The organism is Neomesorhizobium albiziae (assembly GCF_900114255.1).
Taxonomy (GTDB): domain Bacteria; phylum Pseudomonadota; class Alphaproteobacteria; order Rhizobiales; family Rhizobiaceae; genus Neomesorhizobium; species Neomesorhizobium albiziae.
The window spans coordinates 7501-228551 of sequence record NZ_FOSL01000003.1; the positions used below are offsets into that span (position 1 = coordinate 7501).

Sequence of the window (221051 nt, forward strand, 5' to 3'; positions counted from 1 at the left end):
ACCGCGTCCTATGGCGTGCGGATCGTTCCCGAAAACGTTTCCGTCTCGCCGCGCACGGCAAGCGAGGAGACATCCGTCGCTTATGCCGAAGAAATCATCCCGTTCACCGAAAGCCGCGACATCTTCGAGGCTTTCCAAGGTTCTGGCTATGAGGGCGACGACGCCAGAGGCATGGCGGACGCGATCGGCAAGATGCTGAACGCCTCGGCGCTGAAAGCCGGCACCGTGCTGCGTGTCGGCCTCGAAGTGCGTGGCGATGCGGCTACGGTGGTGCGCACCAGCGTCTATGACCGCACCAGCCACATCGTCACCATCGCGCTCGACGACCGCAAGCAATACGTGCCGGCGGCGGAACCGGAGCCCAATCCGGAAATCATGACCGCCTTCGACGATTCGCCACCGCCGGTCGTGGTGCGCGGCAATCTGCCGACGGTCTATGACGGCATTTATCGCGCCGCCTATTCCTACGGCATGTCGAGCGAGATGACCGGCAAGCTGATCAAGCTGCTTGCTTCGGACGTGGACTTCCAGTCGCGTCTCAATCCTTCGGATCGCATCGAAGTGTTTTTCTCGCAGCCTGACAGCGACGACCAGGCTTCCGAGGATTCAGAACTGCTTTATGTGTCGGCCACTTTCAGCGGCAACACACGCACCTTCTACCGCTTCCAGATGGAAGACGGCGCCGTCGATTATTTCGACCAGGACGGACGCAGTTCCAAGCAGTTCCTGCTGCGCAATCCGGTGCCGAACGGCCAGTTCCGTTCGGGGTTCGGCGGCCGCCGCCACCCGATCCTGGGCTATACGCGCATGCATACCGGCGTCGACTGGGCAGCCCCGCGCGGCACGCCGATCATCGCGTCAGGCAACGGCACTGTCGAAAAGGCCGGATGGGCCGGAGGCTACGGCCGCCAGACCATCATCCGGCATTCGAACGGCTACGAAACCTCGTACAACCACCAGAGCGGTATCGCCAAGGGTGTCGTTCCGGGCGCCAGCGTTCGCCAGGGCCAGGTCATCGGCTATGTCGGCTCGACCGGTCTGGCAACCGGCGACCACCTCCACTACGAACTGCTGGTCAACGGCCGCAAGGTCGACCCGATGCGCGTGCGCCTGCCGGTCGGTCGCGTGCTGAAGGGTGGCGACCTCGAGGCCTTCAAGCGCGAGCGCAACCGCATCGACGATCTTCTGAAGCAGGAAGACAAGGACGGGCTGAAGGTAGCCGCGGCCAGACTCGCCGGCTGATCCCTGTTCTTTCAAAACCCGATTCACGACGAGTGCAGGCGCGCCATAGCGGGCGCCGTCGCGAAACCTATTCGGTGAACTCGACGGAAACGCCCTGCTTGACGATCTTGGCGAGCTCCTGCGCGTCCCAGTTGGTGAGGCGCACGCAGCCATGGCTCTCGGTCTTGCCGATCTTCGACGGATCGGGCGTTCCGTGGATGCCGTAGGTCGGCTTGTCCAGCGCAATCCAGACCGAGCCGACGGGGCCGTTCGGACCGGGCGGGATGGTCAGGATCTTGTTGTTCTCGCCCTGCTTGAAATTGAGGTTCGGATTGTAGGTGTAGTTGGGATTGAGCGCGACGCGCGACACAAGATGGGTGCCGGTCGGCGACGGCGTATCCGCCGAACCGATGGTCGCGGGATAGGCGGCGACGAGCTTGCCCTCGGCGCTGTATGCGCGAACCTGCTTCTGTTTCTTGTCGGCGACGATGCGGGCGACCTGCGCGGAGACCGGAGAACCGATATTGGCGACGCGGATGATGGTGCCCGGACGGCCGAAATTGGCGTCGGGATTGAGCGCCTTCAGGTACTTTTCGTCCATGTGGAAACGCTCGGCGAGCATTTCGCTCACCGACGTGTAGCTCAGCCTCTCGAGCTTGGCCTTCTCGCCATAATCGGCGGGCACGGCGGCGACGAACGGACCGGCGGCATCCTGCGCGGTGATCGTGTAGTCGATGAACGGGTCCCCGCCGCTTTCGGCGAGCGCCTGCTTGATGCCGACAGCGTCGGTCGAGCGCAGGACCTGACCCGTCAACTGGCGGTAGGCGACGAGGCCCTTGTCGACATTGCTGCCGAAATGCCCGTCAATGACACCGGGCGAAGCGCCCTTGCGGTCAAGCAGGACCTGCAGTTCCGCCACCTCGATGCGCGCCGCCGACGTGACCGGTGGTTCGATGGTGGCCGGTGGGTTCGGGTCGACGATGATGTCCGACGGCTGACCGGGGGTGATCACGCTGGTGCCGGGATCGGTCGGGCTCGGATCGAGCGGGGCGCGCTCGATCGGCTGGCGCGTGATGGGCTCGCGCGTTGCGGTTTGCGGCGGCAACGGTTCGCCGTAGCCGTCGTCCGGTGCGGCGGGGAGGCTGTCGCTGGGATATCCCGGCTGGCGCGGCGGCGCCGGAAACTGCTCGGGATAGGCGGAATAATCGTCGATCGGCGGGGCCTGGCGGTCGAGTTCATAGAGCCGGTCGCGACGCAGTCGCGCCATGTCCTCGGGATCGTCGAGATAATAACGCTCCTGCTCGCGCAGCGGGCGGCGCATCGGGCGGCGGCGCTCCTCGCGCGGTTCGATGGCGATGATCTCGCCGGTGTAGGAATCGACGAGGACGCGGCGGCCACGGCTGTCGTAATAGACCTCGACATCGCCGCCCTGGGCGAGTTGCAGCCCGGCCTCCCCACGCGGCGCCGAATCACGGGAACCGGTTTGCGTTCGCTCCGACGCCACCGCGCCGACCGAAGCCAGGCCGGCCGAAAAGGCCGAAACAACGAGAATCTTGCGCAACATGTCTGCCAAAGTCTCCGCGCGGAAGGGGCGCAGCCCACCGCGATATACACCGCCACTTGAAACTGGACCATCAAACATGAACCGGGCATGAAAATGGCCGTTCCGCGGCGGAAACACTCCTTCTGTCTTCTGCGATCTGAACGGTCCAGCAGCAGAAAAGTTGCCTGATATGCTTTGCTCTGGTTTGCCGGCTTCCGCATCCCGTTGCAAGGTTCTCTCCGACTCCCCTTTGACAAGCTCAGGGTGGCGTTGGTGGTAAGCCGGACCCCCTCTCCGGTTTGCTGCGCAAACCACCTCTCCCATTTCATGGGGGCGAGGAACCCAAGCTGGAGAAGCGCTGGCGTCGCGGCAGCGGTTCCTCGCCCCTGCGAAGCGGGGGAGAGGTGTCGAGGCGAAGCCGAGACGGAGAGGGGGTCCTTTCATCATCGCAAGCATCTCCGTTGCCACGCCCTGCAAAGCAGTCTGGCCATTGCTGGGAAAAAATCGGGAAGCGGGGCGCTGGGTCAGCACCTCGTAAGTAAGTAATCTGGCGCCTTCCCAGCGCCCCGCCGGCGATTTTCGGCCATCCCATCTCCCAACATCGGACCTTCCGGTATGCACCGGTGGTTTCTACGTGTCAGCGCCAGAACATACCGCGCCTGGTTCCCGTCAACGCGGGAAATCGTAGAGACTCCGGGACAGCCCCCCGTCTCCACGGCCACGTTAGCCGCTTGCCCGAAGCGCCGGTTCCTCCCCGCAAACCACCGTCATGATCGGCGTTCCCGCAGGAGAAACTGCCGATGAGTATGCGGCAGCTCGAAAGGGGTGTGGATAAAACAAAAACGAAGACTGCTGACAGATGCTGACAATGTGGGGGCTGGTGGAGGCGCGAAAGAGAAGCCGGTTTCCGGAGAATACGAGTTCCCCCGCGCGCCCCTCTGGCCTGCCGGCCATCTCCCCAACAGGTGGGGAGATCGGCAGCTTCGGCTACAACGTCCAACCTCCGGCGTTGGCGATTGGGCAAAGTCGGCGACGCGACTGATCTCCCCACCTGTGGGGGTGAGGAGTGGTTGCCAAGGCAACGAAAAGCCAACGATTTGGCTTTTCGAACGACGAACGCCCGAAGCCATAGCGAAGGGCCGGAGCCGGCAGGCCAGAGGGGGGCGCCGCAAAGCACAGCCGAGTCCGCCAAATGAGCAACGAGGGGACTATTCAAACTTAGCCCGGCGGTGTGACACGAGGCTAACTCTGGTTCAGCCCAAGTTCGCTGCGGATTTTCTTCGGCAGTTTGACCGCAATCAGCCGGTGGCTTTCGCGGAGATAATCCTTGAGCGCCGCGTCATCCATCGATTCGCCGGTCCGGCGCTGGATCCATTTCATGCCGCGCGAGGCGAGATAGGGCGCCGGACGCAGTCCCGGCTGCTCTTTCAAAATGTCGAAGGCGACCTCGGAACATTTGAAGGTGACGAAAAGCCGCCCGCCGTCGTCCCAGCCGCCGATGGCAAAGACCTTGCCGCCGACCTTCCAGACATCGGCGCCACCCCATTGCACGACATGCGTGGTCGACGGCAGCGAGGCGCAGAAGCGGTTGTAGTCATCACGGGTCATCTTGCCGTCGTCAGGGATATTCATTCGACCCCCAACTCCGATCCGATCAGCCGATCCGGAGTGAGGGTCGATTCGTCGGTCGGCATCAAGACACTCCAACCCGACTCAATCAATTGCTCTGCAAATTCTTCGCTTGCCCTCCCCACAAAGGGGAGGGCAAGCGCGCCAGACTTGGCTCAAGCCGCATCTGCTTCGGTCACCACAGTCGGCTTCGAGCGGAAGTTCAGCCGGTCGGAGCCCGCGGTGATCTTGACGGTGGAGCCATCGAGAATCTCCCCCATCAGGATGCGCTCGGCGAGCGGATCCTGCAACTCCTTCTGGATCACCCGCTTCAGCGGGCGCGCGCCATAGGCCGGGTCGTAACCCTTGTTGGCCAGCCAGTCGATCGCGTCCTTGTCGAGCGACAGCGTGATCTTGCGATCAGTGAGCAGCTTTTCCAGCCGCTTGAGCTGGATCTCGACGATCTTGCCCATGTCCTGGCGGCGCAGGCGATGGAAAAGGATCACCTCGTCGACGCGGTTCAGGAACTCGGGGCGGAACGACGCCTTGACCACGCCCATGACTTCGTCGCGAACCTTGTCGACATCCTCGCCCTCGCCCAGGCCGACCAGATATTCGGCGCCGAGGTTCGAGGTCATGATGATCAGCGTGTTGCGGAAGTCGACCGTGCGGCCCTGGCCGTCGGTCAAGCGGCCGTCATCGAGCACCTGCAGGAGCACGTTGAAGACGTCCGGATGCGCCTTTTCGATCTCGTCGAACAGGATCACCTGGTAGGGCCGGCGGCGAACCGCTTCGGTCAGCGTACCGCCTTCCTCGTAGCCGACATAGCCGGGAGGCGCGCCGATCAGCCGGGCCACGGAGTGCTTCTCCATGAACTCGGACATGTCGATGCGAACCATCGCGTGCTCGTCGTCGAACAGGTAATCGGCCAGCGCCTTGGTGAGTTCGGTCTTGCCGACGCCGGTGGGGCCGAGGAACATGAACGAGCCCATCGGCCGGTTCGGATCCTGCAGACCGGCGCGCGCGCGGCGGACGGCCTTCGATACGGCCTGCACCGCCTCGCCCTGACCGACGACGCGCACGGCTAGCTCGTCTTCCATGCGCAACAGCTTGTCGCGCTCGCCTTCCAGCATCTTGTCGACCGGAATGCCGGTCCAGCGGGAAACCACATGAGCGACGTGGTCGGGTGTCACGGTCTCCTCGACCATGGTGCCGCGGCCTTCAAGCGCCTCGGCCTCGGCGAGCTTCTTTTCGAGCTCTGGGATGCGGCCATAGGCGAGCTCGCCCGCCTTCTGGAACTCGCCCTTGCGCTGGGCGATTGCCAGTTCGTTGCGTGCTTCCTCGAGCTGCCCCTTGAGGTCGGCGGCAAGGCCGAGTTTTTCCTTTTCGGCCATCCACTGGCTGGTGAGCGTGGTCGATTCTTCCTCCAGACCGGCGAGATCCTTCTCCAGCCGTTCGAGCCGGTCGCGCGAAGCGTCGTCCCTCTCCAGCTTCAACGCCTCGCGCTCGATCTTGAGCTGCATGATGCGGCGGTCGATCTCATCCAGCGCCTCCGGCTTGGAATCGATCTGCATGCGCAGCCGCGAGCCGGCCTCGTCGACGAGGTCGATTGCCTTGTCGGGCAGGAAGCGGTCGGTGATGTAGCGGTTGGACAGCGTGGCGGCCGCGACCAGCGCAGAGTCCGAGATGCGCACCTTGTGGTGCTGCTCGTATTTCTCCTTCAGGCCGCGCAGGATCGAGATGGTGTCCTCCACCGTCGGCTCCGAGACGAAGACCGGCTGGAAGCGGCGGGCAAGGGCTGCGTCCTTCTCGACATGCTTGCGGTATTCGTCGAGCGTGGTGGCGCCGACGCAGTGCAGCTCGCCGCGCGCAAGTGCCGGCTTCAGAAGGTTGGACGCATCCATCGCGCCGTCCGCCTTGCCGGCGCCGACCAGCGTGTGCATCTCGTCGATGAACAGGATGATGTTGCCATTGGCCGCAGTGACTTCCGACAGCACGGCTTTCAGCCGCTCCTCGAACTCGCCGCGGTATTTGGCGCCGGCAATCAGCGCGCCCATGTCGAGCGCCATCAGCTGTTTGTCCTTGAGGGACTCGGGCACGTCGCCATTGACGATGCGCAGCGCCAGGCCTTCGGCGATCGCAGTCTTGCCGACGCCGGGTTCGCCGATCAGCACGGGATTGTTCTTGGTGCGGCGGGAGAGCACCTGGATGGTGCGGCGAATCTCGTCGTCGCGACCGATGACCGGATCGAGCTTGCCGGCGCGGGCATCCGCGGTGAGATCGCGCGCGTATTTCTTCAGCGCATCATACCCCTGTTCGGCGGAAGCCGAATCGGCGGTGCGTCCCTTGCGGACATCATTGATGGCCTGGTTCAGGGCCTGCGCGGTGACGCCCGCCTTGGCGAGGATATCGGCTGTCTTGGCAGACTTCTCGACGGCCAGCGCGGTCAGCAGCCGCTCGACCGTGACGAAGGAATCGCCGGCCTTCTTGGAGAGGTCCTCAGCTGTGGAGAACACCTTGGCCAGCGGCTGCGCCAAAAAGAGCTGGCCGTTGCCGCCCTCGACCTTGGGCAGCGCATCGAGCGCCGCCTCGACGCCGAGCTTGACGTCGCGCACACGGCCGCCAGCGCGCTCGATCAGCGACGCGGCGAGGCCCTCGTCGTCGTCGACAAGAACTTTGAGAATGTGTTCGGGGGTAAACTGCTGATGGTTGCGCGAAAGCGCCATAGTCTGCGCGGACTGGATAAAACCCCGGACGCGCTCGGAGTATTTCTCGAGATTCATATATCTGTCTCCTTCTCGTCACCGGCCCGCTTTGCGGCACCGGATCGGCTTGCGGTGACGGACCCGCTGGAAGCCAGGTCCTGTTGAGGCAGATATGGGAACTGACGCGAAATCCTCAAGACGTTCCGCCATCGCGCCGGCCACAATATTGCAAGTCGGCCAAAACAAAAAACGGCGGGGATTTCTCCCCGCCGTTTTGCAATCTTGCGATGTCAGGCTGGATCAGCTTTCGACCGGCTCGCCGCTTCCGGCCTCCGCCGACTGGGCAGTCTCGGCGCCTTCGGCGACACGCGGACGGCGTGGACGCCTAGCGCGGCGGGGTGCTGCCTCGCTCTCGGCTGCATTGTCCGTGGGCTCGGCCTCGACCGCGTCGTTGAGTTGCGCGCGGGCGGCAAGGCCGGCCGGCGAAAAGTCCTCGAACTGTACGGCTGCCGGCTGCTCGGCCGGGGCTGCATTTTCCACGGGCGCATCGCCGCCATGGTTCTGCTCGCCCTGCTGCGCCGCCTGCTCGCTCTGCTCCGCGCGCTGGCCATGGTCGCGTCGGCTGTGGTCGCGCTGACCGTGATCGCCGCGCTGACCGTTCTGGCCGTAGCCGCCATTGGGACGGCGGTCGCGATGGCGGCCGCCTCCGTTGGCGTTGCGGCCGCCTTCGGCATTCAGCGCCACCTCGGCCGGCGTACCCTCGATGACCGGTTGCGGACCGGAGCCGTGGGTGGGGGCAGGCGCGGGCGCTTCGGCAGTGGCGTTGCCGTTGCCGGCGTTCTCGAATTCGTCGCGGGCGTCATCGCCGTCGTCGTCGAAATCATCGCGGTTCTGCTGGGTGTTCTGGATCGGCATCTGCGCCTGGGCGGCAGCGATGATGCGATTGTAGTGTTCGGCGTGCTGCAGATAGTTTTCCGCCATGACGCGGTCGCCGGAACTCTGCGCATCACGCGCCAGCGTCGTATACTTCTCCGCGATCTGCTGAGCCGAGCCGCGGATTTTGACATCCGGCCCGTTGCTCTCGTAGTTGCGGGTCAGTGGGTTTGGGCCTTTGCGGTTGTTGTTGTTATTGTTGTTATTGTTGTTGTTATTGTTACGACCCCGCATGCGCCGGTTCTGCTGTTGTGGCCTCATTCTTTTCTCTTTGCGTTGAAAAATCGTTCGCGGACGGCGCACATCAGGTGCCAGCCGTTCCGTTTATCCTGCCGGTGTTCGCCCGCATCTCCTGCGCTGGCGCCACGTGCCATCCTGTATCCGGTTCATTTACTTGCCGGACGATCCCCGCGCGAAGCAAAGGCGTCGTTTACGCAAGAAGGCAGCTTGTTTCTACGGGAACCGAATCGATAACAGTACTGCCTGCTTCGTCTCATCCGGTTATCCGACCCTATCCATATTCCAAACGGTTGCCAAGCGTTTTTTCTGCCGGTGGAAAAGCGTCTTACCGTTGGAACACAAGGGCGCGGTCGCTTCCCGCAAGGTCCTTAGCCGCGGCGATCATCGTGTAGCCGGCTTGGCGAAAGACATCTTCTACTTCGGTCTTCTGGGTATATCCGATCTCGACGGCGATCCTGGCGCCCTTTTCGAGACAGGCATCTGCTCCTGCGGCAATGATGCGGTAGGCATCGAGACCGTCTTCGCCGCCATCAAGCGCACGGACCGGATCGAATTGACGAACTTCCGGCTGCAAGGTCTCAAGCTCTTTGGACGATATATAGGGTGGATTTGAGACAATTAAATGATAGCGACCTTCCGTCGCGGCAAACCAGTCGGATTTGAGCGCGGAGAACCGCTGCGCCAGCCCGCTGTCGGCGGCGTTGCGGGCGGCTGTGGCCAGCGCGTCGTCCGAAATGTCGACCCCGACGGCGACCGCCAGCGGCACTTCCTTGAGCAGCGCCAGTGCGATCGCGCCGGTGCCCGTGCCAAGGTCGAGGATGCGGCAGGCGCCGAGCCTGGCCGCGGTTTCGCGCGCGAAAGGCAGCACCAGATCGACCAGGGTTTCGGTGTCGGGACGCGGCTCCAGCGTCTCGGCCGACAGCGACAACCTGAGCCCGTGAAACTCGCGGAAGCCGAAGATGCGATGCACCGGTTCGCGCGCCAGGCGGCGTTGAAGCGCAGCATCGATGGCGGCCAGTGTAGTGGTGTCGATCAAGCGGTCCGGCGTCGAAATCGCATCAGCGCGGCTGGTGCCGGAGAAATGTTCGACGATCATTCGGGCTTCGAGCGCAGGATCGTCGATGTAGGGCACGGTCAGGCGTGCGCGGGCCTCGCGGAGCGCCTGGGCCAGCGTACGTCCTGCCGCCTCAGCCATTCGCGCCGAGATCGGCGAGCAGCTTCGACTGGTGGTCGGCCAGCAGCGCATTGATGACCTCGTCAAGCTCGCCGAGCATGACGCGGTCGAGCTTGTAGAGCGTCAGGTTGATGCGGTGGTCGGTGACGCGACCCTGCGGAAAATTGTAGGTGCGAATGCGTTCGGAACGGTCGCCAGAGCCGACCTGCGAGCGGCGCGATTCGGAGCGTTCCTGGTCGGCTTTCGAACGCTCCATGTCGAACAGGCGCGCGCGCAGGATCTGCATGGCCCGCGCCCGGTTCTGGTGCTGCGACTTCTCCGCCTGCACCACCATGACGCCGGTCGGCAGGTGGGTGATGCGAACGGCCGAATCGGTGGTGTTGACGTGCTGGCCGCCCGAACCCGACGCGCGCATCGTGTCGATGCGGATATCTTCGGGGCGGATATCGATGTCGACCTCCTCGGCCTCCGGCAGCACAGCCACAGTCGCTGCGGAAGTATGGATGCGCCCTTGCGCTTCGGTCGCCGGGACGCGCTGGACACGGTGCACGCCGGATTCAAACTTGAGCTTGGCGAAGACGCCCTTACCCGAAATGGTGGCGATGATTTCCTTGAAGCCGCCGGCATCGCCGTCGCTCGCCGACACCACTTCGAAACGCCAGCCCTGTTCGGCGGCGTAACGCTCGTACATGCGGAAGAGATCGCCGGCAAACAATGCGGCCTCGTCGCCACCGGTGCCGGCGCGGATTTCGAGGATGGCGTTCTTGTGGTCGGCGGCATCCCGCGGCAGAAGCAGTATCTGGATTTCCTGCTGCAGCGCCTCGATGCGTTCCTCAACCGCCGGCAGGTCGGCTTCCGCCAGCGCGCGCATCTCGGCATCGGTGGTCTTGTCGGCCAGCATCGCCTCGAGATCGGCAAGCTCCTGCTCGGCGGCGCGCAGCGTCCGGATCTTGCCCGCCATCTCCTGGATCTCGGAATATTCGGAAGCCATCTTAACATAAGCTTCCGGCTCCGGCCCGGCCGACATCAGCGCTTCGAGCATGTCGAAACGCTTCACTACCTGGTCCATGCGGTCGCGGGGCAAACTGATCATCTGGGTGTCAGAGCGGAATGTTGTGTTGTTCGGCAAAGGCCAGCAGGTCGGCCCGCATATTCTTCGCCGCATTCGGATGCTCCAGCGCGGCTTCGAGATGCGCGGCAAGCGTTTCAAGCGGCAATTCGGTGAGCATGGCCTTGACCGGGCCAATGGCCGCGGGCGACATCGAGATTGAGCGATAGCCAAGCCCGATCAGCGCCATCGCCGAGATCGGACGCCCGGCCAGCTCGCCGCACAAGGTGACCGGCGTGCCGACGCGGTGGCCGGCATCGGCGATCTGCTTGAGCACCCTGAGGAACGGCACCGAAAGCGGGTCGAAGCGCTCGGAAAGCTGCGTGTTGCCGCGATCGGTCGCCATCACGAACTGGAACAGATCGTTGGAGCCGACCGAGACGAAATCGACCGTGCGCATCAGTTCGTCGAGCTGCCACAAAAGCGACGGCACCTCGATCATCGCGCCGAGCTTCAAAAGCGTCGGCAGGTCATGGGCGAAACGCGACAGGTGGCGGACCTCGCGGTCGATGACCTCGCGCGCCTGCATGATCTCGCCGATCTCGGTGACCATCGGCAGCATGATGCGCAGCTCGCGGCCGCCTGCCGCCTTGAGCAGCGCGCGCACCTGGGTCCGGAGCAGTGCCGGTCGGTCGAGGGTGAGCCGGATGGCGCGCCAGCCGAGCGCCGGGTTTTCCTCGTGCGCGACGCTCTTGAAGTAGGGCAGCACCTTGTCGCCACCGATATCGATGGTGCGGAAGGTCACCGGCTTGTCGCGCGCCGCATCGAGCACGTCGCGGTAAAGCCGCTCCTGCGCTTCGGCGCGCGGGAACGTAGCCGCGACCATGAACTGCAGTTCGGTGCGGAACAGGCCGATACCCGCGGCACCCGATTCGGCAAGTTGCGGCAGGTCGACGGCCAGACCCGCATTCATTAGCAAGTCGACATGCATGCCGTCCTTGGTCGACGACGGCTTCTTGCGCAATTCACGGTAAAGTTCCTGCCGCCTGGCGCGGAAGCGCACCTTTTCGGCATAGGCGGCCTCGACGTCTGGCTGCGGGCGCAGATGGATGCGGCCCTCGTCGCCGTCGACAATGACGGCGTCGCCATTTTCGGCCATCGACACCGCGCCCTTGACCTGTCCGGCGACCGGGATGCCCATGGCGCGCGCCACGATGACGACGTGGCTGGTGACCGCGCCGTCCTCCAGCACCAGCCCGCGCAAGCGGTCGCGCGGATAGTCGAGCAATTCGGCAGCCCCCATCGAGCGGGCGACGATGATGGCGTCGCGCGGCAAGGTGGCGGCCAGCACTTCCGGGCCATGACCCATCAACTGCCGCAGGAGGCGGTTGGCGAGGTCGTCGAAATCGCTCATGCGCTCGCGCAGATAGGGGTCGGTCATGTGCAGCATGCGGGCCCGCATGTCGCTCTGCACCTTTTCCACCGCCGCTTCGGCCGTCAGGCCGTTGCGCACCGCTTCTTCCAGCCGCCGCACCCAGCCGCGATCGTTGGCGAACATGCGGTAGGCTTCAAGCACCGCCCGGTGCTCGCCTTCGAAGGCGACATCGCGGCGCTCCAGCATGTCGTCGATCGACAGCCTGAGCGAACCCAGCGCCTGCTCCAGCCGCCGCGTTTCCTCGTCGCTGTCCTCGTTGAAAAGATTGGTGACGACAATGCGCGGTTCGTGCAGCACGACATGCCCGAGCCCGACGCCTTCGTTGAAGGAAAGCCCGGCAAAACTCGCCGGCCGGCGCAGGTCGAGTTCGAGGCCGGGGCGGGTGAGCCGCGCCAGGTCGCCGGTGGCGATCATCTCGGCAATCACCATGGCGGTGGTTTCGAGCGCTTCGAGTTCGTCGTCGCGGTAATGCCGCTTGGTACGGTTCTGCACCACGAGAACGCCGAGCGTGCGCCCTGCTCTCAGGACCGGCACGCCGAGGAACGAATTGTAGATCTCTTCGCCCGTTTCCGGCAGATATGCGAAGGCCGGATGCTTCTGCGCGTCGGAAAGGTTCAGCGCCCGTGCGCTGGCCGCGATGGTGCCGACAAGGCCCTGCCCCAGCCGCAACTGCGCCAGGTGGACGGCGCCCGGGTTCAGACCTTCGGTGGCATAGAGTTCGAGCACCGAATCGGCGCGCAGCACATAGAGCGAGCAGACCTCGGCGACCATGTTCTGGGCGATTTCGCGGACGATGCGGTCAAGCCGCTCCTGCGGCTCCAGCGGCTCTGCCATGAGCTCGCGGAGCCGTCTCAGAAGCACGCGCGGTCCGGCGGCCATATCACGCATCGGGCTCTCCAACAGCTTTGGCCGGCGCCTTCCTCCTCGAAGTGCCGGTCATGCCGCGACTGGAATCTCGTCTGTCTACTGCTTATCCAGACCGTACACGGAATGCAAAGTGCGAACTGCAAGTTCCGTATAGGGACCGTCGATCAGGATGGAAATCTTGATCTCCGACGTGGTGATGGCGCGGATATTGATCGACTTTTCCGACAGCGCCCTGAAAGCCGTCGCCGCGACGCCGGCATGGCTGCGCATGCCGATGCCGATCACCGAAACCTTGGACATGCCGGCTTCCGATTGCACGACGTCGAAACCGATCGTTTCCTTGACCTTGCCCAGCACGGCCAGCGCCTTGTCGATGTCGCCGGACGGCACCGTGAAGGTCATGTCGGTGAACTTGCCGTCCTCGGAGATGTTCTGGACGATCATGTCGACATTGATGTTGGCTTCGGCGAGCGGACCGAAGATGCCTGCCGCCACGCCCGGCCGGTCGGCGACGCGCCGCAGCGAGACCTGGGCTTCGTCCTTGGCGTATGCAATTCCGGTAACGACCTGCTGTTCCACGATTTCATCCTCGTCGCAAATGAGCGTTCCGGGCGGGTTGTCGAAATTCCCCATGCCCGGAGCATCGGGGTCGTCGAAGGAGGATCGCACAAAAGTGCGTACCTTGTGCACCATGGCAAGTTCGACCGAACGGACCTGCAGCACCTTGGCGCCGAGCGAGGCCATTTCCAGCATTTCCTCGAAAGAGATTTTTGCAAGGCGCCGGGCTTTCGGCTCGATGCGCGGGTCGGTCGTGTAAACACCGTCGACGTCGGTATAGATGTCGCAACGGTCGGCCCTGACGGCTGCGGCGATCGCCACCGCTGACGTGTCGGAGCCGCCACGACCGAGCGTGGCGATGCGGTTGTCCGGCCCGATGCCCTGGAAACCGGCAATGACGGCCACCTGCTCCTCGCCGAAACGCTTGATCAGGAACGAACCGTCGATGTCGACGATGCGCGCCGCGCCATGGGCGTTGTCGGTCTTGATCGGGATCTGCCAGCCTTGCCAGGAGCGTGCATGCACGCCCATGTTTTGCAGCGCGATGGCCAGCAGGCCGGCGGTGACCTGCTCGCCCGAGGCGACGACGGCGTCGTATTCGCGCGCATCGTGCATAGGCGATGCTTCGCGCGTCCAGCCGACCAGTTCGTTGGTCTTGCCGGCCATCGCGGAGACAACGACCGCGACCTCGTGTCCGGCGTCGACCTCGCGTTTGACGTGGCGCGCGACGTTGCGGATGCGGCTGATGTCGGCGACCGAAGTTCCGCCGAATTTCATCACGATGCGCGCCATGAACCTGTAAAGCCTTCTGAATGCGCCGGCGGGGACCGGAACCTGAAACGAAAGCGCCCCGGGATGGCCAGGGCGCGAATGCGCGGTTTCCATAGCCAACTCGGCAAATTTGCGCAAGAAGAGCATCAGCCGGTTGGCGCAAGATAGGGCTGCAATCCTAAGGGTTGATGATGGATTTCATGAATCCCGTTGAAATTGCCACAGGCCTGCCGTTTCGTGACGGCAAATCTGCTCGGTTGGCGCTCGGCCAATCCCAATTGCTGGAATCTGACCGGCAGCCTTTTCTCCGAAACCTGAGACCGCGCTTCCCAAGTGTATCCCATTGCCTATATAAGGATACACGAACGCGTATAGAGGAGCGCATCATGGCGTTTCACATCAAGAACCGCGAAACCGACGCGCTTGCCCGAAAAGTCGCCCGGCTGAAAAAGACAGGACTTACCGAGGCCATCCACATCGCGCTCAGCCACGAACTGGAGCGCGAACAGGGCAAGCCGTCACTGGTGGAAACCGGCGTCCAGTTCTGCCGCGACCTGCGCGCCAGGGGCAGGCCGGAACGAGGCAAACCCGCGGACAAGGCCTTTCGGGACAGCCTTTACGAGGACCGCTGATGTTTATCGACGCCTCAGCCCTGACGGCGCTTCTCACCGACGAGAACGATGCCCGCGAACTCCTGTCCCGCATGCAGGGGGCTCCCACCCGCATGACCTCGCCGCTGGCAATATGGGAAGCTGTTATCGCGATTGCCCGGATACTCGATCTGGAAATCGACGAGGTGGCCGGCAGCGTCCAGCGGTACCTGACATTGATGGAGATCGAGACGGTTTCCGTACCGCCTGAAACGGCGGGAATAGCGCTCGACGCATTTGCTCGCTACGGCAAAGGGCGCCACCCGGCCAGGCTGAACTTTGGCGACTGTTTCGCCTATGCCTGCGCCCGCCATTTCGGAAAGCCGCTTATGTTCAAGGGCGGCGATTTTCCGCAAACCGACATCGAAGCCGCCTGACCGTGTTCCTGCCACCCTGGAGGGATGCGGCGCGGAGCATGATCTTTTCCGAAAACCGGTTCCCACTTTTCGGGATCATGCTCTAAGGTTGCGGCGTCGCAAGGTCAGAAAGAAGCCGACCAGATGGCTGAACAACGCGTGCAACGCCGGCTCGCCGCCATTCTGGCCGCGGACGTGGTCGGCTACAGCCGCCTGATGGGAGCGGACGAGCAGGGAACGCTTGTCGCACTGAAGGAACACCGCAGCCAGCTGGTAGACCGCAAGATCGCCGAACATGAAGGCCGGATCGTCAAGCTCACCGGCGACGGCATGCTTGTCGAATTCCCGAGCGTGGTCAACGCGGTGGCCTGCGCCGCGGAAATCCAGCGCGGCATGAAGGCGCGCAACGCCGATGTTCCGAAGAGCCGGCGCATCGATTTCCGCATCGGCGTCAATCTCGGCGATGTCGTGGTCGAGGAAGGCGATCTTTTCGGCGACGGCGTCAACGTCGCCGCGCGGCTCGAGGGCATCGCCGGGCCGGGTGAAATATGCGTGTCTGCTTCGGTGCGCGAACACATCGGCAATCGGCTCGAATTGCCCTTCGACGATATCGGCGAACAGGCCCTGAAGAACATAGAGCGTCCGGTTCGGGTGTATCGCGTCGGCCTCGCGCCGGAGCCGCGTGCGGCATCGGCCGAAACGTTTGTGAATGGCTCTACCAAGGCTAAGCCGTCGATTGCCGTGCTTCCGTTCAGCAATATGAGCGGCGACCCCGAGCAGGATTATTTCGCCGACGGGATGACCGAGGACCTCATCACCGACCTTTCCAAGGTCTCGGGCCTTTCGGTCATCGCCCGCAATTCGGTCTTCACCTACAAGGGCAGATCAGTCGACGTGCAGGAAGTGAGCCGGCGCTTCGACGTGGCGACGATCCTGGAAGGCAGTGTGCGCAAGGCCGGCCAGCGCGTGCGCATCAACGCCCAGCTGGTCGACGGCCGGGAGGGAACCCACCTGTGGGCCGACCGCTACGACCGCGACCTGACCGACATCTTCGCGCTGCAGGACGAGATCACCCACGCCATCGTCGAGCAGCTGAAGGTGAGGCTGCTGCCGGCCGAAAAACAGGCGATCGAGGCAGCGCCGACGCAGAACATGGATGCCTACAACTACTACCTGCAGGGGCGGCATTTCTATCATCTGCACTCGACCCAGCACGCGCTGCTCGCCCAGCGGCTTTTCCGCAAGGCGGTGGAGCTCGACCCTCTCTACGCGCGGGCCTATTCGGGCCTGGCGGACTGCGCCTGGTTCCTGTTCACCAATCACCACGAAAGCGCCAGCGTCGACGCGATCCTGACGGCGAGCACGACCGCGCTGCGGCTGGACCCGACGCTTGCCGAGGCACATGCCTCGCACGCCATGGCGCTGCATCTTTCGGGCCGCAACGCCGAGGCGCGGGCCGAATTCGAGAAAGCGATCGGGCTCGATCCCAACCTGTTCGAAGTCTTCTACCTCTATGCCTATGCCTGCCGCGACGGGGGCGATCCGGAAGGCGCGGTCAGGATGTACAGCCGGGCGTCGGAGCTTGCTCCGGACGACTATCGCACCAAGATGCTGATGGCGGTGATGCTGCGGGACCTCGGCAGGATGCCGGAGTTCCGGGAAGCCGCCTATGAGGGCATCGGGCGCGCCGAACGGGCGCTCGACGCCCATCCCGACATTCCGCTGGCGGCGTCGCTCGGCGCCTCGACATTTGCGGCACTTGGAGAGCGGTCGCAGGCGCTCGACTGGGCGGCGCGCGCCCTGACCATCGCGCCGGACGACCCGCTGACGCACTACAACGTCGCCTGCGTCTACGCGCTGTTGGGCGAAGAGGAGAAGGCTCTCGCGTTGCTGGAGCCTTGGAGCCGGCGCGTCAACAAGGTGACGAAGAACTGGCTGATGAACGACACCGATTTCGACAGCCTGCGCGAACACCCGCGCTTCAAGCTCCTCGTCGAACGCAACGCATAGAGCAGAGGGCCTCAGTCGAGCCGCCCTGCTCCGTTCCTCAGGTCTTCAGCCGGTAACCGGTGCGGAATATCCAGGCAACGATAGCCAAGCACGCAGTGAGAAACGCCAGCGTCATGGCCAGGCTGACGCCAACGCCGACATCCGCGGTGGAGAAGAAGCTCCAGCGGAACCCGCTGACCAGATAGACGACCGGGTTGAACAGCGAAACCGTCTGCCAGAACGGCGGCAACATGTCGATCGAATAGAAGGAACCGCCGAGGAAGGTGAGCGGCGTCACCACCAGCAGCGGGATGAGCTGCAGTTTTTCGAAGCCGTCGGCCCAGATGCCGATGATGAAGCCGAACAGGCTGAAGGTAACCGCCGTCAGCACCAGGAACAGAAGCATGAACACCGGATGGTCGATGCGCAGCGACACGAACATACTGGCTGTGGCCAGGATGATCAGGCCGATCATGATCGACTTGGTCGCCGCCGCCCCGACATAGGAAAGCACCACCTCAAGATAGGAAACCGGCGCCGAAAGCACCTCGTAGATGGTGCCTGAGAATTTCGGGAAATAGATGCCGAACGATGCGTTGGCGATGCTCTGCGTCAACAACGTGAGCATGATCAGGCCCGGCACGATGAAGGCGCCGTAGTCGACGCCGTCGATGGCGTTGATGCGCGAGCCGATGGCGGTGCCGAACACGACGAAATAGAGCGAGGTGGAGATCACCGGCGACACGATGCTCTGCAGCAGGGTGCGGAAGGTACGCGTCATCTCGAAGATGTAGATGGCTTTGACGGCGCGCCAGTTCATGTGCGGTCCCTCACCAGATTGACGAAGATTTCTTCCAGCGAACTCTGGCTGGTCTGGAGGTCCTTGAAGCGGATGCCGGCATCGCCGAGATCGGCGAGCAGGGCGGTGATTCCGGTCCGCTCGCCACGGCTGTCATAGGTGAAGACGAGGTCGTTGCCGTCGCCGGCAAGCTCGAGCTGATAGTCGCGCAGCGCTGCCGGGACCTCCTGCAGGGGCGCCTGCAGATGCAAGGTGAGCTGCTTCTTGCCGAGGTTGCGCATCAGCTCGGCCTTTTCCTCGACCAGGATCAGCTCGCCCTTGTTGATGACGCCGATGCGGTCGGCCATCTCCTCGGCCTCCTCGATGTAGTGGGTGGTGAGGATGATGGTAACGCCGGTCTCGCGCATGGTGCGCACGAGGTTCCACATATCGCGCCTGAGTTCCACGTCGACGCCGGCGGTGGGTTCGTCCAGGAAAAGAATTTCCGGCTCGTGCGAGAGCGCCTTGGCGATCATGTGCCGGCGCTTCATGCCGCCCGAGAGCGTGATGATCTTAGCGTCCTTCTTGTCCCACAGCGACAGGTCGCGCAGGATCCTCTCGATCAGCGCGGGATTGGCCTTCCTGCCGAACAGCCCGCGGCTGAACGAAACGTCGCCCCACACCGTCTCGAACGCGTTGGTGGTGAGTTCCTGCGGCACCAGCCCGATCATCGAGCGGGCGGCGCGATAGTCTGCCTTGATATCGTGCCCGGCGACCGTGATCTTGCCGCTGGTCGGGTTGACGATGCCGCATATGGTGCCGATCAGCGTCGTCTTGCCGGCGCCATTGGGGCCGAGCAGCGCGAAGATCTCGCCCTTGCGGACATCGAGATTGATGCTTTTCAGCGCTTCGAAACCGGATGAATAGGTCTTGCAGAGGTCTTTGACCGAAATGATGGGCTGCATGAAGACTGCCGTCGCTGGCGGGAATTGGGGCTGAGATCGGTCGAAATACGGCCGGACCGGATTTCTATATGGGCTGCCACCCACGCAATACCACACCGGGCTGCCCGCGCGGTCGAGAATTTTATTGCGCCAGCGATGGCGCTTGCCCGGTCGGCTCGCCCGGATTATCATTCAAGCATACACTTAAATGAGAGCAAGATGGGCAAGGCCCCCGCCAAAGGCGACGTCTTTGCGGCAATCGCCGACCCGACCCGGCGGCGGCTGCTCGAAAGGCTGGTGGTCGGCGAACACTCGGTCGCCGACCTGACCCACGGGGCCGGCATGACGATGGCGGCAGTGTCGCTGCATCTCCAGGTCCTGTGGCGGGCCGGGCTGGTCAGCCGCCGCGTGGCCGGACGGCACCGTCTCTACCGGCTGCAGCCCGCGTCGCTGCGAACCGTGACCGACTGGGCCGAGACGTTGTCAGTGTTCTGGGACGAAAAGCTCGACTGGCTGGATGCGCTGGCAGAGAGGATGGATGCCGCAGCCGATCGACCTGACATTTGAGCACCTCGAGAAGTTTGCGGCAGCAGGGCAGCCCGGGCTTCCGGCTTGATGCAAAGCGCTCAACCTGAAACGAAGCCCCACGGTCAAAACCGCGTGATTGCCGTCGCCCGTCGGTGCTTCGCTCGTGAATGCGGGCTAAGCTCATACATCGTTGCAAGTTCGAGGAAGGCCGGCATGAAAAAGATCGCGATCGCGGCACTGCTTTGTCTGGGTGCGGTCACCGCCCAGGCACAAACGCGCATCGATGCGTCGGGCATGAGCTGCGCCCAGATCCGCGCCGCGCTGGACAGGAATGGCGTCGCGGTCATCAGCCAGCGTTCGAAACGCAACCCCAGTTTCTCCAGCTCCGCCACCTATGTGAGGGACGGGCGTTACTGCGGCATCGGCCAGACGTTGCAACCGGCGAGCGTGGCCGCTGCCGACACAGGCAACTGCTACGTCCAGCGCTGCATGAGCAACGGCTCACGCTCCAGATAGCCTGTCGAGGCGCGATTTCGCGCTGTTTGTAGTCCACCACTGCTTCAGCACATCTCGAAGCGATAGGCCTTGTCTTCCGGCGTCGTCAGTTCGCGGTCGCGCAGGACGATCGGAATCTTGCCGCCACGCTTCGAACAGGCCCGCGTGAACGCTTCCGGATCATTGTCGGGATACTCGATCTCCAGGACCTGATTGTAGATCGATGTGTAAGCGTCGCACTCGTCGTAGGCCTCGCATTCCTCGGCGACGGCGAAATCGAAACCCGCCAGCGACCTGCCGGCCTCGCCGATTTCGGGGTTGTTCTTCTGCCCGACCGCAAGTCCGAGTTCGTGAGCGAAGTCCGACATCAGCCTGGCCAGCGCCAGATTGTCGTTCATGCTAAGCAGGCCAGACGACCTCGACCAGGTGTCCAGATTGTCAGGCTCGATGGCGCTAAAGCCCATCATCCGCGCATTTCCTGATCCACGGAGCGATCACGCTGAAAATGGCTTGCCGTTTTGCCGCGGTAGACGTGTCGAGGAGGAATTCGCCCGGCCAGTTCCCGTCCTCGACCGGTTTGCCGTCCTGGCCGCGCAGCAGGAGATCGGGGTGTTTTTCTTTCCACATGGCCGTTTCCTCGGCCTGGGTCTGAAAACCGTTGAAATAGCAGATCGAATAGACGCCGGGCGCCGCGGGCGACTGGCGGTCGCGGCTGACCGTCTTGACGCCAGCCGGCGGTGGGTAGTCGCCGCCGAGCTGTGAATCATAACCACCGTTCGGCGGCAGGAAGACGATGCCGGCCGCCTGCGCAGCCGAGCCGCTGGCATAATCGCCTGACAGCATGACGATTGCCGCTGTCGCCACGCCGAAAAACGGACATGGCGAAGGAAAAAGCCGTCGCGAAAGCGCGGACATTCGAGCGGCACCCCGTAAATGGACAATCCAATCTCATCATGGACTTGCTGGCCTTGCAAGCAGCCGGATGGCGCGGGCCGGCAGCAGGGCCTCGGCTCGCGACGCGGAAAATCGTGCCTTGACTTTCGGCTCCCGGGACCCGACTTCCTGTCCTCCGAAGGGAGACCGACATTCATGCCCGAGGCGCGACGAACGACAATCGACACCCGCGAAATCGAGCACTTTTCCGCACTCGCGGCGGAATGGTGGAACCCCAACGGCAAATTCCGGCCGCTGCACAAGTTCAACCCGATTCGCCTCTCCTATATCCGCGACCAGGTCGCGGCCCGCTTCGGCCGCGATCCGCGCGTGGCGCGGCCCTTCGAGGGGCTGCGCATACTCGACATCGGCTGCGGCGGCGGCCTTTTGTGCGAGCCGATGGCGCGGCTGGGCGCCACTGTCGTTGGCGCCGACGCCTCGGCCAACAACATCGAGGTGGCGAGGCTGCATGCCGCGGAGAGCGGCCTCGATATCGACTACCGCGCCACCACGGCCGAAGCGCTGGCCGACGAGGGCGAAAAATTCGACGTCATCCTCAACATGGAAGTGGTCGAGCATGTCGCCGATATCGATCTTTTCATCGCCAAGTGCGGCGAAATGGTAAAGCCCGGCGGCATCATGTTCGTCGCCACCATCAACCGCACGCTGAAGGCGCTGGGCCTCGCCATCATCGGCGCCGAATACGTGCTGCGCTGGCTGCCGCGCGGCACCCACCAGTACGGCAAGCTGGTGCGCCCGGAAGAGCTTGAGGCAGCACTTGGCAAGGCGCAGCTGTCGATCATCGACCGAACCGGCGTCGTCTACAGTCCGCTCGCTGACCGTTGGCATCGCTCCAAGGACATGGACGTCAACTACATGGTTCTAGCGGAACGGGCGGGAGCCGCCTGACGGCGGCCGCAGGGACTTACGCCGCCTGGCTTTGCGCCCTGGTGGTCATAACCACACCGGCTGTGACGATCGCCGCCCCCGCCCAGGTGAGAAGCGCGTAGCGCTCGCCAAGGAAGAACGTGCCGGCGATCAGCCCGATGGCCGCCGCGACATAGCCGATCTGGCTGAGATAGACCGGTCCGCCGACCGCCTGCAGGCGGAAGAAGAAGGCGAACATCGCCGAGGCGGAAGCGACCTGTGCCAGCATCAGCAGCGGCAAGCCCGACAAGAGGCTGAACGAACCGGCACTCCCGGTCGAAAACAGGCCGGCCAGCAGCATGGCCGCGGCAGCGAGGTGGCTGCCGACTGCAAGTTCGGTCGGACCGGTGCCTTCCGGCCAGTCATAAGTGCGGTAGATGTTGCCGGCGGCAAGGCTGACCGGGATCAGCAGCCCGACGAACACCCAGAACAACTCGGCCGGCTGGCCCGCCTCGCCCCTGGTCAGCGCAACCATCAGCGCACCGACGAAGCCGACCGCGATGCCCGCGATGCCGAGCAGATTGGGACGCCGCACGCCAAGCAGGATCGACAGCACCAGCGTGATCACCGGGGACAGCGTGAACATGATGCCGGTATAGCCGGCGCCGAGATGTGAAATGGCCGAGAACATCAGCATGTTGGGGACGGCGTAGGAGATCGCGGCCGCGATGGCGAAATAACGCAGCTTGTGCGCGGTGAGGACAAAGCGGTGACGCCGCGCCAGGAGAACCAGGAGCAGCACACCCCCGGCGCCGAACGAGATGACGAAGGCCCACAGCATGGCAGGCACGCCTTCGCCCGTCGCGATCTTGCCGAAAGGCAAGGTGAGCCCGAGCAGGCCGCCGGTCACCAGAAGCAGGCCGAAGGCCGAATCCCATACAGATTTCATCGAGACTTCCGTGCCGCTTGATCGTTCTTGAATTGCCATGGCGAGGATCCGTGCCTTTGTGAAGTCCGCCGGGGATAGCGTTGCCGCTTGTTCGCCGGTCGGTTTCAAGGTAACATAATACGAAGATACTTGATGTCAAGATACTTACCGGAGAGATAGATGGACCGCGCGGCCAGGGCTGTCGAACAGTGGCGAAAGGAACGTCCCGACCTCGATGTCAGCCCAATGGCGGTGCTGGGGCGATTGAGCCAGGCGTCGTTCGTGATCGCACGCGACCGGCTCAATCCGCTGTTTGCGCGCTTCGGGCTGCAATCGGGCGAGTTCGACGTGCTAGCGACGCTGCGCCGTTCCGGGCCGCCTTTCGCGCTGACGCCGACGGCACTCTACGAAGCGACGATGGTGACCTCGGGCGCTATGACCAACCGGCTCGACCGGCTGGAGAAAACCGGGCTTATCGCGCGCGGCCCGCATCCCGAAGACCGGCGCGGCGTCATCGTGCAACTGACGGAAAAGGGCCGCGCCCTGATCGACGAGGCGGTGACCGCCCATGTCGAGAACGAGCACCAGGTGCTGGCCGCCCTCGCGCAGGAGGAACGCGAAACGCTCGCCAAGTTGCTTGAGAAACTGATCCGCAGCCTCGAATAGCCGACAAGCGTCACAGAAGTTGAACTCATCGGCCGAACAGGCCTTCATCATCGTAGACAGCTTTGCCCTGCAGGAGCGTCGCCACTACTTTCGCCTTGCCGATCTCACCAGCCGGCATGGCCAGGATATCGCGATCGATCACCACCAGATCGGCCGATTTGCCGACCTCGATCGAGCCGGTTGTCGAATCCTGGCGAAGCAGACGCGCGGGATTGATGGTCATCCATTCGATGGCGGTTGCGACATCCGGCGCGCCATCGGCTTTGCGCGTCACGGCTGTCTGTATCTTGGCGAGCGGCGACAACTCGTCGGCGTCGAAATCGCTGCTCATCACGACCTCCGCGCCCGACGCCGAGAGCGCGCCTGCCGGCATCATTGCATCGGCGCGGTCGCCGATGAATTGCCGGATGAAGCGGACATATTCCGGATCGACTGAACTTGGCGCGAGCTGAAAATCCGCAACCGCGCCCAATTGCCTGAAACGTGGATAGTCCGCCTTGTCGATGAGGTAGAGATGCGTCAGCCGGTGCGGCCCAGGCTTCGGATCGGATTGTGCAATCGCATCCAGCGCCAGCCGCGCACCCCGGTCCCCGGTGACATGATAATGCAGTTGGAAGCCGGCCTCCGACAGCGCCTTGGAATAGCGATCCAGCGTCTCCACGTCGAAATATAGAAAGCCGCGGTCGAAACCATGATCGATGCCGGCGCCTTGCCTGTAGGGTTCAATCACGGCTCCCGTGCGCTGTTCCAGGATGCCGTCGACATAGATCTTGGCCTGGTTGAACCGCAGCAGGCTGCCGGGATCGTTGGTGTAAAGCCTGGTCAGCGCAGCCATTTGCTCATCGAACGGCATATCCGGGTAGACATAGAGCGCGTTCGAAGCACGAACCGTCAGGGTTTTGTTCGCAAGAACCTTCTCCCAGACCTTCACGTGACCCTGGGGCCAGAAGCCGCCGGCGTCGCTGACCGTGGTGATGCCGTTCTCGGCCATGGTCTGCAGCGTCAGAAGCATGCTTTCGTAAGCAAACTCGACGTTCTCCGGCGTGTCAGGAAAAGCCAGATTGCGCAGCTTCTGCTGCGCATTTTCCAGGACCACGCCGTTCGGCCTGCCGGTGCCGGCGTTGCGCAGGATGATGCCACCGGGCGGATTGCCCGTCATCGTGTCGTAGCCGGCCGCGCGCATCGCAGCCGAATTGGCCCACGCTCCATGTCCGATGTCGTCAAGGATGAGCACGGGCCGGTCCGGCGAAATCTCGTCGAGCAGCGCGATGGGATTGTCGCTCTGATCGAGCAGGTTGGTCATACTGACGCCTGATCCGAGCACCCAGTCCGTCTTGTTGCTTTCGATGCAATCCTCAACCGTGGCGAGCGTATCGGCCAGCGTATCGAACGGCTCGAACTCGCACAGGATCTGGTTCACGCCCGCCTCGACCAGGTGCATGTGCGCGTCCTGAAATCCGGGCAGTATCATCATGCCGCCCATATCGACGACATCTGCGTCCTTGCCGGCGGTATCCAGCACCGCATCCCTGGCGCCAACCGCCAGAATTATACCGTCGTCGCCGATCGCTATCGCCTCGGCCGAGGGCTGGCTCGGGTTCACCGTGTGGATTTTGGCGTTGGTCAGCACCTTCGGCCTGGCAAAAGCTACGGGGGCCACCATGCTCGCGGCCAAGAACATCGCGAAGGCCGCGCCGAAACGCCGGCCGGTCCGAAAACCGTTCATCCAATACACTCCAAGATTGCAGCTTCAAGCTAGCCGGCAGGAGCAAGACTGTCCATCGAGCGGTCTGGAGGGCCGCAACGGCGCTCGCCGCCCGACCCTTGATCAGTTCCGGTCGTCGGGAAATACCGGGATCGGCAGGAATTCGACGCCGTCCTCGACGAGGCCACGCGCCTCTTCCGCCGTCGCCTCGCCGTAGATGCCACGTGCATCCGTCTCGCCAAAGTGGATTTTCCGCGCCTCCTCGGCGAATTTGTCGCCGACGTAATCGGCGTTTTCGCGCAGCTTTTCCGACAGCGCCTTGAGCTGCGCCATCGCCGCCTGCTGCTCAGCGTTCATGGCAAGCGCGATCTTTTGCTTCTTGCGACCGGTCGAGACGGCTGGTGCCATCAGCGCTTTTTCGACCTTGTGCGAGCCGCAGGCGGGGCACTCGACCAACCCGCGCTTCTTCTGGGTTTCGAAGTCGTCATTGTTGCGGAACCAGCCCTCGAAATCGTGGTCGTGGTCGCAGGCAAGTGAAAAACGGATCAAGATGCGGCCCTCAGACCGGCATTGCCGCCGGCAAGCCTGACCGAAAACTCGCGCGCATTCTTGAGGTTCGGGATTTTCTTGCGGGCGGCAGCTGAAGCGGCAGTGTCGATCTCGGCATAGACGATGCCGGGTTCGGCGTTGCCTGCATCGGCAACGACACGGCCCCAGGGATCGACGATCAGCGAATGACCGAACGTTTCGCGGCCGTCCTCATGCACGCCGCCTTGCGCGGCAGCAATCACCCAGGCGCCGTTCTCGATGGCGCGGGCGCGCAGCAGGGTATGCCAATGCGCCTCGCCGGTCTGGCGGGTGAAGGCTGCGGGAACCGTCAGCACCTCGGCGCCGGCCAGCGCCTGCGCTCGGAAGAGCTGCGGGAAACGCACGTCGTAGCAGATGGCGAGGCCTATCTTTGCTTCCGGCAGTTCGACGACGACCGTCTCCGTGCCCGGCTCGTAGGCCGCCGACTCGCGCCAGCTCTCGCCATTGTCGAGATCGACGTCGAACATGTGGACCTTGTCATAGGTTGCGGCGAGACCGCCGCTCGCATCGAAAAACAGCGCGCGGTTGGCGAGCTTGCCGTCAGCGAGCGCGATGGCGTTGGAGCCGACATGGATATGAATGCCGAGTTCGGCGGCAAGCCGCGCCGCCGTGCGGGCGACGAGATCATTCTCCACAGGATGGAAGGCGGCCGCGCGGGCTTCCTTGTCGCGCACCATCGCGTTGGTCATCTCCGGCGTCTGCACGTAGCGTGCGCCGTTGGCAGCCGCTTCGCGGACCATGCGTTCGAAATCGGCCACATTCCTTTCAGGATCGGTCCCGGAGCGCATCTGGACGGCGGCAGCCTTGAAAACACCCATCGGAAAGCCCTCAGCTTACTTTGGCTTCGGCAAGCAGCGCGTCGAGCTTGCCGGCGGCGTCCAGCGCGTGGAGATCGTCGGAACCGCCGACATGCATGTCGCCGACGAATATCTGCGGGAAAGTCCAGCGGCCATTGGAGCGCTGGATCATTTCCTGCCTGAGTTCCGGCGAAAAGCTCGCATCATGCTCGGTGTAGTTCACACCCTTGCTGTCGAGCAGCCGCTTGGCCGCCGCGCAATAGTTGCACATCATGCGTGTATAGATCGTCACATCGGTCATCGCGAATTCCACATGCCTCAAAGACCTATATAGTCGCCGCCTCGCCGGGCTGAAAGTCCCCGGGGATGACACGCGCGAAAGTCAGCACATCAACCTCGGCAGCACCGGCCCTTTTCAACGCTTTCGTGACCGCCGAAACCGTCGCGCCGGTGGTGTAGACGTCATCGACCAGGAGCACATGGCGTCCGCTCACCTGGATTTCAGCCTCGGATGGCACCCGGAAGGCGCCACGAACATTGTCGTGACGTTCGCCCCGGGCGAGGCCGACCTGCTGTTTCGTCACCTTGACGCGCCGCACCGCGGAGGGTTCGAAACGCTTTCCCGAAAGCATGGCGACGGCGCGGGCGAGTTCGGCCGACTGGTTGAAGCGTCGCGAGAACAAGCGCCGCCAGTGCAGCGGTACCGGCACCACAACCTCGGCATCAGGAAGAAGCTCTGAACCGGCACGCAGCATCCACCTTGCCATCCATGGCGCAAGATCGGTGCGGTCCCTGTATTTGAGGCCCTGGACCATCTGGCGGGCAACGCCGGAATAGGAAACCGCGGCGCGCGCTCTTTTGAACGGCGGCGGGTTGGCGATGGCGTCGGCCGAGAGGAAGCCCTCGCCCATGTCGTGGCTGAACGGCGTGCCCATCACCGCGCACCACGGCTGTTCCAGAAATGTCAGCTTCGGCCAGCAGGCTCCACACAAGGTGCCCGGCTGCGAGACCTGGCGGCGGCAGCCCGCGCAGACCGGCGGAAACATCAGGCGAGCCGGCCATTGGAGCATGGCCGACGCAAATGCCTTGATCTCCTGCCGCGGATCGGTCACGAGCATTTCCCCAAGCGGATGGCCATATCAGAGCCAAGAATTGCCGCGCGGGCAAGCAGAGAGCGGTTCAAGGGCGTACCGGATTTGGAACAAATTTTCGACGCGACGCTGATTCTGGAGCGCAAGCGCCGCGCCTTCGCGAAGGCGGACCGCAGCGCTGCCTTCCTGATGGACCGTATCGCCGAGGATCTCTCCGAGCGGCTTTCGACTGTCGAACGGCGTTTCGATCACGCGGCGGCGATTGCCGGCATCACCGCGGCGACCGCCGATGCCCTGGCGGCAAGCGGCAAAGTCGGCGAAGTGATCCGCCTGGAAGCCGATCCGGCGTTCCTGGACGGCGCGGCTGGCATGGTCATCGCCGGCGACCGCCTGCCGCTCGATCCGGAAAGCGTCGACCTTGCAGTTTGCCTGCTCGCCCTGCAGGAAGCCAACGACATTCCTGGCGCGCTGATCCAGATCAGACGCGCTTTGCGGCCCGACGGGCTGTTTCTCGGCGCCTTTGCGGGCGCCGGCACGCTTTCTGAACTGCGCGAAAGCCTGCTTGCGGCGGAGACCGAGGTTCTCGGCGGCGCCAGCCCGCGTGTCATCCCTTTCACCGATGTGCGCGACGCGGGCGGCCTGCTGCAGCGGGCGGGCTTCGCACTGCCGGTGACGGATGTGGAGACGGTCACCGTCCGCTACGACACCATGTTCGGGCTGATCCGCGACCTGCGCGCCATGGGGGCCACCAACGCTCTGGTGGCGCGGTCGCGGCGGCCGGGCACAAGGCGGCTGTTTCAGCGGGCCGCCGAGATCTATGCCGAACGGTTTTCAGACTCCGACGGACGCATCCGCGCGACGTTTTCATTCATCTGGATGTCGGGATGGGCACCGCATGGCTCGCAACAGAAGCCGCTGAAGCCGGGTTCGGCAAGGGCGTCGCTAGCCAAGACGCTGGATGATATCGCGGCGACGAAGCCGAAGAAGTCCTAGCTAGGACCCGCCGTCGCCTTTCAGCCATTTGACGATTTCTTCGGCGTTTTTGTTCCAGCGATCACCGAGGCTGTCGCCGGTAAATCCAATCGAACTCATGATGGCCAACGCGATGAGGGCCGCGATCAGGCCATACTCGATGGCGGTTGCACCACTTCTGTCTTTCAAGAACCGCCGAAACATTTGCCGATCGCCCGCTTTTACAAGTTTGAGCTTATGTTCCACATGTTAAGAAAGGTTAACGACGCAGCGTTAACGGACCTTAAAGCGGCCTCAGCAATCGCCGTCGCGCCGGCCGTCGGCGTGAATCGTACACACCGAATGCGGTGACGGCTGCAGGACGCTGCGGCGGATCGTGTAGATCTCCTGACGCTTGACCGTGCCGGTCTTGAAATAGTCGACGCCGGCCGGATAGCCGCCCGCCGCCAAACGGTTGCGCGGCTCGCCATCGACGATCGGCACCAGGATCATGGCGAAGGCCGCGGCGACAAAGCCGAACAGCAGCGCGATCCTGACAAGACCCATGCCCGCGCCCGCCGGCCTCCAGGCCCGGTCTTTGCGGATGAGATTCCACTCATCTTCTGGATGCATTCCCTGCCCCCCGTTGCGCCGCGACACGCAAATCGGCCCCGTTGTCCGTTCAATTTTTCATGATTGGCTAAAGGATCCATTAACGATGTGCGATCCGCTCGGCCGGGAGCGGTCCATCATCAGAGCAGGTCGATCAGAAACGGGATCAGCGGTTCGTCGGCCGGCGGCATCGGATAATCGCGCATCTGGCGCGGACGCACCCATTTCAGCATCTGGCCTTCCCGGGGGTGAGCCGTGCCCCAGAAGCGGCGGCAGACGAAGAGTGGCATCAGAAGGTGGAAGGTTTCATAGCTGTGGCTGGCGAAGGTCAGCGGCGCCAGGCACGCCACCTTGGTCTCGATGCCGATCTCCTCGCGCAGTTCGCGCACCACCGTCTCTTCCGGCGTTTCGCCGAGCTCCACCTTGCCGCCTGGGAATTCCCACATGCCGGCGAGCGTCTTGCCCTCAGGCCGCTGCGCTAGAAGCACGCGCCCGTCGGCATCGACCAACGCGCAGGCGGCAACCAGCAGGAGGCGCTTTCCGGCAGCTTCCATCCTAGTCTTCCGGCGGCTGACGATAGTGGTAGCGGTAGACTTCGCTGAAACCGAGCGAGTGATAAAGCCGGCGGGCCGGCTCGTTGTCTGCCTCGACCTGCAGCCAGGCCTCGCGCGCGCCGCGCGACCGCGCCCATTTCAGCGCCGAAAGCACCAAGCGGCGTGCATGCCCCTTGCCGCGTTCGTCGACAGCGGTGGCAATTTCGAAGAAACCCGCTAGATCGTTGTCGTGCACGCAGATGGCGCTGGCGACAGGCTTGCCGCCGTCCTCCAGGATGAACAGCCCGACGTCCGGCTGTATACGCGCCAAGAGTTCCGACAGCCCGGAACCCAGGTCAGGGTCGAAGCCGCTCACTTCGCGCGCCGCGGCCGCGAAGCGGCCAATATCGCGCAACGGGATATGGTCGACGGCATTCTTCACCGGCGCGTCGGCGAGCGGCAGCCGCATCACCACCGATTCCGAAAACACGCTCCAGCCGAGCCGGTCGAAATGTCGGGCAAGCACCGGGCCGGACAGCGGCGACAGGCGGAAGGTCAGGTTCCGGCCGTATGCTTCGAACCGGCGCGCAGCGCGTGCGATCCTGTCGTCGAGATCGACGAGATCGTTGGGGTCGAGCGGATTGACCGAATTCAGCCGCTTGGCCGGATGGTCGGCGGTGAGACGGATCACCCAGGTGCCGTCATAATGCACCGAAGCTGCCGGCCAGGCGCGAAACCCGGCCGCCTCGTAGCGGCGGACGCGGGCCAGGTCGGGCTTCGCTGGAGTCCCGGCGGCCGGCACGTCAGCTCCGGTAATCGCCGTTGATTTCGACATATTGCTTGGTCAGGTCGCAGGTCCAGACTGTGGCCTTGCCACGGCCGAGGCCGATATCAGCGCGGATGCGTATCTCGTCGCCCTTCATGTAGGACGACGTCAGTTCTTCGGAATAATCGGGATCGCGCTCGCCATTATGGGCAAGCCGGTTGTCGCCGAACCAGATCGACAGGAGATCGCGATCGGCCGGCTCGCCGGCCTTGCCGACGGCCATCACCACGCGGCCCCAATTGGCGTCTTCACCGGCGACGGCTGTTTTGACCAGCGGCGAATTGGCGATCGATAGCGCGATGCGTTTTGCCGAGCGTCCCGACCTGGCGCCGGTGACAGTGACTTCCACCTGCTTGCGGGCGCCCTCGCCGTCGCGCACCACCTGCAGGGCGAGGTTCTTGAGAATGCGGTTCAGGGCGCGGCGAAACTGAGCCAGGCGCGCGTCCTTGGGATCGGTGATCTTCGGCGCGCCCTTCTTCGCCGCGGCCCCGGTGGCGAAGAAAAGCAGCGTGTCGCTGGTCGAGGTGTCACTGTCGACGGTGACCGAGTTGAAAGTCTTGCCGACGCCTTTCGACAGGAGATCCTGAAGAACCGCGGCCGCGATCGGAGCGTCGGTAGCGACGAAGGAAAGCATAGTCGCCATGTCCGGCGCGATCATGCCCGCACCCTTTGCAATGCCATTGATGGTGACGTCGGCATCGCCGAGCTTCACCGTGGCCGTCGCATATTTGGGATAGGTATCGGTGGTCATGATCGCCTTGCCGGCATCGGCCCACAAGCCCGGCTTGGCGTCCTTGACCATGCCGGCCAGCAGATGGCTGAACTTGCCGGCGTCGAGCGGCTCGCCGATCACCCCGGTCGAGGCGAGGAACACGTCGCCGGGCTGGCAAGCCGCCGCCTTGGCCGCGGCCTCGCCGGTCATCGCCGTCGACTGGCGTCCCTTCTTGCCGGTGAAGGCGTTGGCGTTGCCCGAATTGACGACCAGAACGCGGGCCTTGCCAGCCTTCAGATTGTCGCGGCAGTAATCGACCGGAGCCGAAGGACATTTGGAGCGGGTGAAAACGCCGGCGACTTCGGTGCCCTCGTCGAACGCCATGACAAGAAGGTCGGTGCGGCTCTTGTATTTGATGCCGGCCTCGGCGGTGGCGATGCGCACGCCATCGACCGCCGGCATCTTGGGATGCGATTTCGGGGCAAGCGGCGAGACGGTTGTCGACATCGAGGCCTCTGGCGGCAGCTAATCGGAAAGACGGTCCCGTTTGCCCCAGACCGCCTGCCGGCGCAAGGCGTTTTCGGCGAAACGGCGTGTTGGACCTTACCCCGAGGCGACGGTCTTGCCCTTCGGCTCGAACGAAAAGACGGCGCTGCGTTTCATCGCCGCGCCGCCGTTGTCGCCAAAGTCCGGCACGGGATACTCGGCGACAAGACGAAGCCGCGCATGCGGAAGGAAGGCGCGGCCGGGATCGCCGACAAGCACCGCGATGCCGGCCGCGAGACACAGGTCCAGGAACGCGGTCACCCGGATGGCGAGGCCGCGCTCATAGAAGAGGTCGCCGACAGCGACCAGGTCGACCTCGGATGGCGGAGCCGCGGTGAGATCTGCAGCAACGGTCTTCATCGCGACGCCATTCAATTCAGCGTTGAGGCTGGCCGCGACCGCTGCATGCGGATCGATGTCGGCTGCGATCACCGTGCGTGCACCGGCTTTCGCAGCCGCGATGCCGACAATGCCCGAGCCGGAGCCGAGGTCGAGGACGCGCCGACCGGCAATGGCCTGTGGCCGGTCGAGAAAGTGGCGGGCAAGCACGGTGCCGCCGGCCCACTGATAGGCCCAGTAGGGCGGCGGCGCTTCACAATCCTCGCTCGGCGCACTGAGGCGGCGCAGGCCGCTGCCCGGATGCGCCGTGTAAAGCCGGATTTCCGGAACCATGGGCGCCGGGGCAACGCGCATGTTTTCGACGATGAAGCGCCTTGGGTTGGTGCGTGCATCCAGCTTCTGGCTCAATGTCTTTCCCCGGACGCCCGCCGCACGGGCCTGTTCGCAACAACCTTGCCTGCCGGTATGCTGTCCGGCTATGTCTGAATACATCTTTTGACCGGGCGCCTCGACAAGCCTGACGATGTTCCTCGGCTGCCGATCCGTTACCTGGCGCAAGGGATAGCCGGACCCAAAGCAATCATAGCGGGTGGAAGATGGCACAGCAAAGCGGATCGACACGCAAAACCCAACGGGAGTCGCGCCTTCGCGCATTGTACGCTCAGCCGGCCCTGCGTGTGGCCGCCTTCTGCCTCGCTGCCGTTTTTCTTGCGGCCTCAGGCGCTGGCGCCCAAGAGAGCACATGCCGCCGCAGCACCCCCGTCAACACGCTCGACGATACCTGGAGGGCGCTTTACGCCTGCTGGCAACCGCCCTCCGGCACCGCTGGAATGGAGATAACGCTGGTCTTTTCGTTGCGCCGGGACGGCACCTTGATCGGCAAGCCGAAGGTGACCTGGACGAAGCTCGCGGGCGATACCGTGCTGCAACGCGCCTTCGTGCAATCCGTGCTTGCCGCTCTGGACAAGGCGCTCCCGCTGCCGTTCACCGACAGCATGGGAAACGCCATCGCCGGGCGACCGTTCGCCTTGCGGTTCGCTGCCCGAACTCCCACTCGGGAATCGGCCATCTAGTCCAGAGAAAAAGCCCCACTCCGATTAAGTCGGAATGGGGCTCGCTACGAAGTTTACTGGCTGCCCTTGTCCATAGCCTCGACGGCGGTCTTCAGCGCAGGGTCGGCGATTTCGACCTTGGCGGCATCGCGTAGCGACTTGGCCAACGCGAAATATTTGTCGCGCAGCACCAGCGAGCGGAACTGCTCCTTGACCTGGTCGAACGCCGGCGGCTGCTGGGCGCGCTTGTCCTCGACCTTGATGACGTGCCAGCCGAACTGGCTCTGCACCGGCTCCTTGGTGTAGGCGCCGACTTCGAGCGCGAACGCCGCCTTCTCGAATTCCGGCACCATCTGGCCGGCAGCGAAATAACCGAGGTCGCCGCCGCTCGTCTTGCCGCTGGGATCGGTGGTGTTCTCGTTGGCGAGCTTCTGGAAGTCGGCGCCGCCGTCGAGCTGCTTGATGATCGCGTCTGCCTCTTCCTTGGTTTTCACCAGAATGTGACGGGCATGAACCTCGTTGACAGGCGGTCTTGCGGCGATTTCCTTGTCGTAACGGGCGCGGATTTCTTCGTCGGTCACCTTCGCGGCGACTTCCGATTCAACCAGCGCACTGTGCAGGGCGCGCTGCTTGAGGAACTCCATGCGGCGCTGGAAATCCGGCTGCTTGTCGAGGCCATCGGCCACGGCCTTGTCGCTGAGCAGGCGGATTTCAATGACGGCGGACAGGGCCGCGGCGCGGCGCTGTTCCTGCGGAAGCCGCGAAAACTGCGGGTCGAGGTCGCTCTCCGCGAGCGCCAGGTCGGCCTCGGTGATGTTGTGGCCGTTGACCGTTGCCAGTACCGCATTCGGATCGACGGGCGCTGCCGCCGGCGTCTCAGTCTTGGGTGCGGGCGCAGCCTCCTGGGCGACGAGAGGCAGCGACGACAGCGCCACTAGCCCGGCTGCGAGCCCAAAACGGGCAAGCGGGGCGCTACGGAACGAAAAAGGCATCAGGAAGACTCTCCAGTGGATTGGAAACGTTTCAAGACCAGTTGATTCTGGCGGAATTTCGCTCGACACACCGCAATCAAGCAGCGTTGACATCGCAAGGGGCCCCTCTTATCTGTCCTTCACCTTGGCGTCCAGAAGCGATTTCCGGGCGCTTTTCTGTTATGGAACCTGTGTATTCATACATATGCACTTGGTTCAGTCCGTGTCCCCCACGGGCTTGTGGGATTGAAAGGGCCATTTGATGGTCAGTCTTGGCGGCATCGCCCGCAAAATCTTCGGTTCCTCCAACGATCGCCGCGTCAAATCGATGCGGCCGCGCGTCGAAGCCATCAATGCGATGGAAAACGAGGTGGCGGCGCTGTCCGACGCGGAACTTCGCGCCCGCACCGACCAGTTCCGTCAGGATCTCGCCAACGGCGCCTCGCTCGACGACCTTTTGGTTCCAGCCTTCGCCACGGTTCGCGAGGCGGCAAAGCGCGTGCTCGGGATGCGGCCCTTCGACGTCCAGCTGATTGGCGGCATGGTTCTGCACGGCGGTGACATCGCCGAGATGCGCACCGGTGAAGGCAAGACGCTGGTCGCGACACTGCCGGTCTACCTCAACGCGCTGGCCGGCAAGGGCGTCCACGTCGTCACCGTCAACGATTACCTCGCCACGCGCGACGCCGAGTGGATGGGCCGCGTCTACAAATTCCTCGGCCTCACCGTCGGCGTCATCGTGCACGGCCTTTCCGACGAGGAGCGGCGCGCGGCCTATGCCTGTGACGTCACCTACGCCACCAACAACGAGCTCGGCTTCGACTACCTGCGCGACAACATGAAATATGAGCGCGGTCAGATGGTGCAGCGCGAGCACAACTACGCGATCGTCGACGAAGTGGACTCGATCCTTGTCGACGAGGCGCGCACCCCGCTGATCATTTCCGGTCCGCTCGAAGACCGCTCGGAAATGTACAACACCATCGACGCCTTCATCCTGCAGCTGGAGCCGGCCGACTACGAGGTCGACGAGAAGCAGAAGACCTCGATCTTCACCGAGGAAGGCACCGAAAAGCTCGAAAACATGCTGCGGGCCGCCGGCCACCTGAAGGGTGAATCCCTCTACGACGTCGAGAACGTCGCCATCGTCCACCACGTCAACAATGCACTGAAGGCGCATCGCCTGTTCCAGCGCGACAAGGACTACATCGTGCGCAACGGCGAGATCGTGATCATCGACGAATTCACCGGTCGCATGATGCCTGGCCGCCGTTATTCGGAAGGCCTCCACCAGGCGCTCGAGGCCAAGGAGCACGTGGCGATCCAGCCTGAGAACCAGACGCTCGCCTCGATCACCTTCCAGAACTATTTCCGCATGTATGCCAAGCTGTCCGGCATGACCGGCACTGCGCAGACGGAAGCCGAGGAATTCGGCAACATCTACAATCTCAACGTGCTGGAAATCCCCACCAACCTGCCGGTCAGGCGCCTCGACGAAGACGACGAGGTCTACCGGACGGTGGAGGAGAAGTACAAGGCGATCGTGCGCGAGATCCGTGACGCCAACGCCAAGGGCCAGCCGATCCTGGTCGGCACCACGTCGATCGAAAAATCGGAACTGCTTGCCGAGCGGCTGCGCAAGGAAGGCATGAAGGGCTTCCAGGTGCTGAACGCGCGCCACCACGAGCAGGAAGCGTCGATCGTCGCGCAGGCCGGCGTGCCCGGCGCCGTCACCATCGCCACCAACATGGCCGGCCGCGGCACCGACATCCAGCTCGGCGGCAATGCCGAGATGCGGATTGCCCAGGAACTCGGCGACATGCCTGAGGGCGAGGAGCGCGCGGCGCGCGAGAAGACGATCCGCGACGACATCCTGGCGCTCAAGGAAAAGGCGCTGGCCGCCGGCGGGCTCTACGTGCTCGCCACCGAACGCCACGAATCGCGCCGCATCGACAACCAGCTGCGCGGCCGCTCGGGCCGCCAGGGCGACCCCGGCCGCTCGAAATTCTTCCTGTCGCTGCAGGACGACCTGATGCGCATCTTCGGCTCCGAGCGCATGGATGGCATGCTGCAAAAGCTCGGCCTCAAGGAAGACGAGGCGATCATCCATCCCTGGATCAACAAGGCGCTGGAGAAGGCACAGAAGAAGGTCGAGGCGCGCAACTTCGATATCCGCAAGAACCTTCTGAAATATGACGACGTGTCCAACGACCAGCGCAAGGTGGTGTTCGCGCGGCGCATCGAACTGATGGACGGCGAAGGCCTTGGCGAAACCATCTCCGAGATGCGCGAAAGCGTCATCGACGATCTCGTCAACATCAACATCCCCGAGAACGCCTATGCCGAGCAATGGAATGCCGTCGGGCTGAAGGAAGGCGTGCGCCAGTATCTCAACCTCGACCTGCCGGTCGAGGATTGGGTCAAGGAAGAAGGCATCGCGGAAGAAGAGATCCGCAACCGCCTGACCGAACTCACCGACAAGGAAGCCGCCGACCGCGCCGAACGCTTCGGCCCCGACATCATGGCTTATGTCGAACGCTCGGTGGTGCTGCAGACGCTCGACCATCTGTGGCGCGAACACATCGTCAATCTCGACCATCTGCGCTCGGTGGTCGGCTTCCGCGGCTATGCGCAGCGCGACCCGCTGCAGGAATACAAGCAGGAAGCGTTCGAGCTGTTCCAGGCCATGCTCGGCAACCTGAACCAGGCGGTGACCGCGCAGCTGATGCGCGTCGAGCTGGTGCGGGAAGCCGCCGAAGCGCCGCCGCCGCAGGCGCCCGAAACCCACGGCCATCACATGGACGGCACCACGGGCGAGGACGATTTCGGCGACACGGGACTTCTGGTTCGCCAGGAAGTCGCGCGCGTCGTCGAGCCGGAAGACCGCGACCCCAACGACCAGTCAACCTGGGGCAAGGTTGGCCGCAACGAGGCCTGTCCCTGCGGTTCGGGCAAGAAATACAAGCACTGCCACGGCGCATTCGCTTGATGCGCCGTGGCTTGCCGTGCGGCGATCTGACAGCTGCCGATCCACCCGCCTGGGCAGGGTCGGCAGGCGAGACCGCGAGACCGCATGATCGAGCTGGTCCGGATACGTGACCTCGACATAACCGACAATTCGGGCAGGCGCGCCTTTGTAAGCGCCGCCAGCGGCCTCGTCCGTGTCGGAGCCCGCATTCACGTGATTGCCGACGACGAACTCCACCTTGCCTCATTCGACCTGGGCAATCTTGGTCCCGGCCGTCTCCTGCGGCTATTCGAGGGTGAACTGCCGCGCGCCGGACCGGATCGAAAGAAGTACAAGCCAGACCTCGAAGCGCTCTGTCTGCTGCCGCCTATGGCGGGAGCCTGCCATGGAGCGCTGCTGGCGATCGGTTCCGGGTCGCGGCCGAACCGCCGGCGCGGTGCGCTGATCCCGCTTGAGGCGGACGGTTCGGCAGCCCAGTCGAACGTCGTCGACATCGCACCGCTGTTTTCGCCTTTTGCGGATGAATTCGAGGAGATCAACGTCGAGGGTGCGGTGGTGGCCGGCGATGACCTGCTGCTTTTCCAGCGCGGCAGCGGCAGCGATCCCGACAACGCGATTGTCGCCTATCCGCTCGCAGCAGCGCTGGAAGCCATAACGCTGCCGGATGGCAAAGCGCTGGAGCCCAGGATCCGGCACATCGACCTTGGGGCGATCGGCAACGCACCGCTATCCTTCACCGATGCAGCCACAGGCCCTGGATTCGGCATCGTCTTTTCAGCCGTCTGCGAAGACACGACGAACGCATATGACGATGGGCCGTTGCGCGCCGCCGCCATCGGTTTGCTGGGTATGGACGGTAACCTTCTGCGCATCGAAACAATTGAGCCGCCGGTCAAGGTAGAGGGCATCGACGCCAGGCTCGACGGCGACCTGATCCGGTTGACGATGGTGACCGACGCCGACGACCCGACCGTTCCCGCCTCGCTTTATTCAACCGCGATCAAGGCGTAGGTTGCGTAAAGCAGCGGTTTCCGGCGGCCTCATCGGTCCCCGCTCTGTTCGCACTGCAGGCGCCGACCCAACCGTTTCTTAAACAGTTTTGCATATGCCTGTCGGCTTATGAAGGAAATCGAGGAGTAGCGTGCGCTTTTCCGCGGCCACGACGGCAGAGAGGTTGCTGCCGCAGCGCCTGGCGTTGCGCGCCCGCCCCTTCCTTGCCCGCGTCGACGCGCTGCTGTTCACGGCGGACGACCGGGGCATCGCCGGCCGCATGTCGCTGATCGCCTTCTCCATCCGCATCTTCAACGCTGTCGTCGCCTTTGTCAGCCAGGTGCTGCTTGCCCGCTGGATGGGCAGTTTCGAATACGGCATCTTCGTCTTGGTCTGGGTGACGATGATCATCGTCGGCAACCTGTCCTGCCTAGGCTTCCACACCTCGGTCATCCGTTTCATTCCCGAATATTTCGAGCGCGGAAAACTCGCCGAGTTGCGCGGCATCCTGATAACCAGCCGGCTCTTCGTGCTCGTCGCATCGACCGCGACCGCGCTGATCGGCTTGCTGGGATTGTGGCTGTTCTCGTCGCTGATCGAGAACTATTACGTCATCCCCTTCTATCTCGGCATCATCTGCCTGCCGATGATCGCGCTGTCGGACGTGATGCAAGGCATTTCGCGCGCCAATTCGTGGACGCTTTCGGCACTGGCCCCAACCTACATCACACGGCCTATCCTGATCCTGGTCTTCATGGGCGGGGCGCTGCTGGCAGGCTACGAACCCAGCGCGGCAAACGCTGTCATCGCCGCGATCCTGGCGACCTACATCACCACAATAGCCCAGTCCGTCGAGGTGACGACACGCCTCAACCGCCGCCTTCCGGGCGGCCCGCGCAAGATCGAGTTCCGGCAATGGTTTGCCGTGTCGCTGCCGATCTTCCTCGTCGAAAGCTTCTTCTTCCTGCTCACCAATGCCGACGTGTTGATGGTCGGCGCCTTCATGCAGCCGACCGACGTCGCCATCTACTTCGCCACCGTGAAGACGCTGGCGCTGGTGCATTTCGTCTATTTCGCGGTGAAGGCAGGCGTTGCCCAGCGCTACGCGCAGTTCACCCATTCGAATCCAGAACGGCTGGCCGCCTTCGCGCGCGAAACCGTGTCCTGGACGTTCTGGCCGTCGCTGGTGATGGCAGCGGTCGTGCTGGTGCTCGGCAAGCCGATGCTGATGCTGTTCGGCCCGGAATTCGACAGCGGCTATCCGCTGCTCTTCCTGCTGGTTGCCGGCGTGGTGGCGCGCGCGGCAGTCGGGCCGGCGGAAAGCCTGCTCACCATGAGCGGCAACCAGAACATCTGCGCGGCGGTCTACGCTTTGACGCTGACCTGCAACATCGCCCTCTCGGTCCTGCTCATCCCCTTGTTCGGTCTCTGGGGCGCGGCGATCGCGACCGCACTTTCGATGATTTTCGAAGCCTCGGCCCTGGCCTTCACGGTCTGGCGCAAGCTCGGTATCGTGATGGCCATTTTCGTGCCCACGGCTCCGGCGAAGGGAGCAATCCGATGGTAGCCGTCCCCCTGCTGGAAGAGATGAGCGGCAGCCCGTCGGCGCCGATGATCGCCGAGCTTGCCGGCCTGCATGGCCAGGCCGACCGCGCCCGCATCGAGGTGTTCGAGGGCCAGCGGCCGTCGCGCAAGCTCGCGATCTATCCCGCCTCCGCAGGCTTCGACCTCGTCGAGGAGCTCGACCACCTGTGCGCCCGCTCGATCGAGGCGAACGTCTTCTTCAACCCGCGTTTCCTGGCGCCCGCGATGCCGCGTCTGGAGGACCGCGAGGTCCGGCTGGCGGTGGTGCGCGACGGCGACGAATATCGCAGCCGGCTGCGGCTGCTGGTGCCGTTTTCGGTGGAGCGCCCCGCCACTCCGCTCGGCGTTTCGATCATGCGCACATGGTCGAGCCCGTTCGGCCCGCTCGGCACGCCGCTGCTTGACCGAGACGACCCCGCCGGCGTCATAGAGGATTTCTTCGCCATCCTGTCGCGCAAGCACCTGAAACTGCCGAAAGTGTTCGTGCTGCCGGAGATGCGGCTCGACGGGCCGGTGGCCAGCATGCTGCACTACGTCGCCGAAAACCGCGGCCTGCCGCTGGTGACCACCAACGAGACCGAACGGCCCTTCCTGGAGAGCGATTTCGACGGCGACGCCTATTTCAAGGCTGCCCTTCGGCCGCACCACCTGCGTGAATTCCGCCGGCTGAAACGGCGGCTGGCCGACCTGGGCAAGCTCGAGCATCATGTCGCGCGCGAGGAGGAAGAGGTCCGCCGCGGCATCGAGGCCTTTCTGACGCTGGAGGCCGCCGGCTGGAAGGGCCGCGAACGCACAGCCATGGCGATCGACCGCTACCGCGCCGCCTTCGCGCGCGAGGCGGTGTTCCGCATGGCCGAGCGCGATCTCTGCCGCATCCACACGCTGACGCTGGACGGAAAGGTCATCGCCTGCCTGGTGGTCTTCATCGAGGCCGGCGTCGCCTATACCTGGAAGACGGCCTATGACGAAGCCTTCTCCACCTATTCGCCGGGCACGCTGCTGATGATCGAGGTGAGCTACAACCATCTCGACGACCCCAACATCATGGCGACCGATTCCTGCGCGGTGGCCGACCATCCCGTGCTCAGCCGGCTGTGGACCGAACGCAAACCGATCGGCACCATTGTCGTCGGGCTGACGCCGGACGCCGACCGAGCGACGCGCCAGGCCGCCTCGCAACTGCATCTCTACAAGGAGACCCGCAACATGGCGCGCAGGCTGCGCAACCGGGTCAAGGGCCTGCTGAAGCGGCGCTAACTGGCATATGCCCCCTCCACCATGCTTCGCATGGTCCCCCTCCCCGCTCCGCAGGGGAGGATGAGCAGCGACGACGCCGGCACGACCTGGATCCTCCCCCGTTTACGGGGAGGAGGACCGCCGAAGGCGGTGGAGGGGGCGATGTCTGGTTAGAGATTCACTTCCTGCCTGGCGCGGTCGCGGAAAATGCGGCGGATGACTTTGCCGGTGGTGGTCAGCGGCATCGAATCGACGAACTCGACCTCACGTGGATATTCATGCGCGGAAAGCCGCTCACGCACCCATAGCTTGATCTCGTCGGCCAACCCCTCGCTGCCGGCGACACCATCTTTCAGCACCACATAGGCCTTGACGATCTCGGTGCGCACGGCGTCCGGCTTACCGACAGCGGCGGCCAGAGCGACCGATGGGTGGGCGGTCAGGCAATCCTCGATCTCGCTCGGGCCGATGCGAAAGCCGGCCGAGGTGATGACATCGTCGTCGCGGCCGAAGAATTGCACGTAGCCGTCCTCGTCCTCGATGCCCTGGTCGCCGGTCGTCATCCAGTCGCCGACAAACTTCTTGGCGGTGGCCTCCGGGTTCTGCCAGTATTCGAGGAACATTACCGGGTCCGGCCGCGCGATGGCGATCTGCCCGGCCTCGCCCGCCCTGACGCGCCTGCCCTCCTCGTCGATCACCGCGACGCGGTGGCCGGGCACGGCCAAGCCTATGGCGCCGGCGCGGCTGACGCCGATGGCCGCGCAGGACGAAAGCACCAGGTTGCATTCGGTCTGGCCGTAGAATTCGTTGATGGTGAGGCCCAGCGCCTCGCGTCCCCATTCGAAGGTCTCGCGGCCGAGCGATTCGCCGCCGGAGCCAACGGTTCTGAGGTTGAGCCGGAACCGCTTGGAAATATCCGGCACCGTCTTCAGCATGCGCAGCGCCGTCGGCGGGATGAAGGCGTTGCGCACCTGCATCTTCTCGGCCAGCAGAAGTGCCGCCTCCGGATCGAATTTCTCGAAGCGGCCGCAGACGACGGGAATGCCGAAGTAGAGGCTGGGCAACAGGACGTTGAGCAACCCTCCGGCCCATGCCCAGTCGGCCGGCGTCCAGAACAGGTCGCCCGACTGCGGCAGGAATTCGTGCGGCATCTGGACGCCCGGCAGATGTCCGAGCAGCACGCGATGGCCATGCAGCGCGCCTTTCGGCGGGCCGGTGGTGCCGGAGGTGAAGATCATCATTGCCGGATCGTCAGGGCCGGTGTCTTCTGCGACGAAATGCGGCGAATGCTCGGCGACGATCTTGCGGAAATCCATCGCATCGCCTTCGCCGCCCTCGACCACGATGACCTGTCGCAAGGAAGTCAGCCGGCCGCCGATTTTCTTCAGCTTGGCATAGCCGGCGGCGTTGGTGACGATGGCCGCAGCCCCCGCCGTTTGCATGCGGTATTCGATCGCCTCCATCCCGAACAACAGCGCCAGCGGGACGGCGATGGCGCCGAGCTTGTAGATGGCGACATGGGCGATTGCCGTCTCGAAACTCTGCGGCAGCAGAAGTGCTACGCGATCGCCGCGCTTCAGCCCGCCGGCGCGAAGCCCGTTGGCAAGCGCGTTCGACTGCGCGGCAAGTTCGCCATAGGTCAGCCTTCCGGGTTCGCCATCGACGCGGTATTCGAGAAGTGCGGTCCGCTGTGGCTCGCTCGCCGCCCAGCGGTCGCAGACCGCGACGCCGATGTTGAAGCGGGCCGGGATGTCCCAGCGGAAATCGCGATAGAGATCGCGGTAGTTGTCACGCCGCTCGAGCATCAACGAAATGCATCTCTCCCTTGGCGCCGGCAATGCCGCGCCGGACCGGACCGGATGGGATACCTACGTGCTGCGATGCACAATCGTCAATGCGGATGGCTATGCCAGCGCGGCGCAGGCGGTCGGCCAGCGATCTGTAGAGCGTCTTCTTCGAATCGCAGACACACTCTATCTCCTTGTTTTCATGCCATGACCCGGTAACCTTGTCGGTTCCTGCCGGCATATCCTGTGCTCTGGAAAGGTTGGGCCAATGACAGATCTGGGCGAGGTACTCGATCCCATCCGCAAACAGGTGATCGATCTCAAGGATGCGCTGGCTCACGCGCGCTACCGCTACGATGGATTGGACCTCATCCTGACAGGCGTGGCCGATGCCAAGGTTCGTGGCGCCAGCCAGGAGATTTTCACCGTCGCCAGCGAGAAGATGGACGCCGTCGACGCCATGATCGACGAACTTTACCGCCGGTTGTCGGCTCTCGATCGCGAACTCGAAAATCGCTGAGCGGGAATGGTGCCCCCTGCCGGGATCGAACCAGCACTCCTTGCGGAACCTGATTTTGAGTCAGGCGCGTCTACCAATTCCGCCAAGGGGGCCCTGCCTCGAAAGGCATGAACGGCTGCGGACTATACGTTCAGGGGGGAGGTCGTCAACTGGCGAGTTGGCAGGGACAAAACTATCCTTCCACCGCCGGCCGAATTCTGACGCTTGCCAGCCGGTTCTTGTCGCGCTTCAGCACCGTGAAACGCTTGCCGTAGAAGGTGAAGGCCTGCTTTTCCTCGGGGATCGACCGCGCCTCGTGAATGACCAGCCCGGCGATCGTGGTCGCCTCGTCATCGGGCAGGTTCCAGTCGAGCGCCCGGTTCAGGTCGCGGATCGGCACCGTGCCGTCGACCACCACGGAACCGTCGGCCTCCTGCTTGACGCCCTGTATGTCGACGTCATGCTCGTCGGCGATCTCGCCGACGATCTCCTCGATGATGTCCTCCAGCGTCACCAGGCCTTCCACTTCGCCGTATTCGTCGACCACGATGGCGAAATGCGCCTTGCGGCGTAGGAACGCGTTGAGCTGGTCCTGCAAGCTCGTCGTATCGGGCACGAACCACGGCTTCGACGCGATCTTCATGATGTCGACCTTGGCGAAATCGTTGCCGACATCGTTGAGGGCGCGCAAAAGGTCCTTGGCGTGCAGCACGCCGACGATGTTGTCGAGCGAGCCGCGCCACAGCGGCATGCGCGTGTGCGGACTTTGCAGGATCTCGCGCACCACCGCTTCCGGCGCGTCGTCCGCATTGACCGAGCGCATATTAAGGCGATGGACCATCACGTCCGAGACTTCGAGTTCATGCAGGTCGAGCAGGCCGCCGACACGGTCGCGGTCCTGCTTGACCACCGAATCCTCGCGCTGCAGGTCTGCCATGGCGCCACGCAACTCCTCATGCGGCGTACGGGCGGGCGCGATCGGAGCAAGTTCATAGCCGAGCGCGTGCAGGATGGCCCGGCCGAATGCTGCTGCGAGCAAGGCAACGGCAACGACGGTAAACGCCACGATGAGCCATGCCTGTCCCGTCATCCCGGATGGTTCTCCCTGAGGAAGGACAACACCTCCGAAGCCGGCACATCCCTGGCGATGAAGGACTGGCCGATGCCGCGGGTGAGGATGAAGGTCAGCGCGCCGCGCGACACTTTCTTGTCCTGCGCGATGTAACCGAGCAGCCGCTCGGCGTCGGGCAGCGGGCCTGCGATATCGGCCATGCGCCACGGCAGGTCAACGGCGGCGAGGTGCGCCTCGACACGTGCCGCATCGTCGGGGCTCGCGAGATTGAGGCGCGCCGAGAACCGGTGCGCCAGCGCCATGCCGATGGCGACGCCTTCACCGTGGACAAGACGCGCGCTGTCGTAGCCGGTGGCGGCCTCCAGCGCGTGGCCGAAAGTGTGGCCTAGATTGAGCAGGGCGCGGTCGCCGGTCTCGAACTCGTCGCGGGCCACCACCTCGGCCTTGGCGCGGCAGGATTGGGCGATCGCCTCGGTGCGCGCAGCTCCACCGGCGAAAACCTCGCGCCAGTTCTTTTCCAGCCAGGCGAAAAACTCCGGCCGGTCAATCAGTCCGTATTTGGCGACTTCGGCGTAACCGGCGCGAAACTCACGTTCAGGCAAGGTATCGAGCACGCCGGTGTCGGCGAGCACGACGCGCGGCTGGTGGAAGACGCCAACGAGGTTCTTGCCGCGGGAGCTGTTGATGCCGGTCTTGCCGCCGACCGAGGAATCCACCTGCGCCAGGAGAGAGGTCGGCATCTGCACGAAGTTCATGCCGCGCCGCACGATGCCGGCGGCAAAACCGGCGAGATCGCCGATCACCCCGCCGCCCAGCGCCACCACCGCATCTCCACGTTCCAGGCGGGCAGACAGCACGCCGTCCACCACCTCCTGCAGCGCATCGAAGCTCTTGGTCTTTTCGCCGGGCGCAAGCACGATCGGTACGCTCTCTATGCCGCCGGCAGCAAGCCCTTCGGTCAAGCTGTCCAAATGGGCCGCCGCGACATTGCGGTCGGTGACGATCGCGGTGCGCACGCCCGGCAGGCGCCTGGCGATCTCCGCTCCCGACCGCGCAATCAGGCCGGGGCCGATCAATATGTCATAGGCGCGGTCGCCGAGCCCCACTTCGACGGTGACGGTTGCTGTCATTGTGCTTTGTCCTCGGGCGCGGGCGCTTCGGCCAGCGCCGTCGCCAGGGCGTCGATCACTTCGGTGGCGATGATTTCCTTGCGCTCGTCGCGCGTCGGTACGGTGAGCGCGGCCTTGGCGTAGACGGGATAACGGTCGGCCATCAGCTTCTCCATGACCGCGCGGGGATCGGGATTCTTCAGGAGCGGGCGATTCTGTTTCTTGGACACCCGCTCCATCAGGATGTCGATATCGGCCTTCAGCCACACCGAGATGCCGTGGTCGGCGATGGCCTGGCGGGTGTGCTCGTTCATGAAGGCGCCGCCGCCGGTGGAAAGCACCTGCCGCCCGCTCTCCAGGATGCGCAGGATGACCCGCTGCTCCAGTGCGCGGAATTCGGCCTCGCCGTAGAGTTCGAACAGTTCGGGGATGGTCATCCGCGACGCTTCCTCGATCTCGTGGTCGCTGTCGGTGAACGGCAGGCCAAGCGCATATGCGACCTTGCGGCCGATGGCGGTCTTGCCGGCGCCCATCAGCCCGACGAAAACGATCGACCGATCGCCGAGGAGCCTCAGCACGTCGGCCGTCCGTTCCGCCGGCAGGATGATTTGCGTGGCTGTCATCGCGTGGCCTCTTGGCCCATAGTAGAGATCATGGGCAGAACAAGGAGTTGGAGCGCGCTGGCCGTTCGACGAAGGCAGCCGCTCCCGGCCGGTATCGACATGAAAAGGGCGTGTGCGTCAAGCATGTCGCACAAGGCGAATGTCCTTGAAATGACTGTATTGTCGTCCCATAACGGCACGCAGCTTAGAAACAGACAGGGCTACACCCCTCGATGCCGACTCTCTTCCGTTTGCTGGCGACACTCGGCATCCTCGCAGGCCTGGCCTATGGCGGGATGTTCGCGCTGGTGAAATACGTCGAGCCGAAGAAGGGCGAGATCAGCGTGCGCGTGCCGGTTGAAAAGCTCAACAAACCGCAATGAACAGCCCGGCGCGCATTGAAGCCTTCCTTGAGATGATGAGCGCGGAGCGCGGAGCCAGTGACAACACGCTCTCCTCCTACCGCCGCGACCTCGAGGACGCGGCCGAACATGTGCGGGGCAACCTGGCGGCCGCCGCCCCGGCGGACATCCGCGCCTATCTCAACGACATCGCGGCCCGTGGCTTCGCTGCGACCTCGCAGGCGCGCAAGCTTTCAGCGCTTCGGCAGTTCTTCAAGTTCCTATATGCCGAGGGGCTGCGTTCCGACGACCCGACGGGCACCCTCGACAGCCCGCGCAAGGAGCGCTCGCTGCCCAAAACCATGAGCGAGGCCGAGACCGGGCGCCTGCTCGACCGCGCCGCGATCGAGGCCGTCGATACAGCACTTGGCGACAGCGCCCATCTGGCCGCGTTGCGGCTGCATGCTCTGGTCGAGGTGCTTTACGCGACCGGCTTGCGCGTTTCCGAACTGGTCAGCCTGCCGCTCACCGTGGCGCTCCGCGACGAACGTTTCTTCTTGGTGCGCGGCAAGGGCAACAAGGAGCGCATGGTGCCGCTGTCGGAGAAGGCGCGCATCGCGATGCGCGCCTGGCAGGCCGAGCGCAAGCGCGTTCCGCCACTTGCCGCCAGCCCCTGGCTTTTCCCCGCGCTTTCAGAGAGCGGTCATTTGCCGCGGCAGGTTTTCGCGCGCGAACTGAAGGGACTTGCCGCCCGCGCCGGTATCGCGTCGGCGAAGATATCGCCCCACGTTCTGCGCCACGCCTTTGCCAGCCACCTCCTGCAGAACGGTGCGGACCTGCGCGCCGTGCAGCAATTGCTGGGTCATTCCGACATTTCGACCACCCAGATCTACACCCATGTGCTGGAGGAAAGGCTGGTGCGACTGGTCAACGACCATCATCCGCTTGCCGATCACACATCGTAACGCTATGTGAGGGCGTCATTCAGCATGCCGGTGGCGCCTTTGCGGCCCTCCGGCCTTATTTTCATCGGTTTCCGGCGTTCTGGTCCGCTCACGAATGTACAATTACCTCGATTTCGAAAAACCCGTCGCTGACCTCGAAGGCAAGATTCTGGAGCTGAAGAAGCTTTCGGAGAATGGCGAGGCCGTGAATGTCGCCGACGAGATCGCGCGGCTGGAGAAGCGCTCCCGGGACGCCTTGCGCGACGCCTACAAGGCGCTGACGCCGTGGCAGAAGGCGCAGGTCGCCCGCCATCCCGACCGGCCGCATTGCCTCGACTATGTCGGTGCGCTGTTCAGCGATTTCACGCCGCTCGCCGGCGACCGTGGTTTTGGCGAGGACAATGCCATCATCGGCGGCTTCGCGCGCTTCCGGGGCGAGCCGATCGCGGTGATCGGCCAGGAAAAGGGTTCCGACACCAAGAGCCGGCTGAAGCATAATTTCGGCATGGCCAAGCCGGAAGGCTACCGCAAGGCCGTGCGCATCATGGAGCTGGCCGACCGTTTCGGAGTGCCGCTGGTGACGCTGGTCGATACCGCCGGCGCCTACCCCGGCATCAACGCCGAGGAACGCGGCCAGGCCGAAGCCATCGCGCGCTCGACCTCGACCAGCCTCGGCCTGAAAATCCCGTCGGTCTCGGTCGTCATCGGCGAAGGTGGTTCCGGCGGGGCCATCGCAATCGCCACCGCGAACCGCGTCTATATGCTCGAACACGCGATTTATTCGGTGATCTCGCCGGAGGGCGCGGCATCGATCCTCTGGCATGATTCGACACGCGCCAAGGATGCGGCGACCAACATGAAGATCACCGCTCAGGATCTGCTCGACCTGAAGGTCATCGACGGCATCATCCAGGAGCCGCTCGGGGGCGCCCACCGGGCGCCGGAAGCGGTGATCGGCGCCACCGGCGACCAGATCGCCAAGGCGCTTGGCGAATTTTCCGCGCAGAACATGGATTTCCGCGAACAGCGGCGCGAAAAGTACCTGGCTATCGGCCGCAGCCTCTGATTGTCGCGGCTACAGCCTCCGATTGCCCGATCCGCCACTTTACGGCGGAAATGTGCGGTTTCGCCACAAAATAGCCGCGCCTTTTCGCTCAATGACAAAGACGTGAGTGAGGATGGGCTGCTTGCGGTAACAGAATTTCAAGGTTAACGGGTTTAGCGTGGCGGCGATATCAATCGCATCGGCTGCCGGAACCCGGCAGGCCGACAGAAAAAACGACGCGTAACCAGATGCTTGCCAATATACTACGTGCCAGTTTGTTGACCGCCGCGCTGATCGCCGCCGGCTGCACCGACACGACGCTTTCGGGCGTCTCCAGCGGCAGCGCCAAGGCGGAAAAGCCTTTGCCGGAAAAAATCGTCGCCAAGATGAAGGCGAAAGGCATGACCCGCACCTCGCCGGTGATGGCGCGCGTCTACAAGGAGGAAGGCAAGGTCGAGGTCTGGAAACAGAAGACCAACGGCCGCTATGACCTGATCGCCGAATACGACATCTGCAAATGGTCGGGCAAACTTGGACCGAAATACACCGAAGGCGACCGCCAGGCGCCGGAAGGCTTCTACACGGTGCGTCCGGCCCAGATGAACCCCCAGTCGAGCTATCACCTCTCCTTCAACATGGGCTTCCCCAACACCTACGACCGCGCCAACGGGCGCACCGGCGCCAATCTGATGGTGCACGGCGCCTGCTCGTCGTCGGGCTGCTATTCGATGACCGACGCGGTAATGGAGGAAATCTACGCCTTCGGCCGCGACGCCTTCCGCGGCGGCCAGACCGAATTCCAGATCCAGGCTTTCCCCTTCCGCATGACCGCCGCGAACATGGCGCGGTATCGCAACGACCCGAACTATGAGTTCTGGAAGATGCTGAAGGAAGGCTACGACCATTTCGAGATCACCAAGGTGCCTCCGAAGGTCGACGTCTGCGAAAAGCGCTACGTCTTCAACCAGACCCCTGTCGAGGGCGCGACCTTCAACGCAACCAGCGCCTGCCCGATGACCACGCAGCCTGATTCGCTGAAGATGGCCTACCAGAGCTACCAGACGAACTACGCAGCCGCGTTTTCCAGCGCCACCGGCTCGAAAGTGCTGCCGCCGAAGCCGACGATTGCCGGCACCAAGGAGGCGGCGCTCGTTTCGGAGTGGACGAAGAAGCGGGCCCGCGGCGAACGCGTTCCCGTCGAGCCGCCGTCGCTGCAGCAGGATGGCAGCGTCGTGGTGACCTCCCGCATGGGCCGCATCGATTCGCCTGCCGGGCGCCGCATGGCCGAACAGGAGGCCGCAGCCGCAGCCAAGAAGAAGGCTGCCGAGGAAAAGCTCGCAGCCGTGCAGCGCGCCGCCGACGAGAAGGCAGCGGCAGCAGCCGCCGCCAAGGCGCAGAAGGAAGCGCCGGCTGTCCAGCCGGAACCCTCAGTGGCGTCTGAAACCGTGGTTACACCCACGGTCGGCGCGCCGGCCGAGGAAAAACCCGGCCTGCTCGGCGGCATGCGCAAGAAGATCGGCAACCTGTTCGGAAGCTAAGTTTTCGCCGTGGATACGGTTGCCGAAATCTACGACCTGCGTGGGCTGAACTGCCCGCTCCCCGTGCTCAAGGCAAAAAAGCGCCTGGCGGGCATGCGCGCCGGCGGGCAACTCTGGCTGGAAACCACCGATCCGCTGGCCGTCATCGACATTCCGGCCTTCTGTAGCGAGGATGGCCACCGCCTGGTCGAGACCGAAACCGTGACAGGCGGCCACCGTTTCCTGATCGAACGCGGCTAAATTTAGCGGTCTAGCGCGGCATTCCGGCGATCGCCAGCGGGTTGGCCTCCATCGCGGCGCGGTCGGGCGTGTCGATGGAAGGGCGGTTGGCGAGGGCGGCGAACAGCCGCCTCACATAATCTTCCGGCATGTCGAGCATGATCAGCACCAAGCGCGTGCCGCGTCTCGCGTCGGGCCAGGCCTGCAGCCGCGCCGGCGGGTGGAATATCTTCTGAACGCCATGCACGACCAGCGGCCGCGACGGGTCCTCCACGAGTTCGACGATGCCCTTCAGCCGCAACAACTTCTCCCCATGGGTGGAAAGCAGAAGGTCGAGGAAGGTCTCGATGGCGCCGAACGGCAGCGGACCGTCATGCGTCAGCGAGATGGCGCTGACGCGCGAATCGTGGCGATGTTCGTGATGGTGATCATGGTCGTCGTGGTGATGATCGCCATGCTCGTGATGATGGAGCGACGCCTCTTCACCAAGCCAGCGGCGGACATCGGCTGTCTTTGTCGCAGGATCGTAGAGCCCGCATTCGAACAGCGCGGCATGGCCGGTCTCGCGATCCCCCGCATCGAGGATCTCAGCGCCGGGATTTATGCTGCGCAGCCGCGCCCGCAGCGCGACGAGGACATCCGCATCGCTGACGAGATCGGCCTTGGTGATGACGATGCGGTCGGCGACAGCGACCTGCTTGACCGCCTCGACATGGGCATCGAGTGTCGCGTCACCATTGAACGCGTCGACCGCGGTGATGACGCCGTCGAGACGGAATGCCTGAACAAGTGCGGGATGCCCCATGATCGCCTGCAGCACGGGCGCGGGGTCGGCAACGCCCGTGGTTTCGATGACGACGCGCTTCAGCCGCTTGATGCGACCGGTCTGCAGCCGGTCGACAAGGTCGGCCAGCGTGTCGACCAATTCACCGCGCACCGTGCAGCACAGGCAGCCATCGGAAAGCTGGATCACCCCGTCCGACGATTGTTCGACCAGCAGGTGGTCGATGGCGACATCGCCGAATTCGTTGATGATCACCGCAGTGTCGGCAAGTGCTGGATCCTTCAGCAGCCTGTTGAGCAGCGTCGTCTTGCCGGCGCCGAGAAACCCAGTCAGCACCGACACCGGAATCGGGAAATCCGCCATGGGAATTCTAGAGCCCGTTCCATTCCGATTCGATCGGAATGGAACAGGCTCTATCTGTTTGTTGGAGCATGATCTCTTCCGAAAACCGGTTTCCGCTTTTGGGGATCATGCTCTAGCCGCCGACCGTCGCCTTGGCGGGCTTTGCCACGGCTTCAGGCGTGTCCGACGAGGCGGTGGTCGCGGTGTAGTTCGGTCGCGGCGTGGGAATGGGGATACCGTCGACGTCGGCAGCCTTGCCGGCGGCAACCGCCGCGGCATACGCCGCCGGCACCTTGCCGGTGGCATTGCCAAGGCCGACCGCGATCAGCTTCGGCGGGTGATCAAGCTTTTCGAGGAACGGCGACTTGACCTTTTCCGAGGCTTGTTCGCTGGGTTGCTCCGCCTTCTGGCCCTTCACAGGCTTCGGGCAAACCTCGTCGCGCACGTTGCGAACCACGCCGGTGCCTTCGCCGTAGCGGGTCAGGCCGGCGACGGTCTGCGCACCGATATTGGGATTGGCAAACCCCTGGTCGAGCAGTTTAGCGGCGACTTCGGCGCGTGTGACGGCTGTCTTCTCGCCCAGGATAACCGCGACCAATGTGCGGCCGTTGCGGGTCGCCGAACCGATCATGTTGAAGCCGGACGGGCAGATGAACCCGGTCTTCATGCCGTCCGCGCCGGCATAGCGGCCGACAAGAAGGTTGAAGCTGCCGAGTTTCTTCTTGCCCGCCAGCAGCCCTTCGATCGAGAAATACGGCGCGTACTGCGGATATTCGCGGCGCATCGCCATCACCAGCAGCGCGAGGTCGTGCGCCGTCGTGTACTGGTCGTCGGCGTGCAGGCCGTTCGGATTGGAAAAATGCGAATCGCTCATGCCGAGCCGCGCCGCCTCGGCATTCATGCGCGCCACGAAGCCGTCCTTGGTGCCGCCGACATTCTCGCCGATCGCCATGGCGATGTCGTTGGCCGAACGCACCAGCATCATCTTGAGCGCATTGTCGAGCGTCATCACCGAGCCCGGCTTGTAGCCCATCTTGGCCGGCTGTTCGGAGGCCGAGTTCTTGGAAACCTTGATCGGCGACGTCAGGTCGAGCTCTCCGGCCTGGATCGCGCGGAAGGTGACATAGGCCGTCATCAACTTGGTCAGCGAGGCCGGATGCCAACGCTGGAAAGCCTCTTCATGGGCGAGCACCTGGCCGGTCTGCAGGTCGAACAGCAGCGACGGATTGGCGTTGGCGCCGCCGGCCAGCAGCGTCGTCGAAAGCGAGGCGCCGACGAAAAGAGTGCGAAGAAAGTGCAGCTGCCGCATGTTGAATTCCGAAATAGCTCTTGCCCTGGTCGCTCCGTGGTCCGTAAGCTTCCGGCACCGGCGTGACATATGACGTCGCGGAGCAGCCCCTCGCGCTCCTTGAACGGTGCTATTTAGCCTATGTGACGCCAAGATGGCAAAACGCGAGCGATCACTTTTGCCGGAACCCGGGCAGTTTCTGCCATCACAAGAGATAGAGAGTTCCAGACCATGCCGATCCTGAACCGCGCCGCCGAAATGCAGCAGGAGGTCGCCGGCTGGCGTCAACACCTGCATTCCATCCCGGAACTCAATTTCGACCTGCCGCAAACCTCGGCCTTCGTCGCGGAAAAACTCAAGGAATTCGGCTGCGACGAGGTCGCGACCGGACTTGCCAAGACCGGCGTCGTCGCGATGATCAAGGGCCGCTTGGGCGATGGCGCTACGATTGGCCTACGCGCCGACATGGACGCCTTGCCGATCGTCGAGACGACCGCCCGCGCCTATCAGTCGCAATCGCCGGGGAAGATGCATGCTTGCGGCCATGACGGCCACACGGCGATGCTGCTGGGCGCGGCCAAATACCTCGCCGAGACACGCAATTTCGCCGGGTCGGTCGCCCTCATCTTCCAGCCTGCCGAGGAAGGTGGCGGCGGCGGCAATGTGATGGTCAAGGAAGGCATGATGGAGCGCTTCGGCATCGAGAAGGTGTTCGGCATGCACAACATGCCGGGCCTGCCGGTCGGCCAGTTCGCCATCCGTCCGGGTCCGATCATGGCGGCGACCGCCGAGTTCACCATCGGCATCAAGGGCAAGGGCGGGCACGCGGCGATGCCGCACGGCACGGTCGACCCGATCGTCATCGGCAGCCAGATCGTCGTCGCCCTGCAGACAATCGCCTCGCGCAACGCCGATCCGGTCGAGGCGCTGGTGGTTTCGGTGACCAAATTCCATGCCGGCGACGCCTATAACGTCATTCCCGAAACGGCCGAGATCGCCGGCACAGTGCGCACCCTCAAGAAGGAAATGGCCGAGATGGCGCGCCGGCGACTGCATGCGGTGTGCGAGGGCATTGCCGCAGCGCACGGCGCTACCGTGACGATCAACTACGACGCCAACTACCCCGTCACCTTCAATCATGCGGAAGAAACGGTTTTTGCGGGCGACATCGCGGCTGTGATCGCCGGCGACAACAGGGTGCATCGCGCAATGCCGCCGGTGATGGGCGGCGAGGATTTTTCCTACATGCTGGAAGCCCGCCCCGGCGCCTTCATCTTCATCGGAAACGGGGACACCGCCGGCCTCCACCACCCCGCCTACGATTTCAACGACGAGGTCATCTCACACGGCGTGAGCTACTGGGTGCGGCTGACGGAGACGGCGCTGGCGGCCTGAAGCGGGGCAGAAGCGGAGTGCATTCGGGTGATCTCTTTGTCTAACCGCACTTGTGCGACGCCAGGGCATCGCCCGCTGTAAAACGCGGGAATATCACTCATGCGCGAGGTTCGGGGGTTAGCTGGCAGCCCGCGCCTCTCGCCGCAAAAAGCTAGGTGGAGCCCGCAGCGAAAGCGGCCTCCAACACCTTGCCATAGCGTTCGCGCAAGACATTCTTCTGTACCTTGCCCATCGCGTTGCGCGGCAGCTCATCAACGAATACGACGGCCTTCGGCTGCTTGTATCGCGCGAGCCTGTCGCGCAACCCCTGAAGAATCATGCGCTCTTCAAGCGTGCTGCCCTTTTCCCGCACGACCACGGCTGCGACGCCTTCGCCGAAATCGGGATGCGGGATTCCGATGACTGCGCTTTCGACGACGCCATCGAGGCGGTCGATCTCGGTCTCGATCTCCTTCGGATAAACGTTGTAGCCGCCGGATATGATGAGGTCCTTGCCGCGCCCCACGATGTGAACATAGCCGCGCTCGTCGATCTTGCCGAGATCGCCCGTTATGAAGAAGCCATCTGAGCGGAACTCGGCTTCCGTCTTCTCCGGCATCCGCCAGTATCCTTTGAAGACATTGGGACCCCTGACCTCGATCATGCCGGTCTCTCCGTCGCGGAGCGGCACCCCAGTTTCCGGCTCCGTCACGCGCAGCTCCACGCCTGGCAGCGGAAATCCGACAGTGTCGGCGATGCGTTCCCCGTCATAAGGATTTGAGGTGTTCATGTTGGTTTCGGTCATGCCGTAGCGCTCGAGGATCGCATGGCCGGTCCGGCGCCTGAACGCCTCGTGCGTTTCCGCAAGCAGGGGCGCGGAACCTGAAATAAACAGCCGCATACGGCCAACCGTCTCCCGGGTCAGCTCCCGATGTTGGACGAGCCTGACATAGAAGGTCGGCACGCCCATGAGCACGGAAGCCCGCGGCAGAAGGCGCAGCACCTCGTCCGCATCGAACTTCGGCAGGAAGATCATTGAGGCTCCCGACAGGAGCACCACGTTGGACGCGACAAAGAGGCCGTGCGTGTGGAAAATCGGCAGAGCGTGGATCAGCCGATCTTCCGAGGTGAACCGCCAATAATCTCGCAACGCCAGCGCATTGGACAGAAGGTTGTCATGTGTCAGCATCGCGCCCTTCGAGCGGCCCGTCGTCCCGGAAGTGTAGAGGATGGCGGCGAGGTCGTCCGGCCCGCACTCGGCGTCCGTGAAATCGGGCGGCTGGTCCGAAGCCAGGTCCATCAGTGACCCGGAACCGGAGGCATCGAGGGTCTCGACATGCGCGCCGTACCGGCCAGCAAGCTCGCCTACCGTTTCGCGGGCCGCCGGGGAAACGACGACGAGCCGCGGCTCCGCGTCCGAGATGAAATAATCAAGCTCGGCCAGCGTGTAGGCGGTGTTGAGCGGCAGGTAAACAGCGCCGGCGCGCAGGCAGGCAATGTAGAGCATCAGCACTTCCGGGCTCTTTTCTGCCTGGACGGCAACGCGGTCGCCGGGCCTTACCGAGAGCTTTTCCAGCGCTCCGGCGATGCGCGCGGAGGCTCCCAGCATGTCGCTGTAAGACCAGCACCGTCCGTCGGGGCTCTCCACGAACCGGGCATCCGGCTTCGCCGCAGCGCGGATCGCATCGAACATGTGGTTGCCCATCACACGGCCTCCCGTCGCGTTTCGTTCATGCGTTCCGTCTTGGATCCTCATAAAATCGCCCTGAAAAGCGGTTGGCGAAACGCCCGGAAGCGGTTATGTGTCTCGGCGCGTGGTCCCGTAGCTCAGTAGGATAGAGCGGCAGATTCCTAATCTGTAGGTCACAGGTTCGATTCCTGTCGGGATCACCAACGTTCCCTGTTGATATCAAATGCTTACAGGCAAGGTGAGGCGAGTAAAAACCGCCACCGGCGGCATCCTGTGGGTATGCCGGAAACTGGCGCGCCTAAACGACGAAAAAATCTCCCGCGACAAGAGCAGGGCCGCCACTGAGCGTGGCGAAAAGGACGGCCGCCGCGCCACCAACCCCATCGGCATCGTAAAGCACGCGGCCGCAACCCTGGTCGTAGATGATGCGGTCGTCCTTATCGGCCGCTGCATCACCGAGGGCGAACGCGCCGGCGTCCAGCGCGCCGGCTTCCAACCCTGAAAAGATCTCGCCGTCCAGGTGGATGATGTCGTCGGCGGAAGAGAAGTCGAGTATCCTGTCGGCGTTGGCCCGGCCGAGTGCTGCGTCGAAGAAGAAAATATCGCTGCCTGCCTCACCGGTCAGCCGGTCATGGCCCAAACCACCGCTCAATATGTCGTCGCCGTCGCCGCCATGCATGCGATCAGAACCGTTTCCGCCAAATATTTCGTCGTTGCCTTCGCCACCCAAAAGCCGGTCGTTGCCGGCGCCGCCGTCGAGTGAATCGTTAAGCCGGCTGCCGGTGATACGGTCATTGCCCCCCAGCGCGGCGACCAGCACGGCATGATCGTAAGCTGCATAGCTGGCCACATCTTTCCGATCGTTCAGGGTGATGGATTCGGGCGGCGGAGCGACCGTGATGGTGACGGTCGCCAGGTTGCTGTTGCCCTGGCCGTCGGTGGCGTAGACGGTAAACGTGTCGGTGCCGGTGAAACCAGCCTCGGGCGAATAGTCGAAGAGGTTTCCGTTCAGATAGTCCTGGTGGTAGTGCAGACTGTCGAAATAGTGGCCCTGGTGAAACGGGTAGTAGCCGGCTTCATATTTCGTTTCCTGCTGCAGGGTGCCGTGGTCCGGCCCGTCCACGACAATGAAGCTCAACAGATCGTAGTCGGCGTCCGTGGCGCTGAACTTGATGTCGTCGAGCGATTGCCCGGGCGCCAGCGTGAAGCTCAAATTGGCGACGGTAGGGGTATGGTTCTCGAAGGTATCGGGCTGCAGCGCGCCGTCCTCGACGATAATCTGGTGTTCGCCATACTGGGTGTTTTCGCCGCCGAAATATTCGTTTGCGCCGGTCCACGTCACCGTCATGTCGTCCGGGCTGCTCGCGTCGATGTCGACGATCTGCGTCGACAAGTACGCGGCCTGTTCGGATAGTGTGCGCAGGAGACGGCCTTCATTGTCGAAAACGAATGTTTCGAGCGTCGTGAAAATTTCCGTCCTACCGTCATTGGTGAAGGTGGTGACAGTGAAAAACCCGTCGAAGACGTCCACCGACGCGACGTCGATGAAGCCGAAGGGGAAATCCGTCTTCACCGTTCCGCCGAGTTCGTCGCCATCGGTTTCGGTTATAGTGAAGAGGACCGCGTCGGGGCTTTGGTTTTCAGTGTCTTCCCAGACGCTCAACTCGCTACCATTGCTCAGAGTGGGCATGGTGTTCTTTCCTTTGCGCATGGGAACAGGCTGCGCAGAGGATACTCAAAAACGTATCACAGGGTAATGACGATCATCACAGCAGGGTAACTTATCGTGTAAGAGGTAACTTATGCGCGGGCTCAGTGACAGCCGTATAGACAGAAAGCTGCCTACAGAAGACGCCCAACTTCGTTTCCGGCACCGGTGCGTTGAGAGCGCCGCCTTCAACCCAGCGCCAGCAACTTGCGGGTTCTTGCCAGATCGATGGCGCCGTCGCATAGCATGCGGCGTTCCTTAGCGCAGCCCACCTTGCACCGCCGGTCATTGAGGGCAGCGCTAGACGGGCATTGCGCCATGCCATGCTCGGCTGCGTCACGTCATCTTTGAATCATGCCGGTTACTGAGCCTCCTGGCAGGCGCGCAGTGCCTTGAACGCGGCGTCGGTTCCAACGAGACTGATCACGATGGGGTCACGCCCTTGTGGAGTGATCGTCAGGGTCTTCTTCTTCGCTAGATCGTATATGAAGTCGAGATTGTTGACCGGTACAGAAGCTCCACGGAACCCCTCCAACTGCTGACCGGTTGCCTCCCCTGTGAACTTTTGACCGTCGACATCGAAGATTACGGAGATTTTTTCGCCGGCTTTAACGTTTGCATCTGCTTTCGTGTACAGGGCCAGATAACCGCGCCGGTCGGCAGTCGTATCGATACCCATCTCGACCTGGGTATCGGCGTCGAGTTTCCGCGCGATCAGGCAGCCAGGTCCGGTGTTTTCATTGACGAAAATATCCCAACCGGCTTCCGAACCGTACTTCTTGGTCTGCGCGCTTGCACCAGTGGCGGCCATAGTCGCAATGGCCAGCGCTGCACCAATCCGAGTGAAAGTAATCATGGGGTGTTCTCCTAGCTCTCTGCTTCGCGCCGTTCGATGACGATGGCGACGGCCAGACGATAGCGGACGCACCACAAACTCTAGTGCATATTTCCATCCTTAAGAAGACACCGAATTACTCGTCTGAACATCGTCTATGACAATTCGCGAACAACTCGATGAAATATATTGCAATATTGACTCAAGACTGCGGATCAATGTGACAGAACTGTTCGTCAGCGTGGTGTGGCGGCAGCTACCCTGCCAAAAGTGGCAAGCGAAAGGAGCTGTCGGAAAGCCCCTGGCAGACCACCGAATTGATGATACGTCCATCTTGCCGAGGCGACGCAGCGATGCTTTGCTGACTTTGGCGGGTTGTGAGGGACCGTGGCAATGATCAAGTTCGTTGTGGCTGCATTTCTCCTGATTGTCTCGTTCGAAGCGTCAGCGGCAGTCCGCTACATGGTGGCGGGAATGACCTGTTCCGACGTACAGGCATCCCTGCAACGTGACGGCGTGGCCGTTCTCTATCGGCAGGGAGACACCGGCATCACACTCTACGATCGCTTCGTCGCGGGCCCGTCGTTCTGCGGCACCGGCGACATGATTGCCATGGAGCGCGTGGCCGTCGCCGATACCGATGACTGCCGTGTCGCTAAATGTGTCGAGTTGCGACGGTTCGGAAAATGAGAAGAGTCCGGACCGCGCCATCGGCGTGAGCGCAGACATGATGATCTGCTACTTTAGAGATTCACTAAAATTCTCTGCATATCCGCAACGGAAAATCGATGGATTTGCGGTATCTCCAGCGCAAGTGTGGGGGTTCTCATGATCTCGATACCAACGATGCTGATTGCGATGTTCATCGCCCGTCGCCGGATGAAGGCGCGGCGCGCGTCCTAGAATAGCGAATCCCCAGTAGGGAGAATCCTGCATCGCGGGTGCGCGGGCCGGATTTGACGCGCGTCGAGGCGAATGCGTACAACGAGCCGTTCGTTCTGTCGAAATCGCCGTTTTGCGCATTGAGGGCCATTACCCATGACCAAGGGCTCCGATCTCCTCGTCGCGGCACTGGAACATGAAGGCGTCGACCGGATTTTCGGCGTGCCCGGCGAGGAAAACCTCGACGTCGTCGAATCCCTGCGCAATTCCAGTATCGAACTGGTGCTGACCCGCCACGAACAGGCTGCCGCCTTCATGGCGGCCACGCATGGCCGCCTGACGGGCCGGCCCGGCGTCTGCATCTCGACGCTCGGTCCCGGCGCGCTGAACTTCTCCACGGGCGCCGCCTACGCTCATCTCGGCGCCATGCCGATGATCATGATCACCGGCCAGAAGGCCATCATGCGCAGCCGCCAGGCGCGCTTCCAGATCGTCGATGTCATCGCCGCCATGCGCCCGGTGACCAAAGCGGCGAGGCAGATCGTCAGCGCCGCCAGCATTCCCACGCTGGTGCGCGAGGCTTTCCGCGTCGCCATGGAAGAGCGCCCCGGCCCGGTGCTCCTGGAACTGCCCGAGGATATCGCCGCAAACCCGGTGGAGCCGGTGGCAATGGTGCCGATCCATCCGATCGATATTCCGGTGGCGCACCGCGTGGCTCTGGACCGCGCCGCCGAGATGATCGTTGTCGCCGAGCGGCCGCTGATCATGATGGGGGCCGCCGCCAGCCGTCCGCGCGCCACGTCCGGCATTGCAAGCTTCGTCACCCGCACCGGCATTCCCTTCTTCACCACCCAGATGGGCAAAGGCACGGTTCCCGGCGGCACCAACCTTTACATGGGCACGGCGGCTTTGTCCGAGCGCGACTATGTGCACGAGGCGATCGACAAGGCCGACCTGATCATCGCCATCGGTCATGACACGGTGGAGAAGCCGCCCTTCATCATGGGACCGCAGGGACCGAAGGTCATCCACGTCAGCTACACGCCCGCGACCGTCGAGCAGGTCTATTTCCCGAATGCCGAACTGGTGGGCGATGTCGGACCGAGCCTGGAGCTGCTGGCCGACCGTGTCGAAGGCAAGCTGCCCAATGCCGGGGCGCTCTTGCCGTTGCGCGAAAACATCCTCGCCCATATCGCCGACCGGGCGAACGAGGACCGTTGGCCGCCCACGCCGCAGCGGCTGGTCCATGACGTTCGCAAGGTCATGCCGGCCGATGGCATCGTCGCGCTCGACAACGGCATGTACAAGATCTGGTTCGCGCGCAACTACCGCACCATTGTCGCCAACACGCTGCTGCTCGACAATGCATTGGCCACCATGGGCGCCGGCCTTCCCTCGGCGATGATGGCGGCGCTGCTGCATCCGCAGCGCCGCGTCATGGCGGTCTGCGGCGACGGCGGCTTCATGATGAATAGCCAGGAGATGGAAACGGCGGTCCGGCTGAAGCTCAACCTGGTCGTGCTGATCCTCGAGGACAATGCCTACGGCATGATCCGCTGGAAACAGGCGGTCGACGACTTCCCGGATTTCGGCCTGAGCTTCGGCAATCCCGATTTCGTCAGATATGCCGAGGCATATGGCGCCAAGGGATCGCGCGTCGGGGCGATCGCCGATCTGGCGCCGACGCTGGAAGCGGCCTTCCAGGGCGGCGGCGTGCATCTCGTGGTCGTGCCGATCGACTATTCAGAGAACATCCGGGTGCTGGTCGATGAACTGAAGGCGCGGGTACCGGCGGCGGAATAGCCGCCAGCAGGCTCCCACGTCCTATCGCAGGTTGAACTGAACCGGCACCGCGATCTTGCCGGAGACTCCCGGTGGCGGCGGCGGTACCGGCGAGGCACGGTGCAGCATGTCGAGTGCGGCCTGGTCGAGTTCCGAATTTCCCGAGGAGCGCGAGACACGCGCCGAAAGCACCACGCCCGCCTCATTGATGGCGAAACTGACACTGACCACGCCCTCTTCGCCGCGCGACTTCGCGCCGCGCGGATAACGCTTGTGTCTGTTGAGCCAGGCGGAAAGTCGGGACTGCCACCTGGCCGGGCTTATCGACGGCGCCCTGGCGGCCTTGCTCGCGGCAGAAGCCCGCGCCGCTGGCTTGGCCTTGGGCTCAGCTTTTGGCTCGGCCTTGGCGACTTCCTTTTTCGGCGCCGGCTTTTCCACCTGCTTGCGCGGCTCGGCCTTGCGAACCGGCTGTTTCTTCTCCGGTTTCTCAATAACTGGCCGCGGCTCGGGGAGTGCCGCCACGACTTCCGGCATCACTTCGGTAACTTCAGGCGCGGTCAATTCCGGTTCGGCGACTTCAGGCTCAACAACCTCCGGCTCGGCCGTCTCTGGTTCCGCCTGCAGCGGCTCGGCGGTTTCTGGCTCCACCGGCTTTTCGAGCTCGGCGGTCTCGACCTGCTCTTCGACGGTGTCCTGCACGTCATCAACCGGCTCGGCGGTTTCCTGCGGAACCTCCTCGCTCACCGGCTCCGCTTCGACGGCTTCCGGTGTTGAAAAGGAGATAGGCGCGAGATCGATCATCAGCGCCGGTTCATTCGCCTCGACCGGGGGATCGAGCGGCCGCAGCGCCTGCAACGTGTAGGCGATTGCGACATGGGCAAACAGCACAAACGCCGCCGCCGCAGTCCACAGCCCGACCTCACGCAGCGGCGGAAGCGCGAATAGCCCGGTCCCTGTTTCGGCGCACGCGGTCATGGCGCCGGCGCCGGCGCAGCCGCCTCCCCTGCCGCAGGCACAGTCTCCAGCCCGACCAGTGCTATCTTCAGATAGCCGCTGGCGCGCAAAAGGTTCATCACCTCCATCAGCTGGCCATAGTCGACCGCCTTGTCGGCGCGCAGGAAGATGCGTGTCTCCTTGTCGCCGCCTGTCTGCTGGTCGAGTGCCGCGGCAAACATTTCCCGCGACACCGTTTCATTGCCGATCGACAGGCTGAGGTCCTGCTTGAGGGTCAGGAAAAGCGGTGTTTCCGGGCGGGGAGCGGCCTGCGCACTCGAACCCGGCAGATCGACATTGACGTCGACGGTGGCGAGGGGCGCCGCCACCATGAAGATGATCAGCAGGACCAGCATGACGTCGATGAACGGCGTGACGTTGATCTCGTGCGATTCTTCCAGCTCGTCGCCGGCGCTTTCTCTTACTCTGGCGGCCATCGCAGACGCTCCCTACTCGGCCGCCAGCGCGGTGCGCGGCGTCGCGCGGAAATCGAGATCGCGGCTGACCAGCCGCTCGACACCGGCTGACGCATCGGCCAGGAGCTGGCGATAACCGGTGATCGAGCGCGCGAACACGTTGTAGATGACGACGGCGGGAATGGCCGCGACAAGGCCAAGCGCAGTGGCCAGCAGCGCCTCCGCGATGCCCGGCGCCACCACGGCGAGGTTGGTGGTCTGCGCTTCGGAAATGCCGATGAACGAATTCATGATGCCCCACACGGTGCCGAACAGGCCGACGAAGGGAGCTGTCGAGCCGATTGTTGCCAAAACGCCGGTGCCGCGCGACATGCGCCGTCCCGCCTGGGCTTCGATGCGCCCGAGGCGCGAGGACACCCGTTCCTTGAGGCCAGCGCCGTCGACATGATCGAGCGCGCGCTCGGAGAGCTGCACTTCCTGCGTCGCCGCCTGCACCAAGAGCGCGCCGGCGTCGCGGCGGCTGGCGAGTTGGCGGCCGGCGTCGGCCAGGTTGCGCGCCTCGCCGATTGCCTTCAGCGCACGGCCGGCGGCGATGCGAGCCGCGGCAAGCTCCAGCGATTTCGCCACCCAAACCGTCCATGTGACGAGCGAAGCGAAGGCCAGGCCGACCATCACCGCCTTCACGACGATATCGGCATTGATGAACATGCCCCATGGGGAGAGATCGTGCGGCAGCGTCAGCTGCACGTCGTTCTGCGCGGCAGCCACGGGCGCTGGCGTCGCAGGCGTGGCCACCGGTGCAGCAGCAGGCTCGGGCGCCGCCGGAGCGGATTGCGTCACTGAAGGCGACACGGGCTCAGCCTGTACAGGGGATGCCGGCGCTTGCGGGGAAACGGTTTGCGGTGTGGCCGGCGTTTGCGGCGAAACGGCTTGCGGTGCGGCGGGCGCCGGCTGCTCCTGGGCGGAACTCGCCACGGCTCCCGAAAGAACGAAAAACACCGCCAACGGCGCGGCCAAACCTGTCACTCTCAGCACAATTCTTTCCTCAGCAGACGCGGGGATAATTTCTGGACAAATACACTCATATATTGCACCGGATCAATGCCCAAGGCGACATTCCATCGGAACGGACGTGCAATGGTGCGCAATCCGAACCCGCAGCCGGAACCCATCCGGTAACGTTCAGATGAAGTCCTTGGCTGTATTTTCGGAAGTTCGGGCCATTCCGGTTGCGGCGAACCGCGATGTAATTTTCTTCACTCGGCAGACAAACAAAACCCGCCGGGGGAGGACCGGCGGGTTCGCAGTGTGGCAAGGCGGGAGGAGAGGACCTTGCCGAAATTCTTTTGGTCTTAGAGCGCCTTGGCGGCAACGGCCTGGATGTCGCCGCGATTGATGCCAAGATCGTTGAGTTCGCGGGTCGACAGACGGCTCAGTTCGCTCACGGTTTCCCGGTAACGGCGCCAGTTGCGGTAGTTGCGGATCAGGTTCATGTAACCCTCCATATCTATGTTCATTTTCTCTGAACGTCAGATAGGGAGAGCCCCTTTCTGGTTGAACAGACGCTTTTGCATGAGACCGTTGCGCGTGTTGCATCGCACAAGCCCACGATTCATCGTCTTGGGCGGATCAGAACGTCATGGCCGCGCGCATTTGGCGCGCTTGTCAAACAAGCGCCCGGTATCCTAGGTTCTTATAATATGAACAATCGTTTCTCGCCTGAGTTGCCGTTGCTGCGAAGACGTAACCTGTTCGCGCAGGTCGTCGAGGAACTCGGCATTCGCATCGTGCGCGGCGATCTCAATCCGGACGAACCGTTTCCCAAGGAGGCCGACCTCGAAGCGGAGTTCGGCGTCAGCCGTTCGGTGATACGCGAGGCGGTCAAGACGCTGGCGGCCAAGGGCCTTCTGGAATCGCGCACCCGCACCGGCATCCGGGTGCTGCCGCCGATGCGCTGGAACCTGCTCGATTCAGAAGTCTTGAGCTGGCGCTACAGCGCCATGCCGCCGCTGCAGTTTTTTGCCGAGCTGTTCGAAGTGCGCATGATGATCGAACCGGAGGCCGCCGGGCTCGCTGCGGAGCGGGCGACCGAGGCCGACCTCCTGGAAATCGGCGAGGCCTTTGAGGCCATGACCGAGGCGAGTGAAGCCGATATTCCGGGCATCGAGGCCGATTTGCGCTTCCACCGCGGCATCCTTGCCGCCGGCCGCAACCCGCTGCTCCTGCAGATGGGCAATCTTATCGGCGTGGGCCTTTTGATCAGCCATCGTTTCTCGCGCGAATCCTTCGTCATCTTCCTGCCGGCGCACAAGAAGGTAATGGACGCCATCAAAGATGGCGACGCTGCGGGCGCGACCCTCGCCATGCAGCGCCTGTTGGCGGACACGCGCGACTATATGAAAGGCCACATCCGCGACGATTGACCGTCGCCGAGCCCAGGTGCGCGCGGGCGCTCCGGACGCGATCCAAGCGCGCACGAGATGTCATGCCGCTCCGGGATCACCGTTCTTGTGCGTGGATCGTTGCGGCCCGGCATCAGTTTACAATCACGATGCTGGTGTTTGACGGTCCGAACGTCTGGACGAGCGCATAAAACTCCGACGCGTTGTCGGGATGCAGCCGGATGCAGCCATGTGAAGCCGGACGCCCGAGCCGCTTGATATGTGGCGTCGCATGGACGGCATAACCACCATGGAAGAACACCGAATATGGCATCGGAGCATTATCGTATTTCTTCGAGTACCACATTTCGTGCATGCGCGTCGGCCTGAACGACCCGGTCGGCGTGACATAGCCCTTGCCCGCGGTTGAAACCTTCCACTCAAAGGCCGGGCGGCCATCAATCGTCACCAGCATGCGCTGCTTCGAGATGTCGACACGAGCAGTGACCTTGCTGGCCGCTTCGGCCGCGCCGGTGCTCATTCCGAAAAACAGAACCGAACCTGCCAGCGCCAAAGCGCTGATGTCGATAAGCCTGCGTGAAAAAGTCTTGTACATAATTTTTCTCCACCCCTGCCGGACAGGTCGTCCGTGCATTCCAATAGCCCCGTTTATGAAACGATTGTGTTTCGCTTTAATTTCACTTGCTGCGTATTATGTTTCGAAATTGTTTCTCATCTGAACGCTGATGTTTCTTCGCTCCTCTCGCCAACCAAGTTTTTTGACGCAAGAGAACGCGGTCAGATGTCCGGAATTGCCTGTTTGTTGCCGATACGTATGTGAAATTGTTATCAATCGGAAATAAAGGGGCAAATAAAGTCACTTTGTAACAATGATAGGCTTCGGCGGCATCATCCGGATACAGAGATGTCGCAATGTTCGGATCAGCTGGAAACGAAACCGACCGCAGGCGCACCATGCCAATTAAGGCCAGGTGCGGCCAACCATTCATCAAGGTGTCGCGACAGCGATCTTCAACGGTCGGTCCCAGAGGAGCTTGGGGCAGCTGCAGTCCGCGCGGAATAATTTTCCGCGCCGGACATTCGGAGTGATTGCTTCACTCCCGGAGAAAGGACGATGAGATCGAAAAAGGCAGCGGCGGTGGTTTCCGTCCTCCTGTACAGCCAAGGTCTTCTGGGCTTCGCCGCCGTGGTCGCTCTGCTGATGAAACAGCCCGAACCGGCTCAGCCCGGCAAAGGAACGGTATCGGCGTCCACAGTCAGTGTGGCGAAGTTGGCGCGAGTGGCGGGCTGAGATGATCGACGCCGCCATCTGCGGGCCGGATCCCGCAGTCCGTAGCCTTCGATGACGGCGCGGCTTGCCCGGCATAGATGTGATCCCGGCAAGCCGTCGGTTTTTCGGGCAGTATCTTCGATTGGCGGCAGGCGAACCGAATGGCACGCCGGCGCGACGCCAAAATCCCTCAACCTATTGCCATTCGCCGGGAGGATCGAACCGATAGCCCGCGCCACGGATGGTTGCGATGCTTTCGGTATCGAGCTTGCGCCGCAGCCGCACGATTCGCGAATCGATCGAGCGATCATAGGCATCGGAATTTTCAGCCGGTGCAGCGGCAATGATATCGTCGCGCGTCAGCACCTTGTGCGGATGTGCCAGAAAAAGCCTCAAAAGCGCGATCTGGCCGGGCGACAGCTGCTCCTCGTGACCGGACTTGTGCATGACCATCGCCGCCTTCATGTCGACGGTCGAATTTTCGAGCACCACCAGATCGAGCGCCGGCTTTCCCCGACGCGCCATGAGACCGCCGACCCTAGTGGCCAGTTCGCGCGGATTGACAGGTTCGCCGACGACGTCGGCGGCGCCGAGTTCGAGCGCCAGCACCTTGCCGATCAGATCGCGGCCGTTGCCGATCATCACGAAGGCCGGTCCGGTTTCGCCGCTGTGGCGCCTGAGCAACTCCATTCCGGGGCCGCCATCGTCGTCAAGCCCGGTGACCGCGACATCGACTCCGCCAGCCGACAACAGGGCGTCGGCCTCCCACTCTCCACTGGCGCAGCGCAACTCATAGCCCCGGCGCTCCAGATAATCGCTGATCGGGAGGGCGGCTTCATCCGACAGGCATAAAAGCGCGACGCACGGTCTCCCAGCCATGATCCCTATAACATTAAGCTAAATGACTGACTGGACAAGATGTTTATACCCAATTTACTTTCTTCGGAAAGCGGAGGCGAGATTCCACTGCGCGCACGCATCGTTGTTGTTGAAGACGAGCCGGATCTCAGAGACGCCGTGGCTGAATATCTCGGCGCCAACGGTTTCGATGTAACGACGGCGGCGGACGCACAGGCGATGCGGGCAATGGCCGCCACGGAACCTTTCCACCTTGCCATTGTCGATATAGCCATGCCGGGCGAGGACGGCCTTTCACTCGGCCGCTGGCTGCGCTCGAAAACGCCGATCGGGCTGATCTTCGCCACCGCGGCCGGCTCTTCGATCGACCGTATCGTCGGGCTCGAACTCGGCGCCGACGACTATATCGTCAAACCGTACGAATTGCGCGAACTGCTTGCCCGGGTACGCAGCGTGCTGCGCCGGCTGCCGCAGCCTGCCGACCCTCAGGCAGCGACCAAGAGCGGCGAACCTTCGTCACGCCGGACATTCGCCTTCGGCGATTACCATGCCGATCTGGACGGCCGCTTCATCACCGGACCCGGCGGCATGGTGATCGAGATGGCGAAGAGCGAATTCGACATGCTCGAAGTCTTCCTGACGCGATCGAACAGGCTGCTCACGCGCTCCGCGCTCTCGGAGGCGGTCGGCTTCGCCGAAGATCCGGAATCCTCGCGCGCCGTCGACATTCGCGTCATGCGGCTCAGAAAGAAAATCGAGCTGGATCCAGCCAATCCGCGCTTCCTGAGGACGGTGCGCGGCGAAGGTTACATCTTCGCCCTGCCCACAAGCCCCGATGGCAACTGATAGCCCGGTCGGCTACAAATACCGCGTTTCCACACTTCGGAATTTTTCCCGATGATCGAAACCCGGCCCGCCAGCCTCGATCCCGACATCGCCAATCCCGGTCTTTCGGTGATTACGGCGCGCATCCTTCGGCGGCTGCGCGAGACCAATGACTGGCAGAGCGAGATCCGCAAGGTGCTTTCCGAATTGGGGCGCGGACTGGATGTCCACCGCACAATCCTGTTCCGCTTGCGCGACGTGCCGGGCAGGGGATTTGCGCAATCGGTAGCCGCCTATTGGAATGACGAGGCGGTTGAAAACATCGGCGAGTCGCCAACCTTGATCGTGCAGTCGATCGTCAACCAGGATCCGTTGCTGGAACAGCTTGCGGTGGAGGTGCGCCAGGGCAAGATCTTTTCCGGGCAGACGCGTGAGCTCGACGGCTTCCTGCGCCAGGATTTCGAGCGGCAGCAAATCAAATCGTTCCTTTCGGTCGCGGTTTTCGCGCATGGCCATGCGTGGGGGACGCTGGCGATCAACGATTGCCTGGCTGAAAGAAACTGGACCAGCGACGAGAAGGCGACGCTGGAGATCATCGCCTCGGCGATCGGCGATGCGGTGGAGCACTCGTTGTCGGACGCCAATGTCAGAGACACCATCCGCAAGACGATGCTTCAGGCCTCACTCGACGGTATCGTCGTCATCGACGAGACCGGCAGTGTCATCGAGTTCAACCCTGCGGCCGAGAAGATGTTCGGCTGGCAGCGCGCCGAAATCCTCGGCAAAGACGTGCTGGATACGCTGATCCCGGAGTATTATCGGCCGGGCTATGCGACAGGCGGCGACTACATGAGCGGGCGCGGCGTGCCGATGATCGGCCAACGCCTCGAAACAGTGACGCAGAACGCCGCGGGCGATATTTTCCCCATCGAACTGACGGTGACCGAGATGAAGGTCGCCGACCGCCGGCTGTTCTTCGGCTCGATCCGCGACCTGCGCGACAAGCGGCGCGCCGAGGAAGAGATCAACCGCCAGCGCGAGAAGCTGCACCAGAACGAGAAGATGGCTGCGATGGGTTCGCTGCTTGCCGGCGTCTCCCACGAACTGAACAATCCGCTGGCCGTAGTCGTCGCCCAGTCGACCCTGCTGCACGAATTCGCGCCGGACCCGCAAACCAAGTCGCGCGCCGAAAAGGTGCGCGCCGCCGCCGAACGCTGCGGCCGCATCGTCAAAAGCTTCCTAGGAATGGTGAGGCTGCATCCGACCGCGCAGGCCGAGACCGACCTTAACCAGGTGGTGCGATCGGCGCTGGAGGTTACTGCCTACGGCGCCCGCAGCGGCGGCATCGGCATCGACGCCGAATTCGCAGACGGCCCTGTGCTGGCGATGGCCGACCCCGACCACATCACCCAGGTGGTGGCGAATTTCCTGGTCAACAGCCAGCACGCGCTCGCTTCGGTGCCAACGGACCGGCGCATCAAGGTATGCACATTTCGCACCGCGGCCGCCAGCGGCTTCTCGGTCGAGGACAACGGCCCCGGCATCCCCGAAGAGATCCGCCATCGCATCTTCGAATCCTACTTCACCACCAAACCGGTCGGCGTCGGCACCGGCATCGGCTTGTCGATCTCGCGTGCCATCGTCGAACGCCACAACGGCCGCGTCCGCTTTGAACCGGTCGAGCCGATGGGCGCCCGCTTCGTCGTCGAACTGCCCGCGGTCGATCATTCCTTCGCCATCGCCGTCGCCGGCCGGCAGACGATTTCCAGCCTGCGCAATGCGTTGATCATCGACGACGAACCTGACGTCGCCAGTTCGCTTGCCGACATCCTGGAACTGATGGGCGTGAAATCGAAGCTCGTAGTCGAGTGGACATCCGTCGGCGAGGAACTCGCGGCGTTCGAGCCCGACATCATCTTCAGCGACCTGCGCATGCCGGGCGTCAACGGCATGGCGATTTACCGCGAATTGCTGGAGTTGCGAGCCGGCCTTGCGCGACGCTTCGTGCTGGTGACCGGCGATATGATCGGCGCCCGCGCCGAGATCGAGGCGCTGCCGGCGCATTTGCGGCCGCAACTGCTGGAAAAGCCGTTCAGCACGCTCGACGTGCGTGGCATGCTAGCCACCATCACCGACCAGGTCACCCTCAGCGGATAGGCCTCTCGCTGCTTTGCGCGGCGCTGGGTAATTCCATCAGGCCGAAAGCTCCGGAACATAAAAAGACCCTCCATCGTAAGGGGCCTTACCGATGGAGGGTCAAGTGTGCGTGGTCGCACATTTGAACTTGTGGGTCAGAAGATGTTGGGCACCGTCCTCAGCGGTTCGGCATTGGCAATCATCCTGACCTTGCGCATTTCAGTCTTGCCTGCCTCCTTGGCGATGGCAAGCAAACATTCCTCATTCTCGGTTCCCCAGGCCTGACCCCAGCAGGCGCGGTCGGTCGGCGACATCGGCGCCAGTCGTGCGGTCTTGCCGATTTCGCGAAGCGTGTCCGCGATCTTGACCGGGGCGCCGCTCGGCTCTTCCATGGCCGCGCCGGCTGCCGGCATCATCAGCGCCATCGAGGCAAATCCCACCGACACCAGCGTTGCGAACATGATCATCGGATGATCGCTGCGCTGGCGCAACGCGATGCGTGGGAAACGGCCATGCCGCTCCGGAACCTGGAAATTCCCGTCGAATTTCGGATTGCTCCGCTTCCCGAACATTGTTGTCGTCGCCTCGATTATCGTTTCCCTGTTGACACCAACATAGGGGTGTTTTGTTTCTGCCCGATGTTGCGACGTTTAAGTTGTGTAACAGGCATGAAACAAATAAATTCGGTCAAATTCAGTCAGTTTCAGTCAAAAAATAGACCGCCCGAGCTACTACTCGGGCGGTGAAAAATGCACTTGTGCTGTATCAGTTCTTGGCGACGAGCCGGTAATACACGAAATCCGAGGTCGCACCGTTGACGTAGCCGCTGACTTTCGGGGCGAGCGCCACCTGCTTGACCGCCTGGAACATGATGACGATCGGCGATTTTGCCTGCACCTGCTTCTGCAGGTCGACATACATGGCGTCACGCTTGGCACCATCGGTCTCGGCGAGCGCGGCAAGCGTTGCCTTGTTCATTTCGTCCGGCACCGCCCAGGCGTTGCGCCAGGTCGTCGTGCTCTGGTAGCTGCCGTCGGCATTGTCGGCGTTGTAGGCAAACGCCTTGGCGTTCGAATGCGGATCCATGAAGTCCGGCCCCCAGTAGAGCAGCATCGCCTCGTGCGTGCGGGCGCGGTATTTGGTGATTACCTGCGCGCCGGTGCCCGGCACGATTTCAAAATTAATGCCGGCCTGGGCGAACGTCGATTGCAGCGACTGCGCCATGTCTGTGAACGGCGTCGAGTTGATGACGTCGAGCGTCACGGTGATCGGCGTCTTGATACCGGCGTCGGCGAGGATTTTCTTCGCCTTTTCAACGTCGTAGGTAAACGGTGTGTCGTCCAGCGCGCCAGGGAAACCGCTTGGCCAGAAGGCCTGGTGGGTCGTCATCTGGCCCTTGAGGAAACTGTCGGTCATGCCCTTGTAGTCGACGAGATAGCGGGCGGCGTCCCACACGGCTTCCGGCTGCAGCGCGGCGGTCTTCTGGTTGAAGCTCAGGAAGTGAACCGCGGCCTGCGGGTAGGTCTCGATCTTTACCGTACCCTTGCCTTCCAGGCCCGCGACCTGGTCGGGCGTCAGGTTCTGTGCCATGTCGACATCACCCGATTCCAGTAAAAGCTGCTGGGTCGCGGCTTCGGCGACATGGCGGATGATCACCGACTTCATCTTCGGCGCGCCCTTGAAATAGTCGGGATTGGCGTCGACGGTCAGTATCTCCGCCGGGCGGAAGACGCGCAGCTTGAACGGGCCGGAGCCGGCGGAATTGGCGTTCAGCCAGGCATTGCCGAGATCGCCGTCCTTCTCGTTGGCCATGACAGTCAGTTCGTCGACCACCGAAGCCGGGCGCGAGGCCATCACGTTCAGAACGAAGTTCGGCGAGAAGTCGCCTTCATATTTGATGACGATCTTGTTGCCGTCGATCTTCACCATCTCGGCGATGTTTTCGGGCGTCCAGCCGAGCTGGGTGAGGATAAAGGCTGGCGCCTTGTTGAGCACCACCGTGCGCTTAAGGGAAAAGAACACGTCCTCCGGGCGCACCGGGTTGCCGGAGTGGAACTTCACGCCGTCGCGCAGCGTGAAGGCAATCGTCTTTGACGCGGCATCGGACGACCATTCGGTGGCAAGGCCCGGCGCCAGCTTTTCGGTGTCCTCGGCGTCATATTGCACCAGCCGGTCGTAGACATTGGTGACGAATTCGCCGGAGGTGAATTCGTAGGCTTGGGCAGGATCGATGGCGACGATATCGTCGATGTTCTGCGCCACCACCAGTACGTCCGGCGGCGTTTCCGCAAGGGCGTGGAGCGGCGCCAGCGGCAACGCCAGCGCGGCCGCCAGCATGGCGGTTCTGAAAAACTTCATGGTTTCGTTCTCCCTCTTGATCTGGAACGTTCGGATTTTTTCACGGTGTCTGCTTCGGCCGATTTGGCGGCCGAACCGGGATCCTGCATTTCGGTTCGCGGACGCAGGATCGCCATCGTTCCCGTCCACAGCACCTTGGCTGCCCCCTCCGACCGGTTTTCCCAGCTGTGCGAGCTCGAACCGCGGAAGTGCAGACTGTCACCCGCCGACAAGGTGACCGTTTCGTCCTCGATGGTTTGCAAGAGTTCGCCCTCCAGCACATAGAGAAGCTCGTCTCCCTCATGCCGCACCATTTCGGACCGGTGGCCGGGTGGCACGGTCATCATGAAGGCGGAAAGCCCGCGGCCAGCGAACTCGGCATGCAGCCGTTCATAGACGACCGAAGATCCAGGCAGCGAGAAACGCGGCCGCTCGACGCCGCGCGTGAGGCCGTTCTCGATGGATGGCGTGGCGATGAAATAGTCGATGTCGACGCCGAGGCCCCGCGCAATGCCTGCCAGCGCCCCGAGCGAAGGGGTCGCTTGATCGCGCTCTACCTGGCTGAGGAAGCCTATCGACAGCCCTGCCGCCTCGCCCAGCGCCTGCAATGTCATGTGAAGACGCCGGCGCCTCGACCGAATGAGCGCGCCGACCTTCGGTTGGCCCGACCTGGCGTCCGGCAGCGGTTCGATATTCACAGTCAAAGCCGCCTCATCAAAATTTTTTTGATGTAAGCAAAATTTTTTGTATAGTCCAAGCATCAATTTTCAGCACGCCGAATACCTCCCGTGATTTCTGCCGGCGTGTCCATCGTTCAGGAAAGTGTCTGCCTTTGTCGCTCGAGCCTGCAATCGAACCGGCAGCGCCTGCCGCAGTCGGTGGGGAGCGACGCGATTCCCGCAGAGCCCGCCGGCTCGCGGTCTCGCTCGGCGCCTTCCTGGTCACCGTGGCGCTGACTTTCCTCGGCCTCTTGGCCATCACCTTCTTCATCGGACGCGTCGTGCCGATCGATCCGGTCCTGGCCGTTGTCGGCGACCGCGCACCGCAGGCGGTCTACGAGCGGGTTCGCGAGGAGATGGGCATTGACCGGCCCTTGATCGTCCAGTTCGCCTCCTATGTCGGCGATGTGGTGCAGGGCGACCTCGGCAATTCGGTCTCGACGCAGCGGCCGGTCGTCGAGGACCTCGCCCGCGTCTTCCCGGCGACGCTCGAAATGGCGACCATCGGCATCATCATCGGCGTCCTGCTCGGCGTTCCGATGGGCGTCTGGGCGGCCAGCCGGCAGGGCAGCCTGCTCGACCAAGCGATCCGCGTCGTCGGCCTGCTCGGCTATTCCGTGCCCGCGTTCTGGTTGGGCCTCGTCGGCCTCGCGGTGTTTTACGCGCGCCTGCAATGGGTGAGCGGGCCTGGCCGCATCGACGTCTATTATGACGGGTTGGTGCCGCCGGTCACCGGCCTGATGCTGGTCGACAGCCTGCTTGCCGGCGACACGCAGGTTTTCATGAACGCCGTCCAGCATCTGATCCTGCCGGCGTCGATCCTCGGCTTCTTCAGCCTCGCCTACATCGCGCGCATGACGCGTTCCTTCATGCTCGACCAGCTCAACCAGGAATATGTCACGACCGCCCGGGTGAAAGGCGTCTCCGAACGCGCCGTCATCTGGCGGCATGCCTTCCGGCCGATCCTGGTGCCGCTCATCACCGTCATCGGTCTGTCCTATGCCGGGCTGCTCGAAGGTTCGGTCATGATCGAAACCGTGTTCTCCTGGCCGGGCATCGGCAACTACCTGACCAACGCCCTGCTCAACGCCGACATGAACGCGGTGCTCGGGGCGACATTGGTCATCGGCGCCGTCTTCATCGGCATCAACAAACTGTCGGACGTGCTGTACCGCGTCCTCGATCCGAGGGCGCGCTGATGACGACAGTCGACTGGCTGCTGGCCGACTCGCCGTCGTCGCGCATGCAGGCGCGGCTCGGCCGCTGGTACCGCATCTTCCGGGCCCTGCTCCGCAACCCGCTCGCCGTGATCGGCGGCATCATCGTGCTAGCGCTGATCGTCATCGCCGCCTTCGCGCCGATGATTGCAACGCATTCGCCGATCGCCGGCTCGCTCTCCGAGCGCCTGATGCCTCCCGACGCACAGCATTGGATGGGCACCGACGAACTCGGACGGGATATCTGGTCGCGCATCGTCTACGGCGCCCGCATCACGCTGGCCATTGTCGCGCTTGTCGCGGTGCTTGCCGCGCCTGTCGGCCTGCTGATCGGCGCCATCTCCGGCTATTTCGGCGGCTGGACAGACCGTATCCTGATGGGCATCACCGACATCTTCCTGTCGATGCCCAAGCTGATCCTGGCGCTGGCCTTCGTCGCGGCGCTTGGACCCGGCATCGAAAACGCCATCATCGCCATCGCCATCACCTCATGGCCCGCCTATGCGCGCATCGCGCGCGCCGAAACGCTGACCTTCCGCAACAGCGAATTCATCCAGGCCGTACAACTGCAGGGCGCTTCCGCCACCCGCGTTATCGTCAGGCACATATTGCCGCTCTGCTCGTCGTCGATGATCATCCGCGTGACGCTCGACATGGCCGGCATCATCCTAACCGCCGCCGGCCTTGGCTTCCTCGGCCTCGGCGCGCAACCGCCGCTGCCGGAATGGGGCGCCATGATCTCGCGCGGCCGCACCTTCATCCTCGACCAGTGGTGGGTCGCCACCATGCCAGGTTTCGCCATCGTCATCGTCAGCCTCGGTTTCTGCTTCCTCGGCGACGGCCTGCGCGACGTGCTCGATCCCAAGCAGGGAGGCAAGCGATGAGCGCCCCGCTGCTCGACGTTCAGAACCTGCGCGTGACCTTCCCGACGCTGCAGGGGCCGGTGGAGGTGGTGCGTGGCATCTCCTTCCAGGTCGGTCGCGAGCGTGTCGGCATCGTCGGCGAAAGCGGCTCGGGCAAGTCGATGACCGGCCGGTCGATCCTGCGGCTCATCCGGTCGCCTGGTACGGTCACCGCCGACCGGCTGCGACTCGGCGATACGGACATCCTGACAGCTTCCGATAGGGACATGCGCGCCATTCGCGGCCGCCGCATTTCCATGGTGATGCAAGACCCGAAATTCTCGCTGAACCCGGTGATGACCATCGGCGCGCAGATCGGCGAAGCCCTGACCGTGCACCAGAAATTGCCCCGCCAGGCGGTGCGGCGGCGCGTTCATGAAATGCTGGAAGCGGTGCGCATCCGCGACCCCGAACGCGTGTTCGGGCTCTACCCGCACGAAGTCTCCGGCGGCATGGGCCAGCGGGTGATGATCGCGATGATGCTCATCCCCGAACCCGACCTGTTGATCGCCGACGAGCCCACATCGGCGCTCGACGTCTCGGTGCGCGCCCAGGTTCTGCAGATCATCGACGACCTCGTGACCCGCAAGGGCATGGGCCTGATCTTCATCAGCCACGATCTCAACCTGGTTTCGCGCTTCTGCGACCGCATCCTCGTCATGTATGCCGGCGAGATCGTCGAGCAATGCCGCGCCTCCGAACTCGGCAAGGCCACGCATCCCTACACGCGCGGCCTGCTCGCTTCGGTGCCGAGGCTCAATGAGACGCGCGCCGAACTGCCGGTGCTCGACCGCAGCGCCTGGAGCGTCGCATGAACGCCCTCCAGATCCGCAATCTCAGCGTCTCCTATGGCGACACCAGAGTGGTCGACACTGTTTCCATCAACGTGGTGCGGGGCGAAAGCTTCGCACTGGTCGGCGAAAGCGGCTCCGGCAAGTCGACGGTGCTTAAAGCGGTCGCCGGGCTGGCGCCGCAGTGGACCGGTGAGATCTCCGTGTTCGGACAGCCACGCAGCAAGGGCATCGACCGCGCATTCGCTTCGCGGGGCCAGATGGTGTTCCAGGATCCCTACGGCTCCCTGCACCCGCGGCAGACGGTCGACGCGACGCTCAGCGAACCGCTGGCGATCCATGGCCTCGGCGGCCAGGATGCCCGCGTTCAGGAGATCATGGCGGCCGTCGGGCTCGACCGGCGTTTCCGCTTCCGCCTGCCGCATCAGCTTTCCGGCGGGCAGCGGCAGCGCGTGGCGATCGCCCGCGCCCTGATGCTCGAACCCAAGCTCCTGCTGCTCGACGAACCGACCTCCGCGCTCGACGTTTCGGTGCAGGCCGAAATCCTCAACCTGCTCAAGCGCCTGCGTCGGGAAAAAGGCCTCTCCTACCTTCTGGTCACGCACGATCTGCCGGTGGTCTCGTTCCTCTGCGACCGGCTGGCGGTGATGCGCGAGGGAAAGATCGTCGAGACCAACACGGTGGACGCACTGAAACGCGGCCGCATGACCAACGATTATTCGCGCGAACTCATCGAGAAGAGCGCGCTGACCACCAGTGCCTGAAAGGACTTTTCCGTGACCGATACCTTGAAGCCCTCCACTGACTTCCGCAGTGCGATCGAGGCGACGAACGACCCGGCGGTCGCCTGGGCAGCGCTACAGCGGCTGGCCGACGTGCTGTTCGGCGTGAAGCTGTTCACGGTGTCGACCGTCGACATGACGGCTGGGCTGTCGCGGCGCCTCTTCACCAGCGATCCCGCCAGCTACCCGGTTTCGGGCACCAAGCCGATCTCCAAAGATGCGTGGTACGAGCAGGTGGTGGCTGGCCGGCAGAACTTCATCAAGAACACGCTCGCGGAAATCTCAGGTCATTTCCCCGATTACGAACTGATCGGCAGTCTCGGCTGCGGTTCGGTGCTCAATATGCCCGTCGTGCTCGGCGGCGAAGTTGTCGGCACGGTCAACTGCCTCGGCGCCGAACATCATTTCACGCCGCAGCGCATCGCGGCGTCCGAACATCTGAGATTGCCCGCACTTGCCGCTTTCCTGATCTTCCACAACGCGGGTCGCGGATGATCTGTGGATTTTCCGTCTCAGTTCAAAAATTGAAGGGCCGTTTCCCCAGGGAAACGGCCCTTATAATAGCTGGGAAAACCCGAGGCTCGAGGGTCAATCGGCGCCGTAGCCGATGATGCCCTTCACTTCGAGGAAGTCGTGAATGGCCCAGTCGGCATATTCGCGCCCGTTGCCCGACTGCTTGTAGCCGCCGAAGGGCGCGAACGTATCCCACTCCGGATAGTTGAGGTTGATCTGGCCGGCGCGCAGTCTGCCGGCGACCTTGCGGGCGTGGCTGATGTCTTTGGACTGTACATAGGCGGCAAGCCCGTAGACGGTATCGTTGGCGATACGGATCGCATCTTCCTCGTCTTCGTAGGAAAGCACAGACAGCACCGGCCCGAAGATTTCTTCGCGCGCGATCGTCATGTCGGGCGTGACGTGGCCGAACACGGTCGGCCGCACGAAGTAACCGCGGTTCAAGTCTTCCGGCCGGCCGGGGCCGCCGGTGACCAGCGTGGCGCCTTCCGAAATACCGCTTTCGATCAGCCGCTGGATCTTGTTGTACTGAACCTCGCTGACCACCGGTCCGAGCTGGGTTTCCTCCGAACGCGGGTTGCCGACCTTGAAACGCTCCGCCGCCTTGCGGGCGACAGCCAGCGCTTCGTCATGGCGGGGCGCCGGCACCAGCATCCGGGTCGGCGCATCGCAGGACTGGCCGGAATTGCCGAAGCAGCCTTCGACGCCCTTGCGCACCGCCCGCTCGAAATCGGCGTCTGGCAGGATGATGTTGGGCGACTTGCCGCCGAGTTCCTGTGCGACGCGCTTGACGGTTTCGGCGGCTGTCCTGGCGACGATGATGCCGGCGCGGGTCGAGCCGGTGAACGACACCATGTCGACATCGGGATGGCCGGCCATCACCTGGCCGACATCAGGACCGGTGCCGTTGACCATGTTGTAGACGCCTTTCGGTGTGCCGGCCGCATGCATGACCTCGGAAAACACGATGCCCGAGATCGGCGCGATCTCGGAGGGCTTCAACACCACCGTGCAGCCGGCGGCGATTGCCGGCGCGACCTTGCAGACGATCTGGTTGAGCGGCCAGTTCCATGGCGTGATCAGCGCGCAGACGCCGATCGGCTCCTTGACCACCATGGTGGTGCCGCGCAGTTCGCCGAATTCGTAGTCTTCCAGCGCCTTGATGGTTGCTTCCATATGCGCCCGGCCGGCCCAGGCCTGCGCCTCGCGCGCCCAGGTGATCGGCGCACCCATTTCGTGGCTGACGGCCTGGGCGATGTCCTCGAAGCGCTCGTTGTAGACTTCGAGGATTCTTTTCAGTAGCGCCAGCCGTTCGGCCTTGGTCGTTTGCGAGAACGTTGGAAAGGCTGCCTTCGCTGCCGCCACCGCGCGGTTCACGTCTTCCGATGAGCCGACGGAGATAGCGGTGTAGGCTTCCTCGGTAGAAGGATCGATCACGTCCAGTTTCGCGGGTTTGGCCGGATCGACCCAGGCGCCGTCGATGTAGAAGCGAAGGTGGTTGTTCATCCGGTTTCTCCGTGATTGGTTCGCGGCGGCAGACTAGAGGTCCGCCCGAGGATCGCAAGGGGCAGAGCGGATGGTGTCGGCGATCCAGCGGCGGATTGCTGTCGGGATAACGACCATCGGCAGGTAGGCTGCGCCATGCGGACGTAGCGGTCAGTTCTTCAGGACGTCGGCCCAGTCCTTGTGGCGGCGGAACTCCGTCGCGACATACCTGCACAGCGGCGTGATCTTGACGCCTCCGGCGCGCGCATCCTCGACCGCCCTAACCACCAGCTTCTCGGCGATGCCCCGGCCGCGATATTCCTGCGGCACCCAGGTGTGGTCGACGATGATGTGGCCGGGACCGCTTTCGACGAAGGTCAGTTCGGCTGGCTCGCCACTTGGCATGTCGATGACATAGCGGCCGCGATGCCCGCGCCGCTCCAGTCTTATCTCGGTTTTGGTCCGGTCCATGATTGCCTCGCATTCGCTGGGTTAACCGGAGGCCGCTGCGGATGGTTCCGCCACCCCGCTCGGAGACCGGCAACTCGTCAGCTTTTCAGTACGTCCGCCCATTCCGGATGCCGCCTGAATTGCGCATTGGCGAAAGGGCAGAGCGGAATGATCTTCTTGCCGGCGGCGCGGGCATCCTCCACGGCGCGAGTGACCAGCCGAAGCCCCGCACCCTGGCCGCGAAAGGCATCCGGCACTTCGGTATGATCGATGATGATCATCTGGTCGCCGGCCTTGCTGAACGTCATCTCCGCTTCGGCCCCCGCCGGGCCACGCAGGAAATAACGGCCTTTCGAGCCTGTGTCCTCGGTCTGGATTTCGGGTAGTGCTTCGGTCATGTCGGGCGTCCTGGCTAGGCAGCGCGGTAAGGCGTGAGAAAGTTCCTGGCTGCGACAAGCTCGTTCTGCCGCATTTCATGACCGCCCTCATGCCACTCCACTGTGACATCGGCCTTGAGCGCGCGCAAATAGCTTTCCAGCCGCGACGTCATGTTGGGAGGGCAGATCGGATCGTGGCGTCCCGCCGTGATCAGTATCCGCTTGCCGGCGAGATCGCCTTCCACTTCCGGCTCGAACGGGATCAGCGGATGCATCAGCACCGCGGCGTCGAAGAGCTTCGGCTCTGCGAACACCAGCGAGGCTAGGATGTTGGCGCCGTTGGAGAAGCCGAGGCCGATGACCGATGACGGCTTCGCCGCTTCGACATGCGCCCGCACAAAACCTGCCATCTTGACGGTGCGCACCGCAAGGTCGTCCATATCGTAGACACCCTCGCCGGTGCGACGGAAGAAGCGCGCCGCGCCATATTCGGAAACGTCGCCGCGTGGTGCGACCGCCGCCGAACCGGGCAGCAGATCGAGCGCGAGACCGAGCAGCTGGTTTTCGTCACCGCCGGTGCCGTGAAAGAGGAATGCAAGAGGACCGCCGGGCGTGCCAGGCAGCGTTGCGTGTATGTAGGAATCCTGGGACATCAATTGCCTCGTATCGGTATCGGACATTTCGCAGGCCCGGCGTTGGCGTCTCCAGCACTCAGTCGCCGAGCGGCTGCAGGTGTTTCTCGAGGTAGGGGCGAAGATGCGCATGCTGCTTGGGCAGTTTCAATGCCTCGCCGAGATGCGCCGTATCCTCGTCGCGATCGAAACCCGGCTCGTTGGTGGATACCTCGAACAGCACGCCGCCCGGCGTGCGGAAATAGATCGCCCAGAAATAATCGCGGTCGATGACCGGTGTGACCTGGTAGCCGGTGTCCATCAGGGCCTTGCGCACTTCGAGCTGCCTTGCGCGGTTTTCGACTGCAAAGGCGATGTGATGCACCGAGCCGGCGCCGAGATCAGCGAATGGCGCTCCGGGCGAGGTCTCGATGTCGATGAAATCGGCGCCGTTACCGTTTTTGACCGCCAGCCGCTTGATGTTTCCCGACGTATCGACCTCCTCGTAACCCATGAATTTCAGCAATTCCCCGGTGGCGCCGCCGTCCTTCAGGCGCAGCGTCGCCGAATGGAAGCCGCGGATCGCCTCGTCGGCCGGCACGCCGCTTCCAGACCATGGCGCGCGCGCATCGCCCTTGGCTTCGGCGAGCGCAAAGCCGTCGCCGTCAGGCCCTTCGAAACGCAGCCGCTTTTCGCCGAAGCTTTCTTCACGCTTGAGGCCGGCGACCTTCCTTTCTGCAAGCCGGCTTTCCCAATAGCCGAGCGAACCTTCCGGCACGGAATAGACCGTTGAGCCCACCTCGCCGACGCCGGACCTGCCCTTGCCGATGTTGGGGAAAGGAAAATAGGTCATCACCGAGCCGGGCGTACCGGTCTCGTCGCCGTAATACAGGTGATAGACATCCGGCGCGTCGAAATTGACGGTTTTCTTGACCCGACGCAGGCCGAGCGTGCCGGTGAAGAACGCGTTGTTCTGGCGGGCATCCTTGGCCATCGAGGTGACGTGATGCAGGCCCTTGATCTGATCGAGCATTGTCGTGTTCCTTGCGTTTCGCGGTTTGCGGCGCCGCGCGCTGTTGGGCCATATGTCGATCCATTGCGCGGTGAAGGAAAGGGGCAGCCGGCGCGAAGGATTGTTCACTTTCATTGAACGACAAGGATGGCAGCGTTGATGACTGCGTGGTCGTCGCCATGGCTGGATACTGAGATAGGGGGAATACGTGGCGAAAAAGCCGACAAAACCGAACGTGCTTCTGATTACCTGCGACCAATGGCGCGGCGACAGCCTTTCGGCGGCCGGGCACCCCACGGTGAAGACGCCGAACGCCGACGCATTGGCGCGGGAGGGCGTGCTGTTTTCACAGCATTATGCCGGTGCAGCGCCCTGCTCGCCGGCGCGCGCCTGCCTGTACACCGGCCTCTACCAGATGAACAACCGCGTCTGTCGCAACGGCACGCCGCTCGACGCAAGACACGATACGATCTCGCTGGCGGCGCGGCGCCTGGGCTACGATCCGACGCTGTTCGGCTATACCGATGTCGCGCCCGACCCGCGCCTCGTCGCTCCCGGCGATCCTTGGCTGCGCAGCTATGAAGGCGTGCTGCCAGGCTTCACCGTCCGCCAGTTCCTGCCCGAGCACCAGAAGCCGTGGCTTTCCTGGCTCGCCGGGCGCGGCGTCGATTCATCGGCCGGATTTCCCGATATCCACCGCCCAAGAGGGAAGGTATCGCAGCAGGTCACCGACGCACCGCCGATCTATTCCAGGGACGAGACGCCGACCGCTTTCCTGGCCGGCGAGTTCACGCGTTGGCTCGGCGAACAGGAGAGCGATGCAGGCTGGTTCGCCCACATTTCCTTCATCAGCCCGCATCCGCCCTTCATCGTGCCGGAGCCTTACAACACGCTCTACGACCCGGCAGACGGACCGGGCTTCAAGCGCGCCGAAACCCCGGAGGCGGAAGCCGCCGCCCATCCCTATCTTGCCTGGGAGCTTTCACAGCAGCAGCGCTCCAAGTTTGTGCCGGGCCTGGATGGCAAGGTCAGCACCTGGGGTGACGAGAGTTTTCGAAAGGTCCGCGCCCTTTATTACGGCATGATTTCGGAAGTGGACGCGCAACTCGGCAACCTCTGGCGGAAGCTGAAAGAGGCAGGCGCGTGGGACAACACCATAATCGTGCTGACCTCGGACCATGCCGAGATGATGGGCGACCATTATATGCTGGGCAAGGGCGGCTTTTTCGACGGCAGCTATCATATCCCCTTGATCATCCGCGACCCTCGCAGGGCGCAAACCGCCGGAACGCGTGTCGACCGGTTCACCGCGGCGGTCGACATCATGCCCACGCTGCTCGAACTGCTCGGCTCCGACGCTCCCGCCTATCTCGACGGCAAATCGCTGAAGCCATTCCTGGACGGCGCGTTGCCCGTCGCGTGGCGCGACGCCGCGCATTGGGAATATGACTTCCGCTCGGTGGCCGAAGGCTCGACGGAGGCGCATTTCGGCCTCGCCTCGCAGCAGTGCAATCTCGCGGTCGTAAGGACAGCGCAGCACAAATACGTCCACTTCGGTGGCGGCCTGCCGCCACTGCTCTACGACTTGCGGGACGATCCCGGTGAAACGAGAAATGTGGCCGCCGACGCCGGCTACCTCGGGCTCCGGCTGGAATTTGCCGAGCGGCTTCTCGCCTGGCGGGCGGAGCATCTCGACCAGTCGCTGGCTCTGGTTGAACTTACGCAGGAGGGTGTCGTCGGTACGGTTCCCCGGCGCATCTGAGTTGTTGTTCGATACGGAAGCCCCGCACCGTTGCCGATGCGGGACTTCCGTCGATCAACGATTGATCGTTACTTGGCCGGAGCCGGGGCAGGCTCAGCCGGAGCCGCGGGCGCTGCCGGAGCCGGCTCCATCGGGGCCGGTGTCGCGGAAGGTGCGGTCTCGGTTGTCGAGCCCGTCGCCATAGGAGCCGGGGCCGGATCGTAAGGCTTGCGGTCGAACGCCGGCAGAGCATCCAGCTCTTCCTTTGTGGCCGCTACGACGATCCAGCGATCGCCATCCTTTTCCGCCCAGTCGATCTTGTCGTAAGGCATTTCGACGTTCTTCTCGCCGACACCGAGGAAGCCGCCGACGCCGATCACTACGCCGGCAACCTTGCCTTCCTTGTCGAGGACGAGGTCGTTGACGTCGCCGATGTTCTGGGCCTCTTCGCCGGTGCCGTTATAGACGGTCTCGCCGATCATGTTGGAAGCGAGGAAACCATCCGCCGGTGTTACCGCCGGGGTCATCTGTTCCGTGGCGGGTGCTGCCGGATCGGCCGGAGCCGCCGGAGTGGTGGTTGCCTGGGCGAACGCGCCGGTTGCAATGAACGTAGCGAGTGCCGTTGTGGCCAAAAGATTGCGGATCATGTACCTTCTCCTTGTGCATGATTTCGTTGCACTGCCGCATCCTGGCGAACCGTCGCAGGAAAACCGGGATGCGGCTTTCACATCTCCACAACGTAAACGCGCGTGTCTGGTTCCGATTTTTTCCGGAATGCCGCCCGGCTTTGACTTCTCGCTGCATTTGACAAATCCCTCTGTTTTTATTGGAACTTTTGCCTACCTCGGTGGTTGAGCAGTGTTATCGTTTATCCGGATCGCCGTTTGCGGCGGTCATGTGGGGCGGAAAGAGGAATGCATTTCGTGGCCGTGCTAAACCGCGACGGCGGAACCCTGCGCACCACCGATCTCGATGCGTTTTCGGATCGCATGCGGGCCACGCTGGAAGGTGCAGGCCACAGCGTCGACATCAATATCGTTGCAGGCAAGGATCTTGTCGCGGCCCTGAAGAAGGCGGCGGGCAGCCGAAAAGCCGACGTCGTGCTTGCGGGCGGCGGCGATGGTACGATTTCGGCTGCCGCCGGCTTGCTTGCCGACAAGAAGAAAGCGCTGGCCGTGCTGCCCGCCGGCACGATGAACCTGTTTGCGCGCGGTCTCGGCATTCCGCTGGCGCTTGACCGGGCCGTCGAAGCCTTTGCCGGGGGAGAGATCCAGGCGGTCGACATCGCCAGCGCCAACGGGCGCCACTTCGTTCACCAGTTCTCGCTCGGCATGCATGCAAGGATGGTGCATCTGCGGGAACGCATGGCGTTCGGCTCGCGCCTCGGCAAGATGCAGGCATCGGTGCGCGCCGCCTGGAATGCGATCCGCAACCCTTCGGCCATGAAGGTTTCCATACTGATCGGTGAAGCGGAGGTGCTGACCAGGTCGACCGGCATCGGCGTCACAAACAACCTGTTCGGCGAGGGCCATCTGCCCTACGCCGATAATCCCGACGGCGGCATTCTCGGCATCTACGTAACGGTGGCGAAGCAGAAGAAGGAACTGATCAGTTTCTTCCTGAACATGGCGCGCGGTCGCTGGCGCAACAACGACCAGGTGGAGATCCATCAGGCTGAAAAGGTGGTGCTGAAAATCCTGTCGGCGCGCCGGAAACACAGATGCGTTATCGACGGCGAACTGCTGCCGCTGGAGCGCGAGACGGAGATCCTCATTCATCCCAAGGCATTGCGTGTGCTGGTGCCGAAGAAAGCCAATGTCCACTGATACCCGCAGACAAGGCGCCCTGGCCGTCAGCTCAACCCGAAGGCCGTGGAGCGGCCGGCTCGACCTGTTCGGCCTGGCCTGGATTCTGCGGGTCGGTTGCTTCGCCGTAGATTTCGGCGATCGCCCAGGCGCCGGCCGCCAGAACCAATGCCGCGATCAGGACGACGAGAACCTGCGATCCCCAGCGCCCTTGCCTCGCCTTGTCGGTCGGAATCGTTTTCGTCATGATTTTTCTCCGTTGGCTAGAGCATCGGACCGAAAAGTGCGCAGCGGTTTTCGGAAAAATCCGATGCGTCAACAAACAGATAGGGCGGCGTAACGATTCTATTCGAGTGTACGCCGCTCTATCGGCGCGGAATTGGCCTCTGGAGAGAATGCGTGCCGGCAATCATGGTTCCACGCCGGCTGCCGGCGCGGGGTTTTCAAACGTAGGTGGGACGACTAACTAGAAAACGGGCGGAAAAGGGAGCCTGGAGGTTGCAATCAGAAACGGGCAAGGGCGAGGGTATCGGATCCCTGCCGAGCGACGTCCGCGATTTCGTCGCGAGCAGCAGCCGGCTGGCAGCACTTCATGCGCTTGAAACGCTCGACACCGAAGCAGACCCGGATTTCGACCATCTGACGCGCGTCGCCGCTTCGGCCATGAACGTCCCAATCGCGCTCGTCAGCCTGGTCGACCTGGACCGGCAGTGGTTCAAATCCTGTATCGGGCTGCCCGACCGCGAAACCCCGATCAGCATGTCCTTCTGCGCCCATGCCATAGCGGGCGGAGACGACGTGATGGTGATCGAGGATGCCACGAAGGATGCGCGCTTCGCGCAAAACCCGCTGGTCACCGGCGCTCCCAACATCCGCTTCTACGCCGGCGCGCCGATTGCGGTTTCGGGCGAGAAGATCGGCACGCTTTGCGTGATCGACCAGGCGCCGCGCGCCCGGCCGGAACCCGTCCAGCTGGAGCAACTGAGATCGTTGGCGGCGCTCGCCTCCACCCTGCTTACCCTGAAGGACGATACCCGCAAGGGCAAGATCGCGCGCGCCGCGCTCCTGCGCGAGGAAAAGCGTCATGCGCTGGCGCTGGAGGCGGCGACCATCGCCAGCTGGGTGTGGCATGTTGAATCCGACACGATCGAATGCGACCCCCTGCTCGCGGTCCTGTTCAACGTACCGTATTCAGCCCGCATCAAGGCGGAAGACCTTTACCGAGCCATCGATAGCCGCGACGTGACCGACACCGAAACCCACCTGAAGCGGGTGCTGACGGAAAGCGACGATTATTCCGGTGAATACCGGGTCGCCGGCGTAACACCTGCCCGCTGGCTGGCGTCGCGCGGCAAAGTTATCGAGCGCGACGCCGACGGCCGGCCGGCGCTTGTCTACGGGGTCAACTTCGAAATCACCGAACGCCGCACCGCCGAGGAACGGCAACGCCTGCTGCTGCGCGAGATAAACCACCGGGTGAAGAACACGCTGGCGACCGTGCAGGCGCTTGCCTCGCAGACGGTTCGCCACTCTCGCGAACCACGCGAATTTCTCGAGGCGTTCAGCGGGCGCCTCCACGCGCTCGGCCTGGCGCACGGCCTGCTTTCCGATCATGAGTGGCGCGGCATCGGCCTCAAGGACCTGATCCAGTTGCAGGTCATGCCGTTCGACAACGTCGGCGTACCCCGCATCGAATTGTTGGGAGAAGACGTCCTGCTCAGTCCCGACCAGGCGCTGGCGCTCGGCCTGATCCTGCACGAACTGGCAAGCAACGCGCTGAAGTATGGCTCGCTGTCCGTTCAGACGGGCAAGGTCGACCTGTCATGGACGACGCAGATGACGGACGACGCACCGCGGCTGGCGATTTCCTGGAAGGAGAGCGGCGGCCCGGCGGTCGAGCCGCCGGAGCACCACGGCTTCGGCTCGATCCTCATCCAGCGCAGCCTCGGCAAGGTGCTGTCGAGCAACGTAAAGCACGAATTCCCGCCGGACGGTGTCAGCGCCGAGATTTCGATGCCGCTCGAGCAGCAGGCGTCCTGAGGCTTAAACCGGCTCGTCCGGATCCGGCCCCTTCTTGCTGTTCTCTCGAAAGATCGCGTAGGCGGCAACTGCCAGCACAGGCGCCAGCAGCGTCGTCAGCCCGCCCTTGCCGCGCAGCAATGTCGGCAGGACCGCGATAGCGGCGGCAGTGGCGATGGTGGCAAGTTCGCCCGAGCGCTTGCGGGCAATGGAACGGGCGCGCATCCCCGCCACGATCCGATGAATGATCAGGATGATGATCGCCAACAGGAAGAAGCCGGCGGCGAAGCCCAGCGCTGCTTCCACCGAGCCGTAGGCCCTGGCCGCCGCGACATAACCTGCCCCGACGAGGAAACCCAGAGCTGTCAGGCCGGCAAGGCCGGCTAGGAAATAGGCGATTGCTGCCCGCCGGAGGCGCCGGGCAACCTGGAATGTTTCGCCGGAGGCGAATGCGGCGAGCAGCGATGCGAGCATGGGCGGCGCGCTGACTAACGGCGCGCCATCAAGGCGAACAGGAAGCCGACGCCGGCGGCAATCGCCAGCGCGGTGATCGGCTTCTCGCGAACGCCAGTCATGATCTGCTGCTCAATATCCTTGGCATTGGCGCGTATGGCTTCGAGCGCGGCTTCGCCTTCGACACGCAGGCGGTCGGCGCTCCCGCTCGCCGCGCGGCGTGCGGCGCCATAGGAATGCTCGCCGGTAGCGGCCAGCTGCTTCGCCAGCTTGGCGATGTCTTCCTTGAGCTGCTGAATATCGGTTTCGAGGTCCTGTGCCGAGGCGCGCACGCCGTTCTCCGACTTGAGGGCTTTGGTCGATATCGTGGCCATGCGAAATTCTCCTTGCGATTGTCGCAGCCTCAACGCCCGTTGGGCGGGGAGGTTCCCCCAAGCCCCTGTTCACGGCCTGAGCTCTTCACCTGACCGTTCAGGCAGCATGCCGCAACTCCCGGGATTAGACCAGCGGGCGCTTGCCCTCGGACATGCCTTCCCAGCGGGCAAGGGCGAGCAGGCCCTCGACATCGACGACCTCGCAGCCCCGGTCGCGCCACTTGACGAGGTTGCGGTCGGCGAGTTTGCGGATCGTCTTGTTGGTATGGACCAGCGACAGCCCGAGCGTATCGGCGATATGCTGCTGCGTGATTGGAATCTCGACCGGCTTCTTGCCGTTGAGCCCCACCGAAGAAGCCCGCGCAGAAATGAACGCGATCAGATAGGCGGCCCGCTCCAGCGCGGTGCGCCGGCCGACGCTCAGCAGATTTTCATCGAGCATCCGCTCCTCGCGCGAGGCAATCCAGGTGATGTCGTAGGCCAGTCCCGGATGGTTGCGGTAGAGTTCCTGCAGCTTGTCGCGCTCGAACATGCAAAGGATCATCGGCGACAGTGCTTCGACGGAATGCTGCATCTCGCCCATCAGGCTGCCTTGCAGCCCGATCAGGTCCCCCGGCATCAGATAATTGAGGATCTGCCGGCGGCCATCCGGAAGCAGCTTGTAGCGGAAGCCCCAGCCTGAGAGGACCGTGAAAAGATGCGCACTGTGCGCACCTTCCACCAGCACCGTGGCGCCCTTGTCGACGCTCAGTTCTCCCCGCTTGAACTTGCTGACAAAGGCAAGTTCCTCCTTTTCGAAGGCGCGGAAAACCTCCAGCGGCCGCAGCGGGCACTCCTCGCACGGATATCTCTTGGCATGGCGAATTGTGTCGGCCCTGGCCATCCGTACCCCCTCGATTTCCAGTATGTTAGATCACTTGGGCGCGGCTTCGTCGATTGGAACAAGGGCTACGTCCGTCCATGTCTTTTTTAAATGACAGTGCGCGAATTGTCCGTCATGAAACGCCTTCACTTTTCTGGAGCATGCCTTGTCCAAACCGCTCGATGGTCTGCGCGTTCTCATCCTGGAAGATGAATTCCTCATCGCCATGGATGTCGAGCAGCTGTGCCGGGACAGCGGCGCTAAAGATGTCGCCATCGCGCGCAGCCTTCACGAATTGGACGACCCCACCGGCGAGCCGCCAGCCTTCGATGTTGCGATCATCGACCTGATGCTTGCCGGCGTGTCGACGCTCGATTTTGCCCGACAGATCCATCAGCGCGGCGTGCCCTTCGTCTTTGCATCGGGCCATAGCGACTTGCAGGAGATTGCCGAGGCATTTCCCGGCATCACAGTTGTAGGCAAGCCGTATGCCGGGGACGATCTCATCAGCGCAGTTGCGGCAGCAGTTGCAAGCGGCCGCTCTAGGCCGCTGTCGACCCCATGACCTGCGTGGCGATCGCGTCGGGACCGAAATCGGCCTCTCCCGATATTTTCAGGATTTCCTGAAGCCTCGTCCTGGCGCGGCTGACACGGCTCTTGATCGTTCCAACGGCGCATTCGCAGATTTCCGCCGCTTCCTCGTAGGAGAAACCCGAAGCGCCGATCAGGATGATGGCTTCGCGCTGGTCTTCCGGCAGCAATTCAAGCGCCGCGCGAAAATCTTCCAGATCGAGCATGCCGTGCTGGCTCGGATGAACGGCAAGCCGTCCGGTCATGATGCCGTCGCTGTCCTGAACCTCGCGGCCGCGCTTGCGCATCTGCGAATAGAATTCGTTGCGCAAGATGGTGAACAGCCAGGCCTTGAGATTGGTGCCCTGCTGGAAACTTGTCTGCTTGTCCCACGCCTTGACCAGCGTTTCCTGGACCAGGTCGTCGGCCTTGTCGGCATTCTGGGCAAGCGATACGGCAAATGCACGCAGACTGGGGATTGCCCCCAGGAGATCGTTCTTGAAACCGGCGGAAGCGGCCATCCAGATCAGTCCTTCTTCGGGGCGGGCGTCGCTTGTTCAAGCTGGCTCAGCAATTGCGCGAAACGGTCTGGAACCTCATCCGACACCAGTTCGTCGTAATATTGCTTGAGCTTTCGACCGATCTCCGTATTTGCTCCCAGGAGTTCGGATGAACCGCTCCCCCTGGATTTGGCGCCTGGTGCGCTTTGCTGATCCTTTTTCATTCTATACATTCGCCCTGACGATCTCCTGGAAACCCGACTTTTGTGCCTTGCTAATGGGTGCAAGCAAGTGTTCGGGCTTCAATGACTTGTCGCCCGGTTCGGGCCACAACGCCGAACCCGAAAATTCGTTCCATCGATACGGAACTTTTTATTGCCCTTGGCGTTTTGGGGTCTAGGTTTGCATAACCTTGCCCACCATCGACGTCATCTTGAGGGAGACGCCTTCCAATGAGTTTATCCGCAAAAATTGCTCCGCATCTGCCGTTTCTGCGTCGCTTCGCACGTGCCGTTTCGGGATCGCAGGCCAGCGGCGACGCGCTTGTGGCCGCGACACTAGAGGCAATCATCTCCGACGTAAGCATTTTTCCGGAGGCTTCCAACGAGCGCATCGCGCTCTACAAGATATTCGCCAAGCTGTTTACCTCCATTTCGATCCGCGTTCCCCATGAGTGGCCGGCTCCGGCCTGGGAGCAGCGCGCCGCCGCAAACCTCTCATCCGTTGCGCCCCGTCCCCGCCAGGCGTTCCTCCTGGTCGCCGTGGAAGGCTTCTCCGAAGACGAAGCCGCGGAGATTCTCGACGTCGACGAGGAAGAACTGGCGTCGCTGCTGCGCCAGGCCAGCACCGAGATATCGCGCCAGGTCGCGACCGATGTTCTCATCATAGAGGACGAACCGCTGATCGCCATGGACATCGAGGAGATGGTGGAAAGCCTCGGCCACCGGGTTGTCGGCACCGCCCGCACCCACGCCGAGGCAACAGCGCTGTTTTCCAAACACAATCCCAAAATGGTGTTGGCCGACATTCAGCTGGCTGACGGCAGCTCCGGCATCGATGCTGTCAACGAGATTCTGTCCTCGACCCCTGTGCCGGTGATTTTCATTACCGCCTTCCCGGAACGGCTGCTTACCGGCGAACGGCCGGAGCCGGCTTTCCTCGTCACCAAGCCGTTTAACCCGGACATGGTGAAGGCATTGATCAGCCAGGCGCTTTTCTTCGACAGGCAGGCCAAGGCCGCCGCCTGATATTTCCGCCAACTGCACGGAAAGCCGCCTACTGCATAATTCCCTAAATCGGGATCGATTTAAGGAGTTGTGCAGTAAATCAAAGTTCTACAAGCAACCTTTGCGCTTCTGAACAGACGCGCGGCGCTATAGAAGGCGGCCTTTCCATGTGAAGGAACAAACCGCGCCGCCAAGCGTTTTCAAGCAAGATTTGGAAGGAGTTCGTCATGCTTTATTGGGCCCTTGTCTTTCTGGTGGTCGCCATCATTGCCGGTGCTCTTGGTTTTGGCGGCATTGCCGGAACATCCGCCGGAATAGCGCAGATTCTGTTCTTCATCTTCCTGGCGTTTCTGGTGCTTTCGCTGCTCGCCGGCCTGTTTCGCAGAGCGCGTTAGAAATGACCGTCAGGCCTGTTACCTGAAAACCGATCCCCTCAAGCGGTTTTCAGCCTCCGCCGGACCGTGCTCCTCCAAAGGAACACGTTGTCCGGCGGAACTTATTTAAGGGGAACCCAACGCAGTCTCGACCGTTCAGCTTGCGAGGGAATGGGATATCGATCCATGAGTCCGCGCAATGAAAAAGGGAGAAGCGACGGGACAGGCGCCATTATGAACATCCCTGCAAGAATTGGCGGCGATATCGAACGCATCCTGCTGCGGTCCCTGCGCAACACCGGCGTTTCGCTGCTGTACCAGGACAGCGATTTGCGGGTTGTATGGACGCAGAATGTGCCCTCCGCCTGGGCACCGGGCGATCTCTATGGAATGACCGACCATGATTTCCTGCCCGAGACCGAGGCACTGCGCCTGACGACCGCCAAGCGCGAGGTGCTGGCGACCGGCAACAGGGACAGCCTTGATATCCGTATCGCTGGCGATGAAGGCGCACGCTGGTTCGACGTGTGGATTGACGCCGATCGTGGCGATGACGGCGCTGTCGTTGGTGTGGTGACCACTGCCGTCGAGACCACGGAGCAGAAGCGGCGCGAGCAGACCTTGCGCACCCTGCTGCGTGAAGTCAGTCACCGCTCCAAGAACCTGCTGGCCATCATCCAGAGCATCGCCACGCAGACCGGGCGCTACTCCGGCACGCTGGAGGGGTTTCTCGGCCGCTTCCGAGGCCGCCTCCAATCGCTGGCGTCGACCCAGGATCTGGTGACCTTGTCCAACTGGCGCGGCGCCGACCTGCGCGAACTCGTGATCGGCCAGGTCGGACGCTATTGCGCCGACCCGGCGAGGAACATCCGTCTAGAAGGAGCCAATCCCTATCTCAACCCCAATGCAGCGCTGCACATAGGATTGGCGCTGCACGAACTTGCGGTGAATTCGGTGAGCTATGGAGCGCTCTCCAGGCCCGACGGCTTCGTTACGATTTGCGCGGCGCTGGCATCGGCTGAAGCCGCCGATGCGCTGACGCTGACGTGGACCGAAACGATCGCTGCACGCGATGGCGCACTGGATGAAAAGAAGTTCGGCAGCGTGGCGCTGGAGCGGGTCGTACCCGCGTCGCTGAATGGCACGGCGTCGTTCACCGCCGATGGCGACCAGCTGGAATATCGCCTGGTGATACCGTCGGACAATTTCGAGATCGACTAACCCCCAGATGAAGCCTTGCAGAAAAAAGCCGGCCTTTTTAGGGGCCGGCTCTGTGCAGATGTCGAAAGACGGAGGGGGATCGTCTTTCATGGTGAGCCGAAAGCCGCGTGGGGGTGGGGTTGGGGTGGGAGGCGGCCTCCGACGTCACCAGCCAATAATTCCTCGCGTGCCGAAAGGTTCCGGCAGGTCGCAAAAAAGTTCGACGACGACGAAAACCGGCCTTCGCCCGTCGGCTGGAACCCGAAGCCACCCCACTTCGTTTCTTTGCCGAAAGGAAATCGGCCATGGAACACATCGCTGCACTCCTGCTCATCATCGGCTGTTCGGACAACCTTGAACAATGTCGTGAACTCCCCTCGCCTGTGACCGTCTTCGAAACGGTCGAGGAATGCGAGGACGCGCTTCCGGTCGGGTTGCGCACCTTTTCCGGCCAGCACCCGCAGATCTTCGCCAAATGCCTGACGGTTGACCCGGCGATGGAAGAAGAGGATGCCGAACTGACGTGGGACGTCAAACCCGACGGCACTCTGGTTGCGTCGATTGGCGCCCCGGACGTCATGGTTGCGTCAGATTCCGCGCGCACGGAGAAGCGCCATCAGACGCAAGAGTAAATTTGCTTGATTGACGCAAATGCCTTTCGGCATGATATGTGACGGTAGGGACAGATTTTTTACCACCAAGGAGAGTTGATGATGAGGAACGTTCTTTTCGCGCTCGCCGCGACACTTGCGATTACCGGCTGCACGACTGCCGAGCAGACCGCGGTGGTCGGAGGCGCTGCCGGCGCAGCTATCGGCGGCATTGCCGGCGGCTGGGAAGGCGCCGCGATCGGCGCTGGCGCCGGCGCCATCGGTGGTTACCTGCTGGGCAGGGCTGCGGACCGTCCCGGTTACTGCCGCTATCGCGACCGCCGCACTGGCCGCGTCTACGTCGAGCGCTGCAGCTGATCAGACTGCAAGCCGTCTCGGAAGGGAACGGCTTGCCTCCGCTCGATGGCGTCCGGTCCTACCGGGCGCCATTCTTTTGTGTTCTCCCTGCTTGCGGAAGGAGGCTGGCGGAAGCCGGTCTCCTACCGGCGTGAGAGCATCTTTTTCTGCCGGGCGAGCGGGATTTCGATATCCACCTGCAGTCCTTCCGGACCGAACGCCCGCTCGATGGAGCCGCCCAGTTCGCGGGTGATGTTCATGTCGATGAGCTTGGTGCCGAAACTGCTCTTGTCGGGCACCGACAGCGGTTTCTCGCTGTCTTCCGACCATGTCAGCAAGACGGTCTGACGGCCGCCGTCGCCGTTGAGACGCCATTTGACTTTCAATCCGCCCTTGCCGCGGCCGGCATCGCCATATTTGAGCGCATTGGTGGCGAGCTCGTGAAAGGTCAGGCCCAGCGCCTGGGTCGTCGGCTCGTCGATTTCGACGGGAGGCCCAGACAGGACGCCCGCCTCAAGGTTCTTGCCGAACACCTGCTCGAGCTCGGTTTTTAAGAGTTCCTCCAGGTCGGCCTTCTGCCATTGCGACCGTGTCAGCATATCCTGCGAGGCAGCCATCGCCTGCAGGCGGGCGGCGAAAGACGCCGAAAATTCGTCGATGTTCTTGGAATGGCTGGCCGTCTGGCGGGCCATGGCAAGCACGCGGGTGATGGAATTCTTGATGCGATGCTTCATCTCCTGAAGCATCAGGTCTTTTTCCAGCAGGCTTTTTTCGGTGGCGTTCTGCAGCGTCTCGACTGCCGTGTAGGCACGGTCCTGCCATCTTGCCAGCATGGCGATCGCGCCCGCGAGAACCAGGCCGATGATGCCGAGCGATATGGGGATGATCGGTGACGCAGGCAGCTCGAACCCTGCCGTCGGGCGAAACTGCACGGTCCAGGGTTGGCCGGCGACGATCAGTTCCCGCGTCACCAGATGAGAATTGGCGAGATCGGGATTTGGCGGCACCTGCGAGCGGAAGAGCAGGTTCTCCGGCATTGCCGGCCCCTCGAAGACCTCGACATTGACCGGCAGCAGCGGGGTCTGGCCGAGCGCTGCGCTGAAAAGCTCGTTGGCCCGGAAGGCGGCGTAAAGAATGCCTGCGGGTGGGCTTGAGGGCTCGGTCGGCCGATCGACCCGCAGGAATACCAGGAAACCCGAATACACCGGGCCTTCGGCCGTCTGGCCGAACTGCACCCGTCCGGTAGCGTGGGCGCCGGGCGCCTCGATCGCCGCGTCAAGTGCCCGGCGGCGGGCGGCGTCGCTGTACATGTCGAGGCCCATTGCAGCCAGGCTGGCTTCATTCGACGGCTCAAACATGACGATAGGCAGCCTTTTGGCCTTGCCCGACTCCTCCGGCCATATCCGCCGCACTATCCCATAATCGTTCAGGATCTCCTGTTCGATGGCGGCATCATCGTCAGGCCCCGCGATCTTCAGGAGGCCGATGCCGCGCAGCCCGGTATAGGTCTTGTCAATGTTCAGTCCGGATACGAACACCTTGAACTCGTCGCCGGTTGGCTGGCCCTTATGGGCTTCAAAGAAGGCGTGCGAAGCTCTCAGCAATAACAAATGCAGGTCGATCCGGCTGCCTATGCGGGCAAGCGCGTCGTCGGCCGCGGCGGCGAACTTGATTCGGCCGGCTTCCTGGCTGGCGAAATAGGCAAAACCGGCCATCACCAGACTGGCCAGTGCCACGGAAAGGAAGACGGCGAACGGAAAGAGCTTTTTCAACGGCAGGCGTTCTCGGATGGATAACCGACCGAGTTGTAACAACTACGCCCCTCAATGCAATGCAAGGTCCGGCCCGGCCATTGGCTTGGGCCAGCATGGTGATGGGCCGCCGCCATCGAATCGAATGCCAGCTAACAATTCCAAACGGCTAGCCGCCAGCGTTCAGGCGGCGACTTTCAAGGCGCCGGGACCGGGGATGGCGCCGGATGGGCATTTCCCCAGGATGATCATGCCCAGCACCTCGTCCTTCGTCACATCCGAAGTACGCGCGGTGCCAACCACCTGGCCGTTCTTCATCACGCAGACACGGTCGGCGAGATCGAAGACGTCGTGAATGTCGTGGCTGATCAGGAAGATGCCGATGCCGTCGGCCTTGAGCTGTTTCACCAGCTCGCCGACCTGCGCCGTTTCCTGAGGCCCGAGGGCTGCGGTCGGCTCGTCCATAATCAGGATGCGGGCATTGAACAGGATGGCGCGCGCGATGGCCACCGACTGGCGCTGGCCGCCGGACAGCTTGAGAACCGGCTCCTTGAAGCGCTGGAAGCGCGGATTGAGACGCCCCATCACCTTGCGGGCTTCGGCTTCCATGGCGACGTCGTCGAGCGTGCCCCAGCCGGTGCGCAATTCGCGACCGAGGAAGAGGTTGGCGGCGGCATCGACGTTGTCGGCCAGCGCGAGCGTCTGGTAGATCGTCTCGATGCCGTATTTCTTGGCGTCGCGCGGGTTCGAAATTGCCGCTTCCTCGCCACTCACCATGATCGTTCCGGCGTCGCGCTTGTAGGCGCCGGAGAGGATTTTGATCAGCGTCGATTTGCCGGCGCCGTTGTGGCCGAGCAACGCCACCACCTCTCCCGTATGGAGATCGACGGACGCGTCGTCGACGGCGCGAATGCCGCCGAACGCGATCGAGATGTTGCGCATATCGACGAGCGGTGTGCGGGTCGCTTCCATGATGCTCTCTCCTGCTAGACGCGCTTGCGGTAGATGGTGTCGAGCCACACGGCGACGACCAGCACGGCGCCGACGACAATGCTTTGCAGCGGCGAATCGACCCCCAGAAGAACCATGCCGGATTGCAGCGACTGCATCAGCAGCGCGCCGAGCATGGCGCCGGCGATCGTTCCCGATCCGCCGGCAAGCGACGTGCCGCCGATGACCGCCGCGGCGATGACCAAGAGTTCGTCGAGCGTTCCAAGCGAGTTCGTCGAGGAGTTGAGGCGCGCCGATGAGATCGCGGCGCTGATCGCGGCAAGAACACCCATGATCATGAACACCTTCATGGTAATCCAGCGGGTATTGATGCCGGCGAGATTGGCTGCTTCCGGGTTGCCGCCGATCGCAAAGACATACCGGCCAAAGCGCGTGCGCGTGGCGATGAATGTCATCACGATGCCTACGGCGACCGCCATCAGCACCGGGATGGCGATGCCATGCGCGATGAACAGCCCTCCTTCGGGGATCGCGATCCCATTTTCTTCGGCGTACCGCCTCACGATGCCGACAGGCCAGGGATAGGAATTTGCGATCCACACGGCGCCAAGAATGAAAACGCCAATCACGGTGCCTATAAATGCCTCAGCCCAGATCGGGCGGAGTGGAAACTTGAAGCGCTTGCGTTGCCGGCGTCCGTTTATCAGCATCAAGGCAACGGCCAGGCAGGCGACGATGCCGACGACCCAGCTCCAGGTCGCGCCAATCGATCCTCGCGGTCCGCCCCCCATGAGCTGGAAGGTGGTGTCGAGCGGCGCGATGGTCTGGCCGCTGGTGATCCACCACGCCGCGCCGCGCCATATCAGCAATCCGCCCAGCGTCACGATGAAGGCGGGAACGTCCAGATATGCGATGATGAAGCCCTGCAATGCGCCGATCAGCAGGCCGACCGCGACCCCGATGGCAAGCGCAATGATCCATATCCACGGGTCGCCAAGCGGCAAACCCATCATGCGAACAAGGAAATGCACCTGCGCAAAGCCCATCAGCATGCCGACCACGCCTTCCACCGACCCCACCGAAAGATCGATGTTGCGCATCACGATGACCAGGACCATGCCCGTGGCCATGATCGCCACCGACGACGACTGGACGGAAAGGTTCCAGAGGTTGCGCGGCGTCAGGAAAAGCCCGCCGGACATGATATGAAGGCCGATCCAGATGACGAGCAGCGCGCCGAGCATGCCGAGCATGCGAGGATCGATTTCGGTCGCCTTGAGGAACCGTTGAATAGGCCCGAGTTCGGACGCACGCGCGCGGTCAGGCGACGCGTTCGAGGTCATGTCGGTCATGATTTCCTCCCGCCGGCTGCCGTCTGGGCGGATACCGGCAAACACATTTAAGAAGACGCCGCGGTTTTCGTCAAACCGCGGCGTCAAGCTCTCATGGAGGGCTTAGTTGCAGGCAGCGACGGAGCCGGCCGCTACACCCTGGCACACCACGTCCTTGGGAGCCCAGCCGGCATCGATGACGACGTTCAGGTTGTCCTTGGTGATCGCGACCGGGGTCAGGAACACCGATTTGGTCACGTTGCCGCCTGGCGTGGTGAAATCGACCACATTGGGGATTTCTTCCATCTTCTTGCCGTCGGCGAGCTGCGTGGCGATTTCAGCCGCTGCCTTGCCGAGTTCGCGAGCGTCCTTCCACACCGAAACCGTCTGCGTGCCGAGCGCAACGCGATTGAGCGCAGCGTGGTCGCCGTCCTGGCCGGACACCGGCACGGAACCGGCCAGACCCTGGGCGGTCAGCGCAGCAACAACGCCACCCGCGGTGCCGTCATTGGCGGCCACCACGGCATCGACCTTATTGTCGTTGGCCGTCAGGAACTGTTCCATGTTCTTCTGGGCATTGGCGGGCAGCCAGCCGTCGGTATAGGCTTCGCCGGCATTCTTGATCTTGCCGCCGTCGATCGCTTCCTTCAGCACTTCCATCGAACCGGCAAACAGGAAGTCGGCGTTCGGGTCGGCGCCGGATCCCTTGATGAAGACGTAGTTGCCTTCCGGCTTGACCTTGAACACTTCGCGGGCCTGCATGCGGCCGACTTCCTTGTTGTCGAAGGTCAGGTAGAAGACGTCCTTGTTTTCGATCAGGCGGTCGTAGCCGACGACCGGAATACCTTCGTCCAGCGCCTTCTGAACCGCCGGTCCGATGGCCGAGGCGTCCTGGGCCAGGACGATCAGCGCATTGGCGCCCTGACTGATCAGGCTCTCGACATCCGTCAGCTGCTTGCCGGGATTGGATTGCGCATCGGCCGAGATGTACTTGTCGCCGGCTGCCTCGATGGCCGCCTTCATGGCCGCTTCGTCGGTTTTCCAGCGCTCTTCCTGGAAGTTCGACCAGGACACGCCGATGACCTTGTCCTTGGCTTCGGCTACTGCCGAGAGCGCCATCGACATGGCAACGCCCGCCAGAATGGCGGTTGCAAACTTCTTCATAATTTCCTCCCTGCGCCGGGTGAGGCGCGATGACACTGGCTTGAGCCACTCAGGAAGCTCTTTTTTTCGAGCCTCGAAAAAATTAATGACTCAACATCCCAAGCGTGTCAATATGATTTCAACGTGGTGCCTTGCCGGTTGACGACTCTCGCAATGCATGGAAGAGCCGCAATGCAACCACGGGGGAGGAATGCCGAAAATGACGGTCGGAATCCGTCACGACGATTTGCGCCGCCGCAACCGCGCCATGGTGATCGCCGCTGTGCGCCGCGCCGGGCAGCCTTCCCGCACGGAAATCGCGGCCACCACGGGGCTCAGCCATTCAACGATTTCGGCCATCTCGGCCGACCTGATCGACGAAGGCGTGCTGGCGGAAGCCAAGGGCAGCGAAGCGCCTCTGGCCAAACGAGGCCGCCCGCAGGTGGCGCTCAGCCTTGCGCCCGGCGCCGCCTCGGTGATCACCGTCGTCTTGTCGCTCAACTACCTGTCGGCAGCCCTCATCGACTATGCTGGCGGTGTCATCGCGCAGGAACATCGGCGGCTGCCGACGCTCGGCATGGCAAAGGCCGATCTCCTCGGCGAAATGCTGGCCATGGTGAGGCGCCTGATCGCCGGCCAGTCGCCCAGCCGGCCGGTGATGCGCATCGTCATGGCGATCCAGGGCATCACCGACGCCGAAGCCCGCACCATGCTGTGGTCGCCGATCACCGCCCATAGCGACATTCCCTTCGCCGCGATCCTGGAAGAGGCGTTCGGTGTGCCGACGCGGGTCGAGAACGACTGCAACATGATCGCGGTGGCGCTGCGCTGGCACAAGCCGGACCGCTACCGCCAGGATTTCATCGCCATCCTGCTTTCGCACGGCATCGGCATGGGCATGGTGCTGAAAGGCGACCTGTTCACCGGCACCCAGTCGTCCGGCGGCGAGTTCGGACACATGATCCACCGGCCCGACGGCGCGCTCTGCCGTTGCGGCCGCCGCGGCTGCGTCGAAGCCTATGCCGGCAACTATGCGATCTGGCGCAACGCCAGGCAACGTCCAGAGGACGATGTTCCCGCCGCCGACATCAGCGACGCCGACATGGCGGACCTCGCTGCCCGCGCCCGCGCCCATGACGGCCCCGAACGCGAGGCGTTCCGCAAGGCCGGCGAGGCGATCGGCTTCGGCCTCGGCAGCCTGTTTGCCCTGATCGATCCGGCCCCCGTCGCCATGGTCGGCCATGGCGCACGCGCCTTCGATCTCATCGAGCCGTCGATGCGCGAAGCGATCGCCAAAACCGCCGGTGGCCAGCATTCGAAGGCGATATCCTTCGACACGGAGCCGGATGAGACACCATTGATCCGCGAGGGCTGCGCAATGCAGGCGCTGACCTTCGTCGATCAGGAAATCCTGGCCCCGGGCCTCACCGGCCCGCTGGTTGAAGGAAAAGACGTCGCCTGACACCGCAGCGCCGCGCGTCTGCTCAGACGCACGAAGGTCGCTGTAGCACTTTTGATTTTCTGGCGTCAGCCAAGACGAACAGACGGAGCGGAATACCCGGTTCAACCGAAATCGTTCCGCTTCAACTGTTAAGCTTCCCGGATCGCGTAGCCGGCGCCGCGAATGGTGCGGATGACATCGGGCATGCGCCCGTTGTTGACGGCCTTGCGCAGGCGGCCGACATGCACGTCGACGGTGCGTTCGTCGATGTAGATCGTCTCGCCCCAGACGTTGTCGAGCAACTGACCGCGCGAGAAGACACGGCCGGGGTGCTGCATCATGAATTCGAGCAGGCGGAATTCCGTCGGCCCGAGCCGAATCTCGCTCTTCTTGCGGTAGACACGGTGCGCTTCACGGTCGAGCATGATGTCGCCGACCTTGAGCACGCTTGACAGCACCTCCGGCTTGGCGCGGCGCAGCAGCGCCCGCACCCGGGCAATGAATTCCGGCGTTGAGAACGGCTTCACCAGATAGTCGTCGGCGCCGGTCGACAGGCCGCGCACGCGGTCGCTTTCCTCGCCACGCGCCGTCAGCATGATGATCGGCAGGCGTTCGGTCTCCGGCCGCATCCTGAGGCGGCGGCAGAGCTCGATGCCGGAAACCGCCGGCACCATCCAGTCGAGGACCAGAAGGTCCGGCACGTTTTCCTGAAGCCTGATCTCGGCCTCATCGCCGCGCGTCACGACCTCGACCTGATAACCTTCGGCCTCGAGGTTGTAGCGGAGCAGCACGCACAGCGGCTCTTCGTCCTCTACAACCATGATCTTCGGAGCAATCATATGGCTGTCGTTCCCTGTGGATCGGCTATTCGGCGAGAACCGTCAAAGAGGTCTCGTCAAGTTTCGGCCGGTGCGGGGGCAATTGCGTGCCGGTCATCACATAATACGCGTTTTCGGCGATGTTGGTGACGTGGTCGCCGATCCGCTCGAGGTTTTTCGCGCAGAACAGGAGATGCGTGCAAGCGGTGATGTTGCGCGGATCCTCCATCATGTAGGTGAGGAGTTCGCGGAACACCGCTGTGTACTGGATGTCTATCTTCTCGTCGTCGGCCCTGAGCGGCTTCAGGCCCTCGGCATCGCGCGCGACGTATTTGTCGATGACGCCCTGCACCTGCTTCAACACCAGCGCAGCCATCGTCTCGATCGAATGCGACAGGTTTCGCGGCGTCGTCGACTGACCGACCGCACCCACACGCTTGGCGATGTTCTTGGCAAGGTCGCCGATCCTTTCCAGATCGGAAGCCATGCGGATGGCGCCGACCACGGCGCGCAGATCCTGCGCCATCGGCTGTCGCTTGGCGATCAGGGTAATTGCCCGGTCGTCGAGCTCGCGCTGCTTGGCGTCCATGATCGCATCGTCGGAAATCACCCGCTGGGCAAGCGGATTGTCCGATGACAGCAGCGACTTCGTCGCCGATTGCAGCATCGCTCCGGCGAGGTCGCCCATGTCGCGCATGAGCTGGTCGATATGTTCGAGATCCTCGTCGAAGGACGCGACGGTGTGCTCGCGCATCATTCTCTCCTCGTCGTAGGTTGCGGGTACGGTGCGGGCTTAGCCGAACCGGCCCGTGATGTAGTCCTGGGTGCGTTTGTCGTCCGGGTTGGTGAACATCTTGTCGGTGGCACCCTCCTCGACGAGATAACCGAGGTGGAACATTGCGGTCCGCTGCGAAACCCGCGCCGCCTGCTGCATCGAGTGCGTGACGATGACGATCGTGTAGTTCTCGCGCAATTCGTCGATCAGTTCCTCGACCTTGGCGGTGGCGATCGGATCGAGCGCCGAGCAGGGCTCGTCCATCAGGATCACCTCGGGACTGACGGCGATGGCGCGCGCGATGCAAAGGCGCTGCTGCTGGCCTCCGGAAAGCCCGGTTCCGGGCTCGTGCAGCCGGTCCTTCACCTCGTTCCACAGCGCCGCCTTCTGCAGGCTGGATTCGACGATGCGGTCGAGGTCGGCCTTGCCCTTGGCGAGGCCGTGAATGCGCGGCCCATAGGAAACGTTCTCATAGATCGACTTCGGGAACGGGTTCGGCTTCTGGAACACCATCCCGACGCGCGCGCGCAATTCCACGACGTCGATGTTCTTGTCGTAGATGTCCTCGTCATCCAGCGTGATCTTGCCGGTGACTCGGGCGATCGAGATCGTGTCGTTCATGCGGTTGAGGCAGCGCAGGAAGGTCGACTTGCCACAGCCGGATGGACCGATCAGCGCCGTCACCTGGTTCTGGCGGACGTCGAGGTCGACATCGAACAGCGCACGCTTTTCCCCGTAATAGACGGAGACCTTGTCGCCCTTCATCTTGATGGAAGGCTCGTTGGTTCGGGTCGCTAACTTCTGTTCGACGTCGGCTTCAGTCATGATGTTCATGTCCTTTACTCCGCTACCAGCGCCGCTCGAAGCGTTTGCGCAGAATTACCGCTATGGCATTCATGATGATCAGGAACGCGAGCAGGATGAGAATGGCCGCCGACGTTTTCTGCTGGAAGCCTGGTTCGGGGAAATCCGCCCACATGAAAATCTGCACGGGGAGAATAGTCGCTGGATCCGTGAAGCCGCCTGGAATGTCGACGATAAAGGCCACCATGCCAATCATCAGAAGCGGCGCGGTCTCGCCCAGCGCATGCGCCATGCCGAGAATTGTTCCGGTCATGATGCCGGGCATCGCCAGGGGCAGAACGTGATGGAACACGGTCTGCACCTTGGAAGCGCCAATGCCAAGTGCCGCTTCCCGGATTGACGGGGGTACAGCGCGTATGGAGGCGCGCGAGGCGATGATAATGATCGGCATTGTCATCAGCGCCAGCACCATGCCGCCAACCACCGGTGCGGAACGCGGCAGCCCGAAGAAATTCAGGAAAACGGCCAACCCGAGCAGACCGAACACGATGGACGGCACCGCCGCCAGATTGTTGATGTTGACTTCGATGAGGTTGGTCCATCGGTTCTTCGGCGCAAATTCCTCAAGATAGATTGCCGCCGCAACACCAATGGGGAAAGCGATGGCAAGGGTAACCACCATCGTCAGAAAGGATCCGACCACCGCGCCCCATACGCCGGCGAGTTCCGGTTCGCGGCTCGCGCCCCCGGTGAAGAAAATAGTGTTGAAACGGCTTTCGACGAGATTCTGGCCTTTCAGCCCTTCCAGCCAGACAATCTCCTTGTCCGATATCTTCCGCGAACTCTCCGGTGCGTCGATGACCCGCAGCTTGGCTGCGCCGCTCGCTGCCTGGGCTGTGCCCTGCGGCCTGACAATCACCGTACCTTTGGCGGTGGAGCCGCCGTTCGCGGCAGGCGAGACCTGGGTCAGCTTGATGATGCCCCCGTCTATTTCGAGTAGCAACGAAGCCGCACCGCTGGTGAGGTTGAGAACTCCGTTTTCACCTTCGGTGGCACCGGCTGCGTGGGCGAACGTGAGGATGTCGCCCTTGTCGAATCCGAGGTCCACGTCGCCGCTATCGGCTGAAACTGTTACCGTCGACTGGAGCGGGGCAATACTGCCCTTGGCCGCTAGGAGGCCCTTCAGATAGAGATCGGCGAAATCATCGACCGGAACGGCGTAGTCCACCGTCTTGCCGAGCATCGAAGGGTCCTTGGCGATGTCTTGGCGCAACTGTAGCCCAGCGCCGGTCGAAATCATTCCACGCACCAGCCGCCTGTCCTGGCGGCTTGACGCATCCGGAATCTTGGCCGCCAGCGCCTCCTGTATGACTGCATCGTAGTTGACGCTGTCCAATGCCCCCGGGTCGACTTTTGCGGAGGATAGGTCGACGGGCAAGGTGATGTAGTTCATCCGCAGGGCCGGCAAGGCCTGTGTAACGATCGTCGAAAGCAGAAGCACGAGGAACAGCGCCGAAATGGCGATGGCAATGGCGCCGAGCCACTTGAACCGCTGTTCCGCCGCGTACCGCTTCTTCAGCCGCGCTTTGGCGGCATCATCGGCGTGAATGCTCCGTGGGCGGACGACGGCGCCCATTGTCGAGGTCGTATCAGTCATATTGTTCCCGATATTTCTGGACGACGCGCAACGCGACGATATTCAGCGCAAGCGTGATGCAGAATAGCACCAAGCCAAGTGCGAAGGCGGCAAGCGTCTTGGCGCTGTCGAACTCCTGGTCGCCGACCAGCAGCGTTACGATCTGAACCGTAACGGTGGTAACCGCTTCAAGCGGATTGGCCGTCAAGTTGGCGGCGAGACCGGCAGCCATCACGACAATCATTGTCTCGCCAATAGCCCGGCTGACAGCAAGCAGCATGGCGGAAACGATGCCAGGAAGTGCTGCCGGCAAAACCACCTTGCGGATGGTCTCCGACTTCGTCGCGCCAAGTCCTGCAGAGCCATCGCGCAACGACTGAGGTACTGCGTTGATGACATCGTCGGAAAGCGACGAAACGAAAGGGATGATCATGATGCCCATGACGACGCCGGCGGCCAGCGCCGATTCGGACGCCACACCGAGCCCGATGCTTTCACCAAGGCCGCGAAAGAAAGGCGCCACGGTAAGCGCGGCGAAGAAACCATAAACCACGGTCGGGATGCCGGCCAGGATCTCAAGGATTGGCTTGGCGACGGCGCGAACCGGTTTGGAAGCATAGTCCGACAGGTAGATTGCTGCCATCAGTCCCGTCGGCGCCGCAACGAGCATCGCGATGAAGGTGATCAACAGCGTTCCGACAAAAAGGGGAACCATGCCGAAAATGTTCGGATCGACGGCGCCCTGCTGCGTTCCAGCGCCGGTGAATGCGCTCTGTGGGCTCCAATGCGTGCCGAAAAGGAACTTGTGGATCGGTACCTGCTGGAAGAAGCGCAGCGATTCGAAGATCAGCGACAGTACGATGCCAATCGTGGTCAGGATGGCGACCGCGGAACACGCGATGAGAAAGACGCGCACGATGCGCTCAACCACATGCCGCGCCCGATAAGCCGGCGCAATCCTTCCGTATCCCCAGAAGAAACCGGCGATTGCCAGAACGGCGCAGATAGCCACAATGATCCAGACGCTTCTTGCATGGACCGTTTTATACAAGGCGGCAGCCGCCTCCTTGGTCGCATCAGTGAAGCCCACCACGCCACCGAAGGCGATGGCCCGTGCGTCGCGTATGAAGGCTTCGACCTGAGGAACACCCAGTCCACCGAGCTCGTTGGCGAAGCTGCTCCTTATGATATTGGATTCGATGCCCGGCGTGATCAGGGACCAGACTATCAGAGCCAGCAGCGCCGGCACTACGCTGACCAGCGCCAGGAACATGCCGTGCTGACCGGGAAGCGAGTGAAGTTTGGAGATTTCCCCGTCCACACTCGTCAACGCTCTTGATCGTCCGGCGAAATATGCGGCCAGGAAAAGAGCGATCAGCGCGAAAACCAGATAGGTGACCATTGCCGAAACCCGCAATCGCTACTTAAAAATTTTGCCAATTGGCAAACCCGAGCAAGGAATTCGGCCCGGGACAGAAGCATCCCGGGCCGAGTGAAAATTCAGATCAGGAACCCATGCCCTTGAGAGCCTTGGCATCCTCGGCCGACTTGGCGCGCTCGGCGTCCGGCAGCGGGATCAGGCCCTTGTCGGCGAGATAGCCATCGGGACCCCAGGCGGCATCCGACGTATATTCGGCGATGAATTCTTCCATGCCAGGGATCACACCAACATGTTCCTTCTTGGCATAGATGAACAGCGAGCGCGAGACCTTGTAGTCGCCGGACGCGATGTTCTCAAAGGTCGGCTCGACGCCATCCACCTTGTGGCCCTGCAGCTTGTCGGCGTTCTGGTCGAGGAAGGAGAAGCCGAAAATGCCAAAGGCATTGGCGTTGGCTTCGAGCTTCTGAACGATCAGGTTGTCGTTCTCACCGGCTTCGATGAAAGCGCCGTCTTCGCGGATTTCCGGGCAAGCTTTTTCGTTGGCAGCCTTAACTTCGTCCTGGCAGGCTTCGACCATCACCAGTTCGACGAAGGCGTCGCGCGTGCCAGAGGTCGGGGGCGGGCCGAGCACTTCGATCTTGGTAGCGGGCAACGAGGCGTCGACATCCGACCAGTTGACGTAGGGGTTCGGTACAACCTTGCCGTCGACGGCGACGTTCTTGGCCAGCGCCTTGAAGATCTGCTCTTTGGTCAGATCAACAACTGTGCCGGCTTTCGAATTCGCAAGCACGATACCATCAAAGCCGACCTTGATCTCGACCGGCGTGGCGCCATTGGCCTTGCAGGTCTCGAGTTCACTTTCCTTTATGGCGCGCGAAGCATTGGTGAAATCCGGGGTGCTTTCGCCAACGCCCGAACAGAACAACTTGATGCCGCCGCCGGTGCCGGTCGATTCGACAACCGGGGTCTTGAATTTGCCGCCCTGGCCGAGTTTCTCGGCGACAGCGGTGGTGAACGGGAATACCGTCGACGAGCCGACGATCTGAATCTGGTCGCGCGCTGCGGCGTAACCAGCCGACGCGGCCAGCGCGAACGCTGCAGCCGACGCCGTGAGCAAAAGTTTATTCATGTGGCCTACTCCTGTCCGGAAAATGTCCTGACGCCTTTTCCAGCGTCCGCAGAGGCCATAGCGCCCGTTTGTAACAGTTGGATGACAGTTTTATGTCGGCTCGGTAAAGCCTGAAACCGTCTGTCACAAAGTCGTGAGACGCCGCACCCGGACCATTCAATTTCGTTTCGCGGAATCAGTCGCTTGCCGATACAACCATTTGTTGAGCCGGCAAATCATCAAATATCAGGCGGAGAGGTGATAGAGTCAGCCAGCGTTCCGCCGGTCCTGCATCTCGCGGGCCCAGTGGGCTACCTTCTCCAGCAAGGCCTTCGGACTGATCGGTTTCGACAGATAGTCGTCCATTCCAGCCTCGATGCAGCGCTCGCGATCGCCCTTTAGCGCATGCGCAGTGACGCCGATGATGGGCACCCTGGTGCCCATTCCTTCTTCCAGGCCCCGGATCGCGCCGGTGGCCTCGAGGCCGTTCATCACCGGCATCGAAACGTCCATCAGGATCATGCGCGGTTTCATCTTGCCGAATGCTTCGACGGCGCGCTGTCCGTTGCCGACGATCTCGAAACTGTAGCGGGTTTCGCCGAGGATCTGGCTGAAGACCAGCTGGTTCACCTCGTTGTCCTCCGCGACGAGGATATCGACATGGTGGTCGTCGCTCGTGGCGGCCCGGCTTTTCTCGCGTGTTGGCGCAATTGCGCGCAGCGCCATGCTCATCGCAGCCGCCGAGAAGCCGCCTTTCGGCGCGGCGGAACCGGCCGGCGCCGGTTCGTCGATCTCCTCATGGTGATGCATGGCAAGCGACGAACGGTGTTTCTGGATGGTAGAAACCAGTGTTTCCAGCAGCACCGACGAACGCGTCGGCTTGATCAGTTGCGCATCGATGTTGAGGTCGCGGTAGCTGACGTTGGAGAGCGACTGGTCGACCGAGGTCAGCATGACGATCGGCGTGTCGGCGATCTCCGGCGTCGCCCGGGTGATCTGCGCGACTTCGGCGCCTGTCATCATCGGCATCTGGTAGTCGAGCACGACGCAATCCACTGGCACGCCACAGGCCGCCGCAGCCTTCAGCACCGCCAGCCCCTCCGGGCCGTTTTCCGCGGCGCAGGAATCGAACGTCCACGACACCATCTGCTCGGTGAGGATCGCGCGATTAACCGCGTTGTCGTCCACAATCAGGATGCGCGCGCCGGAAACGTCGAGCGGCGTTATCCGACGCGTGCTGCGATTTCCGGCATGCGGCAGCTCGACGGTGAACCAGAACGTCGACCCCCGGCCCTCCGCGCTTTCGACCCCGATTTCGCCGCCCATTAGCGCGACAAGCCGCGACGTGATGGCCAGTCCGAGCCCGGTGCCTTCGTGGCGGCGGGTGGACGAGGAGTCGACCTGGCTGAACTTTTCGAAAACCTGGCTGAGCTTGTCGGCAGGAATGCCGATGCCGGTGTCGGTGACCCTGATCGTCAGCCTGGTCCGGTCGATTTCCTTGTCACCGGTCACGTCTACCAGCACATGGCCGGAATCGGTGAATTTCACCGCATTGCCGAGCAGGTTGGTGATGATCTGCCTGATGCGCCCGACATCGCCGACATAGAGTTCGGTGAGTTTCGGCTCAACCCGCACGATGAGTTCGAGATCCTTTTCCTTGGCGCGCGTCGAGACCAGCGTCGCCACGTCCTCGATCGCCTCGCCGAGATTGAAGGGCGCCGGATCGAGCACCAGCTGCCCGGCATCGATCTTCGAGAAATCGAGGATGTCGTTGATGATCGTCAGCAACGCGTTGCCGGATTTGACTATGATGTCGGTAAACGTCTTCTGCTTGGCGTCGAGGTTCGATTTGGCCAGGAGTTCGGCCATGCCGAGCACGCCGTTCATCGGCGTGCGGATCTCGTGGCTCATATTGGCGAGGAATTCCGACTTGGCGCGGTCCGCCAGCACCGCGCGGTGCTGCGCTTCGCGCAACTCCTGCTCGCGCAGCTTCAGTTCGGTGATGTCGGTGGTCGATCCGATCAGGTAGAGGGAACCGTCGGAGGCGGTCATCACGCCCTTGCGGGCGATCTGATGGCGCGTGCTGCCGTCGGCGTTGCTGGCAATCTCCTCGACCTCCTGATTTTCCCCTGTCTTCAGCACGGCGATATCGCCGTCCATGAAGGCCCTGCCGTCTTCGCCGAAGATTTCCGCATCGGTCAGGCCGATGGCCTCTGCCTTGGAAAAGCCGGTGAGGTCGCACCAGCCCTTGTTCACATAGTAGAGTTTGAGATCGGGCCGCTTGGCGTAGATCGCCACCGGCACATTGTCGATCAGGCTGCGGAAAACCTCGTTCTCGCGCAGGCTTTCCGTCAATTCGATCTCGCGGTGCTTGATCTCGGTGATATCGGTGCTCGACCCGAACAGATGGACCGAACCGTCGATCGCCACCAGACGGCCCTTGCGGGTCATCAGCTGGCGCACCGTGCCGTCGCGGTGGGTGACGGCCTCCTCCATTTCCAGCCGCTCTCCGCTGACGCCGACGGCGGTATCCGCCGCGGTGTAGCTTTCGGCCTCGACCGCGCCGAACAGTTCGGCATCGGTCCTGCCGACGGCTTCCTCCTTCGAAATCCCGGTGATCGCGCACCAGGCCTTGTTGACATACTCCAGTCGGAGGTCTTCACCCTTGATGTTTGCCGCGACCGGCAGTTCGTCGAGCACGTGCCGGTAGAGATCGATCTGCCGCATGCTTTCGCGCAGCGCCTTTTCGCGCTGCTTGAGTTCCGTGATGTCGACGCGCACGCCGATGAAGGTGCCGTCCTCCGTCCTGGTGTCGAACACCTGGTACCAGCGGCCGTCCTGGCTCAGCCGCTCGTAGACGGCGTGGCGCGCCCGGTGCCGCTGCATGTAGCGCTCGAGCCAGCTTGCCGGATCGGTGTCGTAGAGCGCATCGATCTTGGGGTCGCCGCTGTCCCGGAAATAGCCGACGGAATGGCCGAGCCTCACCGTTTCAAGCAGGCTGTAGCCGCCGTCCCACGCGGGCTGCAGAGCTGGCAGCGCCGCCTGCAGCTTCTTGTTGGCGAGCACGAAATTGTCCTCGCGATCGAAGATAACGACACCGGCCGGTAGTGATTCCAGCACGTCGACAAGCCGCTGGCGCATTTCCGTCGCCTCGGTTTCCCGGTGCTTCATTTCCGACACGTCGTAATAGGAGATCAGCCGCTTGCCATCCGACAGCGCCGTCACCGAATAGATCATGGTGCAGCCGTCGGCGCGGCGAAACTCGCGCGGCGCGACATCGCCGGCGCGGATCTCGTTGAGCCGCATTGCGACATAGCCTTCCCATTTGTCGTCGGAAACCTGGTAGATGCCGCTGTGGCGGTTGATGTCCATCAGTGCGCGGAAAGGCGAGCCGACACCGACGTCCTGCGGCGTCACCTGCCAGATTTCGTAGAACGCGCGGTTGATGATTTCCGCGTTGAGATCAGCATTGACCAGAACGATGCCCATCCTGAGGGAATCGAGCGTACGTTCGAGATCGGCGAGCAGCTGCTCGCCCCTGACATTGGCGGTTGCCAGTTCGGCCTCGCGCGCCTTCATCCCGGTGATATCGGTGCAGAAGGCCATGGCGCCGCCATCGTCGGTGCGCATCTCGCGATGCATGACCCAGCGCCCGTCGGTGAGTTTCAGGGTCGACTGCGACTGCTGTTCGTTCCGCCGCGTGCCGACAACACGGTCGCGCCACTCCTGATTGCTGAGTCCCTCGGTATCCCAGATCCCCCTTTCGAGGCCCGTTTCGATGAATTTCGAGAAGGCGAGACCGGGGCGGATGATGTCCTGCAGCCCATGGTAGATCGTCGACATCGCCTCGTTGTAGAGGACCAGGCGGTCATCCCCGTCGTAGTAGCAGAACGCATCGTTCATGACGTTGAGCGCGGCCATCATGCGCTCGGCGTTGGTTTCCCCGGCGATGGCTTCTTCGGCCGGCTGTTCCTCTCTCCAGGAGCGCGGTGGCTGCTTGGATTCGGGACTTTCGTCCTCGAGCGTGGCAACGAGCCCGGTCACATTGCGGCCGACACCGCGATAGCCGAGAAAGGCGCCGTCGTTGCCGAAGCGCGGATAGCCGGAAGTGGCGATCCAGCGGCAATCTGCACCTCCGCCGGCAAGCTCGTAGACGAAATCGCGGAAAGGCCGGCGCGCCTCGAGGTCGGCGAGATGCGCCGTGGCGCTGTCGCCGCCCTTCAAGGTCTTCCTGAGAAAATCGAAACGAAAATGGCCAAGCACCTTGGCCGGGGAAATGCCGGTAGTCTCTTCGTAGTTTCCTGACAGCCACGAGAACCGCAATTCGCTGTCGGTTTCCCAGATCCAGTCCGAGCCGACGCCGATCAGTTCGCGCAATTCGCCGATGGAAACCGTGCGCGCGCCGCAATCGGCCGCGCCCTCGATGCACGCGACCGCGCCCTGGCCAGCCGAAAATAGCGCCTCGGCTGCGCCTTTCTGTTCCGACATTTCCTGCCCATCCCCCAACGCCACGGCAAACCCACCCCATGCCAAGGTCCGCTCGGTGGAATGTGCCGGAGATGCGTTAAGGATTAGCTAACCTTAATGTAGCGTTTCGGCAGTTTCGCCGCCGCTGGATAAGCGTCACCAAAAGATGGAAATGGCCAGGAACCTGCCAACGACCAGGCGTCGCTGGCTTGTCGATGGCTATGGTGATTTGGAGTGGGAGAAAGTCCTGGTACGCCCACGGGGAATCGAACCCCGGTTTGCGCCGTGAGAGGGCGCTAGCGATATCCATAACAAGTCCGCAGTCGTCCGCAGGAATCCGCTGAACGTAAGGCATTACGCAACAAGCGTTCGTGCTTGTCCGCATTGATGCGCCAATATATATTCGACGGATATTCGACGCTTTGGAGTGACGCATGGCAAAGACGCTGACAGAAGCGGCGATTACGACCCGGAATGCGCGGGCAAAACTGGAGCCCGGATTGTATTTCAAGGGCATCGATCCCGAAGTGCACCTCGGTTATCGAAAGGGAAAGCGCGGGGGCGTCTGGCTCGTACGCTGGCGCAACTGGGGGCCAGGGGCAAATTATCTACAGACGCCGCTTGGCACAGCCGACGACGAGCTTAAGGAGGGCACGCTCGACTATGAAGGGGCGCGCCGTGCAGCGCGGGCGGCTGTCGAGAAGGCGCGGGCGGAAACGAAGGCTGCCGCGCAAGGACCGGCGCTCACCGTGCGCTTGGCCGTCGAAGCGTACATCGCAGACCGTGACGCTCGCGACAGCCGCCGGAAGGGCCGGCAGGTGCGGTCGGACGGTGGGCGACGACTCACGCGCTACATCCTGGGCCAGCCCACGCGCGGTCGTGGCAAGGCCATTGCAGCCGCGCCATTGGCGGACGTAGCGCTGTACGCCTTAAAGGAGGCTGACTTGCTCTCGTGGCGCGCTGATCTGCCAGATGCAATGAAGGCGACGACGAAACAAAGGCTCATCAACGATCTCAAAGCGGCGTTGAATGGAGCCTACACCGCGCATCGGGATCGGCTCGACGCAAATGTCCCGGCAGTTGTCAAACATGGTTTGAAAGCTGCGGCGCGCGACGATGATTCTGTTTCGGTGGCGCGCGATAACCAAATCCTCACCGACGGGCAAATCCGTAAGCTCATCGGGGCGGCGCGGGAGATTGACACTGAATACGCGTGGGACGGCGATCTATTCCGGCTCGTTGTCGTACTCGCGGCGACAGGCGCGCGGTTTTCGCAAATCTCCAGAATGCGCGTGAGCGATGTTCAGCGCGCGGCTGGCCGGCTGATGCTGCCGGTCTCGCGCAAGGGCCGGGGCGGGAAATCGGGTAGCGTTCCGATTCCAGTCGGAAAGGACGTGCTTGACGCGCTGATCCCAGCTGTGATGGGTCGTGGGAAAGATGCGCCGCTATTCGAGCGTTGGCGGCACAAACAGGTGGCCGGCAGCATTCGTTGGGAGCGCGATAAACGCGGGCCTTGGCAGTCCGTCAGTGAACTTGCCCGACCGTGGGACGCGATCCGGGAACGGGCAAAGATGCCCCAGGTGATACCCTATGCGCTGCGGCATTCCTCGGTCGTGCGCGGCGTCCGTCAGAACCTTCCGATCCGGCTGGTTGCGGCCCTACATGATACTTCCGTTCCGATGATAGAGCGCCATTATGGCCGATACATTGCGGACGGCCTGGAGGAACTGGCTGCTAGGGCAATCGTGCCGTTGGTCCCTGCTGTCGATGGGGATAAGGTGATCCGAATGGCGGAGAACCGATCATAGTTCCGCTCGTCCGCAACCGTCCGCACCAATTCTACCGAACAACTATCTGTGTGCGAAATGACATATCAACCCGATTTTGAAAGGAGCGGGCTGATATGGCACACACTGACAAGCTTGCTGGAAAACTTCTGCTGAATGTCAATGAAGCGGTTGCGGCAACGGGTATTGGGCGTTCGTCACTCTACGAACTCATGAGGGTGGGCGAACTGCCGGTCGTGAAAATCTTTTCGCGAACCTACTTCCGACCATCAGACCTTGAGGCTTTTGTGGAGCGCCGCCTCGTCCGACCAGTCGAGCGTAAAGCCGCCTGATCGCTGCCCTGCCGGGGCAAAAGGAACGCCCCGGAAACGAATTTCCGAGGCGGCGAAGTAGAATAATGATCCTGTTGCAACAATAGCAACGATGCCGCCCTCGCGCAACCTTGCGAGGCAAGACTATGAAATCCGACTATACCCCGAAGTTCCCGCGCTCGATTAGCGCAGGGGACTATCGCCTGCCGCTTGATCATCCCGATGTAGAGGCGGTCGGTCGACGTGCTGACCGTCTCTATCAGACAGCACCGCTCAGCGATGATGAGCGCGGGCTGCTCATAAAAAAATATGCCGGCTTAGAAGACGCCGATCGGTTCCTTTCGGGGTGGCTTCACGATCGGCTGTTGCCGGAAACCAATCTGCGTCCGCAAAGACCTTGGTCGGGAGGCGGTGTCGTTGGTGCGGTAACTGAACATCACGTTGGCTTTGTCGCGCGTGCGAGAGAATATATTGAAAAGCTGGAACGGCGACATCCTGCGACCATCGCTGATCCAGAGATGCACGATCGCCCCGTTTTGGTTGATGATGATCTCGTTGAGGAATACTCGAACCTTGGCGATCTCGAAGGCCAACCCGGCGACGACATATGAACGCGCCGGCAAATGTGACCGTGCCACGTCAGCCCACACGAGACGGCGCACGCCCCGTCATTCAATACATTGAGAGCGAGCTTCCTCGTTGCGTGACGCAGGCCTGTCAGGCGGCCGTTGATGCCGCCGCACCCATTTACGCGCGCGGTACGTCTCTGGTTCGCCCGGTGCATATCGCGACGACGACGCACGCGAATGATGTCAGACGGATTGAGGGCGCAACCGTTCTCGTCCCGGTCGACAAGGCGGCGCTGGTCGAGATTTTTACGACGCTGATCGATTGGAAGAAATGGGACATGCGTAAAGACGATCTAAGATCGATCGCCTGCCCGTCAATCGTCGCCGAAACGGCGTTGGCTCGCCGGGGCGACTGGCCGTTTCCGCAACTTCGTGCCGTTGTCTCTGCTCCGACGCTTCGCCCCGACGGCACTATTCTTAGCAACAAAGGGTTCGACACACAGACCGGCATCCTATTTGTCTCGGAATTGGAATGGCCGATATTAAGCGATCAGCCTTCGAAACGTGACGCTCAAGCCGCCATGGGTGTTCTGCGTGGCCTGTTGGAGAGTTTCCCGTTCGTAGGCCCCGCTGATCGGTCTGCGGCCCTGGCGATGATCCTGACGGCGCTGGTGCGGCCCTGCTTGCCAACTGCGCCGTTGTTTGGCGTGAACGCACCGACACCCGGAACCGGCAAGTCGAAACTGGTCGACCTCGCCGCGATCCTGGCGACTGGTCAGGCGGCGGCGGTGCTGTCCGCGCCTCGGGAAGAGGCGGAACTTCAAAAGCATGTCGGGTCTGTACTGATGGCCGGCGATGCCTTCATCACGCTCGACAACATTGAGTATCCGTTGCGTTCCGAATTTCTCTGCCAAGTTCTCACACAAGGCGCTGTCGCCGTGCGCGTGTTGGGAGAAAGCCGGACGTTGAAACTGCCTACCGGTTCGACGTTCTGTGCAACGGGCAACAGCCTGCGCTTTGCTGGCGATCTGACCCGCCGCGTGGTTCTGATCAATCTCGATGCGAGGGTGGAGCGCCCGGAGGACCGTGTTTTCAAAACCGACGTGACAGCCACCGCGAAAACTCGTCGTATCGAATTGGTGAGTGCTGCGCTCACCGTCCTGCGTGCATTTGTTGTCCAACGTGGCCAACGGATCGCTCCACCGCTCGGTTCGTTCGAGGATTGGTCGAACCTAGTGCGATCGGCCTTGGTCTGGATCGGCGAGGCTGATCCGTTGCTGAACGCCGGGAAGGTCCGCGACGATGATCCTGAGCGCGAAAGAACCGCCGCCATCCTGAATGCATTGCCGATAGGCGACCCCTGGACGGTCGGCAAGATATCCCGAATGATCGACCTGGACCTTGAACAACATCCCTCGCAACGCCGGCATGATGTGCTGATCGACGCCCTGGGCGAATTCATCCAACGCGGCGCTCTCAACAAGCAGCGGCTCGGACACTTCTTAAGAAAGCAGGCTGGCCGCATCGTTGGGGGAAAGCGGCTTGTCAGTTGCGGCCATGATCGGACGAATGCTGCCACGTGGACGGTCGAGGCAGTTTGACGGGGCGATTATATGTTCGACAACCCGGACCGGTGTAGGAATATGATCCTGACAGGCCGGCATATCAAGTCACCTGAGTCAATCCGTCGCAGGCATTAACCCTTATTTAACCATATGATTCTGTTATGATTTTCCCTACCGGAGGGCGAATCGTATGGACGCGACCTACAATCTCAATGGCGGCTTCAAGCCCACCATGAAGCGTTTTGCCGACCTTGCGGGGCCTGACTATTTCCCGACGCCAGCGTGGGCAACTCATGCCCTTATGGAAAATGAGTCGTTCACCGGAGAGATATGGGAGTGCGCTTGCGGTGACGGGGCAATGTCGCGCGTGCTGGAGAGCCGGGGCAACACCGTACAAAGTTCGGACCTGTATGATCGGGGCTTTGGCAAATCTGGTATCGACTTCAACGTTGCGAAGACGCCAGCCGACAACATTGTCACCAATCCGCCGTACAACAGCGCTGAAAGCTTCGTCCGATCAGGCGTCAAACTCGCCCGCAACAAGTTCGCCCTCCTCCTCCGGCTGGCGTTTCTGGAGGGAGCCAATCGAGCCAATACGATCTTTGCCGAATGCCCGCCGGCACGCGTTTGGGTATTTAGCGAACGTATCACGTTCTATCCGGCAGGCGCAGTTCAAGCCGGTTCCGGCACCACCGCCTATGCGTGGTTTGTCTGGGACAAAAACAGCCCCGCCACGACCGAATTGAAGTGGTTCCAGCCCGGCTATAAAGCGAAATTCCGATAGCTATACGGGGTTTCGGGCCTGTTGGTGGAGCCTGCCGGCATCTGTGATACGAAGGCCGCCGTCTATTTGCTCTAAATAGCCTCGATAGATGAAGTTTCTGCTGGAGCCTTTGTGCGAAGTGATGTTGCGAACGCGCTGCTCCCAAATGGCTTCATTTGGCCTTGTAAGAGACCCTTGATAATCGTCGGCTGTTAGATTGATACGGTTCGGTATTTCGTGGATGAGCTCCGCTATCGACGCTTCGCCATTAGGACGATCGACCAAGATATCCTCTACGATTTCCGAAAGCCTTCGTTCTGTTGTCATGCCCAATGCCTCCCTTGTTTTGGAGAGAGGACGTTAGGCGGCTTGCGCTAAACCGCCGTGACTCAGGCGTAGAGAAAATAGATCGTGGCGGCGCCCGCGATAACGGCAATCAGCCATATCGCCATCGTCCACCTGCCTGCTTTCGGCCCGCCGTAATCAGGTGATTTCTCGTAGCCGTTCATTGTCGTGCGCCCATTCTTGCCAAGCAGTCTGCGGCTGGAGTCTCTGATCGTGGTTTGCCAAGGAACTGGGCATCGGTCAGTAGTTCGCCCGCCCCAGCATTGTCAGCAGACTGAGGTTTCGACAGTTCACGTGCACATTGCTGAAATGGTGAGAAATATATGTGTGCCGCAGTGGCCAACAGTGCTGCTACGGCCAGTATGGCCGCCAGTTTCGTAAGCTCATTCATCTCCGGTGGTTTTTTCTCTTTCGAAGGTTGATGCGGTGCTTTCGCGACCTTCTTCAAGGCGCGGTCAAACGCTTTTCTGAGTCGTTCGTTTCGTGGTCGCGGCGGCTTCTTTGAAACGATCAAGTTGTGTTTTAGTATCGGCTGATTTTTTCATTTGTCGAATCGACCAAAATGCCGAACAAGTTCGTTTTTGCAGACGAAGCAGGCTGCTTCACGTTCAAGAAACAAAATGGCGCAAGCCGTTATTTTACGCTCTGCACTCTAGCGACCGACGATTGTTCCTTGTCGAATGACCTTTTAGCTCTTCGACGCGAGCTTGTCATAAATGGAGATGAAGGACGCGACAAACTTCACGCGACTTCAGACAAGCAGAACGTGCGTGACCGGGTGTTTGCGCTCCTAGAGAATCACGACTTTCGTGTCGATGTTACGGTACTGGAAAAGAGCAAGGCGCAGCCGCAAACCAGGGTCGATGAACCTACCTTCTACAAATACGCGTGGTTTTTCCATTTCAAGCACGTGGGTCCAAAGCTCCTAGCCGATGGACACAAACTACTGATTACAGCTGCCGCTCTGGGGGACCGGAAGAAGCGAGCCGCCTTCAAAGAAGGCGTAAACAACACGGTGCAACAGGTCGCTCCGCGCGAGCGCTGGGAGGTCAGCTTTATCGACTCGATGGGAGACCCACTGCTATGGGCGGCAGACTATTGCGCGTGGGCGGTACAGCGAAGATTAGAACTGGGAGACGACCGCTCTCACAAGCTTATTAAGCCAAAGATCGCCTCTGAATTCGACCTTTGGGCATCCGGCACAAAACACTATTACTAAAAAAATTGTGACCCGCACTCTTGGCTATCCGTTTTACGGGAAATGCCCGAGGGCACCTTTACCAAGCAAGGGTCACTATCCACAGATAACGTGATTCTCAGTGCGAATCAAGCTTGACGGGCTTGACACCGGGTTAAAATCACCCATCGATTCGGCCTAGAGATCAGCTAATCGAGTGAATACATTCACCTTTTCCTCTTGAAACTTTTTGTTTTCCACAGTGGAAGTCGAAGTCCGCCAGATAGTGATGTTGACCGATGCAGGGATGAAGGGACTTGCAGGGACTTTTTCCTCTTAACGCGAGAAAAATGCAGTTTTTACATTTTTCCATAGGGAGCAGGAAAACATCCCTTCACATCCCTGCATCCCTGCACTGCCGCTGAAAAAGAATTCGGATTTCAAAAACCAGGCCCGCAACGGTCGCCGAGATCGCATGTTTCCAAGGACGAGTGCGACGAGTGCCGGAAGCAATTCACTGGGTACATATTCGCGCGATCTTCGATGAAGCGGACAGGCTCGGAAGCTGCGGTTTGACGCAAGGGTCGCGGCGTGATGGCAAACGAATCAGGGGCAATAGAGTAATTAAGAAGCCAAGAGAGATTTAGAACCTGAGCGTTATTGCTATAATTGAATGAATTGTCTAAGTTAGGTCAATTGACGGTTTCATTTCCGGGGATGATACGAAACGATATTTGCGATCGTGTAACCTTTCTCATAAACGTTAGTACAACTTTTACCATATCATACTATGAGGTAAGTATGCGTGGAATATCTTACGCTCTCGCGTCGATACCGTTGCTAATTTTACTTGTCGGTTGTGGTACAACAATTCCTCAAATGACACTTGGAGGTCAAGAGGAATGGATCGAAGAGGTAGAGCTAATACAACTCATCAGATGCGAGCTTCACTACGGTGTTCAGCAAGCACTTGACGCTTTTCCCAAGACGGAAGAACCGAATACGGGGTACAATCTTGAGTGGCTGAGGGACTGGGAGTCTAAGCTCAGCCTAAAAATCACAGTAGATGAGCGCAGCACGCTCTCACCTGGGGTGACCTACAAAGAACCGCTTCGAAACGCAGTTTCCCAATTTCAGACTACTATCCCGCAAAATTTTTCCGCCTCCGTCGGACTTCACTCTTCCGCGCAAGCAACAAGGGTCGAAACCATTGGATTTTCCTACAAATTTGCCGACCTCCTTGCCGAAGGAAGGCTGAAGAAAGGTGATTGCCAGAAGCGCATCCGCAACAAGGTCATCGTTAGTGATTTCAAGATTGGAGATTTCTTGATGACGAAAGCGTTCGTGGCCAATCATACGGACGCGGTAGTTCAGAACGGCGAAGATTCGCCCTACTCTACGTTCACCTACGACACGACATTCATCATCACCTATGGAGGTAACATCACCCCTGTTTGGAACCTAATCCATATTACGGCAAATTCCACATCGCCACTTTACAACGCTGTCCGTTCCAAAACCCACAATCTCACGATGACGCTAGGAAGGGTTGGGTCGAGCCAGGCAGCCGCGGTGGCCAATGCCAACTTAATTGGCCAGGCCGTGGCCCGTGCTCTCGACGATCGTTAAGGAGGGAACAGTTAGATGTCGACCAATTCACCCCAAAATCTCGGTGAGGCACTGGAACAGGGCTATGAATCGGTATCCCAGGAGGAGTTTGAAGAGGCTACCCAAGGAAGGGGCGAACTTTTCGAATTTTTCGCCGAGATTAATTGTAGCATGCAACCGAACGACGTAGTGTGCCAAAGGACGCGGTGCATCGATCGTCCCGACGGCCGATTCAAATATATATCCACTTGTTTCGACGGGGTTTGTAAGCACCACGCGCGAAAGCGTTGTGAACCAACCGACAACTAGGCTCAGGGCCTGGCTGTCCTCTATCCCGTGTTATTTGCCGGCCCATCGGAAACGACAATGGTGACACGGCCAAGGAAGAAGCGGGATCGCTTCGGCAGGGTGAAGCAACGTCCATTCTCGCGGCATCTCCATCGACAGCGCCCAATTCGAGCGAACAACTATCTCGCCAATAGGATGTGATTAAGTATCAGATCAGGGCGGGAAGAATGTCAGAAGCGCGAAAGGTCGGCGGAAGGCGGGAAGGTGCGGGGCGACCGAAAGGGAGCCTGAACAAGCGCTCAATCCAGGCGATCGAGGAAGTCGCCGAGCGTTGGCCCGACTGGACACCGCTGATGCATCTGGCGACGGTTGCCAATGACAAAGCCTTGGATGAAGAAATCCGGCTCGACGCAGCTAAAGCCGCTGCGCCTTACGTCCACCCGAAACCCAAAGGCGTCGAACTCGATCCCGATGGGATTGTAGCGCTCGAAGCACGCATTACAGCCGCACGTCTTCTGGCGACGGCTAGAACGATGGATGACAACCCTGGCCTTGCCGACAGGCTGGCACGTGCCGCCCTACGGATATCGGATCAAGTGGTCGTAGTGGAGCGTGCCGATCGCGCGCCAGTCGTCTCGTACGAGGAGGCCGCGCCTGTCCGCTCCCGTTCATCGGAGACGGAGCCGGAACCCACACCCGCATGTCAACCGGCGCTCCGGCCTGCTGCTGCGCCCGGACCGAAACCGGCCGCCGATCGCCCGGCCTACACGCCGGTCACGCACTGGCCGGAGCCCAAGAACCACTCGAGCCTGATGGCTGACGACTATTCCCCTTTCAAGGATTGAAAACGATGCAACACGTAACGAGCGACTATCTCGAAAATCAGATCGAAGCGGTTGGAGGTGTCCTCGCTGATCTGGAGAAGGAAGCGCAATCGCTGGCGTATGCTGCCGTCTCAGGGGACAAACGAGCGGTCGACAGGCTGGCAAAAATCAAAGCCGATATCGAACGCGCGAAGGCCGACACTGTCGTTTTCGAGCAAGCCAAGGTCAAGGCTGAGCAGATCGAGATCGCCGAGATCAGCGCCGAAGCCAAGGCCGAACGCGCTTCCGCGATAAAGCAGGCTGTCGCACTTGCCGGCAAAATCCAGCAGGCGGCAAGGCGGGTTGATGAGATCGCTGCGGAGTTCCGGGCGATCATCTCTGAACTGCCGATAGCGGAACATCAACTTTGGCAAACTCTTAGGAAGGCCGCCGCAGTCCCCTCAGATGGGATCATTGGGCGCAAAAATCTGGCAAGCCATGCCTTCGCTGTGATGGTCAATGCCAACGAAGCTCCAGCATTCCAGCCTCGCCCCGTCGCAGACATCGCCGGTGTGGCGTGGGGCTACCTCAGCGAAAAGGAAGCCGGCTTAGTCGTCGGCGTGCCTCCAAGGCAGCGCGCTTCGTCGATCAGTTGAATGCGAGGCTGTCCAGATAGCTATCTCGCTCTCCGCTATCGAGCACCGCGACCATATCTTTATCCGCAAGGATTTTGAGGAACGATCTCCGCAGCAAGCCTTCTGACATCTCAGAAAGCTTTCCAGATTTCTCGTTGGTAAGCCTATGTAGCTTTACACCGTGAACAATCTTTGAGCGCCACGAGTACGCATCCTTAGCCTGACGGAATATCGATCTCCTTTCCTCTGAGCTTTCACCGAGAAAAAGTCCAATGCGTTGAGACAGTCGGAAAGTTGTCTCGCTCGGGCTTTCAGGCCCAAAGAGCGCCTCGAACGCAACCCACTGAAGGAGAAATCGCAACGTCCACTCACCTTCACGAAGCGCCTTGGCCACCAACGACAAGGCGGTCCAAATAGATCCGGTTCTGTTCAGAGAGAGGATCGCTTGGAGGAGGTCGCCGCCACGTTGCAGATCTGGCAGGGTAGGCACGTTGTCGAGTTCAACATCTGCAACCCGAATTGGATAAAGGCTAGATGTCTGCCTCAACGATTGGGGATCAAGATCGCGATCGAAATGGCAGGTGAGTTGACCGGATAAAGGAGACGGCTTCACCAGCCAAAGGGCCGTTGCCGCCAAGAAGAACTTCTCATCGATCACCGCTTGGATGGATCGCGGCCTCGAACCACGCCAACTAGGGTCCGGACTACCAAGAGCCTCGGCCTCGTACCGCGCAGAGAGGACTATTTGCGCTTCCTTTGCTCGCTCCCGCTGAGAGTACGAGAGGAGATTTAGAAGATAGTCGTCGCTCACAACCCATTTAGGTACCGGCTCGAGGAAAATCCCGGAGGCAAGTTCAAACGGTGCGTCGATCGGCGGCTTTTCGAAATTGGTTTCGAATATGAAGGAACAAGCGTACCACATCTCAGCTACCGGACCCCCAATGCCTGGTTGGCTTTCCATCAATCGTGCTGCTCTCTATGAGCGATGCGGGCGGTGCGCCCGGGCTTCTTGATCTCCACGCGCGACAGCATTGCCGTGACGGTCCCACGTGTCTACCGACGCGGGTTCCAGATTAGGATAATGCTTCCGCTCACCCCAATTTCAACTAGACCACCGCAACAGTAGTCCTGTAAGGGACCATCGATTTGATCGCTTGCATTTACGTTTCCTGCTGCGGGCCTGAACTGGTTTTCGGAAAGCTGTATGCGGTGAAACCGAAAAGAGCAGCGCTTAGTAGGTCCAGCGGCAACCAGATTTCTCGCGAGAGATAAATCGGCAGAAACGGATTGAACACCAGCGCCGTGAAGAACAGGCAGTAGCCGAGCCCATCATTGCCGGCAGATTTCGCTTTAATGCCGCAATAGAGGCCCGCAGCGAAGATGCCGAGCCGCAGCACCTGATAGTATCCGTAGGGCAAGGGAAGGATCGCAACTGCAAGCGCGACCGCTGCGACGATAGCGACTATGCGGGTCATCCGCGCGCCCTCTCAACGGTAGAGCCTATCGCCGCGACAAGCAGTCCGCCGATCATAAATGCAAGTCCAGGAAAGAAAACCGGCACAACGGCCCAAAGTGGCCAATCCCAAGCATAATAGGCTCCGTATCCGCCTATAAACATGCCGGCTGCGAGCAAGAGTCCGGCCCGAAAAACGAACACACCAACCAGGAATAGAGCCGGAACCCACCATCCCTCCCAGCCGAACCATTCTTCCGCACCGGCTTCAAAAGCCACGGCATAGAAGCCTATCGCGGCCAGCGCGAGCGCCATAACGCCGAACACGCCAACGAAGCCGATAACCGACGTAGCAAAATCTTTCATGATTAGTCCCCCAACGTCCCGAGCCGAGGATTGCTCATGTCGAGGCCGACGGCAAGCGCTGAGGGGAGATTGTCCATCAACATCCGCAGGTATTTATTCGACGGATATTCGACGCATCTGCGCGAGGCAGAGCTAAGTGCTTGAAAATATTGGTACGCCCACGGGGAATCGAACCCCGGTTTGCGCCGTGAGAGGGCGCCGTCCTGACCGCTAGACGATGGGCGCGGAGACAGGTCGCGATATAGGCGAGGCTTTCGCAAAAGGCAACCGCGATTCGGCGATCCATCGAAACACGCTGTCCGATCGCGTCGTCGGCCGGTTTCCAGATGGCGAAAGCCTCAGCCGCGCGGCTCGATCAGATCCCACAGATTGCCGTGGAGGTCGGCAAACACGGCCACCGTGCCGTAGGCTTCGCGGCGGGGCGCTTCGCGGAATTCAACGCTGCGTTCGATCATCAGCGCATGGTCGCGGGCGAAATCGTCTGTTTCGAGGAAGAGAAAAACCCGGCCGCCGGTCTGGTTGCCGATGCGCGAGCGCTGTTCGGCGTCGGCCGCCTGCGCCAAAAGCAAGCGCGCGCCGCCGTTTCCCGGCGCGACCACCACCCAGCGCTTGCCCTCGCCGAGCGCCACATCCTCGAGCAGTTCGAAGCCGAGCTTGTGCGTATACCAGGCGATCGCCTCGTCGTAGTCGGCAACCACCACCGCGACCGTGGCGACCCGGCGACCGGCAGGCGCGCTCCCGGAAGAAACGCTCATTGCGCCTTCACCGCGAAATGCCCGACGATGCGCCTTTCGCCGATATCGTAGAGAAGAATGGCGCGGCTTCCGTCGGAAAGTTCTGCGTCGAGCGCGATGCGGTTGCCGGAAAGGCTCTGCGACAGCAGCCTGGCGCCAGCCGGCAGCACGATATCGCCGGTCAACATGGCACCCTCCGCCGGCGACGGCACCACCGAGACGGGACTGGCGGTTTCCGGCGCCGACCGGCCGGATTTGTAGACAATCGCCCCAACCACCGCCATAAGGGCGACGAACAGCAGGCCGAGATTGATGGCGACGAAGCGGACCAGTTTTTTCCGCACCTTCTCGACCGCGGGATCGAGCGGCTTGTCGTCATTGTCGTCGCTGGTCGGCATCGAAAAATCCAGTGGGAATTGCCCGTGGGAATGGAATGAACGCTCCTGATAGCGAAGCCGGTAAAGGATTGAAAGTGCTGGAAGCCGGCGCCGATGCCGCGGGCCGGCGCCTCGACCAGTGGCTGGCGACGGCGCTTGGGGGCGATTTCTCGCGCAACCGCGTTCAGGCGCTGATCCGCCAGGGGGCGGTGCAGGTCGGCGGCAACGTCGTCACCGAAGCCAAGCGGAAGATGGCCGCCGGCGAAAGCGTGTCGGTGGAAACGCCGGAACCGGAGCCCGCCGAGCCGCGGGGCGAGAACATTCCCCTGGACATTCTCTACGAGGATGTCGATCTGATCGTCATCAACAAGCCCGCCGGCCTTGTCGTTCATCCCGGCGCCGGCAACTGGACGGGCACGCTGGTCAACGCGCTGATCCACCATTGCGGGGAAAGCCTTTCGGGTATCGGCGGCGTCAAACGGCCGGGCATCGTGCACCGGCTGGACAAGGAGACCAGCGGCGTCATGGTGGTTGCCAAGACCGACCTGGCGCATCGCGCGCTGTCGGAGGCCTTTGCCGACCATGGCGCCAGCGGCGACCTGGAGCGGGCCTACCAGGCGCTGGTGTGGGGCATCCCGCCGCGCATGACCGGCACGGTCGACGCGCCGCTCGGCCGCGCGGCCGACCGGGTGCGCCGTGCCGTGGTGCCCGAGACGCGCGACGATGCCCGCCACGCGATCACGCATTTCACCGTGCTGGAGAAATTCGCCGAAGGTCGCACCGACACCGTGCAGGCCGCGCTCGTCGAATGCCGGCTGGAAACCGGACGCACCCACCAGATCCGCGTCCACATGGCGCATATCGGCCATCCGGTGATCGGCGACCCCGACTACGGCCAGGCCTTCCGCACCAAGGCCAACCGGTTGCCCGAGCCGTTGAAAGATAAGGTGAAATCGTTCTCGCGGCAGGCGCTGCATGCCGGTCTTCTTGCATTTCGCCACCCGGCTACCCATATCGAGCTCAAGTTCGAAGCGCCGATGCCTGGGGACATGGAGGAGATCGTCGGCGGCTTTCGCAATCTCTGAACGTCGGTTGAGAAAACCTGATTCGCTTTGTTCACTTTGGCGTGACACACTGTTTCGTGTTGAACAAATGCATGTATTTTCCCGATTTGTTCCTATATAGCTTGTTGTGCGGCGCAGCGAAAATGCTGACCGCGCCTTATGCCCGCCTCGTTCAGGGGGCACAAATCTTGAGAGGGAGGGTGCTTTATGGCCCAGACACTACCCAGCATCGTTTCCGGAGAAGGCGGGCTTTCCCGCTACCTGGAAGAAATCCGCCGCTTCCCCATGCTGCAGCCGCAGGAAGAGTACATGCTCGCCAAGCGGTACCAGGAGCATGAGGACACCGGAGCTGCCCACAAACTCGTGACCAGCCATCTGCGTCTCGTGGCGAAGATCGCCATGGGCTACCGCGGCTACGGCCTGCCGATCGGCGAAGTCATTTCCGAAGGCAATGTCGGCCTCATGCAGGCCGTGAAGAAATTTGAACCGGAGCGCGGCTTCCGCCTGGCGACCTATGCCATGTGGTGGATCAAGGCCTCGATCCAGGAATACATCCTGCGCTCGTGGAGCCTCGTTAAGATGGGCACCACCGCGAACCAGAAGCGCCTGTTCTTCAACCTGCGCAAGGTGAAGGGCAAGATCCAGGCGCTCGACGATGGTGACTTGAAGCCCGAGCAGATCACCGAGATCGCCACCCGGCTGAACGTGTCGGAAGAGGAAGTCGTGTCGATGAACCGCCGCCTGTCGGGCGACGCTTCGCTGAACGCGCCGATCCGGGCGACCGAAGGCGAGTCCGGCGAGTGGCAGGACTGGCTGGTGGACGACCACGAGAGCCAGGAAGAGATGCTCATCGAGCAGGACGAACTGGAAAGCCGCCGCAGCATGCTCGCCGGCGCCATGTCTGTGCTCAACGACCGCGAGCGGCGCATCTTCGAGGCGCGCCGCCTCGCCGAAGAGCCGATGACGCTCGAGGAACTCTCGTCGGAGTTCGATATCAGCCGCGAACGCGTGCGCCAGATCGAGGTGAGAGCCTTCGAAAAGGTGCAGGACGCGGTCAAGGCCGCCGCCAGGCGGCAGGCGCAGGCGCTGCGCACTATCGACGCGCAGCCGGCTCACTGATCCGTCTGGGCAGCCAAAACAAAACCGCCGCAGCGATGCGGCGGTTTTTTTTGCACATGATCCCGAACAATGGAAACCGGTTTTCGGAAAAGATCATGCTCCAACAAAGAGATAGAGCTCAAAGACCCTAGCCGTGCCCGGAAGTCAGCCCGCCGATCCGGCGGCCTTGGCCTCCCAGGCCTTCATCGTCTCGTCGAACACCTTCTCGCCGGGGATGCCCTTTTCCATGGTGATCAGCGCCCGGCGGCCGGATTTGTAGACCAGCGGCACGTCGATCCACTGGTCGCGGCGCAGCAGGTTCAGATTGGCGTCGATCTCGGCCTTGGTGTCGGTTAGCGCCACCAGGAAAAAGCCGTCGGCGATCTTGGCCGGAATGCCCAGCAGCGCGTTGCCCGCCGACTGTTCGGTGTCCTTGAGCGAGACACGCAGGATGTTCTCGATGCCGCCGCCCTCGAAGCCTTCCGGCGTCAGGAAGATCATCTCGATGATGTGGCTGGCCGGCAGGGTCGGGTCGCCGTTGCGGCGGATCGTCATGCGCAACTGCAGGTTTTTGCCGGGGATGGTGGCCTCGGCGCGGATCGCCGGTTCGGGCGGCAGGTCGCCGCCCGGCGATTCCTGCACCACCGACCAGACGATCGAGCCGGTATCGGCCGAGCCTTGCGCCACAGTGGTGCGCTCTTCATAGAAGATCGCCTTCTGCCCGACAGCGACAGCCTGTCCGGCTGCGGGCGCTCCAGTCGCTGGCGGCGGCGCCGCCCCTGGCGTCGCGGGATCGACTGCCGCGGGCGCGCCTGGGTCGGTGGCGGGCGCTGCCGGATCGGTCGCGGGCGCCGCCGGCTCCGGCGGCTGCGTTGCCGTCGCCACCGATGTGCCCTCGCCGATCGTTGGCGTGCCGGAAGCCGGACCCTGGTCGACCTCGGTCCCGTCGGCATTCAGCCGCTGGGTGAATTTCTCGGGCTGTGCCGGCGTTTCGGCAGGCGGCGTGGTTTCGGCGGGCGGCGTTGCGGCGGCGGAGTCCACCGCCGGTTTTTCGGGCGGCGTCGCCGTTTCCGCAGGCTTGGGCGCGGCTGTGTCAGCCTTGTCGAGCCCCAGCATCGCCGAGAGGTCGTCCTTGTTCAGCCACGCGGCATAGCCGCCACCGCCCAGCAGCGCCAGCACCACCAGCGCGGCCACGATACCGCCGATGCCACGCTTGCGCGGCGCGGCTTCGTCGAAATCGTCGTAGGTATCGTCGTCGCTGTCAGCTTCCTCCTTGAAATCGGGCCTCGGCTCGATTTCGGGCGTATCCATGCTGGCCGGCACGGTCTTCACCGGAGATGGCGCTGCAGCCTGCGCGGCAGGTGCTGCGGGCGCGATCGGCTTGACCTCGAAGCTGCTGCCCGGCGTGCTGGCCGGGGCCGCCTCAACCGGCTTGGAGCCATCGAGCGCGGAAAAAACACTCTCGAGTTCGTCCAGCGGATCGGCGGGAGCAGAAGCGGCAAGGTATTGCGCCTCGATTTCCCGGATCGCATCTTCGAGCGATTTTTTCTGCCGTTCGGCAACCGCCGCAGGTGGCGGCGGATTGATCGCGGCGAGCTTGGCGGCGACAGTGGTGCGCGCCTTTTCATAGACGCGCTCCCGCGTCGCCGGCGACGCATCGCCCAGCCCGTCGATCGTTTTCTTCAGAACAGCAACGAAATCAGCCATGCTTCTTTTAACCTGTACTTTCCGATCCCCCGACCGGTGCCGGGAAATCCTGCCGGCCAGAGCCGGCGTTAGATCACGCTCCCACCCCTGATCTCACCGAATCATGGTCTAATCTTGAAATGGGTCGGTCACAAGTATGGTGTCGTCCCGTTCTGGGCTGGTTGAAAGCAACGCCACGGGCGCGCCGATCAGCTCTTCGATGTAACGCACATACTTAACCGCCTGCGCCGGCAGATCGTTCCAGCTGCGGGCGCCCGCTGTCGTGCCCTTCCAGCCTTCGAGCGTCTCATAGACCGGCTCGACGCGCGCCTGCGCGCCCTGGCTGGCCGGCAGGTAGTCGATGTCCTCGCCATCGAGGCGGTAGCCGGTGCAGACCTTGATCTCGTCCAGCCCGTCCAGCACGTCGAGCTTGGTCAGCGCGATGCCGTTGATGCCGTTCACCGCCACCGCCTGGCGCACCAGCACCGCGTCGAACCAGCCGCAGCGGCGCTTGCGCCCGGTGACCACGCCAAACTCATGGCCGCGCGTACCGAGGAATTCGCCGATTTCGTTGTTCTGTTCTGTGGGGAAAGGCCCTTCGCCGACACGGGTCGTATAGGCCTTGGTGATGCCAAGCACGTAGCCGATGGCGCCAGGTCCCATGCCCGATCCGGTAGCCGCCTGCCCGGCAACCGTGTTGGACGAGGTCACGAACGGATAGGTGCCTTGGTCGATGTCGAGCAGGGTGCCCTGCGCGCCCTCGAACAGGATGCGCGCTCCGGCGCGGCGCTTGTTGTCGAGAATTTTCCAGACACGGTCCACATAAGGCAGGATCTGGTCGGCGACCGAGATCAGCTCTTCCATGATCGTCTCGTGCCTGACCTCCGGATGGCCGAGCCCGCGCCGCAACGCATTGTGGTGGGTGAGCAGGCGATCGACCTTGGCGGGCAGCGTGTCGAGGCTGGCGAGGTCCATCACACGCACGGCGCGGCGGCCAACCTTGTCTTCATAGGCAGGCCCGATGCCGCGGCGGGTGGTGCCGATCTTGGTGCCCGAATTCGATGCGGCGTCCTCGCGGAAACCATCCAGTTCGCGGTGCAGCGACAGGATGAGCGCGGTATTCTCAGCAATCTTCAGCACGTCGGGCGTGATTTCGACGCCTTGCGCCTTCAGCTTGGCCGCTTCGGCGACAAAGGCATGCGGATCGAAAACCACACCGTTGCCGACGATCGACAGCTTGCCGCGCACGACGCCGGACGGCAGCAGCGACAGCTTGTAGACCTTGCCGTCGACCACCAGCGTATGACCGGCGTTGTGACCGCCCTGGAAACGCACCACCACATCGGCGCGCTCAGACAGCCAGTCGACGATCTTGCCTTTTCCTTCGTCGCCCCATTGCGAGCCGACGACCACCACATTGGCCATGCAAAATTCCCTTCGTGCGAGCAGTGGAGCGCGCTTGCGCGCCCAAAATGACAGGCCTCTATAACGTCAAGGAACGACGAGCGCGACATTTCTTTACAGGGCCGCGCGTCGTTTCAAACGGGCGATGGACGCTCCAGGCACAACAAATTCCCGAATGCGCGTCATTTACTTGGCCGGACATGCGTCCTAGGCCGCTTTCAGTCTTTCGAAAGCCACAGTGCATGCATCATCGCAAAGCCTACGTCCTGCTCCTTCTCACCACCCTGTTCTGGGGCGGCAACGCCATCGCCGGCAAGCTGGCGGCGGGTCACGTTTCGCCGATGCTGCTGACGGGCGCGCGATGGGCTGCCGCCTTCATCCTGCTGCTGGCGCTCGGGCTACCGCGCCTGGTCGCCGACTGGCCTGTGATCCGGACCAGGTTCTGGCTGCTGGTTGGGCTCGGCGCCCTTGGCTTCACCATATTCAACGTCGCGCTCTATACCGCGCTGCTCTACACCACGGCGATCAACGTCAGCATCGAACAGGCCGGCATGCCGATGCTGATCTTCCTCGCCAATTTCCTGCTGTTCCGGATGCGGGTAACCTGGGCGCAGATTCTGGGCTTCCTGCTTTCCATATTCGGCGTCGCCCTGACCGCCAGCCATGGCAGCCTGGCGCGGCTGACCGCGCTCGACCTCAATTTCGGCGATGCGCTGATGCTATTGGCGGTGCTGGTCTACAGCGCCTACACGGTGGCGCTGCGCTTCAGGCCCGTCATCCACTGGCAAAGCATGATGATCATGCTGTGCGGCAGCGCCGCGGTGACATCCATTCCCTTCGTCGTCGCCGAGTTTTGGTATGGCGCGGCGATTCTGCCGGATGCCCAGGGATGGGCGGTAATCGCCTATACCGTATTCTTTCCCTCGATCCTCGCGCAGGCCTTCTACATTCGCGGCGTCGAACTGATCGGCGCCAACCGGGCCGGCCTGTTCATCAACCTGGTGCCGGTGTTCGGCACGCTTCTGTCGGTGCTGATTCTGGGCGAGGACTTCCAGCTCTACCACGGCCTGGCGCTGGTGCTTGTCCTCGGCGGCATCTGGCTCGCCGAGCACAGCGGACGCAAGGCGGCTGGCTAACAAAAAGGACTTGTGCTATCATGATAGCAATTGGAGGAAAGCCGTGGCCCAATTGCTCATTCGCCAGATCGAGGAAGACGTCAAGGAGAGGCTGCGCAAGCGCGCCAAGCGCAATGGCGTGAGTGTGGAAGCTGAAGCACGTGCTATCCTGCGGGCGGAACTGGCGAGAACGGATCCAGACGACTACGGACTTGGCACCAAGATCGCCGCGCTGTTCAAAGGCATCCCTGATAACGACCAGCCATTTGAGCGCAAGCTGGATCAGCCCGTCCGACGCACGAAATTCGACGAATGATCATTCTCGATACGAATGTCATTTCGGCGCTCATGCGGCCGGAAATGAACACAAGTATTGTCGAATGGGTCGACGCAAAACCGTCGTCAGGCCTTTGGACCACCTCCATCACGCTTCTGGAGATCCGAAGCGGGCTTCTCTTTATGCCTGAAGGCAAACGAAGAGTGGCATTGATGGCCGGCTTCGACCAGTTGTTGCGTGGCTTATTGGCCGGCCGCGTGCTGCCTTTTGACGGTCCTTCCGCTGAACATGCGGCCCGGGTCGATCTGCTTCAGCAGCGCCGCGGGAACAACATCGGCATCGGCGATATCCAGATCGCCGGCATCGCGTTGGCGCAAAACGCCACGCTTGCCACGCGCAACCTCAAGGATTTCGACAATCTCGACATTTCTCTGCTCAATCCCTGGGCGGATTGACGATCCTCCCCAACTGCTTACGGCGGCAATCACGCTCGCGCTGGTGCAGTTGGAAGACGGAAAAGAAAAAGGCGCGGGCCCTGGCCGCGCCTCTTCTCGCCTCGGAGGCTGTCTCAGGATGCGTTGACGTCGAAGTGCAGCGGCTTAGCCGACACGATCGACTTGTGCGCGCGCACCTGGGCAAGCACGTTTTCGGGGAACGGCGCATCGAGATAGAGCAGCGCAATGGCGTCGCCGCCCGGCCGGTTGCGGCCAAGCTGGAAGTTGGCGATGTTGACGCCGTTCTCGCCGCAGACGGTGCCGAGCAGGCCGATGATGCCGGGTGCGTCGGCATTGGTGGTGTAGAGCATGTGCTGGCCCACCTCGGCGTCGAGATTGATGCCCTTGATCTGGATGAAGCGCGGCTTGTGATCGGAGAAGCAGGTGCCGGCGATCGAGCGCGTCTGCTTGTCGGTCTTCACCGTCAGCTTGATGTAGCCGTCGAAAACACCCGATTTGTCGCGCTTGACCTCGGCGACGATGATGCCGCGTTCCTTCACCATGATCGGCGCCGACACCATGTTGACATCCGACACCTGCGGCCGGATCAGGCCGGCGAGTGCGGCGCTGATCAGGGCACGCGTGTTCATCGTGGCGGTCGAGCCGTCGAACAGGATCTCGACCTCCTCGATCGGATCTTCCGTCACCTGCCCGACGAAGGCGCCGAGCACTTCGGCCAATTTTACGAACGGCTTCAGCCGCGGCGCTTCCTCGGCGGTGATCGACGGCATGTTGATGGCGTTTGAAACGGCGCCCTTCACCAGGTAGTCCGCCATCTGCTCGGCTATCTGCAGCGCGACATTCTCCTGGGCTTCCGTCGTTGAAGCGCCGAGATGCGGCGTGGCGACGACATTGGGCATGCCGAAGAACGGGCTGTCCGTCGCCGGCTCCACCTCGAACACGTCGATGCCCGCGCCGGCCACCTTGCCGCTCTTGAGCGCCGCGATCAGGTCGGCCTCGACGATCAGGCCGCCGCGCGCGCAGTTGATGATGCGCACGCCGTCCTTCATCTTGGCGATCGCCTCGGCATTGATGATGTTGCGGGTCTTGTCCGTCATCGGCGTATGCAGCGTGATGAAGTCGGAGCGGGCGAGCAATTCGTCCAGTTCCACCTTTTGGACGCCGAGTTCTTCCGCGCGCCCTTCCGAGAGGAACGGGTCGAAGGCGACGACATGCATCTTCAGGCCGACGCCGCGCATCGCCACGATCGAGCCGATGTTGCCGCAGCCGATGACGCCCAGCGTCTTGCCAGTGATTTCGACGCCCATGAACCGGTTCTTTTCCCACTTGCCGGCATGCGTCGAGCTGTTCGCCTCGGGCAATTCGCGGGCGAGCGCGAACATCAGCGCGATGGCATGTTCGGCGGTGGTGATCGAATTGCCGAACGGCGTGTTCATGACGATGATGCCCTTGCGCGAAGCAGCGGGGATATCGACATTGTCGACGCCGATGCCGGCGCGTCCGACCACTTTCAGATTGGTCGCCGCGGCGATCAGCTTTTCCGTGACCTTGGTAGCCGAGCGGATTGCAAGCCCGTCATACTGGTGGATGACTTCGAGCAGTTTGTCCTTGTCCTTGCCGAGATCCGGCAGGTAGTCGACTTCGACGCCGCGATCCTTGAAAATCTGCACGGCGGTCGGGGAAAGTTTGTCGGATACGAGAACGCGAGGTGCCATGACAGCCTCCTGAATGAAGAATGAAGGGGAAAGGCGGCCCGCTGGCCGCCACTGACCAATGATCAGGCCGCGGCCTTGAGCGCCGCCTTCTGGCTGGCGAAGGCCCAGTCGAGCCAGGGCATCAGCGCCTGAAGGTCGGAAGCCTCGACCGTCGCGCCGGCCCAGATCCGCAGGCCGGACGGCGCGTCGCGATAGGCGCCGATGTCATAGGCCACACCTTCCTTGTCGAGCGCGGCCACCATGCCCTTGGCGAAAGTCGCCTGCGCGTCGGCGTCGAGGGCCTGGAATTCCGGATCCACGATGGACAGGCAGACCGACGTGTTGGAGCGCGTCGCCGGCTCGACAGCCAGATGCCCGGCCCAGGCCGATTCGGCAACGAAACGGTCGATGACGGCAAAATTGGCATCCGCGCGCGCCATCAGGCCTTCAAGGCCACCGATCGACTTCGCCCACAGCAGAGCGTCGAGATAGTCCTCCACGGCGAGCATCGACGGCGTGTTGATGGTTTCGCCCTTGAAGATGCCTTCGATCAGCTTGCCGTTGGAGGTCAGGCGGAAAATCTTCGGCAGCGGCCAGGCGGGCTTGTAGCTTTCCAGTCGCTCGACGGCACGGGGGCTGAGGATCAGCATGCCATGCGCGCCCTCGCCGCCCAGCACCTTCTGCCAGGAGAAGGTGACCACATCGAGCTTCGGGAAGTCGAGGTTCTGCGCGAATGCCGCCGAAGTGGCGTCGCAAATGGTCAGGCCTTGCCGGTCGGCCGGGATGAAGTCGCCATTGGCGACGCGCACGCCGGAGGTCGTGCCGTTCCAGGTGAAAACCACGTCGCGGTCGAAATCGATCTTGGTCAGGTCCGGCAGTTCGCCATAGGACGCTTCGAACTTGCGCACGTCGGCAAGCTTGAGCTGCTTGACCACGTCGGTGATCCAGCCGGCGCCGAAGCTCTCCCACGCGACCATGTCGACGCCGCGCTGGCCGAGCAGGGACCACAGCGCCATCTCGACAGCGCCGGTATCGGAAGCCGGCACGATGCCGATGCGGTAGTCCGCCGGCACCTTGAGGATTTCACGGGTGAGGTCGATCGCCTGTTCGAGCTTTGTCTTGCCGATCTTGGCGCGATGCGAACGACCGAGCGCCGCCTTTTCCAGCGCCTGGAGCGACCAACCGGGACGTTTTGCGCAGGGACCTGAAGAGAAATTGGGATTTGCCGGACGGAGTCCGGGCTTGGATATGCTCGTCATCGTGGTCTATCCTTCCAGATAGTGGCCCCTCGTTGGGGAGGGGTGGCCCACGGACGGCGTTAAGCGTTCAGGCGTTCGGCGTCAAGAGAATAATTTATGTCGCCGCCGGAACAGTCGCGGCGAACATCCCGCCCCGCAAACGGAAAAGCCGGGCGTGCGCCCGGCTTCGGTTGGCAATCGTACCGGCGCTACCAGAGATCGTAGCGCAGGCCGAGCTTGACTTGGTGATAGTCGATACCCTCGTTGATGACCGGGGCGCCGGCGCTGTCGAGAGAGACATATTTTGCCTGGGGCACCGCGAAATATTCATAGCCGAGATCGACCGATGCGTTCCTGCTGAAGCGATAGTTCACGCCCGCGCCGAGCGAATAGGCGAAATTGTACTGGCGTTCGGAAGTCACGCCGCCCTCGTAGACCGACGGATCGTCGCATTCGAAGATGCTTGTCGTGTTTCCTACCGTCGAGGACTGATCGACGCAGTTGCGCGAGCCGGCCGCCAGCCGATAGGTGCTGTAGGCCACGCCGACGCCGCCGCCGATGAAGGGCGTGAAGCCTGAATAGGTGCCAAGGTCGACGAAAGCGTTGGCCATCATATTGTAGGCCTTGTTGCTGCCGGCGTTCGATCCTTCGCAATCGCGGTTGCGTCGTCCGGAGGCGACGGTCGATGAGCCGTCCGGGTTCGTCACGGTCACCGTCTGCGTGCCTTCGCAGGTGGTCAAGAAATCATCGGAAAACTTGCTGGTCGGCAACAAGCCGAAATTGAGCTCGCCCCGGAAATAGTCGGTAAAGTGATAGCCCATGCCGACGCTGGCGGAGACCGGGCTTTCGCTGGAGGTGAAGCCTGGCGGCACCTGGAAGTAGTCGTAGGGTTTGTTGACGCTGTATCCGACGTCGCCGCGCAGGTACCAGCCGGAACCCACCTCCACCGGAACGAATTCCGGCGCCTCGTCGACGACGATCGGCGGATCGTAGTCCGCCGCCTGCCCCGGCATGGTTGCCAGGAACACGACTGCCAGCGCCGGCAGGATCAAACGCGAATGCAAAATCATGGCCCGAAACCCCCGCAGAATCGGCAACCGGCAGATATCCGGAAGCCCCCGTTTCGGAGCATTGTTAACTATAGTGGTTAAGTCACAGTTAAGGATAACAAGAGGTTACGCCGTTCCAGGCGCCGCGCGATCGCGAAGCGCTTGCACAAAGAGAAACCGCCCAGCGGAGCCGGGCGGTTTCATCAAGCTTGACTGTTTTACTTGGAGGCGGCGGCTCGTATGCCGCCACAGGCTTGGCGCCAACGCGCTAGTACAGGGCGTAGCGAATGCCGAGCTTGAAATCGTGCGACGTCAGGTCCTTGAATACCATGCCGTCATTGGGCAGCGTGAAGGCCGGGTCGTCGTTGTTGAGCGGCCCCGTCACGGCATCACCCAGCGATACGTAGCTGTAGCCGAGATCGACGGTCATGCGATCGGTGGCTTGTATTCCAAGGCCGGCGTGCAATGCCCAGGCAAAGTTCCATTTGCTCCGTTCTTCCGCCCAGGCGGCGCCGCTCATCAGCTCGTTTACGTCGCGGAATCCATCGATCGTATTGCGGGATGCGCCGATACCTGCGCCAAGGTAGGGTGTGACGCCGCTGAAATTGCCTAGATCGACATAGGCATTGGCCAGCATCAGCCATTCCGACTTCTGGGCGTTATAGTCGTTTGTCGTCAGACCGTTGAAGCTCGAATCCACCCAGTCGACGGCATTGAACTCGGATTTGCCACGGTATTCGACGGTCAGGTCGCCGCGGATCCAGTCCGTGAACTTGTACCCTACGCCGCCGCCGAAGAGTGGCGATGTGCCGAAAGTGCCCTGCTCGAACCAGCCATGCGAGATAATCGATGGATCGTTGTAAAGATCCGTGTCCAGCGTCTCGAGGTCCTGATTGGTCCCGCCGATGTAGCCGCGGATATACCAGCCACCGTAAACCGGAGGATCCACTGCCACGATCGGCGGATCGACAAGGTCGGCGGCGATTGCTGGCATTGCCACGCCAGCGAACAATGCGGCGACGAACGCCTGCTTGGCAAATCTGAACATATTCTTCTCACCCCTGCGAAACCCGGTACCCCGCCGGCCCGGTGATTGAACTCCGGTTTGGATAATGGATTGCAAAGGTTAAGGGCTGTTTAACCCTAATTCTTAACCACGTTTTACCTCGGTTAACGGGAGGTTTTCCTTGGAGGAGAACCTCTCCAGACCAAAAAGCCCGCCGGTGGGGCGGGCTTTTTCTCGCGATGGAAGAGTATTTGCTCAGGCCGCTGACTTGGCTTCCGAGATGACCTCGACGATGTCGTTGACGACCTTCTCGACGAGGCCTGAATCGTCGCCTTCCGCCATCACACGGATAAGCGGTTCGGTGCCGGAAGGACGGATCACCAGCCGGCCATTCTTGCCAAGCAGGCTGCGGGCGTCTTCGATCGCGGCCTTGACGGGCGCGCTTTCGAGAGGCTTGCCGCCGGAGAAGCGGACGTTTTTCAGAAGCTGCGGCACCGGCTCGAACTTCTTGCAGACCTCGCTGACCGGCTTGTCTTCGCGCTTCACGCAGGCCAGCACCTGCAGGGCCGAGACCAGCCCGTCGCCAGTGGTGGAAAAATCCGAAAGCACGATGTGGCCGGATTGCTCTCCGCCAACATTCAGGCCGTGGGCGCGCATATGCTCGACGACATAGCGGTCGCCGACCTTGGTGCGGTGCAGTTGCAGGCCGGCATCGTCGAGGAACCGCTCGAGGCCGAGATTCGACATCACGGTGGCGACCACGCCACCGCCGGCCAGGCGGCCGCTCTGGCTCCAGGATTCGGCGATCAGCGCCATGATCTGGTCGCCGTCGACCAGCGTACCGTTCTCATCGACGATGACCATGCGGTCGGCGTCGCCGTCCAGCGCGATGCCGATGTCGGCGCGCACCTCGTGCACCTTCTTGGCAAGGCTCATCGGATGCGTGGAACCGCAATCCTCGTTGATGTTGAAGCCGTTCGGATCGTCATGGATGGCAATCACTTCGGCGCCGAGTTCCCAAAGGGCGGCGGGCGCCACCTTGTAGCCGGCGCCGTTGGCGCAATCGACCACGATGCGCAAGCCGGCCAGCGACATCGAGCCCTGCGGCAGCGTGCGCTTAGCGAACTCGATGTAGCGGTCATAGGCGCCGTCGATGCGCTTGGCGCGGCCGAGCGAATCCTGGCCGGCGAGCTTGATGTCGATCTCGCCGTCGAGCATCGCCTCGATATGGCCTTCGATCTCGTCCGACAGCTTGTAGCCATCCGGGCCGAACAGCTTGATGCCGTTGTCGTGGTAGGGGTTGTGCGAGGCCGAGATCATGACGCCGATGTCGGCGCGCAGCGAGCGCGCCAGCATGGCGACGGCCGGCGTCGGGATCGGACCCAGCAAGAGCACATCCATGCCCGCGGCGCAGAAACCCGCCACCATGGCGTTCTCGATCATGTAGCTCGAAAGCCGTGTATCCTTGCCCAGCACCACCCGGTGCCGGTGATTGCCGCGCTGGAACGATGCGCCGGCAGCCATGCCGACCTTCATCGCCACTTCAGCCGTCATCGGAAATTTGTTTGCCCGCCCGCGGATCCCGTCCGTTCCGAAATAGCGTCCTGCCATCTTGCTCAACTTCCCACGCCGATGTTGCCGCGGAGCATTGCCACAACAAGGGCGCGACTGGACATCACTTTCCATAAGTATTTGTTACGAAATCTTAGCAAACCGTTTCGCTTGTGCCAATTTCGCCACAACGGCTGACCCTGGGCGTATCGCGGAAGCCGCCATTTGCAGGCGGCATCACCTGAATATCGATACCCTCCTAGTGAAGGCCTTCGATCCATTGGCGTAGCAGCGCGACCGCCTGCGGATCGCCGATGTGGCGGCCAAGTTCAGGCATCATCACGCCGGCTTCCGTGCTTTCTACACGGTACATCAGGATCGAGCCGTCGGGATCGCCCGGCTTGATATCGAATTCCCGGCCGCCCGACCCACGCCCGGCCGCCACCGGGCGTTTCAACACCCCGTATGCCACCGGATCCGTTTCGCCGAACGTCAGGAACAGGCCCGAATTGCTCGCCGGGCCTTCGCGGCGATGGCAGTGCGCGCAGTTGACATCGAGCCAGGCGCGCGCGCGCCCGTCGAGCGGCGCCGAAGCGTCGCGCCAGTCCGGAGCTTTCGGGGCGGCAGAGGCCGCCGGGGCGCCGCTCAGGATTTTCAGCGCGGTCCACTGCTCCAGCTGGTTCTTCGTCCCGCCGGCATAAGCGAAGTCGCCGTTCAGGTTGCGCGCCTTCGGCCCGAGCGGTGCGATCGAACCGTTGAAGGCGTGGCAGCCCTTGCACTGGTTCTTGTTGGGCACCGAATAGGTGAAAGCCAGCGGCGAACCGTCCGCCGTGACGGTTGCGATATCGACTTTGGCGCCGGCGATCTTCAGCGATGCGTTGGTCTGCTCGGCGTTCCAGAGATAGGCCCATGCCTGCCAGCCGCTCTCTTGCCGCAAGAGCACCCGCGTCTCGATCAGCCTGACGTTTTCACCGGGTTTGCGGTAGTCCGCCGGGAAAGCAAACGTCTTGACCAGTGCGCTTCCGACCGGAAACGCGAAGGCTTCGGTCTCGTCATAGGTAGCAGCCTTGCCGTCCGGCACGAACACGAAGCGAAGCTTCTGCGCATTGTCGGAAAAGAGCGGCGTGTTGAGCTGGAACGGCACGACGCCCGCCGCCGGCTTTTGCGCGCTGAGATCGTCGAAGAACCCGTATTCAGAAAGCAGCTTTGGCGGCTTTTCGGCAAGGATGGCGTCGAGCGAAGGAGTGGCGCGGGCGGGCTGGATGGCGACAAGCGAGAGCAGGATCACCAAAAACCAAATTGCGAAAAGCGAAGGTCGTCGATGCTCGCACCCTACGTTGCCCCCCTCTGTCCTGTCCGGCAGGACAGAGGGGGGCGCGAAAGAATGCAGCGCTTCAAATGTGAGCATTGCACGCCTCTCGGAAAGCCTCACGCTCCGCTGTCCTGCGGCAGCTTCACCGGCGCCGGCTCTGGCAGGCTGCCCTTGTAGCCGGCAATGTCGGTATCCGGCCACCAGCCCCACGGCAGCATCAGTTGCGAGATCATCTTCAGATTGACGAAACTCGTGCCCTCGGCCTCGTCGATGTAGACGCGGTTTTCGGCAGCGGTCCACGAGAAGTACTCCGGAATCCGGGTCACGCCGTCCCAGACGATATCCGGCACCGGCGTGCCCGAGACATCGCTGATCGTCTTGCCCACCTCGCCGTCGGGCGCGCCGCCCCCTTCGCCATAGGTATTGCCGTGCACGAAGACACCGCGCGGCACGAACATGTATTTGTCGTCCTCGTAGTCGTTCGGGTAAGCGGCGATCAGCACATGCGCGGTGGCGTTGCCGTCGAGCCGGTTGCCGAACACATGCACGTTGCGGTTGGCCATCACCATGATGCCCATGCCCTTCGGCACGATCGCCACCATGTTGCCCTTCGGCGCGAAATTCGGCGTGTCGTTGTCGATCACGTCATTGTCGAACACGCGGATGTCGTGGCCGCCCTGCACCGGCAGGTTGGGCAGGTCGAAAACCAGGATGCCGCCGGTGTTGCGGGTTGCCGTGTTCTTGTAGACATCGGCCTTGAACGAGTTCTCGATCTCGATGCCGGCGACGTTGAATTCGGCTCTGGAGTTGCGCACGACGATGTTCTCGCTCTGGCCGACATAGATGCCCGCGTCGGCAGCACCCTTCACCGTAACCGCGTCGATCAGCACGTTCTTGGACGAGACGGGATAGACGCCGTAGGCGCCGTTCTTGGCATCCGGACCGTTGGTCCACTCGACCCTGAGCTTGCGGAACGTGATCTGGTCCGAGCCTTTCGACTTGACGCCGTCGCCTTTCGTATCCTCGACGGCGAAGTCCTCCAGCACGACGCGGTCCGAGGTCACCAAGAGCCCCTCGCCGGAGCCTGTCTGGCCCTTGAAGGAAAGGATCGTCGCATCCTGCCCGGCGCCCTTCACCACCACGTCGTCGACATCGAGCGACAGGCCTTCGGTGAGCTCGAACCGTCCGGCGCCGATCATCACCCGGTCGCCGGGCTTTGCCATGATCAGTGCTTCGACCAGCCGCTCCTCCGCGCCCTCGCCCGCTTCGACGGCAATGTCGGCCGCACGGACGGCGCCGGTCGAGACACCTGCCAGAAACACCGCGCAAACGGCGCGCAAGAGCGATGGACGCATCGAATTTTCCTCCCCTTAAAATCGCTTGACGATGGGCGCGCGCTGCCGCAAAGTCAAGAAAAATGAAACAGTTTCACTTTTCAAATGCAAAGGGCGGCGTGATAGCCATCGTGCCCCGACAGGTTCGCGCGCTGAAGACCCGCGACGCCCTGCTGGCCGCCGTGGAAGCGCTTGTCGCGGCCGAAGGAGCAGAGGCCGTCACCACCACGCGGCTGGCCTCGGTGACCGGCGTCTCCGTCGGCACCATCTACCGCTACTTCAGGGATCGCGACGCACTGCTTCTGGCCGCCTACGACGCCACGGTGACCCGCATCGTGCGGACCTGCGGCGCGGCCCTCGAGCAGATCGACCCGGGACTGCCCGTAGCCGATGCCGCCAGAAAACTGCTCGGGCTTTATCTCGACACCGCCGACGCCATTCCCGCGCATTCCGGCCTGCTCGCCGCAATGCGCGCCATCCGCCCGATCGCCGCCGACCAGGGCGGCAACAACGAGACAGCAATCGTCGGCGATCTCTTGGCGCCCTTCCTGCAGAAATTCACGGGCGCTGCCGACGTCGAACCGGCCCGCCTGCATTTCATGAGCGTACTTCTGGGTACGCTTGTCGATCTCTATCTCGTCACCCGCGACCGCGGCGAACGAACGCGGCTGCGCGGCGAGATCGAGGCCCACATGCTTCTGGCACTCGACAGGGCGCTCAGCCGGTAGCAGCGCACAGCGGCGCGGCGGAATCAGCGCGCGCGGCGCATTGGCGGTGTCACCGGCACGTAGAAGCGCACGTGGATGAAATTTCCGCGCGAACGGAAAACAGCCGCGTTTTATGATGCCGTTCCAATGGCTTGAGTGCAGGCACGTCGGCAGCGGTGGCGAAAAGTGTTCACACCTGCCGGGAATGCATGAAAATGCGAGGTATCCGGCGCGGAAAGCAGCGGAAGCAGGGCGTTTGCATGCGACGTCACGGATGGCGGCGATCGCGTCGACACCCTTGGTTCGAGGAAGGGCACGAGGTCGGGTGAAAGCAATATGCGAAGGGATCGATGTGTCAGAATTTTTCAACCGATGGGCGATTGAATATTCTCACGACAACCGCAACAACTGATCATCAACGATGTGGATTCATCCGAGGCAATCATGCCAAGTCCGCGATTGCCACCCGACATGGTGGAGAAGAATAACCGCAACGGTCGCACGGGAGGCTGCCACCGTTGCGGCAGCAAGGAACCCGGCACGGTTTCGGGCAACTTCGTTCCCGATTACCTGCCACCGCATGCCTTGCCAGTATCCGGTCTGCAAAAAATCTATCCGTGCTGCCTGGCCTGCAGCCGGCTATTTGGGGCCACGCTCACGACCTTCCTGCGTGAGAACGGACGATGAGCGCGGTCTTCTGTATAGTTCCCCTCGAATTCAACAGTTTCTACATCGCCGGCTCGCGCAGGGTCCATGTGCCTTGCTCCGTGGACGGGCATGCCTTCGCCGCTGACGAAAAATGCATCAATGTCGGATGCCGTATGTGGCAGGACGGCGACGTCGAAATCCATCTTGGTCGAGCCGCAGACTTCTTGCATTACACCGAACCGCACGTCGAAGCGTTCCTCGAAACACCTCGAAAAAAGGTGTTGCTGTTCGATGCCAATTATCCGGAACTGATGTCGATCCGGACGGACAGCGTGAAAACCCGCATCCGAATCTGGGCGAACCACGAAACCGAACCGGATCATGTCGTGGTGCAGGTTGGTGAGTAACCGCCCCCCGACTGCCTGCCGGCATCCTCTCCCACGTAAACGGGGAGAGGACCGCAGACAAAAACGCCGCTGGATTTCTCCAGCGGCGTTTTCATTTCAAAGCTTGTGAGCAGGCTCAGCTTGTCGGCTGCGGTTCCATGCCGCCTTCGGGCTCGGGACCCTTCTTCTTGCGGCCGCCGCTGGCGCCGCCGGCCTTCGGCACGGCCGAGCCGCGCGAAGTGGGCGTGTCGTCGCCGAGATCGCGCGACGGCTTCTGGCCGGCGATCAGCTGCTTGATCTCCTCGCCCGTCAGCGTCTCGTATTCGAGCAGGCCTTCGGCGAGCGCGATCCAGTCCTTCTTCTTCTTGGTCAGGATCGTCTTGGCGGTGGAATAGGCCTCGTCGATAAGCCGGCGCACTTCGGCGTCGATGATCTGCGCGGTCTCTTCCGAGACGTTTTGCGTGCGCGCCACCGAATGGCCGAGGAACACCTCTTCCTGGTTGTCGCCATAGGCGACATGGCCGAGCTTGTCGGAGAAGCCCCAGCGCGTCACCATGGCGCGCGCCAGCTTGGTCGCCTGCTCGATGTCGGAGGAGGCGCCAGACGTGATGTTCTCCTTGCCGAACTTGAACTCCTCGGCGACGCGGCCGCCCATCATGATCGCCAGGCGGGAAATCATGTATTTGTAGCTCATCGAGTAGCGGTCGCCTTCCGGCAGCTGCATGACCATGCCGAGCGCGCGACCGCGCGGAATGATGGTGGCCTTGTGCAGCGGGTCCGCCGACGGCACGTTGAGCGCCAGGATGGCGTGGCCGGCCTCGTGGTAGGCGGTGAGTTCCTTCTCGGCCTGGGTCATGGCGCTGGAGCGGCGCTCCGCACCCATCATCACCTTGTCCTTGGCGTCCTCGAACTCCTGCATGGTGACCAGGCGCTTGTTGCGCCGCGCCGCCATCAGGGCAGCCTCGTTGACGAGGTTGGCGAGGTCGGCGCCGGAGAAGCCCGGCGTGCCGCGCGCGATGACCTTGAGGTCGACATTCGGCGCCAGCGGCACGTTGCGGACGTGAACCTTGAGGATCTTCTCGCGGCCGTTGATGTCGGGGTTGGGCACCACGACCTGGCGGTCGAAGCGGCCCGGGCGCAACAGCGCCGGATCCAGCACGTCGGGCCGGTTGGTGGCGGCGATCAGGATGATGCCTTCATTGGCCTCGAAGCCGTCCATCTCGACCAGCAGTTGGTTCAGCGTCTGCTCGCGCTCGTCGTTGCCGCCGCCGAGGCCGGCGCCGCGATGGCGGCCGACCGCGTCGATTTCGTCGATGAAGATGATGCAGGGCGCGTTCTTCTTGGCCTGGTCGAACATGTCGCGCACACGGGAGGCGCCGACGCCGACGAACATTTCGACGAAGTCCGAACCGGAAATGGTGAAGAAGGGCACGTTGGCTTCACCCGCGACCGAGCGGGCAAGCAGCGTCTTGCCGGTGCCGGGAGGGCCGACGAGCAGCACGCCGCGCGGGATCTTGCCGCCCAGCCGCTGGAACTTCTGCGGGTCGCGCAGGAACTCGACGATCTCCTCGAGGTCTTCCTTGGCCTCGTCGACGCCGGCGACATCGCCGAAGGTGATGCGCCCATGCGCCTCGGTCAAAAGCTTGGCCTTGGACTTGCCGAAGCCCATGGCCCGGCCGGAACCGGACTGCATCTGGCGCATGAAGAAAATCCACACTCCGAGGATGAGGATCATCGGCAGCCACGACAGGAGAATGCCGAAGATCGAGCTCGATCCGTCGGTCTCGGGCCGCGCATTGATCGTCACGCCCTTGTCTTCAAGCCGCTGCACCAGCGTGGAATCGCCGGGCGAATAGGTCTGGAAGCCGCTTGCATTGTCGATATAGGTGCCGGAGATGCGGTCGCCGGCGATCGTTACCGCCTTGACGCGGCCGCCGGAGAGCTCCTGCAGGAACTCCGAATAGGCGATCTCGCGGGTGGCGCCGCGCTGCTGCGGAGCCTGGAAAAGGTTGAAGAGAGCGATCAGAAGTACGGCGATGATCGCCCAGAGCGCGAGATTGCGATAATTCGGATTCATCAAATGTCCCGTGGGCGTCCCGGATGCGGGACCCGTCCGTGTGAGGTGTCGTTCGTAACATAGGGAGGACGCCTGCCCTTGCCAAGCGTAACCCGGTGTCTCGGTTAAAGCTTATCCTTCATTGTGTCCCACGAATGGCAGGCCGGGCAGAGCTTCGCAACAGAGCAATTCGGCCAATGCGCGCGCCGCCGCGAGGTCGAACGACGGCAGGAACTGCGCCCAGGGTGCGACAAGGGGGATTGCGGTGATCTCGGGCGATTGCCCCTCACCCCGGCCCTCTTCCCGTGACCCTTCGACAAGCTCAAGACGGGGAGAGGGAGGCGTCAGCGTCGCGAATAGCCTCCAGCCAACCGCTGGTTCACAAGCCAGCGCCGCCCGGACCAGGCTTTCGGGAGCGTCAATGCCGGCAAGCTTCGCCTGCCGGGCGTTCTCGCCTCCGAAGGGCGCGATCGCGATCTGCCCGGCGTCCGTGAGGGTTTCGATGCGGTAGCGGCCGTCCCAGATCATCCCGTCATACGGCTTCGTCGGCTCGGGCAGCCCTCGCCGCTCGCGGTGCAGAAAGATGCCGGTGCGCCGTGTATCCACGACGGCCCGCGACAATGTAGCGCGCCACCCTGCGTCGCCGAGACGGCCGAAAAGCGTGGCGCTGCGTGCAAGATCGGGAAGCTGCTCCCTACCGCCGGCTGAAGCGAGGAGGATGCGCAGCGCATAGATCGCCGCGTCCTTGTTGTCGGCAGCGGCAAAGGCACGGTCGAGCGCGATGAGGCCGGGTGCTGCAAGCCGCGCGTGAGCGCGGATGAGTGCGGCCGCCGCCTTGCCAAGCGCGACCCTTACGGCCGCGGCGTGTACTTGCCCCTCACGCTTATCACCCCCTCCTCGCAGCGGGGTAATCGCATATGGGTCCTGTCTTCCCCCACTCCGGCCCTTCAGGCCACCTCTCCCCCCTCCGGAGGGAGAGGAAGGGAGCCCCTCCGTAGCGGCCGGCGCTTCCTCTCCCCCGTCGAGCGGGGGAGAGGTGGTTTGCAAAGCAAACCGGAGTGGGGGTCGACCATCCATATGCGATTGCTCCTCTCCCCGTAGGGACGGGGAGAGGGAGGACTGAGACGTCGCGGCCATCTGTTCACGCGCCGAACGCACCCGCGCGCGCTCGTATTTCCGATCGACATTGCTGGGGTCTTCGGCCCAGCCGATGCCGTTTTGCCGGAGGAAATTCCGCAGCGCCTCGCGCCGCGCGGCAATCAGCGGCCGCACGATCCAGGTCCGGCCTTCGAAGAGCGTCGCCGGGGCCATGCCGGCGAGCCCACGGCCCTCGCCGCGCGCGCCTCGCATCGCCACGGTCTCGGCCTGGTCGTCGACCGTGTGGCCGGCAAGCACGATGTCCGTGCCGGCGGCTGCCGCCGCCTCGGCCAGCAGCCGGTAGCGCGCGACGCGCGCCGAAGCCTGGATGGCGCTCGCCGGCTTGGCGCCCTGCCAGCGCATGGTGCGGTGCGCGATGCCGTGTCGCGCGCAGAGTGCGGCCACATCCCGCGCCTCGGCAGCGGATTCGGGCCGCAGCCCATGGTCGACGGTGACCGCGACGAGCCGCACGCCGGGTGCGGCGGCTTCGAGCCAGGTCTTCGTCAGGAAAAGCAAAGCGAGCGAGTCGCTGCCGCCGGAGACCGCCGCGACGAGCGCATGACGTCCGGAGAGCTCGATGGCCGGGAAAAGCTGGAGAAGTTCGGGTTCGGGCCGGAAGGTCGTGTCGGTTCCGGCGATCATGGCAGCCTGGCTGGCGTCAGCACGCCGCAAGCGCCTGCTCCTGCTTGATGCGCTCCTTGAGCGCGGCGGACGAGTCGGGATAACGCTTGCCCACTTCGCTGAAGGTCGCGCAGGCGACGTCGCGCTGGTTGAGGCCGACCAGCGACACGCCGAGCTTCAAGAGCATGTCCGGCGCCTTCTTGGATTTCGGGTAGCTCTTGTTGGCGGCGAGGAAGACTTCCGCCGCGTCGCGGTATTTCTTCTGCCCGAGCAGCGCCTCGCCGAGCCAGAAATGCGCGTCGGGCGTCTTGGCGTCTTTGGGGAAGCGCGCGATGTGGTCGCGGAAGCCGGCTTCGGCGGTGCCGTAGTCACCCGAGAGGATGAACTGGTAGGAATTGCGGTAGAGTTCTTCCGGATCGCTGGTCGAGGGAAGTGCTGCCACCACGGTGCCGTCTGCCACCGCACCGGCCGACGGGTCGGCCGGGTCGGCTGCCGGCTGGCCGCCCGAGGGAAGGCTGCCGCCGACCATCGCGCTGTCGCCGACGCTGCCGCCGGTGACATTGCCGTCGCGGTCGAAGGTGATGGTGCCGAACGTCTTTTCACCGCCAGGGGCGGGCGCGGCGGCTGTGCCGCCCGCCAGCGGCGTGTCCGTCTGCGTCGAGGCGACGGCGCCGGCCCCCGCCGCGGGCGGGGCGGTGTTTTCGGTGCGCGGCGCCTGGGTCGTGGCGCGGGGCTTGGCGCCCCCACCGGCGTCGGAGCGCTTGCCTTCAAGCTCCTGGAAACGGAACTCGTTGTCTTCCTGCATCTTGCGCATCTGCTCCTGCATCTGCAGGATCTGGAAGTTGAGCTCCTCGATGGTGCCGGAAAGCTGGCGGATCTGCTCTTCGAGCTGCGTCACCCGCGGATCGCCCGCCTGGGCCATCCGCATCGGCTGGTTTTCGGGAGCGCTGTCGCGCTGGAAGACTTTAGGTAGCGGCACGAAGACGCCCGGCAACTGGATGCCCGGCCTCGGCGGCGCGGCATCGTTCGCGGACGCCGCCGCCACAAGAAGCGGCAAAGCGACGATGCCCCCCAATAATGTTCGAAATTTCATCAGATTTTGTGTCCTGGAAAAAATTGCCAAACGGCCGCGCCGAACGCGGCTTCCCGGCTTTTATCAGGACTGGAGACTTCGGCCAAATTTTGTTTACTGGGGCGGAATGCATTCAGGCTGAACGTGCATTCCGCTCCACTGTGCTGTTTTAGCCGCATTTGTGCGACGCCGGGCTGTTCCAGCCGGCTGCAAAATGCTCTGACGAAAAAGGCGGCCGAAACGGCCGCCTTTGATCGTTACCGTGGCCGAAAAGCCTCAGCTGCCGGCAGCACCGTTGAGCACCGTGACGGCGCGGCGGTTCTGGCTCCAGCAGGAGATGTCGTCGCACACCGCGACCGGGCGTTCCTTGCCGTAGGAGATGGTCTTCAGCCGCTGGCCGGCGACGCCCCGAGAGATCAGGTAGTCGCGGGCGGCGGCGGCACGGCGGGCGCCGAGCGCCAGGTTGTATTCGCGGGTGCCGCGTTCGTCGGCATGGCCTTCGACGGTGATGCGGTAGTTGCCGTACTGGTTCAGCCACTGCGCCTGCTTGGAAAGCGTCGCCTGGGCGTCGGCGCGGATCGACGAGGAGTCGGTGTCGAAGAAGATGCGGTCGCCGACATTGACGGTGAAGTCCTGGGCCGAGCCCGGCGTCGCGGCTCCGGCGCCGAGGCCGAGATCGGCGGCGCTGTTCGGCGTCTTCTTGGAAGCGCAGCCGGCGATCGCCAGGGTGGCGACAACAGCGATGACGAGCGGATTTGTTGTGAGTTTAGCAATGCGGCGCATACCCGCCCTCTCCTTCGTATTCTAACGATTTCGTTGATCAACCAGTAACCACGTTGCGGTTAACCGGCGCTCAACAAACACGGTTAATTTTCCGTTTGCCGCTACCCCTGTCGGGCATGACAAGTCCCCGGCTCTATTGCATCGGCCCGAAAATCGGACCCGATTTTCGGAAAGCACGATGCATAGATTCAAAACCTCAGAGCGTCCTTTGCGCGTCCAGAAAGGACGCGCGGCGCTCTGGTTGGCGCGCACCGTAGGCTGAAATGAGGCGTAAACGCGGCGCGGATGTGAAAAGGGGCCTTTGCGGCCCCTTTTTTGCACTGTTTATGGTTGTACCGGGCCGGTTCCACACGCGGGCTGGCCGGTTCCACTTTTCGGGATCATGCTCATTCAAGCAGTGGCGACCACGCGGGGTCGGACGCGAAATTCGCCGTCGGGATCGCCTGTTCGTTGCGGCCGGTCAGGTCGATGGAATAGAGCCGCGGTCCGCCGCCGCCGGCGGGTTCGCGGAAGAACATCAGGACACGGCCGTTCGGCGCCCAGGTCGGGCCCTCCTGCGCGAAGCCGGTCGACAGGATGCGTTCGCCCGAGCCGTCGGTCTTCATGACGCCGATCTGGAACTCGCCGCCCGACTGCTTGGTGAAGGCGATGAGGTCGCCGCGCGGCGACCACACCGGCGTCGAATAGGTGCCGTCGCCGAACGAGATGCGGGTCTGGCCCGAGCCGTCGGCGCCCATCGCGTAGATCTGCGCGCGGCCGCCACGGTCGGAGGTGAACACCACCCGGCTGCCGTCCGGCGAATAGGAGGGCGAGGTGTCGATGGAGTTGGAATTGGTCAACCGCGTGGTGTTGCGGCTGCGCAGGTCCATCGCGAAGATGTTGGAGTTGCCGTCGTCGCGCAGCAGGCTCATGATCACCCGCTGGCCATCCGGCGAGAAGCGCGGCGCGAAGGTCATGCCGGGGAAATTGCCGACGAGCTCGCGCTGGCCGGTCTCGATCTGCAGCAGATAGACCTGCGGCTGGCCGCTCTCGTAGGACATGTAGGTGATTTCCTGGCGGCTCGGCGAAAAGCGCGGCGTCAAAACGATCGAGGAACCGTCGGAAAGATAGCGCTGGCCGGCGCCGTCCTGGTCCATGATCGCCAGACGCTTCTTGCGCTTGGCCTTGCTGCCGGACTCGTCGACAAAGACGACGCGGGTGTCGAAGTAGCCCTTCTCGCCGGTCAGGCGCTCGTAGATCGCATCCGCGATGATGTGCGCGACGCGCCGCCAGTTCTGCTTGTTGGCGAAGAACTGCTCGCCGGAAAGCTGCTGGCCGGCAAAGGTGTCCCACAGGCGGAACTCGGCGCGCAGCCTGCCGTCGGCTTCCTGGGTGACGCGGCCGGTGACCAGCGCCTGTGCGTTGATGACCTTCCAGTCCTCGAAGCGCGGCGCGACATCGGGATTGGAAATCTTCTCGATGAAGGCGGCCTTGTCGATCGGCGCGAACAGGCCGGAGCGCTTGAGGTCGGCGGCGACGACGCCGGCGATGTCGGCGCCCATCGAATCGCCCGACAGGAAGTCGGTGATGGCGATCGGCAACGGCTCGATGTTGCCCTTGTTGACGTCGATCTCGACCAGCGCGCGCGCCGGCAGCGTGACCGCGGCACTCATGCCGGCAGCCATGGCGCCGATCAAAAGCATCGTCTTCAGGAATTTCATCATTCGGTTCAGCCTCTTCAGTACCTGTCTAGCGGTGCTCGTCAGAACATCTCGCTGGGATCGAAATTGACAATCACGTCGGCCCAGGCGTCGTATTTGTCAGCGGGAAGATTGTAGGGGGCGCAGCGCGCCACGGCACGGCGGGCAGCTTCCGCCGCAGCGCGCTCGACACCGCTCGCTCCGCCACCCGAGATGATCTCAGGACTGCCTTCGAGTGCGCCGGCGCGATCCAGCCTGAATTGCACCGAGACCCGGAGGTTGCCGCCATCGGCAGCACCCGCCGGTATGTTCCAGCATTTCTGCACCTGGCCGCGCAGGGCGTCCATCTCGCTCTGCGACAGCGTCGAACCGCCGGTGGTCCTATCGCCGCCAAGAGCGGCCTGGTCGGTCGAGCGCTTGGCGCCGCCGCCCGAAGCCTTTTCCTTGTTCAGCAACGCGGCGACCTCGTCGGCGTTGAAATCCTTTTCCTCGGATTTCGGCTTGGCCGCCTGTTTTTCCGCGGGCTTCTCGGTATCCTTGCGGTCGGGCGCCTTGGCGGTCTCGGCCTTGGGCGGCTGCGGGCGCGCGGCGGGCGACGGCGCGTTTTCAGGCAGCTTGACGGCCTCGGCCTCGGCATTGTCGGCGACGATCGTTTCGGCGACCGGATCCGGCTTGACCTCCTGCTTGGGCTGCGGCTGCGGCGTAACCTCGGTGGCCGGAACCGGCGTCGGCTTCGGCTCGGCCTGCTTGACGGGCTCGGGCTCGGGCTTCGGCTGGTCGGCGGGCTGCGGCAGCGGCTCGGGCGCCGGCGGCGGGGCAGCGGCCGCCTTCACTTCCTTGGGCGTCGGCGTCGGTGTCGGTGGCGCCGACGTGTCGAGCTTGTTGTCGCCGAGCTTCTGGGCGTCGGGCACATCGGCCGGCTTGGTCGTCGGCTTCGGTGCCGGCCTCTCGGCCTTCGGCGCCTTCTTGTCGCCCTGCTGGATCTGGGTGATCGAGATGATCTCCACCGGCAGCGCCTCGACATCCGAAACCTCGAACGCCTTCGGCGCGGACAGCGAAAACAGTCCGAAGCCGAGCAGCGTGGCGTGCATGACGACCGATGTGGTGAGGCCGGCCTTCATTTCCTACTGGGTTTCCTGTTCCTGCAGCGTGACCAGGCCGATCTTGTTGTAGCCGGCGGCCTGGATGCGGGCCATGACGCGCATCACGGTGCCGTAGTCGGCGGTCTTGTCGCCGCGCACATAGATGCGCTCCTCATAGCCGGCCTTGGCGATGGCGCCGAGCTTGGCCACGACTTCCTCGAGCGGTATCTCGGTTTCCTGGATATGGATCTGGCCCGCCTCATTGATGGAGATGGTGATCGGCTGCGTTTCGGAGTTGAGCGCCTTGGCCTGCGTTTCGGGCAGGTCGATCGGCACGCCGACCGTCATCAGGGGTGCGGCCACCATGAAGATGATCAGAAGCACCAGCATGACGTCGACGAACGGCGTCACGTTGATTTCCGACATCAGGCGGTGATGGCGGCCACGGCGCCTGTGGCCGCGGGTTCCGCGTCCGCCCGTCTGTCCGGCTGACATTCCCATCCGTGCCTACCTCACGCCGCCTTCTGGGCGACGACTTTTTCATCGATTTGGCGCGAGAGTATGGCGGAGAACTCATCCGAGAACCCTTCCATGCGCACCGCGAGCTTGCCCGCGTCTGATGACAGCTTGTTGTAGGCGATGACCGCCGGAATGGCCGCGAGCAGGCCGATCGCCGTGGCCAGCAGCGCCTCGGCGATGCCGGGAGCGACGACGGCAAGGTTGGTCGACTTCGAGCCGGCGATGGCCTGGAACGAGGTCATGATGCCGACCACCGTGCCGAACAGGCCGATGAAGGGAGCGGCTGAGCCGATGGTGGCGAGGAAGCCGAGCTTGCCTTCCAGCCGCTCCATCTCGCGCGTCAGCGCCAGGTCCATCGCCTTGTCGATGCGCGTCTGCAGCGCCAGCGGCGACTTGGCGCCCTTCTCGAAGCTTTTCTTCCACTCGCGCATGGCGGCCACGAAGATGGCGCTCATGCCGGTGGTCTTGCGGTCGGCGAGCGTGCGGTAGAGCTCTTCCAGCGACTGCCCGGACCAGAACACCTGCTCGAAGCGGTTGAGGGCGCTGCGCATGCGGTTATAGGCGATCAGCTTGTCGACGATGATCGCCCACGTCCAGATCGACGCGGCGAGCAGGCCGAGCATCACCAGTTTCACCACCCAGCCGGCCTGCCAGAACAGGGCCCAGATCGACAATTGTGCGCCCGGCTCGGCGAGTGCGATGTTTTCCATTTGAACCGTCCTTAAGATACCGGGTTTCGGCTTAGCCGCTGGCCCATGCGCATCACTCCGAAATGGCCCGTCCGCGCGAAGCTTCCGGAAAGTGCCCCAAAATGCGCCGTGGCGGGCCTTTTCGGGGCGAAATTTGGTGAAAGGAAGGCGCGCGGATTCCCGCCAACCTTCACCGATTTCTTCATGGACCGTTAAGGTTAAGGATGAGTTAGGAAGAAGGGCGCTCATGAGCGGGGGCAAGTGCTGTCGCGTATGCCCCCTTCACCGCCTTCGGCGTCCCCCTCCCCCGCTGCGCAGGGGAGGAACCGCGGCGTTGCGGACGGCCTCCTCGCCCCCCTCGATGGGGGAGGTGCCGAGCGAAGCGAGGCGGAGGGGGTGGAAGCGGTAGCAAGGTCACCCCACCCGGCCCTTCGGGCCACCCTCCCCATCGAGGGGAGGGAGACAGGCGGAGCCGAAACTACCCCGATCCGCGCGCGGATCGACCCTGCCCTCAAGCGGGAGGGAGTTCTGTCGGCATGAACGCCGCGACCCACTCCTTGGGGAAACGCCGCGGCCGGCCGTTTTCGCCGATGATGGCGGCTTCGACCTTGGCCTCGACCAGCACTTCCTCGCCTCGCTTCAGTTGCTGCGCCATGAAGATGCGCGCGCCGGAAATCGCCTCGGTGCGGGTGTCGACGGTCAGGATGTCGTCGATGCGCGCCGAGCCGCGGAAATCGATTTCCATGCGGCGCACCACCCAGACCAGTCTCTCGCCGTGCTTGCCCTCGGCGAGCTCGGTGTGATGAACGCCGGCAAGCCGCAGAAAATCCGAGCGGCCGCGCTCGAAGAATTCGAGATAGCGGGCGTGGTAGACGACGCCGGAAAAATCCGTGTCGGCGAAATAGACCCGCGCCATGATGCGGTGGCCAAACGGCGTCAGCGCCCCGGAAAGGCCGGCCATCAGCAAGTCCCGTTCACCATGATCCGCCATCGCGCTTTCCTTTTTCCGGCTGACCTGACAGGGAGACCCGATGGCACTATTGGCGGCGACGATCAAGAACTGTCTTCTGGCGCTGGCGCTGCTGGCCTGCCTGGCCGCGCCCACTGCGGCGGCAACCTTCTCCATGAAACGCGGCATCAACCTCGACATCTGGGTGACATGGCCGGATGAAAAGCAGTGGGGCGACGAGGCGGTGATCCTGCCTTACCCCGAATGGCGCAAGAGCGTCGGTGACGCCGAACTCGCCACGCTGAAGGAGGCCGGTTTCGACTTCGTCCGCATCCCGGTCGACCCGGCGCCATTGCTTTCCGCGACGTCCGCCGCCCTGCGCGAAAAACTCCACGCTTCGGTGCTGGACTCCGTGCGCATGGTCAATCGCGCCGGCCTGAAGGCCGTTGTCGACCTGCATCTCATTCCGACCGGCGGCGGTCGCTCGGTCGGCATGGACGAGGTGATGAGCGACCCCGCCATGTTCGACCGCTATGTCGAGACGGTGCGCAACATGGCCAAGACGCTTTCAGGGGAAGACCCGGCGCTGGTGGCGTTCGAACTCATGAACGAACCGCTGCTGGATTGCGCCGAGGACGGCACCAATCTGTGGCCCGAGCGCCTGAAGCGGCTCTACGCTGCGGCGCGCGCCTCGGCGACGCGGCTGACGCTGGTGCTTTCCGGCGCCTGCTGGGCGGGCGCCGAGGGCCTTGCAAAAATCGATCCCCGGGAATTTCCCGACGACAATTTGATCTGGACGTTCCATTCCTACCAGCCGTTCCTGCTGACCACTCAGGGCGCCACCTGGGCCGGCGATTTCATCCGCTATGTCACCGGCCTGCCCTACCCGCCGCATTCCGTGCCGCGCGCCGAACTGGACGCAGCACTCGAAGCGGTGCGCCAGAAAATCAGGGCCGAGGCGCCGCTGCTGCGCCGCGCCGGGATGCTCGCCTATCTCGACGAGCAGATCGCCACGGTGGACACGCGGGAAAAACTCGACGGCGTGCTCGATGAACCGTTCAACGCCGTCGACGCCTGGGCGAAAAAACATGGGGTTGCTTCCCAAAACATTTTCCTCGGCGAGTTCGGCATGATCCGCCAGGAATATGGCAACCCGTTCGTGATGCCCGGTGCCTCCCGCGCGGCCTATGTGAAAGACATGATCGGCCGCGCCGAACGCCACGGCTTCGCCTGGGCGATCTGGGGTTACGGCGGCGCCTTCGGCATCGTCGACGAATTCGAGGGCAGGAAAGCGGAAGGCGACGTGATGGAGGCGGTCAGGGGGCTGAGGTAGGGGGTGGCTTATTTGCCCGCCCGGCCGCGTGCCGTGGTTAAGATTCTCGCCTATTGATTGTAGGATTATTTTCCTGTATATTCGACCTCTTTTCGTGGAGGGCATATGCAGGAACCTGCGAGTGACCAATCCAGGATCAAGGAAATACAATCGGCGCTGGCGAGCCTTGATGTCGATATAAAACTTCTCCGCCTTGGTATGAAAGCCGGGTTCAATCCCAGCCAGCCGCGCGTGCCCGCAGGCGATCCCGACGGCGGACAATGGACGGACACCGGAGCGGGGGGAAGCGATAACCCCCGGCAATCCACGTTCCGAACTGCCGACCGCGCAAGAATCGTAACCCGGTTTGGCGCCGGACATTCCATCGCAGACCCTAGAAGCCGCCACACCGTCACCCTGGCGAACGGCAAGAGATTCGTCTTCGAGACGGAAGGCGCCGTACAGAGTGTGTTCGATGGCAAGGGCCGTCCAATCAGCAAAGCGATCTGGACGCCCGCCGGCCCGGAAAGCTTGCCCATTGTTCAACAAGCGGGTTTGCCGGCGCGTGAGGCCGTCGACGCTTTTGAGGCTGCCCGACACCTGTACAATCGGCTCACGGCCGGCAACTCTCCCGAGCAGCGCGCCTGTCTTGCCTTTACCGCGACGGAGTTCGAGCCTGACTCGACATTACCGACTGTAAACTTCGTCGGTATGCTGTCGCGCGCCGACACGGCTGCCGTCTGCAGCAGGCTCGACACTGTGCAACGCCTTGCCGACGAAGCAAGCGTGGAGGCAAGGGCAGCCGGCACCTATCCGAACCCGGCTGTTTACGGCACTGCCGTTCATACGCGGTTAAGTCATAAGATCCGCGATCTCGGGGATCCATCCCTTCGACCCGAACGATCATTGACAAAGAAAATCGAGGAAGCACCCTTCAGTAATGCCGTTCGTGTCGATGTTCTGGAAGACCATGGTACTGGTCCGATCTGCGTTTATGACCTCAAGACCGGGCGGCGTGGCCTGAGCAAGGCGCGAACGCTTGAGTTTGGCGTCAGGTTGGCGAAGTACGGCCGTCCAATCATCGTCATCGAGATAAGGCCCTTCGAATGAGCGCCAACGCCCTGATCAAGAAGCATCTGATGCCGCTCCTGGCCGGGCATCCGGACATCGCGGTCGTGGGGCGCTGGATCATGATGAAGCCGATCCGGCATGTGCTGCGCGGTATCGTGATTTTGAGCCGCGAGCATGACAACTATTTTGCGCCTGAATGGGCGGTGACGCATTTCTGCGAACCGGTCGGCTTCTTTCCGCTGAATTGGGGAGATATCATTCACCGTGAAACGCCCGGCCTCTTCTACTGGAACGACCCGGAAGCGCCGGCGCAATTCGTGAAGCAGATCGAACGCGACATCCTGCCGCTTTTCCGCAGCATCGAAACCCTCGACGACATGGTGGCCTATCTCCGCACCAAGCCGATCCCGCATCGGGATTTCGAAATCGACGAGTTGCGCGGGGTCTCGCTCCACGCGGCGCGCGGCGATCTGGCCGCCGCCCGCGCCAAGCTGGACGATCTCAGGAATCGCCGCTCCTTATGGTGCATACCGGGCTTCGCGGAAAAGGAAGTATCTTCCGTGGTCGATGCGCTCGGCCCGCTTCTCGATGCGGGCGACCGGGCGGGTATCGCCCGGCAACTTGCCGAGTGGGAGGCGATGCGCATCGCTAAACTGCCGAAAGGCATGGCCAAAATCTGGGAGCCGACACCGTTTCCGGTGGAAGAGAATTGAAGCCGGGCTCAATCCTCTTCCTGGAACAGGCTGATCTGCGTGACCGCCAGGTCGCGCGGCGCTTCCAGGCCAAGGTGTTTCCAGGCGCTCGCCGTCAGCACGCGGCCGCGCGGCGTGCGCTGGATGAAGCCCTGCTGGATGAGGTAGGGCTCGATGATGTCCTCGATGGCGTCGCGCGGTTCCGACAGGCCGGCCGCGATGGTCTCGATGCCGACCGGGCCGCCGCCGAAGTTCATGGCGATCATCGACAGGTAGCGCCGGTCGAGCGAATCGAGGCCGAGCGCGTCGACCTCCAGCCTGGACAGCGCCTCGTCGGCGATCTGGCGGTTGACATGGCCGTCGCCGGCAACGGCAGCGAAATCGCGCACGCGGCGAAGCAACCGGCCGGCGATGCGCGGCGTGCCGCGCGCCCGGCGGGCGATTTCCAGCGCGCCGTCGTCGCCAAGCGGCATGCCGAGGATGCGGGCGCCGCGCCGCACGATCTGCTCCAGTTCGTCGACCGAATAGAAATTGAGCCGCACCGGAATGCCGAAACGGTCGCGCAGCGGATTGGTGAGCAGGCCGAGCCGCGTGGTGGCCGCGACCAGAGTGAACTTGGCCAGGTCGATCTTGACCGAGCGCGCTGCCGGCCCCTCGCCGATGATCAGGTCGAGCTGGTAGTCCTCCATCGCCGGATAAAGGATTTCCTCGACCGCCGGGTTGAGCCGGTGGATCTCGTCGATGAAGAGCACGTCGCGCTCCTCGAGATTGGTGAGGAGTGCGGCGAGGTCGCCCGCCTTGGCGATGACCGGGCCGGAGGTGGAACGGAAATTGACGCCGAGCTCGCGCGCCATGATCTGCGCCAGCGTCGTCTTCCCTAGGCCGGGCGGCCCGACGAACAGCACATGGTCGAGCGCCTCGCCGCGACCCTTGGCGGCCTCGATGAAAACTTTCAGATTGGCGCGCGCAGCCGCCTGCCCGACGAATTCGTCGAGCGACTGCGGGCGCAAGGTGGTGTCAACGTCCTCGCCGCGTTTGTCGGGGGAGATGAGGCGGGGGGAAAGGTTCACGAGAGAAGTTCCATCGTAGGGATACGCGCCGCTGCCTCGCGATCGAACGTAACCGTCCGCACGCAGCCAGCCTTCAAGGCCGAGTGAGCAATCAGGTGGTCGGCGAGTTCATCTTTGAGAGCTGCTCCGCGGCTTATCAGCGTCGAGACAAAAAATTCATCCTCAATGAGCAGTCCGGCGGTTTCCACGATCAACAGCAGAACCGCATGAACCTGCTCACGGGAGTAGCGGTAGAGGCGTCGAAGAACCCATGTCAGCTCAACAAGTACGATCAAACTGATGAAAGCCGGATCATCCGAATTACGGCCCTTCATAAAAGCTTCCGCTTTCGCGAACTGTTCGGCATCGTCGTTGACGATGTATTGAATCAGAACATTGGTATCGACCGCGTTCATTCGCGCCCCTCGTTCCACTGCCGGCGAATGCGTTCATGATCTTCGGCGATGTAATCGCCGATTGCATTGTCGAAATCCTGAAGTGTCGCGCCCGCCCCCTTGGGCGGTTTACCCAGGAATCCAGCAAGGTCGGCGATGCTGCGATTCTTGGGGATCAGCCGGACCAGGCCATTGTCGAGGACATAGTTGATACGATCGCCGGGTTTAAGTTTGAGATACTCACGCACCTCTTGCGGAATTGTCGTCTGGCCTTTTGAAGTGACTTTCGATTGATATCCCATCGAAACCTCCATCCTTACATCTCTATAATGGTAAGGAAATTGCGCCAGCGCAAGGCACAGTTTACCGCGCCAGTTCCTTCAATCCGAGCCGGATCAACTTAGCCGAATCCGCGCCCTCGCCGGCGGTCTTCATGGCCGCGGCGATCGCATTGGCGGCGATGTCCCTGGAGTAGCCGAGATTGGTGAGCGCGGAGACCGCGTCGGCCACGGGCGCGGGCGCCACCCCTTCGCCGAGTTCCTGCTTCAGGCCGATCGTGCCCGAGGCCGACCCGGCGAAGGCCGGCGCCTTGTTCTTCAACTCCGTGACGATGCGCTCAGCCACCTTCCTGCCGACGCCGGGCGCCCTGGAGACCATGGCGATGTCACGCAGCGCAATCGCGTTGGCGAGATCCGGCGGCGACAGCGTCGACAGGATCGCCAGTGCCACTTTGGCGCCGACGCCCTGTACATTGTTCTGCAGCAGGCGGAACCATTCGCGCTCCAGCGCGGTCTGGAAACCGTAGAGCCGGATCATGTCCTCGCGCACATAGGTCTCGATGAACAGCGTGACGGCCTCGCCCGGCCCCGGCAGGTGGGCGAGCGTCCGGGCCGAGCAATAGGCGACGTAGCCGACGCCATGCACGTCGACAACGCAGTGATCCTCGTCGATCTCGTCGAGCATGCCCTTGAGCTTGCCGATCATGTCTCGTGTTTCCTAAGGGTGCGTGTCGGGGGCGATGATGCGCAGCATCGGAAAATAGGCGCGATAGCGCGCCTGGTCCCGCGTCAGCAGCGAATAACCGCGCACTGCCGCATGTGCGCCAATGTAGAAATCCGGCAAGGGAGACCGCTTCGGCCCGCCGTCGCGGCGATAGGCCAGAAACGCGTGGCCGGCAGCGAAGGCCGCTTCCCACGGCAGATCCTCCCTGACGAAACGCGATGGCGACAGCGCCTGTTCCAGCGCCGATTCCAACGGATACCCCGCGGCCATTTCGGCATAGATGATCGGGTTGATGACCACTGGTCCCTCAGACCGGACACGCTCGATGTGACGGATCGACCAGTCTTCCCACGGGCTGCCAGCATCGAAGAGATCGATCAGCACCTTGGTGTCGACAAGCGTCGGCATCAATCCCTCAGAAGCCGGAAAAACTCGTCCCCAGTCATGCCGCCCAGATCCATCGATCCCTTGTGGCGGCGGATATGATCCATGAAATTGGCCACCTCCAGATTGGCGTCCGCAGGCGGCGCCGGACGCATGATGGCGACGTCATCCTGCAGGCTGAATTCCACCTCGCTGCCAGGCACGATTCCCAGCTTGCGGCGGACATTCTTCGGAATGGTGACCTGGCCTTTTTCAGTGACGCGCAATGGTAATACCTCTGCGGTATTACTTAGCGGCCAAACCGGAACAAGTCAAGAACAAGCAGGATCAGTTCAGGATCAACCCGCGAGCGCGATGCGGTAGGCCGCGCTTTGCCGGTGATGCGCGTGGCAGATGGCGATGGCCAGCGCGTCGGCCGCGTCGTCGCCCTGGAACGTCGCCTTCGGCATCAGCACCTTCACCATCATGTGGATCTGCTGCTTGTCGCCGTGGCCGACGCCGATCACGGCTTTCTTGACCGCGTTGGGCGCATATTCGGCAACCCGCAATCCGGCGCGCGCCGGCACCAGCATGGCGATGCCGCGCGCCTGGCCGAGCTTCAGCGTCGCCGAGGCGTCCTTGTTGACGAATGTATGTTCCACCGCCGCCTCATGCGGCATGTGACGGTGAAGTACGTCGGCCAGCCCGTCATGCAACTGGCAGAGGCGCGAAGCGAGATCAGCCTTGTCGTCCGATTTCACGGTTCCCGAGGCAACGAAACGCAGCGAATTGCCAAGGCTCTCGACGATACCCCAGCCGGTCCGCCTCAAACCCGGATCGATGCCGACAATGCGAATCGTTTCCCTCATCCCGTCCACTTTACCTCCGCCGGCCCTTGATGCCAGCGAATTGTGAACAAAACAGAAACGAATAGCTCGGCGCGTCAGCCGCGCGCGAAAGCCGTGTTGAGGAGCGAGATCTGGTCGGAGACAGGATTCGCGATGCGCAGCGGCGCAGCCGGTGCATTGCTGTTGCCGCCATAGATCTGGTCGTCCATGCGGCGCACCACGCCTTGCAGGCTGAGCGAGCGAAGCACGAGGTCGCGGAAGGCTTCCGGCAGCTCGAACCAGCCGGTGCCGTTCTCCTGGGCCGAACTCGTGTCGAGTCGCACCTTGGATTTTTCGGCGGCGACCTGGTCGCGCGTCATTTCACCGGAATTCGCTGCCCGCTGCAGGAGCAGCCATGACGCCACCTGCATCAGCCTTGTGGTCAGCCGCATCGATTCGGCTGCGTAGAGCGTGGCGGCCGGCCTCGACAGTTTCTTGGCCTCGGCGCGCCCTTCGCCATCCAGATATTCGGCGGCCTGTTCGACCAGCCGCATGCCCTCGTTGTAGAGCGGCTTGAAGGAATGCGAGAAAACCCGGCGCTCGGCCAGCTTTATGGTAGTCGCCATTCCTCTTTCAGCCTCGATCATCTTTCACTACGCCCCTGCACGACCCGCCGAACTTGCCGTTCTATACGCGGCGAACCCGTTCCAGGTTCCCGCTACCCTTGCTGGAGCATGACCTTTTCCGAAAACCGGTTTCCACTTTCCGGGATCATGCTCTAGACGCCAACAGTAAGAAAATGCTCTGTGGCGCCGTTCAAGGCAAGCGTATGTTTAACAGAAGGTTAACGGCGAAACTGCGGCCCCGCCGCGCGGGTCGCCAAAATCCTGTCGCGGACAAAAAAAGAGCCGCGAAATGGCGGCTCTCAGGAGTTTAACAGGGAGGCGTCAAACGGAGTGGCACCAACCACTCGGTAAGAATCCAGATCACTGGATGCACACAGTAAACACCTGTAAAGCTTAACAGACTCTTAACGGCCCGCATATTTTTTAGCTCAAGCTGAAAGAAACTGTGCCGCAACCGCACAGTTGAGCCGCTGTTCCTTCAGCGAATCAGCCGCTAAGAAACCAGCCGGAGCGGTTCACGATTCCATGGAATCGTTCAGCCGCTCCAAGTCTTTGTTTGGTCGCGTTTCCGAACCGGAAAACCGCTACGCACTTTTCCTGGAAACGCTCTACGCGCGCCGCACGACCGGCACCGATATCCATGCGAACAAGAGCATTCCGGCCAGGAAGCCCATCGAGGCGACCGCGGTCACCGGCTCCAGCGCGTCGTTGCCCGCCAAAAGGAAGAACAGCGACACCACGAGGATGACGCCGCTAACCGCCGTCAGCCAGAAGTGCGCCTGCGCAAGCCGTGTTTCCCTGGCCGCGGGAAACAGGTGGTAGAAGAAGGCGAACACCGCCGACATCAGCCAGCCCAGCACCATCATGTGGGCGTGCACCGGCATCTGCGAGTGATCTCCGCTGATCCCCATTTCCAGCCCTAGCAGCATCCCGAAGATTGCGTAGACAACCGCCAGAATGAAGAATTTTCGTGCGACTCCTTGCATGTTCCCCTCCAAAGTTTCCCGATCCCTAAAGGCATTGGCGGCCGCGCATCCCCAGAGCGGGATGTTGCTTGAGCCGCATTTGCGAGACGCCAGGCGATTCCACCTGGCCGCAAATGCGGTTTGTTCAGCCGCCTTGTCTGAGCAGAAATCCCACCGCCGAATCCCCGACCCGGCCGCAGTCTAGAGCGGCGTTGTTTCCGGTTGTTGTCGCCGGGGCGACCAAGTGGATACGCGGAGGCGTTATTGCGGGAAAGACGCCTTGGCCATCTCGCGCAGCCGGAATTTCTGTATCTTGCCGGTCGAGGTCTTGGGAATTTCCACGAAGACCACCGCCTTCGGCACCTTGAAGCGCGCCAGCAGCCCCCGGCAGTGCTCGACGATCTCGTCCTCGGTCGCCGCCTTACCGGGCTTCAGCTCGACATAGGCGATCGGCACCTCGCCCCATTTGTCGTCGCTTCGGGCGACAACGCCGCAGGACGCCACGGCGGCGTGCTTGTAAAGCGCGTCCTCGACCTCGATCGACGAGATGTTCTCGCCGCCGGAGATGATGATGTCCTTGGACCGGTCCTTGAGCTGGATGTAGCCGTCCGGATGCATGACGCCGAGGTCGCCCGAATGGAACCAGCCGCCCTCGAAGGCCTCGTCGGTGGCCTTGCGGTTCTTCAGGTAGCCTTTCATGACGATGTTGCCACGGAACATGACCTCGCCGATGGTCTCGCCGTCGGCCGGCGTCTTCTCCATGGTTGCGGGATTCATCACGGTGAGGTCTTCGAGCGCGGCGTAGCGCACGCCCTGGCGGGCCTTCTTCGAGGTGCGCGGCCCCTTGTCGAGCTGGTCCCAGTCGTCATGCCATTCGTTGACGACCGCCGGTCCGTAGGTTTCGGTGAGCCCGTAGAGATGCGTCACCGCGAAGCCGGCGTCGGCCATGCCCGACAGCACCGCTTCGGGTGGGGGCGCGGCCGCCGTGTTGAAGGTGACGACCTGCGGGAATTCGCGCTTGTCTTCCTCCCGCGCGTTGATCAGCGTCGACATGACGATGGGCGCGCCGCACAGATGGGTGACGCCATGGTCGGCGATTGCGTCGTACATCGCCTTCGGCCGCACCCAGCGCAGGCAGACATGGGTGCCGGCCTGCACGGCGAGCGTCCATGGAAAACACCAGCCGTTGCAGTGGAACATCGGCAGCGTCCACAGATAGACCGCGTGCCTGGCCATGCCGGCGTGGATGGTGTTGGTGTAGGCCATCAGGGCCGCGCCCCGGTGATGATAGACGACGCCTTTCGGATTGCCGGTGGTGCCCGACGTGTAGTTCAGCGAGATCGCATCCCACTCGTCGTCCGGCATCGACCATTGGAAGCCGGCGTCGCCACCGGCCAGGAATTCCTCGTAATCGGTGGAGCCGATGCGCTCGCCCTTCGGATAGGGCGCATCAGTGGCATATTCGGGGTCGTCGAAGTCGATGACCAGCGGCGTGACCTCGGCCAGCGCCAGCGCGTCCTTCATGACGCCGGAAAACTCGCGGTCGACGATCAGAATTTTTGTCTCGGCATGGTCGAGCTGGAAGGCGATGACGGCGGCGTCGAGCCTGGTGTTCAGCGAATGCAGCACCGCCTTGACCATCGGCACGCCGAAATGCGCTTCCAGCATCGGCGGCGTGTTGGACAGCATCACCGTCACCGTGTCGCCCTTGCCGATGCCTTTGGCCGAAAGCGCGGAGGCAAGCTTCAGCGAGCGCTGCCAGAAATCGCGGTAGGTGACGCGCTGGCCGCCATGAATGATGGCGACATGGTCGGGGAAGGTTTTGGCGGCGCGCTCCAGAAACGACAGCGGCGTCAGCGGCTGGTGGTTGGCGATGTTGCGGTCGAGGCCGGTGTCGTAGATGCCTGGCAAGTGCTCCCCCTTCGGATACGAGAAGGAGAGCTTAGACCGCCGCAAGGCGACATTGAAGCAATTCTATTTCAGGATTTATCCGCCGCCGGCGCGGCGGATAAATCGTCAAGACGGCTTGAGCGCGGCGCCGCCAATAGCGCGCGAGGCAGCGGCGGGTTTCGGCTTCTTGCCGGCCAAGCCGATCCTCGGCTGCCATTCCAGGTAATAGGCGAGCGCGAACTGCAGCGCGATGCCGGTCGAGATCAGCACGATGTCGTAGAACATGCCGCCCGGGCTGACCGTCTTCATGACCTGCCCGACCATGGCAAGCAGCGTGCCGGCGATGAAGACCGGAAGCGAGTGCTTGCCGAGAACGGCCAGCGGATGGTTAGGGCCGGTGCGCGCCAGGTTGGACAGCCACGGCACGGTGACGATGAGGTAGGCGATCGCCAGGATGTGCAGCAGCCGCGAGGCCGACAGGAAGGTCTTGTCGAAGCCGGTGAGCACGGTGGGCAGGCCCGACGCGGTCTCGATGCCCCACAGCGGCCATTTCACCCAGAACAGCGCGCCGGCGAGATAGAAGACGGCGGCACCCGCCATCCACCAGTTGAAGCGGATTTCGCCGCCGCGCTTCACATGCATCATGCCGGCGATACCGATGACGAACAGGAACTGCCAGGACAGCGGGTTGAGGAACCAGAAGCCGTCGCCGGGATAGTTGGTCGGCGCGACCTGGTTGACGCCGGCGACGAGCCAGACCAGCCCTGACGCCATCATCATCAGCCGCAGGCTGACCGTGCCGAGCAGGAGGAAGACCGGCAGCATCAGAAGCACCACGGCATACATCGACAGGATGTTGTTGTAGCCGACCTGATGGCCGAGCGTGGCGATGCCGACCAGCGCCTCCGGCGTGTCGTTGATGATCAATTCGATGTTGATCAGCTTCAGAAGGTCCGGGCGTGAAAAGTAAAGTGCGGCGGCCGAAAAGATCGCCAGCGTCGCCACCGTCGTCATGATGTGGGTGACATAGAGAACGCCGGCGCGACGCCACGCCTTCAATGTGATCAAAAGCCGGTTGCCCGGCTCGAACTTCAGCCCGTAGGCCAGCCCGATCGCGATGCCCGAGATCAGCACGAAGGCCTCGGCCGAATCGGAAAAGCCGAAATTCTTGTGCGTGAAGTGCTCGAAAATCGTGCCCGGCACGTGATTGATGAAGATCGTCAGCAGCGCAAGCGCGCGGAAAACATCGATGCGGGTATCCCGCTGGGAGGAAGCATTGCCGGTCATGATCAGTCACGGGTTTTTGTTGCGCAAGGCGGGTCCGGATCGGACCGCCGGGGCGATGAATGGTTACCGCCATAACGCGCAAGTACCGGAAAAGGATGACGTCTTCGCGTTTTTCCCCGTCACGTTTTAATTCAGCGCTAAAACATTTGCGCAGCACCATCCCATAGCAGCTTGAACGCGACGACGGCCACCGTGGCGTAGGTGAAGGGGTAGAAAACCTCCGGCCGCATGCGCCGCACCAGCCAGGCGCCGGCCAATGTGGCGAGCGGCGCAAACGGCATCAGCACGGCGGAAGCCGTGAGGTTGGTGGCGTCGAACTGGCCGAGGGCGAAGTAGGGAACGAGCTTCACCGCGTTGGTGACGGCGAAAAAGATGGTGCCGGTACCGGTCACGACCTTCGGATCGAGCCGGAGCGGCAAGGTATAAACCTGGAAGGGCGGTCCGCCGACATGGGCGATGAAGCTGGTGAACCCGGCGGCGGTGCCCCAGAACGCGGCCGCCACGGGGTTCTGCCGCGAGGTGTGGTCGGCGCCGTGACGGTACAGCAGGTAGAGCCAGCGCCCGACAAAGACGATGGCGACGGCGCCGACGATGAAGCGCACCATGTCGGGCGTCACCACCGCGGCCAGCAGCCAGCCGGCGCCGATGCCGACCATGCTGCCTGGCAGCATCTGCACCAGGATCTGGCGGTCGAAGATGCCGCGCCATGTCCACAGCGACACGATGTCCATGAGCACCAGGATCGGCAGCAGGATGGCGGCCGCCTGCACCGGCGAGATGACCAGCGCCATCAGCGGCACGCCGATGAAACCCATCGCGCCGCCGAAGCCGCCTTTCGACAGGCCGACAAGCAGCACCGCGGGAATGGCCACCGCGTAGAAGGACGGGTCGAAGAGCAGTGCGTTCATGGGAGGCGCCTTCGGGGACCTCCCGCTTATCCGGATTGCCGCCGCAATGCGAGGGGTGCTGCAAACTGGCCCATCTGTTCAACGCCCCTGCATTGCTCTATTCGCAAGGCCAGTCGACCACCGCCCGGCTTCGCGGGCGCATTCCGGAACTGCTTGCCCATGACTGATGCCCTCAACCGCTGCCGCCTCGTGCTGATCGCCCCGCCGGGCCTGTCGCCCGACGATCTGGAGCGCAAGCTCCGCCAGGCGCTGGAGGGCGGCGACGTCGCCTCGCTGATCCTGCCCGCCTACGACCTGCACGAAACGGCGTTCCAGGACCTCGCCGAACGGCTGGCGCCTGTTGCCCAGGCGGCAGGTGTCGCCGTGGTGATGGCCGGCGATACCCGCATCGCGGCGCGCGTCAAGGCCGACGGCGTGCATGTCGACGAGGGCAAGGCGGCTCTCGCCGACGCGATCGACCGGCTGCAGGACAAGATGATGGTCGGCGCCGGCGGCGTGAAGACGCGCGACGATGCGCTGGAACTCGGCGAAACCCGCCCCGACTATATGTTCTTCGGCCGCTTTGGCTACGACAACACGCCGGAGCCTCACCCGCGCAACCTCAACCTCGCCGAATGGTGGGCCGAGATGATCGAGATTCCCTGCATCGTGCTTGGCGGTTCTGAGGTTGAATCCGTGGAAGCGGCGGCCGAGACCGGCGCCGAATTCGTGGCGCTATCGGCCGCGGTGTTCGCGGACGGCCTCGACCCGCGCGAACAGGTCGCGCGCGCCAATTCCTTGCTTGACCAAAAAGCGCCGCGTTTCGAGGATTAGAAGCGCTGGTGTCACGCATATCGAACCCCACTTTCTGTCTTTTCGCGCTACTGGCGGCCATGGCCGTCCCGGCATCGGCGGCCGACGGCGACCGCCCGAAGGCGCCTCCCGTCATTCCGCCGGTAGCGGGCGAGAGTGCACCGGCGGCCGCGACGACGGACAATGTCGACCCGCTGCGGTTTGGCGCGAAGAAGCCGGACGAGGCCTATGGCGCGTTCCAGCGCGGCCTCTACAAGACCGCGCTCAATCTTGCCCTGCCGCGCGCCCAGGAGGGCGACAAGGCGGCGCAGACGCTGGTCGCGGAAATCCTTTCGCGCGGGCTCGGCATAAAGCGCGACGAAACGGCGGCGGCCAAATGGTACGAGATGGCGGCCGAGCAGGGCGTCCCGGAAGCCCAGTTCCAATACGCGCTGATGCTGCTCGACGGCCGCTTCGTGAAGAAGGACAAAAAGGCCGCCTTCGCCCTGATGGAAGCATCGGCCGAGGCCGGCAACGCGCTCGCCCAGTTCAACTACGCGCAACTGCTGATGCAGCGCGACCCCGGCCCGCGCGGCGCCGAACTGGCGCTGCCTTATTACCAGAAAGCAGCCGAAGCCGATCTGCCGGACGCGCAATATGCGATGTCGCAGATCCTGGCCAACGGCGTCGGCGGCAAGAAGCCCGACGATGTCGAGGCCCGCAAATGGCTGGTGCGCGCCGCCAAGCAGAATTTCGACACCGCGCAGCTCGATCTCGGCACCTGGCTGATCTCCGGGCGCGGCGGCGAGCGCGACCAGAAATCCGGCTTCGCCTGGCTGAAGCGCGCCGCCGAGGGCGGCAACGTCGCCGCCCAGAACCGCGTCGCCAAGCTCTACATGCAGGGCATCGGCACCGAGCCGGACAGCATCTTCGCAGCCGCCTGGTACATCCTCGCCCGCCGCGCCGGCCTGTTCGATCCGATCATGGACGACTTCATGAACGGCCTGACGACCGAGGAAATCAAGACGGCGCTCGGCCGCGCCAACCGGCTGCGCTGACGCCCTCTCTTGCCTCTTTGGGCGATTTATGGTCTTGGAAGCCGCGAAACCGCCGGCCCGGCGGGCAAACCTCTTCCGGAATAGCTGAACATGGCCAAGATCAACGGCAACGAAATCCGTCCCGGCAACGTCATCGAGCACGATGGCGGCCTCTGGGTGGCGGTCAGGACCAACCACGTCAAGCCCGGCAAGGGCGGCGCCTACAACCAGGTCGAACTGAAGAACCTCATCAACGGCACCAAGCTCAACGAGCGCTTCCGCTCCGCCGAGACGGTGGAAAAGGTCCGCCTCGAGCAGAAGGATTTTTCCTTCCTCTACGCGCAGGAAGACTCGCTGGTGTTCATGGACACCCAGAGTTACGAGCAGCTCGAACTGAACAAGGAATTCGTCGGCGAACGCGCCGCCTTCCTGCAGGACGGCATGATGGTCACCGTCGAGCTCTACGAAGAGCGGCCGATCGGCATCTCGCTTCCGGACACGGTGACGCTGACGATCACCGAGGCCGACCCGGTTGTGAAGGGGCAGACCGCGGCCTCGTCCTACAAGCCGGCGATGCTGGAGAACGGCATCCGCGTCCTGGTTCCGCCCTTCATCTCGTCGGGCGAGCGCATCATCGTCGACACCAACGAGATCACCTACGTCCGCCGCGCGGACTGAATGACGCAGTAGGCAGTAGGCGGTGAATGCTGCCGGTCTGACGCATCGGAAAACCCCAGGCTCCAAATTTAATCACGACTGCCTATTCCCGACTGCCGACTGCCTGCTTCCCATAGAAAGAACTCTCCATGGCACGTTCCGCTCTCCTCAACGTCATGGTCCAGGCCGCCATGAAGGCCGGCCGTTCGCTCGGCCGCGATTTCGGCGAGGTGCAGAACCTGCAGGTTTCGCTGAAGGGCCCCGGCGATTACGTCAGCCAGGCCGACCGCAAGGCGGAGGAGATCATTCACGCCGAGCTGTCGCGTGCGCGGCCCGGCTATGCCTTCCTGATGGAAGAGCGCGGCGTCGTCGAAGGCGAGGACGGCCAGCACCGCTGGATCGTCGATCCGCTCGACGGCACCACCAACTTCCTGCACGGCCTGCCGATGTTTGCCATCTCGATCGCGCTGGAGCGGCAGGGACAGATCGTCGCCGGCGTCATCTACAATCCGGCGATGGATGAGCTCTACACCGCCGAGCGCGGCGGTGGCGCCTTCCTCAACGACCGCCGCCTGCGCGTCGCCGGCCGCTCCAAGCTTTCGGATTGCGTGATCGGCACCGGCATCCCGCATCTCGGCCGCGGCCATCACGGCAACTACCTGATCGAACTGCGCCATGTCATGGCCGAGACCTCCGGGGTTCGCCGCATCGGTGCGGCCGCGCTCGACCTCGCCTATGTCGCGGCCGGCCGGCTCGACGGCTTCTGGGAGGATTCGCTGTCGCCGTGGGACATGGCCGCCGGCATGCTGCTGATCCGCGAGGCGGGCGGCTTCGTCAGCGACAAGGCTGGCGGCCAGGACATGCTTGAAAACGGCAGCATCGTCGCCGGCAACGAAGCGATCCACCGTGCGCTGCTGAAAACGGTGAAGAAGCCCCTACCCCCTAGGTAAGGCGAAAAGCTGTCTGCGCTCTTTCACAAGAGGCTGGTAGGAAAGAGGGTCATGACCCACGACCGCGCCACGCAAACGCCCGGCCCGATACCCCCCTTCGTGGGGCGCTTCGCCAACTCGCGCGCCGAGTTGATCGCCGACGGCATCGTCCATGCGGTGGGCATCGTGCTCGCGATCACCGCCGGCTCGGCCCTGCTCGCCATCTCCGCATTCCACACCGAGCCTGGCGAATATGCGGCGGCGGTGTTCTACGTCGTGTCGCTGCTCACCGTTTTGTGCATCTCGTGCGCCTACAATCTCTGGCCGATATCGCCGGCCAAGTGGATCCTGCGCCGCTTCGACCACGCCGCCATCTACCTGCTGATCGCCGGAACCTACACGCCGTTCCTGGCGCAGCTCGACGATCTCGTCACCGCCCGCACCATGCTTGCCGTGGTCTGGGGTGCGGCGGTCATCGGCATCGCGATCAAGCTCTTCCTGCCTGGCCGCTTCGACCGGCTGGCGGTTGTCTTCTACCTGGCGATCGGCTGGAGCGGCGTCGCCATCGCCGGAAGCCTGCTTAAAACCCTGCCGGCCACCACCGTCTGGCTGATGATCGCCGGCGGCATCGTCTATTCCTGCGGCGTCGTCTTTTTCGTCTGGCGCAGCCTGCGTTTCCAGTCGGCCGTCTGGCATGGCTTCGTCGTCACCGCGGCCAGCCTGCACCTGGCAGCCGTCATCGATTGCCTGGTCATCAACCGGCTGTGACCTCTCCCTGACGGTTTTCATTCGTAGTGTGCAGCACCGGAAATTCTACCTGGCGTTGTACAAGCGCGCGAAGAACGATTTCTGCCCGCTCCGGTCAAAAGCCCGCCTTTCAATTTCACCGCGATTCCGTTTAGACTCGGGCGCAACTTGACAGCGGACCAGATCGGGGCGCGAGCGGATGGCATTGTTCAGGAATTTCGGGTCGGATGTTTTGGCGACAAATCCGTACGATCCGCACAAGCTTTCGAGCCCGCAGGTCTTCCTGTTGTCGATGCTGGTGTTCCTGGCGATCGTCGGCTTCATCGCGGCGATCCTCTACCGCCAGATCTCGTCTGCCTTCGTCACCAATCCCGGGCTGAACGGCCTGATCACCGGCGTGCTTGCCGTCGGCATCCTGCTCGCCTTCATGCAGGTGGTGCGGCTGTTTCGCGAAGTGCGCTGGGTGAACTCCTTCCGCGCCGGCGCGGACGAAACCGACCCCGTGCTGCTGGCGCCGATGAAGGCCCTGCTCAGCCGCTCGTCGTCGACCGCCCTGTCGACGCTGTCGATGCGCACCATCCTCGATTCCATCGCCACGCGCCTCGATGAAAGCCGCGACGTCTCGCGTTATCTCGTCGGCCTTCTGGTGTTCCTAGGCCTGCTCGGCACGTTCTGGGGCCTGCTGCAGACGATCAGCTCGATCGGCGAAACCATCCGCTCGCTCGATCCCGGCTCGGGCGACGCCAACGATGTGCTGGAATCGCTGAAGTCGGGCCTCTCGGCGCCGCTGGAAGGCATGGGCACGGCTTTCTCGTCCTCGCTGTTCGGCCTTTCCGGCTCGCTGGTGCTCGGCTTCCTCGACCTGCAGGCCGGCCGCGCCCAGACGCGTTTCTACACCGAGCTGGAAAACTGGCTGTCTTCGGTCACCGACCTGTCTTCCGACGTCCCGGTGGTCGATACCGCCAAGGCCGGCACCGCCGACGAGATCCGCTTGCTGTCCGAGCGGCTGCGCGGCCTGCAGGAAAATGGCGGCTCCAGCCAGCGCGTCGCCAACGCCATGGCCAACCTCGCCGACGGCATTTCCGGTCTCGTCAAGAACATGCGCTCGGAGCAGCAGATGATGCGCGACTGGGTCGAGGCTCAGTCCGACGAGCAGAAGGCCATGCGCGCCACGCTGGAGAAGATCGCCGGCGCCCTGAAGAACAGGGAGCCCAACTGATGGCGCTCGCCCGCGGCCGGCGCAGCGACCGCCGGATCGACTACTGGCCGGGTTTCGTCGACGCGCTGTCGACGATTCTCCTGGCCATCATGTTCCTGCTCTCGGTGTTCGTGCTGGCGCAGTTTCTGCTGTCGCGCGAAATCTCGGGCAAGGACGAAGTGCTGAACCGCCTCAACTCGCAGATCAACGAACTCACCCAGCTCTTGTCGCTCGAGCGCTCCAACAGCCAGGACATGGAGGATTCTCTCGCCAACCTGCAGGCGTCGCTGTCGGCCGCCGAGTCCGAGAAGACCCGGCTCGAACAGCTTTTGACGCAAGGTGCGGGCGCCGGCGCTCAAGCCGAAGCACGCGTCGGGGCGCTGACCGGCGAACTCGACCAGGAGCGGCAGCTCAGCCAGCGCGCGATGTCGCAGGTCGAGCTGCTCAACCAGCAGATTTCGGCGCTGCGCAAGCAGATCGGCGCGCTGGAGCAGGCGCTCGACGTCTCCGAGGTGCGCGACCGCGAATCCAACACCAAGATCGCCGACCTCGGCCGCCGCCTCAACGTGGCGCTGGCGCAGCGCGTGCAGGAATTGAATCGGTACCGTTCCGATTTCTTCGGGCGGCTGCGCGAGATCCTTTCGGACCGCGAGAACATCCGCATCGTCGGCGACCGCTTCGTGTTCCAGTCGGAGGTCCTGTTCCCCGTCGGTTCGGAGGTGATCAACGCCGCCGGCCAGGAAGAGATGAAGAAGCTCGCCGGCGCCATCATCGAATTGCAGAAGGAAATTCCCCCGGAGATCAACTGGGTGCTGCGTGTCGACGGCCACACCGACAATGTTCCGCTGTCGGGAACCGGCCGCTACCGGGACAACTGGGAGCTTTCGTCGGCGCGCGCCACGTCGGTGGTGAAATACCTCATCGAGAACGGCGTGCCGGCCAACCGCCTGGTCGCAGCCGGCTTCGGCGAATTCCAGCCGCTCGACCCCGCCGACACGCCGGAAGCCCGCGACAAGAACCGCCGCATCGAATTGAAGCTCACCGAGCGGTGAAGCCGCTTTCGAGCGGTTCCGGTTCTTTCAGAACCGTTAGCTCGCTCTAAGCATTTGTTTTGCCGCATTTATGCGGACGCCAAGGATGATTCCACCTGGCTGCAAAATGCTTGCCGATCACGCACCCTCTCGATGCGTCAAGATTGCGTGTTTGGCTGGGGCCGCCTCACCTGCGGCGGTTTCGCGGCGCCCGGACCGCGATTGTGGCCCTGAAATCGTTGCGAAAATTATCTTTTCTTAATTAGGCTCCGGCGCCGGCGCGGCCTAGATTCCGGTCGCCGCCCGGGAACCGCCGGCGATGACCTCCCACCATCCCATCATCGCGACGCGACGGAACCGGACGGGCGGCATGCGACGGGGCGCCTGTCGCCCCGCCAAGCCCTGGAGCAGCAAAATGCGCTCTCTTATCCCCACAGCGGCGATCGCTGCAGCTCTTATCGCCAGCCCCCTGACCGCGGCTTTCGCCGCGTCGGCGCACGGCCATGAAACGAATTCGTTCGGCGGCAGGGGCGCCGGATTTCACGAACGAAACGCCAATGTGCATGGCGGTGACGCTGACACCGGCACCATCACCTACGCGCCCAACGGCCAGCTCGACGCCATTCTCAACGATCTGAACGACGCCAACACGCGCATCAGCTATGACAGCGCCCACGGACTGATCACGCCCCGCCAGGCGCATCGCCTGCATGCCGAGGACGCGATGATCCGCAGGCAAGCCGTTCGTGACAACGCCATGGATGGCGGCGCCATCCCGATGGGACAGTATGAACAGTTGATGCGCCAGGTCGACAACCTCAGGCATCAATACTCCTGAAGCAGCCCTGTCCTCCCGAAAAAGACCCCGGAGCGATCCGGGGTCTTTTTTGCTTCTGGCTCAGCGGTCGAAAGGACCCGGCCTGCTGGCCCTTGCGACGACGAAAAACTTGGTGTCCCCTCCGGCCTTGCTGATTCCTGGAGCTGCAAAAATGTCCTTCGCCAAGCTTGACGACCACCTCAGGAAGATCGAGGCGCTGGAACATGCGCTGGCCATCCTCGGCGCCGACGAAGCGACCCACATGGCGGTGGGCGGCGGCGAGAAGCGCGCCGAGGCGATGTCGACGCTGGCCGGCATCCACCACGCCCGGGCGACCGCGCCGGAGATCGCCGACTGGATCGCTGCCGCGGAAGGCGAAGCGCTGAACGAGGAGCAGCAGGCCGCACTTCGCGAACTGAAGCGCGCCTACACCAACCTCACCTGCCTGCCGGCGGAGTTCGTCGAGCGCCAGATGAAGGCCCGCATGCGCTGCGAACAATTGTGGCGCGACCTGCGCGCCAAGAACGACTGGGCGGGCTTCCTGCCGGCGCTGGAAGGCGTCGTGGCCCTGGTGCGCGAAGAGGCTGCGCTGCGCGCCGGCGTGCTCGGCCTCGACCCCTATGACGCGCTGATCGAACAATACGACCCCGGCAACCGCGCCGCCGACATCGCGCCGGTGTTCGACGCGCTGAAGACATTCCTGAAGGACTTCGTTCCGCAAGCCTTGGCGGTGCAGGAGGAGCGTCTGGCGAAAGCGCCGCGGCGCCCGCTCGCCGGGCCCTATGCGATCGACAGGCAGCGCGAGCTCGGCCTCGCCATGATGGGCGCCATCGGCTTCGACTTCACCCATGGCAGCCTGTCGGTCTCGCATCATCCCTTCTGCGGCGGCGTTCCAACCGACGTGCGCATCACCACGCGCTACAAGACCAGCGATTTCCTGTCGGCGCTGATGGGCGTGCTGCACGAGACCGGCCACGCGCTCTACGAGCAGAACCTGCCCAAGCAATGGTCGCACTGGCCGCTCGGCAAGGCGCGCGGCATGGCCATGCATGAGAGCCAGAGCCTGTTCGTGGAAAAGCAGATTGGCCGCAACCCCGCCTTCTGGCAATGGGCGCTGCCGCAGCTCGCCCAGCATCTCGGCGAGCAATGGACGATGGCGGAAATCCTGCCGCACGTTCACCATGTCGAGCGCGGGCTGATCCGCGTCGACGCCGACGAGGTGACCTATCCGCTGCATGTGATCCTGCGTTTCGAACTTGAGCGCGAGCTGGTTGGCGGAAAGCTCGCAGCCGCCGACCTGCCGGAAGCCTGGGACGCCGGGATGCGCGACTATCTCGACCTGTCGACCATCGACAATCCCGCCGACGGGCCGATGCAGGACGTTCACTGGCCGGCCGGTCTGTTCGGCTATTTCCCGTCCTATACGCTGGGCGCCATGATGGCGGCGCAGCAATGGGCGGCGCTCAAAAAGGAAAACCCGTCGGCCGACGACGATCTCGCCGCCGGCAGGTTCGAGGCGATCGCCGACTGGCGGCGCAAGAACATCTGGTCGCAGGCTTCACGCTATTCGACGCCGGAACTTCTGGAGCGCGCCACCGGCGAAAAGCTGAACGCCGCGCATTTCACCGCGCATCTGAAGGCCCGGTATGGGGCGTAGCTGAATTCTGGCCGCCCTCGCTGGCTGGCAGCTCGGCCTTTCCGAATTGGGCGGTCAGAGCCCCGCCCAAAGCGCCAGCAGCGCCAATGCCGCCGGCAGCGCCTGCACGTAGAGTATGCGCCTGCTGACGGTGGCGGCCCCGAAGACACCGGCGACGACGACGCACAGCAGGAAAAACACCTTCACCGCAAAACCGGCGTCGCCGAGATAGAGGCCCCAGACCAGCCCGGCGACCAGGAAGCCGTTGTAGAGACCCTGGTTGGCGGCGAGAGCCTTGGAGGCCGTGGCGAATTCAGCCGACGTGCCGAATGTCTTGCGGCCGAGCGGCTGGTCCCAGGCGACCATTTCCAGATACATGAAATAGAGATGCAACACGGCGACCACGCCGATCAGGATATTTGCGAGCATTTTGTCCCCTCATGAACGCGCTCCGAATTGGCGGGCGGCGATGGCGACGTTACTCCGCAACGAAGGGATTGACGATCCTCAGCCTGCCGCCGATCTCGCGGCAGTGCTGCATGTCCTCCGACCAGAAAACACCGCATCCCGCCCGCAGTGCCGCGGCAAGCATCAGCGCATCGAAGACGGCCAGCCCGTCACGCTCGGCAATGACCATGGCCTCGGCATGCGTTTCGAGATCCAGCGGAACAATCGCCCGGCAAAGGGTGCGGATGGCGGCCAGGGCTTCGTTCACTTCCAACCACGGCATCGCCAGTTTCCTTCTGGCGACATTGGCGAACTCGTTAAGCGCCTGGACGCTGGTGACGCACCCCTTGGCGAGCAGCGCTTCCGCCGGCGCCGCGCGGGGGTCCGTGCTGAAGGCGTAGATCAGGATATTCGTGTCGAGGAATTCGCGTGCCTGCGGCTCAGCGGGCATTGGCTTCGTCGCGGTCGAATTTCCAGCCGGCAGGCAAGGGCTTCCGCAACGCTTTTATCCGCTGGAGCGCCAGTTCGCGGCTGCGGTCCAGAGCAACGTCGAACGCGCGCTCGCCGGCGACCCGGATGTCGATTTCATCGCCTTCCCTGAGGTTCAAGGCTTCGACAACCGCCGAAGGCAACCGTACCGCAAGACTGTTTCCCCACTTGGCGACCTGCATGGTGCGATCCCTATCTCATTTGCTGGAGCACGATCGCTCCGAAAGGTTTCTACCTCAGGGGATCATGCCTTAGATACACATTCAAAATGTATATCCAACAATATTGCGCATCAAGCAGAAGACCTACTCTGCTGCGCCCTGAAAAGGGCCGGCGATGTTCGAGCGCCGCCTGCACATGCGCACCGGTCTCGCGGCACTGGAAGGTCATCTTCGCGGGCTGGCCTCTTTCGGTTGGTGGTTTTAGGGTGCATGTAACGAACCGCCTGTGGAGGCCATATTGCCGCTGACCAACCAGGACCTGATCGAACTGACCGCGTGGCGGCGTAAGCTGCACCGACACCCCGAGATTTCCAATGAAGAGGAAGCGACCGCCCGCGAGGTGGTCGCCTTCCTGGCCGACACCAGGCCCGACACGGTGCTGACCGGCTTGGGAGGGCATGGCGTTGCCATGGTCTATGACAGCGGCAGGCCGGGGCCGACGCTGCTGTTCCGCTCCGAACTCGATGCGCTGCCGATCGAGGAACTGTCGGGGGTCGAACACTCTTCGCTGGCGCCTGGCAAGTCGCACATGTGCGGCCATGACGGGCATACCGCCATCCTGGCGGCGCTTGGCCGGCAGTTCGGGCGTCAACGCCCTGCCAAGGGGCGCGTGGTTTTGATGTTTCAGCCGGCGGAGGAGACCGGCGACGGCGCCGCCGGCGTGGTGGCTGATCCGCGTTTCAGCCAGATCGCGCCGGACTTCTCGTTCTCGCTGCACAATCTGCCCGGTATCTCCTTCGGCGAGGTTCGGCTGAAGCCAGGCGTCGTCAACTGCGCCTCACGCGGCATGCGCATCGTGCTGGAAGGCAAGACGGCGCACTCTTCGATGCCGGAAACCGGCGCGTCGCCGATGCTGGCGGTGAGCCAGTTGATGCCGACGTTGGCGAAGCTTGGCGGTGGCGCTTTCACCGAGGATGATTTCGGCATGGTCACCGTCACCCATGCCTCGATGGGCGAGGCGGTGTTCGGCGTAGCACCGGGCCGTGCGGAAGTGTGGGCGACCTTGCGGACGCGCCTCGATGAGCGCATGGCGGGGCTCTGCGCGGCGGCCGAAGCGCTTGTGGGACACGTCGCCAGTGAACACGGCCTGGCCTTCGCGGTCGATTATCACGAAATCTTCGTCGCCAGCATGAACGCGCCGACGGCGGTGGAACATCTGCGCACGGCACTCGACGAGGAACGCGTCGCGCATAGCGAGGACGGCCTTCCCATACGCGCCTCGGAGGATTTCGGCATTTTCGGACGCAGCGCGCCTTCGGCGATGTTTTTCCTGGGCGCCGGTGAGCGGCACCCGGCGCTGCACAATCCCGACTACGATTTTCCGGACGATCTCATCCCGATCGGCGCTGGGATTTTCATGCGCACGGCGCGCAATCTTTTGGGGTAGGTCGACCGCATAGCCCGGGGTGGATCGGAGATCGATCGCTACTCCGCCGCGCCTTGAAAGGCGCTGGCGCCGGTGTCGAACTGCAGCTTGGCGAGCCTGGCATAGGTGCCGCCCTTCTTGACCAGGCTGCGGTGAGTGCCTTCCTCGACGATGCGCCCCTCCTCGATGACCAGGATGCGGTCGGCCTTGAGCACGGTCGCCAGCCGGTGCGCGATGACGAGCGTGGTGCGGCCCTCCATCAGGTGCTCGAGCGCCGTCTGCACCAGCGTCTCGCTTTCGGCGTCGAGCGCGGAGGTCGCCTCGTCGAGCAACAGGATCGGCGCGTCGCGCAGGATGGCGCGCGCGATCGCCACGCGCTGGCGCTGGCCGCCGGAAAGGGTGACGCCCCTCTCGCCGACTTGCGTGTCGTAGCCCTTTTCCAGCTTGAGGATGAATTCGTCGGCGAGCGCAGCCTTCGCGGCGGCCTCGATCTCGGCCTGCGTCGCGCCGGGCCGGCCGAAGGCGATGTTGTCGGCAGCACTCGCGGCAAAAATGGTGACGTCCTGCGGCACGATGGCGACACGGCCACGAACGGCGTCGGGATCGGCTTCGCGCACGTCGACGCCGTCGACCAGGATGGCGCCCGAATCCGGATCGTAGAAACGCAGGATCAGCGAGAAGATGGTGCTCTTGCCGGCTCCCGAGGGGCCGACGATGGCGACAGTCTCGCCGGGCTTCACCGCGAAGGAGAGGCCGTGCACCGCGGCGCGGTCGGGCCGCACCGGGTAGGAGAACGACACGTCGCGGAATTCGACTGCGCCCCTGGCTGTCGCCGGCAGCGGCTTTGGATGCAAGGGTGCTACGATCGCCGGCTGCTCGGCCAAGAGTTCGGTCAGCCGCTCGGCCGCGCCCGCCGCCTGGCTGAGTTCGCCCCACACTTCCGACAGGGCGCCAAGCGCGCCCGCGGCAAACACCGAATAGAGCAGGAACTGCCCGAGCGTGCCCGGCGACATCGCGCCCGACAGCACGTCGCGCGAGCCGAACCAGAGAACCGCCACCACCGACGCGAAGATGGTGAAGATGGCGAAGAAGGTGAGGAACGAGCGCGCGAAGACCGATTCCCGCGCCGCTGTGAAAGCCTGCTCCACCGCGCCGGCGAATTTTTGCGTCACCAGCCGCTCGTTGGTGAAGGCCTGCAGGGTGCGCACGGAGCCGATCTGCTCGCTGGCATAGGCGGCGGCATCGGCGAGCGTGTCCTGCGCCATGCGCGACTTCCTGCGCACCGAGCGGCCGAAGGCCACAAGCGGCAGCACGATCACCGGAATGGCTGCGATGACGAGCATGGAAAGCTTCGGGCTGGTCACCACCATCATGGCCACCGCGCCGAGCCCGAGGATGACGTTGCGCAGCGCCACCGAAGCGGTGGCGCCGACCGCCGACTTGATCTGCGTGGCGTCGGCGGTCAGCCGCGAGACGATCTCGCCGGACTGCGCATGGTCGAAGAAGGCCGGCGACAGCCGCGTCACATGGGCGAACACGTCGCGCCTGAGGTCCGACACCACCCGCTCGCCAAGCGTGATGACGAAATAGTAGCGGCCGGCCGAGGCCAGCGCCAGCACCGCGGCCATGACCACCAGCATAGCGAAATAATTGGCGATGAAGCTGGAATCCGAAGTCGAGAACCCGTGGTCGATCATCCGCCGCACGGCAAGCGGCAGCGTCAGCGTGGTGGCGGCGGCGAGCGTCAGGAACAGGACGGCCCAGACCACCATGGAACGGTAGCGCAAGATATAGGGGGCCAACCGCTGCAGCGGCTTCAGCGAGCGCCGCCGTTCGTTTTCGACCTTGGCATCTGCCATTTCGGTGTCCCTGGGCCTTCCCTCTGCGCGAAATGCGGCGGCGGCCTTGTGATTCAATTCCGGCTGATGTATAGGCCCAGCCGACCGATTTTGAAGCCGTACCTCCCTCAAGGCGCGGCTTCAAGTTTTCAGAGTGGGTGACATCGCCGCAGGCGGCAGGTCTCGCCCGAAAACGTCAGGACAAGACCGATGAAAGCCGACATCCACCCGAACTACCACACCATCAAGGTCGTGATGACCGATGGCACTGAATATGAGACCCGTTCGACCTATGGCAAGGAAGGCGACACGCTGAACCTTGACATCGACCCGAACACGCATCCGGCCTGGACCGGCGGCCAGCAGACCCTGCTTGACCGCGGCGGCCGCCTGTCGAAGTTCAAGAAGCGCTACGAAGGCCTCGGCATCTAAGCCGGACTGCTTCTTCAGCGATTTCGAAAAACCCGCCCTCGTGGCGGGTTTTTTGTTGGGATCGGAGGCATTGCGGCGCGATGCGGCTTTGCGTCATCGAAGCGGCGTGGATTGCATCGTGAGTGGCCTTTAGCGGTAACGGCATGGATTCCCGACACTCTCCGCTCGTTCCTCGCTCACGAGGTCGGGAATGACGGATATGCTTTTGCCACGTCGCCAAATCTTGCGATGTCGGGCTCTACGTTGAAGATTATCGCCGCCTGACATGAAGTCCGTCATTCCCGACCTCGTGAGCGAGGAACGAGCGGAGAGTGTCGGGAATCCATGCCGTTACAGTCATCTTGCGAGAGACCGTTCAGAACTGAGGTCTTCCTCCAGACCGTATAGGCCACGAGCGTTTCCTCGCACATCGTCCGATGTCGCGCTCTCCCCGTAACCCTTCGACAAGCTCAGGACAGGGAGAGGAGGTCGCCAGCGCTGAAACGCCGGTCAGTCCTTCTTGCGGTCGACATGGCCGAGATCGCGGCCGGGGTCGACGATGTCGCGCACCAGTTGCTTCAGCCTTGCGGCTTCGGGAAAGCCGCCGTCGCGCTTGCGCTCCCAGATCAGCTGGTCGTTGCAGGAGATGGTGAAGACGCCGCCGGTGCCCGGCACCAGCGTCACCTCGCCAAGCTCGGTGCCGAAGGTGGACAGCAGCTCCTGCGCCATCCAGGCGGCGCGCAGGAGCCACATGCACTGCGTGCAATAGGTGATGCGGATTTTGGGGAGAGATGCGGTCATGAGCGGCTCCAGCATATGCCCCTCACCCTTACCCTCTCCCCGCAGGCGGGGCGAGGGGCGTCGGCGTTGTGGCCAGCCTCCTTCGTCCCGTCATTCACGGGGAAAGGTCCGCCCTTCGGCAGACTCAGGAGGGGATGAGAGGCAGCTTCGACTACGCCGCGCTAAGTTTGGCCAGCGTCTCGTCGTCGACCTCGAAATTGGCGTAGACGTTCTGCACGTCGTCGTCGTCTTCCAGCGTGGCGACCAGCTTCATCAGCGACTGGGCGCGGTCCTCGTCGACCGGCACGTTGTTCTGCGGCCGCCAGATCACCTTCACCGTTTCGGCTTCGCCGAGCGAGGCTTCCAAAGCCTTCGACACGTCGCCGATGTTCTCGAATGCGCAGATGATGGTGTGGCCGTCCTCGTCGGACGAAACGTCGTCGGCGCCGGCCTCGATGGCCGCGTCCATCACCTTGTCGGCGCTGCCGGCCTTGGCCAGATAGTGGATCTCGCCGACGCGGTCCCACATGAACGACACAGAGCCGGTTTCGCCCATCGCCCCGCCGGCCTTGGTGAAGGCGGCGCGCACGTTGGAGGCCGAGCGGTTGCGGTTGTCGGTCAGCGCCTCGACGATGACGGCCACACCGCCCGGGCCGTAGCCCTCGTAGCGCACTTCCTCGTAGTTTTCCGCATCGCCGCCGCTCGCCTTGTTGATGGCGCGCTGGATATTGTCCTTCGGCATCGATTCCGCCTTGGCGTTCTGCACGGCCAGGCGAAGGCGCGGGTTCATCGCCGGGTCGGGAAGGCCCTGCTTGGCGGCAACGGTGATTTCGCGTGCGAGCTTGGAGAACATCTTCGAGCGCACGGCGTCCTGCCGGCCCTTGCGGTGCATGATGTTCTTGAACTGTGAATGGCCAGCCATGGCGCCCCTGTGTGCAAAATCCGGATGTATGGGATGGCGGGCTATATAGATAAATCGCCGGCAAAGGTCCAGACGGGCGCGGCTCGCGAAAACGTGACTCCCTGTTTTGCGGGCTTCCCGGCCATACTCGGCCGGTGTCCGGGCGCCACCGGCCCGCCGACATGCCCGTTCCATGCCGGAGACCGCCATGCAAGCAGCCCGCCTCGCCCTTGCCGCTCTCGGCCTGTTGTTCATGCAGACGCTCGCCGCCCTGGCGCAGGACGAGCCGATGCCGAGCCGATGCCTGGCGATCGCCGAGGCGCTGCCAGGCGTCACCTACGCGAACTTCACCCCGGCCCAGGCGACAGCCGAGGGCGAGGTGAAGCTGACCTATGCCGGCCACTCGACCTACATCATCGAAACGCCGGCCGGCGTGCGCATCGCCACCGATTTCAGCGGCGCCTATGGTTACGACCCGCTGCCGCGCGTCGTCACCATGAACAAGGCGCACCGCACCCATTATTCGGACCTGCCCGACCCGGCCATCGAATATGTGCTGCGCGGCTGGAACCCTGAGGGCGGGCCGGCCAAACACCGGGTGGTGGTCGACGACGTCTATATCCGCAACGTGCCGACCGACATCCGCCGGTTCGGCGAATTGGAGCGCGACGGCAACTCGATCTTCATCTTCGAGGTGGCGGGCCTGTGCATCGGCCATCTCGGCCACCTCCACACCAGGCTGAGCGAGGCGCAATACGGCTCGATCGGCCGCCTCGACATTCTGATGGTGCCCATCGACGGCGGCATGACGCTGTCCCTGCCTACCATGTCGGAGATCGCCAGCCGCCTGCATTCGTCCATCGTGCTGCCGATGCACCGCCATTCGACGCCGATCGGCGAGTTCACCGGCATGATGGGCGACGAATTCGCCGTCGAGTTCCGCAACAGCCGCTCGCTCTCCGTATCGCTGGCAAACCTGCCGAGCCGCCCGACGATCATCGTGCTTGAAGGCGTCTGACTTCAGCCGCGCGATTGCGCCAATTCCGGTTCTTCCGGAATGGTGGCAAGGAACGGAATGCTAGGCGCGGCGCTTTTCCTGCTTCGCGACATGGCTGCGAAGCACACGGTTGATTTCCGTCTGATAGGCGCGGCCCTCGGCATGTTCCTTGAACCAGGCAAGCACGTCGGCATCCAGCCGGATGGTCACCGGGTGTTTCAATGGCCGGTAGAGATGTCCACGTCGGGCATCCGCCCAATTTTCCAACGGCGCTTCGGGGATGTCGCCAACGTCGATTTCGCTATCTGGCAATGCGGCGACCTTGGCGAGCTGGGCGCGTTGCTCCTGGCTAAGTTCCTTCTTGCTCATAGCGCCTCCTTTCATGGGGTGTCGCCTTTCTCGCGCCGATGATCCGGACAAGGTCTTCGCGGTCCGGATCGGGATAGGTGTGCACGACGAGCAGGATTGCGATTTCACCGACCATGCCGATCGCATGCCATCGTTGCTCACCGTCTTCGAATCGATCCGGCACGAGAAGGTAAAGCGGATCGTCGAAAACGAACTGGGCGACATCGAAGGCGATGCCGTGCTTCGCCAGGTTGCGCCTGGCCTTTTCCGGATCCCATTCAAATCTCAAGGCGCGCCCGCGATCAACCCGACGGGATTGTACATACATTTTTGTACAGCTTCAAGTACGCGCTCACGATGCCGCACTCCATCATTCCAGGCCGGATTTCAGCTTGTCGAGCACGCTCACCGCGTGGCTTGCGTATTCGCTGATCCAGCGGTCGTGGATCTGCTTGATCGGCATGGCGTTGAGATGGTTCCAGCGCTCGCGCCCGTCGCGCCGCACGATGATCAGGTCGGCTTCCTCCAGCACCTTCAGGTGCATCATCACAGTGCAGCGGTCCATCTCCGGAAACGCGTCGACAAGCATGCCGGTGGTGTTTGGCTCATGCTTTAGACGATCCAGCATCTGGCGCCGCTTCGGATGCGCCAGGGCCTTGAAAACATGGTCGTCTTTCGATTCGCTTGACATGTTATATTTTTATAACATATTGTCGGCGCATTCAAGGGAAAGGCAAAGGCAATGACCCCCGAATTCAGAGTTTCCGCACGCATCGCCAAACCGGTTGCCGAGGTTTTCGACGCCGTCGTCAATCCGAAGAAGCTTTCGGGCTACTTCACCACCATTCGCGGCGCCTCCGCGCCGCTGGTGCCCGGCACCACGGTCACCTGGTGGGGCGAGGTTCCAGTCGAGGTGGACGAGGTGGAGGCGGACACCCGCATCGTGCTGCGCTGGGACGGCGTTGGCGCCGAGGCCGGCTACAAGACTCGCATCGACATGACCTTCCAGGTGCTGGAGGACGGCGCCACAATGGTCACCATCGCCGAGACCGGCTGGCGCGAGGACGCCAGGGCGGTGGCTGCGTCCTACCGCAACTGCGAGGGCTGGTCGCAGATGCTGTGCTGCATGAAGGCCTATCTCGAATACGGCATCAACCTGCGCGAAGGCTATTACCGCAGCGAGATGAAGGGCGAGCCCGCCCGCGAGGACAACATCTGAACTCCATCCAAATGAGGAGAACGCCATGGTGACGGCAACGCCATTCCTGATGTTCGAGGGCAAGGCCGAGGAGGCGCTGACCTTCTATTGCGAGACGGTGCCGGGGAGCAGAATCCTCAGCGTCGAGCGCTACGGCCCGGGCGAAGCCGGGCCCGAGGGTTCCGTGAAGATGGCCCGCGCAGCTATCGCCGGCCTGGAGGTGATGGCCAGCGACAGCTATGTGCGCCACGCCTTTACCTTCACGCCATCGCTGTCGCTCTTTGTGAACTGCACATCCGAGGACGAGCAGTCGCGGATCGTTGAAGGCCTCGGCAACGGCGGCGGCATGCTGATGCCGCTCGACAACTACGGTTTCAGCCGCCGCTTTGCATGGCTGAACGACCGCTTCGGCGTCTCCTGGCAGATCAACCTGCCTTGATCAAACCGTTCCTGCAAACCCCGTTTTTTTTCGAGGAAGCCAGCATGTCCATGAGGATCGAAGGCGGCATCAACATCGCCATGAAAATACCGTCGCATCAGTATGAGGCGACGGTTCGCTTCTACCGCGATGTCGTCGGGCTGAAGCCCTTCGCCGCGAAAGCCCCCGCCATCGGCTTCGAGCTCGGGCCGAACCGGCTCTGGCTCGACGAGGACCCGACGATGAGCCAGGCGGAGGTCTGGCTGGAGCTGTTCACCGACGATCATCGCGGCGCGCTCGACCGTCTGGAGAAAGCCAATGTCGTGCGCTGCGACGCAATCGAGCCGCTCGGCGAGGAGTTCCGCGGCGGCTGGATCATGAACCCCGCCAACATCGTCCATATGGTGCGCGAACCCGACGCCTGGTGAGGCGGCGGCCTAATGCATGTCGCCCGAAAGTGTCCTCGGTTTCGGGAGAAACGACATGCGCAGACAAGAAGTTACAGCGCGACCGCCGAATCCCATTCGGCGCGACGCGCTGTAACAGATCGTGCGGCTGCCGCCGGTTGCGGCCGCCGCGTTTCTGCATTCAATGACCGTCGGTCGACGCCGGCTTCTTCCGCTTCCTTGCCAGCATGTTCAGCCCCTCGACCAGCGCCGAGAAGCCCATGGCGGCGTATATGTAGCCCTTCGGCACATGGTAGCCCATGCCGTCGGCAATCAGCGTCATGCCGATCATAAGCAGGAAGCCCAGCGCCAGCATCACGATGGTCGGGTTCTTGGCGATGAAGTTGGCAAGCGGGGTTGCCGCCAGCATCATCACCGTGACGGCGACGATGACGGCGATGTACATGATGGCGATCTCGTCGGTCATGCCGACCGCGGTGATGATGGAATCGATCGAGAAGACGAGATCGAGCAGCAGGATCTGGAAGATCGCAGCCCCGAGCGTCATCGACACGGCTCCGACCATCGAATCCTTGTGATCCTCGGGATCGACCGTGTGATGGATTTCCTTGGTCGCCTTCCACACCAGGAACAGGCCGCCGGCGATCAGGATGAGGTCGCGCCAGGAGAAGCCATGGCCGAACAGCGTGAAGATCGGCGCCGTCAGCTGCACGATGAAGGAGATCGTCGCCAGAAGCACCAGCCGCATGATCAGCGCCGCGCTGATGCCCAGCCGGCGCGCCCGCGCCTGCTGTTCCTTGGGCAGCTTGTTGGTGAGGATGGAGATGAAGATCAAATTGTCGATGCCGAGCACCACCTCCAGCACGACCAGCGTCAGCAGCGCCACCCAGGCGGTCGGATCGTTGACGAATGCGAAATACGGCGTCAGGAATTCGATAATCGGCATTGCGGTCGTCCCCCTTCGGAAAATTCTCTAACAAGTGCTTACAAATTTCGCCGGCAAGTAGGTGTCGCACGGCCGAACGTCAACGTCATGACCAGAATACCGGCGCAGTTTCCTCAAGCCGGGGGCCGATGCGCAGCGGCGCGACGCGCTCGGCAAGGCCGGTGCGGTCGGAAATGTCGACGCCGACGCCGCAGATTGTCGCAGGCCCGGTGGCAGCTTCGAACCGTCCCTTCGGCACCTTCGACAGAAAACGGTTGAGCGGTTCCTCCTTGTCCATGCCGAGCGAGGAATCGTAGTCGCCGCACATGCCGGCGTCGGTGATGTAGGCGGTGCCGCCGTTGAGGATCTGGTGGTCCGCCGTCGGCTGGTGGGTATGGGTGCCGACCACCAGGCTGGCGCGCCCGTCGACGAAATGCGCGAAGCACATCTTTTCGCTGGTCGCCTCGGCATGGAAGTCGATCACCACGGCATCGGCCTGCTCGCCGAGCGGACAGGCGGCGAGTTCGCGCTCGCCGGCCTGGAACGGATCGTCGAGTTCGGGATGCATGAACACCCGGCCCATGATGTTCGACACCAGCACGCGCGCGCCGTTCCTAGCGATGAACACGCCGGTGCCGCGCCCGGGCGTGCCCTTGGGGAAATTCGCCGGCCGCAGGAACCGCTCCTCGCGCGGCGCGAACATCAGCGCCTCGCGCTGGTCCCAGACATGGTTGCCGGTGGTGACGACGTCGGCGCCGGCGTCGAGCGTGGCGCGGAAGATTTCTTCGGTGATGCCGAAGCCGCCGGCGGCGTTCTCGCCGTTGACGATGACGAAATCCAGCTTGAAGTCTGAAATCAGGCCGGGAAGCTTTTCCCAAACGGCCGTGCGGCCGGTCTTGCCGACCATGTCACCCAGAAAGAGAAGTCTCATGCGTGTTTCCAGCCAAAGAAACTTCTTTCCCAGCCCGCACACCTGCCCGTCAAGCAGCCTTAGCTGCCTGCGGAAACAAAGTTCGCGCGGTCAGGCTCAGCTTCCGAACCGCCGCAGCCCGCTTTCGGTGATGATTTCGGGGAGGATCACGTCATGCGTCTCGTCGGGCACCTCGGGCACTTCCTGGCAGTTGAAGGCGATGCCGACCAGCCGCGGCGCGTGGCCGTTTTGCGTCAGCCTGGAGATGGCGCGGTCGTAGTAGCCGGCGCCGTAGCCGATGCGGTGGCCGCGCTTGTCGAAGGCAGCGAGCGGGATCAGCATGATCGAAGGGTCGAGCACCGGCGCCTCCTCGCTCGGACCCGCCGTGCCGAACCCCATTTCGACAAGGGCTGCCCCGCGCACCAGTTCACGAAACACGATGGTGGTCTTGTCGAGGATGGCGGGCAGGCAGAGCCTGGCGCCCTTTTCGCGCAACGCAAACATCAGCGGCCGCACGTCGACCTCGGAGCGCATCGGCCAGAAGCCGGAGACGATCTGCCCCGGCACGAAGTCGATGTGTTCCTCGGCGGTCTCCGCCATTTCGAGCGCCACCTCCACCCGCCAGAACGGGTCGAGCGCGTCGCGCCGGGCGAGCGCTTCCTTTCGCAGATGTCGCTTGAGGGTCCGGCGGTCGGTCATGCCGCCTTTATGGAGCGCGTCGGCGCAAAAGACCAGATCGGGATGCGCCGTGTCGGCAACGCGAAAGCGACGGCGGCATCGTTCTCGAAAGCAGGGAAGTGACGATCCACCCGACCGGTGGAGAAGTCGATCCCGGAGACCTACAAAGTAGGTGGGCGCCGTATGGAAAAACCCACGGGTCTTCCCAGGGACAGCTCCCTAAGGATCGTTAAGGCCCCGGGGAAAATGCTCTCCTGCCGCGAAGCGCAGACCGTCACCACCAATATAGGGCGCAACGCTGCGATGCGCCATGGCAATGCTGGGGTCGCGGCGTCGATATTTGCGTGGTGCGCGGGGATGCCCTCTGATCTGGCGGCGCCTTGAGCACCCCCACTCCGGTTCGCTTCGCTCACCACCTCTCCCCCTGCCCGGGGGAGAGGAAGAGCGGAGAGGTTGGCGCCTTTCCTCTCCCCCGTCGATCGGGGAGAGGTGTTTGCAGAGCAAACCGGAGTGGGGGGTCGACCACTCCAACGCGATTTGTCCCGCTCGAGAAGGGACGCCACGCCTTGCCCTCGCCACTACCCCACCCTACTGTCCGCCCGATACGAACTGGAGTTTCTGGATGCGTTTTGAAGGAACAGCGGCCTATGTCGCCGACAAGGACCTGATGGTGGCGGTCAACGCGGCGATCGCGCTGGAGCGGCCGCTGCTGGTCAAGGGCGAACCCGGCACCGGCAAGACCGAGCTTGCCCGCCAGGTCGCCGCGGCACTCGGCCTCGACCTCTTGGAGTGGAACGTCAAATCGACCACCAAGGCGCAGCAGGGCCTCTACGAATATGATGCCGTTTCGCGCCTGCGCGACAGCCAGCTCGGCGACGACCGCTTCAACGACATCCGCAACTACATCAAGCGCGGCAAATTGTGGGACGCCTTCACGGCGGCCAAGAAGGTCGTGCTTCTCATCGACGAGATCGACAAGGCCGACATCGAGTTTCCCAACGACCTGTTGCAGGAACTCGATCGCATGGAATTCTTCGTCTACGAGACCGGCGAGACGATCCGCGCCGAGCACCGGCCGATCGTCATCATCACCTCCAATAACGAGAAGGAACTGCCCGACGCCTTCCTGCGCCGCTGCTTCTTCCACTACATCCGCTTTCCCGATGTCGACACGCTGCACCGGATCGTCGATGTCCACTATCCAGGGATCAAGCAGAACCTGGTGCGCGCCGCCCTCACTCAGTTCTACGAGATCCGCGAGGTGCCGGGCCTGAAGAAAAAACCCTCGACCTCGGAAGCGCTCGACTGGATCCGCCTGCTCGTCGCCGACGACATCGCGCCGGAGGATTTGCGCGCCGACCCGAAGAACGCGCTGCCCAAGCTGCATGGCGCGCTGTTGAAGAACGAGCAGGACGTGCACCTGTTCGAGCGCCTGGCATTCATGGCGCGGCGTCAGGGGTAGGCAGCGGTTTCTTCCTCGGCCCTCGTTATGCCCGGCAATCGAATATCGTGACTGTCTTCCCCCACTCCGGCCCTTCGGGCTCCCTTCCTCTCCCTCCGGAGGGAGAGGAAGGGAACCCGGCATAGCGGCCGGCGCTTCCTCTCCCCCGTCGAGCGGGGGAGAGGTGGTTTGCAAAGCAAACCGGAGTGGGGGTCGACCACGCCTATCACTGTGACACGGACGACGGAGAGGGGGCAGCAAGGCCAACAAACAAGCACCCCCTGCCCCATCGCGCGATCGATTTCAGCGCGCTATGGGGCTTGGAGAAAAGGAGCCGCCGCCATGATCGCCGTCACCATCCGCCCGCTGGAAAAATCCGACCATGCCGAATGGCGCCGCCTGTGGACGGCATACCTGACGTTTTATGAAACGACCCTACCCGAAGAAGTCTACGAAAAGACCTGGGAGCGCCTGTTCACCAAGGGCGAGTTCGAACCGAAAGGTTTTCTCGCGCTGATCGGCGGCAAGCCGGTCGGGCTTACCCACTTCATGTACCACCGCACCTGCTGGTCGTTGGTCAACAACTGCTACCTGCAGGACCTGTTCACCGACCCGGACGCGCGCGGCTCGGGCGCTGGTGCTGCGCTGATCGAGGCAGTGAAGGCGGATGCCGCCGCCAAGGGGATAAAAAACGTCTACTGGATGACGCACGAGACCAACGCCACCGCCCGCAAGCTCTACGACCGCGTGGCGCGCAGGACGGGCTTCATCGAATACGATCTGCTCTGAAGCTCAACCCGATGTCTTCGCCACCCAGGCGTGCCACTGCGCCTTGCTGCCGCGGAAGACATTGAGGTCGATCTGGCCCTTCACGCCGTGCGACAGGCCGGAGCCGGAATATTGCCAGAACACCCATTTGCGGCCGGGATAGACCTTTTCCGGATGCGCGGCGACGGAGCGCAGCCAGAACGGATAGTCGAGGAATTCGCCCCTCAGGTTGTCGCGGTAGAAGTCGGGCGCGGTGTAGATGATCGGACGCTGGCCGTAATGCCGTTCCAGTCTGTCCATGAACACCTGCATCTTTTCCAGCACCGTCTCGCGTGACAGTCGCCGCTTGCAGCGCGACTCGCCATTGTATTCGACGTCGATGACCGGCGGCAGCGCGCCGGCAACCTTGGGCACGTTGCGGATGAACCAGTCGGCCTGCTCGCCGGCGGTGCGGCACCAGTAGAAGAAGTGGTAGGCGCCGCGGCGCAATCCGGCTTCGCCGGCGGCGCGCCAGTTCTTCTTGAACATCGGGTCGAGATGGTCGCCGCCATCGGTGGCCTTGATGTAGGCGAAATTGGCGCCTTGGGTGCGCAGCTTCGGCCAGTTGATCTCGCCCTGCCAGCGCGAGACGTCGACGCCGTGGACCGCCAGCTGTTTCGGCGAGGCCTTGCCGAAATTGATCGGCTTGGCGTCGCGGAAGCGGCGGCCGTAAACCTCCCCCGCCACGAAAGGCGAGGCGCGCACCGGCTTTTCCGGCGCGACCAGCGCGATCGGCTTGGGCGCCGGTTCAGGTATCGCCTCGTCGATGGGCGCGCGCGACGGCACCGGCCCAAGCTCCACGTCCGGGCGCGGAGCGGCCATCGCCGTCAACGCATGCGCCTGGGGGGTTGCCTGTGGAGCTGCCGCGCCGATCTCGACCGGCGGCACCGGCGCGCTCGGCATGCCGATGATGGAACTCGTCTTCTCCATGGACGGCGCTGTCGGCGCGAGCGCGTCGAGCCCTGAACTGGACGTGCAGCCGGCCACTGCCAGGCATGCGGAGAGAAGGACGAGGACGCCTGAGAAACGCATGAAAACCCGTACGCAAGACAAAACCGACCGACGACCGACGCCGCCTGGACCCACCACCGACAATTGCTAACGGGAAATTACCAAAAAAGACTGAATCCGATCGTTTACCAAGCCGAACGGCGAAACCGCATAGTTCGATGTCTGCCAGGAAACTTGAAGGAACGGAATTTACGCAATATATTGCGCATAGGCTGGGGCGGTCATGCCGTTGTTCGAAACCAACACCCGCAAGATCGTGGCGCGGCTCGAACGCGAAGGCTGGGTCAATTCCGGCGGCGGAAGACATGACAAGTTTGTGCATTCGGCCAAGCCGGGTCTCCTGATCGTGGTGCCGCGCCATCGGGAACAATCGCCCGGCGTCGCGAAATCCATCGCCAAACTCGCCGGCTGGATCTGAGGATTTTGAAATGACCCACTATATCGGCATTCTCGACGGCGAACGCGATGTCTGGGGCGTGCGCATCCCAGACCTGCCCGGTTGCCATGGGGGAGGAACTTCACCCGAAGAAGCGATTGCCGATGTCACTTCCGCCGCGCGCGAGTGGGCGGAAATGCATCTGTCGACGGGCCAGGCCTTGCCGGTGGCAAGAAGTCTGGCCGCGATTCTGAAGGCCGAGGGTATTGATACGGCCGCCGGCGAGTCGGCGGTGATGATCCCGCTTATCGTCGATTCCGGCCGCTCGGTGCGGGCGAACCTCTCGCTCGACGCCGGGTTGCTGGCCGCGATCGACGCGGAAGCCACGCGCCGCGGTCTCACCCGATCGGCCTTTATCGCGGGTGCTGCGCGCGACAAGATCGAAGGGCAGCGATAGCAGCCATGTTCATCCCCTTCTTCCTCGAACTGAAAGCCGCGCGCGTTCCGGTCTCGCTGCGCGAATATCTCACCTTGCTGGAAGGGCTCGACGCGGACCTCGTCATGTACGACGTCGAAGGGTTTTATTATCTGGCGCGCGCCGCACTGGTGAAGGACGAGCGCCACATCGACCGTTTCGACCAGGTCTTCTCGCATGTCTTCAAGGGCGTCGAGGCGGTGTCGGGCGAAAGCGCGGTCGATGTCACCAACATTCCCGAGGAATGGCTGCGCAGGCTTGCCGAAAAGCATCTGAGCGACGAGGAGAAACGGCTGGTCGAGGCACTCGGCGGCTTCGAGAAACTGATGGAGACCTTGAAGAAGCGGCTGGAAGAGCAGAAGGGGCGTCACCAGGGCGGCTCGAAATGGATCGGCACCGCCGGCACCTCGCCCTTCGGCGCCTATGGCTACAATCCCGAAGGCGTGCGCATCGGACAGGAGACGAGCCGTCACCGGCGCGCCGTCAAGGTTTGGGACAAGCGGGAGTTCAAGAACTTCGACGACTCGGTCGAGCTTGGCACCCGTAACATCAAGGTGGCGATGAAGCGGCTGCGGCGCTGGGTGCGCGAGGGCGCCGAAGAAGAGTTCGACCTGGCGGGCACCATCCACGCCACTGCCGAGCACGGCTATCTCGACGTGCAGACAAGGCCGGAGCGCCGCAACGCCGTGAAGCTCCTGATGTTCTTCGATGTCGGCGGTTCGATGGACGACCACATCAAGGTAGTGGAAGAGCTCTTCTCGGCGGCGCATACCGAGTTCCGCCACCTCGAATATTTCTACTTCCACAACTGCCTCTACGAAGGCGTGTGGAAGGACAATCGCCGCCGCCATTCGGAGACGCTGTCGACCTTCGACGTGCTGCACAAATACGGCCACGACTACAAGGTGATCTTCGTCGGCGACGCCGCGATGAGCCCCTACGAGATTGCCTATGCCGGCGGTTCGGTCGAACACTGGAATCCCGAGCCGGGTGCTGTATGGCTGGCCCGCGTGCTCCAGCAATGGCCGAACGCGGTGTGGATCAACCCGACCAACGAGAAGCACTGGAGCTATACCCACTCGATCGGCATGATCCGCGAGATTTTCGGCAACCGCATGTACCCGTTGACGCTGGCCGGACTGGAGGCGGCGACGAAGGAATTGTCGCGGAAGCACTGAGATGCGCATGGGTAGTGTCACCCCACCCGCCTCGCTTCGCTCGGCACCCTCCCCATCGAGGGGAGGGAGTGGTGCGAAGTCCTCCGCTCCTCCTCCCCCTCGATGGGGGAGGTGGCCCGGAGGGCTGGAGGGGGTGACAAGCCGAAATGACGATAAACCCGCTCTCGCGCAAGATTGATCCGCGGCGATGGCGGCGGCGGGCGCAAAACCCTATATTTTGCGCATGCCTTCATCCCGAAACCGCTGCACACTTTCGGGAGGCATGCGTTATATTGCGGAAAATCCGAAAAGATCAGGAGGACTGGCATGGAAGCACATCGCTATCCCGTAACCCGCACCGATGCCGAGTGGCGCGCCAGGCTGACGCCGGAACAGTTCGCCGTGATGCGCAACCACGGCACCGAGCGCCCCGGCAGTTGCGCGCTGCTCTATGAAAAGCGCGCCGGCACCTTCGAATGCGCCGGCTGCGACCAGCCGCTGTTCGAATCCAAGCTGAAATTCGAGAGCGGCACCGGCTGGCCGAGCTTCAACGACCCGGTGCCCGGTTCGGTCGAAAACACCGTCGACCGCAGCTACGGCATGGTGCGCACCGAGGTGCATTGCGCCCGCTGCGGCAGCCATCTCGGCCACGTGTTCGAGGACGGCCCGCCGCCGACCGGCCTGCGTTACTGCATCAATGGCGTGGCGTTGAATTTCCGGCCGGCCGAAGCCTGAGGACGCGGGCTGGAGCCACACGCCATTCCGGTTGAGCCGCAACAGGGCTCTCTTTGTTGGAGCATGATCTTTTCCGAAAACCGGCTTCCACTTTTCGGGATCATGCTTCTCTTTGTTGGAGCATGATCTTTTCCGAAAACCGGCTTCCACTTTTCGGGATCATGCTCCGTCAGATCACCGTCGCCAGGATCAGCCAGATCGCGGCGAATATCTGCGCCAGCGAGGCGATCGGCCCCGGCTGGAGGTTTGCCGTGCGCCAGATGCTGAGGAACAGGAACAGATTGTAGGGCAAAGGCAAGAAATGCACTGCAAGCGAGACGGCCAGCGGCAGCTTCATGCCGAGCACAAAAATTGCGGCGGCGGTAGTGACGAGATTGATGGCGGTGCCGACGATGGCCATGTCGCGCCAGAACAGCCTGTCTAGGGGAACGAGACCGCGCCAGCGCGCCAGGAAGAAGCCCGGTCCCGCCTCGACTGCCTTGAACTCACTCATAGTCCCGCCGTTCCTCTGTGGACGCTACGCGACTGGCATAGCATGCGCGTCTGGACAGCATAACGACATACCCTGAAAATAGCCCTTATCGCATGAAGACGGTGGCAGGTGGGACGGATCACGGGTCGCTCCTGCGAGTGCTGCTTTTGCAAATCGCAGTCAGGCTAGTAGGTTCTGCCATTGCGCCGAGCAAGGGGTTTTCGGCAACTGCCGGGCCTAGACGCACCGCCGTTCATCTGCGGTTCAGGCGAGATGGCTTAACATGATGGCTAGCGAAGGAGAAAGCCATGCGTATCGGATTTGTCCTGTTCGCCTTTGTGGCCATGGCGAGCAGCCCGGCCCAGGCCGGGAACCAATCGTCGAATACGAGCTCCAACAGCTCATCCAACAACGGCGTGGTGCGCGAGCGAATTGTCGAAACCTACTGCGAGGACGGCTATTGCGAGCGTTACGTCAAGCGCCGGGTATTTATCGAAGATTGGAGCAGCGATCACAAACGCGAACGGGACCGCTATCGGGATCGCTACCGTGACCGCTACGACGACGATGGCGATGACGATGATTGAGGTTTCCGTGATGATGAAAAAGCTCTCGTCTGTCTTGACTGCCGCAGTCCTGGCCATGGCTTTCGCCATGCCTTTGAACGCCGCGCCCATTTCGGTGCCGAAACCCGAACAGGTGGAGGCGAACGCCACCCAACAGGTCAAACACCGGCGACATTGGCGACACAAGCATTATCGCAATTGGCGGTCGGATCGCTATTGGAACCGGCGGCATGCGTGGCGGGACTGCCGCTATGACAGATGTTACCCGCGTCGCTACTACGGCCATGGCCGCTACTACGGTTACCGTGACTACTACCCGCGTCGCTACCGTCGACCGGGAGTTAGCATCTATCTGGAGTTCTAGCTGCGGAGACATCCTCGATCGCGAGGAGCAGGGTAGCTCCTCGACGACGCCCAAAAATCAGACATCGCCAGCGACCCCGCTGGAGGCCGTGGTTGCGTGTCACCAGGTCACGCTCAGCCCGACATTTCCCTCGAACGCTCTGTACTTCTCGCCGTCGACATCGAAGGTGTAGTCGGCTGTCGCATAGAGGCTGACGTTCTCGTTGATGGATGCGGTGATGCCGCCGCCTAGTTCAAGCGCCGTCCCGCCGAAGTTCGTCACAAACGGATTGGCGTTGAAGCTGACTGCATCGCTACCTGAGAAATCGTGCCAGAGACTGGCTTTGAGATAGGGTCGCAACAGGCCGGCCGATGTCTGGAACTCGCCTTCCAGGCGTGCTCCTACCCTGCCTGTCACTGCATCGTCCGTGTCGAATGATACGGTCGAGAATGCGCTCCCGGCGTCGTCAAGCGACTGGTGTTGCCAGATCAGTTGCGCCTGTGGCTCGATCTTCCAGGTCGGCGAAAGTGCAAGCGGATAACCACCTTCCACGGAGACGGTGATGCCCTGTCCGTCCGCCTCCACACTGGCGCCTCGGCGTGATTGTCCTTCGCCTCCGTAAAAGGACCCCATCAGCACACCGTCGAGATACCAGCCGGTCGGGCCGATATGGGTCCAGTAGCCGCCGATGCTGGTCGCGTCGACGTCGATGTCACCGACTGAAAGATTGTTCCAGCCAAGCGCCAAGCCCCGGACGTCGGCATCGAGTGCCGCGTAACCCAGGAACAGGCCAGCGATGTCGCGATGGCCGCTTTCGCTTTCCCGGCGCAGGATGTCGAGGCCGGCCTGAATGCCCCATAACGTGCCGTCGATGGTCGGGTTGACCGTACCCTCTTGGTCGCGTTCGACGCTTTGGCCGAAGACCCTGCCCCAGGCGGACGAGAAGTTGTCCGCCGGATCGAGCACATCCTGCCCGCCTCGCCGCTCGTGGAACGTACCGAGGGTTGCAAGCGCCACTTGCCGTTGTGCGGAGGGAATTGCCGAAGCAACCGGAACTTCGATGCTGTAGAGCGGGATGACCGGTCCGATGAACGGTGTGGCGCCGGGCGTCGGAGGAGGAGGCTGAACCGGAGGATTGGCGGGATCGACGGTCGGAACCGGAAGCGCGAACGAACTGACCGGCGTCTGTAGTGGTCCTGCCGGGAGCGGGCTGAGGGGGTTGGGAGCCGGGGCAGGTGTCGGCACGGGTATTCCTGGTGGAGGCGCCACAATAGTGTTGCGCAGATACCAGTTCTCCTCGTTTCCGGGTGCGATCGCGCCACTGAACAGGAAATATTCGAAGCCGCCGGCTGAGACGAAATTGTTGAGCGCGAAAGTGTTGGTCTGTGCGCCATTCAGCGCTTCGACGACAAGGATGCCGTCTGCAAGGGTCTGCGCCCCCGGCCCTCCGACATCGTGAAAGTAAGGCCGGTCATGCCTGACGCCGAGCCACCGTCAATGACGATCCGGTCGGACGGCGAGCCATCCGTCCCGAGGAAGGTATTCAGCGCTCCTGTAGCGCCCGCCGCGCCGACATAGTTCCCGGCGATGACGAGCTTGTTGCCGACGCCCGTTCCGCCCAGTTGCAACAGCCCGCTGTTGGTGAGGTCGCCATTGATCGTGAACGTGCCGGTCGGGTCAGCGGCAAACGGCGTAACAGCATTCGCGACCGCAATGGTGCCGCTGTTGGTTACCGTGCCCGTTACGCTGCCGTAGCCGCCGAGGGTGGCGCCGGCTGCGATATCGACAGGGCCGCCTCCTGAAATCGCGGCAGCCGGATGCGCCGCATCGCCGACAGCCAACGTGCCAGCAGTGACGGATGTGCCGCCGGTGTAGGGATTGTCCGCTGTCAGCACGGTGGCGCCGGGGCCTATCTGCGTCACGGAGCCAATTCCCGAGATCACATTCGCAACCGTGAACGTATCGCTGCGGTTGAAGACCAGAATGCCGTTGTCGACCACGTCACCCGTGCCGAGTGTGCCGGCAGTGCCTCCGTCACCTACTTGAAGGGTCCCGTTGCTGATTAAGGTCCCACCGCTGTAGCTGTTGTCCCGACCTAGTATCAGGATGCCTGGCCCGCGCTGCTCGACCAGGCCGGTCCCACTGATGACGCTGCCTTGCCCGTAAAGATCGGAACGATTGAATACGAGCGTTGAGTTGTTGACGATGTTGGCGGCCAGCGTTCCTTGGTTACCCCCATTGCCGATCTGCAAAACCCCCGCGCTGACCGTTGCGTCGCCACTCTCGGTGATATTGCCGAGTAGGACTAGCGTGCCGGCGCCCTCTTTGGTCAAGGTTCCCGTGCCACTGACGCTTCCGTCGTAGGTGACATCGTCCGCTCGATTGAACACCAGCGCGCCACTGTTGATTACGTCTCCGACGATACTTCCGGAGGTGCCGCCATTGCCGAGCTGCAGCGTGCCCGCCGTGATCGTCGTGCCGCCGACGTAGTCATTCTCGGCAGTGAGGATCAGCGTCCCCAGATCCGATTTTTCCAATGGCGAGCTGCCGGTCAGTACAGCCCCGATCGTTGCTGTATAGCCGGAACCGACTGTGCTGCCGTCGCCAACGCGAATGATTGTTGGAGCACCGACCATGGTGACCGGATCGCCCTGGATGACGTAGCCGTTGGAGGCAAATTGCATCCCGTTGATGGCGACGCCGCCGAGACTGTTGTCGACGGTGACGGTTCCGGGTTGCCCTGCGAAGATCGCAAAGGAACCGTTCTGGTAAGGCGCGTTGATCGCACCGGTCTGCTCCGTCCAATTGTCATCCAAGGCAGAGTTCTGCCAAGTCCCGTCCCCGCCATTGACGATGCCGTCATTCTGGGGACCTGCATCGCCGTCCCAGAAGTTCAGCGGCAGGCCGTTGGTGTTGACCAGATTGACCTCATTGGCGACCGACGTCTGAAGGAAGAAATTCGGAGACGGGATCGTCCCGACAGTCAGACCATTATTGGTGAGGCTGCCCGCATAACTCATGACCCGGTAGATTCCTGGGTCGAAGCTGCCGCCGGGCGGGGTTGTGACGTTCAGGGTGCCGTCAAGCGTCAGATTGCCGCCAACGACGGTCAAGTCGTTGAGTGCACCGCCAACCACACCGGCCTGGCCGAAACTATAATCGAGGAACGATCCCGATCCGAGAGACAGGTCTTGAGCGATCGTGAGAGTACCGGGGGCAGGTCCGGCGGTGCCCGGTGACAAATGCCCGCCATCCGCGACAGAGACGCTGCCGCCGATAGTGCCTGTACCGCCCAGCGTTGCCCCGCTGGCAACCGAGGTCGCCCCCGTTGCCGCCGATTGATTGCCGTCGACGAACAGGCCGCCCAACAGAACGGCTGTGTGTCCCAGGTAGCTGTTTGCGCCGGTCAGGATCGTGTTGCCGGTACCCTCCTGGATCACAGGCCCGATACCCGAGATCACCCCTGGAACCGTGAACGTATCACTGCGGTTGAAGGTCAAGAAGCCATTGTTAACGATGTTGCCGAGAATGCTGCCGCTGGTGCCGCCGTTGCCGAGTTGCACGCCACCGGCCGCGATCGTCAGCGTGCCCGAATAGGTACTGTTGCCGGTCAGGTGCAACCTACCGCCGCCAAGCTTGGTCAGCGGGCCTGTCCCGCTGGCTACCCCCCGATACTCGAAGTTGAACCCGTTGGTGTCGATTGCGCCGCCGCCGGCATCAACAGTGACCGGGCGGCCGATGAAGCTGCTCGCCGCCGCCAGCTGCAGTGTGCCCCCGTCGAAGATAATCCGATTGCCGAGCGTGCCGAGATTGTGGGGCCTGCTGAAGGCAAGCACTCCCCCTTCCAGAACCGTCGGCCCGCCATAGGTGTTGATGGCCGTCAGTGTCAGGACACCGGTTCCACGCATGACGAGTGAGCCCGAGCCGCTGACTACCTGGTCAAAAGTAAGATTGTCGCTGCGGTTGAAGGCAAGCGTGCCGTTGTCGACAATATTGCCGGTGATCGTGCCCGTGGCGCCGCCGTCGCCCAGCTGAAGCGTAGCCCCCGGGGCTATTGTCGTGCCCCCGTCCACGCCGCTATTGGTGACGATGCCACCCAACACGAGCGTCCCGCTGTTCACCGCCACGGCATTGGCGGTCGTGCCCGTGATGGTGGCGTTGCCCGATAGCGTCCAGTTGCTGCCCTCCATGACCAGCGACTGGAACCCGTTCCCAGCGGTGGCGCCAATGAAGTTGCTGTCTTCGCTTCCGGTCCCCTGAAGCCGCACTGTATTTCCAGTCCCGGCGCTCAGTGCATCGCCGTTGAGCACGGAGCCGGTCTCCAGGATCAAGACGTTGTTGCTGGCATCAAACCGAACCGCGGAGCCAATATCGCTTGTCAGCGTGCCGGCATTGCGCACCGTGACAAGACCGTCGCTCACAACGCGAACGCCCGCGCCGTTCACGCTCGATATGGAGCCTCCGGCTTGGTTGTAGAACGTGCCTGACGAACCGGCTTGGAACAGGACGCCGGAGGGAAAATTGGGGGCAGCACCGGTGCTTGTAACCGTGATCGTGCCGCTGTTGGTGATCGAAGAGTTGAGAGCATTCGTCCTGATACCGGAGCTGCCCGCGCCGCTAACCGAAATGGAGCCCGAATTGACGATGGTCGTATTGCTTCCGCGGGCGTCCATGCCCCAACTGGTCGTGCCGGCTGTGGAGATCGACCCTTGGTTTGTAAGCGTGCTCCCCGTTCCGGTCGCCGACATGCCGAATGCGTTTACGCCGGTGGTGGTGATCTGCCCCTGATTGAGCGCGCTACTGTTGCGCTCCACGCCGATGGCGCGAACGGTCGAGTTCATTATGGCGCCGGGCAGAACCGTCACACTGACATTGCTGCTTCCGGCAACGGCCGAGACGGCAGTAGTCGCGGCGGTGGGATTAGGAGGCGTGCTGTCGCAGACGACGCTCTGACCGGAAGTCGGCTGTCCGGTCGATTGCGTGACTTCGATGCCGGTGGTCGTGTTCACGCATCTGGCGTAGGCTGGGCTAGCGAGGAAGGTGCTCGGCAAAAGGATCAGGGTACCGGGCAAAAGCATGGTCCCGGACTGGAGCAGAGCCTTTCGAAGGCGCAAATGCATCAAAACGCCTGCCTCTCGAGCAGCCGTCACCCGCCGACCTAGTTGAGAGGGGAAAGCGTGGCCAAAATCAAGCTCTTCCGTCTTCGCCCGGGCTCTTTTTCCACCTAGTGTTGCACCGCAAGCGCAGTGCCAGGGTGGACCGCCAGGGAGAATGGTCGTCGTGGGAACCCGCATGAAGCGGCAGCGACGCGCAGTTTGCCTTAAACGCGTCTAACGTAGAGAAACCTTCACGCGAGGCGCGAAAAAGCAACGCAAATACAGCTGATTGGTTACGACGTAGGTACCCTCGCAGATGTGATACTGGTCGTCCGGGGATTCCTGTACGCGGTCGCGCGGAATGGTGAAATTATGCGGCAGGTAAGTGTAACCACCGTCGATCCTGGACCGTACCGAAGACCGAGGTATGGCGCGGCAATCAGTGCCATCGCAACACTTGTATTTCATCTGCGGGTCGAACTTGTCCTCGTACCAGTCATGGGCGTTCGCGGCTGTTGCGGCGGCGATACAGATTGCCGTGAAGATAATTCTTCGCATGGCATTCCTCATGCCGCATAAATAAGGCGGCGAGACGATCAAGATCGACCGGCGAGAAGCAGCCTGGCTGCTGAGCGCGGCGGTGCTGCACAGCAACTTCTTGAACGTGTGACGAATGCGTCGATACCCATTGCACTGCCGCAGGCCGCGACAGGCGGAGACATTCATCCATCAGCCTGCATACCGCCGACCTCCCAGGAAAATCTTCCCGGACCTACTACTCCATGCCGAGCGCGGCCTTGTAAAGGTCGAGGATCGCTTCCTCCTCCTGGCGCTCGGCCTGGTCCTTCTTGCGCAGCCGGATGATGGTGCGCACCGCCTTGGTGTCGAAGCCGGTGCCCTTCATCTCGGCAAAGACTTCCTTGATGTCGTCGGCGATGGTCTTCTTTTCCTCTTCCAGCCGCTCGACGCGCTCGATGAAGGCGCGCAACTGGCCCGCGGCAACGGTCTGGCTGGTTTCGGTGATGTCGTCGGCCATGAAATGTCTCCGGAATGTGGGCCGCGACTCGGGCACGGCAAGGGTCGGCCGGTTCGATGCCTCAGGCCGGGGAGCGGGTCAAGGCGGAAGTTCCCCTTCTCCCCGTTCACGGGGAAAAGGTGCCGGCAGGCGGATGAGGGGCGGCATCAAATTTGTCAAGCAACTGCTGCCCCTCACCCGGTCGCTTCGCGACCACCCTCTCCCCGTAAACGGGGCGAGGGTAAGCTAGTGATCCTTCGGCCGCCGCGCCTCGAATTCGGCCCGCTTGGCGGCGGAAGCGTCCGTCTGGTGCTTCGCCTGCCACTCGGCATAGGGCATGCCGTAGACAATTTCTCGCGATTCGTCCTTCGACAGCGCAACACCTGCGGCATCGGCGGCGTCGCGATACCAGTTGGACAGGCAGTTGCGGCAGAAGCCGGCGAGATTCATCAGGTCGATGTTCTGCACGTCGCTGCGCTGGCGCAGATGCTCGACCAGCGTGCGGAACGCCGCCGCCTCGAAATCGCGCCTCTGTTCGTCGCTGAATTCGGTCATCTGGAGAATCCTTCACACCGGCCCGGTTCGCGAGCCGAATTGTCTGACCTCGTGTATATCGGCACGCCGGTTGATCACGTCAACGATCGGCGCCAGGCGCTCGGCCCATTCGGTAGCACCGCGGTCGTCGGCGATCAGGTCCTGCCGGATCTCGATCAGCGCATGGGCGAAACCGTTGACGATTGCGTGACGGAACATGGTGTCGCCGCGCAGCGCCCCGTCATAAGGCTCGTTGTCGCCGACGACGAGATTCTGGTCGGCGGCCAGCATCTCGATCAGCGGCCATGGCGCGCGATGGTCCATGTCCCACAGCACGCCGACATGCCAGGGCCTGACATGGCCCTGCATCACCGGCGTGAACGAATGCACCGAGAAGATGAACGGCGCGCCTCCCGATTCGTGCGCCACGGATGCCACCATGGCGGCGACCGCGTCGTGATAGGGGCGGTAAAAGCGATCGAGCCGGCGCTCCCGCTCCTCCGCCGCCATCGGGTAATTTCCCGGCACCACCGTGCCGTCATAGAGCTGGCGGATCAGCGTCGGATCGTCCTCGCCGCGATTGGGATCGATCAGGAGCCGAGAGAACCGCGCCATCACCGCCGGCGCGCCGATAAGCCCGGCAAGCCTGGCCGTCACCGCCGCGACACCGATGTCATAGGCGATGTGACGGTCGAACTCCGACGCCGGCAGGCCGAGATCGCCATATTCCTCCGGCAGTTCGCGGTGCGCGTGGTCCGCGACCAGCACGATGCCTCTCTTCCGGTCGCCTTCGATGATGTCGAACGGGGCAAAAATTGCGGAACGGGTCATGGGGTCCGGCGGTGGTGGTGGCTGCGGGCAAACCCGGTCATTCCACGAAGTGTTTCGCCGCGCAACGCCGTTGTTTGGTCATTGTTTTCGCTGAAATGGGTGCGGGCGCCCGAATCCGGGCGCTTTTGGCGCACTAATCGATTAGGATTGACGACGCAACCGCGTTGACATGCGCCCGCACTTTGCCGAAAAGGGGCGTCTAATATGCTGATTTCACGCATGAGGGGCTTCACGATGGAAATCGCCAGGAGGCAGCGTTTTCACCTTGTGGTGACCGCCCTCTCGGCCGTTCTCGCGCTGCCGGTCCTGGCCGCCTTGTCAGCCACCCCGGCCCATGCCGACTTCCGTGTTTGCAACGCCACGCAGAATCTCGTTGGCGTCGCGGTCGGCTACCGCGCCAAGGCGGGCTGGGTCACCGAAGGCTGGTGGCATGTCGAGGGCTCGACCTGCAAGACACTGATCGAAGGCCAGCTGTCATCACGCTATTACTATCTTTATGCAGAAGATGCCGAGCGCGGTGGGCGCTGGGATGGTCCGGTCAACATGTGCGTAGCGGAAAAAGAGTTCAAGGTTTCCGGTGTCAGCGATTGTTTCGCCCGAGGGTTCCAGCGCGCCGGCTTTCAGGAATACGACACGGGCGAGCAGGCAAGCTGGATGGTCCAATTGACTGACGAGCCCGCAACGGACGGCACTGCCGCCGTCACGGGAAGCAACGGTCAATGAGACGCAGCCGCAAGGTAAAAATACTCGCCACGCTCGGTCCAGCCTCCTCGGATGAGGCCATGATCCGCAAGCTTTTCGAAGCCGGCGCCGACGTTTTCCGCATCAACATGAGCCACACCGACCACCCCACCATGGAAACCCTGGTGGGGCGCATCCGCGCGGTGGAGGAAGCGGTGGGACGCCCGATCGGCATCCTCGCCGACCTGCAGGGGCCGAAGCTGCGCGTAGGCAAATTCGCCAACGGCAAGGAAGAACTGACCGTCGGCCAGACCTTTACGCTCGACGACCGCACGGAACTCGGCGACGCCACCCGGGTCAACCTGCCGCATCCTGAAATCCTCCAGTCGGTGCAGCCCGGCCACCGCCTGCTCATCGACGACGGCCGCCTGCAGCTGCAGGCGCAAGCCGCCGACGGCAAGTCGATCGTCTGCACGGTCGTTTCCGGCACCAAGATTTCCGACCGCAAGGGCGTCAGCCTGCCGGACACCGACCTGCCGGTTGGCGCACTGACCGAAAAGGATCGCCGCGATCTCGATGCCGTGCTTGCCACCGGCGTCGATTGGGTGGCGCTGTCCTTCATCCAGCGGCCGGAAGATCTGGCCGAGGTGCGCAAGATCGCCCGCGGCCGCGCATCGCTGCTGTCGAAGATCGAGAAGCCGCAGGCAGTTGCCCGGCTTGCCGAGATCATCGAACTCTCGGATGCGCTGATGGTGGCGCGCGGCGACCTCGGCGTCGAGATGCCGCTGGAAGCCGTGCCCGGTATCCAGAAGCAGATCACCCGCGCCGCCCGCCGCGCCGGCAAGCCGGTGGTGGTGGCCACGCAGATGCTGGAATCGATGATCACGGCACCAGTGCCGACCCGCGCCGAAGTGTCCGACGTCGCCACGGCTGTCTTCGAGGGCGCCGACGCCATCATGCTTTCGGCCGAATCCGCCGCCGGCGAATACCCGGTCGAAGCGGTGGCGACCATGGATCGCATCGCCCGGCGCGTCGAGCAGGACCCGACCTATCCCGGCATCATCAACGCCCAGCGTTCCGAGCCCGAAGCGACCGGCGCCGACGCGATTTCGCTCGCCGCAAGGCAGATCGCCGAGACGCTGAAGCTGACGGCCATCGTCACCTACACGGCATCCGGCACCACCGGCCTGCGCGCCGCCCGCGAGCGCCCGCAGGTGCCGATCATCGCGCTCTCGCCGGTGCTTCAGACGGCCCGCCGGCTGTCGCTTTTGTGGGGAACCCATTGCGTGGTGACGCCGGACGCCGCCGATCTCGACGACATGGTCGACCGCGCCTGCCAGATCACCTTTGCCGAAGGCTTCGGCAAGGTCGGCGACCGCATCATCATCACCGCGGGCGTGCCGCTGCGGACGCCGGGCTCCACCAACATGCTGCGCATCGCCTATATCGGTTCTGACGGGCTGGGCGGGATCTAGCTGTCGGATTTCACCGCCAGCGCCCCCTCCGCCTCGCTTCGCTCGGCACCTCCCCCGCTTCGCAGGGGAGGATCCACGTCGCCGCTGATCCTCCCCCCGTTTACGGGGGAGGGGGACCGCCGAAGGCGGTGGAGGGGGCGGTGGTCCGAACGCCCTCGAGCAACCCACTGTAAATTTCCTGGCTACTGCGGCGCCAGTTCGGCCACCGGCGCTTTCTCGTCGATGCAGCCGGCGCCATATGCGTCGCCGGCGATCCGCGCCTCGACGGCGCGCGCCACGCCGGCAAGATCGCGCTCCTTGCCGGCCACCTTCTCGATCGCCGCCACCACCAGGTCTGGCCCGACCCAGTCGGGCTTGTGGCCGAGATTCCTGACCCAGACCGGTTCGGCACCGGGAATGTCGCGCGCCAGCCCCGTGGAGTGGATCTCCTCGTAGACCACGGCGTCGCGGTCGCCCGAAATCACCACCGTCGGGACCTTGATGTCGCGGTAGCGTTTGGCGGCCTCCAGAACATGGCCGTAGAGGCCGGCGACATCGAGCGCATTGGAACGGAAAGCGCGAGGCCGCAGCACCAGCGGTATCGAAGCCGCGTCGGAATAGCCGTCCGGCACCGCGTTCGGGGCGAACACGCAGGTCGTGGCGGCGGCCAGGCGCGACGTGCCCGCGGGATAGGCGACCGTCTGCGCAAACAGCCAGCCGATCACCGGGGTCGCCGCAACGCTGTAGTACCAGGCGGTCGCCCCGCCGGGCCACGGGTGGCTAACCGCCGACAGGAACACCAGGCCGCGGGTCCTCGCCGCCTGCTCCAGCCCGAAGGTCGCCGTCACCGCCCCGCCGAAGGAGTGGCCGACGATGATGGCATCCCGGATGCCGACATGATCCATCAACGCCGCGATGGTCTCCGCCTGCTCGTGCGGGTTACTGTTGCGGCTGCCGCGCCCGGACCAGCCGTGGCCGGGACGGTCGAAGAACAGCATTTCGGCGCGCCCTTCGAGCAGCGGCCTCAGCGGCGCCATCTGGTCCTTGAGGTTGGCGCTGGCGCCGTGGATGAACACGACGGGCGGCAGGTCGGGGTTGGGCCCGGCCGGCACGTGCACATAATGCATGCGGGCGCCGTTCACCGTCGCAAAACTCCCGACCGGCGGGTTGCGCCGCTCGATCAGCCAGGAGCCGACGCGGGTGACGCCGGCCAGCATCAGGAAAAAGGCGAGCAGAAAGGCGAATGCGGCGGCTGTCAAATTCATCGTCGGGGCAAAAAAATGTCTGCGGGATGGGTAGCTTAAGCAACGAGGGCGCGGCAGGCCGGGTTTCCGGTCAGATGCCCTCGCCCGCCAATTCTTCGGAAAGCTCGGACACCTCGTTCTGCGCGCTGCGCATCATCGGATAGATTTCAAGCACGCGTTGATAGGCATCGAGCGCCAGCTGCTTGCGGCCGGTGGTCTTCATGATTTCGGCCATGCCGGACAAGGCGCCGAAATGGCGCGGTTCCAATTCCAGCGTCCGCTCGATGTCGGCCATCGACTTGCCGAAGTTCTGCATCATGAAATGCACGGTGGCGCGGCGGTTCCAGCCTTCCGCGTAGGTTGGCTGCAGCACGATCACCTGGTCGAGAAAGTCCAGCGCCACATCGAATTTCTTGGCTTCCATCGCCTGGCTTGCCCATTGCATCATCAGGTCGACCGAGGCGCTGCCCGATTTGAACCATTCCTGCCAGATCCTGCCGGCGATGCGCTCGGCCGCCTTTTCGTTGCGCTCGCGCTTGAGCTCGCTGAAAAGCTCGTCGAGGCGGCTGCCGACCTTTTCTTCGGCCAGCGGCTTGGCCTCCTGCTGGGCGGGTGGTTCCTGCTGAATGGGAAGTTCTTCGGCGAAAGCCGGAAACGCGGCGCCGAATGTCAGGGCAGTAGCCAATGCAAAAACGCTCCGCATATGCGGGAATCTATCCCCGCATCGCGGAACGTCAAACTGAATTTCGCGTGAGAGAAGGGCGGAGTGCGTTCAGAGATTGAGCCGGGCATTCCGCTCTATCTCTTGTTTAGCCGCATTTGTGCGACGCCAGGCGATTCCGCCTGGCTGCAAAATGCTCTAACGCCCGATCAGCCCTGGCGGGCCTTGTAGCGCGGCGCAGTCTTGTTGATGATGTAGATGCGGCCCTTGCGGCGAACCAGCTGGTTGTCGCGGTGGCGGCCCTTGAGAGCCTTGAGCGAATTCTTGATCTTCATTGTCTTGCCCGTCGAATGGGCCCTCGTCCGGGCCGAACTGAAAGGCGCGCCCGAAGACGCGCCGAATTTGTGAGAGGCTCATAAACGAGGTCACTTGCCCGTGTCAACCGCCGGAAGCCCTCACTGGAGCGGAATGCGGGCGATTCTGCCCGGCTTGCATATACCTTAGGTCCCCGTCGCCTTCGTTGCCCTGGGAGCGGTCCGTTTCTTCAGGCGCGTGAAATGGCCCATTTTGCGGCCTACCCGCGCCTCGACCTTGCCATAGAGGTGCAGCACGAGATTGGGTTCGGCGAGCAGCGCTTCCGCACGGCCGATATCGTTGCCGATCAGATTTTCCATCACGCAGTCGGAATGGCGCACGGTCGCGCCGAGCGGCAGCCCGGCGATTGCGCGGATATGCTGCTCGAACTGCGAAATGCCGCATGCAGCCTCGGTCCAGTGGCCGGAATTGTGGACACGCGGCGCGATCTCGTTGACCAGCAGGCTGCCGTCCTTCAAGGCGAAAAACTCGACCCCGATCACCCCGACATAGTCGAGCGCCTTGAGGATCGTAAAGGCCGCATCGCGCGCCGCCCGCGCCGTCGCAGCCGGCAGGCTCGCCGGAACGGTCGATGTATGGAGGATGCCGGCGCGATGGATATTCTCGGCCGGGTCGTAGGCGGCCATGGAGCCGTCGCGGCCCCGCGCCGCGATCACCGAGATTTCGCGCCTGAAGGAAACGAAGGCCTCCAGCACGAGCGGCACGGCCCCCATGGCGGCAAAGGTGCCGGAAACGTCGTCGCCGCCGACATCGCGAAAGGCGCGCTGGCCCTTGCCGTCGTAGCCCATGCGGCGCGTCTTCAGGATTCCGGCGCCCGAAAATGCCTTCAGGGCATCGATCAGCTGCCGGTCGTTATCCACAGGACGATAGTCCGCTGTGGATATGCCGATGCCGTTGAGGAACGATTTCTCGACCACGCGGTCCTGGCTGACCTCCAGCGCCTTGGCCGGCGGAAACACCGGCGCGTCGGCGGAAAGCACTGCCGTCGAAGCCACCGGCACGTTCTCGAACTCGTAGGTGATGACGTCGCTTTCGCGCGCCAGCTCGGCCAGCCCGTAAGCGTCATCGTAGGCGGCGATGATCTGCCGGTTGGCGACCTGCGCGGCTGGGCAATCGCTCTGCGGCTCAAGCACCACCGTGCGGTAACCGAGCCGGGCGGCGGCCATCGCCAGCATGCGGCCGAGCTGGCCGCCGCCGATGATGCCGATCGTTGAGCCGGCGGGCAGCGCGGCGCTCATGCCGGGTCCGAGGGTGTTTCGGCGACTTTCGCCGTCTGTTCGGCGCGCCAGGCCTCGAGCCTGCCGGCCAGCGCGTCGTCGCCAAGCGCAAGGACCGCGGCGGCGAGTAGTGCGGCGTTGATGGCGCCGGGCTTGCCGATCGCCAGCGTGCCGACTGGGATGCCGCCCGGCATCTGCACGATCGACAGCAGCGAATCCTGGCCAGACAACGCCTTTGATTCCACGGGCACGCCAAACACCGGCAGCGCCGTCATCGCCGCTGTCATGCCGGGCAGGTGCGCAGCGCCCCCGGCGCCGGCGATGATGACCTTGAAGCCCTCCGCCTTGGCGCCATGCGCGAATTCGTAGAGCCGCTGCGGCGTGCGGTGGGCCGAGACGATGCGGCTGTCATAGGGAACGCCAAGCGCTGCAAGCGTGTCGGCGGCGTGTTTCATCGTCGCCCAGTCGGACTGGCTGCCCATGATGATGGCGACATCGGCGCGTTGTTTTGCCACGGCATTTCCCCGACACGAAGGAAGTGGGCGCATTAGCTGAGTTTGGCTGTCATCGCAAGGATCGCCGGCCAATCTGCCGAAGCGCGGCGCGAGCCCGCCTCGAAACTCGCTCACGCGAGACGGCTGGTGGTGATTTCGGAAACCGAAGCGGAGCGTACTTATAGTACGTGAGAACCGGAAGCGCAGAAAACGCCGGCAGGTGGCCGCGCGAGTAGTGTTTCCAAGCGCGCCTCAGGCGATGATGTCGGGAATGATCTTGTCCTCGAGATTCTTCAGCTTGTCCTTGAGGACAAGTTTCTTCTTTTTCATGCGCTGAATTTGCAGGGGATCGCAGCCGGTGGCGATCATTGCTTCAATCGCAGCGTCGAAGTCCGCGTGCTCTTGTTTCAACCGTGCAAACTCGAGACGAACCTCGGCCTTTTCCTGATCCGACATACTTACCGTCTGTGAGTCTCCGGCGCCCAAATCGCGCCATTCCGGGCGGGTCCGGAAATCTTGATTCCGGCGCCGCGCTATTACCACATTTCAGGCTGACAGGAAATGCTACTACGTTGAAATCGACTCGCAGGCGATGAGGTGGCAAAGTATCGCCATCCGTCACGCTGGCTTCAGCGGTGGAACTCCGTGACGGTTGCCTCGAGGAACCATGAAAGGGAGAACCAATCATGTCGCTTGCCAACCATCTTGAAGAACTTCAGCGCAAACACGGTGATATTGAACGCGAGATCGACGAAGCCCTGCTGCATCCGTCGGTCGACGATCTCGAAATCGTGAAGCTGAAGCGTCGCAAGCTGGCACTCAAGGACGAGATTGAAAAGTTGAGGTCCCAACCCACCACGCACTGAATGGGGCTGACATAGCCGGAACACCGGCGCGGAAATTGTTGGCGGCGGCGCCGTGTGTGCCGCCGGGGGTGTGGATGGTTTTTTGAAAAGTGGTGATCCACCTGCAGCTGCCCGCGGCAGACGACAGCGTGTTGCAACCTTCAGGTTGGCTTCGCGCACTTCACATTTTGATACGCAGGTCGCTGTCCGCAAAACCGCTGCACACTTTTGAGCGACCTGGCTCCAAATGCTTCAATTTTCCCAGAACTGATCCAGCCAGATGTTGAGATGCATGAAGCCGGCCGTGCTGACGGCGTAGAAACGCTTCGTGCCTTCCGAGCGCGCGCTGACCAGCCCGGCGTCGAGCAGCACCTTGAGATGCTGGGAAACCGCCGGGCGCGACACCGGCAGCCCCGCCGCCAGCTGGTTCACGGTTTTCGGCCCGCGCCGCAATTCCTCCAGCAAATAGCGGCGATTGGCATCAGCAATGGCGATGAAGGCATCGGCAGGGCTCATCCAACCTTTGTGAGGCAAAGCCTCGCGAATCTCAACTGCCTTGTTCGGCTTCGCCGCGCGGGTCGAGCCTGAGCGATTCGGGCGTTACCGCGCGATCGGCAGGCAGCGACTTGAACGCCTCGCGATCCTCGACCGGCACCGGGGCGCGCTTGCTGACCCGCACCACCGTGTAGACGGCGAGCGAGGCATGCGCGAGCGCGGTGGCCAGGAACAGGCTTTCCGGCGTCAGGCTTCCCATCAGCACAGCACCCAGCACCGGGCCGATCATGGTGCCGAAACCGTAGAGCAGCAAAAGCCCGCCCGAAACCTTGACGAAATCTTCGGGCGCGGCGTGGTCGTTGGCATGCGCCACCGCCAGCGAATAGAGCGTGTAGGCGAGCGCGCCATAGGCTGCCGTCATGGCGATGACGAACGCCGCCGTGCGCGGCGCGGCGACGAAGATCGACAGCGCGAACAGCGCCGAGCCGAGGGCAGCGCCAGCCAGCACGTAACGGCGGTCGGTCTTGTCGGAAAGCCGGCCGACCGGCATCTGCATGGCGGCCCCCGCAACCACCACCAGGCTCATCATCAGCGCGATCTCCGCCGTCGAGATGCCGATACGGGCGCCGTAGACCGCGCCCAGCGTTCCCCAGGCGCCGTTGGCGACGCCGACCAGCAGGCAGCCGACGAAGGAAACCGGCGAATTGGCGTAAAGGCCCTTGAGGTCGAGCGACACATCCTGAAGCGGCTTCGGCGTCGCCGCCGAAGACACGGCGGTCGGGATCAGCGAGCAGCAGAAGAAGATGCCCGCCACCATGAACAGCGATGCCTGTTTCACGTCGCCGGCGGCGACGATCATCTGCCCGGCCATGATCGAGGCGTAGGTCACCATCATGTAGAGGCCAAACACCGTGCCCCGGTTCTCGTTGGTCGCCCGCTCGTTCAGCCAGCTCTCGATGACCATGAAGGCGCCGGCCATGGTGAAGCCGGTGCCGGCCCGCAGCAATATCCACACCGGCGCGTTGATGATCAGTCCGGTCAAAAGCGCGATGATGGCGCCGGAAGCCGCGAAGGCGCCGAATGCCCTGACATGGCCGACCTTGCGCACCAGCCGCGGCGCAAAGAAGCAGCCGGCGACGAAGCCGCCCGCCCAGGCGGTGCCGAGCAGGCCGAGCGATGCCGTGGAAAATCCTTCCTCCTGCCCGCGCAAGGGCAACAGCAGGCCATGCAGGCCCGACGCCGCCAGGAGGAAAGCGGTGCCGCGCAGCAGCGAGAGTATCGGTCTGTAGGTTGCGAACATGCTTCTATCCGGCAGGGGGAGCTCTGAAAGATCGCGACGCCTTGTCTTTTCGGCGGCGCGGCGGATCAGTTTCGGCGAAACAGCGCTTCGGCCGCGGCTTTCGTGCTGCCCTTCGATTTCAGCTCCGCTTGCAGCCGTTCGATCTCGGCGGTCAGCTGCACGATGCGTTCCTCCAGTTCGCCGACCGACAGCAGCGAAAGGTCCTGCCCGATTTCATGCACGCGCTTGGGTTTTGTCGGTTCGTCGTCGAAGATGGCCATCGGAACGCTCCCGTTTGCATGATTTGTGCGAAAGAATACATACGAGGGTATGCTTGACGCAAATGCCGGGGGCCGGCTCGCAATTCGGAGAGGAAGCACGATGGCACACGACACCAACATCCCGGCGAAAATGACCGCTATCGCGATCTCGCAGCCCGGCGGGCCGCTGGTGCTGAAGCCCGAAAAGCGCGACGTACCGACGCCGGGCCCCGGCCAGATCTTGATTCGGGTGCGGGCCGCCGGCGTCAACCGGCCGGATATACTGCAGCGCCGGGGCACCTATCCGCCGCCGGCTGGCGCGTCGGACCTGCCAGGCCTCGAAGTCGCGGGCGAGGTCGCGGCCACTGGCGAAGGAGCGACGCGCTGGCGCGTCGGCGACCGCGTCTGCGCGCTGACGCCGGGCGGCGGCTATGCCGAGTTCTGCCTCGTCCATGAAAGCAACGCGCTGCCGGTGCCCTCCGGCTTCACCTTCACCGAGGCGGCCGCGTTGCCGGAAACCTTCTTCACCGTCTGGCACAATGTGTATGAACGCGGCGCCCTGAAGAAGGGCGAGACCCTGCTCGTCCATGGCGGCTCGTCCGGCATCGGCACCACGGCGATCCAGCTCGGCTCGGCGTTCGGCGCCTTTGTCATCGCCACCGCCGGTTCCGAAGACAAATGCGCCGCCTGCCTGAAGCTCGGCGCCGACCGCGCCGTCAACTACCATCGCCAGGACTTCGTCGAGGTCGTCGCGGAGGCGACGCAAGGGCGCGGCGCGGACGTCATCCTCGACATGGTGGCGGGCGACTATGTCGGGCGCAACTACCAGGCCGCCGCCGTCGACGGCCGCATCGTGCAGATCGCCACCCAGTCCGGCCCCGTCGCCGCCGCCGATTTTTCCAAGCTGATGGTCAAGCGCCTGACCCACACGGGCTCGACGCTGCGGCCGCGCACGACCGAGTTCAAGGCAGGCATCGCCGCGGCTCTCGAGGCGCAGGTCTGGCCGCTGCTCGCCACCCGTCGCGTCGCGCCGGTGATGGACATGATCTACCCGCTGCGCGAGGCCTGGCGGGCGCACGAACGCATGGAGGAAGGCCACCACATCGGCAAGATCGTGCTCGACGTGACGTAGTTCCAGGCCCCATTGTGCAATGCACAAAACGCATCCCGGCCATGCAAAAGAATCCATTCAAGTTCCCCGGCGTCATGACCATATCACCGCCATCGAACACGAATGGAGGGACAGATGAACCTGGTCCGCACTTTGAAGAACTGGCGCCGTTACAACGAGACGGTGCGTGAACTGAGCCGCCTGAACAACCGTGAACTGAGCGATGTCGGCATTTCCCGCTCGGACATCGAACGGGTCGCCCGCTCGGCGATCTGATGCCCCTGCCTAAAGGCCGGCGCGTTGAGAAACGCGGCCGGTCTGCTGGCCGGGCCGGCTGAAAACATTGCCAAGCAGAGCCGCGTAAGTACGGAATCTCGCGATTCCGCCGCAGGCTCCAGACCCGCCGGACCGAATGGTCTGGCGGGTTTTTGTTTGCCCGGACGGATGGCTGCTGATCGCTGGGCACTTGGCGCCAATAATTTACTTACGAGGTGCTGAACCAGCGCCCCGCTTCCCGACTTTCTTCCACCCAATAGCCAGACCGGAAACGGGGCGTGGCAACGGAGAAGCTTGTGCTGATGAAGAAACCCCCTCTCCGTCTCCCCTTCGACAAGCTCAGGGTCGACACCTCTCCCCCGCTTCGCAGGGGCGAGGAACCCAGGCTGGAGAAGCGCTGGCATCGCGGCAGCGGTTCCTCGCCCCTGCGAAGCGGGGGAGAGGTGGTTTGCGCAGCAAACCGGAGAGGGGGTCTTAATGGACAAGCCGGCAGACCAGAGCGGAGCGAAGGCGGTCGGCCACAATGCCGCCGTCCCTCCTCCCCCTCGATGGGGGAGGTGTCGAGGCGAAGCCGAGACGGAGGGGGTGATATAGGAGGAAGTGGATATCCGCGCATCAGCCATCACCCCACCCGGCCCTGCGGGCCACCCTCCCCATCGAGGGGAGGGAGGCAGGTGGAGACCACAACGTCCCCCCTCTCCCCGTCCTTCACGGGGAGAGGGTAAGGGTGAGGGGCAGCGTCGAAATAACCGGCGCTGAAGCGATGAGCTCAGTTCACCGCTTCGATGTTGCCGAGCTTGAGGAACAGCGTTTCGCCGGAGGAATCGTCGACGCCGTCATTGTCGGTGACGACGAAGGCGTTGCCGTCCTTGTCGATGGTGAAGCCCTCGACCTTGTCGACGACATAGCCGTTGGTGGCGCTTTTCAGATCGGGGATCAGGTCGCGCACAAGCGTCTTCTCGACCACCGGCAGCTCGCCGCCGAGCTTGGCCGGCTTGAAGCCGTCGAGCGGCACCGAATAGAGGCGCTTCACCTTGGCGAGGTCGCCGACGAGATTGTCGCGCTCTATGACGTAGAGCTTGCCGTTGTGGGCGGTGATTTCCGAAAGCCCCATCCAGCCGCCTTCCGACGGCGCTTCGAGCGGGTAACGCACCGCCGACCACTCCTTGGCCTTCGGCTTGTAGGCGACGAGCTTGACCTGGCCCTTGGCGTCGTCGGCCCATTCGCGTTGCACGGCCATGACCAGCATCTGGTCGTCGCCTTCGCCAACGGTCGTGATGCCTTCCAGTCCGAAACGGGTCTGATGGGCGAGCAGGTCCATCGGGAAGCCGATCTCTTGGCTGATCTCGCCCTTGTCGTTCACGTGCAGGATGGCATGCGGAACGAGCTTTGCCGGGTCGCCCTCATTGGCAAGCCAGAAACCGCCCTCGCCGTCTGCAACCAACCCTTCGATGTCGAGCTTCTGCGCCGGGTTGCCGTCGCGTGTCACGACGGTCTTGCCGGTGATCACAGCCGGCGTCTGCGTCGCGTCGACGGCAAAGATCGCCGGCGCATTGGCATAGACAGAATCGGAAGCCGCGAAGAGTTTTCCGGCCGCGTCGCCGGCGGCCAGCGCCGAAAGCGCGCCCCAGCCGAGCGGCGTGCCCTCATCCGTCAGCTTGGCGGTGATCATCGGATAGGTGGCCGGCCCCTCGGCGCGCTCGAAGACCATGACATGCGAGCGGGCGAGGCCGTCCTCGACCAGATCGGTCTCGTTGGCGGTGACCAGAAGGTTGCGCGACGGGATGGCGACCAGCCCTTCCGGCCCGATGCCGGACGGCAGCAGCTGCAGGAACTGCGGTTCGCCGCCGGTGTCCTTGTAGACGCCGACCACCGAGCCGCGCTCCGAAGCGACGAAGAGCAACTTGTCTTCGCCTAAGGTGCCGGTCTCGATGCCTTCCGGCTCGATGCCCTTCTTGTTGCGCGCCTCCGGATAGTGGCCGGCGTTGGCGACCTGATATTCGAAGGACGGGCCGGATTCGTAGGCCACTTCGCCGGTCTTCCTGAAGATGGTGAAGCCGCGAGAGCCGCCCTTGTAGTCGCCTTCGTTGGCAACCACGAGGCGGTCGTTGTCGAGCCACTTCACCGCGTCGGGTTCGCGCAGCACGTTCTCCTGCTTGCCGGTGAACCTCAAGGCGCCGTCCTTCTTGGTGTCGACGTTTTCGAGCGTCACCGAGCCGGCGGAGAAATGTGCGGTCACCTTGGCGGTCGCCGCATCGACAATGGCGATGTGGTTGTTTTCCTGCAGCGTCACGGCGATCTCGCCGGCATCGTTGAAGGCAACGAATTCCGGTTCGGCGTCTTCCGGAGCGATTTCGGACAGGCCGGTGAGTTCGACGGTCTTGATGGTGGCGCAATCGGGCACGCCGGCGGCAAGCGACAGGATTTTCAGGTTGCCGGATGGCATTTGCGGGATCTTGCCCTCGTCGACTTCCTCATCGCGCTCGTTCTCGATGGCGACGGCAAGGAACTTGCCGTCCTTCGAAAGCGCCACGGAATCGGGCTGGCCGCCGAGATCGCAGGCAGCCTCGATCGCCTTCGATGCGAGGTCGATGACGGTCAGGTTGCCCGACGGTTCGGCCTTGCTCTTGGACGTATTGACGCCGGCCAGCACCTTGCCGCCGGCGATGGTGACCGAGGTCGGCTCGCCGTCGATCTTGACGATGCCGCCGGCCTTGGGCGCCCGAGCGTCGGTGATGTCGATGAAGCCGACCGCACCCAGCGGGCTGTCGGAATAGACCAGCGTGTTGCCGTCTTCGCTCGCCGTGATGATTTCCGACGAGGTCGGCTTCGACGTGTCGGCATCGGCGGGCAGGTTGTTGGCGACGGGGAAGCTGGCGACACGGTTGAACATCATGTCGGCATGGGCCGGCAGCGCGACGGACGCGGTCAACACCGCGGTCAGCGCGAAAAGGCGCGAATTCAGCATGGCAGAACCTCTCCTCAGATTTGGGGCGGTCCTGCTTTGCGGCGTTCAGATTTCAGGCCGATGACGGATACGCGACAGTTTGGTGACAGGCAAAACTTTCGTCGAAACCAAAGATTCTTGCCCCGACGGGCGAACAACGCTATATACGCCCCAATTCCCAATTTCGGTGGTTCTATCCACCGCCCGCGCAAGGGACGCGGGCGAACGAGAGGATTTTATCTGATGGCCAATACGCTGCTGATGCCCAAGGCGACCGCCGTCTGGCTGGTCGACAACACCGCGCTGACTTTCGAGCAGATCGCGCAGTTCTGCACACTGCATCCGCTCGAGGTGAAGGCGATCGCCGACGGCGAGTCCGCGCAGGGCATCAAGGGCATGGATCCGGTCATCACCGGCCAGTTGACCCGCGAGGAAATCGCCCGGGCCGAGAAGGACCCGAACCATCGCCTGAAGCTTTCGGACCCCAAGGTGCGGGTGCCGGAATCCAAGCGCAAGGGTCCGCGCTACACGCCGCTGTCGAAGCGCCAGGACCGCCCCAACGCCATTTTGTGGCTGGTGCGCAACCACCCCGAACTGAAGGACGCGCAGATTTCCCGCCTCGTCGGCACCACCAAGTCGACGATCGAGCAGATCCGCGAACGCAAGCACTGGAATTCGGCCAACCTGGCGCCGATGGACCCGGTGACGCTCGGCCTCTGCTCGCAGATCGACCTCGATCTCGAAGTGCAGCGCGCCTCGCGCGGCCGCGAGCCGGTTGCCCCGGTCGGCGATACCTTGCTGCCGGCCTCGCTGACCGAGCGGCTGACGCCCGAGGCCGAGAAGCCGCGCGACGAGGACAAGGAACTCGACGCCAACGCGGTGTTCGCCAAGCTCTCCTCGCTCAAGGCGAAGGATCCGGAACCGGACGACGAATAAACCTGCTGATTTCTCGACGATTCTACGAAAGGCCCTGCTCTGGCGGGGCCTTTTTGCGTTGCGCCTCGCCAGGCCGGGGCGCAGACTGCCCGTCCCTACAGTGGCGTCGCCATCCTGGGCGACGGACAATGGAGAAAGGAGTTCTGCCATGCCGAGCAAACCCACCATCCTCCTGGTCCACGGTTTCTGGGGCGGCGCCGCACATTGGGGCAAGGTGATCGTCGCGCTGTCGCGAAAAGGCTATCAATCCATTTGTGCCGTCGAAAATCCGCTCACCTCGCTTGCCGATGACGCCGGGCGCACCCGCAAGATGGTCGCGCAGCAGCAAGGGCCGGTACTGCTGGTCGGGCATTCCTATGGCGGGGCGGTGATCACCGAGGCCGGCGACATGCCGAATGTCGTCGGGCTGGTCTATATCGCCGCCTTCGCGCCGGACGCAGGCGAAAGCCCCGGCGGCATCACCGCAAAAAACCCGCCGGTGGCGGTGCCGAACCTGGCGCCCGACAGCGACGGATACCTCTGGATCAAACCGGACAAGTTCCACGAGAGCTTCTGCCAGGACCTGACCGCCGACGAGGCGCTGGTCATGGCCGTTACCCAGAAGGCGCCGGTCGCCAGCACCTTCGAGAATACGATCACCGCGCCGGCCTGGAAGAAGAAGCCTTCATGGTATCAGATCTCCAGCGAGGACAGGATGATCGCCCCGGCAAACCAGGAATGGATGTCCGGCCGCCTCGGCGCCAGGAGGGTCATCACGCTGAAGGCCAGCCATGCTTCGCTTGCGTCGATGCCGGACGAAGTGACCGCCTTGATCGACGAAGCGGCGTCCGCCGCCTGACCGGGGTCCTGCCGGCGCTCATACCGGCAGGAGTTCGCGAAGCACCATCTGCTTGTAGGTTTCAACGAGGCGATCGCCCTCCTCGCGGCCGACCGAGATGGCAAGCCGCATCGCCGCTTCGCCGAGCGACATGACCAGAAAGGCGGTGCGGTCGATCTCGCCTGGGTCGGCCTGCGGCCGCACCCGTTTCAGTGCGCGCCCCAGGATTTCGCCGTTGATGCGCCCGTAGACCAGGTCGATATCGCGCAACTGCTTGTCGGCCTGGGTGCCCGACCAGATGTCGCGCATCACCGGTTCGGCCAGGAACAGCTGATAGTAGGTGTCGATCAGCCCGCCGAAGGCGACACGCAAGCCTTGCGCATCCCGGACATTCGCAAGTTCGCCCTCGATGCACTCGCGGCCCAGCGTGTTGTAGCGGTCGGCAAGCGTGCGGATGATCGAGCCCTTGTCGGGAAAATACTGGTAGAGCGAGCCGATCGATACGCTCGCTCGCTCGGCGACTTCGCCCATGCGCATGGCGTCGCTGCCTTGCTCTGCGATCACCTCCGACGCGGCGGCAAGCATGCGCTCGACGCGCTCGCGGCTGCGTTTCTGGCTGGGCGCCCGGCGCAATGCAGCCAGGTCGCTCTCCGCCGTGACCATATCCGTCTCTTCCGCCGCCATGTGCCGAACCTGCGATTCCTGCTTGACAGTGATAATATGAGGATTTATCACATTTGCAAATGTGAGGATTACTCATATTTTGTGAAACGGAGCAGAACCATGAGCACGCCCATTGAACATTCCAGGCCGATCCTGATCGTCGGCGGCACCGGCAAGACCGGGCGGCGCTTGGCCGAAAGGCTCGCGGCGAAAGAAATCCTCGTGCGCATCGGCTCGCGCTCCGCCGTCCCATCATTCGACTGGGAAGACCGGTCAACTTGGTCGGATGCGCTCGATGGCGTCGGCGCCGCCTACATCACCTATTATCCGGACCTCGCGGTGCCGGGCGCCGCGGAATCCGTGGAAGCTTTGGTGAAGCTCGCGCTTTCAAAGGGCGTGCGCCGGCTGGTGCTTTTGTCGGGTCGCGGCGAACCGGAAGCCCAGCGCTGCGAACGCATGCTGATGGAATCCGGAGCCTACTGGACGATCCTGCGCTGCAGCTGGTTTTCGCAGAATTTCAGCGAAAACTATCTCGCCGATTCGATAATCGCCGGAGAAGTCATCCTGCCGGCGGGCGATGTCGGAGAGCCCTTCGTCGACGCAGACGACATTGCCGACGCAGCCGTTGCCGCGCTGACCGAGGAGGGCCATGTCGGCCAGCTCTATGAACTGACCGGACCGCGGCTGTTGACGTTCGAGCAAGCGGTCGGCGAGATTGCCGCCGCGACCGGTCGCGACATCGCCTACCGCGGGTCTCGTATGAAGACTTTGAAGCGGGCCTGGCAGGGGCGAACGTGCCGGGAGAATTCGTCTGGCTGCTGAGGGAACTCTTTACCGTGGTCCTCGACGGCCGCAACGAACACCTGACAGACGGCGTCCAGCGCGCGCTCGGCCGCGCGCCGAAGGATTTTGCCGACTACACACGCGAAACCGCCGCAACCGGCATCTGGAGCAACTGACATGAGCGAACGTCTTTTCACTGCCCTGACCGTCGTTTCGGCGCTGGGCACGGGTCTTGTCGGCGGCGTGTTCTTCGCCTTTTCCAATTTCGTCATGGCCGGGCTGGCACGCGTGCCCGCACCAAGCGGCATCGCCGCGATGAATTCGATCAACGTCACCGTCATCAACCCGCTGTTCATGACCGCGCTGTTCGGAACGGGCTTGCTGTGCCTGGCGGTCGGCGTCTACGCACTGTTCAACTGGAGCATGGACGGTGCGCTGCTGCTTCTCGGCGGCGCCATCCTCTATTTTGTCGGCAACGTGGTCGTGACGATGCTCTTCAACGTGCCGCTGAACAATGCGCTGGCCGCCGTCGACCCGGCCAGCACCGAGGGCGCGGCCGTCTGGTCGCGTTATCTCTCGGAATGGGTGACGTGGAACACTGTGCGCACGGTTACCGCGCTCGCCGCTTCGGCGGCCTTCATCGCCGCGCTGCTCTGAATGCAAGAAAGTGGTCAGGAAGCCGACGACGTCGGGAACGCCCGCGCCGTCGTCGATCCCATGGTCTCGTTCATTTCGGCGCGCCGGTAGAAATCGGCAAGCTGCTTGCCACGTTCCGGCTTGAAATTGCGGCCCGCGGAGGTGACGGAGGCGATGCGGTCGATGCGGAAGGCGCGGAAATCGTCGCGCAATTCGCACCAGGCGATCAGCGTCCACACCCTGCCCCAGAACCACAGGCCAAGCGGGCGGGCGTCGCGCATCGAACTGCGCCCGGCCTCGTCGCGATAGTCGAGTGTGAGTACGCCGCGCTTCTCGATGGCGCGCTCGATGAGATCGATCGCCTCGCGGTCGGCGTTGCTGACCACATACATGGGCGCGTGGATCTCGGTGCGGGCGATGCGGTCCTTCTCCGAATCCGGCAGCACCGCGCCGATCTTGACAAGCGCCTCGTCGGCGGCACGCGCCATCGCGGCGCCCCCGAAGGCGCGCACCATGCGCGCGCCGGCGACCAGCGCCACGATCTCGTCACGCGTGAACATGAGCGGCGGAAGGTCGAAGCCTTCCCTCATCATGTAGCCGACGCCAGCCTCTCCATCGATCGGCACGCCTGTCGACTGCAGATCGGCGATGTCTCGATAGATGGTGCGCTCGGAAACCTCGAGCCACGCGCCAAGCTTGTGCGCCGTGACGAGACGTCCGCCACGCAGATGCTGGACGATCTGGAACAATCTGTCGGCGCGCCTCATCGATCGACTTCTCTTCTTTCGCAATGGCAGCCGGCGCCACCACTGCAATTATCATACAACAGGCCTCCTGACACCATTCTGTCAGGAGTGTGTCATGAGCGGTCAGCAGCGTGGCGGCGATCGTCGGCGAGAGCCGCGAACGGCGCCGTGTTTCAAACTTCAACATGATAGCCTGATTTTTCTTCGCCGTTATGATGGCAGCTGGGTAAGGGCGCTGTTGAGCGGCGGCAAACCGGGGGGCGCGGCCAGCTACGCTGCCTGCCGCACCACCCTTTCGAATGTCGTCCTCAAGTCGTCGGCCGTGTGGCAGCCGACCTTGTGGAGATGCAGCAGGAGACCGGCTGTATCTTCGCTCGCGCGACTTTGGACCTTTATGCCGGCGGCAAGGCAAATATCGTGCAGAACCAGATTGAGGACTGCCAATTGCTCGGGGTCGGAAATATCTTCAAATGACATTGTCTTATTCCTTTGTGCGTCCTGCAGGAGATCCTCGGCATCCTGCGATGTTAGGCGGACAGGGAGATACGGACCGCTTTTAGTTGATGATGTCCGGATCGAGAGAAGGCTCGAACGGAACGGCGTTGGCTGGTTGAATTGACCAGCTGTCGTCCGGGACGCGCCTTTCATGCACTGCTAATGTAACCGCATGACGTTGCGGAAGCACCTGAATGTTGCTGCCGCGAGGTGATAGCTGAAATGCAGTGAAACACGCGTGAATCCTTGCCAGCCTGATTTCCCGCCCTTCAGCTGTACTCGTGCCGCCTGGCGCCCTAGAACGGAATGAGTTCAAGTTGAACCGGCATTCCGCTCTAGCTGTTTGTTTTAGCCGCATTTGTGCGACGCCAGGTGATTCCACCTGGCTGCAAAATGCTCTAGCTGTTTGTTTTAGCCGCATTTGTGCGACGCCAAGTGATTCCACCTGGCTGCAAAATGCTCTGGCGGCCATGCTCGCCACGATTGTTTCAGCCGGCGCGGCGGGCGCGGCGCTCCGGATAGTTGTCCGGCCATCCGATGTCCTTGCGGATGCTCTCCGGAAGCGTGTTGAGCATCCGTTCGGTGCGGATTTCGTCGCGCATCGCGCGGAACGATGCTGCATACCGACCGACTGCCCTGAAGATCGAGGGGGTGAAAGTTTCCATGACAGTGGCTCCTTGTTTGACGGGAACACTATCGCACACCCCTCCTGACAGCAGTCTGTCAGGAGCTATCAGGATTAACGTTCCAGGTTTGTTCTATGCTCTGCGGCGCAGCGGTTTGGCAAAAATCTTCCCAGATTTTCCGTCCTCGCGAAACTTGAATCCCGTTTGAATCGCGCCGGGTTAGACGCCGATCCCCCGCTGGCCCAGCGCCGCGGTGATTTCATCGAGGATGGCCGGATCGTCGATGGTGGCCGGCATGGTCCAAGCCTGCCTGTCGGCGATCTTCTGCATGGTGGCGCGCAGGATCTTGCCGGAGCGCGTCTTCGGCAGCCGCTTGATGGTGACGACGGTCTTCAAAGCGGCCACCGCGCCGATGCGGTCGCGCACCAGCTGCACGATCTCCCGTTCGATCGCGCCGTTCTCCCGGTCGACGCCGGAATTGAGCACGACGAACGCGCACGGGATCTGGCCCTTCATGGCATCGGCGATGCCGACGACCGCGCATTCAGCGACATTCGGATGCTCGGCCACCACCTCTTCCATGCCGCCGGTCGACAGGCGATGGCCGGCGACGTTGATGATGTCGTCGGTGCGCGCCATGATGAAGAGGTAGCCGTCCTCGTCGATATAGCCGGCGTCGGCGGTCTTGTAGTAGCCGGGAAACTCGGCGAGGTAGGCCTGCCGGAACCGCTCGTCGGCGTTCCACAAGGTCGGCAGGCAGCCGGGCGGCAGCGGCAGCTTCACCACCACATTGCCAAGCGTGCCGCTGGCCACGGGATGGCCGGCATCGTCGAGCACCTGGATGTCGTAGCCCGGCATCGGCACGCAGGGCGAACCGTATTTGACCGGCAGCTGGCCGAGCCCGATCGGGTTCTGCGACATCGGCGAGCCGGTTTCGGTCTGCCACCAGTGATCGATGACGGGGACGTCGAGCTGCTTCTCCGCCCATTTGATGGTTTCGGGATCGGCGCGCTCGCCGGCAAGGAAGAGCGTGCGGAACCTCGACATGTCGTATTTCGCCACGAAGGCGCCTTGCGGATCCTGCCCCTTGATGGCGCGGAAGGCTGTCGGCGCGGTGAACAGGGCAACCACGCCATGCTCGGAGATGACCCGCCAGAAGGTGCCGGCGTCTGGCGTGCCGACCGGCTTGCCCTCGAACAGCACCGTCGTGCAGCCATGCAGCAGCGGCGCGTAGACGATGTAGGAATGGCCAACCACCCAGCCGACATCGGAGGCCGCCCAGAACACCTCGCCCGGCCTGACGCCGAACTCGTTTTCCATCGACCATTTCAGCGCGACCATGTGGCCGCCATTGTCGCGCACGACGCCTTTCGGCTGGCCGGTGGTGCCGGATGTGTAGAGCACGTAAAGGGGATCGGTGGCGAGAACCGGCACGCAGTCGACATTGGCGCCGGCCGCCCGCTCGCGCGCCACCTGGTCGGCATAATCAAGGTCGCGGCCTTCGGTCAGTTCGCAGGATTGCTGCGGCCGCTGCAGGATGAGGCAGCGCTCCGGCTTGTGGCGGGCGATCGCGATGGCGCCGTCAAGCAGCGGCTTGTAGGCGACGACACGGCCGGGCTCCAGCCCGCAGGAAGCGGAAATGATCAGCCTGGGTTGCGCATCGTCGATGCGGGTGGCGAGTTCCCGCGCGGCAAAACCGCCGAACACCACCGAATGGATGGCGCCGATGCGCGCGCAGGCAAGCATGGCGAAGGCGGCTTCGGCCACCATTGGCATGTAGATGATGACGCGGTCGCCCTTGCGCACGCCCTGGTTCTTCAGCACCGAGGCCAGCGCCACCACCTCGCGCTTCAGCTCGGCATA

Annotated in this window: 229 protein-coding genes, 4 tRNA genes, 1 other RNA gene and 2 pseudogenes (2 of these 236 only partly in view); 95 read left to right on the plus strand and 141 right to left on the minus strand. The window is 63.0% G+C overall.

The features are described 5' to 3' along the window. A protein-coding gene (locus F3H98_RS06485; RefSeq protein WP_149759322.1) for a M23 family metallopeptidase crosses the window boundary here: on the plus strand, positions 1–1242 show its 3' portion. Its footprint begins 714 nt before the window's first position; only the last 1242 of its 1956 coding nucleotides appear in the window; its start codon lies beyond the left edge, outside the window; its stop codon occupies positions 1240–1242. A 67-nt stretch (positions 1243–1309) separates the two neighbouring features. Here the strand turns inward: F3H98_RS06485 and F3H98_RS06490 are convergent, their stop codons facing one another. From F3H98_RS06490 to F3H98_RS06525, 8 genes are all read right to left on the minus strand, one after another. Next, positions 1310–2785, minus strand: coding sequence for a L,D-transpeptidase (locus F3H98_RS06490; RefSeq protein ID WP_149759323.1), 1476 nt, complete (start codon positions 2783–2785; stop codon positions 1310–1312). Between the two features lie 1221 nt (positions 2786–4006). Beyond that, the gene (locus F3H98_RS06495; RefSeq protein ID WP_149759673.1) at positions 4007–4372 is read right to left on the minus strand and encodes an MmcQ/YjbR family DNA-binding protein; all 366 of its coding nucleotides are present in this window, start codon (positions 4370–4372) and stop codon (positions 4007–4009) included. A gap of 176 nt (positions 4373–4548) precedes the next feature. Then, a complete protein-coding gene (gene clpB / locus F3H98_RS06500) occupies positions 4549–7155 on the minus strand; it encodes an ATP-dependent chaperone ClpB (protein ID WP_149759324.1) in 2607 nt (868 codons plus the stop codon). Between the two features lie 222 nt (positions 7156–7377). Then, positions 7378–8271, minus strand: coding sequence for a DUF4167 domain-containing protein (locus F3H98_RS06505; RefSeq protein ID WP_149759325.1), 894 nt, complete (start codon positions 8269–8271; stop codon positions 7378–7380). 304 nt (positions 8272–8575) lie between these two features. Continuing rightward, positions 8576–9445: a peptide chain release factor N(5)-glutamine methyltransferase gene (gene prmC / locus F3H98_RS06510; protein WP_149759326.1), complete on the minus strand. Its 870-nt coding sequence runs from the start codon at positions 9443–9445 to the stop codon at positions 8576–8578. Beyond that, a complete protein-coding gene (gene prfA, locus F3H98_RS06515; RefSeq protein ID WP_149759327.1) occupies positions 9438–10517 on the minus strand; it encodes a peptide chain release factor 1 in 1080 nt (359 codons plus the stop codon). Before prfA ends, prmC begins: the two co-directional genes overlap by 8 nt. Before the next feature lie 7 nt (positions 10518–10524). Continuing rightward, positions 10525–12795 (minus strand): phosphoenolpyruvate--protein phosphotransferase, encoded by a 2271-nt coding sequence (ptsP, locus tag F3H98_RS06520; protein WP_149759328.1) that lies wholly within the window; start codon positions 12793–12795, stop codon positions 10525–10527. Positions 12796–12870: 75 nt separating this feature from the next. Next, on the minus strand, positions 12871–14124 hold the full coding sequence (locus tag F3H98_RS06525; RefSeq protein ID WP_149759329.1) for an aspartate kinase: 1254 nt from the start codon (positions 14122–14124) through the stop codon (positions 12871–12873). Between the two features lie 365 nt (positions 14125–14489). Between F3H98_RS06525 and F3H98_RS06530 the strand changes: the two genes are divergently transcribed. The 3 genes from F3H98_RS06530 to F3H98_RS06540 all read left to right on the plus strand — a co-directional run bounded on the left by F3H98_RS06530 (position 14490) and on the right by F3H98_RS06540 (position 17119). Then, a complete protein-coding gene (locus tag F3H98_RS06530; RefSeq protein ID WP_149759330.1) occupies positions 14490–14735 on the plus strand; it encodes a type II toxin-antitoxin system VapB family antitoxin in 246 nt (81 codons plus the stop codon). Further along, the gene (locus F3H98_RS06535; RefSeq protein ID WP_149759331.1) at positions 14735–15130 is read left to right on the plus strand and encodes a type II toxin-antitoxin system VapC family toxin; all 396 of its coding nucleotides are present in this window, start codon (positions 14735–14737) and stop codon (positions 15128–15130) included. The genes F3H98_RS06530 and F3H98_RS06535 overlap by 1 nt, the downstream gene beginning before the upstream one ends. Positions 15131–15253: 123 nt before the next feature. Beyond that, positions 15254–17119: an adenylate/guanylate cyclase domain-containing protein gene (locus F3H98_RS06540; RefSeq protein ID WP_149759332.1), complete on the plus strand. Its 1866-nt coding sequence runs from the start codon at positions 15254–15256 to the stop codon at positions 17117–17119. Between the two features lie 37 nt (positions 17120–17156). On the opposite strand, the gene F3H98_RS06545 is transcribed toward F3H98_RS06540, so the two are convergent. Together F3H98_RS06545 and F3H98_RS06550 are read right to left on the minus strand one after the other, a co-directional pair. Further along, positions 17157–17918: an ABC transporter permease gene (locus F3H98_RS06545; protein ID WP_149759333.1), complete on the minus strand. Its 762-nt coding sequence runs from the start codon at positions 17916–17918 to the stop codon at positions 17157–17159. Continuing rightward, positions 17915–18841 carry an ABC transporter ATP-binding protein gene (locus F3H98_RS06550; protein WP_149759334.1) on the minus strand — a complete coding sequence of 309 codons (927 nt, stop codon included), beginning with the start codon at positions 18839–18841 and terminating at the stop codon, positions 17915–17917. The genes F3H98_RS06545 and F3H98_RS06550 overlap by 4 nt, the downstream gene beginning before the upstream one ends. Positions 18842–19039: 198 nt before the next feature. Between F3H98_RS06550 and F3H98_RS06555 the strand changes: the two genes are divergently transcribed. Together F3H98_RS06555 and F3H98_RS06560 are read left to right on the plus strand one after the other, a co-directional pair. Then, entirely contained in the window at positions 19040–19387 is a 348-nt protein-coding gene (locus tag F3H98_RS06555; protein ID WP_149759335.1) for an ArsR/SmtB family transcription factor, read from the plus strand. A gap of 174 nt (positions 19388–19561) precedes the next feature. Continuing rightward, positions 19562–19864, plus strand: coding sequence for a hypothetical protein (locus F3H98_RS06560; RefSeq protein ID WP_149759336.1), 303 nt, complete (start codon positions 19562–19564; stop codon positions 19862–19864). A 44-nt stretch (positions 19865–19908) separates the two neighbouring features. Here the strand turns inward: F3H98_RS06560 and F3H98_RS06565 are convergent, their stop codons facing one another. Beyond that, the gene (locus tag F3H98_RS06565; RefSeq protein WP_149759337.1) at positions 19909–20310 is read right to left on the minus strand and encodes an endo alpha-1,4 polygalactosaminidase; all 402 of its coding nucleotides are present in this window, start codon (positions 20308–20310) and stop codon (positions 19909–19911) included. Then, on the minus strand, positions 20297–20758 hold the full coding sequence (locus tag F3H98_RS06570; RefSeq protein ID WP_149759338.1) for an endo alpha-1,4 polygalactosaminidase: 462 nt from the start codon (positions 20756–20758) through the stop codon (positions 20297–20299). The genes F3H98_RS06565 and F3H98_RS06570 overlap by 14 nt, the downstream gene beginning before the upstream one ends. A 174-nt stretch (positions 20759–20932) precedes the next feature. Between F3H98_RS06570 and ubiG the strand changes: the two genes are divergently transcribed. Next, positions 20933–21685 (plus strand): bifunctional 2-polyprenyl-6-hydroxyphenol methylase/3-demethylubiquinol 3-O-methyltransferase UbiG, encoded by a 753-nt coding sequence (ubiG, locus tag F3H98_RS06575; RefSeq protein ID WP_149759339.1) that lies wholly within the window; start codon positions 20933–20935, stop codon positions 21683–21685. Positions 21686–21701: 16 nt separating this feature from the next. On the opposite strand, the gene F3H98_RS06580 is transcribed toward ubiG, so the two are convergent. Next, positions 21702–22592 (minus strand): DMT family transporter, encoded by an 891-nt coding sequence (locus tag F3H98_RS06580; RefSeq protein WP_149759340.1) that lies wholly within the window; start codon positions 22590–22592, stop codon positions 21702–21704. A 159-nt stretch (positions 22593–22751) separates the two neighbouring features. On the opposite strand from F3H98_RS06580, the gene F3H98_RS06585 reads away from it, so the two are divergent. After that, on the plus strand, positions 22752–23237 hold the full coding sequence (locus F3H98_RS06585) for a MarR family winged helix-turn-helix transcriptional regulator (RefSeq protein WP_149759341.1): 486 nt from the start codon (positions 22752–22754) through the stop codon (positions 23235–23237). Between the two features lie 25 nt (positions 23238–23262). On the opposite strand, the gene F3H98_RS06590 is transcribed toward F3H98_RS06585, so the two are convergent. From F3H98_RS06590 to F3H98_RS06610, 5 genes are all read right to left on the minus strand, one after another. Next, the gene (locus F3H98_RS06590; protein WP_149759342.1) at positions 23263–24963 is read right to left on the minus strand and encodes an amidohydrolase; all 1701 of its coding nucleotides are present in this window, start codon (positions 24961–24963) and stop codon (positions 23263–23265) included. Between the two features lie 102 nt (positions 24964–25065). Continuing rightward, positions 25066–25491, minus strand: a complete 426-nt coding sequence (locus F3H98_RS06595; RefSeq protein WP_149759343.1) for a DUF1178 family protein — start codon at positions 25489–25491, stop codon at positions 25066–25068. Continuing rightward, the gene (locus F3H98_RS06600) at positions 25488–26348 is read right to left on the minus strand and encodes a carbon-nitrogen hydrolase family protein (protein ID WP_149759344.1); all 861 of its coding nucleotides are present in this window, start codon (positions 26346–26348) and stop codon (positions 25488–25490) included. The genes F3H98_RS06595 and F3H98_RS06600 overlap by 4 nt, the downstream gene beginning before the upstream one ends. A gap of 10 nt (positions 26349–26358) precedes the next feature. Then, complete coding sequence (grxC, locus tag F3H98_RS06605; RefSeq protein ID WP_149759345.1) at positions 26359–26628, minus strand: glutaredoxin 3; 270 nt, start codon at positions 26626–26628, stop codon at positions 26359–26361. A gap of 25 nt (positions 26629–26653) precedes the next feature. Further along, the gene (locus F3H98_RS06610) at positions 26654–27445 is read right to left on the minus strand and encodes a ComF family protein (RefSeq protein WP_149759346.1); all 792 of its coding nucleotides are present in this window, start codon (positions 27443–27445) and stop codon (positions 26654–26656) included. 78 nt (positions 27446–27523) lie between these two features. Here F3H98_RS06610 and F3H98_RS06615 point away from each other — a divergent pair, with 78 nt between their 5' ends. Beyond that, the gene (locus F3H98_RS06615; protein WP_149759347.1) at positions 27524–28411 is read left to right on the plus strand and encodes a methyltransferase domain-containing protein; all 888 of its coding nucleotides are present in this window, start codon (positions 27524–27526) and stop codon (positions 28409–28411) included. Here F3H98_RS06615 and F3H98_RS06620 read toward each other — a convergent pair whose 3' ends face one another. The 6 genes from F3H98_RS06620 to F3H98_RS06645 all read right to left on the minus strand — a co-directional run bounded on the left by F3H98_RS06620 (position 28412) and on the right by F3H98_RS06645 (position 32291). Then, positions 28412–28594, minus strand: coding sequence for a Flp family type IVb pilin (locus tag F3H98_RS06620; RefSeq protein ID WP_149759674.1), 183 nt, complete (start codon positions 28592–28594; stop codon positions 28412–28414). A 90-nt stretch (positions 28595–28684) separates the two neighbouring features. Beyond that, the gene (locus F3H98_RS06625) at positions 28685–29002 is read right to left on the minus strand and encodes a hypothetical protein (protein WP_149759348.1); all 318 of its coding nucleotides are present in this window, start codon (positions 29000–29002) and stop codon (positions 28685–28687) included. Positions 29003–29121: 119 nt separating this feature from the next. Further along, positions 29122–29535 carry a (deoxy)nucleoside triphosphate pyrophosphohydrolase gene (locus F3H98_RS06630; RefSeq protein ID WP_149759349.1) on the minus strand — a complete coding sequence of 138 codons (414 nt, stop codon included), beginning with the start codon at positions 29533–29535 and terminating at the stop codon, positions 29122–29124. A 1-nt stretch (position 29536) separates the two neighbouring features. Further along, positions 29537–30316: a GNAT family N-acetyltransferase gene (locus F3H98_RS06635; RefSeq protein ID WP_244621627.1), complete on the minus strand. Its 780-nt coding sequence runs from the start codon at positions 30314–30316 to the stop codon at positions 29537–29539. 1 nt (position 30317) lies between these two features. Next, positions 30318–31559, minus strand: a complete 1242-nt coding sequence (gene argJ / locus F3H98_RS06640) for a bifunctional glutamate N-acetyltransferase/amino-acid acetyltransferase ArgJ (RefSeq protein ID WP_149759351.1) — start codon at positions 31557–31559, stop codon at positions 30318–30320. 96 nt (positions 31560–31655) lie between these two features. After that, a complete protein-coding gene (locus F3H98_RS06645; RefSeq protein WP_244621642.1) occupies positions 31656–32291 on the minus strand; it encodes a class I SAM-dependent methyltransferase in 636 nt (211 codons plus the stop codon). 476 nt (positions 32292–32767) lie between these two features. Here F3H98_RS06645 and F3H98_RS31700 point away from each other — a divergent pair, with 476 nt between their 5' ends. Then, complete coding sequence (locus F3H98_RS31700; protein WP_244621628.1) at positions 32768–33010, plus strand: TonB C-terminal domain-containing protein; 243 nt, start codon at positions 32768–32770, stop codon at positions 33008–33010. Between the two features lie 53 nt (positions 33011–33063). Here the strand turns inward: F3H98_RS31700 and F3H98_RS06655 are convergent, their stop codons facing one another. Beyond that, positions 33064–33981, minus strand: coding sequence for a peptidylprolyl isomerase (locus F3H98_RS06655; RefSeq protein WP_149759353.1), 918 nt, complete (start codon positions 33979–33981; stop codon positions 33064–33066). A gap of 241 nt (positions 33982–34222) precedes the next feature. On the opposite strand from F3H98_RS06655, the gene secA reads away from it, so the two are divergent. From secA to F3H98_RS06675, 4 genes are all read left to right on the plus strand, one after another. Then, entirely contained in the window at positions 34223–36949 is a 2727-nt protein-coding gene (gene secA, locus F3H98_RS06660) for a preprotein translocase subunit SecA (RefSeq protein ID WP_149759354.1), read from the plus strand. An 84-nt stretch (positions 36950–37033) separates the two neighbouring features. Then, positions 37034–37939, plus strand: a complete 906-nt coding sequence (locus F3H98_RS06665) for a DUF6929 family protein (protein ID WP_149759355.1) — start codon at positions 37034–37036, stop codon at positions 37937–37939. 130 nt (positions 37940–38069) lie between these two features. Then, entirely contained in the window at positions 38070–39485 is a 1416-nt protein-coding gene (locus F3H98_RS06670; protein ID WP_149759356.1) for an oligosaccharide flippase family protein, read from the plus strand. Further along, positions 39479–40759 (plus strand): GNAT family N-acetyltransferase, encoded by a 1281-nt coding sequence (locus F3H98_RS06675; RefSeq protein WP_149759357.1) that lies wholly within the window; start codon positions 39479–39481, stop codon positions 40757–40759. Before F3H98_RS06670 ends, F3H98_RS06675 begins: the two co-directional genes overlap by 7 nt. 149 nt (positions 40760–40908) lie before the next feature. Here the strand turns inward: F3H98_RS06675 and F3H98_RS06680 are convergent, their stop codons facing one another. Then, a complete protein-coding gene (locus tag F3H98_RS06680; RefSeq protein WP_149759358.1) occupies positions 40909–42543 on the minus strand; it encodes an acyl-CoA synthetase in 1635 nt (544 codons plus the stop codon). Continuing rightward, a complete protein-coding gene (locus F3H98_RS06685) occupies positions 42527–42766 on the minus strand; it encodes a hypothetical protein (protein WP_149759359.1) in 240 nt (79 codons plus the stop codon). Before F3H98_RS06685 ends, F3H98_RS06680 begins: the two co-directional genes overlap by 17 nt. A gap of 27 nt (positions 42767–42793) precedes the next feature. Between F3H98_RS06685 and F3H98_RS06690 the strand changes: the two genes are divergently transcribed. Continuing rightward, positions 42794–43045, plus strand: a complete 252-nt coding sequence (locus tag F3H98_RS06690) for a hypothetical protein (RefSeq protein ID WP_149759360.1) — start codon at positions 42794–42796, stop codon at positions 43043–43045. Positions 43046–43052: 7 nt separating this feature from the next. On the opposite strand, the gene F3H98_RS06695 is transcribed toward F3H98_RS06690, so the two are convergent. The 4 genes from F3H98_RS06695 to F3H98_RS06710 form a co-directional block, all read right to left on the minus strand. After that, positions 43053–43137, minus strand: a tRNA-Leu gene (locus F3H98_RS06695). 80 nt (positions 43138–43217) lie between these two features. Continuing rightward, positions 43218–44114, minus strand: coding sequence for an HlyC/CorC family transporter (locus F3H98_RS06700; protein WP_149759361.1), 897 nt, complete (start codon positions 44112–44114; stop codon positions 43218–43220). Then, on the minus strand, positions 44111–45226 hold the full coding sequence (gene aroB, locus F3H98_RS06705) for a 3-dehydroquinate synthase (RefSeq protein ID WP_149759362.1): 1116 nt from the start codon (positions 45224–45226) through the stop codon (positions 44111–44113). The genes F3H98_RS06700 and aroB overlap by 4 nt, the downstream gene beginning before the upstream one ends. Then, on the minus strand, positions 45223–45828 hold the full coding sequence (locus F3H98_RS06710) for a shikimate kinase (protein WP_149759363.1): 606 nt from the start codon (positions 45826–45828) through the stop codon (positions 45223–45225). The genes aroB and F3H98_RS06710 overlap by 4 nt, the downstream gene beginning before the upstream one ends. 212 nt (positions 45829–46040) lie before the next feature. On the opposite strand from F3H98_RS06710, the gene F3H98_RS06715 reads away from it, so the two are divergent. From F3H98_RS06715 to F3H98_RS06735, 5 genes are all read left to right on the plus strand, one after another. Beyond that, positions 46041–46190 carry a histidine kinase gene (locus tag F3H98_RS06715; protein WP_149759364.1) on the plus strand — a complete coding sequence of 50 codons (150 nt, stop codon included), beginning with the start codon at positions 46041–46043 and terminating at the stop codon, positions 46188–46190. Next, positions 46187–47113: a site-specific tyrosine recombinase XerD gene (locus F3H98_RS06720; protein WP_149759365.1), complete on the plus strand. Its 927-nt coding sequence runs from the start codon at positions 46187–46189 to the stop codon at positions 47111–47113. The genes F3H98_RS06715 and F3H98_RS06720 overlap by 4 nt, the downstream gene beginning before the upstream one ends. Before the next feature lie 94 nt (positions 47114–47207). Continuing rightward, a complete protein-coding gene (locus tag F3H98_RS06725) occupies positions 47208–48158 on the plus strand; it encodes an acetyl-CoA carboxylase carboxyltransferase subunit alpha (protein WP_149759366.1) in 951 nt (316 codons plus the stop codon). Between the two features lie 227 nt (positions 48159–48385). Then, a complete protein-coding gene (locus F3H98_RS06730; protein WP_149759367.1) occupies positions 48386–49675 on the plus strand; it encodes a L,D-transpeptidase family protein in 1290 nt (429 codons plus the stop codon). Between the two features lie 9 nt (positions 49676–49684). After that, entirely contained in the window at positions 49685–49915 is a 231-nt protein-coding gene (locus tag F3H98_RS06735; protein ID WP_149759368.1) for a sulfurtransferase TusA family protein, read from the plus strand. Positions 49916–49925: 10 nt separating this feature from the next. Here F3H98_RS06735 and F3H98_RS06740 read toward each other — a convergent pair whose 3' ends face one another. After that, positions 49926–51041: a CobW family GTP-binding protein gene (locus F3H98_RS06740; protein WP_149759369.1), complete on the minus strand. Its 1116-nt coding sequence runs from the start codon at positions 51039–51041 to the stop codon at positions 49926–49928. Between the two features lie 112 nt (positions 51042–51153). Then, positions 51154–52329: a D-alanyl-D-alanine carboxypeptidase family protein gene (locus tag F3H98_RS06745; protein WP_149759370.1), complete on the minus strand. Its 1176-nt coding sequence runs from the start codon at positions 52327–52329 to the stop codon at positions 51154–51156. Positions 52330–52539: 210 nt separating this feature from the next. Between F3H98_RS06745 and F3H98_RS06750 the strand changes: the two genes are divergently transcribed. After that, a complete protein-coding gene (locus tag F3H98_RS06750) occupies positions 52540–53703 on the plus strand; it encodes a M20 aminoacylase family protein (protein WP_149759371.1) in 1164 nt (387 codons plus the stop codon). A gap of 151 nt (positions 53704–53854) precedes the next feature. On the opposite strand, the gene F3H98_RS06755 is transcribed toward F3H98_RS06750, so the two are convergent. Then, positions 53855–55387: a malonate--CoA ligase gene (locus tag F3H98_RS06755; RefSeq protein WP_149759372.1), complete on the minus strand. Its 1533-nt coding sequence runs from the start codon at positions 55385–55387 to the stop codon at positions 53855–53857. A gap of 111 nt (positions 55388–55498) precedes the next feature. On the opposite strand from F3H98_RS06755, the gene F3H98_RS06760 reads away from it, so the two are divergent. Then, positions 55499–55575 (plus strand) — tRNA-Arg (locus tag F3H98_RS06760). Between the two features lie 95 nt (positions 55576–55670). On the opposite strand, the gene F3H98_RS06765 is transcribed toward F3H98_RS06760, so the two are convergent. Together F3H98_RS06765 and F3H98_RS06770 are read right to left on the minus strand one after the other, a co-directional pair. Next, positions 55671–57062 carry an Ig-like domain-containing protein gene (locus F3H98_RS06765; protein WP_149759373.1) on the minus strand — a complete coding sequence of 464 codons (1392 nt, stop codon included), beginning with the start codon at positions 57060–57062 and terminating at the stop codon, positions 55671–55673. Between the two features lie 379 nt (positions 57063–57441). Then, entirely contained in the window at positions 57442–57936 is a 495-nt protein-coding gene (locus tag F3H98_RS06770) for a hypothetical protein (protein WP_149759374.1), read from the minus strand. A 372-nt stretch (positions 57937–58308) separates the two neighbouring features. Between F3H98_RS06770 and F3H98_RS06775 the strand changes: the two genes are divergently transcribed. Then, positions 58309–58605: a hypothetical protein gene (locus F3H98_RS06775; RefSeq protein ID WP_149759375.1), complete on the plus strand. Its 297-nt coding sequence runs from the start codon at positions 58309–58311 to the stop codon at positions 58603–58605. Positions 58606–58953: 348 nt separating this feature from the next. Continuing rightward, positions 58954–60600, plus strand: coding sequence for an acetolactate synthase large subunit (locus F3H98_RS06780; protein WP_149759376.1), 1647 nt, complete (start codon positions 58954–58956; stop codon positions 60598–60600). Positions 60601–60621: 21 nt separating this feature from the next. On the opposite strand, the gene F3H98_RS06785 is transcribed toward F3H98_RS06780, so the two are convergent. From F3H98_RS06785 to F3H98_RS06800, 4 genes are all read right to left on the minus strand, one after another. Next, complete coding sequence (locus F3H98_RS06785; RefSeq protein WP_149759377.1) at positions 60622–61554, minus strand: energy transducer TonB; 933 nt, start codon at positions 61552–61554, stop codon at positions 60622–60624. After that, positions 61551–62009: a TonB system transport protein ExbD gene (gene exbD / locus F3H98_RS06790; RefSeq protein ID WP_149759378.1), complete on the minus strand. Its 459-nt coding sequence runs from the start codon at positions 62007–62009 to the stop codon at positions 61551–61553. Before exbD ends, F3H98_RS06785 begins: the two co-directional genes overlap by 4 nt. 12 nt (positions 62010–62021) lie before the next feature. Next, positions 62022–63020, minus strand: a complete 999-nt coding sequence (gene exbB / locus F3H98_RS06795; RefSeq protein ID WP_149759676.1) for a tonB-system energizer ExbB — start codon at positions 63018–63020, stop codon at positions 62022–62024. A gap of 320 nt (positions 63021–63340) precedes the next feature. Next, positions 63341–63481, minus strand: coding sequence for a DUF1127 domain-containing protein (locus tag F3H98_RS06800; protein ID WP_149759379.1), 141 nt, complete (start codon positions 63479–63481; stop codon positions 63341–63343). Between the two features lie 237 nt (positions 63482–63718). Here F3H98_RS06800 and F3H98_RS06805 point away from each other — a divergent pair, with 237 nt between their 5' ends. Next, a complete protein-coding gene (locus tag F3H98_RS06805; protein WP_188130353.1) occupies positions 63719–64411 on the plus strand; it encodes a FadR/GntR family transcriptional regulator in 693 nt (230 codons plus the stop codon). Positions 64412–64523: 112 nt separating this feature from the next. On the opposite strand, the gene F3H98_RS06810 is transcribed toward F3H98_RS06805, so the two are convergent. Beyond that, positions 64524–64985: a L,D-transpeptidase gene (locus tag F3H98_RS06810; RefSeq protein ID WP_149759381.1), complete on the minus strand. Its 462-nt coding sequence runs from the start codon at positions 64983–64985 to the stop codon at positions 64524–64526. Positions 64986–65504: 519 nt separating this feature from the next. Between F3H98_RS06810 and F3H98_RS31000 the strand changes: the two genes are divergently transcribed. After that, positions 65505–65681, plus strand: a complete 177-nt coding sequence (locus F3H98_RS31000) for a hypothetical protein (RefSeq protein ID WP_188130354.1) — start codon at positions 65505–65507, stop codon at positions 65679–65681. 174 nt (positions 65682–65855) lie between these two features. Here the strand turns inward: F3H98_RS31000 and F3H98_RS06815 are convergent, their stop codons facing one another. Further along, positions 65856–66539 carry a response regulator transcription factor gene (locus F3H98_RS06815; protein ID WP_149759382.1) on the minus strand — a complete coding sequence of 228 codons (684 nt, stop codon included), beginning with the start codon at positions 66537–66539 and terminating at the stop codon, positions 65856–65858. A gap of 39 nt (positions 66540–66578) precedes the next feature. On the opposite strand from F3H98_RS06815, the gene F3H98_RS06820 reads away from it, so the two are divergent. Then, positions 66579–67364 (plus strand): response regulator, encoded by a 786-nt coding sequence (locus tag F3H98_RS06820; protein ID WP_149759383.1) that lies wholly within the window; start codon positions 66579–66581, stop codon positions 67362–67364. Between the two features lie 51 nt (positions 67365–67415). Further along, entirely contained in the window at positions 67416–69500 is a 2085-nt protein-coding gene (locus F3H98_RS06825; RefSeq protein ID WP_149759384.1) for an ATP-binding protein, read from the plus strand. A gap of 134 nt (positions 69501–69634) precedes the next feature. On the opposite strand, the gene F3H98_RS06830 is transcribed toward F3H98_RS06825, so the two are convergent. The 3 genes from F3H98_RS06830 to F3H98_RS06840 form a co-directional block, all read right to left on the minus strand. Further along, complete coding sequence (locus F3H98_RS06830; protein WP_149759385.1) at positions 69635–70051, minus strand: hypothetical protein; 417 nt, start codon at positions 70049–70051, stop codon at positions 69635–69637. A gap of 193 nt (positions 70052–70244) precedes the next feature. Next, positions 70245–71837, minus strand: a complete 1593-nt coding sequence (locus tag F3H98_RS06835) for an ABC transporter substrate-binding protein (protein WP_149759386.1) — start codon at positions 71835–71837, stop codon at positions 70245–70247. Further along, positions 71834–72430, minus strand: a complete 597-nt coding sequence (locus F3H98_RS06840; RefSeq protein ID WP_244621629.1) for a helix-turn-helix domain-containing protein — start codon at positions 72428–72430, stop codon at positions 71834–71836. The genes F3H98_RS06835 and F3H98_RS06840 overlap by 4 nt, the downstream gene beginning before the upstream one ends. A 218-nt stretch (positions 72431–72648) precedes the next feature. Here F3H98_RS06840 and F3H98_RS06845 point away from each other — a divergent pair, with 218 nt between their 5' ends. The 5 genes from F3H98_RS06845 to F3H98_RS06865 are packed head-to-tail and all read left to right on the plus strand — an operon-like array spanning position 72649 to position 76722. Beyond that, on the plus strand, positions 72649–73734 hold the full coding sequence (locus F3H98_RS06845; protein ID WP_149759388.1) for an ABC transporter permease: 1086 nt from the start codon (positions 72649–72651) through the stop codon (positions 73732–73734). Beyond that, complete coding sequence (locus F3H98_RS06850) at positions 73734–74636, plus strand: ABC transporter permease (protein ID WP_188130355.1); 903 nt, start codon at positions 73734–73736, stop codon at positions 74634–74636. The genes F3H98_RS06845 and F3H98_RS06850 overlap by 1 nt, the downstream gene beginning before the upstream one ends. Further along, positions 74633–75469, plus strand: a complete 837-nt coding sequence (locus F3H98_RS06855) for an ABC transporter ATP-binding protein (protein ID WP_149759390.1) — start codon at positions 74633–74635, stop codon at positions 75467–75469. Before F3H98_RS06850 ends, F3H98_RS06855 begins: the two co-directional genes overlap by 4 nt. After that, the gene (locus F3H98_RS06860) at positions 75466–76209 is read left to right on the plus strand and encodes an ABC transporter ATP-binding protein (RefSeq protein WP_149759391.1); all 744 of its coding nucleotides are present in this window, start codon (positions 75466–75468) and stop codon (positions 76207–76209) included. Before F3H98_RS06855 ends, F3H98_RS06860 begins: the two co-directional genes overlap by 4 nt. Positions 76210–76221: 12 nt before the next feature. Next, positions 76222–76722: a GAF domain-containing protein gene (locus tag F3H98_RS06865; protein ID WP_149759392.1), complete on the plus strand. Its 501-nt coding sequence runs from the start codon at positions 76222–76224 to the stop codon at positions 76720–76722. A 93-nt stretch (positions 76723–76815) separates the two neighbouring features. Here the strand turns inward: F3H98_RS06865 and F3H98_RS06870 are convergent, their stop codons facing one another. From F3H98_RS06870 to F3H98_RS06890, 5 genes are all read right to left on the minus strand, one after another. After that, positions 76816–78246, minus strand: a complete 1431-nt coding sequence (locus tag F3H98_RS06870) for an aldehyde dehydrogenase family protein (protein ID WP_149759393.1) — start codon at positions 78244–78246, stop codon at positions 76816–76818. A 150-nt stretch (positions 78247–78396) separates the two neighbouring features. Beyond that, positions 78397–78696, minus strand: a complete 300-nt coding sequence (locus F3H98_RS06875; RefSeq protein WP_149759394.1) for a GNAT family N-acetyltransferase — start codon at positions 78694–78696, stop codon at positions 78397–78399. A gap of 77 nt (positions 78697–78773) precedes the next feature. Then, complete coding sequence (locus tag F3H98_RS06880) at positions 78774–79073, minus strand: GNAT family N-acetyltransferase (protein ID WP_149759395.1); 300 nt, start codon at positions 79071–79073, stop codon at positions 78774–78776. A 14-nt stretch (positions 79074–79087) separates the two neighbouring features. Beyond that, entirely contained in the window at positions 79088–79705 is a 618-nt protein-coding gene (locus F3H98_RS06885; protein ID WP_149759396.1) for an alpha/beta hydrolase, read from the minus strand. A 58-nt stretch (positions 79706–79763) separates the two neighbouring features. Continuing rightward, entirely contained in the window at positions 79764–80696 is a 933-nt protein-coding gene (locus F3H98_RS06890) for a VOC family protein (RefSeq protein WP_149759397.1), read from the minus strand. A 187-nt stretch (positions 80697–80883) separates the two neighbouring features. Here F3H98_RS06890 and F3H98_RS06895 point away from each other — a divergent pair, with 187 nt between their 5' ends. Beyond that, the gene (locus tag F3H98_RS06895; protein WP_149759398.1) at positions 80884–82437 is read left to right on the plus strand and encodes an alkaline phosphatase family protein; all 1554 of its coding nucleotides are present in this window, start codon (positions 80884–80886) and stop codon (positions 82435–82437) included. Between the two features lie 68 nt (positions 82438–82505). On the opposite strand, the gene F3H98_RS06900 is transcribed toward F3H98_RS06895, so the two are convergent. After that, the gene (locus F3H98_RS06900; protein WP_149759399.1) at positions 82506–83063 is read right to left on the minus strand and encodes a PRC-barrel domain-containing protein; all 558 of its coding nucleotides are present in this window, start codon (positions 83061–83063) and stop codon (positions 82506–82508) included. On the opposite strand from F3H98_RS06900, the gene F3H98_RS06905 reads away from it, so the two are divergent. Further along, positions 83062–83271 carry a hypothetical protein gene (locus F3H98_RS06905; protein ID WP_149759400.1) on the plus strand — a complete coding sequence of 70 codons (210 nt, stop codon included), beginning with the start codon at positions 83062–83064 and terminating at the stop codon, positions 83269–83271. The genes F3H98_RS06900 and F3H98_RS06905 overlap by 2 nt on opposite strands. A 59-nt stretch (positions 83272–83330) precedes the next feature. After that, positions 83331–84242 carry a diacylglycerol/lipid kinase family protein gene (locus tag F3H98_RS06910; protein ID WP_149759401.1) on the plus strand — a complete coding sequence of 304 codons (912 nt, stop codon included), beginning with the start codon at positions 83331–83333 and terminating at the stop codon, positions 84240–84242. A 31-nt stretch (positions 84243–84273) separates the two neighbouring features. On the opposite strand, the gene F3H98_RS06915 is transcribed toward F3H98_RS06910, so the two are convergent. Next, the gene (locus F3H98_RS06915; RefSeq protein WP_149759402.1) at positions 84274–84468 is read right to left on the minus strand and encodes a hypothetical protein; all 195 of its coding nucleotides are present in this window, start codon (positions 84466–84468) and stop codon (positions 84274–84276) included. A 251-nt stretch (positions 84469–84719) separates the two neighbouring features. Here F3H98_RS06915 and F3H98_RS06920 point away from each other — a divergent pair, with 251 nt between their 5' ends. Further along, positions 84720–86261, plus strand: coding sequence for a sensor histidine kinase (locus F3H98_RS06920; RefSeq protein WP_244621630.1), 1542 nt, complete (start codon positions 84720–84722; stop codon positions 86259–86261). Between the two features lie 3 nt (positions 86262–86264). Here the strand turns inward: F3H98_RS06920 and F3H98_RS06925 are convergent, their stop codons facing one another. The 3 genes from F3H98_RS06925 to F3H98_RS06935 form a co-directional block, all read right to left on the minus strand. Further along, complete coding sequence (locus F3H98_RS06925; RefSeq protein ID WP_149759403.1) at positions 86265–86714, minus strand: hypothetical protein; 450 nt, start codon at positions 86712–86714, stop codon at positions 86265–86267. Positions 86715–86728: 14 nt separating this feature from the next. After that, positions 86729–87067 (minus strand): ElaB/YgaM/YqjD family protein, encoded by a 339-nt coding sequence (locus F3H98_RS06930; protein WP_425294817.1) that lies wholly within the window; start codon positions 87065–87067, stop codon positions 86729–86731. A 124-nt stretch (positions 87068–87191) separates the two neighbouring features. Then, positions 87192–87950 (minus strand): Crp/Fnr family transcriptional regulator, encoded by a 759-nt coding sequence (locus F3H98_RS06935; protein WP_149759404.1) that lies wholly within the window; start codon positions 87948–87950, stop codon positions 87192–87194. A gap of 145 nt (positions 87951–88095) precedes the next feature. On the opposite strand from F3H98_RS06935, the gene F3H98_RS06940 reads away from it, so the two are divergent. Next, positions 88096–88494 (plus strand): response regulator, encoded by a 399-nt coding sequence (locus F3H98_RS06940; RefSeq protein ID WP_149759405.1) that lies wholly within the window; start codon positions 88096–88098, stop codon positions 88492–88494. Here F3H98_RS06940 and F3H98_RS06945 read toward each other — a convergent pair. Continuing rightward, positions 88472–89020: a sigma-70 family RNA polymerase sigma factor gene (locus tag F3H98_RS06945; RefSeq protein WP_149759406.1), complete on the minus strand. Its 549-nt coding sequence runs from the start codon at positions 89018–89020 to the stop codon at positions 88472–88474. The two genes, F3H98_RS06940 and F3H98_RS06945, sit on opposite strands and share 23 nt — an antisense overlap. 5 nt (positions 89021–89025) lie before the next feature. Further along, the gene (locus F3H98_RS06950) at positions 89026–89223 is read right to left on the minus strand and encodes a NepR family anti-sigma factor (RefSeq protein WP_149759407.1); all 198 of its coding nucleotides are present in this window, start codon (positions 89221–89223) and stop codon (positions 89026–89028) included. Between the two features lie 228 nt (positions 89224–89451). Between F3H98_RS06950 and F3H98_RS06955 the strand changes: the two genes are divergently transcribed. The 5 genes from F3H98_RS06955 to F3H98_RS06975 all read left to right on the plus strand — a co-directional run bounded on the left by F3H98_RS06955 (position 89452) and on the right by F3H98_RS06975 (position 92767). Next, entirely contained in the window at positions 89452–90246 is a 795-nt protein-coding gene (locus F3H98_RS06955) for a response regulator (protein ID WP_149759408.1), read from the plus strand. Between the two features lie 206 nt (positions 90247–90452). Beyond that, positions 90453–90620, plus strand: coding sequence for a DUF1328 domain-containing protein (locus F3H98_RS06960; RefSeq protein WP_149759409.1), 168 nt, complete (start codon positions 90453–90455; stop codon positions 90618–90620). 213 nt (positions 90621–90833) lie between these two features. Then, complete coding sequence (locus tag F3H98_RS06965) at positions 90834–91820, plus strand: sensor histidine kinase (RefSeq protein ID WP_149759410.1); 987 nt, start codon at positions 90834–90836, stop codon at positions 91818–91820. 284 nt (positions 91821–92104) lie between these two features. After that, positions 92105–92431, plus strand: a complete 327-nt coding sequence (locus F3H98_RS06970; protein WP_149759411.1) for a hypothetical protein — start codon at positions 92105–92107, stop codon at positions 92429–92431. A 78-nt stretch (positions 92432–92509) separates the two neighbouring features. Continuing rightward, positions 92510–92767 (plus strand): glycine zipper domain-containing protein, encoded by a 258-nt coding sequence (locus tag F3H98_RS06975; protein WP_342211602.1) that lies wholly within the window; start codon positions 92510–92512, stop codon positions 92765–92767. 122 nt (positions 92768–92889) lie between these two features. Here F3H98_RS06975 and F3H98_RS06980 read toward each other — a convergent pair whose 3' ends face one another. The 4 genes from F3H98_RS06980 to xylF form a co-directional block, all read right to left on the minus strand. After that, positions 92890–94518, minus strand: a complete 1629-nt coding sequence (locus tag F3H98_RS06980) for a CHASE domain-containing protein (RefSeq protein WP_149759412.1) — start codon at positions 94516–94518, stop codon at positions 92890–92892. A gap of 162 nt (positions 94519–94680) precedes the next feature. Further along, complete coding sequence (locus tag F3H98_RS06985) at positions 94681–95469, minus strand: ATP-binding cassette domain-containing protein (protein ID WP_149759413.1); 789 nt, start codon at positions 95467–95469, stop codon at positions 94681–94683. 14 nt (positions 95470–95483) lie between these two features. Further along, positions 95484–96800, minus strand: a complete 1317-nt coding sequence (locus F3H98_RS06990) for a sugar ABC transporter permease (RefSeq protein WP_149759414.1) — start codon at positions 96798–96800, stop codon at positions 95484–95486. A gap of 102 nt (positions 96801–96902) precedes the next feature. Further along, complete coding sequence (xylF, locus tag F3H98_RS06995; protein WP_149759415.1) at positions 96903–97943, minus strand: D-xylose ABC transporter substrate-binding protein; 1041 nt, start codon at positions 97941–97943, stop codon at positions 96903–96905. Positions 97944–98142: 199 nt separating this feature from the next. Here xylF and F3H98_RS07000 point away from each other — a divergent pair, with 199 nt between their 5' ends. After that, positions 98143–99384 (plus strand): ROK family protein, encoded by a 1242-nt coding sequence (locus tag F3H98_RS07000; protein WP_149759416.1) that lies wholly within the window; start codon positions 98143–98145, stop codon positions 99382–99384. 128 nt (positions 99385–99512) lie between these two features. On the opposite strand, the gene phoB is transcribed toward F3H98_RS07000, so the two are convergent. From phoB to F3H98_RS07040, 8 genes are all read right to left on the minus strand, one after another. Further along, positions 99513–100202 (minus strand): phosphate regulon transcriptional regulator PhoB, encoded by a 690-nt coding sequence (phoB, locus tag F3H98_RS07005; RefSeq protein WP_149759417.1) that lies wholly within the window; start codon positions 100200–100202, stop codon positions 99513–99515. A gap of 25 nt (positions 100203–100227) precedes the next feature. Then, positions 100228–100935 (minus strand): phosphate signaling complex protein PhoU, encoded by a 708-nt coding sequence (phoU, locus tag F3H98_RS07010; protein ID WP_149759418.1) that lies wholly within the window; start codon positions 100933–100935, stop codon positions 100228–100230. A gap of 39 nt (positions 100936–100974) precedes the next feature. After that, on the minus strand, positions 100975–101790 hold the full coding sequence (gene pstB / locus F3H98_RS07015) for a phosphate ABC transporter ATP-binding protein PstB (protein ID WP_149759419.1): 816 nt from the start codon (positions 101788–101790) through the stop codon (positions 100975–100977). A 13-nt stretch (positions 101791–101803) separates the two neighbouring features. Further along, positions 101804–103417, minus strand: a complete 1614-nt coding sequence (gene pstA / locus F3H98_RS07020; protein WP_149759420.1) for a phosphate ABC transporter permease PstA — start codon at positions 103415–103417, stop codon at positions 101804–101806. Beyond that, the gene (pstC, locus tag F3H98_RS07025; protein ID WP_149759421.1) at positions 103410–104798 is read right to left on the minus strand and encodes a phosphate ABC transporter permease subunit PstC; all 1389 of its coding nucleotides are present in this window, start codon (positions 104796–104798) and stop codon (positions 103410–103412) included. Before pstC ends, pstA begins: the two co-directional genes overlap by 8 nt. A 103-nt stretch (positions 104799–104901) precedes the next feature. Beyond that, the gene (locus tag F3H98_RS07030; RefSeq protein WP_149759422.1) at positions 104902–105906 is read right to left on the minus strand and encodes a PstS family phosphate ABC transporter substrate-binding protein; all 1005 of its coding nucleotides are present in this window, start codon (positions 105904–105906) and stop codon (positions 104902–104904) included. Between the two features lie 246 nt (positions 105907–106152). Further along, positions 106153–110373, minus strand: a complete 4221-nt coding sequence (locus F3H98_RS07035; RefSeq protein ID WP_149759423.1) for a PAS-domain containing protein — start codon at positions 110371–110373, stop codon at positions 106153–106155. Between the two features lie 227 nt (positions 110374–110600). Further along, positions 110601–110721, minus strand: a tRNA-Glu gene (locus tag F3H98_RS07040). 65 nt (positions 110722–110786) lie between these two features. Here F3H98_RS07040 and F3H98_RS07045 point away from each other — a divergent pair. From F3H98_RS07045 to F3H98_RS07065, 5 genes are all read left to right on the plus strand, one after another. Continuing rightward, positions 110787–112160 (plus strand): tyrosine-type recombinase/integrase, encoded by a 1374-nt coding sequence (locus F3H98_RS07045; RefSeq protein ID WP_149759424.1) that lies wholly within the window; start codon positions 110787–110789, stop codon positions 112158–112160. A gap of 95 nt (positions 112161–112255) precedes the next feature. Further along, positions 112256–112471: a helix-turn-helix domain-containing protein gene (locus F3H98_RS07050; RefSeq protein ID WP_149759425.1), complete on the plus strand. Its 216-nt coding sequence runs from the start codon at positions 112256–112258 to the stop codon at positions 112469–112471. A 125-nt stretch (positions 112472–112596) separates the two neighbouring features. After that, positions 112597–113061 (plus strand): hypothetical protein, encoded by a 465-nt coding sequence (locus F3H98_RS07055; protein ID WP_149759426.1) that lies wholly within the window; start codon positions 112597–112599, stop codon positions 113059–113061. Further along, positions 113058–114620 carry a hypothetical protein gene (locus F3H98_RS07060; protein ID WP_149759427.1) on the plus strand — a complete coding sequence of 521 codons (1563 nt, stop codon included), beginning with the start codon at positions 113058–113060 and terminating at the stop codon, positions 114618–114620. The genes F3H98_RS07055 and F3H98_RS07060 overlap by 4 nt, the downstream gene beginning before the upstream one ends. Before the next feature lie 154 nt (positions 114621–114774). Further along, complete coding sequence (locus F3H98_RS07065) at positions 114775–115368, plus strand: hypothetical protein (RefSeq protein WP_149759428.1); 594 nt, start codon at positions 114775–114777, stop codon at positions 115366–115368. Here the strand turns inward: F3H98_RS07065 and F3H98_RS07070 are convergent, their stop codons facing one another. Further along, a complete protein-coding gene (locus tag F3H98_RS07070; RefSeq protein ID WP_149759429.1) occupies positions 115369–115674 on the minus strand; it encodes a hypothetical protein in 306 nt (101 codons plus the stop codon). A gap of 580 nt (positions 115675–116254) precedes the next feature. Here F3H98_RS07070 and F3H98_RS07075 point away from each other — a divergent pair. The 4 genes from F3H98_RS07075 (at position 116255) to F3H98_RS07090 (ending at position 120224) form a co-directional block, all read left to right on the plus strand. After that, the gene (locus F3H98_RS07075; protein ID WP_149759430.1) at positions 116255–116911 is read left to right on the plus strand and encodes a DUF3800 domain-containing protein; all 657 of its coding nucleotides are present in this window, start codon (positions 116255–116257) and stop codon (positions 116909–116911) included. A 759-nt stretch (positions 116912–117670) separates the two neighbouring features. Beyond that, a complete protein-coding gene (locus F3H98_RS07080; RefSeq protein WP_149759431.1) occupies positions 117671–118498 on the plus strand; it encodes a hypothetical protein in 828 nt (275 codons plus the stop codon). A 494-nt stretch (positions 118499–118992) separates the two neighbouring features. After that, a complete protein-coding gene (locus F3H98_RS31005; RefSeq protein WP_188130356.1) occupies positions 118993–119610 on the plus strand; it encodes a hypothetical protein in 618 nt (205 codons plus the stop codon). After that, on the plus strand, positions 119607–120224 hold the full coding sequence (locus F3H98_RS07090) for a hypothetical protein (RefSeq protein ID WP_149759432.1): 618 nt from the start codon (positions 119607–119609) through the stop codon (positions 120222–120224). The genes F3H98_RS31005 and F3H98_RS07090 overlap by 4 nt, the downstream gene beginning before the upstream one ends. On the opposite strand, the gene F3H98_RS07095 is transcribed toward F3H98_RS07090, so the two are convergent. The 6 genes from F3H98_RS07095 to F3H98_RS07120 form a co-directional block, all read right to left on the minus strand. Then, a complete protein-coding gene (locus F3H98_RS07095; RefSeq protein ID WP_149759433.1) occupies positions 120217–121164 on the minus strand; it encodes a HEPN domain-containing protein in 948 nt (315 codons plus the stop codon). The genes F3H98_RS07090 and F3H98_RS07095 overlap by 8 nt on opposite strands. 199 nt (positions 121165–121363) lie before the next feature. Then, complete coding sequence (locus F3H98_RS07100; protein WP_149759434.1) at positions 121364–121678, minus strand: DUF6804 family protein; 315 nt, start codon at positions 121676–121678, stop codon at positions 121364–121366. Next, complete coding sequence (locus F3H98_RS07105; RefSeq protein WP_149759435.1) at positions 121675–122022, minus strand: hypothetical protein; 348 nt, start codon at positions 122020–122022, stop codon at positions 121675–121677. The genes F3H98_RS07100 and F3H98_RS07105 overlap by 4 nt, the downstream gene beginning before the upstream one ends. Positions 122023–122172: 150 nt before the next feature. Beyond that, a tRNA-Glu gene (locus tag F3H98_RS07110) sits at positions 122173–122247 on the minus strand. A gap of 113 nt (positions 122248–122360) precedes the next feature. Beyond that, the gene (locus F3H98_RS07115) at positions 122361–122777 is read right to left on the minus strand and encodes a VOC family protein (RefSeq protein ID WP_149759436.1); all 417 of its coding nucleotides are present in this window, start codon (positions 122775–122777) and stop codon (positions 122361–122363) included. Next, a complete protein-coding gene (locus tag F3H98_RS07120; RefSeq protein ID WP_149759437.1) occupies positions 122774–123154 on the minus strand; it encodes a fimbrial protein in 381 nt (126 codons plus the stop codon). Before F3H98_RS07120 ends, F3H98_RS07115 begins: the two co-directional genes overlap by 4 nt. A gap of 35 nt (positions 123155–123189) precedes the next feature. On the opposite strand from F3H98_RS07120, the gene F3H98_RS07125 reads away from it, so the two are divergent. After that, the gene (locus F3H98_RS07125; protein ID WP_149759438.1) at positions 123190–124218 is read left to right on the plus strand and encodes an RluA family pseudouridine synthase; all 1029 of its coding nucleotides are present in this window, start codon (positions 123190–123192) and stop codon (positions 124216–124218) included. A 186-nt stretch (positions 124219–124404) separates the two neighbouring features. Next, a complete protein-coding gene (gene rpoH, locus F3H98_RS07130; RefSeq protein ID WP_149759439.1) occupies positions 124405–125316 on the plus strand; it encodes an RNA polymerase sigma factor RpoH in 912 nt (303 codons plus the stop codon). A gap of 144 nt (positions 125317–125460) precedes the next feature. On the opposite strand, the gene F3H98_RS07135 is transcribed toward rpoH, so the two are convergent. Both F3H98_RS07135 and F3H98_RS07140 read right to left on the minus strand, forming a co-directional pair. Then, complete coding sequence (locus tag F3H98_RS07135) at positions 125461–127002, minus strand: hypothetical protein (RefSeq protein WP_149759440.1); 1542 nt, start codon at positions 127000–127002, stop codon at positions 125461–125463. A 108-nt stretch (positions 127003–127110) separates the two neighbouring features. Continuing rightward, positions 127111–128406 (minus strand): adenylosuccinate synthase, encoded by a 1296-nt coding sequence (locus F3H98_RS07140; RefSeq protein ID WP_149759441.1) that lies wholly within the window; start codon positions 128404–128406, stop codon positions 127111–127113. Positions 128407–128627: 221 nt separating this feature from the next. Between F3H98_RS07140 and F3H98_RS07145 the strand changes: the two genes are divergently transcribed. Genes F3H98_RS07145 through F3H98_RS07155 form a run of 3 tightly spaced genes read left to right on the plus strand, consistent with a single transcriptional unit; the run spans position 128628 to position 130232 of the window. After that, positions 128628–129521, plus strand: a complete 894-nt coding sequence (locus F3H98_RS07145) for a DMT family transporter (protein ID WP_149759442.1) — start codon at positions 128628–128630, stop codon at positions 129519–129521. 43 nt (positions 129522–129564) lie between these two features. Then, positions 129565–129816 carry a FitA-like ribbon-helix-helix domain-containing protein gene (locus F3H98_RS07150; RefSeq protein ID WP_149759443.1) on the plus strand — a complete coding sequence of 84 codons (252 nt, stop codon included), beginning with the start codon at positions 129565–129567 and terminating at the stop codon, positions 129814–129816. Beyond that, positions 129813–130232 (plus strand): type II toxin-antitoxin system VapC family toxin, encoded by a 420-nt coding sequence (locus F3H98_RS07155; RefSeq protein WP_149759444.1) that lies wholly within the window; start codon positions 129813–129815, stop codon positions 130230–130232. Before F3H98_RS07150 ends, F3H98_RS07155 begins: the two co-directional genes overlap by 4 nt. A gap of 113 nt (positions 130233–130345) precedes the next feature. Here F3H98_RS07155 and serA read toward each other — a convergent pair whose 3' ends face one another. From serA to F3H98_RS07190, 7 genes are all read right to left on the minus strand, one after another. Beyond that, on the minus strand, positions 130346–131947 hold the full coding sequence (gene serA, locus F3H98_RS07160; RefSeq protein WP_149759445.1) for a phosphoglycerate dehydrogenase: 1602 nt from the start codon (positions 131945–131947) through the stop codon (positions 130346–130348). A gap of 62 nt (positions 131948–132009) precedes the next feature. Beyond that, positions 132010–133185, minus strand: a complete 1176-nt coding sequence (locus F3H98_RS07165; protein ID WP_149759446.1) for a phosphoserine transaminase — start codon at positions 133183–133185, stop codon at positions 132010–132012. Between the two features lie 188 nt (positions 133186–133373). Beyond that, the gene (locus F3H98_RS07170; protein ID WP_149759447.1) at positions 133374–134234 is read right to left on the minus strand and encodes an outer membrane protein; all 861 of its coding nucleotides are present in this window, start codon (positions 134232–134234) and stop codon (positions 133374–133376) included. A 247-nt stretch (positions 134235–134481) separates the two neighbouring features. After that, positions 134482–135261 (minus strand): outer membrane protein, encoded by a 780-nt coding sequence (locus tag F3H98_RS07175; protein WP_149759448.1) that lies wholly within the window; start codon positions 135259–135261, stop codon positions 134482–134484. 213 nt (positions 135262–135474) lie between these two features. Next, positions 135475–136830: a phosphoglucosamine mutase gene (glmM, locus tag F3H98_RS07180; protein WP_149759449.1), complete on the minus strand. Its 1356-nt coding sequence runs from the start codon at positions 136828–136830 to the stop codon at positions 135475–135477. A gap of 199 nt (positions 136831–137029) precedes the next feature. Continuing rightward, positions 137030–138058 (minus strand): SO2930 family diheme c-type cytochrome, encoded by a 1029-nt coding sequence (locus tag F3H98_RS07185; protein ID WP_210249665.1) that lies wholly within the window; start codon positions 138056–138058, stop codon positions 137030–137032. A gap of 140 nt (positions 138059–138198) precedes the next feature. Next, on the minus strand, positions 138199–139437 hold the full coding sequence (locus F3H98_RS07190; protein ID WP_149759451.1) for a parallel beta-helix domain-containing protein: 1239 nt from the start codon (positions 139435–139437) through the stop codon (positions 138199–138201). Between the two features lie 62 nt (positions 139438–139499). Between F3H98_RS07190 and F3H98_RS07195 the strand changes: the two genes are divergently transcribed. Together F3H98_RS07195 and F3H98_RS07200 are read left to right on the plus strand one after the other, a co-directional pair. Next, on the plus strand, positions 139500–140144 hold the full coding sequence (locus F3H98_RS07195) for a TetR/AcrR family transcriptional regulator (protein ID WP_149759452.1): 645 nt from the start codon (positions 139500–139502) through the stop codon (positions 140142–140144). Positions 140145–140806: 662 nt separating this feature from the next. After that, on the plus strand, positions 140807–141178 hold the full coding sequence (locus F3H98_RS07200) for a hypothetical protein (protein WP_149759453.1): 372 nt from the start codon (positions 140807–140809) through the stop codon (positions 141176–141178). A gap of 115 nt (positions 141179–141293) precedes the next feature. Here F3H98_RS07200 and ftsH read toward each other — a convergent pair whose 3' ends face one another. The 9 genes from ftsH to ybgC form a co-directional block, all read right to left on the minus strand. Continuing rightward, complete coding sequence (gene ftsH, locus F3H98_RS07205) at positions 141294–143234, minus strand: ATP-dependent zinc metalloprotease FtsH (RefSeq protein ID WP_149759454.1); 1941 nt, start codon at positions 143232–143234, stop codon at positions 141294–141296. A gap of 111 nt (positions 143235–143345) precedes the next feature. After that, positions 143346–145022 (minus strand): tRNA lysidine(34) synthetase TilS, encoded by a 1677-nt coding sequence (gene tilS, locus F3H98_RS07210; RefSeq protein WP_342211603.1) that lies wholly within the window; start codon positions 145020–145022, stop codon positions 143346–143348. Beyond that, complete coding sequence (gene ybgF, locus F3H98_RS07215) at positions 145009–146064, minus strand: tol-pal system protein YbgF (protein ID WP_149759455.1); 1056 nt, start codon at positions 146062–146064, stop codon at positions 145009–145011. Before ybgF ends, tilS begins: the two co-directional genes overlap by 14 nt. A 255-nt stretch (positions 146065–146319) precedes the next feature. After that, on the minus strand, positions 146320–146826 hold the full coding sequence (pal, locus tag F3H98_RS07220) for a peptidoglycan-associated lipoprotein Pal (RefSeq protein ID WP_149759456.1): 507 nt from the start codon (positions 146824–146826) through the stop codon (positions 146320–146322). A 386-nt stretch (positions 146827–147212) separates the two neighbouring features. Beyond that, complete coding sequence (tolB, locus tag F3H98_RS07225; RefSeq protein ID WP_149759457.1) at positions 147213–148529, minus strand: Tol-Pal system beta propeller repeat protein TolB; 1317 nt, start codon at positions 148527–148529, stop codon at positions 147213–147215. A 38-nt stretch (positions 148530–148567) separates the two neighbouring features. Continuing rightward, complete coding sequence (locus F3H98_RS07230) at positions 148568–149626, minus strand: hypothetical protein (protein ID WP_149759458.1); 1059 nt, start codon at positions 149624–149626, stop codon at positions 148568–148570. 3 nt (positions 149627–149629) lie between these two features. Continuing rightward, complete coding sequence (tolR, locus tag F3H98_RS07235; RefSeq protein WP_149759459.1) at positions 149630–150088, minus strand: protein TolR; 459 nt, start codon at positions 150086–150088, stop codon at positions 149630–149632. A gap of 11 nt (positions 150089–150099) precedes the next feature. After that, positions 150100–150816: a protein TolQ gene (gene tolQ / locus F3H98_RS07240; RefSeq protein ID WP_149759460.1), complete on the minus strand. Its 717-nt coding sequence runs from the start codon at positions 150814–150816 to the stop codon at positions 150100–150102. Positions 150817–151306: 490 nt separating this feature from the next. After that, entirely contained in the window at positions 151307–151786 is a 480-nt protein-coding gene (gene ybgC, locus F3H98_RS07245) for a tol-pal system-associated acyl-CoA thioesterase (protein ID WP_149759461.1), read from the minus strand. 40 nt (positions 151787–151826) lie between these two features. Between ybgC and F3H98_RS07250 the strand changes: the two genes are divergently transcribed. From F3H98_RS07250 to F3H98_RS07260, 3 genes are all read left to right on the plus strand, one after another. Continuing rightward, the gene (locus F3H98_RS07250) at positions 151827–153077 is read left to right on the plus strand and encodes a glycoside hydrolase family 5 protein (protein ID WP_149759462.1); all 1251 of its coding nucleotides are present in this window, start codon (positions 151827–151829) and stop codon (positions 153075–153077) included. Between the two features lie 105 nt (positions 153078–153182). Next, positions 153183–154166, plus strand: a complete 984-nt coding sequence (locus F3H98_RS07255) for a hypothetical protein (protein WP_149759463.1) — start codon at positions 153183–153185, stop codon at positions 154164–154166. Beyond that, positions 154163–154840, plus strand: a complete 678-nt coding sequence (locus tag F3H98_RS07260; RefSeq protein WP_149759464.1) for a hypothetical protein — start codon at positions 154163–154165, stop codon at positions 154838–154840. Before F3H98_RS07255 ends, F3H98_RS07260 begins: the two co-directional genes overlap by 4 nt. An 8-nt stretch (positions 154841–154848) precedes the next feature. Here the strand turns inward: F3H98_RS07260 and ruvB are convergent, their stop codons facing one another. The 12 genes from ruvB to F3H98_RS07320 form a co-directional block, all read right to left on the minus strand. After that, positions 154849–155889 carry a Holliday junction branch migration DNA helicase RuvB gene (gene ruvB, locus F3H98_RS07265; protein ID WP_149759465.1) on the minus strand — a complete coding sequence of 347 codons (1041 nt, stop codon included), beginning with the start codon at positions 155887–155889 and terminating at the stop codon, positions 154849–154851. Further along, positions 155886–156284 (minus strand): type II toxin-antitoxin system VapC family toxin, encoded by a 399-nt coding sequence (locus F3H98_RS07270; protein ID WP_149759466.1) that lies wholly within the window; start codon positions 156282–156284, stop codon positions 155886–155888. The genes ruvB and F3H98_RS07270 overlap by 4 nt, the downstream gene beginning before the upstream one ends. Beyond that, the gene (locus F3H98_RS32275; RefSeq protein ID WP_149759467.1) at positions 156281–156565 is read right to left on the minus strand and encodes an AbrB/MazE/SpoVT family DNA-binding domain-containing protein; all 285 of its coding nucleotides are present in this window, start codon (positions 156563–156565) and stop codon (positions 156281–156283) included. Before F3H98_RS32275 ends, F3H98_RS07270 begins: the two co-directional genes overlap by 4 nt. Before the next feature lie 61 nt (positions 156566–156626). Next, on the minus strand, positions 156627–157247 hold the full coding sequence (gene ruvA / locus F3H98_RS07280) for a Holliday junction branch migration protein RuvA (RefSeq protein WP_149759468.1): 621 nt from the start codon (positions 157245–157247) through the stop codon (positions 156627–156629). Positions 157248–157259: 12 nt separating this feature from the next. Continuing rightward, positions 157260–157673 (minus strand): type II toxin-antitoxin system VapC family toxin, encoded by a 414-nt coding sequence (locus F3H98_RS07285; protein ID WP_149759469.1) that lies wholly within the window; start codon positions 157671–157673, stop codon positions 157260–157262. Continuing rightward, positions 157673–157915 carry an AbrB/MazE/SpoVT family DNA-binding domain-containing protein gene (locus tag F3H98_RS07290; RefSeq protein WP_149759470.1) on the minus strand — a complete coding sequence of 81 codons (243 nt, stop codon included), beginning with the start codon at positions 157913–157915 and terminating at the stop codon, positions 157673–157675. Before F3H98_RS07290 ends, F3H98_RS07285 begins: the two co-directional genes overlap by 1 nt. Before the next feature lie 72 nt (positions 157916–157987). After that, on the minus strand, positions 157988–158497 hold the full coding sequence (ruvC, locus tag F3H98_RS07295; RefSeq protein WP_149759471.1) for a crossover junction endodeoxyribonuclease RuvC: 510 nt from the start codon (positions 158495–158497) through the stop codon (positions 157988–157990). Positions 158498–158571: 74 nt separating this feature from the next. Then, positions 158572–159102 carry a protease adaptor protein RcdA gene (rcdA, locus tag F3H98_RS07300; RefSeq protein WP_149759472.1) on the minus strand — a complete coding sequence of 177 codons (531 nt, stop codon included), beginning with the start codon at positions 159100–159102 and terminating at the stop codon, positions 158572–158574. A 587-nt stretch (positions 159103–159689) separates the two neighbouring features. Continuing rightward, on the minus strand, positions 159690–160067 hold the full coding sequence (locus tag F3H98_RS07305) for a cbb3-type cytochrome c oxidase subunit I (protein ID WP_149759473.1): 378 nt from the start codon (positions 160065–160067) through the stop codon (positions 159690–159692). 240 nt (positions 160068–160307) lie between these two features. Then, the gene (locus tag F3H98_RS07310) at positions 160308–161957 is read right to left on the minus strand and encodes an acyl-CoA synthetase (RefSeq protein WP_149759474.1); all 1650 of its coding nucleotides are present in this window, start codon (positions 161955–161957) and stop codon (positions 160308–160310) included. 105 nt (positions 161958–162062) lie between these two features. Further along, positions 162063–163223, minus strand: coding sequence for an OpgC family protein (locus F3H98_RS07315; RefSeq protein WP_149759475.1), 1161 nt, complete (start codon positions 163221–163223; stop codon positions 162063–162065). Between the two features lie 137 nt (positions 163224–163360). After that, entirely contained in the window at positions 163361–164131 is a 771-nt protein-coding gene (locus tag F3H98_RS07320) for a sulfite exporter TauE/SafE family protein (protein WP_149759476.1), read from the minus strand. A gap of 159 nt (positions 164132–164290) precedes the next feature. Between F3H98_RS07320 and F3H98_RS07325 the strand changes: the two genes are divergently transcribed. The 9 genes from F3H98_RS07325 (at position 164291) to F3H98_RS07365 (ending at position 172975) form a co-directional block, all read left to right on the plus strand. Next, positions 164291–164944, plus strand: coding sequence for a thiamine phosphate synthase (locus F3H98_RS07325; protein ID WP_149759477.1), 654 nt, complete (start codon positions 164291–164293; stop codon positions 164942–164944). Between the two features lie 17 nt (positions 164945–164961). Next, positions 164962–165960, plus strand: a complete 999-nt coding sequence (locus tag F3H98_RS07330; protein ID WP_244621646.1) for a tetratricopeptide repeat protein — start codon at positions 164962–164964, stop codon at positions 165958–165960. Positions 165961–166050: 90 nt separating this feature from the next. Then, on the plus strand, positions 166051–166617 hold the full coding sequence (gene efp / locus F3H98_RS07335; protein WP_149759478.1) for an elongation factor P: 567 nt from the start codon (positions 166051–166053) through the stop codon (positions 166615–166617). A 128-nt stretch (positions 166618–166745) separates the two neighbouring features. Continuing rightward, complete coding sequence (locus F3H98_RS07340; RefSeq protein ID WP_149759479.1) at positions 166746–167546, plus strand: inositol monophosphatase family protein; 801 nt, start codon at positions 166746–166748, stop codon at positions 167544–167546. A gap of 51 nt (positions 167547–167597) precedes the next feature. After that, positions 167598–168293, plus strand: coding sequence for a PAQR family membrane homeostasis protein TrhA (trhA, locus tag F3H98_RS07345; RefSeq protein ID WP_149759480.1), 696 nt, complete (start codon positions 167598–167600; stop codon positions 168291–168293). 178 nt (positions 168294–168471) lie between these two features. Continuing rightward, a complete protein-coding gene (locus F3H98_RS07350) occupies positions 168472–169491 on the plus strand; it encodes a MotA/TolQ/ExbB proton channel family protein (RefSeq protein WP_149759481.1) in 1020 nt (339 codons plus the stop codon). Next, the gene (locus F3H98_RS07355) at positions 169491–170522 is read left to right on the plus strand and encodes a peptidoglycan -binding protein (RefSeq protein WP_149759482.1); all 1032 of its coding nucleotides are present in this window, start codon (positions 169491–169493) and stop codon (positions 170520–170522) included. The genes F3H98_RS07350 and F3H98_RS07355 overlap by 1 nt, the downstream gene beginning before the upstream one ends. A 394-nt stretch (positions 170523–170916) precedes the next feature. Further along, entirely contained in the window at positions 170917–171339 is a 423-nt protein-coding gene (locus tag F3H98_RS07360; RefSeq protein WP_149759483.1) for a hypothetical protein, read from the plus strand. Between the two features lie 151 nt (positions 171340–171490). Continuing rightward, complete coding sequence (locus tag F3H98_RS07365) at positions 171491–172975, plus strand: carboxypeptidase M32 (protein WP_149759484.1); 1485 nt, start codon at positions 171491–171493, stop codon at positions 172973–172975. Between the two features lie 54 nt (positions 172976–173029). Here the strand turns inward: F3H98_RS07365 and F3H98_RS07370 are convergent, their stop codons facing one another. The 3 genes from F3H98_RS07370 to F3H98_RS07380 are packed head-to-tail and all read right to left on the minus strand — an operon-like array spanning position 173030 to position 174072. Beyond that, positions 173030–173383 (minus strand): DUF1304 domain-containing protein, encoded by a 354-nt coding sequence (locus F3H98_RS07370; RefSeq protein WP_149759485.1) that lies wholly within the window; start codon positions 173381–173383, stop codon positions 173030–173032. A gap of 49 nt (positions 173384–173432) precedes the next feature. Continuing rightward, complete coding sequence (locus F3H98_RS07375) at positions 173433–173852, minus strand: PIN domain-containing protein (protein WP_149759486.1); 420 nt, start codon at positions 173850–173852, stop codon at positions 173433–173435. Continuing rightward, positions 173842–174072: an AbrB/MazE/SpoVT family DNA-binding domain-containing protein gene (locus tag F3H98_RS07380; protein WP_149759487.1), complete on the minus strand. Its 231-nt coding sequence runs from the start codon at positions 174070–174072 to the stop codon at positions 173842–173844. The genes F3H98_RS07375 and F3H98_RS07380 overlap by 11 nt, the downstream gene beginning before the upstream one ends. A 277-nt stretch (positions 174073–174349) precedes the next feature. Here F3H98_RS07380 and F3H98_RS07385 point away from each other — a divergent pair, with 277 nt between their 5' ends. Next, positions 174350–175498: an amidohydrolase gene (locus F3H98_RS07385; protein WP_149759488.1), complete on the plus strand. Its 1149-nt coding sequence runs from the start codon at positions 174350–174352 to the stop codon at positions 175496–175498. Positions 175499–175536: 38 nt separating this feature from the next. Here the strand turns inward: F3H98_RS07385 and F3H98_RS07390 are convergent, their stop codons facing one another. Further along, entirely contained in the window at positions 175537–177336 is a 1800-nt protein-coding gene (locus F3H98_RS07390; protein WP_149759489.1) for an ABC transporter transmembrane domain-containing protein, read from the minus strand. 189 nt (positions 177337–177525) lie between these two features. Between F3H98_RS07390 and rpmE the strand changes: the two genes are divergently transcribed. Then, positions 177526–177747 carry a 50S ribosomal protein L31 gene (gene rpmE, locus F3H98_RS07395; protein ID WP_149759490.1) on the plus strand — a complete coding sequence of 74 codons (222 nt, stop codon included), beginning with the start codon at positions 177526–177528 and terminating at the stop codon, positions 177745–177747. A gap of 489 nt (positions 177748–178236) precedes the next feature. Here the strand turns inward: rpmE and F3H98_RS07400 are convergent, their stop codons facing one another. Beyond that, positions 178237–178527 (minus strand): Rdx family protein, encoded by a 291-nt coding sequence (locus tag F3H98_RS07400; protein WP_188130357.1) that lies wholly within the window; start codon positions 178525–178527, stop codon positions 178237–178239. A gap of 151 nt (positions 178528–178678) precedes the next feature. Continuing rightward, the gene (locus F3H98_RS07405) at positions 178679–179428 is read right to left on the minus strand and encodes a YebC/PmpR family DNA-binding transcriptional regulator (protein ID WP_149759492.1); all 750 of its coding nucleotides are present in this window, start codon (positions 179426–179428) and stop codon (positions 178679–178681) included. 187 nt (positions 179429–179615) lie between these two features. On the opposite strand from F3H98_RS07405, the gene F3H98_RS07410 reads away from it, so the two are divergent. Then, positions 179616–180425 (plus strand): MBL fold metallo-hydrolase, encoded by an 810-nt coding sequence (locus F3H98_RS07410; RefSeq protein WP_149759493.1) that lies wholly within the window; start codon positions 179616–179618, stop codon positions 180423–180425. 60 nt (positions 180426–180485) lie between these two features. Here F3H98_RS07410 and F3H98_RS07415 read toward each other — a convergent pair whose 3' ends face one another. The 3 genes from F3H98_RS07415 to F3H98_RS07425 all read right to left on the minus strand — a co-directional run bounded on the left by F3H98_RS07415 (position 180486) and on the right by F3H98_RS07425 (position 181443). Next, a complete protein-coding gene (locus F3H98_RS07415) occupies positions 180486–180773 on the minus strand; it encodes a BrnA antitoxin family protein (protein ID WP_149759494.1) in 288 nt (95 codons plus the stop codon). Continuing rightward, the gene (locus F3H98_RS07420) at positions 180754–181041 is read right to left on the minus strand and encodes a BrnT family toxin (protein ID WP_244621631.1); all 288 of its coding nucleotides are present in this window, start codon (positions 181039–181041) and stop codon (positions 180754–180756) included. The genes F3H98_RS07415 and F3H98_RS07420 overlap by 20 nt, the downstream gene beginning before the upstream one ends. Before the next feature lie 81 nt (positions 181042–181122). After that, a complete protein-coding gene (locus F3H98_RS07425) occupies positions 181123–181443 on the minus strand; it encodes an ArsR/SmtB family transcription factor (protein ID WP_149759496.1) in 321 nt (106 codons plus the stop codon). 51 nt (positions 181444–181494) lie between these two features. Here F3H98_RS07425 and F3H98_RS07430 point away from each other — a divergent pair, with 51 nt between their 5' ends. The 3 genes from F3H98_RS07430 to F3H98_RS07440 are packed head-to-tail and all read left to right on the plus strand — an operon-like array spanning position 181495 to position 182796. Then, the gene (locus F3H98_RS07430) at positions 181495–181971 is read left to right on the plus strand and encodes an SRPBCC domain-containing protein (protein ID WP_149759497.1); all 477 of its coding nucleotides are present in this window, start codon (positions 181495–181497) and stop codon (positions 181969–181971) included. Between the two features lie 25 nt (positions 181972–181996). Next, on the plus strand, positions 181997–182389 hold the full coding sequence (locus tag F3H98_RS07435; protein ID WP_149759498.1) for a VOC family protein: 393 nt from the start codon (positions 181997–181999) through the stop codon (positions 182387–182389). 44 nt (positions 182390–182433) lie between these two features. After that, positions 182434–182796: a hypothetical protein gene (locus F3H98_RS07440; RefSeq protein ID WP_149759499.1), complete on the plus strand. Its 363-nt coding sequence runs from the start codon at positions 182434–182436 to the stop codon at positions 182794–182796. Between the two features lie 160 nt (positions 182797–182956). Here the strand turns inward: F3H98_RS07440 and F3H98_RS07445 are convergent, their stop codons facing one another. The 4 genes from F3H98_RS07445 to ssrS form a co-directional block, all read right to left on the minus strand. Then, the gene (locus F3H98_RS07445; RefSeq protein WP_149759500.1) at positions 182957–183721 is read right to left on the minus strand and encodes a TerC family protein; all 765 of its coding nucleotides are present in this window, start codon (positions 183719–183721) and stop codon (positions 182957–182959) included. Positions 183722–183806: 85 nt separating this feature from the next. Further along, positions 183807–184631, minus strand: a complete 825-nt coding sequence (locus F3H98_RS07450; RefSeq protein ID WP_149759501.1) for a TIGR00282 family metallophosphoesterase — start codon at positions 184629–184631, stop codon at positions 183807–183809. 96 nt (positions 184632–184727) lie between these two features. Further along, entirely contained in the window at positions 184728–185309 is a 582-nt protein-coding gene (locus F3H98_RS07455; RefSeq protein ID WP_149759502.1) for a 5-formyltetrahydrofolate cyclo-ligase, read from the minus strand. Between the two features lie 99 nt (positions 185310–185408). Next, a non-coding RNA gene (ssrS, locus tag F3H98_RS07460) (6S RNA) lies at positions 185409–185564 on the minus strand. A gap of 346 nt (positions 185565–185910) precedes the next feature. On the opposite strand from ssrS, the gene F3H98_RS07465 reads away from it, so the two are divergent. Continuing rightward, complete coding sequence (locus tag F3H98_RS07465) at positions 185911–186750, plus strand: AAA family ATPase (protein WP_149759503.1); 840 nt, start codon at positions 185911–185913, stop codon at positions 186748–186750. 321 nt (positions 186751–187071) lie between these two features. After that, positions 187072–187518, plus strand: a complete 447-nt coding sequence (locus tag F3H98_RS07470; RefSeq protein ID WP_149759504.1) for a GNAT family N-acetyltransferase — start codon at positions 187072–187074, stop codon at positions 187516–187518. A gap of 3 nt (positions 187519–187521) precedes the next feature. Here F3H98_RS07470 and F3H98_RS07475 read toward each other — a convergent pair whose 3' ends face one another. Beyond that, entirely contained in the window at positions 187522–188568 is a 1047-nt protein-coding gene (locus F3H98_RS07475) for a glycoside hydrolase family 25 protein (RefSeq protein WP_149759505.1), read from the minus strand. A 202-nt stretch (positions 188569–188770) separates the two neighbouring features. Between F3H98_RS07475 and F3H98_RS07480 the strand changes: the two genes are divergently transcribed. The 4 genes from F3H98_RS07480 to msrB all read left to right on the plus strand — a co-directional run bounded on the left by F3H98_RS07480 (position 188771) and on the right by msrB (position 191290). Then, a complete protein-coding gene (locus F3H98_RS07480; RefSeq protein WP_149759506.1) occupies positions 188771–188965 on the plus strand; it encodes a type II toxin-antitoxin system HicA family toxin in 195 nt (64 codons plus the stop codon). Between the two features lie 10 nt (positions 188966–188975). Next, entirely contained in the window at positions 188976–189380 is a 405-nt protein-coding gene (locus F3H98_RS07485) for a type II toxin-antitoxin system HicB family antitoxin (RefSeq protein WP_149759507.1), read from the plus strand. Positions 189381–189385: 5 nt separating this feature from the next. Further along, positions 189386–190576 carry a vWA domain-containing protein gene (locus F3H98_RS07490; protein WP_149759508.1) on the plus strand — a complete coding sequence of 397 codons (1191 nt, stop codon included), beginning with the start codon at positions 189386–189388 and terminating at the stop codon, positions 190574–190576. A gap of 306 nt (positions 190577–190882) precedes the next feature. Further along, positions 190883–191290: a peptide-methionine (R)-S-oxide reductase MsrB gene (msrB, locus tag F3H98_RS07495; protein ID WP_149759509.1), complete on the plus strand. Its 408-nt coding sequence runs from the start codon at positions 190883–190885 to the stop codon at positions 191288–191290. A 169-nt stretch (positions 191291–191459) separates the two neighbouring features. On the opposite strand, the gene F3H98_RS07500 is transcribed toward msrB, so the two are convergent. After that, positions 191460–191783 (minus strand): hypothetical protein, encoded by a 324-nt coding sequence (locus F3H98_RS07500; RefSeq protein ID WP_149759510.1) that lies wholly within the window; start codon positions 191781–191783, stop codon positions 191460–191462. A 287-nt stretch (positions 191784–192070) separates the two neighbouring features. On the opposite strand from F3H98_RS07500, the gene F3H98_RS07505 reads away from it, so the two are divergent. Together F3H98_RS07505 and F3H98_RS07510 are read left to right on the plus strand one after the other, a co-directional pair. Further along, positions 192071–192349, plus strand: a complete 279-nt coding sequence (locus F3H98_RS07505; protein WP_244621632.1) for a hypothetical protein — start codon at positions 192071–192073, stop codon at positions 192347–192349. After that, a complete protein-coding gene (locus F3H98_RS07510) occupies positions 192312–192692 on the plus strand; it encodes a hypothetical protein (protein ID WP_425294818.1) in 381 nt (126 codons plus the stop codon). Before F3H98_RS07505 ends, F3H98_RS07510 begins: the two co-directional genes overlap by 38 nt. Before the next feature lie 99 nt (positions 192693–192791). On the opposite strand, the pseudogene F3H98_RS07520 reads toward F3H98_RS07510, so the two are convergent. From F3H98_RS07520 to F3H98_RS07540, 5 genes and pseudogenes are all read right to left on the minus strand, one after another. Then, positions 192792–197965 (minus strand): annotated as a pseudogene (locus tag F3H98_RS07520) (autotransporter family protein); the annotation flags it as partial. 36 nt (positions 197966–198001) lie between these two features. Next, positions 198002–198493 (minus strand): hypothetical protein, encoded by a 492-nt coding sequence (locus F3H98_RS07525; protein WP_149759513.1) that lies wholly within the window; start codon positions 198491–198493, stop codon positions 198002–198004. Between the two features lie 49 nt (positions 198494–198542). Next, positions 198543–198803, minus strand: a complete 261-nt coding sequence (locus tag F3H98_RS07530; protein ID WP_149759514.1) for a DUF2312 domain-containing protein — start codon at positions 198801–198803, stop codon at positions 198543–198545. 225 nt (positions 198804–199028) lie between these two features. Further along, on the minus strand, positions 199029–199337 hold the full coding sequence (locus tag F3H98_RS07535; RefSeq protein WP_149759515.1) for a DUF1244 domain-containing protein: 309 nt from the start codon (positions 199335–199337) through the stop codon (positions 199029–199031). Positions 199338–199349: 12 nt separating this feature from the next. Then, complete coding sequence (locus F3H98_RS07540) at positions 199350–200147, minus strand: N-formylglutamate amidohydrolase (RefSeq protein ID WP_149759516.1); 798 nt, start codon at positions 200145–200147, stop codon at positions 199350–199352. Positions 200148–200381: 234 nt separating this feature from the next. On the opposite strand from F3H98_RS07540, the gene F3H98_RS07545 reads away from it, so the two are divergent. Beyond that, positions 200382–200870, plus strand: a complete 489-nt coding sequence (locus F3H98_RS07545; protein ID WP_149759683.1) for a DUF1036 domain-containing protein — start codon at positions 200382–200384, stop codon at positions 200868–200870. Further along, entirely contained in the window at positions 200867–202303 is a 1437-nt protein-coding gene (pyk, locus tag F3H98_RS07550) for a pyruvate kinase (RefSeq protein ID WP_149759517.1), read from the plus strand. Before F3H98_RS07545 ends, pyk begins: the two co-directional genes overlap by 4 nt. Before the next feature lie 182 nt (positions 202304–202485). On the opposite strand, the gene F3H98_RS07555 is transcribed toward pyk, so the two are convergent. From F3H98_RS07555 to F3H98_RS07580, 6 genes are all read right to left on the minus strand, one after another. Further along, entirely contained in the window at positions 202486–203547 is a 1062-nt protein-coding gene (locus tag F3H98_RS07555) for an alpha/beta fold hydrolase (RefSeq protein ID WP_149759518.1), read from the minus strand. A gap of 70 nt (positions 203548–203617) precedes the next feature. Beyond that, positions 203618–204229, minus strand: a complete 612-nt coding sequence (locus F3H98_RS07560; protein WP_149759519.1) for a tetratricopeptide repeat protein — start codon at positions 204227–204229, stop codon at positions 203618–203620. 167 nt (positions 204230–204396) lie between these two features. After that, positions 204397–204522, minus strand: a complete 126-nt coding sequence (gene ykgO, locus F3H98_RS07565) for a type B 50S ribosomal protein L36 (RefSeq protein WP_008834857.1) — start codon at positions 204520–204522, stop codon at positions 204397–204399. Between the two features lie 165 nt (positions 204523–204687). Next, on the minus strand, positions 204688–205800 hold the full coding sequence (locus F3H98_RS07570) for a 5-(carboxyamino)imidazole ribonucleotide synthase (protein ID WP_149759520.1): 1113 nt from the start codon (positions 205798–205800) through the stop codon (positions 204688–204690). After that, entirely contained in the window at positions 205797–206261 is a 465-nt protein-coding gene (gene purE / locus F3H98_RS07575) for a 5-(carboxyamino)imidazole ribonucleotide mutase (RefSeq protein WP_425294821.1), read from the minus strand. Before purE ends, F3H98_RS07570 begins: the two co-directional genes overlap by 4 nt. Before the next feature lie 264 nt (positions 206262–206525). After that, complete coding sequence (locus tag F3H98_RS07580) at positions 206526–206729, minus strand: YdcH family protein (protein WP_149759684.1); 204 nt, start codon at positions 206727–206729, stop codon at positions 206526–206528. Between the two features lie 230 nt (positions 206730–206959). On the opposite strand from F3H98_RS07580, the gene F3H98_RS07585 reads away from it, so the two are divergent. Next, on the plus strand, positions 206960–207139 hold the full coding sequence (locus F3H98_RS07585; RefSeq protein WP_149759522.1) for a YdcH family protein: 180 nt from the start codon (positions 206960–206962) through the stop codon (positions 207137–207139). Between the two features lie 231 nt (positions 207140–207370). Here F3H98_RS07585 and F3H98_RS07590 read toward each other — a convergent pair whose 3' ends face one another. From F3H98_RS07590 to F3H98_RS07600, 3 genes are all read right to left on the minus strand, one after another. After that, a complete protein-coding gene (locus F3H98_RS07590; protein WP_149759523.1) occupies positions 207371–207634 on the minus strand; it encodes an ArsR/SmtB family transcription factor in 264 nt (87 codons plus the stop codon). Between the two features lie 31 nt (positions 207635–207665). Continuing rightward, positions 207666–208913 carry an MFS transporter gene (locus F3H98_RS07595; RefSeq protein WP_149759524.1) on the minus strand — a complete coding sequence of 416 codons (1248 nt, stop codon included), beginning with the start codon at positions 208911–208913 and terminating at the stop codon, positions 207666–207668. Between the two features lie 65 nt (positions 208914–208978). Then, positions 208979–209173, minus strand: a complete 195-nt coding sequence (locus F3H98_RS07600) for a DUF1192 domain-containing protein (protein WP_149759525.1) — start codon at positions 209171–209173, stop codon at positions 208979–208981. A 100-nt stretch (positions 209174–209273) separates the two neighbouring features. Here F3H98_RS07600 and F3H98_RS07605 point away from each other — a divergent pair, with 100 nt between their 5' ends. Further along, a complete protein-coding gene (locus F3H98_RS07605; RefSeq protein ID WP_149759526.1) occupies positions 209274–210284 on the plus strand; it encodes an NAD(P)H-quinone oxidoreductase in 1011 nt (336 codons plus the stop codon). A gap of 114 nt (positions 210285–210398) precedes the next feature. After that, positions 210399–210539, plus strand: a complete 141-nt coding sequence (locus F3H98_RS07610) for a DUF1127 domain-containing protein (protein WP_149759527.1) — start codon at positions 210399–210401, stop codon at positions 210537–210539. A 769-nt stretch (positions 210540–211308) separates the two neighbouring features. Here F3H98_RS07610 and F3H98_RS07615 read toward each other — a convergent pair. Then, positions 211309–213507, minus strand: a complete 2199-nt coding sequence (locus F3H98_RS07615) for an esterase-like activity of phytase family protein (RefSeq protein WP_149759528.1) — start codon at positions 213505–213507, stop codon at positions 211309–211311. Positions 213508–213729: 222 nt separating this feature from the next. On the opposite strand from F3H98_RS07615, the gene F3H98_RS07620 reads away from it, so the two are divergent. After that, positions 213730–214422, plus strand: coding sequence for a DUF1013 domain-containing protein (locus F3H98_RS07620; protein ID WP_149759529.1), 693 nt, complete (start codon positions 213730–213732; stop codon positions 214420–214422). A gap of 148 nt (positions 214423–214570) precedes the next feature. Then, complete coding sequence (locus tag F3H98_RS07625) at positions 214571–215260, plus strand: alpha/beta hydrolase (RefSeq protein WP_149759530.1); 690 nt, start codon at positions 214571–214573, stop codon at positions 215258–215260. A gap of 18 nt (positions 215261–215278) precedes the next feature. On the opposite strand, the gene F3H98_RS07630 is transcribed toward F3H98_RS07625, so the two are convergent. Beyond that, positions 215279–215902, minus strand: coding sequence for a TetR/AcrR family transcriptional regulator (locus F3H98_RS07630; protein ID WP_149759531.1), 624 nt, complete (start codon positions 215900–215902; stop codon positions 215279–215281). Between the two features lie 120 nt (positions 215903–216022). Here F3H98_RS07630 and F3H98_RS07635 point away from each other — a divergent pair. Further along, positions 216023–216861 (plus strand): annotated as a pseudogene (locus F3H98_RS07635) (NAD(P)H-binding protein). 1 nt (position 216862) lies between these two features. Beyond that, positions 216863–217342 (plus strand): anthrone oxygenase family protein, encoded by a 480-nt coding sequence (locus F3H98_RS07640; protein ID WP_149759532.1) that lies wholly within the window; start codon positions 216863–216865, stop codon positions 217340–217342. 14 nt (positions 217343–217356) lie between these two features. On the opposite strand, the gene F3H98_RS07645 is transcribed toward F3H98_RS07640, so the two are convergent. The 4 genes from F3H98_RS07645 to F3H98_RS07655 form a co-directional block, all read right to left on the minus strand. Next, positions 217357–218088 (minus strand): helix-turn-helix transcriptional regulator, encoded by a 732-nt coding sequence (locus F3H98_RS07645; RefSeq protein WP_149759533.1) that lies wholly within the window; start codon positions 218086–218088, stop codon positions 217357–217359. Positions 218089–218337: 249 nt separating this feature from the next. Further along, positions 218338–218544: a hypothetical protein gene (locus tag F3H98_RS07650; RefSeq protein WP_149759534.1), complete on the minus strand. Its 207-nt coding sequence runs from the start codon at positions 218542–218544 to the stop codon at positions 218338–218340. A gap of 506 nt (positions 218545–219050) precedes the next feature. Next, positions 219051–219227 (minus strand): hypothetical protein, encoded by a 177-nt coding sequence (locus tag F3H98_RS31010; RefSeq protein WP_188130360.1) that lies wholly within the window; start codon positions 219225–219227, stop codon positions 219051–219053. 180 nt (positions 219228–219407) lie between these two features. Next, on the minus strand, positions 219408–221051 hold the 3' portion of the coding sequence (locus F3H98_RS07655) for a propionyl-CoA synthetase (protein WP_149759535.1). It continues 264 nt past the right edge of the window; 1644 of the gene's 1908 nt are visible here — the last part of the coding sequence; its start codon lies beyond the right edge, outside the window — the gene reads right to left on this strand; it ends in the stop codon at positions 219408–219410.

Bases quoted from the DNA above. Each gene is read 5' to 3' on its own strand.
- F3H98_RS06815 (WP_149759382.1), bottom strand. From the start codon at position 66,539: ATGGCTGGGAGACCGTGCGTCGCGCTTTTATGCCTGTCGGATGAAGCC.
- F3H98_RS06955 (WP_149759408.1), top strand. From the start codon at position 89,452: ATGAGTTTATCCGCAAAAATTGCTCCGCATCTGCCGTTTCTGCGTCGC.
- secA (WP_149759354.1), top strand. From the start codon at position 34,223: ATGGTCAGTCTTGGCGGCATCGCCCGCAAAATCTTCGGTTCCTCCAAC.
- F3H98_RS07045 (WP_149759424.1), top strand. From the start codon at position 110,787: ATGGCAAAGACGCTGACAGAAGCGGCGATTACGACCCGGAATGCGCGG.
- F3H98_RS06620 (WP_149759674.1), bottom strand. From the start codon at position 28,594: ATGTTTCGGCGGTTCTTGAAAGACAGAAGTGGTGCAACCGCCATCGAG.
- F3H98_RS06600 (WP_149759344.1), bottom strand. From the start codon at position 26,348: ATGGGTGTTTTCAAGGCTGCCGCCGTCCAGATGCGCTCCGGGACCGAT.
- F3H98_RS07095 (WP_149759433.1), bottom strand. From the start codon at position 121,164: ATGGAAAGCCAACCAGGCATTGGGGGTCCGGTAGCTGAGATGTGGTAC.
- F3H98_RS07135 (WP_149759440.1), bottom strand. From the start codon at position 127,002: ATGGCTGATTTCGTTGCTGTTCTGAAGAAAACGATCGACGGGCTGGGC.
- F3H98_RS07115 (WP_149759436.1), bottom strand. From the start codon at position 122,777: ATGAGCGTTTCTTCCGGGAGCGCGCCTGCCGGTCGCCGGGTCGCCACG.
- F3H98_RS07450 (WP_149759501.1), bottom strand. From the start codon at position 184,631: ATGAGACTTCTCTTTCTGGGTGACATGGTCGGCAAGACCGGCCGCACG.
- F3H98_RS07230 (WP_149759458.1), bottom strand. From the start codon at position 149,626: ATGAAGGCCGGCCTCACCACATCGGTCGTCATGCACGCCACGCTGCTC.
- F3H98_RS07470 (WP_149759504.1), top strand. From the start codon at position 187,072: ATGATCGCCGTCACCATCCGCCCGCTGGAAAAATCCGACCATGCCGAA.
- F3H98_RS07500 (WP_149759510.1), bottom strand. From the start codon at position 191,783: ATGAGTGAGTTCAAGGCAGTCGAGGCGGGACCGGGCTTCTTCCTGGCG.
- F3H98_RS06910 (WP_149759401.1), top strand. From the start codon at position 83,331: ATGCATTTCGTGGCCGTGCTAAACCGCGACGGCGGAACCCTGCGCACC.
- F3H98_RS06590 (WP_149759342.1), bottom strand. From the start codon at position 24,963: ATGAACGGTTTTCGGACCGGCCGGCGTTTCGGCGCGGCCTTCGCGATG.
- F3H98_RS31700 (WP_244621628.1), top strand. From the start codon at position 32,768: ATGGAGATAACGCTGGTCTTTTCGTTGCGCCGGGACGGCACCTTGATC.
- F3H98_RS06810 (WP_149759381.1), bottom strand. From the start codon at position 64,985: ATGTACAAGACTTTTTCACGCAGGCTTATCGACATCAGCGCTTTGGCG.
- F3H98_RS06780 (WP_149759376.1), top strand. From the start codon at position 58,954: ATGACCAAGGGCTCCGATCTCCTCGTCGCGGCACTGGAACATGAAGGC.
- F3H98_RS07070 (WP_149759429.1), bottom strand. From the start codon at position 115,674: ATGACAACAGAACGAAGGCTTTCGGAAATCGTAGAGGATATCTTGGTC.
- F3H98_RS06875 (WP_149759394.1), bottom strand. From the start codon at position 78,696: ATGGACCGGACCAAAACCGAGATAAGACTGGAGCGGCGCGGGCATCGC.
- F3H98_RS07415 (WP_149759494.1), bottom strand. From the start codon at position 180,773: ATGAGCAAGAAGGAACTTAGCCAGGAGCAACGCGCCCAGCTCGCCAAG.
- F3H98_RS07405 (WP_149759492.1), bottom strand. From the start codon at position 179,428: ATGGCTGGCCATTCACAGTTCAAGAACATCATGCACCGCAAGGGCCGG.
- F3H98_RS31010 (WP_188130360.1), bottom strand. From the start codon at position 219,227: ATGGAAACTTTCACCCCCTCGATCTTCAGGGCAGTCGGTCGGTATGCA.
- F3H98_RS06770 (WP_149759374.1), bottom strand. From the start codon at position 57,936: ATGATTACTTTCACTCGGATTGGTGCAGCGCTGGCCATTGCGACTATG.
- F3H98_RS06665 (WP_149759355.1), top strand. From the start codon at position 37,034: ATGATCGAGCTGGTCCGGATACGTGACCTCGACATAACCGACAATTCG.
- F3H98_RS06530 (WP_149759330.1), top strand. From the start codon at position 14,490: ATGGCGTTTCACATCAAGAACCGCGAAACCGACGCGCTTGCCCGAAAA.
- F3H98_RS07305 (WP_149759473.1), bottom strand. From the start codon at position 160,067: ATGCAAGGAGTCGCACGAAAATTCTTCATTCTGGCGGTTGTCTACGCA.
- F3H98_RS07325 (WP_149759477.1), top strand. From the start codon at position 164,291: ATGACTGATGCCCTCAACCGCTGCCGCCTCGTGCTGATCGCCCCGCCG.
- F3H98_RS06925 (WP_149759403.1), bottom strand. From the start codon at position 86,714: ATGCTCGCATCGCTGCTCGCCGCATTCGCCTCCGGCGAAACATTCCAG.
- ptsP (WP_149759328.1), bottom strand. From the start codon at position 12,795: ATGCGTGATATGGCCGCCGGACCGCGCGTGCTTCTGAGACGGCTCCGC.
- pstB (WP_149759419.1), bottom strand. From the start codon at position 101,790: ATGAACATCATGACTGAAGCCGACGTCGAACAGAAGTTAGCGACCCGA.
- F3H98_RS07620 (WP_149759529.1), top strand. From the start codon at position 213,730: ATGGCCAATACGCTGCTGATGCCCAAGGCGACCGCCGTCTGGCTGGTC.
- F3H98_RS07250 (WP_149759462.1), top strand. From the start codon at position 151,827: ATGGCACTATTGGCGGCGACGATCAAGAACTGTCTTCTGGCGCTGGCG.
- F3H98_RS07525 (WP_149759513.1), bottom strand. From the start codon at position 198,493: ATGAATGTCTCCGCCTGTCGCGGCCTGCGGCAGTGCAATGGGTATCGA.
- F3H98_RS06750 (WP_149759371.1), top strand. From the start codon at position 52,540: ATGCCGATCCTGAACCGCGCCGCCGAAATGCAGCAGGAGGTCGCCGGC.
- F3H98_RS07155 (WP_149759444.1), top strand. From the start codon at position 129,813: ATGATCATTCTCGATACGAATGTCATTTCGGCGCTCATGCGGCCGGAA.
- F3H98_RS06975 (WP_342211602.1), top strand. From the start codon at position 92,510: ATGATGAGGAACGTTCTTTTCGCGCTCGCCGCGACACTTGCGATTACC.
- F3H98_RS07545 (WP_149759683.1), top strand. From the start codon at position 200,382: ATGGAAATCGCCAGGAGGCAGCGTTTTCACCTTGTGGTGACCGCCCTC.
- F3H98_RS07000 (WP_149759416.1), top strand. From the start codon at position 98,143: ATGACGGTCGGAATCCGTCACGACGATTTGCGCCGCCGCAACCGCGCC.
- F3H98_RS07270 (WP_149759466.1), bottom strand. From the start codon at position 156,284: ATGAACGCGGTCGATACCAATGTTCTGATTCAATACATCGTCAACGAC.
- F3H98_RS07125 (WP_149759438.1), top strand. From the start codon at position 123,190: ATGAACGCTCCTGATAGCGAAGCCGGTAAAGGATTGAAAGTGCTGGAA.
- F3H98_RS07530 (WP_149759514.1), bottom strand. From the start codon at position 198,803: ATGGCCGACGACATCACCGAAACCAGCCAGACCGTTGCCGCGGGCCAG.
- F3H98_RS07580 (WP_149759684.1), bottom strand. From the start codon at position 206,729: ATGTCGGATCAGGAAAAGGCCGAGGTTCGTCTCGAGTTTGCACGGTTG.
- F3H98_RS06860 (WP_149759391.1), top strand. From the start codon at position 75,466: ATGAACGCCCTCCAGATCCGCAATCTCAGCGTCTCCTATGGCGACACC.
- F3H98_RS06565 (WP_149759337.1), bottom strand. From the start codon at position 20,310: ATGATGGGCTTTAGCGCCATCGAGCCTGACAATCTGGACACCTGGTCG.
- F3H98_RS06905 (WP_149759400.1), top strand. From the start codon at position 83,062: ATGTACCTTCTCCTTGTGCATGATTTCGTTGCACTGCCGCATCCTGGC.
- F3H98_RS06535 (WP_149759331.1), top strand. From the start codon at position 14,735: ATGTTTATCGACGCCTCAGCCCTGACGGCGCTTCTCACCGACGAGAAC.
- ykgO (WP_008834857.1), bottom strand. From the start codon at position 204,522: ATGAAGATCAAGAATTCGCTCAAGGCTCTCAAGGGCCGCCACCGCGAC.
- prfA (WP_149759327.1), bottom strand. From the start codon at position 10,517: ATGATCAGTTTGCCCCGCGACCGCATGGACCAGGTAGTGAAGCGTTTC.
- F3H98_RS06915 (WP_149759402.1), bottom strand. From the start codon at position 84,468: ATGACGAAAACGATTCCGACCGACAAGGCGAGGCAAGGGCGCTGGGGA.
- F3H98_RS06715 (WP_149759364.1), top strand. From the start codon at position 46,041: ATGCCGACTCTCTTCCGTTTGCTGGCGACACTCGGCATCCTCGCAGGC.
- F3H98_RS06965 (WP_149759410.1), top strand. From the start codon at position 90,834: ATGAACATCCCTGCAAGAATTGGCGGCGATATCGAACGCATCCTGCTG.
- ruvC (WP_149759471.1), bottom strand. From the start codon at position 158,497: ATGAGGGAAACGATTCGCATTGTCGGCATCGATCCGGGTTTGAGGCGG.
- F3H98_RS07425 (WP_149759496.1), bottom strand. From the start codon at position 181,443: ATGTCAAGCGAATCGAAAGACGACCATGTTTTCAAGGCCCTGGCGCAT.
- F3H98_RS06800 (WP_149759379.1), bottom strand. From the start codon at position 63,481: ATGAACCTGATCCGCAACTACCGCAACTGGCGCCGTTACCGGGAAACC.
- F3H98_RS07170 (WP_149759447.1), bottom strand. From the start codon at position 134,234: ATGATTTTGCATTCGCGTTTGATCCTGCCGGCGCTGGCAGTCGTGTTC.
- F3H98_RS07145 (WP_149759442.1), top strand. From the start codon at position 128,628: ATGCATCATCGCAAAGCCTACGTCCTGCTCCTTCTCACCACCCTGTTC.
- F3H98_RS07570 (WP_149759520.1), bottom strand. From the start codon at position 205,800: ATGAGCGCCGCGCTGCCCGCCGGCTCAACGATCGGCATCATCGGCGGC.
- F3H98_RS07340 (WP_149759479.1), top strand. From the start codon at position 166,746: ATGGCACGTTCCGCTCTCCTCAACGTCATGGTCCAGGCCGCCATGAAG.
- phoU (WP_149759418.1), bottom strand. From the start codon at position 100,935: ATGCGCGAGCACACCGTCGCGTCCTTCGACGAGGATCTCGAACATATC.
- rpmE (WP_149759490.1), top strand. From the start codon at position 177,526: ATGAAAGCCGACATCCACCCGAACTACCACACCATCAAGGTCGTGATG.
- F3H98_RS07065 (WP_149759428.1), top strand. From the start codon at position 114,775: ATGGACGCGACCTACAATCTCAATGGCGGCTTCAAGCCCACCATGAAG.
- aroB (WP_149759362.1), bottom strand. From the start codon at position 45,226: ATGACAGCAACCGTCACCGTCGAAGTGGGGCTCGGCGACCGCGCCTAT.
- F3H98_RS06870 (WP_149759393.1), bottom strand. From the start codon at position 78,246: ATGAACAACCACCTTCGCTTCTACATCGACGGCGCCTGGGTCGATCCG.
- F3H98_RS07375 (WP_149759486.1), bottom strand. From the start codon at position 173,852: ATGCCCGCTGAGCCGCAGGCACGCGAATTCCTCGACACGAATATCCTG.
- tolR (WP_149759459.1), bottom strand. From the start codon at position 150,088: ATGGGAATGTCAGCCGGACAGACGGGCGGACGCGGAACCCGCGGCCAC.
- F3H98_RS07465 (WP_149759503.1), top strand. From the start codon at position 185,911: ATGCGTTTTGAAGGAACAGCGGCCTATGTCGCCGACAAGGACCTGATG.
- F3H98_RS06570 (WP_149759338.1), bottom strand. From the start codon at position 20,758: ATGTCCGCGCTTTCGCGACGGCTTTTTCCTTCGCCATGTCCGTTTTTC.
- F3H98_RS07195 (WP_149759452.1), top strand. From the start codon at position 139,500: ATGAAACAGTTTCACTTTTCAAATGCAAAGGGCGGCGTGATAGCCATC.
- F3H98_RS06550 (WP_149759334.1), bottom strand. From the start codon at position 18,841: ATGCAGCCCATCATTTCGGTCAAAGACCTCTGCAAGACCTATTCATCC.
- F3H98_RS07485 (WP_149759507.1), top strand. From the start codon at position 188,976: ATGACCCACTATATCGGCATTCTCGACGGCGAACGCGATGTCTGGGGC.
- phoB (WP_149759417.1), bottom strand. From the start codon at position 100,202: ATGATTGCTCCGAAGATCATGGTTGTAGAGGACGAAGAGCCGCTGTGC.
- F3H98_RS06700 (WP_149759361.1), bottom strand. From the start codon at position 44,114: ATGACGGGACAGGCATGGCTCATCGTGGCGTTTACCGTCGTTGCCGTT.
- F3H98_RS31005 (WP_188130356.1), top strand. From the start codon at position 118,993: ATGTCAGAAGCGCGAAAGGTCGGCGGAAGGCGGGAAGGTGCGGGGCGA.
- F3H98_RS07595 (WP_149759524.1), bottom strand. From the start codon at position 208,913: ATGTTCGCAACCTACAGACCGATACTCTCGCTGCTGCGCGGCACCGCT.
- F3H98_RS07285 (WP_149759469.1), bottom strand. From the start codon at position 157,673: ATGCCGACGCTTGTCGACACCAAGGTGCTGATCGATCTCTTCGATGCT.
- F3H98_RS06495 (WP_149759673.1), bottom strand. From the start codon at position 4,372: ATGACCCGTGATGACTACAACCGCTTCTGCGCCTCGCTGCCGTCGACC.
- F3H98_RS06765 (WP_149759373.1), bottom strand. From the start codon at position 57,062: ATGCCCACTCTGAGCAATGGTAGCGAGTTGAGCGTCTGGGAAGACACT.
- F3H98_RS07535 (WP_149759515.1), bottom strand. From the start codon at position 199,337: ATGACCGAATTCAGCGACGAACAGAGGCGCGATTTCGAGGCGGCGGCG.
- F3H98_RS07030 (WP_149759422.1), bottom strand. From the start codon at position 105,906: ATGAATAAACTTTTGCTCACGGCGTCGGCTGCAGCGTTCGCGCTGGCC.
- F3H98_RS06835 (WP_149759386.1), bottom strand. From the start codon at position 71,837: ATGAAGTTTTTCAGAACCGCCATGCTGGCGGCCGCGCTGGCGTTGCCG.
- F3H98_RS07625 (WP_149759530.1), top strand. From the start codon at position 214,571: ATGCCGAGCAAACCCACCATCCTCCTGGTCCACGGTTTCTGGGGCGGC.
- F3H98_RS07200 (WP_149759453.1), top strand. From the start codon at position 140,807: ATGAGCGCGGTCTTCTGTATAGTTCCCCTCGAATTCAACAGTTTCTAC.
- F3H98_RS07430 (WP_149759497.1), top strand. From the start codon at position 181,495: ATGACCCCCGAATTCAGAGTTTCCGCACGCATCGCCAAACCGGTTGCC.
- serA (WP_149759445.1), bottom strand. From the start codon at position 131,947: ATGGCACCTCGCGTTCTCGTATCCGACAAACTTTCCCCGACCGCCGTG.
- F3H98_RS07445 (WP_149759500.1), bottom strand. From the start codon at position 183,721: ATGCCGATTATCGAATTCCTGACGCCGTATTTCGCATTCGTCAACGAT.
- F3H98_RS06755 (WP_149759372.1), bottom strand. From the start codon at position 55,387: ATGGGCAACCACATGTTCGATGCGATCCGCGCTGCGGCGAAGCCGGAT.
- F3H98_RS06630 (WP_149759349.1), bottom strand. From the start codon at position 29,535: ATGGAAGCTGCCGGAAAGCGCCTCCTGCTGGTTGCCGCCTGCGCGTTG.
- F3H98_RS06890 (WP_149759397.1), bottom strand. From the start codon at position 80,696: ATGCTCGATCAGATCAAGGGCCTGCATCACGTCACCTCGATGGCCAAG.
- F3H98_RS06935 (WP_149759404.1), bottom strand. From the start codon at position 87,950: ATGGCCAGGGCCGACACAATTCGCCATGCCAAGAGATATCCGTGCGAG.
- F3H98_RS07360 (WP_149759483.1), top strand. From the start codon at position 170,917: ATGCGCTCTCTTATCCCCACAGCGGCGATCGCTGCAGCTCTTATCGCC.
- rcdA (WP_149759472.1), bottom strand. From the start codon at position 159,102: ATGATCGAGGCTGAAAGAGGAATGGCGACTACCATAAAGCTGGCCGAG.
- F3H98_RS06560 (WP_149759336.1), top strand. From the start codon at position 19,562: ATGAAAAAGATCGCGATCGCGGCACTGCTTTGTCTGGGTGCGGTCACC.
- F3H98_RS07260 (WP_149759464.1), top strand. From the start codon at position 154,163: ATGAGCGCCAACGCCCTGATCAAGAAGCATCTGATGCCGCTCCTGGCC.
- tolQ (WP_149759460.1), bottom strand. From the start codon at position 150,816: ATGGAAAACATCGCACTCGCCGAGCCGGGCGCACAATTGTCGATCTGG.
- F3H98_RS07255 (WP_149759463.1), top strand. From the start codon at position 153,183: ATGCAGGAACCTGCGAGTGACCAATCCAGGATCAAGGAAATACAATCG.
- F3H98_RS06785 (WP_149759377.1), bottom strand. From the start codon at position 61,554: ATGACCGCGTGCGCCGAAACAGGGACCGGGCTATTCGCGCTTCCGCCG.
- F3H98_RS32275 (WP_149759467.1), bottom strand. From the start codon at position 156,565: ATGGGATATCAATCGAAAGTCACTTCAAAAGGCCAGACGACAATTCCG.
- F3H98_RS07440 (WP_149759499.1), top strand. From the start codon at position 182,434: ATGTCCATGAGGATCGAAGGCGGCATCAACATCGCCATGAAAATACCG.
- trhA (WP_149759480.1), top strand. From the start codon at position 167,598: ATGACCCACGACCGCGCCACGCAAACGCCCGGCCCGATACCCCCCTTC.
- F3H98_RS06740 (WP_149759369.1), bottom strand. From the start codon at position 51,041: ATGGCGGATTTCCCGATTCCGGTGTCGGTGCTGACTGGGTTTCTCGGC.
- F3H98_RS07630 (WP_149759531.1), bottom strand. From the start codon at position 215,902: ATGGTCACGGCGGAGAGCGACCTGGCTGCATTGCGCCGGGCGCCCAGC.
- F3H98_RS06490 (WP_149759323.1), bottom strand. From the start codon at position 2,785: ATGTTGCGCAAGATTCTCGTTGTTTCGGCCTTTTCGGCCGGCCTGGCT.
- F3H98_RS07645 (WP_149759533.1), bottom strand. From the start codon at position 218,088: ATGAGGCGCGCCGACAGATTGTTCCAGATCGTCCAGCATCTGCGTGGC.
- efp (WP_149759478.1), top strand. From the start codon at position 166,051: ATGGCCAAGATCAACGGCAACGAAATCCGTCCCGGCAACGTCATCGAG.
- msrB (WP_149759509.1), top strand. From the start codon at position 190,883: ATGGAAGCACATCGCTATCCCGTAACCCGCACCGATGCCGAGTGGCGC.
- F3H98_RS07590 (WP_149759523.1), bottom strand. From the start codon at position 207,634: ATGAGCCCTGCCGATGCCTTCATCGCCATTGCTGATGCCAATCGCCGC.
- F3H98_RS06950 (WP_149759407.1), bottom strand. From the start codon at position 89,223: ATGAAAAAGGATCAGCAAAGCGCACCAGGCGCCAAATCCAGGGGGAGC.
- F3H98_RS07080 (WP_149759431.1), top strand. From the start codon at position 117,671: ATGCGTGGAATATCTTACGCTCTCGCGTCGATACCGTTGCTAATTTTA.
- xylF (WP_149759415.1), bottom strand. From the start codon at position 97,943: ATGAAGAAGTTTGCAACCGCCATTCTGGCGGGCGTTGCCATGTCGATG.
- F3H98_RS07120 (WP_149759437.1), bottom strand. From the start codon at position 123,154: ATGCCGACCAGCGACGACAATGACGACAAGCCGCTCGATCCCGCGGTC.
- F3H98_RS06545 (WP_149759333.1), bottom strand. From the start codon at position 17,918: ATGAACTGGCGCGCCGTCAAAGCCATCTACATCTTCGAGATGACGCGT.
- F3H98_RS06540 (WP_149759332.1), top strand. From the start codon at position 15,254: ATGGCTGAACAACGCGTGCAACGCCGGCTCGCCGCCATTCTGGCCGCG.
- F3H98_RS07035 (WP_149759423.1), bottom strand. From the start codon at position 110,373: ATGTCGGAACAGAAAGGCGCAGCCGAGGCGCTATTTTCGGCTGGCCAG.
- F3H98_RS07105 (WP_149759435.1), bottom strand. From the start codon at position 122,022: ATGAAAGATTTTGCTACGTCGGTTATCGGCTTCGTTGGCGTGTTCGGC.
- F3H98_RS07400 (WP_188130357.1), bottom strand. From the start codon at position 178,527: ATGACCGCATCTCTCCCCAAAATCCGCATCACCTATTGCACGCAGTGC.
- F3H98_RS06680 (WP_149759358.1), bottom strand. From the start codon at position 42,543: ATGCTCGAGCGGCGTGACAACTACCGCGATCTCTATCGCGATTTCCGC.
- F3H98_RS07075 (WP_149759430.1), top strand. From the start codon at position 116,255: ATGCCGAACAAGTTCGTTTTTGCAGACGAAGCAGGCTGCTTCACGTTC.
- F3H98_RS07100 (WP_149759434.1), bottom strand. From the start codon at position 121,678: ATGACCCGCATAGTCGCTATCGTCGCAGCGGTCGCGCTTGCAGTTGCG.
- F3H98_RS07610 (WP_149759527.1), top strand. From the start codon at position 210,399: ATGAACCTGGTCCGCACTTTGAAGAACTGGCGCCGTTACAACGAGACG.
- F3H98_RS07355 (WP_149759482.1), top strand. From the start codon at position 169,491: ATGGCGCTCGCCCGCGGCCGGCGCAGCGACCGCCGGATCGACTACTGG.
- pstA (WP_149759420.1), bottom strand. From the start codon at position 103,417: ATGACTGATACGACCTCGACAATGGGCGCCGTCGTCCGCCCACGGAGC.
- pal (WP_149759456.1), bottom strand. From the start codon at position 146,826: ATGCGCCGCATTGCTAAACTCACAACAAATCCGCTCGTCATCGCTGTT.
- F3H98_RS07505 (WP_244621632.1), top strand. From the start codon at position 192,071: ATGCGTATCGGATTTGTCCTGTTCGCCTTTGTGGCCATGGCGAGCAGC.
- glmM (WP_149759449.1), bottom strand. From the start codon at position 136,830: ATGGCAGGACGCTATTTCGGAACGGACGGGATCCGCGGGCGGGCAAAC.
- F3H98_RS06720 (WP_149759365.1), top strand. From the start codon at position 46,187: ATGAACAGCCCGGCGCGCATTGAAGCCTTCCTTGAGATGATGAGCGCG.
- F3H98_RS06960 (WP_149759409.1), top strand. From the start codon at position 90,453: ATGCTTTATTGGGCCCTTGTCTTTCTGGTGGTCGCCATCATTGCCGGT.
- purE (WP_425294821.1), bottom strand. From the start codon at position 206,261: ATGGGCAGCCAGTCCGACTGGGCGACGATGAAACACGCCGCCGACACG.
- F3H98_RS07390 (WP_149759489.1), bottom strand. From the start codon at position 177,336: ATGGCAGATGCCAAGGTCGAAAACGAACGGCGGCGCTCGCTGAAGCCG.
- F3H98_RS07560 (WP_149759519.1), bottom strand. From the start codon at position 204,229: ATGCGGAGCGTTTTTGCATTGGCTACTGCCCTGACATTCGGCGCCGCG.
- F3H98_RS07615 (WP_149759528.1), bottom strand. From the start codon at position 213,507: ATGCTGAATTCGCGCCTTTTCGCGCTGACCGCGGTGTTGACCGCGTCC.
- F3H98_RS07175 (WP_149759448.1), bottom strand. From the start codon at position 135,261: ATGTTCAGATTTGCCAAGCAGGCGTTCGTCGCCGCATTGTTCGCTGGC.
- F3H98_RS06830 (WP_149759385.1), bottom strand. From the start codon at position 70,051: ATGTTCGGGAAGCGGAGCAATCCGAAATTCGACGGGAATTTCCAGGTT.
- F3H98_RS06900 (WP_149759399.1), bottom strand. From the start codon at position 83,063: ATGATCCGCAATCTTTTGGCCACAACGGCACTCGCTACGTTCATTGCA.
- F3H98_RS06990 (WP_149759414.1), bottom strand. From the start codon at position 96,800: ATGACCGACATGACCTCGAACGCGTCGCCTGACCGCGCGCGTGCGTCC.
- F3H98_RS07605 (WP_149759526.1), top strand. From the start codon at position 209,274: ATGGCACACGACACCAACATCCCGGCGAAAATGACCGCTATCGCGATC.
- F3H98_RS06775 (WP_149759375.1), top strand. From the start codon at position 58,309: ATGATCAAGTTCGTTGTGGCTGCATTTCTCCTGATTGTCTCGTTCGAA.
- F3H98_RS06580 (WP_149759340.1), bottom strand. From the start codon at position 22,592: ATGAAATCTGTATGGGATTCGGCCTTCGGCCTGCTTCTGGTGACCGGC.
- F3H98_RS06885 (WP_149759396.1), bottom strand. From the start codon at position 79,705: ATGTCCCAGGATTCCTACATACACGCAACGCTGCCTGGCACGCCCGGC.
- ybgC (WP_149759461.1), bottom strand. From the start codon at position 151,786: ATGGCGGATCATGGTGAACGGGACTTGCTGATGGCCGGCCTTTCCGGG.
- ubiG (WP_149759339.1), top strand. From the start codon at position 20,933: ATGCCCGAGGCGCGACGAACGACAATCGACACCCGCGAAATCGAGCAC.
- F3H98_RS06855 (WP_149759390.1), top strand. From the start codon at position 74,633: ATGAGCGCCCCGCTGCTCGACGTTCAGAACCTGCGCGTGACCTTCCCG.
- F3H98_RS07365 (WP_149759484.1), top strand. From the start codon at position 171,491: ATGTCCTTCGCCAAGCTTGACGACCACCTCAGGAAGATCGAGGCGCTG.
- F3H98_RS07600 (WP_149759525.1), bottom strand. From the start codon at position 209,173: ATGGCCATCTTCGACGACGAACCGACAAAACCCAAGCGCGTGCATGAA.
- argJ (WP_149759351.1), bottom strand. From the start codon at position 31,559: ATGTCGACAACCGTCTCGCCGCTTGCCCCGAAATCGCATCCCAAGATG.
- pstC (WP_149759421.1), bottom strand. From the start codon at position 104,798: ATGGTCACCTATCTGGTTTTCGCGCTGATCGCTCTTTTCCTGGCCGCA.
- F3H98_RS06610 (WP_149759346.1), bottom strand. From the start codon at position 27,445: ATGCTCGTGACCGATCCGCGGCAGGAGATCAAGGCATTTGCGTCGGCC.
- grxC (WP_149759345.1), bottom strand. From the start codon at position 26,628: ATGACCGATGTGACGATCTATACACGCATGATGTGCAACTATTGCGCG.
- F3H98_RS06825 (WP_149759384.1), top strand. From the start codon at position 67,416: ATGATCGAAACCCGGCCCGCCAGCCTCGATCCCGACATCGCCAATCCC.
- F3H98_RS07190 (WP_149759451.1), bottom strand. From the start codon at position 139,437: ATGCGTCCATCGCTCTTGCGCGCCGTTTGCGCGGTGTTTCTGGCAGGT.
- F3H98_RS07640 (WP_149759532.1), top strand. From the start codon at position 216,863: ATGAGCGAACGTCTTTTCACTGCCCTGACCGTCGTTTCGGCGCTGGGC.
- F3H98_RS07555 (WP_149759518.1), bottom strand. From the start codon at position 203,547: ATGAATTTGACAGCCGCCGCATTCGCCTTTCTGCTCGCCTTTTTCCTG.
- F3H98_RS07410 (WP_149759493.1), top strand. From the start codon at position 179,616: ATGCAAGCAGCCCGCCTCGCCCTTGCCGCTCTCGGCCTGTTGTTCATG.
- ftsH (WP_149759454.1), bottom strand. From the start codon at position 143,234: ATGAATCCGAATTATCGCAATCTCGCGCTCTGGGCGATCATCGCCGTA.
- F3H98_RS07165 (WP_149759446.1), bottom strand. From the start codon at position 133,185: ATGACGAGCATATCCAAGCCCGGACTCCGTCCGGCAAATCCCAATTTC.
- F3H98_RS07585 (WP_149759522.1), top strand. From the start codon at position 206,960: ATGTCGCTTGCCAACCATCTTGAAGAACTTCAGCGCAAACACGGTGAT.
- F3H98_RS06930 (WP_425294817.1), bottom strand. From the start codon at position 87,067: ATGGCCACGATATCGACCAAAGCCCTCAAGTCGGAGAACGGCGTGCGC.
- F3H98_RS06685 (WP_149759359.1), bottom strand. From the start codon at position 42,766: ATGCCGGCAGGAACCGACAAGGTTACCGGGTCATGGCATGAAAACAAG.
- F3H98_RS07650 (WP_149759534.1), bottom strand. From the start codon at position 218,544: ATGTCATTTGAAGATATTTCCGACCCCGAGCAATTGGCAGTCCTCAAT.
- exbD (WP_149759378.1), bottom strand. From the start codon at position 62,009: ATGGCCGCCAGAGTAAGAGAAAGCGCCGGCGACGAGCTGGAAGAATCG.
- F3H98_RS06690 (WP_149759360.1), top strand. From the start codon at position 42,794: ATGACAGATCTGGGCGAGGTACTCGATCCCATCCGCAAACAGGTGATC.
- F3H98_RS06820 (WP_149759383.1), top strand. From the start codon at position 66,579: ATGTTTATACCCAATTTACTTTCTTCGGAAAGCGGAGGCGAGATTCCA.
- F3H98_RS06745 (WP_149759370.1), bottom strand. From the start codon at position 52,329: ATGCGGCAGCTGCACTTTCTTCGCACTCTTTTCGTCGGCGCCTCGCTT.
- F3H98_RS07320 (WP_149759476.1), bottom strand. From the start codon at position 164,131: ATGAACGCACTGCTCTTCGACCCGTCCTTCTACGCGGTGGCCATTCCC.
- F3H98_RS07380 (WP_149759487.1), bottom strand. From the start codon at position 174,072: ATGCAGGTCGCCAAGTGGGGAAACAGTCTTGCGGTACGGTTGCCTTCG.
- F3H98_RS06970 (WP_149759411.1), top strand. From the start codon at position 92,105: ATGGAACACATCGCTGCACTCCTGCTCATCATCGGCTGTTCGGACAAC.
- F3H98_RS06655 (WP_149759353.1), bottom strand. From the start codon at position 33,981: ATGCCTTTTTCGTTCCGTAGCGCCCCGCTTGCCCGTTTTGGGCTCGCA.
- F3H98_RS07350 (WP_149759481.1), top strand. From the start codon at position 168,472: ATGGCATTGTTCAGGAATTTCGGGTCGGATGTTTTGGCGACAAATCCG.
- pyk (WP_149759517.1), top strand. From the start codon at position 200,867: ATGAGACGCAGCCGCAAGGTAAAAATACTCGCCACGCTCGGTCCAGCC.
- F3H98_RS06585 (WP_149759341.1), top strand. From the start codon at position 22,752: ATGGACCGCGCGGCCAGGGCTGTCGAACAGTGGCGAAAGGAACGTCCC.
- F3H98_RS06710 (WP_149759363.1), bottom strand. From the start codon at position 45,828: ATGACAGCCACGCAAATCATCCTGCCGGCGGAACGGACGGCCGACGTG.
- F3H98_RS06880 (WP_149759395.1), bottom strand. From the start codon at position 79,073: ATGACCGAAGCACTACCCGAAATCCAGACCGAGGACACAGGCTCGAAA.
- F3H98_RS06985 (WP_149759413.1), bottom strand. From the start codon at position 95,469: ATGGAAGCGACCCGCACACCGCTCGTCGATATGCGCAACATCTCGATC.
- F3H98_RS06850 (WP_188130355.1), top strand. From the start codon at position 73,734: ATGACGACAGTCGACTGGCTGCTGGCCGACTCGCCGTCGTCGCGCATG.
- F3H98_RS07055 (WP_149759426.1), top strand. From the start codon at position 112,597: ATGAAATCCGACTATACCCCGAAGTTCCCGCGCTCGATTAGCGCAGGG.
- F3H98_RS07540 (WP_149759516.1), bottom strand. From the start codon at position 200,147: ATGACCCGTTCCGCAATTTTTGCCCCGTTCGACATCATCGAAGGCGAC.
- tolB (WP_149759457.1), bottom strand. From the start codon at position 148,529: ATGATGAAATTCCTGAAGACGATGCTTTTGATCGGCGCCATGGCTGCC.
- F3H98_RS06725 (WP_149759366.1), top strand. From the start codon at position 47,208: ATGTACAATTACCTCGATTTCGAAAAACCCGTCGCTGACCTCGAAGGC.
- F3H98_RS31000 (WP_188130354.1), top strand. From the start codon at position 65,505: ATGAGATCGAAAAAGGCAGCGGCGGTGGTTTCCGTCCTCCTGTACAGC.
- F3H98_RS07315 (WP_149759475.1), bottom strand. From the start codon at position 163,223: ATGACCGGCAATGCTTCCTCCCAGCGGGATACCCGCATCGATGTTTTC.
- F3H98_RS07060 (WP_149759427.1), top strand. From the start codon at position 113,058: ATGAACGCGCCGGCAAATGTGACCGTGCCACGTCAGCCCACACGAGAC.
- F3H98_RS07435 (WP_149759498.1), top strand. From the start codon at position 181,997: ATGGTGACGGCAACGCCATTCCTGATGTTCGAGGGCAAGGCCGAGGAG.
- F3H98_RS07370 (WP_149759485.1), bottom strand. From the start codon at position 173,383: ATGCTCGCAAATATCCTGATCGGCGTGGTCGCCGTGTTGCATCTCTAT.
- rpoH (WP_149759439.1), top strand. From the start codon at position 124,405: ATGGCCCAGACACTACCCAGCATCGTTTCCGGAGAAGGCGGGCTTTCC.
- F3H98_RS06505 (WP_149759325.1), bottom strand. From the start codon at position 8,271: ATGAGGCCACAACAGCAGAACCGGCGCATGCGGGGTCGTAACAATAAC.
- F3H98_RS06555 (WP_149759335.1), top strand. From the start codon at position 19,040: ATGGGCAAGGCCCCCGCCAAAGGCGACGTCTTTGCGGCAATCGCCGAC.
- F3H98_RS06525 (WP_149759329.1), bottom strand. From the start codon at position 14,124: ATGGCGCGCATCGTGATGAAATTCGGCGGAACTTCGGTCGCCGACATC.
- F3H98_RS06840 (WP_244621629.1), bottom strand. From the start codon at position 72,430: ATGACATTGCAGGCGCTGGGCGAGGCGGCAGGGCTGTCGATAGGCTTC.
- F3H98_RS07475 (WP_149759505.1), bottom strand. From the start codon at position 188,568: ATGCGTTTCTCAGGCGTCCTCGTCCTTCTCTCCGCATGCCTGGCAGTG.
- F3H98_RS06675 (WP_149759357.1), top strand. From the start codon at position 39,479: ATGGTAGCCGTCCCCCTGCTGGAAGAGATGAGCGGCAGCCCGTCGGCG.
- F3H98_RS07140 (WP_149759441.1), bottom strand. From the start codon at position 128,406: ATGGCCAATGTGGTGGTCGTCGGCTCGCAATGGGGCGACGAAGGAAAA.
- clpB (WP_149759324.1), bottom strand. From the start codon at position 7,155: ATGAATCTCGAGAAATACTCCGAGCGCGTCCGGGGTTTTATCCAGTCC.
- ybgF (WP_149759455.1), bottom strand. From the start codon at position 146,064: ATGAAATTTCGAACATTATTGGGGGGCATCGTCGCTTTGCCGCTTCTT.
- prmC (WP_149759326.1), bottom strand. From the start codon at position 9,445: ATGGCTGAGGCGGCAGGACGTACGCTGGCCCAGGCGCTCCGCGAGGCC.
- F3H98_RS06645 (WP_244621642.1), bottom strand. From the start codon at position 32,291: ATGCGCGTTGCCCCGGCGCCCATGGTTCCGGAAATCCGGCTTTACACG.
- ruvA (WP_149759468.1), bottom strand. From the start codon at position 157,247: ATGATCGGCAAGCTCAAGGGCATGCTCGACGAGATCGACGAGGATCAC.
- F3H98_RS07050 (WP_149759425.1), top strand. From the start codon at position 112,256: ATGGCACACACTGACAAGCTTGCTGGAAAACTTCTGCTGAATGTCAAT.
- F3H98_RS06945 (WP_149759406.1), bottom strand. From the start codon at position 89,020: ATGGCCGCTTCCGCCGGTTTCAAGAACGATCTCCTGGGGGCAATCCCC.
- F3H98_RS07455 (WP_149759502.1), bottom strand. From the start codon at position 185,309: ATGACCGACCGCCGGACCCTCAAGCGACATCTGCGAAAGGAAGCGCTC.
- F3H98_RS07480 (WP_149759506.1), top strand. From the start codon at position 188,771: ATGCCGTTGTTCGAAACCAACACCCGCAAGATCGTGGCGCGGCTCGAA.
- F3H98_RS06730 (WP_149759367.1), top strand. From the start codon at position 48,386: ATGCTTGCCAATATACTACGTGCCAGTTTGTTGACCGCCGCGCTGATC.
- F3H98_RS06625 (WP_149759348.1), bottom strand. From the start codon at position 29,002: ATGCATCCAGAAGATGAGTGGAATCTCATCCGCAAAGACCGGGCCTGG.
- F3H98_RS07490 (WP_149759508.1), top strand. From the start codon at position 189,386: ATGTTCATCCCCTTCTTCCTCGAACTGAAAGCCGCGCGCGTTCCGGTC.